Source organism: Polaromonas jejuensis NBRC 106434, assembly GCF_001598235.1.
Classification (GTDB): domain Bacteria; phylum Pseudomonadota; class Gammaproteobacteria; order Burkholderiales; family Burkholderiaceae_C; genus Polaromonas; species Polaromonas jejuensis.
The window spans coordinates 1-220,933 of the sequence record NZ_BCYO01000003.1; the positions used below are offsets into that span (position 1 = coordinate 1).

At 62.4% G+C, this 220,933-nt stretch carries 226 protein-coding genes, 2 tRNA genes, 5 pseudogenes and 3 riboswitches (1 of these 236 cut by a window edge); of the genes and pseudogenes, 122 read left to right on the forward strand and 111 right to left on the reverse strand.

What is annotated here, in order from left to right; all coding sequences use genetic code 11:
- From PJE01S_RS04445 to PJE01S_RS04460, 4 genes are all read left to right on the forward strand, one after another.
- The coding region (locus PJE01S_RS04445) for an MFS transporter (protein ID WP_068831962.1) at positions 1-944 on the forward strand (944 nt) is incomplete at its 5' end.
- On the forward strand, positions 941-1,552 hold the full coding sequence (locus tag PJE01S_RS04450) for a 2-hydroxychromene-2-carboxylate isomerase (protein ID WP_068831963.1): 612 nt from the start codon (positions 941-943) through the stop codon (positions 1,550-1,552). The genes PJE01S_RS04445 and PJE01S_RS04450, both read left to right, overlap by 4 nt.
- Before the next feature lie 141 nt (positions 1,553-1,693).
- The gene (locus tag PJE01S_RS04455) at positions 1,694-2,311 is read left to right on the forward strand and encodes a DJ-1/PfpI family protein (RefSeq protein ID WP_068831964.1); all 618 of its coding nucleotides are present in this window, start codon (positions 1,694-1,696) and stop codon (positions 2,309-2,311) included.
- Between the two features lie 27 nt (positions 2,312-2,338).
- Positions 2,339-2,974 carry an FMN-binding negative transcriptional regulator gene (locus tag PJE01S_RS04460; protein WP_068831965.1) on the forward strand — a complete coding sequence of 212 codons (636 nt, stop codon included), beginning with the start codon at positions 2,339-2,341 and terminating at the stop codon, positions 2,972-2,974.
- A 230-nt stretch (positions 2,975-3,204) separates the two neighbouring features.
- Here the strand turns inward: PJE01S_RS04460 and PJE01S_RS04465 are convergent, their stop codons facing one another.
- The 6 genes from PJE01S_RS04465 to PJE01S_RS04490 form a co-directional block, all read right to left on the reverse strand.
- Positions 3,205-4,095 carry a VOC family protein gene (locus PJE01S_RS04465; protein WP_068831966.1) on the reverse strand — a complete coding sequence of 297 codons (891 nt, stop codon included), beginning with the start codon at positions 4,093-4,095 and terminating at the stop codon, positions 3,205-3,207.
- Positions 4,096-4,097: 2 nt separating this feature from the next.
- Positions 4,098-4,925, reverse strand: a complete 828-nt coding sequence (epsC, locus tag PJE01S_RS04470) for a serine O-acetyltransferase EpsC (RefSeq protein ID WP_218017496.1) — start codon at positions 4,923-4,925, stop codon at positions 4,098-4,100.
- Between the two features lie 64 nt (positions 4,926-4,989).
- The gene (locus tag PJE01S_RS04475) at positions 4,990-5,751 is read right to left on the reverse strand and encodes an amino acid ABC transporter ATP-binding protein (protein WP_281178561.1); all 762 of its coding nucleotides are present in this window, start codon (positions 5,749-5,751) and stop codon (positions 4,990-4,992) included.
- 27 nt (positions 5,752-5,778) lie between these two features.
- Positions 5,779-6,915, reverse strand: a complete 1,137-nt coding sequence (locus tag PJE01S_RS04480; RefSeq protein ID WP_068831969.1) for an amino acid ABC transporter permease — start codon at positions 6,913-6,915, stop codon at positions 5,779-5,781.
- The gene (locus tag PJE01S_RS04485) at positions 6,912-8,099 is read right to left on the reverse strand and encodes an ABC transporter permease subunit (RefSeq protein ID WP_068831970.1); all 1,188 of its coding nucleotides are present in this window, start codon (positions 8,097-8,099) and stop codon (positions 6,912-6,914) included. The genes PJE01S_RS04480 and PJE01S_RS04485 overlap by 4 nt, the downstream gene beginning before the upstream one ends.
- A gap of 57 nt (positions 8,100-8,156) precedes the next feature.
- A complete protein-coding gene (locus PJE01S_RS04490) occupies positions 8,157-9,194 on the reverse strand; it encodes a transporter substrate-binding domain-containing protein (RefSeq protein ID WP_068831971.1) in 1,038 nt (345 codons plus the stop codon).
- 136 nt (positions 9,195-9,330) lie between these two features.
- Here PJE01S_RS04490 and PJE01S_RS04495 point away from each other — a divergent pair, with 136 nt between their 5' ends.
- The gene (locus PJE01S_RS04495; RefSeq protein WP_068831972.1) at positions 9,331-10,236 is read left to right on the forward strand and encodes a LysR family transcriptional regulator; all 906 of its coding nucleotides are present in this window, start codon (positions 9,331-9,333) and stop codon (positions 10,234-10,236) included.
- Between the two features lie 2 nt (positions 10,237-10,238).
- Here PJE01S_RS04495 and tsaC read toward each other — a convergent pair whose 3' ends face one another.
- Together tsaC and PJE01S_RS04505 are read right to left on the reverse strand one after the other, a co-directional pair.
- Entirely contained in the window at positions 10,239-10,811 is a 573-nt protein-coding gene (gene tsaC / locus PJE01S_RS04500; RefSeq protein WP_068831973.1) for an L-threonylcarbamoyladenylate synthase type 1 TsaC, read from the reverse strand.
- The gene (locus PJE01S_RS04505) at positions 10,808-11,749 is read right to left on the reverse strand and encodes a LysR family transcriptional regulator (RefSeq protein WP_068831974.1); all 942 of its coding nucleotides are present in this window, start codon (positions 11,747-11,749) and stop codon (positions 10,808-10,810) included. Before PJE01S_RS04505 ends, tsaC begins: the two co-directional genes overlap by 4 nt.
- Positions 11,750-11,923: 174 nt before the next feature.
- Here PJE01S_RS04505 and PJE01S_RS04510 point away from each other — a divergent pair, with 174 nt between their 5' ends.
- From PJE01S_RS04510 to PJE01S_RS26275, 6 genes and pseudogenes are all read left to right on the forward strand, one after another.
- Positions 11,924-12,799, forward strand: coding sequence for an NAD(P)-dependent oxidoreductase (locus PJE01S_RS04510; RefSeq protein ID WP_068831975.1), 876 nt, complete (start codon positions 11,924-11,926; stop codon positions 12,797-12,799).
- A gap of 27 nt (positions 12,800-12,826) precedes the next feature.
- Positions 12,827-14,350: an aldehyde dehydrogenase family protein gene (locus PJE01S_RS04515; protein WP_068831976.1), complete on the forward strand. Its 1,524-nt coding sequence runs from the start codon at positions 12,827-12,829 to the stop codon at positions 14,348-14,350.
- Between the two features lie 31 nt (positions 14,351-14,381).
- The gene (locus PJE01S_RS04520; RefSeq protein WP_068831977.1) at positions 14,382-15,731 is read left to right on the forward strand and encodes a DUF3100 domain-containing protein; all 1,350 of its coding nucleotides are present in this window, start codon (positions 14,382-14,384) and stop codon (positions 15,729-15,731) included.
- A 13-nt stretch (positions 15,732-15,744) separates the two neighbouring features.
- On the forward strand, positions 15,745-16,905 hold the full coding sequence (locus PJE01S_RS04525) for a M20 aminoacylase family protein (RefSeq protein ID WP_068831978.1): 1,161 nt from the start codon (positions 15,745-15,747) through the stop codon (positions 16,903-16,905).
- A gap of 42 nt (positions 16,906-16,947) precedes the next feature.
- Positions 16,948-18,342 carry an L-serine ammonia-lyase gene (locus PJE01S_RS04530; protein ID WP_068831979.1) on the forward strand — a complete coding sequence of 465 codons (1,395 nt, stop codon included), beginning with the start codon at positions 16,948-16,950 and terminating at the stop codon, positions 18,340-18,342.
- A gap of 47 nt (positions 18,343-18,389) precedes the next feature.
- Positions 18,390-18,731, forward strand: a pseudogene (locus PJE01S_RS26275) (RBBP9/YdeN family alpha/beta hydrolase); the annotation flags it as partial.
- Between the two features lie 29 nt (positions 18,732-18,760).
- Here PJE01S_RS26275 and PJE01S_RS04535 read toward each other — a convergent pair.
- On the reverse strand, positions 18,761-19,666 hold the full coding sequence (locus PJE01S_RS04535) for a LysR family transcriptional regulator (RefSeq protein WP_068831980.1): 906 nt from the start codon (positions 19,664-19,666) through the stop codon (positions 18,761-18,763).
- A gap of 122 nt (positions 19,667-19,788) precedes the next feature.
- Between PJE01S_RS04535 and PJE01S_RS04540 the strand changes: the two genes are divergently transcribed.
- Positions 19,789-20,616, forward strand: a complete 828-nt coding sequence (locus PJE01S_RS04540) for a DODA-type extradiol aromatic ring-opening family dioxygenase (RefSeq protein ID WP_157090229.1) — start codon at positions 19,789-19,791, stop codon at positions 20,614-20,616.
- Positions 20,617-20,646: 30 nt separating this feature from the next.
- Positions 20,647-21,333 (forward strand): alpha/beta hydrolase, encoded by a 687-nt coding sequence (locus PJE01S_RS04545; RefSeq protein ID WP_068831982.1) that lies wholly within the window; start codon positions 20,647-20,649, stop codon positions 21,331-21,333.
- Positions 21,334-21,475: 142 nt separating this feature from the next.
- Here PJE01S_RS04545 and PJE01S_RS04550 read toward each other — a convergent pair whose 3' ends face one another.
- A complete protein-coding gene (locus PJE01S_RS04550; RefSeq protein ID WP_068831983.1) occupies positions 21,476-22,465 on the reverse strand; it encodes an LLM class flavin-dependent oxidoreductase in 990 nt (329 codons plus the stop codon).
- A gap of 100 nt (positions 22,466-22,565) precedes the next feature.
- On the opposite strand from PJE01S_RS04550, the gene PJE01S_RS04555 reads away from it, so the two are divergent.
- Positions 22,566-23,453 carry an alpha/beta fold hydrolase gene (locus PJE01S_RS04555; protein ID WP_068831984.1) on the forward strand — a complete coding sequence of 296 codons (888 nt, stop codon included), beginning with the start codon at positions 22,566-22,568 and terminating at the stop codon, positions 23,451-23,453.
- Between the two features lie 73 nt (positions 23,454-23,526).
- Here PJE01S_RS04555 and PJE01S_RS04560 read toward each other — a convergent pair whose 3' ends face one another.
- From PJE01S_RS04560 to PJE01S_RS04585, 6 genes are all read right to left on the reverse strand, one after another.
- Positions 23,527-23,937, reverse strand: a complete 411-nt coding sequence (locus PJE01S_RS04560; RefSeq protein WP_068831985.1) for an FKBP-type peptidyl-prolyl cis-trans isomerase — start codon at positions 23,935-23,937, stop codon at positions 23,527-23,529.
- 115 nt (positions 23,938-24,052) lie between these two features.
- Complete coding sequence (locus PJE01S_RS04565; protein WP_068831986.1) at positions 24,053-24,808, reverse strand: sulfite exporter TauE/SafE family protein; 756 nt, start codon at positions 24,806-24,808, stop codon at positions 24,053-24,055.
- A gap of 45 nt (positions 24,809-24,853) precedes the next feature.
- Positions 24,854-27,748, reverse strand: coding sequence for an aminomethyl-transferring glycine dehydrogenase (gene gcvP, locus PJE01S_RS04570; protein ID WP_068831987.1), 2,895 nt, complete (start codon positions 27,746-27,748; stop codon positions 24,854-24,856).
- A gap of 32 nt (positions 27,749-27,780) precedes the next feature.
- The gene (gene gcvH, locus PJE01S_RS04575) at positions 27,781-28,149 is read right to left on the reverse strand and encodes a glycine cleavage system protein GcvH (RefSeq protein ID WP_068831988.1); all 369 of its coding nucleotides are present in this window, start codon (positions 28,147-28,149) and stop codon (positions 27,781-27,783) included.
- Between the two features lie 63 nt (positions 28,150-28,212).
- Positions 28,213-29,355 carry a glycine cleavage system aminomethyltransferase GcvT gene (gene gcvT, locus PJE01S_RS04580; protein ID WP_068831989.1) on the reverse strand — a complete coding sequence of 381 codons (1,143 nt, stop codon included), beginning with the start codon at positions 29,353-29,355 and terminating at the stop codon, positions 28,213-28,215.
- 46 nt (positions 29,356-29,401) lie between these two features.
- A riboswitch (glycine riboswitch) is annotated at positions 29,402-29,503 on the reverse strand.
- Between the two features lie 21 nt (positions 29,504-29,524).
- Positions 29,525-29,626: riboswitch (glycine riboswitch) on the reverse strand.
- 17 nt (positions 29,627-29,643) lie between these two features.
- Positions 29,644-30,237, reverse strand: a complete 594-nt coding sequence (locus PJE01S_RS04585; RefSeq protein ID WP_068831990.1) for a hypothetical protein — start codon at positions 30,235-30,237, stop codon at positions 29,644-29,646.
- A gap of 317 nt (positions 30,238-30,554) precedes the next feature.
- Between PJE01S_RS04585 and PJE01S_RS04590 the strand changes: the two genes are divergently transcribed.
- Entirely contained in the window at positions 30,555-31,871 is a 1,317-nt protein-coding gene (locus PJE01S_RS04590) for an MFS transporter (protein WP_068831991.1), read from the forward strand.
- A 413-nt stretch (positions 31,872-32,284) separates the two neighbouring features.
- Here PJE01S_RS04590 and PJE01S_RS04595 read toward each other — a convergent pair whose 3' ends face one another.
- Positions 32,285-33,970 carry an electron transfer flavoprotein-ubiquinone oxidoreductase gene (locus tag PJE01S_RS04595; protein WP_068831992.1) on the reverse strand — a complete coding sequence of 562 codons (1,686 nt, stop codon included), beginning with the start codon at positions 33,968-33,970 and terminating at the stop codon, positions 32,285-32,287.
- Positions 33,971-34,084: 114 nt separating this feature from the next.
- Between PJE01S_RS04595 and PJE01S_RS04600 the strand changes: the two genes are divergently transcribed.
- Genes PJE01S_RS04600 through PJE01S_RS04610 form a run of 3 tightly spaced genes read left to right on the forward strand, consistent with a single transcriptional unit; the run spans position 34,085 to position 36,266 of the window.
- On the forward strand, positions 34,085-34,867 hold the full coding sequence (locus PJE01S_RS04600; protein WP_068831993.1) for an SDR family oxidoreductase: 783 nt from the start codon (positions 34,085-34,087) through the stop codon (positions 34,865-34,867).
- A gap of 50 nt (positions 34,868-34,917) precedes the next feature.
- Positions 34,918-35,820 carry a DMT family transporter gene (locus tag PJE01S_RS04605; protein ID WP_068831994.1) on the forward strand — a complete coding sequence of 301 codons (903 nt, stop codon included), beginning with the start codon at positions 34,918-34,920 and terminating at the stop codon, positions 35,818-35,820.
- 23 nt (positions 35,821-35,843) lie between these two features.
- Positions 35,844-36,266 (forward strand): acyl-CoA thioesterase, encoded by a 423-nt coding sequence (locus PJE01S_RS04610; RefSeq protein WP_068831995.1) that lies wholly within the window; start codon positions 35,844-35,846, stop codon positions 36,264-36,266.
- A gap of 118 nt (positions 36,267-36,384) precedes the next feature.
- Here PJE01S_RS04610 and PJE01S_RS04615 read toward each other — a convergent pair whose 3' ends face one another.
- The 3 genes from PJE01S_RS04615 to PJE01S_RS04625 all read right to left on the reverse strand — a co-directional run bounded on the left by PJE01S_RS04615 (position 36,385) and on the right by PJE01S_RS04625 (position 39,264).
- Positions 36,385-37,377 carry a Bug family tripartite tricarboxylate transporter substrate binding protein gene (locus tag PJE01S_RS04615; protein WP_068832277.1) on the reverse strand — a complete coding sequence of 331 codons (993 nt, stop codon included), beginning with the start codon at positions 37,375-37,377 and terminating at the stop codon, positions 36,385-36,387.
- 79 nt (positions 37,378-37,456) lie between these two features.
- Positions 37,457-38,215, reverse strand: a complete 759-nt coding sequence (locus PJE01S_RS04620) for a DUF4286 family protein (protein WP_068831996.1) — start codon at positions 38,213-38,215, stop codon at positions 37,457-37,459.
- Complete coding sequence (locus PJE01S_RS04625; RefSeq protein WP_068831997.1) at positions 38,212-39,264, reverse strand: zinc-dependent alcohol dehydrogenase; 1,053 nt, start codon at positions 39,262-39,264, stop codon at positions 38,212-38,214. The genes PJE01S_RS04620 and PJE01S_RS04625 overlap by 4 nt, the downstream gene beginning before the upstream one ends.
- 125 nt (positions 39,265-39,389) lie before the next feature.
- Here PJE01S_RS04625 and PJE01S_RS04630 point away from each other — a divergent pair, with 125 nt between their 5' ends.
- Positions 39,390-40,340 (forward strand): LysR substrate-binding domain-containing protein, encoded by a 951-nt coding sequence (locus tag PJE01S_RS04630; protein WP_068831998.1) that lies wholly within the window; start codon positions 39,390-39,392, stop codon positions 40,338-40,340.
- Between the two features lie 35 nt (positions 40,341-40,375).
- Here PJE01S_RS04630 and PJE01S_RS04635 read toward each other — a convergent pair whose 3' ends face one another.
- The 3 genes from PJE01S_RS04635 to PJE01S_RS04645 all read right to left on the reverse strand — a co-directional run bounded on the left by PJE01S_RS04635 (position 40,376) and on the right by PJE01S_RS04645 (position 43,551).
- Positions 40,376-41,263, reverse strand: a complete 888-nt coding sequence (locus tag PJE01S_RS04635; protein ID WP_068831999.1) for a metal-dependent hydrolase — start codon at positions 41,261-41,263, stop codon at positions 40,376-40,378.
- Between the two features lie 105 nt (positions 41,264-41,368).
- Complete coding sequence (locus PJE01S_RS04640; protein ID WP_068832000.1) at positions 41,369-41,968, reverse strand: peroxidase-related enzyme; 600 nt, start codon at positions 41,966-41,968, stop codon at positions 41,369-41,371.
- Between the two features lie 149 nt (positions 41,969-42,117).
- Positions 42,118-43,551, reverse strand: coding sequence for a catalase (locus PJE01S_RS04645; RefSeq protein ID WP_068832001.1), 1,434 nt, complete (start codon positions 43,549-43,551; stop codon positions 42,118-42,120).
- A 268-nt stretch (positions 43,552-43,819) separates the two neighbouring features.
- Here PJE01S_RS04645 and PJE01S_RS04650 point away from each other — a divergent pair, with 268 nt between their 5' ends.
- Positions 43,820-44,197, forward strand: coding sequence for a carboxymuconolactone decarboxylase family protein (locus tag PJE01S_RS04650; protein WP_068832002.1), 378 nt, complete (start codon positions 43,820-43,822; stop codon positions 44,195-44,197).
- 125 nt (positions 44,198-44,322) lie between these two features.
- Here the strand turns inward: PJE01S_RS04650 and PJE01S_RS04655 are convergent, their stop codons facing one another.
- Complete coding sequence (locus PJE01S_RS04655; protein ID WP_068832003.1) at positions 44,323-45,336, reverse strand: SLAC1 anion channel family protein; 1,014 nt, start codon at positions 45,334-45,336, stop codon at positions 44,323-44,325.
- A 90-nt stretch (positions 45,337-45,426) separates the two neighbouring features.
- The gene (locus PJE01S_RS04660) at positions 45,427-45,981 is read right to left on the reverse strand and encodes a LuxR C-terminal-related transcriptional regulator (RefSeq protein ID WP_068832004.1); all 555 of its coding nucleotides are present in this window, start codon (positions 45,979-45,981) and stop codon (positions 45,427-45,429) included.
- A gap of 108 nt (positions 45,982-46,089) precedes the next feature.
- Here PJE01S_RS04660 and PJE01S_RS04665 point away from each other — a divergent pair, with 108 nt between their 5' ends.
- Positions 46,090-46,797: a CoA transferase subunit A gene (locus tag PJE01S_RS04665; RefSeq protein ID WP_068832005.1), complete on the forward strand. Its 708-nt coding sequence runs from the start codon at positions 46,090-46,092 to the stop codon at positions 46,795-46,797.
- A gap of 3 nt (positions 46,798-46,800) precedes the next feature.
- Positions 46,801-47,439: a CoA transferase subunit B gene (locus PJE01S_RS04670; protein WP_068832006.1), complete on the forward strand. Its 639-nt coding sequence runs from the start codon at positions 46,801-46,803 to the stop codon at positions 47,437-47,439.
- 26 nt (positions 47,440-47,465) lie between these two features.
- Here the strand turns inward: PJE01S_RS04670 and PJE01S_RS04675 are convergent, their stop codons facing one another.
- Genes PJE01S_RS04675 through PJE01S_RS04685 form a run of 3 tightly spaced genes read right to left on the reverse strand, consistent with a single transcriptional unit; the run spans position 47,466 to position 50,214 of the window.
- Positions 47,466-48,032, reverse strand: coding sequence for a MarR family winged helix-turn-helix transcriptional regulator (locus PJE01S_RS04675; protein ID WP_068832007.1), 567 nt, complete (start codon positions 48,030-48,032; stop codon positions 47,466-47,468).
- The gene (locus tag PJE01S_RS04680; protein WP_068832008.1) at positions 48,029-49,228 is read right to left on the reverse strand and encodes a Gfo/Idh/MocA family protein; all 1,200 of its coding nucleotides are present in this window, start codon (positions 49,226-49,228) and stop codon (positions 48,029-48,031) included. Before PJE01S_RS04680 ends, PJE01S_RS04675 begins: the two co-directional genes overlap by 4 nt.
- Positions 49,225-50,214, reverse strand: a complete 990-nt coding sequence (locus tag PJE01S_RS04685; RefSeq protein WP_068832009.1) for a PDR/VanB family oxidoreductase — start codon at positions 50,212-50,214, stop codon at positions 49,225-49,227. Before PJE01S_RS04685 ends, PJE01S_RS04680 begins: the two co-directional genes overlap by 4 nt.
- A gap of 122 nt (positions 50,215-50,336) precedes the next feature.
- On the opposite strand from PJE01S_RS04685, the gene PJE01S_RS04690 reads away from it, so the two are divergent.
- The 6 genes from PJE01S_RS04690 to PJE01S_RS04710 all read left to right on the forward strand — a co-directional run bounded on the left by PJE01S_RS04690 (position 50,337) and on the right by PJE01S_RS04710 (position 57,025).
- A complete protein-coding gene (locus tag PJE01S_RS04690; protein WP_068832010.1) occupies positions 50,337-51,653 on the forward strand; it encodes a Rieske 2Fe-2S domain-containing protein in 1,317 nt (438 codons plus the stop codon).
- A 58-nt stretch (positions 51,654-51,711) separates the two neighbouring features.
- Complete coding sequence (locus PJE01S_RS04695; RefSeq protein ID WP_068832011.1) at positions 51,712-52,695, forward strand: Bug family tripartite tricarboxylate transporter substrate binding protein; 984 nt, start codon at positions 51,712-51,714, stop codon at positions 52,693-52,695.
- Between the two features lie 76 nt (positions 52,696-52,771).
- The gene (locus PJE01S_RS04700) at positions 52,772-53,764 is read left to right on the forward strand and encodes a substrate-binding domain-containing protein (protein WP_068832012.1); all 993 of its coding nucleotides are present in this window, start codon (positions 52,772-52,774) and stop codon (positions 53,762-53,764) included.
- A 31-nt stretch (positions 53,765-53,795) separates the two neighbouring features.
- Positions 53,796-54,071, forward strand: coding sequence for a hypothetical protein (locus PJE01S_RS04705; RefSeq protein WP_068832013.1), 276 nt, complete (start codon positions 53,796-53,798; stop codon positions 54,069-54,071).
- 3 nt (positions 54,072-54,074) lie between these two features.
- Positions 54,075-54,203 (forward strand): hypothetical protein, encoded by a 129-nt coding sequence (locus PJE01S_RS26125; RefSeq protein WP_281178556.1) that lies wholly within the window; start codon positions 54,075-54,077, stop codon positions 54,201-54,203.
- Positions 54,204-54,328: 125 nt separating this feature from the next.
- A complete protein-coding gene (locus PJE01S_RS04710) occupies positions 54,329-57,025 on the forward strand; it encodes an ABC transporter substrate-binding protein (RefSeq protein WP_169804361.1) in 2,697 nt (898 codons plus the stop codon).
- 48 nt (positions 57,026-57,073) lie between these two features.
- Here the strand turns inward: PJE01S_RS04710 and PJE01S_RS04715 are convergent.
- Positions 57,074-57,147 (reverse strand) — tRNA-Gly (locus tag PJE01S_RS04715).
- Positions 57,148-57,373: 226 nt separating this feature from the next.
- On the opposite strand from PJE01S_RS04715, the gene PJE01S_RS04720 reads away from it, so the two are divergent.
- Positions 57,374-58,684: a tyrosine-type recombinase/integrase gene (locus PJE01S_RS04720; RefSeq protein WP_068832015.1), complete on the forward strand. Its 1,311-nt coding sequence runs from the start codon at positions 57,374-57,376 to the stop codon at positions 58,682-58,684.
- Here the strand turns inward: PJE01S_RS04720 and PJE01S_RS04725 are convergent.
- The 23 genes from PJE01S_RS04725 to PJE01S_RS25005 all read right to left on the reverse strand — a co-directional run bounded on the left by PJE01S_RS04725 (position 58,657) and on the right by PJE01S_RS25005 (position 72,408).
- The gene (locus tag PJE01S_RS04725; protein WP_068832016.1) at positions 58,657-58,914 is read right to left on the reverse strand and encodes a helix-turn-helix transcriptional regulator; all 258 of its coding nucleotides are present in this window, start codon (positions 58,912-58,914) and stop codon (positions 58,657-58,659) included. The two genes, PJE01S_RS04720 and PJE01S_RS04725, sit on opposite strands and share 28 nt — an antisense overlap.
- A complete protein-coding gene (locus PJE01S_RS04730; RefSeq protein ID WP_245660615.1) occupies positions 58,911-60,044 on the reverse strand; it encodes an RNA-directed DNA polymerase in 1,134 nt (377 codons plus the stop codon). Before PJE01S_RS04730 ends, PJE01S_RS04725 begins: the two co-directional genes overlap by 4 nt.
- On the reverse strand, positions 60,041-61,123 hold the full coding sequence (locus tag PJE01S_RS04735) for a phosphoadenosine phosphosulfate reductase domain-containing protein (RefSeq protein ID WP_068832017.1): 1,083 nt from the start codon (positions 61,121-61,123) through the stop codon (positions 60,041-60,043). Before PJE01S_RS04735 ends, PJE01S_RS04730 begins: the two co-directional genes overlap by 4 nt.
- 310 nt (positions 61,124-61,433) lie before the next feature.
- The gene (locus PJE01S_RS04740; protein WP_068832018.1) at positions 61,434-61,808 is read right to left on the reverse strand and encodes a four helix bundle protein; all 375 of its coding nucleotides are present in this window, start codon (positions 61,806-61,808) and stop codon (positions 61,434-61,436) included.
- 54 nt (positions 61,809-61,862) lie between these two features.
- Positions 61,863-62,378, reverse strand: coding sequence for an Lcl domain-containing protein (locus tag PJE01S_RS04745; RefSeq protein WP_084389387.1), 516 nt, complete (start codon positions 62,376-62,378; stop codon positions 61,863-61,865).
- A 67-nt stretch (positions 62,379-62,445) separates the two neighbouring features.
- Complete coding sequence (locus tag PJE01S_RS04750; RefSeq protein WP_068832020.1) at positions 62,446-63,042, reverse strand: Lcl C-terminal domain-containing protein; 597 nt, start codon at positions 63,040-63,042, stop codon at positions 62,446-62,448.
- A gap of 26 nt (positions 63,043-63,068) precedes the next feature.
- Positions 63,069-63,548 carry a hypothetical protein gene (locus tag PJE01S_RS04755; protein WP_068832021.1) on the reverse strand — a complete coding sequence of 160 codons (480 nt, stop codon included), beginning with the start codon at positions 63,546-63,548 and terminating at the stop codon, positions 63,069-63,071.
- Positions 63,545-63,736: a hypothetical protein gene (locus PJE01S_RS04760; protein WP_068832022.1), complete on the reverse strand. Its 192-nt coding sequence runs from the start codon at positions 63,734-63,736 to the stop codon at positions 63,545-63,547. Before PJE01S_RS04760 ends, PJE01S_RS04755 begins: the two co-directional genes overlap by 4 nt.
- Positions 63,733-65,580, reverse strand: coding sequence for a DNA cytosine methyltransferase (locus tag PJE01S_RS04765; RefSeq protein ID WP_068832023.1), 1,848 nt, complete (start codon positions 65,578-65,580; stop codon positions 63,733-63,735). The genes PJE01S_RS04760 and PJE01S_RS04765 overlap by 4 nt, the downstream gene beginning before the upstream one ends.
- Positions 65,577-66,215, reverse strand: a complete 639-nt coding sequence (locus PJE01S_RS04770; protein ID WP_084389388.1) for an ASCH domain-containing protein — start codon at positions 66,213-66,215, stop codon at positions 65,577-65,579. Before PJE01S_RS04770 ends, PJE01S_RS04765 begins: the two co-directional genes overlap by 4 nt.
- Positions 66,212-66,688 carry a hypothetical protein gene (locus PJE01S_RS04775; protein WP_068832025.1) on the reverse strand — a complete coding sequence of 159 codons (477 nt, stop codon included), beginning with the start codon at positions 66,686-66,688 and terminating at the stop codon, positions 66,212-66,214. Before PJE01S_RS04775 ends, PJE01S_RS04770 begins: the two co-directional genes overlap by 4 nt.
- The gene (locus tag PJE01S_RS04780; protein ID WP_068832026.1) at positions 66,685-67,392 is read right to left on the reverse strand and encodes a deoxynucleotide monophosphate kinase family protein; all 708 of its coding nucleotides are present in this window, start codon (positions 67,390-67,392) and stop codon (positions 66,685-66,687) included. Before PJE01S_RS04780 ends, PJE01S_RS04775 begins: the two co-directional genes overlap by 4 nt.
- An 84-nt stretch (positions 67,393-67,476) precedes the next feature.
- Positions 67,477-68,307, reverse strand: a complete 831-nt coding sequence (locus tag PJE01S_RS04785) for a DUF2303 family protein (protein ID WP_068832027.1) — start codon at positions 68,305-68,307, stop codon at positions 67,477-67,479.
- Between the two features lie 3 nt (positions 68,308-68,310).
- Entirely contained in the window at positions 68,311-68,682 is a 372-nt protein-coding gene (locus PJE01S_RS04790; RefSeq protein ID WP_068832028.1) for a YfdP family phage-associated protein, read from the reverse strand.
- 30 nt (positions 68,683-68,712) lie between these two features.
- Positions 68,713-68,937: a hypothetical protein gene (locus tag PJE01S_RS04795; protein ID WP_068832029.1), complete on the reverse strand. Its 225-nt coding sequence runs from the start codon at positions 68,935-68,937 to the stop codon at positions 68,713-68,715.
- A gap of 2 nt (positions 68,938-68,939) precedes the next feature.
- Positions 68,940-69,293 (reverse strand): hypothetical protein, encoded by a 354-nt coding sequence (locus tag PJE01S_RS04800; protein ID WP_068832030.1) that lies wholly within the window; start codon positions 69,291-69,293, stop codon positions 68,940-68,942.
- A 1-nt stretch (position 69,294) separates the two neighbouring features.
- On the reverse strand, positions 69,295-69,732 hold the full coding sequence (locus PJE01S_RS04805) for a hypothetical protein (RefSeq protein ID WP_068832031.1): 438 nt from the start codon (positions 69,730-69,732) through the stop codon (positions 69,295-69,297).
- Positions 69,729-70,010: a hypothetical protein gene (locus tag PJE01S_RS04810; protein ID WP_068832032.1), complete on the reverse strand. Its 282-nt coding sequence runs from the start codon at positions 70,008-70,010 to the stop codon at positions 69,729-69,731. The genes PJE01S_RS04805 and PJE01S_RS04810 overlap by 4 nt, the downstream gene beginning before the upstream one ends.
- Entirely contained in the window at positions 70,007-70,408 is a 402-nt protein-coding gene (locus tag PJE01S_RS04815) for a hypothetical protein (RefSeq protein WP_068832033.1), read from the reverse strand. Before PJE01S_RS04815 ends, PJE01S_RS04810 begins: the two co-directional genes overlap by 4 nt.
- Entirely contained in the window at positions 70,405-70,971 is a 567-nt protein-coding gene (locus tag PJE01S_RS04820) for an Lcl C-terminal domain-containing protein (protein ID WP_068832034.1), read from the reverse strand. Before PJE01S_RS04820 ends, PJE01S_RS04815 begins: the two co-directional genes overlap by 4 nt.
- 164 nt (positions 70,972-71,135) lie before the next feature.
- Positions 71,136-71,624, reverse strand: a complete 489-nt coding sequence (locus PJE01S_RS04825) for a hypothetical protein (protein ID WP_068832035.1) — start codon at positions 71,622-71,624, stop codon at positions 71,136-71,138.
- On the reverse strand, positions 71,621-71,800 hold the full coding sequence (locus PJE01S_RS04830) for a hypothetical protein (protein ID WP_068832036.1): 180 nt from the start codon (positions 71,798-71,800) through the stop codon (positions 71,621-71,623). The genes PJE01S_RS04825 and PJE01S_RS04830 overlap by 4 nt, the downstream gene beginning before the upstream one ends.
- A gap of 38 nt (positions 71,801-71,838) precedes the next feature.
- Positions 71,839-72,408, reverse strand: a complete 570-nt coding sequence (locus tag PJE01S_RS25005) for a helix-turn-helix domain-containing protein (RefSeq protein ID WP_157090230.1) — start codon at positions 72,406-72,408, stop codon at positions 71,839-71,841.
- A gap of 378 nt (positions 72,409-72,786) precedes the next feature.
- Here PJE01S_RS25005 and PJE01S_RS25010 point away from each other — a divergent pair, with 378 nt between their 5' ends.
- Complete coding sequence (locus tag PJE01S_RS25010; protein WP_157090231.1) at positions 72,787-72,945, forward strand: hypothetical protein; 159 nt, start codon at positions 72,787-72,789, stop codon at positions 72,943-72,945.
- Between the two features lie 361 nt (positions 72,946-73,306).
- On the opposite strand, the gene PJE01S_RS04840 is transcribed toward PJE01S_RS25010, so the two are convergent.
- Positions 73,307-73,537 carry a hypothetical protein gene (locus PJE01S_RS04840; RefSeq protein ID WP_068832037.1) on the reverse strand — a complete coding sequence of 77 codons (231 nt, stop codon included), beginning with the start codon at positions 73,535-73,537 and terminating at the stop codon, positions 73,307-73,309.
- Here PJE01S_RS04840 and PJE01S_RS25015 point away from each other — a divergent pair.
- From PJE01S_RS25015 to PJE01S_RS25715, 34 genes and pseudogenes are all read left to right on the forward strand, one after another.
- Complete coding sequence (locus PJE01S_RS25015) at positions 73,536-73,820, forward strand: hypothetical protein (protein WP_157090232.1); 285 nt, start codon at positions 73,536-73,538, stop codon at positions 73,818-73,820. The two genes, PJE01S_RS04840 and PJE01S_RS25015, sit on opposite strands and share 2 nt — an antisense overlap.
- A gap of 1 nt (position 73,821) precedes the next feature.
- A complete protein-coding gene (locus PJE01S_RS04845) occupies positions 73,822-74,202 on the forward strand; it encodes a hypothetical protein (RefSeq protein WP_068832038.1) in 381 nt (126 codons plus the stop codon).
- Positions 74,199-74,516, forward strand: a complete 318-nt coding sequence (locus PJE01S_RS04850) for a hypothetical protein (RefSeq protein WP_068832039.1) — start codon at positions 74,199-74,201, stop codon at positions 74,514-74,516. The genes PJE01S_RS04845 and PJE01S_RS04850 overlap by 4 nt, the downstream gene beginning before the upstream one ends.
- 72 nt (positions 74,517-74,588) lie before the next feature.
- Entirely contained in the window at positions 74,589-75,452 is an 864-nt protein-coding gene (locus tag PJE01S_RS04855) for a hypothetical protein (protein WP_157090233.1), read from the forward strand.
- Entirely contained in the window at positions 75,452-75,841 is a 390-nt protein-coding gene (locus PJE01S_RS04860) for an antiterminator Q family protein (RefSeq protein ID WP_068832041.1), read from the forward strand. The genes PJE01S_RS04855 and PJE01S_RS04860 overlap by 1 nt, the downstream gene beginning before the upstream one ends.
- A 109-nt stretch (positions 75,842-75,950) precedes the next feature.
- Entirely contained in the window at positions 75,951-76,268 is a 318-nt protein-coding gene (locus PJE01S_RS24330) for an HNH endonuclease (protein ID WP_084389361.1), read from the forward strand.
- Positions 76,269-76,386: 118 nt separating this feature from the next.
- Entirely contained in the window at positions 76,387-76,902 is a 516-nt protein-coding gene (locus PJE01S_RS04870) for a P27 family phage terminase small subunit (protein WP_068832043.1), read from the forward strand.
- Positions 76,862-78,580, forward strand: coding sequence for a terminase large subunit (locus PJE01S_RS04875; protein WP_068832044.1), 1,719 nt, complete (start codon positions 76,862-76,864; stop codon positions 78,578-78,580). The genes PJE01S_RS04870 and PJE01S_RS04875 overlap by 41 nt, the downstream gene beginning before the upstream one ends.
- On the forward strand, positions 78,577-79,908 hold the full coding sequence (locus PJE01S_RS04880; RefSeq protein WP_084389362.1) for a phage portal protein: 1,332 nt from the start codon (positions 78,577-78,579) through the stop codon (positions 79,906-79,908). The genes PJE01S_RS04875 and PJE01S_RS04880 overlap by 4 nt, the downstream gene beginning before the upstream one ends.
- Positions 79,909-79,915: 7 nt before the next feature.
- On the forward strand, positions 79,916-80,674 hold the full coding sequence (locus PJE01S_RS04885) for a head maturation protease, ClpP-related (protein WP_068832045.1): 759 nt from the start codon (positions 79,916-79,918) through the stop codon (positions 80,672-80,674).
- A 94-nt stretch (positions 80,675-80,768) separates the two neighbouring features.
- The gene (locus tag PJE01S_RS04890; RefSeq protein WP_068832046.1) at positions 80,769-82,028 is read left to right on the forward strand and encodes a phage major capsid protein; all 1,260 of its coding nucleotides are present in this window, start codon (positions 80,769-80,771) and stop codon (positions 82,026-82,028) included.
- A 69-nt stretch (positions 82,029-82,097) separates the two neighbouring features.
- Positions 82,098-82,424 carry a hypothetical protein gene (locus PJE01S_RS04895; RefSeq protein ID WP_068832047.1) on the forward strand — a complete coding sequence of 109 codons (327 nt, stop codon included), beginning with the start codon at positions 82,098-82,100 and terminating at the stop codon, positions 82,422-82,424.
- Between the two features lie 20 nt (positions 82,425-82,444).
- Complete coding sequence (locus PJE01S_RS04900; protein WP_068832048.1) at positions 82,445-83,119, forward strand: head-tail connector protein; 675 nt, start codon at positions 82,445-82,447, stop codon at positions 83,117-83,119.
- Positions 83,119-83,460, forward strand: a complete 342-nt coding sequence (locus tag PJE01S_RS04905) for a phage head closure protein (protein WP_068832049.1) — start codon at positions 83,119-83,121, stop codon at positions 83,458-83,460. Before PJE01S_RS04900 ends, PJE01S_RS04905 begins: the two co-directional genes overlap by 1 nt.
- The gene (locus PJE01S_RS25020) at positions 83,453-83,620 is read left to right on the forward strand and encodes a hypothetical protein (RefSeq protein ID WP_157090234.1); all 168 of its coding nucleotides are present in this window, start codon (positions 83,453-83,455) and stop codon (positions 83,618-83,620) included. The genes PJE01S_RS04905 and PJE01S_RS25020 overlap by 8 nt, the downstream gene beginning before the upstream one ends.
- Positions 83,613-84,098 (forward strand): HK97-gp10 family putative phage morphogenesis protein, encoded by a 486-nt coding sequence (locus PJE01S_RS04910; RefSeq protein ID WP_068832050.1) that lies wholly within the window; start codon positions 83,613-83,615, stop codon positions 84,096-84,098. Before PJE01S_RS25020 ends, PJE01S_RS04910 begins: the two co-directional genes overlap by 8 nt.
- Entirely contained in the window at positions 84,095-84,442 is a 348-nt protein-coding gene (locus PJE01S_RS04915; RefSeq protein ID WP_068832051.1) for a DUF3168 domain-containing protein, read from the forward strand. Before PJE01S_RS04910 ends, PJE01S_RS04915 begins: the two co-directional genes overlap by 4 nt.
- Positions 84,443-84,509: 67 nt before the next feature.
- Positions 84,510-85,088 (forward strand): annotated as a pseudogene (locus PJE01S_RS04920) (phage tail tube protein); the annotation flags it as partial.
- A 68-nt stretch (positions 85,089-85,156) separates the two neighbouring features.
- Positions 85,157-85,555 (forward strand): phage tail assembly chaperone, encoded by a 399-nt coding sequence (locus tag PJE01S_RS04925; protein WP_068832053.1) that lies wholly within the window; start codon positions 85,157-85,159, stop codon positions 85,553-85,555.
- A gap of 104 nt (positions 85,556-85,659) precedes the next feature.
- Positions 85,660-85,866, forward strand: a complete 207-nt coding sequence (locus PJE01S_RS26375) for a hypothetical protein (RefSeq protein WP_422630672.1) — start codon at positions 85,660-85,662, stop codon at positions 85,864-85,866.
- 33 nt (positions 85,867-85,899) lie between these two features.
- Positions 85,900-88,398 (forward strand): phage tail tape measure C-terminal domain-containing protein, encoded by a 2,499-nt coding sequence (locus PJE01S_RS04935; RefSeq protein ID WP_084389363.1) that lies wholly within the window; start codon positions 85,900-85,902, stop codon positions 88,396-88,398.
- On the forward strand, positions 88,398-89,027 hold the full coding sequence (locus PJE01S_RS04940; RefSeq protein WP_068832056.1) for a hypothetical protein: 630 nt from the start codon (positions 88,398-88,400) through the stop codon (positions 89,025-89,027). The genes PJE01S_RS04935 and PJE01S_RS04940 overlap by 1 nt, the downstream gene beginning before the upstream one ends.
- Positions 89,024-89,617 carry a hypothetical protein gene (locus PJE01S_RS04945; RefSeq protein WP_068832057.1) on the forward strand — a complete coding sequence of 198 codons (594 nt, stop codon included), beginning with the start codon at positions 89,024-89,026 and terminating at the stop codon, positions 89,615-89,617. The genes PJE01S_RS04940 and PJE01S_RS04945 overlap by 4 nt, the downstream gene beginning before the upstream one ends.
- Complete coding sequence (locus PJE01S_RS04950; protein ID WP_068832058.1) at positions 89,614-90,030, forward strand: DUF6950 family protein; 417 nt, start codon at positions 89,614-89,616, stop codon at positions 90,028-90,030. Before PJE01S_RS04945 ends, PJE01S_RS04950 begins: the two co-directional genes overlap by 4 nt.
- Before the next feature lie 140 nt (positions 90,031-90,170).
- Complete coding sequence (locus PJE01S_RS04955; protein ID WP_068832059.1) at positions 90,171-93,167, forward strand: phage tail protein; 2,997 nt, start codon at positions 90,171-90,173, stop codon at positions 93,165-93,167.
- 35 nt (positions 93,168-93,202) lie between these two features.
- Positions 93,203-94,078 (forward strand): hypothetical protein, encoded by an 876-nt coding sequence (locus PJE01S_RS04960; RefSeq protein ID WP_068832060.1) that lies wholly within the window; start codon positions 93,203-93,205, stop codon positions 94,076-94,078.
- A gap of 8 nt (positions 94,079-94,086) precedes the next feature.
- A complete protein-coding gene (locus tag PJE01S_RS04965; protein WP_068832061.1) occupies positions 94,087-94,269 on the forward strand; it encodes a hypothetical protein in 183 nt (60 codons plus the stop codon).
- 35 nt (positions 94,270-94,304) lie between these two features.
- On the forward strand, positions 94,305-94,487 hold the full coding sequence (locus PJE01S_RS04970; protein ID WP_068832062.1) for a hypothetical protein: 183 nt from the start codon (positions 94,305-94,307) through the stop codon (positions 94,485-94,487).
- Positions 94,480-95,478 carry a hypothetical protein gene (locus PJE01S_RS04975; RefSeq protein WP_068832063.1) on the forward strand — a complete coding sequence of 333 codons (999 nt, stop codon included), beginning with the start codon at positions 94,480-94,482 and terminating at the stop codon, positions 95,476-95,478. Before PJE01S_RS04970 ends, PJE01S_RS04975 begins: the two co-directional genes overlap by 8 nt.
- Positions 95,479-95,515: 37 nt before the next feature.
- Entirely contained in the window at positions 95,516-95,917 is a 402-nt protein-coding gene (locus PJE01S_RS04980) for a hypothetical protein (RefSeq protein ID WP_068832064.1), read from the forward strand.
- Positions 95,914-96,195 carry a hypothetical protein gene (locus PJE01S_RS04985; RefSeq protein ID WP_068832065.1) on the forward strand — a complete coding sequence of 94 codons (282 nt, stop codon included), beginning with the start codon at positions 95,914-95,916 and terminating at the stop codon, positions 96,193-96,195. Before PJE01S_RS04980 ends, PJE01S_RS04985 begins: the two co-directional genes overlap by 4 nt.
- A gap of 63 nt (positions 96,196-96,258) precedes the next feature.
- On the forward strand, positions 96,259-96,726 hold the full coding sequence (locus PJE01S_RS04990) for a hypothetical protein (protein ID WP_068832066.1): 468 nt from the start codon (positions 96,259-96,261) through the stop codon (positions 96,724-96,726).
- Positions 96,726-97,181, forward strand: coding sequence for a lysozyme (locus tag PJE01S_RS04995; RefSeq protein ID WP_245660617.1), 456 nt, complete (start codon positions 96,726-96,728; stop codon positions 97,179-97,181). The genes PJE01S_RS04990 and PJE01S_RS04995 overlap by 1 nt, the downstream gene beginning before the upstream one ends.
- Positions 97,182-97,289: 108 nt before the next feature.
- Entirely contained in the window at positions 97,290-97,448 is a 159-nt protein-coding gene (locus tag PJE01S_RS25715; protein ID WP_218017498.1) for a hypothetical protein, read from the forward strand.
- An 82-nt stretch (positions 97,449-97,530) separates the two neighbouring features.
- On the opposite strand, the gene PJE01S_RS05000 is transcribed toward PJE01S_RS25715, so the two are convergent.
- The gene (locus PJE01S_RS05000) at positions 97,531-97,812 is read right to left on the reverse strand and encodes a hypothetical protein (protein WP_068832067.1); all 282 of its coding nucleotides are present in this window, start codon (positions 97,810-97,812) and stop codon (positions 97,531-97,533) included.
- A gap of 171 nt (positions 97,813-97,983) precedes the next feature.
- Positions 97,984-98,424, reverse strand: a complete 441-nt coding sequence (locus PJE01S_RS05005) for a DsrE family protein (protein WP_068832068.1) — start codon at positions 98,422-98,424, stop codon at positions 97,984-97,986.
- 6 nt (positions 98,425-98,430) lie between these two features.
- Between PJE01S_RS05005 and PJE01S_RS24335 the strand changes: the two genes are divergently transcribed.
- Entirely contained in the window at positions 98,431-98,982 is a 552-nt protein-coding gene (locus PJE01S_RS24335; RefSeq protein WP_084389364.1) for a DDE-type integrase/transposase/recombinase, read from the forward strand.
- Here PJE01S_RS24335 and PJE01S_RS05015 read toward each other — a convergent pair.
- The 5 genes from PJE01S_RS05015 to PJE01S_RS05035 form a co-directional block, all read right to left on the reverse strand.
- On the reverse strand, positions 98,919-100,475 hold the full coding sequence (locus PJE01S_RS05015) for a tripartite tricarboxylate transporter permease (protein WP_068832070.1): 1,557 nt from the start codon (positions 100,473-100,475) through the stop codon (positions 98,919-98,921). The two genes, PJE01S_RS24335 and PJE01S_RS05015, sit on opposite strands and share 64 nt — an antisense overlap.
- 1 nt (position 100,476) lies before the next feature.
- Complete coding sequence (locus tag PJE01S_RS05020; RefSeq protein ID WP_068832071.1) at positions 100,477-100,905, reverse strand: tripartite tricarboxylate transporter TctB family protein; 429 nt, start codon at positions 100,903-100,905, stop codon at positions 100,477-100,479.
- A gap of 350 nt (positions 100,906-101,255) precedes the next feature.
- The gene (locus tag PJE01S_RS05025; RefSeq protein WP_157090236.1) at positions 101,256-102,845 is read right to left on the reverse strand and encodes an ATP-binding protein; all 1,590 of its coding nucleotides are present in this window, start codon (positions 102,843-102,845) and stop codon (positions 101,256-101,258) included.
- A complete protein-coding gene (locus tag PJE01S_RS05030) occupies positions 102,829-103,530 on the reverse strand; it encodes a response regulator (protein WP_068832073.1) in 702 nt (233 codons plus the stop codon). Before PJE01S_RS05030 ends, PJE01S_RS05025 begins: the two co-directional genes overlap by 17 nt.
- A gap of 20 nt (positions 103,531-103,550) precedes the next feature.
- Entirely contained in the window at positions 103,551-105,029 is a 1,479-nt protein-coding gene (locus PJE01S_RS05035) for an NAD-dependent succinate-semialdehyde dehydrogenase (protein WP_068832074.1), read from the reverse strand.
- A gap of 251 nt (positions 105,030-105,280) precedes the next feature.
- Here PJE01S_RS05035 and alaS point away from each other — a divergent pair, with 251 nt between their 5' ends.
- Complete coding sequence (gene alaS, locus PJE01S_RS05040; protein ID WP_068832075.1) at positions 105,281-107,917, forward strand: alanine--tRNA ligase; 2,637 nt, start codon at positions 105,281-105,283, stop codon at positions 107,915-107,917.
- Between the two features lie 96 nt (positions 107,918-108,013).
- Here alaS and egtD read toward each other — a convergent pair whose 3' ends face one another.
- A complete protein-coding gene (egtD, locus tag PJE01S_RS05045; RefSeq protein WP_068832076.1) occupies positions 108,014-109,039 on the reverse strand; it encodes an L-histidine N(alpha)-methyltransferase in 1,026 nt (341 codons plus the stop codon).
- Between the two features lie 213 nt (positions 109,040-109,252).
- Between egtD and PJE01S_RS05050 the strand changes: the two genes are divergently transcribed.
- Positions 109,253-109,807: a TlpA family protein disulfide reductase gene (locus tag PJE01S_RS05050; RefSeq protein ID WP_068832077.1), complete on the forward strand. Its 555-nt coding sequence runs from the start codon at positions 109,253-109,255 to the stop codon at positions 109,805-109,807.
- Between the two features lie 178 nt (positions 109,808-109,985).
- Complete coding sequence (locus tag PJE01S_RS05055; RefSeq protein ID WP_068832078.1) at positions 109,986-111,098, forward strand: transglutaminase-like domain-containing protein; 1,113 nt, start codon at positions 109,986-109,988, stop codon at positions 111,096-111,098.
- 97 nt (positions 111,099-111,195) lie between these two features.
- Here PJE01S_RS05055 and PJE01S_RS05060 read toward each other — a convergent pair whose 3' ends face one another.
- The 5 genes from PJE01S_RS05060 to PJE01S_RS05080 all read right to left on the reverse strand — a co-directional run bounded on the left by PJE01S_RS05060 (position 111,196) and on the right by PJE01S_RS05080 (position 116,224).
- Entirely contained in the window at positions 111,196-112,074 is an 879-nt protein-coding gene (locus PJE01S_RS05060; protein WP_245660619.1) for an RluA family pseudouridine synthase, read from the reverse strand.
- A 207-nt stretch (positions 112,075-112,281) separates the two neighbouring features.
- Positions 112,282-113,022: a tRNA (guanosine(46)-N7)-methyltransferase TrmB gene (trmB, locus tag PJE01S_RS05065; protein ID WP_068832080.1), complete on the reverse strand. Its 741-nt coding sequence runs from the start codon at positions 113,020-113,022 to the stop codon at positions 112,282-112,284.
- A gap of 9 nt (positions 113,023-113,031) precedes the next feature.
- Entirely contained in the window at positions 113,032-114,000 is a 969-nt protein-coding gene (gluQRS, locus tag PJE01S_RS05070; protein WP_068832081.1) for a tRNA glutamyl-Q(34) synthetase GluQRS, read from the reverse strand.
- Between the two features lie 97 nt (positions 114,001-114,097).
- Positions 114,098-115,174 carry an NAD(P)/FAD-dependent oxidoreductase gene (locus tag PJE01S_RS05075; RefSeq protein ID WP_068832082.1) on the reverse strand — a complete coding sequence of 359 codons (1,077 nt, stop codon included), beginning with the start codon at positions 115,172-115,174 and terminating at the stop codon, positions 114,098-114,100.
- 96 nt (positions 115,175-115,270) lie between these two features.
- Complete coding sequence (locus tag PJE01S_RS05080) at positions 115,271-116,224, reverse strand: LysR family transcriptional regulator (RefSeq protein ID WP_068832083.1); 954 nt, start codon at positions 116,222-116,224, stop codon at positions 115,271-115,273.
- Between the two features lie 114 nt (positions 116,225-116,338).
- On the opposite strand from PJE01S_RS05080, the gene PJE01S_RS05085 reads away from it, so the two are divergent.
- The 6 genes from PJE01S_RS05085 (at position 116,339) to PJE01S_RS05110 (ending at position 120,344) form a co-directional block, all read left to right on the forward strand.
- Entirely contained in the window at positions 116,339-117,040 is a 702-nt protein-coding gene (locus tag PJE01S_RS05085) for a pirin family protein (protein WP_068832084.1), read from the forward strand.
- 109 nt (positions 117,041-117,149) lie between these two features.
- Positions 117,150-117,560, forward strand: coding sequence for a DoxX family protein (locus PJE01S_RS05090; protein WP_068832085.1), 411 nt, complete (start codon positions 117,150-117,152; stop codon positions 117,558-117,560).
- Positions 117,561-117,659: 99 nt separating this feature from the next.
- Positions 117,660-118,214 carry a flavodoxin family protein gene (locus tag PJE01S_RS05095; protein ID WP_068832280.1) on the forward strand — a complete coding sequence of 185 codons (555 nt, stop codon included), beginning with the start codon at positions 117,660-117,662 and terminating at the stop codon, positions 118,212-118,214.
- Positions 118,215-118,285: 71 nt separating this feature from the next.
- Positions 118,286-118,693, forward strand: a complete 408-nt coding sequence (locus PJE01S_RS05100; RefSeq protein ID WP_068832086.1) for an OsmC family protein — start codon at positions 118,286-118,288, stop codon at positions 118,691-118,693.
- Positions 118,690-119,574 (forward strand): pirin family protein, encoded by an 885-nt coding sequence (locus tag PJE01S_RS05105; protein WP_068832087.1) that lies wholly within the window; start codon positions 118,690-118,692, stop codon positions 119,572-119,574. Before PJE01S_RS05100 ends, PJE01S_RS05105 begins: the two co-directional genes overlap by 4 nt.
- 74 nt (positions 119,575-119,648) lie before the next feature.
- The gene (locus tag PJE01S_RS05110; RefSeq protein ID WP_068832088.1) at positions 119,649-120,344 is read left to right on the forward strand and encodes a DUF599 domain-containing protein; all 696 of its coding nucleotides are present in this window, start codon (positions 119,649-119,651) and stop codon (positions 120,342-120,344) included.
- Between the two features lie 63 nt (positions 120,345-120,407).
- On the opposite strand, the gene egtB is transcribed toward PJE01S_RS05110, so the two are convergent.
- Both egtB and PJE01S_RS05120 read right to left on the reverse strand, forming a co-directional pair.
- A complete protein-coding gene (egtB, locus tag PJE01S_RS05115; RefSeq protein WP_068832089.1) occupies positions 120,408-121,721 on the reverse strand; it encodes an ergothioneine biosynthesis protein EgtB in 1,314 nt (437 codons plus the stop codon).
- Positions 121,722-121,813: 92 nt separating this feature from the next.
- On the reverse strand, positions 121,814-122,572 hold the full coding sequence (locus tag PJE01S_RS05120) for a sulfurtransferase (RefSeq protein ID WP_169804365.1): 759 nt from the start codon (positions 122,570-122,572) through the stop codon (positions 121,814-121,816).
- A gap of 80 nt (positions 122,573-122,652) precedes the next feature.
- On the opposite strand from PJE01S_RS05120, the gene dnaE reads away from it, so the two are divergent.
- Positions 122,653-126,123 carry a DNA polymerase III subunit alpha gene (dnaE, locus tag PJE01S_RS05125; RefSeq protein WP_068832091.1) on the forward strand — a complete coding sequence of 1,157 codons (3,471 nt, stop codon included), beginning with the start codon at positions 122,653-122,655 and terminating at the stop codon, positions 126,121-126,123.
- Between the two features lie 63 nt (positions 126,124-126,186).
- Here the strand turns inward: dnaE and tolA are convergent, their stop codons facing one another.
- The 19 genes from tolA to PJE01S_RS05220 form a co-directional block, all read right to left on the reverse strand.
- Positions 126,187-127,080 carry a cell envelope integrity protein TolA gene (gene tolA, locus PJE01S_RS05130; RefSeq protein WP_068832092.1) on the reverse strand — a complete coding sequence of 298 codons (894 nt, stop codon included), beginning with the start codon at positions 127,078-127,080 and terminating at the stop codon, positions 126,187-126,189.
- A 24-nt stretch (positions 127,081-127,104) separates the two neighbouring features.
- Complete coding sequence (locus tag PJE01S_RS05135) at positions 127,105-127,563, reverse strand: biopolymer transporter ExbD (protein WP_068832093.1); 459 nt, start codon at positions 127,561-127,563, stop codon at positions 127,105-127,107.
- A 131-nt stretch (positions 127,564-127,694) separates the two neighbouring features.
- Positions 127,695-128,387: a protein TolQ gene (gene tolQ / locus PJE01S_RS05140; RefSeq protein WP_068832094.1), complete on the reverse strand. Its 693-nt coding sequence runs from the start codon at positions 128,385-128,387 to the stop codon at positions 127,695-127,697.
- Between the two features lie 13 nt (positions 128,388-128,400).
- On the reverse strand, positions 128,401-128,877 hold the full coding sequence (gene ybgC, locus PJE01S_RS05145) for a tol-pal system-associated acyl-CoA thioesterase (protein ID WP_084389367.1): 477 nt from the start codon (positions 128,875-128,877) through the stop codon (positions 128,401-128,403).
- Positions 128,874-130,070, reverse strand: coding sequence for a pyridoxal phosphate-dependent aminotransferase (locus PJE01S_RS05150; RefSeq protein WP_068832095.1), 1,197 nt, complete (start codon positions 130,068-130,070; stop codon positions 128,874-128,876). The genes ybgC and PJE01S_RS05150 overlap by 4 nt, the downstream gene beginning before the upstream one ends.
- Positions 130,071-130,107: 37 nt before the next feature.
- Positions 130,108-130,623 carry a transcription antitermination factor NusB gene (gene nusB / locus PJE01S_RS05155; RefSeq protein ID WP_068832096.1) on the reverse strand — a complete coding sequence of 172 codons (516 nt, stop codon included), beginning with the start codon at positions 130,621-130,623 and terminating at the stop codon, positions 130,108-130,110.
- Positions 130,624-130,671: 48 nt separating this feature from the next.
- Positions 130,672-131,136: a 6,7-dimethyl-8-ribityllumazine synthase gene (ribH, locus tag PJE01S_RS05160; RefSeq protein WP_068832097.1), complete on the reverse strand. Its 465-nt coding sequence runs from the start codon at positions 131,134-131,136 to the stop codon at positions 130,672-130,674.
- A 27-nt stretch (positions 131,137-131,163) separates the two neighbouring features.
- Positions 131,164-132,270 (reverse strand): bifunctional 3,4-dihydroxy-2-butanone-4-phosphate synthase/GTP cyclohydrolase II, encoded by a 1,107-nt coding sequence (gene ribBA, locus PJE01S_RS05165; protein ID WP_068832098.1) that lies wholly within the window; start codon positions 132,268-132,270, stop codon positions 131,164-131,166.
- Positions 132,271-132,272: 2 nt separating this feature from the next.
- A complete protein-coding gene (locus PJE01S_RS05170) occupies positions 132,273-132,920 on the reverse strand; it encodes a riboflavin synthase (RefSeq protein ID WP_068832099.1) in 648 nt (215 codons plus the stop codon).
- A 68-nt stretch (positions 132,921-132,988) separates the two neighbouring features.
- Complete coding sequence (gene ribD, locus PJE01S_RS05175) at positions 132,989-134,098, reverse strand: bifunctional diaminohydroxyphosphoribosylaminopyrimidine deaminase/5-amino-6-(5-phosphoribosylamino)uracil reductase RibD (RefSeq protein WP_068832100.1); 1,110 nt, start codon at positions 134,096-134,098, stop codon at positions 132,989-132,991.
- Positions 134,099-134,126: 28 nt separating this feature from the next.
- Positions 134,127-134,672, reverse strand: a complete 546-nt coding sequence (locus PJE01S_RS05180) for a GspH/FimT family pseudopilin (protein WP_084389368.1) — start codon at positions 134,670-134,672, stop codon at positions 134,127-134,129.
- 10 nt (positions 134,673-134,682) lie between these two features.
- Positions 134,683-135,168: a type IV pilin protein gene (locus tag PJE01S_RS05185; RefSeq protein WP_084389390.1), complete on the reverse strand. Its 486-nt coding sequence runs from the start codon at positions 135,166-135,168 to the stop codon at positions 134,683-134,685.
- Between the two features lie 18 nt (positions 135,169-135,186).
- Positions 135,187-139,323: a pilus assembly protein gene (locus PJE01S_RS05190; protein ID WP_084389369.1), complete on the reverse strand. Its 4,137-nt coding sequence runs from the start codon at positions 139,321-139,323 to the stop codon at positions 135,187-135,189.
- 5 nt (positions 139,324-139,328) lie between these two features.
- Positions 139,329-139,955, reverse strand: a complete 627-nt coding sequence (locus PJE01S_RS05195; RefSeq protein ID WP_084389370.1) for a pilus assembly PilX family protein — start codon at positions 139,953-139,955, stop codon at positions 139,329-139,331.
- Positions 139,952-140,980: a PilW family protein gene (locus tag PJE01S_RS05200; protein WP_068832105.1), complete on the reverse strand. Its 1,029-nt coding sequence runs from the start codon at positions 140,978-140,980 to the stop codon at positions 139,952-139,954. Before PJE01S_RS05200 ends, PJE01S_RS05195 begins: the two co-directional genes overlap by 4 nt.
- Complete coding sequence (pilV, locus tag PJE01S_RS05205; protein WP_169804362.1) at positions 140,977-141,657, reverse strand: type IV pilus modification protein PilV; 681 nt, start codon at positions 141,655-141,657, stop codon at positions 140,977-140,979. Before pilV ends, PJE01S_RS05200 begins: the two co-directional genes overlap by 4 nt.
- A 191-nt stretch (positions 141,658-141,848) precedes the next feature.
- On the reverse strand, positions 141,849-142,298 hold the full coding sequence (nrdR, locus tag PJE01S_RS05210) for a transcriptional regulator NrdR (protein ID WP_068832107.1): 450 nt from the start codon (positions 142,296-142,298) through the stop codon (positions 141,849-141,851).
- 98 nt (positions 142,299-142,396) lie between these two features.
- A complete protein-coding gene (gene glyA / locus PJE01S_RS05215) occupies positions 142,397-143,641 on the reverse strand; it encodes a serine hydroxymethyltransferase (protein WP_068832108.1) in 1,245 nt (414 codons plus the stop codon).
- A 59-nt stretch (positions 143,642-143,700) separates the two neighbouring features.
- Positions 143,701-143,832, reverse strand: a riboswitch (ZMP/ZTP riboswitch).
- A gap of 107 nt (positions 143,833-143,939) precedes the next feature.
- Complete coding sequence (locus tag PJE01S_RS05220; RefSeq protein ID WP_068832109.1) at positions 143,940-144,827, reverse strand: lytic transglycosylase domain-containing protein; 888 nt, start codon at positions 144,825-144,827, stop codon at positions 143,940-143,942.
- A gap of 801 nt (positions 144,828-145,628) precedes the next feature.
- Here PJE01S_RS05220 and PJE01S_RS05225 point away from each other — a divergent pair.
- Entirely contained in the window at positions 145,629-149,768 is a 4,140-nt protein-coding gene (locus PJE01S_RS05225) for a DUF748 domain-containing protein (RefSeq protein WP_068832110.1), read from the forward strand.
- Between the two features lie 196 nt (positions 149,769-149,964).
- A complete protein-coding gene (locus tag PJE01S_RS05230; RefSeq protein ID WP_245660621.1) occupies positions 149,965-152,757 on the forward strand; it encodes a DUF349 domain-containing protein in 2,793 nt (930 codons plus the stop codon).
- 173 nt (positions 152,758-152,930) lie between these two features.
- Here PJE01S_RS05230 and PJE01S_RS05235 read toward each other — a convergent pair whose 3' ends face one another.
- The gene (locus PJE01S_RS05235) at positions 152,931-153,908 is read right to left on the reverse strand and encodes a LysR family transcriptional regulator (RefSeq protein WP_068832112.1); all 978 of its coding nucleotides are present in this window, start codon (positions 153,906-153,908) and stop codon (positions 152,931-152,933) included.
- Positions 153,909-154,021: 113 nt separating this feature from the next.
- Between PJE01S_RS05235 and PJE01S_RS05240 the strand changes: the two genes are divergently transcribed.
- The gene (locus PJE01S_RS05240) at positions 154,022-155,011 is read left to right on the forward strand and encodes a Bug family tripartite tricarboxylate transporter substrate binding protein (RefSeq protein WP_068832113.1); all 990 of its coding nucleotides are present in this window, start codon (positions 154,022-154,024) and stop codon (positions 155,009-155,011) included.
- An 8-nt stretch (positions 155,012-155,019) separates the two neighbouring features.
- Entirely contained in the window at positions 155,020-156,633 is a 1,614-nt protein-coding gene (ggt, locus tag PJE01S_RS05245) for a gamma-glutamyltransferase (protein WP_068832114.1), read from the forward strand.
- Positions 156,634-156,862: 229 nt separating this feature from the next.
- On the opposite strand, the pseudogene PJE01S_RS25845 reads toward ggt, so the two are convergent.
- The 8 genes and pseudogenes from PJE01S_RS25845 to PJE01S_RS05275 all read right to left on the reverse strand — a co-directional run.
- A pseudogene (locus PJE01S_RS25845) lies at positions 156,863-156,979 on the reverse strand (DUF4337 family protein); the annotation flags it as partial.
- A gap of 116 nt (positions 156,980-157,095) precedes the next feature.
- Entirely contained in the window at positions 157,096-159,837 is a 2,742-nt protein-coding gene (gene mgtA, locus PJE01S_RS05250) for a magnesium-translocating P-type ATPase (RefSeq protein WP_068832115.1), read from the reverse strand.
- A 32-nt stretch (positions 159,838-159,869) separates the two neighbouring features.
- The gene (locus PJE01S_RS25025) at positions 159,870-160,010 is read right to left on the reverse strand and encodes a hypothetical protein (protein ID WP_157090237.1); all 141 of its coding nucleotides are present in this window, start codon (positions 160,008-160,010) and stop codon (positions 159,870-159,872) included.
- Positions 160,011-160,382: 372 nt separating this feature from the next.
- A complete protein-coding gene (locus PJE01S_RS05255) occupies positions 160,383-161,168 on the reverse strand; it encodes a M90 family metallopeptidase (RefSeq protein ID WP_068832116.1) in 786 nt (261 codons plus the stop codon).
- A 30-nt stretch (positions 161,169-161,198) separates the two neighbouring features.
- Positions 161,199-162,023: a UDP-2,3-diacylglucosamine diphosphatase gene (locus PJE01S_RS05260; protein ID WP_245660623.1), complete on the reverse strand. Its 825-nt coding sequence runs from the start codon at positions 162,021-162,023 to the stop codon at positions 161,199-161,201.
- Between the two features lie 48 nt (positions 162,024-162,071).
- Complete coding sequence (locus PJE01S_RS05265) at positions 162,072-162,581, reverse strand: peptidylprolyl isomerase (protein WP_068832117.1); 510 nt, start codon at positions 162,579-162,581, stop codon at positions 162,072-162,074.
- 45 nt (positions 162,582-162,626) lie between these two features.
- The gene (locus PJE01S_RS05270) at positions 162,627-163,328 is read right to left on the reverse strand and encodes a peptidylprolyl isomerase (RefSeq protein ID WP_068832118.1); all 702 of its coding nucleotides are present in this window, start codon (positions 163,326-163,328) and stop codon (positions 162,627-162,629) included.
- Between the two features lie 216 nt (positions 163,329-163,544).
- Positions 163,545-164,252 (reverse strand): annotated as a pseudogene (locus tag PJE01S_RS05275) (tetratricopeptide repeat protein); the annotation flags it as partial.
- A gap of 309 nt (positions 164,253-164,561) precedes the next feature.
- Between PJE01S_RS05275 and cysS the strand changes: the two are divergent.
- The 8 genes from cysS (at position 164,562) to PJE01S_RS24350 (ending at position 171,469) form a co-directional block, all read left to right on the forward strand.
- Positions 164,562-165,962 carry a cysteine--tRNA ligase gene (gene cysS / locus PJE01S_RS05280; RefSeq protein ID WP_068832119.1) on the forward strand — a complete coding sequence of 467 codons (1,401 nt, stop codon included), beginning with the start codon at positions 164,562-164,564 and terminating at the stop codon, positions 165,960-165,962.
- Between the two features lie 52 nt (positions 165,963-166,014).
- Positions 166,015-166,728, forward strand: a complete 714-nt coding sequence (locus PJE01S_RS05285; protein WP_084389373.1) for a DNA-3-methyladenine glycosylase family protein — start codon at positions 166,015-166,017, stop codon at positions 166,726-166,728.
- A gap of 25 nt (positions 166,729-166,753) precedes the next feature.
- A complete protein-coding gene (locus tag PJE01S_RS05290; protein WP_068832120.1) occupies positions 166,754-167,734 on the forward strand; it encodes an acetyl-CoA carboxylase carboxyltransferase subunit alpha in 981 nt (326 codons plus the stop codon).
- Positions 167,735-167,767: 33 nt separating this feature from the next.
- The gene (locus PJE01S_RS05295) at positions 167,768-168,574 is read left to right on the forward strand and encodes a phytanoyl-CoA dioxygenase family protein (RefSeq protein WP_068832121.1); all 807 of its coding nucleotides are present in this window, start codon (positions 167,768-167,770) and stop codon (positions 168,572-168,574) included.
- The gene (gene tilS / locus PJE01S_RS05300) at positions 168,543-169,541 is read left to right on the forward strand and encodes a tRNA lysidine(34) synthetase TilS (RefSeq protein WP_068832122.1); all 999 of its coding nucleotides are present in this window, start codon (positions 168,543-168,545) and stop codon (positions 169,539-169,541) included. The genes PJE01S_RS05295 and tilS overlap by 32 nt, the downstream gene beginning before the upstream one ends.
- A gap of 137 nt (positions 169,542-169,678) precedes the next feature.
- Positions 169,679-170,947 (forward strand): aspartate kinase, encoded by a 1,269-nt coding sequence (locus PJE01S_RS05305; protein ID WP_068832123.1) that lies wholly within the window; start codon positions 169,679-169,681, stop codon positions 170,945-170,947.
- Between the two features lie 33 nt (positions 170,948-170,980).
- Positions 170,981-171,073, forward strand: a tRNA-Ser gene (locus PJE01S_RS05310).
- Between the two features lie 162 nt (positions 171,074-171,235).
- Positions 171,236-171,469: an Arm DNA-binding domain-containing protein gene (locus PJE01S_RS24350; protein WP_084389374.1), complete on the forward strand. Its 234-nt coding sequence runs from the start codon at positions 171,236-171,238 to the stop codon at positions 171,467-171,469.
- A gap of 141 nt (positions 171,470-171,610) precedes the next feature.
- Here the strand turns inward: PJE01S_RS24350 and PJE01S_RS05315 are convergent, their stop codons facing one another.
- Together PJE01S_RS05315 and PJE01S_RS05320 are read right to left on the reverse strand one after the other, a co-directional pair.
- A complete protein-coding gene (locus PJE01S_RS05315) occupies positions 171,611-174,439 on the reverse strand; it encodes an AMP-binding protein (RefSeq protein ID WP_068832124.1) in 2,829 nt (942 codons plus the stop codon).
- 406 nt (positions 174,440-174,845) lie between these two features.
- Complete coding sequence (locus PJE01S_RS05320) at positions 174,846-175,046, reverse strand: hypothetical protein (protein ID WP_068832125.1); 201 nt, start codon at positions 175,044-175,046, stop codon at positions 174,846-174,848.
- 113 nt (positions 175,047-175,159) lie between these two features.
- Between PJE01S_RS05320 and PJE01S_RS05325 the strand changes: the two genes are divergently transcribed.
- The gene (locus tag PJE01S_RS05325) at positions 175,160-175,390 is read left to right on the forward strand and encodes a hypothetical protein (RefSeq protein WP_068832126.1); all 231 of its coding nucleotides are present in this window, start codon (positions 175,160-175,162) and stop codon (positions 175,388-175,390) included.
- A gap of 36 nt (positions 175,391-175,426) precedes the next feature.
- Here PJE01S_RS05325 and PJE01S_RS25030 read toward each other — a convergent pair whose 3' ends face one another.
- The 3 genes and pseudogenes from PJE01S_RS25030 to PJE01S_RS25720 all read right to left on the reverse strand — a co-directional run bounded on the left by PJE01S_RS25030 (position 175,427) and on the right by PJE01S_RS25720 (position 176,210).
- Entirely contained in the window at positions 175,427-175,672 is a 246-nt protein-coding gene (locus PJE01S_RS25030; RefSeq protein ID WP_157090247.1) for a hypothetical protein, read from the reverse strand.
- Positions 175,673-175,708: 36 nt separating this feature from the next.
- Positions 175,709-175,849 (reverse strand): annotated as a pseudogene (locus tag PJE01S_RS26130) (DUF4113 domain-containing protein); the annotation flags it as partial.
- Positions 175,850-175,934: 85 nt separating this feature from the next.
- Complete coding sequence (locus PJE01S_RS25720) at positions 175,935-176,210, reverse strand: hypothetical protein (RefSeq protein ID WP_245660624.1); 276 nt, start codon at positions 176,208-176,210, stop codon at positions 175,935-175,937.
- A gap of 157 nt (positions 176,211-176,367) precedes the next feature.
- Between PJE01S_RS25720 and PJE01S_RS05340 the strand changes: the two genes are divergently transcribed.
- Positions 176,368-176,592 carry a hypothetical protein gene (locus PJE01S_RS05340; protein WP_068832129.1) on the forward strand — a complete coding sequence of 75 codons (225 nt, stop codon included), beginning with the start codon at positions 176,368-176,370 and terminating at the stop codon, positions 176,590-176,592.
- A 422-nt stretch (positions 176,593-177,014) separates the two neighbouring features.
- Here PJE01S_RS05340 and PJE01S_RS05345 read toward each other — a convergent pair whose 3' ends face one another.
- On the reverse strand, positions 177,015-177,920 hold the full coding sequence (locus tag PJE01S_RS05345; RefSeq protein ID WP_068832130.1) for a LysR family transcriptional regulator: 906 nt from the start codon (positions 177,918-177,920) through the stop codon (positions 177,015-177,017).
- 118 nt (positions 177,921-178,038) lie between these two features.
- Here PJE01S_RS05345 and PJE01S_RS05350 point away from each other — a divergent pair, with 118 nt between their 5' ends.
- The 12 genes from PJE01S_RS05350 to maiA are packed head-to-tail and all read left to right on the forward strand — an operon-like array spanning position 178,039 to position 188,256.
- The gene (locus PJE01S_RS05350; protein WP_068832131.1) at positions 178,039-179,022 is read left to right on the forward strand and encodes a 2Fe-2S iron-sulfur cluster-binding protein; all 984 of its coding nucleotides are present in this window, start codon (positions 178,039-178,041) and stop codon (positions 179,020-179,022) included.
- 22 nt (positions 179,023-179,044) lie between these two features.
- The gene (gene gtdA / locus PJE01S_RS05355) at positions 179,045-180,091 is read left to right on the forward strand and encodes a gentisate 1,2-dioxygenase (protein ID WP_068832132.1); all 1,047 of its coding nucleotides are present in this window, start codon (positions 179,045-179,047) and stop codon (positions 180,089-180,091) included.
- Positions 180,092-180,123: 32 nt separating this feature from the next.
- The gene (locus tag PJE01S_RS05360; protein ID WP_068832133.1) at positions 180,124-180,819 is read left to right on the forward strand and encodes a fumarylacetoacetate hydrolase family protein; all 696 of its coding nucleotides are present in this window, start codon (positions 180,124-180,126) and stop codon (positions 180,817-180,819) included.
- 42 nt (positions 180,820-180,861) lie between these two features.
- The gene (locus PJE01S_RS05365) at positions 180,862-182,121 is read left to right on the forward strand and encodes an aromatic ring-hydroxylating dioxygenase subunit alpha (protein WP_068832134.1); all 1,260 of its coding nucleotides are present in this window, start codon (positions 180,862-180,864) and stop codon (positions 182,119-182,121) included.
- A gap of 1 nt (position 182,122) precedes the next feature.
- A complete protein-coding gene (locus tag PJE01S_RS05370) occupies positions 182,123-182,611 on the forward strand; it encodes an aromatic-ring-hydroxylating dioxygenase subunit beta (RefSeq protein WP_174548518.1) in 489 nt (162 codons plus the stop codon).
- Between the two features lie 3 nt (positions 182,612-182,614).
- Positions 182,615-182,935 carry a non-heme iron oxygenase ferredoxin subunit gene (locus PJE01S_RS05375; RefSeq protein ID WP_068832135.1) on the forward strand — a complete coding sequence of 107 codons (321 nt, stop codon included), beginning with the start codon at positions 182,615-182,617 and terminating at the stop codon, positions 182,933-182,935.
- Between the two features lie 52 nt (positions 182,936-182,987).
- The gene (locus PJE01S_RS05380; protein ID WP_157090238.1) at positions 182,988-184,178 is read left to right on the forward strand and encodes an ABC transporter substrate-binding protein; all 1,191 of its coding nucleotides are present in this window, start codon (positions 182,988-182,990) and stop codon (positions 184,176-184,178) included.
- 4 nt (positions 184,179-184,182) lie between these two features.
- Positions 184,183-185,100 carry a branched-chain amino acid ABC transporter permease gene (locus tag PJE01S_RS05385; protein ID WP_068832137.1) on the forward strand — a complete coding sequence of 306 codons (918 nt, stop codon included), beginning with the start codon at positions 184,183-184,185 and terminating at the stop codon, positions 185,098-185,100.
- 5 nt (positions 185,101-185,105) lie between these two features.
- Entirely contained in the window at positions 185,106-186,134 is a 1,029-nt protein-coding gene (locus tag PJE01S_RS05390; protein WP_068832285.1) for a branched-chain amino acid ABC transporter permease, read from the forward strand.
- A complete protein-coding gene (locus PJE01S_RS05395) occupies positions 186,134-186,895 on the forward strand; it encodes an ABC transporter ATP-binding protein (protein ID WP_068832138.1) in 762 nt (253 codons plus the stop codon). Before PJE01S_RS05390 ends, PJE01S_RS05395 begins: the two co-directional genes overlap by 1 nt.
- Positions 186,892-187,605, forward strand: coding sequence for an ABC transporter ATP-binding protein (locus PJE01S_RS05400; protein WP_068832139.1), 714 nt, complete (start codon positions 186,892-186,894; stop codon positions 187,603-187,605). Before PJE01S_RS05395 ends, PJE01S_RS05400 begins: the two co-directional genes overlap by 4 nt.
- On the forward strand, positions 187,606-188,256 hold the full coding sequence (gene maiA / locus PJE01S_RS05405; RefSeq protein ID WP_068832140.1) for a maleylacetoacetate isomerase: 651 nt from the start codon (positions 187,606-187,608) through the stop codon (positions 188,254-188,256).
- Positions 188,257-188,271: 15 nt separating this feature from the next.
- Here the strand turns inward: maiA and PJE01S_RS05410 are convergent, their stop codons facing one another.
- Positions 188,272-188,952, reverse strand: coding sequence for a TetR/AcrR family transcriptional regulator (locus PJE01S_RS05410; protein ID WP_068832141.1), 681 nt, complete (start codon positions 188,950-188,952; stop codon positions 188,272-188,274).
- A 153-nt stretch (positions 188,953-189,105) separates the two neighbouring features.
- Here PJE01S_RS05410 and PJE01S_RS05415 point away from each other — a divergent pair, with 153 nt between their 5' ends.
- The 4 genes from PJE01S_RS05415 (at position 189,106) to PJE01S_RS05430 (ending at position 193,406) form a co-directional block, all read left to right on the forward strand.
- Complete coding sequence (locus PJE01S_RS05415) at positions 189,106-190,185, forward strand: Rieske 2Fe-2S domain-containing protein (protein WP_068832142.1); 1,080 nt, start codon at positions 189,106-189,108, stop codon at positions 190,183-190,185.
- A 38-nt stretch (positions 190,186-190,223) separates the two neighbouring features.
- A complete protein-coding gene (locus PJE01S_RS05420) occupies positions 190,224-191,399 on the forward strand; it encodes an ABC transporter substrate-binding protein (protein WP_068832143.1) in 1,176 nt (391 codons plus the stop codon).
- 8 nt (positions 191,400-191,407) lie between these two features.
- Positions 191,408-192,367 carry a PDR/VanB family oxidoreductase gene (locus PJE01S_RS05425; RefSeq protein WP_068832286.1) on the forward strand — a complete coding sequence of 320 codons (960 nt, stop codon included), beginning with the start codon at positions 191,408-191,410 and terminating at the stop codon, positions 192,365-192,367.
- A 139-nt stretch (positions 192,368-192,506) separates the two neighbouring features.
- A complete protein-coding gene (locus tag PJE01S_RS05430; RefSeq protein WP_068832144.1) occupies positions 192,507-193,406 on the forward strand; it encodes a LysR family transcriptional regulator in 900 nt (299 codons plus the stop codon).
- A 50-nt stretch (positions 193,407-193,456) separates the two neighbouring features.
- Here PJE01S_RS05430 and PJE01S_RS05435 read toward each other — a convergent pair whose 3' ends face one another.
- A complete protein-coding gene (locus PJE01S_RS05435) occupies positions 193,457-194,668 on the reverse strand; it encodes a D-amino acid dehydrogenase (RefSeq protein WP_068832145.1) in 1,212 nt (403 codons plus the stop codon).
- A gap of 247 nt (positions 194,669-194,915) precedes the next feature.
- On the opposite strand from PJE01S_RS05435, the gene PJE01S_RS05440 reads away from it, so the two are divergent.
- Together PJE01S_RS05440 and PJE01S_RS05445 are read left to right on the forward strand one after the other, a co-directional pair.
- Complete coding sequence (locus tag PJE01S_RS05440) at positions 194,916-195,800, forward strand: transporter substrate-binding domain-containing protein (RefSeq protein ID WP_068832146.1); 885 nt, start codon at positions 194,916-194,918, stop codon at positions 195,798-195,800.
- Positions 195,801-195,973: 173 nt separating this feature from the next.
- Positions 195,974-196,726, forward strand: a complete 753-nt coding sequence (locus tag PJE01S_RS05445) for an aspartate/glutamate racemase family protein (RefSeq protein WP_068832147.1) — start codon at positions 195,974-195,976, stop codon at positions 196,724-196,726.
- Positions 196,727-196,830: 104 nt separating this feature from the next.
- Here the strand turns inward: PJE01S_RS05445 and PJE01S_RS05450 are convergent, their stop codons facing one another.
- Positions 196,831-197,583: a GntR family transcriptional regulator gene (locus PJE01S_RS05450; protein ID WP_068832148.1), complete on the reverse strand. Its 753-nt coding sequence runs from the start codon at positions 197,581-197,583 to the stop codon at positions 196,831-196,833.
- Between the two features lie 148 nt (positions 197,584-197,731).
- Between PJE01S_RS05450 and PJE01S_RS05455 the strand changes: the two genes are divergently transcribed.
- From PJE01S_RS05455 to PJE01S_RS05470, 4 genes are all read left to right on the forward strand, one after another.
- Complete coding sequence (locus PJE01S_RS05455; RefSeq protein ID WP_174548519.1) at positions 197,732-199,111, forward strand: class-II fumarase/aspartase family protein; 1,380 nt, start codon at positions 197,732-197,734, stop codon at positions 199,109-199,111.
- 22 nt (positions 199,112-199,133) lie between these two features.
- Positions 199,134-200,540, forward strand: coding sequence for a cation:dicarboxylate symporter family transporter (locus tag PJE01S_RS05460; protein WP_068832150.1), 1,407 nt, complete (start codon positions 199,134-199,136; stop codon positions 200,538-200,540).
- A 41-nt stretch (positions 200,541-200,581) separates the two neighbouring features.
- Positions 200,582-201,571: a tripartite tricarboxylate transporter substrate-binding protein gene (locus PJE01S_RS05465; protein WP_245660625.1), complete on the forward strand. Its 990-nt coding sequence runs from the start codon at positions 200,582-200,584 to the stop codon at positions 201,569-201,571.
- A gap of 78 nt (positions 201,572-201,649) precedes the next feature.
- The gene (locus PJE01S_RS05470) at positions 201,650-203,155 is read left to right on the forward strand and encodes a fumarate hydratase (protein ID WP_068832152.1); all 1,506 of its coding nucleotides are present in this window, start codon (positions 201,650-201,652) and stop codon (positions 203,153-203,155) included.
- 56 nt (positions 203,156-203,211) lie between these two features.
- On the opposite strand, the gene PJE01S_RS05475 is transcribed toward PJE01S_RS05470, so the two are convergent.
- From PJE01S_RS05475 to PJE01S_RS05485, 3 genes are all read right to left on the reverse strand, one after another.
- Complete coding sequence (locus tag PJE01S_RS05475) at positions 203,212-203,634, reverse strand: RNA-binding S4 domain-containing protein (protein WP_068832153.1); 423 nt, start codon at positions 203,632-203,634, stop codon at positions 203,212-203,214.
- 6 nt (positions 203,635-203,640) lie between these two features.
- The gene (locus tag PJE01S_RS05480) at positions 203,641-205,095 is read right to left on the reverse strand and encodes a sensor histidine kinase (protein WP_068832154.1); all 1,455 of its coding nucleotides are present in this window, start codon (positions 205,093-205,095) and stop codon (positions 203,641-203,643) included.
- 95 nt (positions 205,096-205,190) lie between these two features.
- Positions 205,191-205,883 carry a response regulator transcription factor gene (locus tag PJE01S_RS05485; protein WP_068832287.1) on the reverse strand — a complete coding sequence of 231 codons (693 nt, stop codon included), beginning with the start codon at positions 205,881-205,883 and terminating at the stop codon, positions 205,191-205,193.
- Between the two features lie 98 nt (positions 205,884-205,981).
- Here PJE01S_RS05485 and PJE01S_RS05490 point away from each other — a divergent pair, with 98 nt between their 5' ends.
- The 9 genes from PJE01S_RS05490 (at position 205,982) to PJE01S_RS05530 (ending at position 216,269) form a co-directional block, all read left to right on the forward strand.
- A complete protein-coding gene (locus tag PJE01S_RS05490) occupies positions 205,982-206,941 on the forward strand; it encodes a tripartite tricarboxylate transporter substrate binding protein (RefSeq protein WP_068832155.1) in 960 nt (319 codons plus the stop codon).
- A 90-nt stretch (positions 206,942-207,031) separates the two neighbouring features.
- Complete coding sequence (locus PJE01S_RS05495) at positions 207,032-207,586, forward strand: tripartite tricarboxylate transporter TctB family protein (protein WP_068832156.1); 555 nt, start codon at positions 207,032-207,034, stop codon at positions 207,584-207,586.
- Between the two features lies 1 nt (position 207,587).
- A complete protein-coding gene (locus PJE01S_RS05500; RefSeq protein WP_068832157.1) occupies positions 207,588-209,093 on the forward strand; it encodes a tripartite tricarboxylate transporter permease in 1,506 nt (501 codons plus the stop codon).
- A gap of 28 nt (positions 209,094-209,121) precedes the next feature.
- Complete coding sequence (locus PJE01S_RS05505; RefSeq protein WP_068832158.1) at positions 209,122-210,147, forward strand: Bug family tripartite tricarboxylate transporter substrate binding protein; 1,026 nt, start codon at positions 209,122-209,124, stop codon at positions 210,145-210,147.
- Between the two features lie 109 nt (positions 210,148-210,256).
- Positions 210,257-211,306: a LacI family DNA-binding transcriptional regulator gene (locus PJE01S_RS05510; protein WP_068832159.1), complete on the forward strand. Its 1,050-nt coding sequence runs from the start codon at positions 210,257-210,259 to the stop codon at positions 211,304-211,306.
- A 150-nt stretch (positions 211,307-211,456) separates the two neighbouring features.
- A complete protein-coding gene (locus tag PJE01S_RS05515; RefSeq protein ID WP_068832160.1) occupies positions 211,457-212,413 on the forward strand; it encodes a Bug family tripartite tricarboxylate transporter substrate binding protein in 957 nt (318 codons plus the stop codon).
- 26 nt (positions 212,414-212,439) lie between these two features.
- Positions 212,440-213,765 carry a glucarate dehydratase gene (gudD, locus tag PJE01S_RS05520; RefSeq protein ID WP_068832161.1) on the forward strand — a complete coding sequence of 442 codons (1,326 nt, stop codon included), beginning with the start codon at positions 212,440-212,442 and terminating at the stop codon, positions 213,763-213,765.
- A gap of 132 nt (positions 213,766-213,897) precedes the next feature.
- Positions 213,898-214,809: a 5-dehydro-4-deoxyglucarate dehydratase gene (gene kdgD / locus PJE01S_RS05525; RefSeq protein WP_068832162.1), complete on the forward strand. Its 912-nt coding sequence runs from the start codon at positions 213,898-213,900 to the stop codon at positions 214,807-214,809.
- A gap of 17 nt (positions 214,810-214,826) precedes the next feature.
- Positions 214,827-216,269 carry an aldehyde dehydrogenase family protein gene (locus PJE01S_RS05530; protein ID WP_068832163.1) on the forward strand — a complete coding sequence of 481 codons (1,443 nt, stop codon included), beginning with the start codon at positions 214,827-214,829 and terminating at the stop codon, positions 216,267-216,269.
- A 40-nt stretch (positions 216,270-216,309) separates the two neighbouring features.
- Here the strand turns inward: PJE01S_RS05530 and hemH are convergent, their stop codons facing one another.
- The gene (gene hemH / locus PJE01S_RS05535; RefSeq protein ID WP_068832164.1) at positions 216,310-217,413 is read right to left on the reverse strand and encodes a ferrochelatase; all 1,104 of its coding nucleotides are present in this window, start codon (positions 217,411-217,413) and stop codon (positions 216,310-216,312) included.
- A 19-nt stretch (positions 217,414-217,432) separates the two neighbouring features.
- Here hemH and PJE01S_RS05540 point away from each other — a divergent pair, with 19 nt between their 5' ends.
- Together PJE01S_RS05540 and PJE01S_RS05545 are read left to right on the forward strand one after the other, a co-directional pair.
- A complete protein-coding gene (locus tag PJE01S_RS05540) occupies positions 217,433-218,128 on the forward strand; it encodes an HAD family hydrolase (RefSeq protein WP_068832165.1) in 696 nt (231 codons plus the stop codon).
- 29 nt (positions 218,129-218,157) lie between these two features.
- Positions 218,158-218,790: a glutathione S-transferase family protein gene (locus PJE01S_RS05545; RefSeq protein WP_068832288.1), complete on the forward strand. Its 633-nt coding sequence runs from the start codon at positions 218,158-218,160 to the stop codon at positions 218,788-218,790.
- Between the two features lie 46 nt (positions 218,791-218,836).
- Here PJE01S_RS05545 and hpnE read toward each other — a convergent pair whose 3' ends face one another.
- Together hpnE and hpnD are read right to left on the reverse strand one after the other, a co-directional pair.
- Positions 218,837-220,141, reverse strand: a complete 1,305-nt coding sequence (gene hpnE / locus PJE01S_RS05550) for a hydroxysqualene dehydroxylase HpnE (RefSeq protein WP_068832166.1) — start codon at positions 220,139-220,141, stop codon at positions 218,837-218,839.
- Position 220,142: 1 nt separating this feature from the next.
- On the reverse strand, positions 220,143-220,933 hold the 3' portion of the coding sequence (hpnD, locus tag PJE01S_RS05555) for a presqualene diphosphate synthase HpnD (RefSeq protein ID WP_068832167.1). It continues 52 nt past the right edge of the window; only the last 791 of its 843 coding nucleotides appear in the window; the start codon falls outside the window, past its right edge; it ends in the stop codon at positions 220,143-220,145.

Sequence of the window (220,933 nt, forward strand, 5' to 3'; positions counted from 1 at the left end):
ACCAGGGCATTGCGGTCGGAGGGGAGTGGGGCGGCGCTGTCCTCATGGCCGTCGAGCATGCTCCCGAGGGCAAAAAGGGCTTCTTCGGTAGCCTGCCGCAGACGGGCGTCGCTCCCGGCCTCATCCTTTCCTCGCTGGCCATGGGAGCGGTGGCCAAGTTGCCCGAGCAGGACATGCTCACCTGGGGTTGGCGGCTTCCCTTCTTAGCCAGTGTTGTCCTTCTTGTAGTGGGATGGTTCATCCGGGTGAGGGTCTCCGAATCTCCTGACTTCGAGCACATGAAAAAGAAGGGCGACAAGGTCGAGGTCCCCGCGATGGTCGTGCTGCGCGAGTATCCGAAGGAAGTCCTGGTCGTGGTGGGCGCTCGTCTGGCAGAAGTGACTTGGTTCTACACAGTCGTGACCTTCGCACTCGCCTATGCGACGGGCACGCTGGGCATGCCGCGCACGACAATGCTGGACGCGATCGTCTGGGGGGCGGCCGTTGCGCTATTCACCATGCCGTTGTTCGGTCTGCTCGGAGATCGAATCGGATTCAAGTGGGTGTTCATGGCAGGCTCGGCAGGGATTCTGCTGTTCGCTTCGTCGTTCTTTTCTATGCTTCAGACATTGAATCCCACGACCATCGCGATCGCGGTCGCAATTGCGATCGGATTAGTGTACTCGTCTCTGTACGGTCCTGAGGGGGGCCTGTTCTCGGCGCAGTTCCCTCCGGAAGTGCGGTACAGCGGGATCTCCATCGCGGTGCAGGTCTCCGGCGCCATTGGCGGTGGTCTGGCACCCATCGTCGCGACGTCCCTGCTCGCGTATGGCGGAGGCGATCCGCGCTACATCGTTTGGTACCTGAGCGCGCTGGGCGCAATCGCAATGGTGAGCACCCTGTTCATGCATGGTCCCGCGCGCTTCGCGGTGCCAGCAGGAGCGCCGCAAGGAGCTGGGCGATGAAGTCTCACATCGATTACTACTTCTGGCTCAACTCCGACTGGGCGTACCTCGGCGCGGATCGTCTGGAGGAACTCGCTGCAAGGCAGAACGTTCAGATCAACTACAAGCCTGTTGATCTGCCGAACGTGTATTCGAGGACTGGCGGCATTCTGCTAGGACAGCGCGCGCCGGAGCGGCAGGCCTATCGTGTGACGGAGCTGAAACGGTGGTGCCGCAAGCTGGGCATCGCGATCAATGCGCAGCCTGCGTTCATGTGTCCGAATGCCGATCTGGCGTCCCGCATTGTCATCGCCGCCGAGCGGCAGGGTGAGAACGTCCACGCACTGTACAAAGCGATCTTGCGTGCCGAATGGTGCGAGGAGCGAGACATATCCTCGGAGATCACGCTTTCCGACATCCTGAGTGAGCAGAGGCTCGACAGTAAAGAGCTTCTTCAGCAAGCGCGCGATTCGGCAATAGGTGCGCTGTACGCCAGCTACACCGATGAGGCAGTGCGCGCTGGCGTATTTGGATCCCCGTCCTATGTCTACGACGGTGAGCTGTTCTGGGGACAGGACCGCCTCGACATGCTGGAAGAGACCATTGCGGCAAAAAACAAGCGGGCGTGAGCTGCTCTCTACGGTGTCAACCAACTGCCTGTAGCGGGCGTGGGCCATGCATCAATGTATTCATGACAATAATTTGATTGTATTGCGCGTTGGTCCTACGATGCCATATCGCCACCCACCTTGCCAGGAGCAGACGACACCATGCACATCGCCATCCTCACCTTTGAAGGCTTCAACGAACTCGATTCACTTATCGCACTCGGTATCCTCAACCGCGTCAAGAAGCCGGACTGGCGCGTCTCGATCGCCAGCCCAACTGCGAGGGTCCGTTCGATGAACGGCGTGGTGCTCGAAGCGCAGGCATCCCTTCGGGACGCCGCTGAGGCCGATGCGGTGATCGTCGGAAGTGGCATGCAGACAAGGGAGGTCGTCGCCGACGCGGCTTTGATGGCGCAATTGAAGCTCGACCCATCACGGCAACTGCTGGGCGCGCAGTGCTCCGGCACACTCGTGTTGGCCAAACTGGGGCTACTCAATGGTGTCCCGGCGTGTACGGATCTGATCACGAAACCCTGGGTCGAGGAAGCAGGCATCGCCGTACTGAACCAGCCTTTCGTTGCCAGAGGCAACGTCGCCACTGCGGGCGGTTGCCTGGCGTCGCAATATCTTGCTGCCTGGGTGATTGCCCGGCTGGAGGGCATCGATGCGGCCCGGAGCGCGATGCACTACGTCGCACCTGTGGGTGAAAAAGAAGACTATGTTTCGCGTGCGATGCAGAACATTACGCCCTTCCTGGAAGAGGCGTTCGACGCCGCGTGAGATTGGTTACAAGTATTCGGAGCCCCAATGTACATCCCAAGCCACTTTGAGGAATCGCAACCAGAGGCCTTGCACGGCTTTATCGTCGAACATCCGTTGGGAGTACTCGTCACCCACGACAGGGATGGGTTGGACGCCAACCACCTGCCATTCGAACTGGACGCCAATGTTGGGAAACATGGGATTTTGCGAGCGCATGTGGCACGCAGCAACCCGGTCTGGCAGTCGATTGGCAACGGGGCTGAAGTGCTCGTGGTGTTTCGCGCGGAAGAGGCTTACATCTCACCAAACTGGTACCCCAGCAAGCATGAGACACACAGGCAAGTGCCGACATGGAACTACAGGGTCGTACACGCTCATGGGCGTATCACCCTACGCGACGAAGAAAAGTACGTTCGTGGTGTCGTCGCCCGACTGACACGTAGGCACGAGGGGGGTCAACCGGCACCTTGGAAGATGGGCGATGCGCCGCAGGACTACATCGATACGATGTTGAAAGCCATCGTGGGCATTGAAATCGAGATCGCCCGTCTGGTCGGTAAATTCAAATTGAGCCAGAACCGCGAAGTGCGTGACCGAGTCGGTGCCGGTGTGGCCTTGATTGGGCAGGGAGACATCGCGTTGGGACGAGCGATGCTGGACGCCAAGCCATCACCAACATGACCGCCCGGAGTGCGGCCTTGCCTCTGTGACATTAGGCGTCCGCTTTGGGCGGCAATAGCGGACATTCGACTTACGCAAAAAAGCGGTAACAAGCTCGGTTAGCAACCCGGTTCGCCGTCATTCTTGAGTACCGAGCACCTTTTCCGCCAGCGAACGAGAAACACAACTTTAAACGTAGCCGAACACGGCAGTAATCAGGCACGGTCGAGAAAGTAGTTGCACCTAGCCGATCATTGTTTGCGTTCAAACTCCATGATCACATTCCCGCAATGCTCAGGAGCTATGAGCAATGTACCTCGCGAACTGGTCGTCGAAGGGATGCCTGCCTTTGTCCACATTTCACCCAGTTCATCGAAGCGAGGTGTGGATACGGTGATCGCGATGCCATGAGGTGCTTTGTCCCCTTTCCAGTCTGGCATTGGGATGGAGCCGAACATTTCCTCTACCCGTTTGGGCGAAGCGATACGGATAGCTCCGCAGCCGCTATCGGCCTCAACATAGTCAGCGCTTTTTTTAACCCGGTCATCGCCATAGAACGCAACGTAACGCGGAGCCAATTCCATTGGCCGATCAGCAACATAGTTCACAGCGGTGATGGCCTCCACTCCATTGGGATGGTTCTGCCAGGCAGGAACCCAGATCAGCTCGGGTCGATGCTGATGGCAGATAAAATTCGAAACGTCCCTCTCTTCCTCGTTGAGGAAGAGCCCCAGGGACACGATCGCTACATCTGGCGTTCCATCAGGCTTCTTCATGTCCCGGCGAAAGTCGATCTGGCCCTGGCTGACCAAGCCCCTATTTACCAAAGCCTGATGGTCGGCTTTGCAATCCTTGCTGTGCAAGGCCACCAGGCCTAGGCCTTCCACGCGATCCAGAAACTTTCCAACGTTTCGCCCGTAGCAGAAGCCACCGACCGAATTCGTGCCGAACTTGGACGCGTCGTTGACCGAGATCAACTCAATGAAGTTCTCTTTGAACATCAGCAGTGACATCGTGGTGCCCCACGGATGAAACCCCACTGGATTCGGCTCGAAGCCGAGTTTCTTGAATTGCTCTCGCGCCTTGTCAAGGTCGCGGATAGTTACTACGGGGTGATCGATTCCGTATTGCACATTTGGCATGTTTAGCTCTCCTGGGCTTGAGTGGAAGTTGATTTGAATTCTTTGTCGATGGCGCTCAACCGATCGGGAGCCCGGCCAACAACCCTGGCGGGAACTCCCGCAACAACAGCACCCGCTGGTACGGTTTTCAGAACGACGCTAGCTGCAGCCACGATGGCTCCCTCGCCAATTTCGATATTCCCCAAGATAGTCGCGCCTGCGCAAATCGTGGCGTCACGTCTGACCTTTGGATGGCGGTCGCCAGCCTCTGTGAGCGTGCTGCCGAGGGTCACTCCATGCCACATGTTCACGCCGTCCTCAATGACGGAGGTCGATCCAATGACTATGCCCATGCCATGATCAAAGAACACAGCTTTTCCAATCTTGGCGGCAGGATGTATATCCATGGCAAATTTGAGTGCGCCCCAGTTTTGCAGCATTGAGGCCAGCTGCCGCTCCCCTGAGTTCCAGAGCGCGTGGGTAATCCGATAAAACTGTAAGCCCTGAAATCCCCGGAAACTCATGAAACCTGTCAGCAGGTCAGGGCACGCCGGGTTGACGGAGTCGAGTTTTTGGAGATCGGCTGCCGCACTCTGGGCGATTTCAGGGTGAGCCTCCACGAGCTCGCAAAAAATGGACTTTACGTCTGAGTCTTGCGGGATCGAGTTGCGCATTGCATCTGCCAGCACGTTTGCAAGTGCGTCTGCGAACGATGCACGGCGCAAGACTGCGTTATTCAAGGAAGCGCTAAGCGCCGGCGCAGTATTTTGCAATTTCTCAGCCTGCAGCCGCAGTGTCCCCCAAAGCTGAAAATCAAGCTTCAACTCTTTTGGAGCTTCCAACATATTCATTCCTTATTTCTCGGCGGAAAATCCGCGCCGTCGAAGTGAGCCAATTGAGATTTCGTTTTCAGCATCAGTGTTTGAGAACGCGAGAGAGAAACAATCGGGTACGCTCCTCGCGGGGATTGTCGAATATCTCTTGGGGCGTTCCCTGCTCGTGAACTGTGCCTTGGTCGATGAAAACGACCCGGTTCGCGACCTCCTTGGCGAACCCCATTTCGTGCGTCACGATCATCATCGTCATTCCCTCCGCTGCCAGCTCTCGCATAACGTCTAGGACTTCTCCTACCATCTCAGGATCAAGCGCTGACGTCGGTTCGTCGAAAAGCATCACATGCGGCTCCATTGCCAATGCCCTAGCGATCGCGACGCGTTGTTGTTGACCGCCTGAAAGCTGTGCGGGGTACTTGTGGGCATGGTCCTGAAGACCCACCCGCTTTAAGAGTCGAAGACCCACGGCTTCCGCATCAGCCTTGTTCTTGCCGCGCACTCTCATGGGCGCAAGGGCAACGTTTTCCAGGACGGACTTATGCGGAAAAAGGTTGAATTGCTGGAAAACCATACCCACACCACGTCGAACGCCCATGAGCTTATGGTCTTCACCGACTTCTCGATCGGCTTCACAAGGCAGCTCACACCCGTCAACGATGATTCGGCCTTCCTGAAATGCTTCGAGTCCATTCACGCAGCGAATCAGGGTGGACTTGCCGGAACCACTGGCTCCGATGATGACTAGCACCTCTCCTTTGGTCACGCTCAAGTCGACGCTTCGGAGGACCTGAACGGGGCCGAATGATTTGTTGACGCCTTTGATTTCGACAATGGTGTTCACGATGATTATTCCGGGGTTAGTTGCAGAAGTTCAGCCGCGACCAGAGGCCATACGCGCTTCAAGCCGACGGGCGCCATAGGTGATCAGGGACGCCATGGCCAGATACACCGCAAACATGAATACATAAACCTCGTAAGTTCTGTTGCCCGATTGCGGATTGACCAGAACCATCTGACCGGCACGAAGGAAATCAGTCATGCCGATAATGAAGAGGAGCGGAACGGTGTTGAAAATATCCAAAACATTGCCAACAAGTGCGGGCATCACAACCCGAATAGCCTGCGGCAGCACGATGTCCCGGTTGACTTGGCCTGGAGCCATCCCCAGTGACTGCGCGGCCTCGACCTGCCCGCGAGGAACACTTTGCAAACCGCTTCGGACATATTCGGCCACATATGCTGCGAAGAAAAGCGTGAAGCCGAGCAGGCCACGGCCCAGATCCGGCCCCGCATTGGAGGGCATGAGAAGTGGCATGACGATCCAGATGCAATAGACAACCAGGATCAGAGGCAGTGATCGCATGACCTCGATGTATGCAGAACAGATGATCCGGGCGCTCGGATAGCGACTGCGCCTTCCAAAGGCAAGAGCAACGCCAAGGGGGACGCTCAACACGGATGCCAGCAGCGTAAAAAGCACACTCATCAGCAGCCCGCCCCATCGCTCCATCCCCGCTGGAGCTAGCAAGAGAGTGATGGCCACAATTCCCACGACCCACGCGACAACGGAAAACCTTCTGACCGGTCTCCAGAGTCCGGCCGCGAGCCAACCGACACCCGCCAACGCTACGCATAGTGAGGAAAGGTCGAGTGCGGTGAATTCAAGAACATAGCCGCTTGCGCCGGCAGCACAAGCCAAGGCGATCATCGGCAGAGTAATTTTTCTCAAAGGTCCTGCAACTCCTCCCATGGCCATCCCGCTGAGTAACGAGAGAATGGCCGCACAGGCCCAAGGCCTCCACATCATGTCGCGAGGATAGGTTCCGACCATAAAGACGCGGATGTTCTCGGCGACAACCTCCCAATGGGCAGTGAAAATCGCCCACGAGATGAGCGAACTCATCATCCAAAGACACCAGGAGATGCAGACAACGGAGAGGGTGGAATCGGCTGCTGTGGCAAATAGATTTCGCCGCACCCAGCGCAAAGCGGGCGAGTTTGATTTCATCGTGAACCTCCTGCTTTGAGGACTCGACTGTTTGCCAAATTCACCACCGCACTAATAATCCAGCTGAGAAAAAGATAAGCAAGCATGACAACGATGACACCTTCAAGGCTTCGACCTGACTGATTGGCGACAGTGCCGTAGACGTTGAACAGGTCAGAAAACCCGATGGCGATCCCCAGTGAGGTCGATTTCGCCAAGCTGATGTATTGGTTGCCGAACGCAGGCAGGACCACTCGAAAGACTTGAGGCACCACGATGTCCACAAACGTGGCTCTGCGCGTCAAACCCAATGCGGCCGATGCCTCCCACTGGCCCTTCGGAAGCGACAGGATGGCTCCGCGAACGATCTCGGCGATGAAGGCCGCGGTGTAGACACTCAAGCCCGCAACCAGCGCACCAAATTCAGGGGTCAGGGAAAGTCCTCCGACGACGTTTACGCCATCAGCTTGGGGCACTTGCAGGGTGAGTGGAAATCCGAGTACAACGGAAATCACCAGACCCAGCGCGGCTCCCGCCAGCTTCAAGGTCCGGCTCCCCTTTCTGGCAACTGCGCCAACGAGGAATACGACGCTCATCAGGAGCGCCCATATCGCAAAGATGGGTGCGCCGTTCGCGCCGACTACGGTGGGTAAATACAGTCCCTGCTGACTCAGAATAATCCCACCGAGCCAAACCGATGCGTCGGCAAGTCCCGGTAGCTTCAGAGCCACGGCGAAATACCAGAATACAAGCTGGATCAGCAGCGGCGTATTGCGCACGAACTCCACCAGACCAAAGCTCAACTGGCGCACGAGCCAGTTGCGCGACACGCGTGCAACGCCGATCAGAACACCAAGCACGGTCGATAAAGCGATGGCGATGATCGAGACTTTCACCGTGTTCAGAAAGCCGACCAGAAGCGCTTGCCCGTTAGTGTCGCTGGACACGAATCGGCGCAACCCCTCTAAGGTTGGAAGCGACCCTTCACTAATGTCGAAGTTAGCCATGCCCCCAAGAAAACCCATGTCGAAGCCAATTCCGTTGCGTGCCAAGCCGGCGCGTATTGCAATTGCCAGGCACGCCAAAATTCCGAGAACTGCGGCGACGATCAGGCCCTGCTTGATCAGGTACATGTGGCGAGCCCATTGGGAATCGGTCATGGTAGGCACGTCGTCGGTTGAGTAAGGTCGGGTAAATATGTCCATGGTCAGCTCATATAGGATGGGCTGCCCAGGCAAGTTGAATGCCCGGGCGGCTATGCCTTAGATCCAGGGTGGCGAGTAGATGGCGCCGCCTTGGCTGTAGGGCGCGTTGAGCGTGCCTTTGCGGTCCATGAAATTGGGCGTTTTAGGACCCAAGTTGCGGTCGTAGATCTCACCAAAATTGCCGACTTGCAAAATCATCTTTGGCACGAAGTCCGCGGCAAGGCCGAAATCAGGGCCGAAGCTGGATCCGACGCCCAGGAACTTCTGCACGAACGGATCGGCACTCTTGAGCGATGCGTCCAAACCTTTGGAAGTGATCTTGTCCTCTTCCGCCTGGAACAGCGCGAACGTGATCCAGCGCAAGGCATTGCGCCAGCGCGAATCATTGGCCACCGTGAAACCCGCGAAAGGTGACTTGTCGAGGGTCTCTGGCAGGATGGTGTAGTCGGCGGGCTTTGGCGCGTTGGCCTTCCATGATGACAGTGCGGACCGGTCCGTGCTCATTCCTGCGCAACGTCCGGACTCCATCGCGGCAAACAGTTTTTCGAGGTTTTCATACGTCAAAACTTTGGTCGATGCGTTCCAGCCTTGCGATTTGGCGTAGCCGGCCAGCGTCTGTTCGGTAGCAGATCCCTGCGTTGTGCAGAGCGTCGCGCCATTCAGTTGCTTGACGCTTTTTATCTTGTCGCCTTTGACCATCACGCCGGTGCCATCGTAGAAATAGATCGGCAGGAAATCGACCGTGATTGCCGACTCACGTGCGGGTTTGACCGTGGTGTGAGCGAACACCACGTCGACCTGGTTCGTCTGAACAGCGCTGAATCGACTTTTGTCGGTCACGACGACAAATTTCACCTTCTTGGCGTCGCCCAAAACGGCGGCCGCCACTGCGCGACACATATCGACGTCCAGGCCCTCCATCTCTCCGGTTTTGGTATTGAGGTATCCGAATCCAGGGGCCGAATTATCGGTTCCGCAGTTCAAAACGCCACGTTGCTTGACTGTGTCAAGAACCGACGCAGCGTGACTTTGAGACGCGGCCACACAGACTGCTGCAGCGGCAATGATTCGACTGAATTTCGCGAATGATTTCATGACGGTTCCTTTATGTGAGATCGCTGAATGGGTCAGCGATGCAGATAGTAGGAACGAACATCTATGTAGGTCTACTGATTGTTTTTTAGGTAATACATTAAAATTTCTAAATGATTGATGTTTTCAAGGATGCCCATTGGACATTGCACGTCTAAGAGCTCTTCGCGAGTTGTCGAGTAGACAGACCATGGCGGCGGTGGCGGAAGCGCTGTTCCTGACCCCCTCGGCGGTCTCGCAGCAAATCGCTCAGCTTGAGGAGGAGGCCGGAGTCAAACTCATCGAACGCCAAGGTCGCGGCGTGCGCCTGACCAAGGCGGGAGAAGTGCTTGTTGAGCACACGGAGCGCATGCTTTTGGTGTTGGACGAAGCGAAGTCAGACCTTGCCCAAATCAAACGTGAGGTTGCTGGTGTAATACGAGTTGCCGCCTTTCCCACGGTTGCCGCTGCCTTGCTGCCACGGGCCATCAATGCGCTGAAACTCAGTTATCCCTATCTGGACGTGGTACTTGAGGAGCTCGAGCCGGCGGAGGGATTGGCCTCTCTAAGCTCTTGGCAAACGGATGTTGCATTCGTGGATGATCTCTCGCTCAAGCTTGGCGGAAAGCAAAAGAACATCGAGCAGGTTTCCGTACTCAACGATGTGCTCTACGTAATGTTGCCGTCTGGCCATCGCCTCGCATCACAGGTGTCCCTATCGGTGAGCGACCTCCGCAACGAGCGCTGGGCACTCGATTCCGCGTCGAGTTTTTATGCGCAATTTGTGGTGAATCTATGTCGCCGGGCCGGTTACGAGCCGCAAGTGAACGCTGCAGGTCGCGGCTTCGAGATAGTTTCAGCGATGGTTGCTGCAGGGTGCTCAGTCACGGTCATTCCCGGCCTGCGCATGGCGCACCGGATTGAAGGGGTCGTGGCTGTCAAACTTCGTCCCGAGATTGGTCGAAAGATATCTGTCGCCTACCGAAAAGGCGAGCGCGGCCATCCCGCGATCAAAGTGTTTGTGGATCAGGTGGTTCGTTCAGCGGCTGAGATCGCAGTCGCTTAGCGCTACTCGCGGACTACTTTGCCTGTCAGCGCGTCCATGATAGGTGTCGGGCGCAGGGCGGCCCCGACCTCAGCGTCCATCGCTGCCGCCAGCTCGACCGGGAAGTAGCGCAAAGCTTCCTGCAAGGTTCGCGCAGGCGGCTCGCCGTGAGGATTCGCGCTTGTCGAGACAAGTGCGCCGTCAAACGCACGGCACAGCGCTGCGGCCGGTGCATGTGCTGTCACTCTCAGCGCAATTCCGCTGTGGCGCCCCATCACCCATTTCGGAACGATGGATGACGCCGGAAAAATCCAGGTCGTCGGTCCGGGCCACGACGATTTTGCTCTTGCCAAAACTGCGGAAGGAACCCTCTTTATGTCAATGAAGGCTTCAACGTGCCGGAACTCGGCACCGACGAGCAGAAAACCCTGGTCGGCGCTTCTTTGTTTTATTTGATGGATGCAAGCAACCGCCTTGGCGTTTTGCGGATCACAGCCCAGTCCAAACACCGCTTCAGTAGGATAGGCGACGACCCCTCCCTCGCGCAAAGCCTGTGCGATGTCATCAGGGTCCGAGCTGGATATTGTGGAAGTCATTGACGTACACCCTTGCTGCGTTGCCTGGAGTCTTTAAAAGCCCGCATAGTCGAAATAAGTTGCAAAAGAAGTTGGTTGGCCGCCGTTGGCAGTTGCCGTCCCAAGCGGGTGACGATATGGGCCTCGACGCCTGCGAGCAGTGGATGATCGATCTGCAGCGCGACCAGGTCGCCAGCATCGACTTCCTGAGTTACTGCGAACTCGGGCAGTAGCCCAATCCCCATACCTGCCATCACGAAGCGTTTGACCACAGTGATCGAGTCCGTCGTCAGCTTCGGCGTCAAGCGTATCCGGTCCATTTGTTCCGCTAGCGCAATGACCTGCCGGGTCCCATAGGAGCCGTGCATTAAGGCCAACGGATATGCCGCAACGTGCTTCAGCAAAGGCTGTCTTTCGAGTTTGGTGAGTGGATGGTCGGGCGGGACGATGGCGCACATGGGCTGGCGCACCGCGGCACGCGAACGTATGGATGGGGTAATTGGGGGGTTGTAGACCAGTCCAATATGTGCCAGATCATCAGTCACTTGGCGTAGCACGTCGTTGGTGCCCGCCAAATTCATTTTGATCGTCAATCCAGGATATTTAACCCAAAAACTCTGTAGCGGCTCCGCCATGAGGTCGCTCACAAACCCTTCACCCAACACCAAATCAATGTGGCCGCGAGCCAAGCCACGAAGCTCTCCGAGTTTGATCACAAGGTCGCTTTGATGAGACTGATGTTGCCGGTAGTAGTCGATGAGCATCTCGCCGGCATCTGTGGGCTTCACGCCACGACCATGACGCTCTATCAAGGTAATCGCGAGCTCTGACTCAAGCTGCGCGATTTGCCTGCTGACCACCGACGGATTCATATCCATCTTATCGGCAGCAGCTCGCACTGAGCCGGAAGTCACTGCTTCAAAAAGGTATCTGACGCGCCGGTCATCAATGGTTTCCATGGTGTTACCTACAAAGTCAAGTCATCTGTCTGTTGACTAAAAAGCAACGAAATTCTACTCCCGTTGCCATTGATGGCGAAAAAGCTTCATGGGATTCTCGCTACTGTCATCGGCTTGCTTTAGGAAAAGGCCGACTTGCAACCACCTTCAATTAACTTACACGGAGCTCAGGAAATGAAAAATATCGGCGTTATCGGTTTGGGAAACATGGGTCGGGGCATGGCCATATCCCTGAAGCGCGGCGGCTTTCATGTGATCGGCACGGATGCCTCATCCAAAACCCGCGACGCGATGGTTGGCGAAGGCATTGAAGTGCGTACGAGCATTGCCGAAGTGGTCGCCGCTTCGGACATGGTGATCCTGTCCTTGCCCACCGCAGCGATCGTTGCGGAGGTTGTCGAAGGACCTGGTGGTCTCATCGCCAATGCCAAGAAAGGGGTTTTGGTAGTTGACACGTCGACCTCGCACCCCGATACAACCCGCCGCCTCGCCAGACTGCTCGAAGCCGCTGGCATGCAAATGATGGACGCGCCCGTCAGCGGTGGCCCCAAGGGCGCCATCAACGGCACCATGGCCATGGTCATCGGCGCTTCCAACGAGGATCTCGCTCGCGCCATGCCAGTCCTGGAGGCGATGAGCGCAAAGCGCGTACACGTGGGTGGCGTCGGCGCCGGTCATGTGGCCAAGATTGCAAACAACCTCTTTACGGCCTCTCATCTGATAGTTGCTGCAGAAGTCACGCGAATGGCCGCCAAAGCTGGCGTGCCGACCGAGGCTCTTCTGCAAGGTATCAACGCTGGATCCGGCCGCAGCTTCGTCACAGAGCACAGCTTCCCAACCTGGGTCATGAACGGCAAGTTCGACTCGGGCTTCACCATGAAGCTCATGCGCAAAGATGTCCGCCTGAGCCAGGAACTCATAGGCGCACTTGCGCTTGATCTGCCACTCTCTGCCAAAGTTGCCGAGCTCTGGGCCTTGAGCTCCGAGTCCATTGCAGACGATGAAGACTTCAACCGCATTGTCGAACTCGGCACCCGAACTCCGGCTTAAGACCAACCTTTTCAAGGACTCGTCACTATGAACTCGAACTCCACCCAACAACTTCTTGCTGCATTCGCGCCGTTTTTCCCTGAAGGAGTCATTGGCTCCTACGTGAATGGGGAAATACTGGAGGGCGAAGGCGCTCCGGTATCTCTCGTCAATCCTTCGACCGGCGTCGAATTTCTGGCTTACAAGGACGCGGGCGCCAACGTTGCGTCCAAGGCTGCAGTTGCGGCCATCGCAGGACAAAAAGTCTGGGCCGCGCTGAGCCATGCTGAGCGTGGTCGCGTGATGCAGGAAGTCGGACGCCTGCTGCGCGCCAATCTCGAACCCCTGGCTCAGCTCGAATCCCTCTCCGCCGGCAAACCCATTCGTGATTGCCGCGGCGAGGCGCTGCGTGTCGCGGAGATGTTTGAATACTACGGCGGCTGGACCGACAAGCTCTATGGCAACGTCATCCCCGTCCCAAGCGGCCACCTGAACTACACCCGCCGGGAGCCATGCGGTGTTGTTCTGCAGATCACGCCCTGGAACGCTCCTTTGAACACCTGCGGCTGGCAGGTCGCGCCGGCAATTTGCATGGGTAACGCCGTGCTGCTCAAGCCGTCGGAACTCACCCCACTGAGCTCGCTGGTAGTCGCAAAGCTCGCCGAGCAAGCAGGTGTCCCGAAAGGTGTGATCAACGTCCTCGCAGGTTTCGGCCACACAACAGGTCAGGCCGCACTGAATCATCCTGCCATCAAAAAGGTTGTTTTCGTCGGATCTGTGCCGACTGGCGGGAAGATCGCCGCAGCAGCTGCAATCCGCGGTATTCCCTGCCTGTTGGAATTGGGTGGTAAATCCGCGAACATCGTCTTCGAAGACGCTGACCTTGACCGAGCTTGCATTGGTGCCCAGGCAGCCATTTTCGGCAACGCGGGTCAAAGTTGTGTTGCCGGATCGCGACTGCTGATTCAACGCAGCATTTACGATAAATTTGTCCAAATGGTCGCCGACGGCGCAAGCCGACTGCGCGTGGGCGAGCCGACCTCGGCAGACACGGAAGTTGGCCCGATTCAGAATGCGACTCAGTATCGCCATGTGCTGAACATGATCGAGACTGGCGTGAAAGAAGGTGCCGAAATCGTCGGCGGCGCTGCCGGCAACAGCAGTGACGGCTTCTACATTCGTCCGACCGTGCTGAAAAACGTGACCAATCAGATGGCCGTTGCGCGGACCGAGATCTTTGGCCCGGTGGTCGTCGCCATCCCCTTTGATACCGAAGAGGAGGCCATCGCCATCGCCAACGACAGCGACTTCGGCCTGGCCGGTGCGGTCTGGACCAAGGACCTGGGTCGTGCGTTCCGCGTAGCCGCGCAGGTCAAGGCTGGAACTTTCTGGGTCAATATGTACAAGGTAATCAACGTCGCATCGCCATTCGGTGGCTACGACTCAAGTGGCTACGGTCGCTCCAGCGGCGTGGAAGCGCTGCAAGAGTACACGCAGGTCAAGAGCGTCTGGGTGGAAACGTCAGCCAAGCCGGTTCAGCCCTTTGGCTACGCGCCTTCGCTGGACAAGTAATCAGTCGATCCACAAAAGAGGAATCATCAAAATGTCCACAGCAACTGTTTATACGTCCGCCAAGCCTGTTGGCTTTAGCGATCAGGCGCGGCTTTACATTGCCGCCTTCATCATCGTCCTGATCGCGGAATATATCGGTAACGTCGCCATTCCGCTGGGGCCGGCAAAGATCGTGCTTCTGCCGCTGTTGTGGGCGTTGCTGATGGGCGCAGCTCTTGGGCTCGCGAGCAAGCGCATGCCACCTGGCGTAAGCATTACAAGCGAGCTACAGCGTTCAGCTGCGGCGCTCTTGCAGCCTGCGCTACTTCTCTTCATTGCGAAGCTGGGTCTTCTGGTTGGCGGTTCCATACCAAAGCTTGCCGCCTCTGGAGGGGGCCTGTTTCTCCAGGAGTTTGGGCATTTTTTCGGGACCATGGTTTTTGGCCTGCCCATCGCGTTGCTGCTCGGCATCAAGCGGCAAGCCATCGGTGCAACCTTCTCTGTCGGCCGTGAGCCGAGTTTGGCCATCATTGCCGAACGCTTCGGCATGAAATCACCCGAAGGACAAGGGGTGCTTGCCGAATACCTCACCGGCACCGTATTCGGCGCGGTATTTATCGCACTGCTGGCTGGTCTGCTTGCAAGCCTGAATCTCTTTAATCCTCTGGCGCTGGCGATGGGCGCAGGCGTTGGTTCTGGCAGCATGATGGCTGCGGCCTCTGGCGCCATTGCCGCCCAGCAAACGCCTGAAGTGGCGAAAGACGTGGCGGCATTCGCGGCGGCGAGCAACCTTATTACCACCACGATCGGAACCTACTTCACGTTGTTCCTGTCTCTGCCGTTCACGATCTGGGCGTACAAGGTTCTTGAGCCCATTCTGGGCCGCACGACCAAGGCCAGCGTGACGGCGGATGCTGATGTCGGTGCGGATGTCGATCACGAAACACCACCCCTGGACATTCCCGCACAAGTCCTCGTGTGGGTTCTCGTCGGCGTGTTCGCTCTTTTCGGCAACTGGATCAACTACAAGGTGCCGGCGACTGATCCGATGGCGCTTGGTGGCATGGCCATCATCATCGGTGTGGTGCTTGTCGGCTACCTCCTTTATCGCCTCACGATGCGCAAGCTTCCCGCAGTCATCTGGGTGTCTTTGGTCGGGATGGCTCTTACGTATCCGGCATTCCCCTTTTCCGCCTCGATTTCGGCCATGACTGGCAAGATCAACTTCCTCGCGCTGTCGACGCCGATCCTCGCTTTCGCGGGTCTTTCGATCGCCAAGGACGTGCCGGCCTTCCGCCGCCTCGGTTGGCGCATTGTGGTCGTCTCTTTCGCTGCCAACGCGGGCACGTTCATCGGCGCGGCCATCATTGCCCAATTCTTCATGCACAACCCCGGCGTCTGACATGACTCAAGCAATGGAACAATCCATCCTGGGCGCTGACTTGGTGGAATCCATGGTCAGCTGGAGGCGTGATCTCCATGCTCACCCAGAACTTGCTTTCGCCGAGTTCAGGACGTCGGACAAGGTCGCCGCCGAATTGTCCGCAATGGGGATCGATATCCATCGAGGCCTTGGGAAAACCGGCGTTGTCGGTACCTTGACCAATGGCGAGGGTCCCTCCATCGGACTTCGCGCGGACATGGACGCGTTGCCGGTGGTTGAGCTGGGCGACATCCCGCATTGCTCGACTCACGCCGGCCGTATGCATGCCTGCGGCCACGACGGCCATACCGCAATGCTTTTGGGGGCAGCCAAGCACCTTGCCCGTGAGCGGAACTTCAAGGGAACGGTTCACTTTATTTTCCAGCCGGCTGAAGAGAATGAAGGGGGGGGTAGGGCTATGGTGGAAGACGGTCTTTTCACGCGCTTTCCCTGTGACGCGGTCTATGGAATGCACAACTGGCCCGGACTGAAAGCGGGCCAGTTCGCGATCAACCACGGCCCCATGATGGCCGCCCTCGACACTTTTGAGGTCGAGATCCAGGGGCGCGGTAGCCACGCGGCCATGCCCGAGCAAGGCATTGACCCCTTCATCAGTGTGGCGCAAATTGTCATGTCGCTGCAGACCATTCCCAGCCGCTTGTTAAGCGCGCTGGACTCGGCGGTGGTTAGCGTGACCCAGATTCACGGCGGCGACGCCATGAACGTGATTCCTGACAGTGTCGTGATACGCGGGACCGCAAGGTGCTTTTCAGAAATCGTACGAGCACGGGTTGAAGAGTCTTTGCGTTCGATCTGCCAGCTAGTGGCCGCTGCGCACGGTGCTACGGCCAGCGTAGCTTACAAAAAAGGTTACCCACCAACAATCAATACGCCGGCGCAAACTGACAACGCGATCATCGCTGCAAAAGCCCTTGTGGGCAGCAACAACGTCCAACTTGGTGTCAAGCCATCGATGGCGTCGGAAGATTTCGCCTTCATGCTCCAGGCGTGTCCAGGCGCCTATATCTGGCTTGGAGCGGATGGCTCTCAGCCCAGCAAGCCTCTTCACAACCCTCGATACGACTTCAACGATTCAACGCTCGCGCTCGGCGCGGCCTATTGGGTAAGCCTTGTGCAAACCCAGCTAGTCTGACCCGGTCAATTTCACTTATAACCAAGCCTGCGAGGCAACACATTGGCAGTCAGCATTTTTGACCTTTTCAAAATAGGTATCGGCCCGTCGAGTTCCCACACCGTGGGGCCGATGAGGGCCGCTCGCCTTTTTACTCTGCGCTTAGTCAGCGAAGGCGTATTGGATTCCGTGGCACGCGTGAAGTCTGAGCTCTATGGCTCCTTGGGCGCCACAGGGAAAGGCCATGGAAGTGACACCGCCATTTTGTTAGGCCTTGCCGGGTATGAGCCTGACACTGTTCAGCCAGACGATATCCCGACCTTGCTGGCAGACATTCGTAGCAGGGGCCGCGTAGAGCTGCTTGGACGGCGTGGCATTGCGCTCAATGAGAAGGCCGACGTTCTTTTCTACCTTCTTAAAACCTTGCCCTTCCACGCGAACGGTATGAAGTTCACGGCATTTGACTCACGCGGGGAAGAACTTACGTCTCACACCTACTACTCTGTGGGAGGTGGCTTTGTGGTGAGCGACCAAGTCGCCGAGGACGGCAGCAAGCAGAAGGTGATCGCACCAGACGTCACTGTCTTGCCACTCCCGTTCCGAACCGGAGACGACCTTCTCGCTATCACTCGTGATCTTGGATGCAGTATTGCCGAGGTGATGAGAAGGAACGAACGGCATTGGAGAAGTGATGCGGAGATCGACAGTGGCCTTTTGAAAATTTGGTCGGTGATGCAGGATTGTGTGAGCAGAGGTTGCCGCGCTGAGGGGAGGCTTCCTGGCGGCTTCAAGGTCAGGCGCAGAGCGGCCGCGTTGCACCGCGCCTTAACCGCGCCATCGTCAGATCAAAAGGCGCCGGACCCGTTGATTGTGTTGGATTGGGTAAACCTTTACGCGCTAGCTGTGAATGAAGAAAACGCTTCTGGCGGCCGTGTAGTGACTGCTCCTACCAATGGGGCGGCCGGAATCATTCCGGCGGTCCTGCATTACTATGCACGTCATTTGTCGAGCGCAACAGATGCTGGCGTCATCGACTTCCTGCTGACGGCGGGAGCCATAGGGATACTTTATAAAGAGAATGCATCCATCTCGGGCGCAGAGGTTGGTTGCCAAGGCGAGGTTGGCGTGGCTTGCTCCATGGCCTCGGCAGCACTCTGTGCAGTGATGGGCGGTTCACCTGAACAAGTAGAGAACGCTGCGGAAATCGGCATGGAGCACCATTTGGGACTGACGTGCGATCCTGTGGGAGGGCTGGTGCAGATACCATGCATCGAGCGCAACGCCATTGCGTCGGTAAAAGCCATTAATGCAGCTCGAATGGCCCTTCATGGCGATGGAACGCATCATGTCAGCTTGGATAAAGTCATCAAAACCATGCGCGAGACGGGCGCAGACATGATGACTAAATACAAAGAGACCTCGCGTGGAGGGCTCGCGGTCAACATCGTCGAGTGCTAGAAATGTTCTCTGTCTTAACCCTCCCAGGATAGGGAAATTCGGAGCCCGGTCACTGGCACGAACACTGGGAATCGAACGGACTCGGCGCTCGCCAGGTGAGTTTCGGTGAATGGCATAAACCCGAACTTGGGCAATGGATGCGCCGGCTTGACAACGCGGTCAAGGATGAGGGGCGACCGATACTTTTAGCGGCACACAGCCTTGGCGCACTGACGATCGCTCATTGGGCTGCGGGGGGAGGGCGCGGATGCGTCGGAGCTCTGCTCGTCGCAGTGCCCGATCCCAAAGCGCCAATTTTCCCGAACGCACGCGGTTTTGAGCCCGTGCCGGAGAGTCGGCTCCCTTTCCCATGCATCGTCGTCGCGAGCGCCAACGATCCGCATTCATGAAAGTTAGTGGGACTTCCGTGCAAGGGCGGCTAGAGCCAGCCCGGCTGCCTGAAGGCCTGCGCCAGGAAGTCCACCATGACACGGATTTTGCCCGAAAGGTGTTTTCGGCTCGGGTACACGGCGTGGATGCCCAGCGCCGGCCCGCGGTAGTGCGGCAGGATTTCCACGAGGCGGCCGGCTTTGAGGTCCGGCCCCACCAGAAAGCCGGGTTGCAGCACGATGCCCTGGTCGGCCAGGGCCGCCGCACGGCAGGTATCGCCGCTGTTGGCGCGCAGGCGGGGATGGGTGGTCACGGATTCCGGTCCCTGGGGCCCCGCAAACGTCCACACATCGCCGGCCGACCAGTAGGAGTAGGCCATCACGCTGTGCTGGGCCAGGTCTTTCAGCTGCGCAATGGCGGGGGCGCGCTGCAGGTAGGTGGGCGAGGCGCACAGAATGGCCCGGTCGCTGCTGAGCGGGCGCGCCACCAGGCTGGAGCTTTGCAGGCTGGTGGCGGCGCTGATGCGGACGGCCAGGTCAAAGCCTTCTTCGACCAGATCGACCACGCGGTCGGCCAGCGTCACGTCCAGCTCGACTTGCGGATAGGCCTTGAGGAACTCGCCCCACAGCGGCGCCAGGTGCAGATTGCCAAAGGTCAGCGGCGCGTTGATCTTGAGGCGGCCCGCGGGCTGGGCCGTGGTGGCGCTGGCCGCGGCGTTGGCGTCGGCCAGCTCGTCCAGGATCTGGCGGCCGCGCTCGAAGTAGTCCGAGCCCGAGTCCGTGAGTGACAGCCGCCGCGTGGTGCGGTTCAACAGCCGGGTGCCGAGCTGAGCTTCGAGCTCCAGCACCAGGCGCGAAACCACGGCCTTGGAGCAGTCCAGTTTGTCGGCGGCCCTGACAAAACTGCCGCTTTGCACCACGGCAACAAAGGCTTGGAGCTGGCGAAATTGGTCCATGGGTTTGGCGCTTCAGAAGTTTATTGTCTAAAAAACAAAGACAATTATTCAATAAATTTGATATTTATCTTTGATTTCCGGATAGATACAGTGGCGGCATGAGCTTTGGAAAGAATGACCCCATGAGTCGCCCCGCACTGCCTTTACTTCCTGTCCTGTATGTTTCCCATGGCGCACCGCTGTTCGCCATTGAGGCTGGCACCACCGGCCCGGCGCTCACGCGCTGGGGCCGGCAACTGGCCGCTTCCGCTACGCTGCGCGGCATCGTCATCATGTCGCCGCACTGGATGGCGCGCGCGCCCGCCGTCATGAGTAATCCGGCGCCGGCCACCTGGCATGACTTTGGCGGTTTTCCGCCCGCGCTGTACGAGCTGCAATATCCCGCAGCCGGCCACCCGGCCCTGGCGTCTGAGGTGCTGGGCTTGCTGAAGGCGGCCGGCCTGCCGGCCGACAGCGACGCCGAACGGCCGCTGGACCATGGCGCCTGGGTGCCGCTGATGCATTTGTTCCCCGAGGCGCAGGTGCCGGTGGTTCAAGTCGCCCTGCCCGTGGGCGCCGGCCCGGCACAGGTCCTGGCCATGGGCCGGGCCCTGAGCGGCCTGCGGGAGCAAGGCGTTTTGCTCATCGGCTCGGGCAGCATGACGCACAACCTGCGCGAGTTTTTTGGTGGCGCACGCGAGCCGGCGCCCTATGTGATCGAGTTCAGTCGCTGGGTCGAGTCGGCGATTGAGCGCGGCGACCAGGCCACCCTGCTGGACTACCGCCGCCAGGCCCCGCACGCGCAGCGCGCGCACCCGAGTGAAGACCATTTCCTGCCGCTGTTTTTTGCGCTGGGGGCAGCCGGCTGGGGCGAGGATGAGTCGGTGAAGGCCGACTACCTGAGCCGCGAAGTGATGTACGGCATTCTGGCCATGGATTCGTTTGCGCTCGCTACGGCGCAGCCGGCCTGAAACCCTGCAAGGTGTTAAAAAAGGATTGATATGAGTGAAACAAGCCTGCAGCCCAATGCCAACGGGCGCCAACAGCTATCTTTTTTGAAGCGTGACGCCGCGCCGGGGAGCACCCAGCCGTGGCTGCTGGTCCTGATGCACGGCGTGGGCAGCAACGAGGCCGACCTGTTTGGCCTGGCCGCCCATGTGCCGGCCCAGTTCCATGTGGTCAGCCTGCGCGCGCCCAACGTGGTGGGCCATGGCGCCTACGCCTGGTTCCAGTTTGGCGTCACGCCGCAGGGCCAGCGCGTCATCAACCAGGCGCAGGAAGCAGCGAGCCGCCAGCTGGTGGCCGATACCATTGCGGCGCTGTCGCAGCAGCTCGGCGTGCCGCCCGAGCGTGTGGTGCTGGGCGGCTTCAGCCAGGGCGGCATCATGGCCCTGTCGCTGCTGCTGACGCAGCCGCAACTGCTGCAAGGGGCCATGGTGCTGCACAGCCGTCTGCTGGCGGAGGTGCTGCCGCAGATCGCCCCGGCCGGGCAACTGCAAGGCAAGCAGCTCTGGGTCAGCGCGGGCACGCGCGACCAGGTGCTGCCGCTGGCCCATGCCCAGGCGATTCGCGATCAGCTGCAAACGCTACCGCTCACGCTGCGCTATGCCGAGTTTCCCAATGCCCATGAAATCACCCCCGATGAGCTGGCGCAGGCCATGCAGTGGCTGAAGGAACTGGCGGCGTAGCTGGTGCGCTGCCTTCTACGGACGCGTCGCCGCCTCCATGCCTTCGGCCTGCGGGTTGTTTTTAAGTGAAATCCGCCTCCAGCCCTTGGCTTTCATGCGCAGCCAGCTATAGAAATGATAGTGAATGCGGCGCGGGGCCGGCCTACAGGCTGTCCCGCACCCGGGCTGTGATGTCCAGGGAGTGCTGCGCGATCAGGGGATCGTGGACAGGGATGGTCAGCATCAACTCGTCGGCTTCGGTGTCCGCCATGAAATGGCGAAGGCTGGCTGCCAGCGTGGCGGCCGAGCCTGCCATGGCGTACTTGAGCATGTGCTGGACGCCGGTTTTTTCAGCCGGCGACCAGTAGGCGTCGATGTTGTCGATTGGCGGCGGCATCAGGCCAGGGTGGCCGCGCAGCAGGTTGGTCATGGCCTGCTGGATGGAGCTGAACTGGTAACGTGCTGCAGCATCGGTGTCGGCGGCCACCACATGGGCCACGACCATGGCATAGGGCTTTGGCAGTTGCGCCGAAGGCTTGAAGCGCTCACGGTAAATGTCCAGCGCGTGCATCAGCATGTCGGGCGCAAAGTGCGAGACAAACGCAAACGGCAGGCCCTGCTGGGCGGCGAGCTGGGCGCCGAAGAGGCTGGAGCCCAGCAGCCAGAGCGGGACCTTGAGCCCGGCACCGGGCACGGCACGGACTTGCTGACCGGGCTGCAGCGGTTCGAAATACCCCCTGAGCTCCTCCACGTCCTGCGCGAAGGTGTCGGCATGCTGGGTCTGCTCATGCCGCAGGGCGTGGGCGGTCAGCGGGTCGGTGCCGGTCGCCCGGCCCAGTCCGAGGTCGATCCGGCCTGGATAGAGCGAGGCCAGCGTGCCGAACTGCTCGGCGATCACCAGCGGGGCGTGGTAGGGCAGCATCACGCCGCCCGAGCCCACGCGAATCGTCTTCGTGCCGCCCGCCACATGGCCGATCAGCACGGCGGTGGCCGCGCTCGCAATACCCGGGTTGTTGTGGTGCTCGGCCAGCCAGAAGCGCCGGTACGCCAGTCTTTCCGCGTGCCGGGCCAGTGCCAGCGTGTGGCCAAAGGCATCGGCGGCCGTGGCACCCCTGACGATGGATGACAGATCAAGGACTGAAAATGGGATCATCGCAAGGCGATTATGGTTGGCATGCCGGGCGGGATGCAAGGCGGCGGCAGGCCTTCAGCGCTGCCCCGGTGACGGGCTGTCAGGAAGGTATAAACAGGGCATGACCTTCTCCATCACCGCTCCGCTGCCCGACGCAGCACAGACACTTCTGGCAACCGCGACCCGCATGGACACCCCTTGCGGGACCGGCCAGCTGGTCTGGCATGTCTGGGGCCAGACCAACGCCCATCCCGGCCTGGCGCCCGTGGTGCTGTTTCACGGCGGCAGCGGCAGCTGGACACACTGGTTGTGCAATGTTCCCGCGCTGGTGGCTTCGGGACGTCAGGTTCTGGTGCCCGACTTGCCCGGCTTTGGCGATTCCGCCGTGCCGCTGCAGGGCAACGATGCCGATGCCTTGCCCGAACCCCTTGAGCAGGGGCTGCAGCTTTTGCTTGGCGAGCGTGCCTGTGAACTGGTCGGGTTTTCCTTCGGGGGCATGGTGGCGGGCTTTCTGGCGGAGCGATTTCCGGCGCGGGTCGTCCGCCTGGTGATCGTGGGGGCGCCGGGGCTGGGCATTGACCCGCTGCGATCCATTCGTTTACGGGCCTGGCGGCATTTGCCCGAAGTGGCCCAGCGCGAGGCGGTGCACCGTGGCAATCTGGCGGCCTTGATGCTGTACCGGCCCGAAGCTGTCACCGAGACCGCTTTGCAACTGCATGTGGCCAATGTCATGCGTGACCGGATGAAAGGGCGGCGCTTGTCGCGCACCGATGCGCTGCGGCGCTCGCTGGCGCAGGTGCAGTGCCGGGTTGACGCGATTTATGGCCGGGAAGATGCGCTCTACCGGGGGGAAGCCGAGGCCTTGGCGACGGCCTTGCAGCAGGCCCCCCATTTCAGGTCGCTGACCTGGATTGAGGATGCCGGACACTGGGTTCAGTTTGAGCGCCACCACGCGTTTGACGAGGCGCTGCGCAAGGTATTGCGCCAGTCAGCTGGCGTGATGGATTGATAAAGGCCAGTCCGGCCAGCGGCGGCAAAACAGGCCGCCGGGTTCTTCCTTGCGGGGGCTGTCTCGCTACGCCTTACTTTTCGATGGCCAGCAGTTCGACCTCGAAGGTCAGCGTGGCGTTGGGCGGCACGACGCCGCCGGCGCCGCGTTCGCCATAGGCCGTGGCGGGCGGGCAGGTCAGCGTGGCCTTGCCGCCGACCTTGATTTTTTGCAGGCCTTCCGTCCAGCACGGCACCACCCGGCTGAGCGGGAAGGTGGCGGGGCTGCCGCGTTTGTAGGAGCTGTCAAATTCCTTGCCATCGGCGAGGGTGCCGCGGTAGTGGACCCTGACCGTGTCCGAGGCCTTCGGTTGCGGGCCGCTGCCATCAACGCTGTGCACAATCTTGACGCCCGTGGGCAGCGTCTCGGCGGGTGCTGCGGCGAAGGCCTGGCCGGCCAGGGCCAAAGTGGCGAGCAGGGCCAGAAGGGGTTTTGTGGTTTTCATGGTGGTGGGCGTTAGGAGGGATAGTTTTCTGAACAAAAAAGCAGCGCGCGTTGAGGTGTCCGGGGAATTATCTCCGGCTGGCGCGACGCGCTGTAACGGAACGCTACAGTCCGCATCAGCTGGCGCGGCCCAGCAGCAGAGGCAATGAAGACGCCAGCAAGGCCAGGCCCGAAGCCGTCAGCAGGCCGAGCACGATTTTTCGGAACGCCGCCTCGCTGAGGCCGATGTAAACGCGGCCGCCGAGAAGAGAGGGAATCAGCATCGCCGGGATCACGACGGCCAGCATGGGCAGGGTGTCGCGCGTCACGATACCGGTGGCGACATAGGTGCTCATGGTGACCGCCAGCACGGCCAGATTGAAGTTCTGGATGATGGCGCGCTGGGCGTCCTTGTCATAGCCCCGCAAGGTGCACCAGAGCGTGGGAATGACGCCGGAAAAACCACCCATGGCGCTCATGACGCCGCCCAGGCTGCCCGCCAGGCCATCGCCGAGCCGTCCGCCGACGCGGATGCGCGGCAGGCGCCCGGCCATCAGCATGGCCGGGCACCAGAGCATGAGCAGCAGGCCCAGAAAGGTTTTGAACATCTGCACGTCCAGCCAGGGCAGCACCAGCAAGCCGACGGGAATGCCCAGCAGGCCGCCGGCCAGGAACGGGGCCAGCCGTCGCAGTTCAAAGCCGCGTCTCACCGTGACCGCCGCAATCAGTTGCCCGGTCAGTGCCCCGCAGACCACCAGGGCGGCGGCCAGGCGGGGGTCCAGCGTCCAGGCCCAGAAGGACATGGCGACCAGGCCAAAGCCGAAGCCCGAGAGGCCTTGCACAAAACCGGCCACGACGGCGCCCGTCACGATCAGCGCGGTCTGCGAATCCATGCCGGGCCAGGTCGTGCGGCGCGTCTTGACAGCCTGCGGCCTGCCTCAGGCGTAGTTGCCCACGGGCACGCAGCTGCAAAATAGGTTGCGGTCGCCGTGGACGTTGTCCACGCGGCCCACCGGCGGCCAGTACTTGAGCTGCTTGAGCGTTTCCAGCGGGAAGGCACCGGTCTCGCGCGAGTAGGGGCGGTCCCAGTCGGCACCCATCAGGCTGGCCGCGGTGTGCGGCGCATGCTTGAGCGGGTTGTTGTCCTGCGGCCATTGCCCGCCTTCGACCTTGCGGATCTCTTCGCGGATCGCGATCATGGCGTTGATGAAGCGGTCCAGTTCGGCCAGGGTTTCGCTTTCGGTGGGCTCCACCATCAGCGTGCCGGGCACGGGAAAGCTCAGCGTCGGGGCGTGGAAGCCGTAGTCCATCAGGCGCTTGGCGACATCTTCGGCCGTCACGCCGCTGGTTTCCTTGAGCGGACGCAGGTCCAGAATGCACTCGTGGGCGACGTGACCGTTTTCGCTGGCGTACAGCGTGGGGTAGTGGTCCTTCAGGCGCGCGCTGATGTAGTTGGCGCTCAAAATGGCGACCTCGGTGGCCTGCTTCAGGCCTTCGGGGCCCATCATGCGGCAGTACATCCAGCTGATGGGCAGCACGGCCGCATTGCCCAGCGGTGCCGCAGAAATCGCGCCCACGCCATTGACGGGCAGGCCGGCCGTGGCATGGCCGGGCAGGTAGGGCACCAGGTCGGCCACCACGCACACCGGGCCGACACCGGGGCCGCCGCCGCCGTGCGGGATGCAGAAGGTCTTGTGCAGATTCAGGTGGCTCACGTCGCCGCCGAATTCGCCGGGCGCGGCCACGCCGACCAGCGCATTCATGTTGGCGCCATCGACATAAACCCGGCCGCCATGCGAGTGCACCAGCTGGCAGAGGTCCTTCACATGGGTCTCGAAGACGCCGTGGGTGCTGGGGTAGGTGATCATCACGCAGGCCAGGTGCTCGCTGTGCTTTTCGCACTTGGCCTGGAGGTCGGCCATGTCCACATTGCCATTCGCGTCACAGGCGGTCACCACGACCTGCAAACCGGCCATGTGGGCGCTGGCCGGGTTGGTACCGTGGGCGCTGGCCGGAATCAGGCAGATGTTGCGGTGGCGGCCGCCGTTGGCATTGTGAAAGGCCTTGATGGCCAGCAGGCCGGCATATTCACCCTGGGAGCCGGCATTGGGCTGCAGGCTGATGCCGGCATAGCCCGTGGCCTGGCACAGCCAGTCGCGCAGCTGCTTGTCGAGCTCGGCATAGCCCTGCAACTGGTCTTGCGGCGCGAAGGGATGGATGTTGGCGAACTCGGGCCAGGTGATGGGGATCATCTCGCTGGTCGCGTTGAGCTTCATGGTGCAGCTGCCCAGCGGGATCATGCTGCGGTCCAGCGCCAGGTCCTTGTCGCTGAGCGTACGGATGTAGCGCAGCATGCCGGTTTCGGAATGGTGGGTGTTGAACACCGGATGCGTCAGGAAGGCGCTGGTGCGGCGCAAGTCTTCGGGGATCAGGGAGGCGATGCCTTTTTCAAACGCGCTGACGACCGGCACGGTCTGGCCCGGCTTGGCGAAGAAGGACCAGAGCTGTTCGATGTCCGAGCGGCTGGTGGTTTCGTCCAGCGACACGCCCAGGTGATTGTTCAAGCGACAACGCAGGTTTACCCTTGACTGGCGGGCGCGTTCAGCTATTGAATTGGTAGCGTCCGCGGTGCGGATGGTGACCGAGTCAAAGGCTCCCGCGTTGGTGATTTCGTAGCCCAGTTCCTGCAGGCCGCGCACAAAAATGGCGGTGTAGGCGGCCACGCGTTCGGCGATGCGGCGCAGGCCTTGCGGGCCGTGGTAGACCGCATACATGCTGGCCATCACGGCGGGCAGCACCTGCGCGGTGCAGATGTTGGAGGTGGCTTTTTCGCGGCGTATGTGCTGCTCGCGGGTTTGCAGGGCCAGGCGGTAGGTCGGGTTGCCGTGGCTGTCCACGCTGACGCCGACCAGGCGGCCGGGCAGGGAGCGCTTGAATTCGTCGCGGCAGGCGAGGTAGGCCGCATGCGGGCCGCCATTGCCCATGGGCATGCCAAAGCGCTGCGTGCTGCCCAGCACGATGTCGGCGTCCCATTCGCCCGGGGGGGCGAGCAGGGTCAGCGCCAGCAGGTCGGCGGCCACGCACAGGGCGGCGCCATCGGCATGCGCCTGGCCGGCCAGCGGCCGCAGGTCATGAATGCTGCCGGTGGTGGCCGGGTACTGCGCCAGCACGCCGAAGTAGTTGCCCTCGGCCATCAGCAGCGGCAGGGTAGCTGACGCGGTGCTGACCTTGACTTCAATGCCCAGCGGTTTGGCGCGGGTCTGGATCACTTCAATGGTTTGCGGATGGCAGTCGCCGGCCACGATGAAGACACGGCTCTTGCTTTTCACGCTGCGCTTGGCCAGCGTCATGGCTTCGGCGGCGGCCGTGGCCTCGTCCAGCATGGAAGCATTGGCAACGGCCATGCCGGTCAGGTCGCAGACCATGGTCTGGAAGTTGATCAGCGCTTCCATGCGGCCCTGTGAAATCTCGGCCTGGTAGGGCGTGTAGGCGGTGTACCAGGCGGGGTTTTCAAGCACGTTGCGCAGGATCACGCCGGGCGTGTAGGTGCCGTAATAGCCCTGGCCGATAAAGCTTTTGAAGACCTGGTTTTTGGCGGCAATCGCCTTGAGCTGCTTGAGCGCCGCCGCCTCCGTGACCGGGGCGGGAATCGCCATGGCGCTGTGGCGCGCGATGGCGCGCGGCACAATGCCGTCGATCAGGTCCCGGCGCGAGGCCGAGCCCACGACGCTGAGCATGTGGACTTCGTCGGCCTCATCAATGCCGATGTGGCGGGCAATGAATTCGGATGGGTTTTCAAGATCGCCCAGCGGCTTGGCGGATTGCATCAACATGTCAGGGTCTCGGGTCAGGCTGTTTAGGAATATCAGGCGGCGGAGAAAGCGGTGTAGCTGGTTTCGTCCATCAGCGCATCCAGCTGCGAAGGCGCTGAAAGCTTGATCTTGAAGAACCAGCCGGCACCCAGCGGGTCGCTGTTGGCCAGTGACGGATCGTCACGCAGGGCTTCGTTGATTTCGATGACTTCGCCGCTGACCGGCATGTAGACATCGGCGGCGGCCTTCACGGACTCCACCACGCCGGCGGTGTCTTTCTGGGCAAGGACGCTGCCGACGGCGGGCAGGTCGACAAACACCACATCGCCCAGGGCATCCTGCGCATGCACGGTGATGCCGACGGTGGCCGTGTCACCTTCAATCTTGAGCCATTCGTGGTCTTCGGTGTATTTGACGGTCATGGGGGTCTCCAGAGGTTGGGTAAGGAAGGGGTTAAAAAAGCAGGAAAGAAATCAGCCGCGACATCAGCCGCGGTAGTAGCGGGTCGGAACGAAAGGCATGGCCGACACCTCCATGGGCACCGCCTTGCCACGCACGATGGCGTTCACGCGGGTGCCCAGGGCGGCGAATTCGGGGCGCACATAGCCGATGGCCACGGGCTGGTTGATCGTGGGGCCCAGCAGGCCGCTGGTGACTTCGCCAATCGGTGCGCCGTCGGCGCTTTGCAGTTCGGTGTGGTCGCGCACCGGAATGCGTTCCAGCGCGACCAGGCCCACGCGCTTTCTGGCCACGGTGCTGGCGGGGTCGGCGAGTTGGGCCAGAATTTTGCTGGCACCCGGAAAGCCGCCGGCGCGCGCGCCGCCCGTGCGGCGGACTTTTTGAATCGCCCAGTTCAGGCTGGCTTCCACCGGCGTGGTGCTGGTGTCGATGTCGTTGCCGTAAAGGCACAGGCCGGCTTCCAGCCGCAGCGAATTGCGCGCCCCCAGGCCTATGGGCTCGACTTCCGGCTGGGCGAGCAGGGCGCGCGCCAGCGTCTCGGCCTGCGATTCGTGCACCGAGATTTCGAAGCCGTCTTCGCCCGTGTAGCCGCTGCGGGTCAGAAAACAGTCGCAGCCGGCGATGCTGAAGCGCCCGCCCGACATGAACACCAGCTGCTCCACACCGGGCGCCAGGCGCTGCAAGGCCGTCACGGCCTGCGGGCCCTGCAAGGCCAGCAGCGCCATCTCGGGCATGGGAATGACTTCACAGCGGGCGCCGATTTTTGCCTGGATATGGGCGATGTCGCCCGCCTTGCAGGCGCCGTTGACGATAAGGAAGAGGTCGCCGCCATTCGCATGGTCGCGGTTGAAAAACATCAGGTCGTCGATGATGCCGCCTTCGTCGTTGAGCAGCAGGCCGTAGCGCTGCTTGCCGGCGGGCAGGTCGATGACATCGACGGGTAGCAGGCTTTCGAGCGCGGCGGCGGCATCCGGCCCGACCAGGCGCAACTGGCCCATGTGCGAGACGTCAAACAGGCCGGCGGCGTTGCGGGTGTGGTGGTGCTCGGCCATCAGGCCGGCCGGGTATTGCACCGGCATGGAATAGCCGGCAAACGGTACCATGCGTGCGCCAAGCTCTACATGCAGGTCATGCAGCGGTGTTTTGAGAAGAGTTTCGGGGTTGGACACAGAGTTTTCTCCGGGGGCAAACTATAGTCATGGCCAAAAACCATGGGCTGCCCCTGCTGTCCACTTTACCTGAGAGATTCACCTGGCGATGCAGGTTTGCTCCTTCGGTGGGCCGCTTTGAAAACGGCCTCTCTCCAGTAGGGAACGCCTTCCGGCAGCGTGTACCGGAAAGCGCTTGCCAGTCCTTTTGCCTGAGCGTTCAGTGCCCCATTGTGGGTGGCACATGCGCCTTCGGCGGTTTTCTGTGAAAACTCTCTCCTGACCCGGCAAGTGTAACGGAAGCGGGGCTTAGGCCGCCATACTGGCGCTTGAATCGGCCGCTGGTAAAAGCATGGCAATGCGCTCGCTGAGGGAGTCCGCGCGCTCGTGGCCTGCGATGGTTTCAATTTCCTCCAGCATCTCGCGAGAGGCGGCGAGCATGCTCTCGCGGTCCTTGGCATTGCGCAGGGCTTCGCGAAAGCGCTCGGCCATGTCGGGGTTGCGCCGGACAAACATGCGTTCGCAGATGTCAAAGAGGAACATGCGCGTGGTGGCGAGGGAGCGTTTCCCCTCGAATGCGTCGGCCGCCACCGCAATGGCTTGCGCGGATTCCGGCCTGGGCTCGTTTGGACGCTGCCCGGTGCTCGTTGCGCCAGCTGCCGATTGGGGGGAAGGTACAGCCACGGGCGCCGCGGCCGACTTGATGCCCGGATGCGCCTCCAGAAAGCCCTCACGCAGCAGGCGCAGGGCAATTTCCTCGCCGTCGCCATCAAACAGCGGACGGAAATCCTGCACGGACTTGCTGCCGTCGGCCAGCAACAGCAGGGTGCGCTCGCGCTGGCCGAGCGTGCGCACGCCGGGTTTCAGTTCAGCACGGGCCCGGTCGGTTTTGTGAAGCTGCATGGGATCTCATTCATAGAGCAATGAACCTCCTAGCATCGCGCCCAAAGATGACAGGCGCGTGAATGCTTGTCCCGTTTATTTCGTGGACACCCGCTCACAAACAGCGCTGCAATGACACCCGGCAGAAAGAGGGCAGGCGATTGCAGCGCCGCCTCCAGCCGCAGTCAATCGCGCGAAAGTCGGGCACTGGCAGCGATGAACACATGATTACGGCGCCGTAGAGAACTTGAAAAGTCCAAGTAAACTGCGGCCTGGGTCGTTGGTGCGGGCTCCACCGTGGATATCTGCCTGATTGGCCTATAAAAAGAGGAGACAACATGGAAACAAAAACGCTTGATGGTGTTGAGAGCGCCCGCAGGCCTGCCGACAGCTTTGAAGCAGCCACCTATAACAAGGTCGGCTGGCGTCTGATCCCCTTCCTGCTGCTTTGCTATGTCGTTGCATATCTTGATCGCGTCAATGTTGGATTCGCCAAGCTGCAGATGCTGCAAGACCTGAATCTTAGCGAGACGGTTTATGGGCTGGGGGCGGGTATTTTTTTCATCGGCTATTTTCTGTTCGAGGTCCCGAGCAATGTGATCCTGCATCGGGTCGGCGCGCGCATCTGGATTGCGCGCATCATGGTGACCTGGGGGGTGATTTCGGCGGCGATGATGTTCGTCACATCGGCGACGAGTTTCTACGTGCTGCGCTTCCTGCTCGGTGTGGCCGAGGCGGGCTTCTTTCCCGGCATCATTCTTTATCTGACCTACTGGTACCCCGCCGAACGCCGGGGTCGCATGACCGCGCTGTTCATGACGGCGATCGCGCTGTCTGGCGTTATCGGCGGGCCGCTGTCGGGCTGGATCATGCACAGCTTTGCCGGTGTGAACGGTTTGAAAGACTGGCAGTGGCTCTTTATTCTTGAAGGCCTGCCCTCGATCATCATGGGCATCGTCACATTCTTTTATCTTGATGACCGGATCGCCCATGCGAAATGGCTGACGCCGCAAGAAAAGGCACTGCTCGAACGCAACATTGTCGCGGAGAACGCCGGCAAGCAGGACCTCGAAATTGGCGCGGTATTCACTGATCCAAGGGTCTGGCTGATGAGCCTGATCTACTTCAGCTTTGTGATGGGGCTTTACGGCGTCAGCTTTTGGTTGCCAACAATAATCAAGGCCACCGGCGTGAAAGATGCGCTGCAGATTGGTCTGCTGACCGCCATTCCCTTCGGTTTCGGAGTGGTTGCGATGGTCCTGGTGTCTCGCAGCGCCGATCGTAGCCGCGAACGACGCTGGCATATTGCCATTCCTGCGCTCTTGGGCGCTGCCGGCCTGGTGCTCAGCGCCGTTTGGGGGCAAAACACGGGACTTGCCATGGCAGCATTGACGCTGGCGACCATGGGTATCCTGACAACGCTGCCCTTGTTCTGGAGCCTGCCGACGGCGTTTCTTGCCGGAGCTGGCGCAGCAGCCGGGATTGCACTGATTAACTCCCTCGGGAATCTCGCTGGCTTTGTCAGTCCGTTTCTGGTTGGCTGGCTGAAGGACCTGACGCAAAGTACGAACACGGGCATGTATTTGCTGGCAGCGTCGATGGTGCTTGGCGCGCTGCTCACGCTGAGCGTGCCGGCTCGACTCGTCAACAAGTAACCTGGTCTAGGAGCGCATCTCTGTTGTGACGGCATCCGCGTTGTCACGCAGGTATTCGCTGATGAAAGACTCAAAGTTGCTGGCTGGCATAAGACCAAGCCCTCTAGCCCGCGCGGCATCGATCGTCGCGGGCCAGCGGGTCACGATACTGGCGATGGCCGGATCCGGCGTCCAGTCAATCATCTCGGCCGCAGATTTGCCAGCGCCGCGGCCATGTGGCTGTGAGGGTCGGCAGGTTGATGGCCGTGCGGGCGCCCCCATTCGGCGTCGCTGGCTTGCGCCGTGCGGCAGTCCGTCAATCGTGCGGTCGGGTGAAGACAGGGCCCCAGCGCCGGCCACCACAATAGTTGCAAGCCCTGCACCACAAAAAAAAGCCCGGCTTGCCGGGCTTTTTTAACAAGAGTGCGCAGCGCTTACATGCCGCTGTAGTTGGGCCCGCCGCCGCCCTCCGGCGTGACCCAGACGATGTTTTGCGTCGGGTCCTTGATGTCGCAGGTCTTGCAGTGCACGCAGTTTTGCGCGTTGATCTGCAGGCGATCGCTGTTGTCCTCGTTCTTCACAAACTCATACACGCCGGCCGGGCAGTAGCGGCTTTCGGGGCCGGCGTATTTGGCCAGGTTGATGTTGACCGGCACGCCGGCGTCCTTGAGCGTGAGATGCGCAGGCTGCTGCTCTTCGTGGTTGGTGTTGGACACAAACACAGAACTCAAACGGTCAAAGCTGATTTTGTTGTCGGGCTTGGGATAGACGATGGGTGTGCACTCGGCCGCCGGCTTGAGCATGGCGTAGTCCGGCTGGCTGCGGTGAATCGTCCACGGCGGGCTCTTGATGCCCAGTTTGGGCAGCAGCCACTGCTCGATGCCCGTCATGAGCGAGCCCATGTACACGCCCTTCTTGAACCAGGCCTTGAAGTTGCGCGACTGGTTCAGCTCCTGCGCCAGCCAGCTCTTGGCATAGGCCTCGGGGTAGGCGCTCAGTTCGTCGTGCTGGCGGCCGGCGGTCACGGCCGCATAGGCGGCTTCGGCGGCCAGCATGCCGGTCTTGATGGCGGCGTGGCTGCCCTTGATGCGGCTGGCGTTGAGGTAACCGGCTTCGCAGCCTACCAGGGCGCCGCCGGGGAACACGGTCTTGGGCAGGCTCAGGGCGCCGCCCGCCGTGATGGCGCGCGCGCCATAGCTGATGCGCTTGCCGCCTTCCAGGTATTGGCGGATAGCGGGGTGGGTTTTCCAGCGCTGCATTTCTTCAAATGGGCTGAGGTAGGGGTTGCTGTAGTCCAGACCGGTGACAAAGCCGAGCGTGACCTTGTTGTCTTCCAGGTGGTACATGAAACCGCCGCCGTAGGTCTGACTGTCCATGGGCCAGCCGGCGGTGTGCACGACCAGGCCGGGCTTGTGTTTGGACGAATCGATTTCCCAGAGTTCCTTCACGCCCAGTGCGTAGGCCTGCGGGTCCTTGCCTTCGTCGAGCTTGAAGCGGCTGATCAGCTGGCGGCCCAGGTGGCCGCGCGCGCCTTCGGCAAACACGGTGTATTTGCCGTGCAGTTCCATGCCGAGCTGGAAGTTGTCGGTCGGCTCGCCGTCTTTGCCGATACCCAGGTTGCCGGTGGCCACGCCCTTGACTGAGCCGTCCTCGTTGTAGAGCACTTCGGCAGCGGCAAAGCCGGGGAAAATTTCAACGCCGAGGTTTTCCGCCTGCTGCGCCAGCCAGCGCACCACATTGCCGAGGCTGATGACGTAATTGCCTTCGTTGTGAAAGCAGTCGGGCACCAGAAAATTGGGCGTCTTGGTCGCGCCGGTTTCGCTGAGGAACAGCACTTCGTCGCTGGTGACAGGCTGGTTCAGCGGCGCGCCCTGGGCCTTCCAGTCGGGAATCAGTTCGGTGAGGGCCTTGGGGTCCATCACCGCGCCCGAGAGAATGTGCGCGCCGGGCTCGGAGCCTTTTTCCAGTACCACGACGGAAATGTCCGTGCCCTTTTCGGCCGCGAGTTGTTTGAGGCGAATCGCCGTGGACAGGCCGCCGGGGCCGCCGCCCACAACGACGACGTCATATTCCATGGCCTCACGGGGGCCGAACTGGGCCAGAATTTCTTGGTTATTCATCGGGGACTCGCTGATAATGAATTTCAGGATAGGTTCTTTGTCTCGCCGCTGATTTTATGTTGCGAATGCAGATAGCCCGAATAGTCGTTCATCTTTCATCGGGAGGAGTCTCCAATGGCCTACAGTTTGGATCTTTCGGGACGTGTCGCCCTGGTGACCGGCGCTTCTGGCGGATTGGGTGCGCAGTTCGCAAAAACACTGAGCCGGGCCGGCGCTGCCGTGGTGCTGGCCAGCCGCAGACTCGACAAGCTCAAGGAACTGCGCGCGCAAATTGAGGCCGAGGGCGGCGATGCGCACGCGGTATCGCTCGATGTGACGGACTACGCCAGCATCAAGGCCGGCGTGGCCCATGCCGAAACCGAGGTCGGCCCTATCGACATTCTCGTCAACAATTCCGGCGTGAGCACGACGCAGCGCCTGCAGGAAGTGGCCGAAGAAGACTACGACTTCATTTTCAACACCAACGTGAAGGGCGCGTTTTTTGTCGCCCAGGAAGTCGGCAAGCGCATGCTGGCCCGCGCCAAGGGGGCGGCACCCGGCACCTACGCGGGGGGGCGCATCATCAACATCGCCTCCATGGCGGGGCTGCGCGTGCTGCCGCAAATCGGCGTGTACTGCATGAGCAAGGCCGCCGTGGTGCAAATGACCAAGGCCATGGCGCTGGAGTGGGGCAAGTTCGGCATCAACGTCAACGCCATTTGCCCGGGCTACATCGACACCGAGATCAACCACCACCACTGGGAAACCGAGCCGGGCCAAAAGCTGGTGCAGATGCTGCCGCGCAAGCGCATTGGCAAGCCGCAAGACCTGGACGCGCTGCTGGTCATGCTGGCCAGCGCTGAGAGCCACTTCGTCAACGGCGCCATCATTGCGGCCGACGACGGTTTCGGCGTCTGAATGATGGCTGGAGGGCGTCCGGTTTCCGAAAATAAAAAACCAGCCAGCGCATGCTGACGGGGGTGCTGGCGGGGCTCGCGGCGGGCGCGCTGTGGGGCCTGGTGTTTGTGGTGCCGCGCATGCTCACCATGGGCGAGGGCGGTTATTCCTCGGTGGACCTCACGGCCGGTCGCTTTGCCGTTTACGGCGTGGTGGCTGCCGCCGTGATGCTGCTGGGCCTGGGGCGCCGGCGCTGGCCCACGCCGCGGCAGGCCGGGGCCGCGCTGGTCATGAGCGTGCTGGGCTTTAGCGGCTACTACCTGCTGCTGGTGCTGGCCATCCGCGATGCGGGCACGGAAGTGCCCACCCTCATCATAGGCACCATCCCCCTGTGGATCATGCTGCTGGGCAAGCCGCTGGGCCTGCGCTGGTCAGCGCTGCTGCCGGGGCTGCTGCTTACCTTCGCGGGCCTGCTGCTCATGATGGGTTCCACGCAGGGCGCGGGCGCCGGCGATGCCACGCATTTCTGGCGCGGCATTGTCTTTGCCTTGATCTCGCTGCTGTGCTGGACGGTGTTCGCCATTGTCAATTCGGCCTGGCTCAAGAGGCACCCCGAGGTCAATGCCACCGACTGGGCCAACTGGCTGGGCGTGGCCACCGGCCTGGGCGCGCTGCTGATGTGGCTGGCGGCGGGCTCCGGGGCCGGCGTGCTGGCGGCACGTGAAGAGCGGGCCAGCTTTGCCCTGTTGTGCGTGATGGCCGGTTTCGGCTCGACCTGGCTGGCCACCATTTTGTGGAACATGGCCAGCCAGCGGCTCAGCGCCAGCCTGTGCGGGCAGCTCATCGTCAGCGAAACCATTTTTGCGCTGCTGTATTCTTTTGCCTGGGACGGCCATTGGCCCACGCCCGCGCAGTTCGGTGCCTGCGTACTGTTCACGCTGGGCATTCTTTCCTCCATACGGGCTCACCGCTGAGTCAGCTTGAGCGACCCTGGCGCATGAAAATTGAAATTCCCGAAAAGAAGAAACTGGTCCACGAGATGCGCATCGCCATTCGCTGGGGCGACATGGACGCGATGGGCCACCTCAACAACGGCACTTACTTTCGTTACCTGGAAACCATACGCATCGACTGGATGTACACCATTGGATGCAAGCCCGACCCGCAGGGCGAGGGGCCGGTGATCGTCAATGCCTTTTGCAATTTCTATAAGCAGCTCGAATACCCGCGCGACGTGCTGGTCAAGATGTATGTGAGCGACCCCGGCCGCACCACCTTTGAAAGCTGGGCGACGATGGCGCGCGCGGACCAACCCGATGTGATCTGTGCCGCAGGCGGCGCCACCACGATCTGGGTGGACTTTCCGGCGCAAAAAGCCAAGACCCTGCCGCACTGGATGCGCCAGCTGGTTGAGGGCTGAATTTGAGTTTAATGTGGCGCCTGCCCTTTGTCGATGGGCGTAGATGGCTATCAAATTAATAGCGACTACGCCAGTGCCAGAAGCCGGGTAGGACATTGACCGTGCCGGCGCTGTCAACTCAGTCGAGCTTGAGCCCCTTCTTGGCAATCAAATCGCCATACGTGGCCGTGTCGCTCTTGATGCGCTGCGCGAGTGCGGTGGCGGAGGTGTCGTCGGCTTTCCAGCCCAGCAGAAAGAGTTTTTGCCGCATCTCGCGCGAGCCGAGGATTTTGCCGAACTCGCTGCTCAGGCGCGCCTGGTGCGCTGCCGGCATTTTGGCGGGCGCCATGACCGCGTTCCACACTTCGATGTTGGTGGTTTTGGCGCCGATTTCCTGCATCGAAGGCAGCTCGGGTTCCAGTGGACTGCGTTTGGCCGAGGTCACGGCCACGGCCGTCAGTTTGCCCGCCTGCACCATCGGCATGACGGTCGATGCGGGCAGCAAGGTCATATGCACTTGTCCGCCCATCATGGCGTTGAGAATGGGCGGGCCGCCGTTGAATGGCACATGCAGTGGGTTGATGCCCAGCTGTTCCTTGACCAGCTCCATGCCCAGATGGCTGCCTGAGCCGGCACCTATGGAGCCGTAAGCGAGTTTGTCGCCGCTGGCGCGGACCTGTTTGATGTAATCGTCCACCGAACTTGTGATCGCTGATTTCGGCGCCACCCAGATCAGCGGCGCCGCGCCGATCAGGGCGATAGGCGCCAAGTCCTTCAGGGGGTCATAGGGCAGCTTGGCATAGAGGAATTTGGAGCTGGTCAGTGGGCCGTTGCCGATGACGCCGATGGTGTGGCCATCGTCGGCCTTGGCCGTGATATCGGCGCCGATGTTGCCGCTGGCACCGGGCCTGTTCTCCACGATCACGGGCTGGCCCAGGGCCCTGGACAGTGGCTCGGCCAGCATGCGGGCCTGGATGTCGGGTGAGGAGCCGCTGGGATAACCCACGATGATGCGCACGGCTTTGCTTGGCCAGGCGGCTTGGGTCTGGGCACCGGCGGCCAGCGGCAGCAACGCCAGGCCGAGCAGGGTCAGCCCGGCGCGGGTCAAGAAGGATGGTTTAGTGCGAGTCATGGTCATGGCTCCTGCCGAGCCGCCTCAAAGGAGGCAAGCGCCCCCTTGGGGGGCAGCGAACAAATGTGAGCGTGGGGGTTCATAGGGTCTCCTGGTTTTTGAAGGCTTGAAACAGATGCGGGCGCGGCGGTTGGCGCGCGCTTGAAGGGCTGGCCAGTTCGTCCTGGCGGACCTGGCTCTGCAGTTCGAAAAAAGCGGGCGCTGAAACCGCTGTGGCCACGGGCGACAGGGCCTGCACCAGCGCGTGCGTGTGGGCGCGCAGGGCGGCACGGTCCATACCCTGCAGCATCACGACGAAGTCCGCGCCGGCTCCGGCAGCCTCGACGGCGCTCGTGCGGTTGGCAATCGGGAAATCTTCTGACGCCACCGCCGTCCCCCAGTGGGTGCAGACGATCCTTGCCTGGTCCACCAGTTGCCCCAGCCGGGCTGCGGCTTGCGCGGCAAAAAGGTCCGCGTCGCCGCGCAAGTGCACGGTGGCCAGCTGCGTCGCCGTGGACTGGCCGTAAGCGCCCGACAGCGAGCAGGGCAGGCGCAAGAAGTCGCGCAGCTCGCTGCGCATGCGGGCCGACCAGGGGGTGGGATGGGTGAACACTTCGCGGTACTGCGCCGTGGCCAGGGCCTCGACGGAGGCCAGCCAGTAGCAGGTGAAGTAGCGCGGTGGCTGCGCCGACGGCTCATCCTCATGCGAGCGGTAGCGCCGCGCTTCGATAAAGCCCGGCAGGCCGACGCGCTCGGGCACATGCTCGAACGTGTGCCAGGTGTCGTACTCCGGCTGCAGCTGCGGGCTGCTGATGCTGTTCCACAGGGCCAGGAAGGCGCGGGCGGTGGGACGTCTCATACCGCGGCTTCAAGCTCGGGCTGCACCATGACCTTGGTCGCGACCTTGCTGCGGGCCAGCGCGAAACCTTCGTAGGCCAGCGACAGCGGCACGCGGTGCGTGATCATGTGGCGCAGCGTCTCCTGCTGATTGCGCATGAATTCCACCACCTCGGGCCAGGCTTGCTCCGGCGCGCGGTAGGAGCCGCGGATCTGCTGGTGCTGGCGGACCAGCGCCGTCAGGTCAATCGGCACCGGCGCCGCATGGATGCCGGTGATGACCAGCACCCCATGCGTTTTGAGGGCGCGCAGCGCCGGCTCGATCACGGCGGCAGCGCCGGTGGCTTCGATCACCACATCAAACTTGCCTTCCTGCAGGTAAGGCGTCAGGCCTTGTTCCATGCCCCCGTCGGCGAAATCGATGAGGTCGGTAAAACCCATTTTGCGCAGCACCTCGAAGCGCGCGGCGTCGCCATGGCCGGCCACCACGACCTGGCGCGCTCCGGCGGCCCACGCAAAGATGGCGATGCCCTGACCGATGTTGCCGGGGCCCAGCACCAGCACGCGATCGCCGCGTTGCACGTTGCCGGTGCGCACCGCCTCATGGCTCACGGTCAGGGGTTCGGTGAGGGCAGCCACCTCGGCGTCAACACCGGCGGGAATCGGCACGCAGTTGCGCGCCGGCACCAGCACCCAGGGGGCAAAGCCGCCGTCACGCGTCACGCCAATGCCGCGCCGCGTGACGCAGGCGTCGGGCTGGCCGGCCAGGCAGGCTTCGCAGCGGCCGCACACCACCGACGGCCGCACGGCCACCAGCTGCTGCAAGGGCAGGCCGGCCACCCCCTCGCCGCGGGCGGCGACTTCGCCGCTGAACTCGTGGCCCACGGTGACCGGCAGCGCAGCCGTCACAAAGTGATAGCTAGGGGTCCATTCGTCAATGTGCAGGTCGGTGCCGCAGACACCGGAGGATTTGACCTTGAGCAGCACCTCGCCCGGGCCGGGGGCGGGCGGGGGCGCGATGTCCTGGAGATCCAGGCCGCAGCCTGGTTTGAGTTTGCGCAGTGCGTGCATCGTGGGTTCACATCAGTGGGGAAGGAGCCCGAAGTGTCGACCGCCCTGATTCATACGTCAAAGACCGAGTTTGTATTTGAAGCATACTTATTGGATATGGCAACCGGGATGAAGGAGAGCTGTCCATGGAACTGCGGCATCTGCGTTATTTCGTCGGCGTGGCCGAACTCGGCAGTGTCAGCCGGGCCGCTGAAAAGCTGTTCATTGCCCAGCCGGCGCTGTCGGCCCAAATCCGCCAGCTGGAAGAAGAGCTGGGGGTCAGCCTGTTTGTGCGCCTGCCGCGCGGCGTCCGGCTGACGCAGGCTGGCGAGTCCTTCCTGGTAGACGCGCGGGCGATTCTGGCGCGCGCGCAGCAGGCGACGATACGGGCGCGGGAGCGGCAGTCGGGCCAGCGCGCGACCTTGCGGCTGGGGCTTGTGCCCTCGACCACGCATTCGGTGTTACCGGGCCTGTTGCAGCGGGTGCGGGACTCGGGCCTGGCTGCCAACATCGAGGCGCGCGAGATGATCACCTCGCGCCAGCTGCAGGCCTTGCGCAATGACGAGATTGATCTGGGCTTCGCCCGCCCCGGCGAGGGCAGCACGCCGGCGGAAACGGTCGCTGCCATTGACGACCCCTACTGCCTGGTCCTGCCCGAGGGCAACCCGCTGGCCGCCGGCCAGGGGCCGCTGTCCCTGAAGCGGGCCGCGCATGAGCATTTTGTGAGCTTTTCGCGCTACCAGGAGGCCGACTACTTCGACCGCACCGCCGCCCTGTGCCTGGAGGCCGGCTTCACGCCCGACATCCGCCATGAGGCCGGCCAGTTCGTGAATGTGCTGGCGCTGGTGGCCTGCGGTCTCGGCGTGGCCATTGTGCCGGCCTCGTTTGCCACCCTGCCGTTTGGCCGGGTGGTGTTCCGGCGGCTGCAGGCGTCGCGCTCCAAAAGCCAGCTGGTCATCCTGCGCGCACAGCGGCAGCTGCAGGACGACTGGTCTTCACAGATGACCCAGCTGGCCGTAGCCGAGCTTGACAGCCTGGCGGACAGGCTTGCCGCCGGACTCGATGGCACGGACCGCGGTGTTTTGCCACCGGGCTGACAAATACGCAGGGGATCGGCATCCAGGCGATGCCGTCAGCGCACGGCACGCCAGCTTTTGGCGTTGTCGGCCAGCCAGCGCGCGGCCAGTGCCTGGCCCTGGGCTTCGGGCGCGCTGTGCGCTTCCTGGTCGGGGTGGAAGTCGCGCCGCAGGTAGGCGAGCAGCGGCCCGGTGCAGCGCCAGACCATGCCGTCCTTGCCCCAGAAGAATTTCAGTGCGCTCCACCAGGTGCCGGGCTTGAAGGCGCTGCCGTCATGCCACAGGTTGAGCACGGTCTGGCGGCCGGCGTCCAGGATGAACAGCAGCAGCGCATAAAAATACCAGCGAATGCGCCAGGCGTAATTGCCGCCCAGCGCGGTGTACAAATCAAACGCCACGGCGCGGTGTTCGGTTTCTTCGGCTGCGTGCCAGCGCCATAGCGTTGCCATTTTGGGATCGGCGTTGGCAAACCAGCGTTCGTAGCGCAGCGTGCCGTCGGCAAACACGGCGGTGCAGTGCTCATAGGCGGCGGTGACGGCCAGCCAGTGCCGCGGGTGTATGCCCCGCTTTCTGCCGAAATCGATGCGCCGGCTGGCCCAGTGCTGCCAGCGGTTGACCAGGCCCTGCTTTTCCAGGTGCGCGTTGTACAGGATGTGCACATGGCGGTGCGTGGCTTCCTGGCCAATGAACTGGGTCGCGGCTTCGCGCAGCTTCGCATTCTCGGGGCTTTCGGGCAGCAGCTTCAGGCCGTCGCGCACCGAATCAATGAAGGACTGCTCGCCGACCGGAAAACTCATGGACAGCGCGTTGTAGTACTGGCTTAAAAAAGCGTCGCCGCCGTGCCAGTGGCGCGCAAAACCCTGGCTCAGGTCCACCTGCAGCTTGCGCACGGTGAGGCCGCTGGCATGCGCCAGGGTGGCAGAAGGGCTGGGACTGTGTTGCATGGTTGTCGCTGCTGGGTACACCGGAGTTTGAGGACCCACTGGTGCGCGTTGAATTGGCCTGTAGCCCAATCAACATGGGCGAAAGTTGCTATTAAATAGATAGCATCAAGAGGGCTTGGCGGGTTTGGGAACGCGTCCCATCAGGTAGAACTCGGGATTGGGCTGCATGTTGCTGAAGCTGGCCATGCGGTTCGAGAGGCCAAAAAACGCGGTAATGGCCGCAATGTCCCAGGCGTCTTCATCGTCAAAGCCGTGCGCGTACAGGGCCTCAAAGTCGGCGTCTTCAATCTGGTCGGACTGCTGGCAGACCTTCATCGCGAAGTCGAGCATGGCGCGCTGGCGCGGCGTGATGTCGGCCTTGCGGTAATTCACAGCCACCTGGTCGGCCACCAGCGGCTTCTTTTCGTAAATGCGCAGGATCGCGCCATGCGCCACCACGCAGTACAGGCACTTGTTGGCCGCGCTGGTGGTGGTGACTATCATTTCGCGCTCGCCCTTGGTGAGGGACCCGTTGGGGTTGGAGCCCGCTTCCTTGAGCATCAGCGCATCGTGGTAGGCGAAGAAGGCGCGCCACTCGGCCGGCCGGCGCGCCAGCGCCAGAAACACATTCGGCACAAAGCCGGCCTTTTCCTGCACCTCCAGCACCTTGGCCTTGATGTCATCGGGCAAATCCTTGAGTTCGGGGGCGGGGTAGCGTGCGCGCATGGTCTTGTCTCCTTCTCTTTGGGTGAGTGATGCTTGCAGGCAATGATACGTTCAGGTGCGGGCCATAAAAAAGCGCATGGCCGTGAAACCATGCGCTTGTGTCAGTGGCTGGCCGTCTTGCGTCAGGCCAGCCATGGAGTTGCCGCGGCTCAGGCCAGTTTGGCCAGTGCCCTGGCCACGCCGGCGCCATAGGCCGGATCGGCCTTGGTGCAGTTGGCGATGTGGCGCTCCTGTATCACCTTGGAGGCGCCGCCGACGGAGCGGGCGGTGTTGTCAAACAGCACCTGTTGCTGCGCCGGCGTCATCAGGCGGAACAGCTTGCCCGGCTGCGAGTAGTAGTCGTCATCCACGCGGTGGTTCCAGTGGTCGGCCGCGCCTTCAATCGACAGCGGCGGCTCTGCAAAGTCGGGCTGCTCTTGCAATGCGCCCTTGCTGTTGGGCTCGTAGCCGATCTCCGCGCCATTGTTGTTGTCCACGCGCATGCTGCCGTCGCGGTGGTAGCTGTGGAAGGGGCACTTGGGTGCATTGACCGGAATCTGGTGGTGGTTCACACCCAGCCGGTAGCGCTGCGCATCGCCATAGCTGAACAGGCGCGACTGCAGCATCTTGTCGGGCGAGAAGCTGATGCCCGGCACCACATTGGCCGGTGAGAAGGCCAGCTGCTCGATTTCGGCGAAGTAGTTTTCGGGGTTGCGGTTGAGCTCCAGCACGCCGACGTCGATCAGCGGGTAGTCCTTGTGCGGCCAGACCTTGGTCAGGTCGAAGGGGTTCAGGTGGTAGGTGGCAGCGTCTTTTTCGGGCATGACCTGGATCTTCAGATTCCAGCGCGGGAAGTCCTTGTTGTCGATCGCGTTCAGCAAATCGGCCTGCGCGCTTTCACGGTCGCGGCCCACCAGTTCGGCGGCTTCGGCGTCGGTCAGGTTCTGGATGCCTTGCTGCGTGACGAGGTGGAACTTGACCCAGAAGCGTTCATTCTTTGCATTGATGAAGCTGAAGGTATGGCTGCCAAAACCGTGCATGTGGCGGTAGGACCTGGGAATGCCGCGATCGCTCATCACGATGGTGACCTGGTGCAGCGCTTCGGGCAGCAGGGTCCAGAAATCCCAGTTGTTTTCGGCGCTGCGCAGGTTGGTGCGCGGGTCGCGCTTCACGGCGCGGTTGAGGTCGGGAAACTTCAGCGGGTCGCGCAGGAAGAACACCGGCGTGTTGTTGCCGACCAGATCCCAGTTGCCCTCTTCGGTGTAGAACTTGACGGCAAAGCCGCGGATGTCGCGCTCGGCATCGGCCGCTCCCCGCTCACCGGCGACGGTGGAGAAGCGAATTGCCAGTTCCGTCTTTTGGCCGATGGCGGAAAAGATTTTGGCCTTGGTGTAGCGGGTGATGTCGTGCGTCACGGTAAAGCTGCCGAAGGCGCCCGAGCCCTTGGCATGCATGCGCCGCTCGGGAATCACCTCGCGGGCAAAGTGGGCCAGCTTTTCCAGGTGCCAGACATCCTGCAACAGCACGGGTCCGCGCGGGCCTGCGGTTTGCGTGTTCTGGTTGTCAACGACAGGGGCGCCGGCGGCGGTGGTTAATTTGCTCATGGCTGCTTTCCTTTTCTGCTTCAAAGTGGCGGGGCTGAATTTCCGTCTTCCGGTTCCGCTGGGATCACCGGATCTTCATCAATAGATATAAGCTATTAATTTATGTTTTATTGTGGCTGTTGACTATTGGAAGCGCAATAGCGTGTCCATAGTAATTATTCAAAGCGCCGATAGGCAAGCCCTGTTGCCGCCTGAAGTCTTTCCCGAACGGGTGGCACCGGCATGAGCGTGCCCGCTATGCTGGCGGCTTTGATTCAGGAGCGCGCACATGGATTCCCAGTTCGAAAAAGGTTTGGCCACCCGCAAGCAGGTGATGGGCGAAGACTTTGTGGCCAAGGCCTTTGCCGGCGCCACCGATTTCACCCGGCCGATGCAGGAGCACATCACGGCCAAGGCCTGGGGCGATGTCTGGCAGCGTCCCGGCCTGGACCTCAAGACCCGCAGCCTCGTCACGGTCGCCATGCTGACGGCGCTGGGCAGGCAACATGAGCTCAAAGGCCATGTGCGTGGCGCGCTGAACAACGGCGCCACGCCAGAGGAAATTCAGGAGCTTCTGTTGCACGCCGCCGTGTATTGCGGCGTGCCGAGCGCGGTCGAGGCGTTTCGCAGCGCGGCCGACGTGATTGACGCGCCTGGAAAACCCTGAACGTCAAGTATTGTTCAAGGGTTTTGAGGCTGCGGCGGCTCCAGGCTATGCGCAAGCAGCTATTAAAAACGTAGCAAGCTTGCCATCTGCAGGGGGCGCTCGGATTCGCCGATCACAGGGGCTGCTCAGGCCAGCGTGAGGGTTTTCAGTTCGCCTTGCGCGATGCCGTGCAGCGTGCGCCAGGCCAGGCCCAGCACCAACAGGGTGGTGAAGGCCAGCAGCATCAGCGCCAGGATGTGGGCAAAGGCCGCGCCCAGGTGCGTTGCGTAGGTCAGCGCGGCAATCGAGGCGGCGGCCATCGGAAAGCCCGCCGCCCACCACGACACGCGAAACGGGCAGCAGCCCGGCAAATCGAGCAGCTTGGGAAACAGCACGGCCAGCATGAACAGCGCCAGGTAAAACAGGCCGCTGGCCAGCAGGTCCATCTGCCCCACCGTGCCCACATAGGCCGAAAAGCCCACGGCAAACGGCGCCAGCAAAATCAGCAGCGAAGGCCGCTGCGCTGCGGGCATGGGTTCTTCAAGCAGCAGGCGCGCAAAGATCAGGGCGAACAGCGGCAGCGTGAAGAACAGGCCCACCGCCAGCGAAAACAAAGCCACCTCGTACAGACCGGGCCAACCCAGCAAGTTGCCGGTAATCGGGATGTCCAGCGTGCCGACCACCGGCACGATCCAGGCCGGCGTGGCATGTGCGAGTTGCTGGCGCACGCTCATCCAGCGCTTGACCATCCACCAGGCAAACAGCACCATCAGCAGCGCGCCCAGCACCCACAGGGCGCCTGCCAGCGGCCGCGCATAAGGCAGCAGCACGGCCGGCAACAGCAGCAGCGAGATGATGAAAGTGGCGAAGAAGTTGGCCGCCACGGGGTGCACGAACTCGGCATGCACGGCGGCCGGCGCGCGCACCAGCTTCATGCCGTAGGCCGCGCACAGCACGAGAAAGACCAGCACGGCGGCCCCGCCTATGGTTTCTGATATCAGCGTCGGGAGGCTGTAGGCAGCGGCGGCGATGCGCCAGGCCAGGCACAGGGCGCTCAAGCTCATGACAGCGCCGAACAGGCTGACCGGCAGATGGTGCAGGGCGCTGTCGGGTGCAGCGTTGCGGGTGTCGGCGGAGGGATGGGCCGCGGTCGTGTTCATGGCGCTCCTTTATGAATTTTTCAGGCATTTTAGGGCTATGGCGCCCATGGAACAAGCGCAATAAGCTATCAAATAGATAGCGAAATGGGTTCAGCCGGCCATCAGTTTCTGCACCAGGTCGGCCGTGGTCGAGGCCTTGTATTTGCGCATCAGGCGCGCCCGGTAAATCTCCACGGTGCGGTGGCTGATGACGAGGGCGCGGCCGATTTCCTTGGACGTCAGACCACGCATCAGATGGGCGGCCACTTCGCGCTCGCGGGCGGTCAGCTCGGCCGTCACCGGCCGGCTGGCGCTCAGGTCTTCAAAGGTCCAGATGCCGGCCTCATGCGGCACGGCTCGGTTCAGGGCGCGCCCGGTGACATGGCACCAGAAGGTTTCGTCCTTGTTGCGTCCATCCACGCGCTTCATGATGCGGTTGTCCGAATACATGCCGGTGGCGTTGAGGATGGGCAGCATGCGGGCGCCTATGCGCTCGTATTCATCGACGCTGGGATAGAGAATCAGGAAGGATTGCCCCATGAGTCGCTCACGGCTGGTGCCAAACATGTCGCAGACATGCTGGTTGCAGTCCACAATGGAGCGGTTGCGGGATAGCACCAGTCCTACCGGCGCGAGGTCGAAAGCGAGCTGGTAATTCACGTCCATGGGGCTAACCTTTACGAAAAACTACGTACTGAGATACGTAGTATCGTAACCAACTCTCGGCCTTATTGGTCGTTTGCAAGCGCAGTTGATGTTTACCAGGAGACATTTGTGAACAAACTTTATCTTTCCGCGGAAGAGGCGCTCAAGGGCGTCGTCAAGGACGGTCAATTATTGGCCGTGGGTGGCTTTGGATTGTGCGGCATTCCCGAGGCCTTGATCGACGCCTTGAAGGGCAGCCAGGTCAAGGGCCTGACGGTGATCTCCAACAATGCCGGCGTTGACGGTTTTGGCCTGGGCAAGCTGCTGCAAACGCGGCAGATCAAGAAGATGATCTCCAGCTACGTGGGCGAGAACAAGGAGTTCGAGCGCCAGTACCTCGCAGGCGAGCTGGAACTTGAATTCACGCCGCAGGGCACGCTGGCTGAAAAGCTGCGCGCGGGCGGCGCCGGCATCCCGGCCTTCTTCACCAAGACCGGTGTGGGCACGCAGGTGGCCGAAGGCAAGGAGCTGCGCGAGTTTGACGGCGAGACCTATGTGATGGAGCGGGCGCTGGTGCCTGACGTGGCGCTGGTCAAGGCGCATGTGGCCGACAAGTCGGGCAACCTGCAGTTCCGCCTGACGGCGCGCAACTTCAATCCGGCGGCCGCCATGGCCGGCAGGGTCTGCATTGTGGAAGTCGAGCATGTGGTGGAGACGGGTGAACTTGAGCCCGACTCGATTCACTTGCCAGGCATTTATGTGCACCGCATCGTGCACAACCCGAATCCCGAAAAGCGCATCGAGAAACGAACCGTCACCGAGAAAGCAGGAGCGTAAATCATGGCATGGACACAAGACCAAATGGCGGCGCGTGCCGCGCAAGAGCTCGAAGACGGCTTTTACGTCAACCTCGGCATAGGCATTCCGACCCTGGTGGCCAACTATGTGCCAGCCGACAAGGAAGTCTGGCTGCAGTCGGAAAACGGCATGCTGGGCATTGGCCCGTTTCCCACCGAAGACGAAGTCGATGCCGACCTGATCAACGCCGGCAAGCAGACCGTCACCACCATCAAGGGCTCGTCGATCTTCGGCAGCCATGACAGCTTTGCCATGATTCGCGGCGGCAAGATCAACCTGTCCATCCTGGGCGCCATGCAGGTGAGCGAACACGGCGACCTGGCCAACTGGATGATTCCGGGCAAGATGGTCAAGGGCATGGGCGGCGCCATGGACCTGGTGGCCGGTGTCAAGCGCGTGATCGTCCTCATGGAGCATGTCGCCAAAAAGAAGGACGGCACCGAAGACCTGAAGATCCTGCCGCGCTGCACGCTGCCGCTGACCGGCGTGGGCGTGGTGGACCGCATCATCACCGATCTGGCCGTGATGGACGTGACGCCTCAGGGCCTCAAGGTGGTGGAACTGGCCCCCGGCGTGACGAAAGAAGCCCTGCAGGCCAAGACGGGCGTCAAGCTCCTCTGACCCTGAAATAGCGGCCGCCGGCCCGTTCAGGCCGCGGCTTTGCGGGCGCCGCGCGGTTTCGCGGTCTTTTCGCTTTTCTTGCGCTCAGCGGCGGCTTTGCGTTTGACCGGTGGGGCCTGCAGCAGCTCGTCCTTGGCCAGGTTCTCTATCATGGCCAGCAGCACCTTGCGCGTGAGCTTGATCTCTTCGGCTGCAATGCCTTCAATGCTCACGCTGTTGGTTTCTTCCGCCATGGGCACCAGCAGCTTCTTCAGCGCACGCCCTTCCTCGCTCAGGTAGACGTACACATTTTTCTTGTTGGTGGGCAACTGCTTGCGAACGATGTAGCCAAGGGCCTCCATGGCCTTCATGGCGGAGAAGGTGGTGGGCTCCATCACGCCGGCGCGCTCGCTGAGTTCCTTTTGCGTGAGGCCGTCCGATTCCCAGAGAATGCGCAGAAATGTCCAGTGGCCGAAGGGCACGCCCTGCGATGCCAGGCGTATTTGCAGCGCCTTCTGAAAGGCGCGCGACGCGTCACGGATCAGGTGTGCCAGGCGGTCATTGGGGACGGCCTCGCGCCAGTGGCGGATGATGTTTTGGGTGTCGTGGGTCATGAACCGGCATTGTGACTGACTTGGTGCCGGGGCCGGCACGCGCTGCCTGTTCGTGCCGACTGCAGCAGGGCCAGGCAGACTGCCGTGGTGGCGCGGGCCCATTCACCGCTGTGAACGGCCGGGCGGTCCTTCACCACGGTAGCGAAAAGCTCGTCAATCACCTCCCGGCGGGGAATGACGGGCGCGGGCAGGGTCTCAATCACTTTTTGGCTGTCGGTGTAGATAGCGATCCCGGTTGCGCCGGGCCGCAAGTCGGCCTTTTCGCAGTTCACAATGATTTGCCCGAAATGCTGATGCGCCAGGTTTTGGGGCAGGGCGGTGCCGGGCACATACAGGCTGCCGCCATAGTTGCGTGCCGCTTTCAGCGCGCTTTCCTCAGTGGACGTGGCGGCGTTTTGCAGGCGCTTGCGTGCTGCGCCGTAGTCGTCCGGGTCTTTCGCCTGGCCCATCTCGCCGATGTTGTCCATCAGCTCGTCCGAATCGTAGTGGCCGTAGCCGCTGTAGGTGGCAGAGGCGAACGCGCCGCCTTCAAAGCCCAGGAGGGCGCTGTAGGCGCCTTCCGTCGGGCGGGCCGCATCCCATGAGCCGGTGTGGGCGCGTACGCTGTTCACCAGCCCGCCGCCCAGCAGCCGGACGATGTCCATCTGGTGCGTCGCCTGGCTGTGGATGACGCCGCCGCCGGCCTGGGTGTCCAGCTCTTCCGGCCTGCGTGGCCGGTACAGGAAATCGGTGAAGTTCAGTGCGTTAATCATCCGCACAGCGCCGTAGCGGCCGCTGTCAATGATTTCCCGTGTGCGCCGGATGGGCGTATTGAAGCTGTGGCTGTGCCCCACGATGAGGTGAACGCCCGCACGGCGGGTGGCCTCGATCATGCGGGTGCATTCGTGCACCGTCAGGGCCATGGGTTTTTCAACCATCACGTGTTTGCCGTGTGAAGCGGCGAGGCACACATGCGCGGCATGAAACTGGTGCGGGGAGGCGATGTAAAGCACTTCAACCGCCGGGTTGGCGCACAGCGCCTCCATCGATTCGTAGCCGGGCGCACCAAAGTCTTTTTCAAACTGTGCCCGGGCAGCGGCAATGGGGTCGGTCGCGCCCACCAGCTTGACGCGGCTGTCATGCACAAAGGTGGGCAGCATGAGCGTGAAAGCCCGCCCCAGGCCGACGACGCCAATCTTCAGTGTCCTGTTTGTCATAAGTCCAGTACCAGTTCAGGCGATTTGGCACGCGACACGCAGACCATGATGTGGTCGGCTTTTTCTTCGTCGCTCAGCACCATGTCGCGGTGTTCGGCCTCGCCGGCCAGCAGGCCGGTTTTGCACGAGCCGCAGGTACCGCTTTCGCAGGAGCTGGGCACGCGCAATCCCTTGCCGCGCAGGGCTTCCAGGAGGGTCTGTCCGGCACCCACGTCAAGGGTGGCGCCTGTCTTTTCAAGGCGGACGGTGAAGGGGGCGTTTTCGGCATAGGCCTTGGCATCGACACCGAAGCTTTCAAAATGCACGGTGCCGGAAGGCCAGTGGCCCGACATGTCCGCCACGCTGTCCATGAGGCCTTTGGGGCCGCAGCAGTAAACATGCGCGGCGGCGGGCCTTTCAAACACCGGCCACAAGTCCAGCGCCTGCCCCATGTCGCCGTTGTCGTGGTGAATCTGGACCTGGCCGGCAAATTCTGAATGGATGTCGTCCATGAAGGCGGTGCCGGCCGCATCTCGTGTGCAGTAGTAGAGCTTGAAGCCGCCGCGGCCCGTGCTTTTGAGGTGGCGCATCATCGACAGGATGGGGGTGATGCCAATGCCGCCGGCCACAAAAATAAAGTCCATGGCGCGTTCTGCCAGCGCGAAATTGTTCCGGGGGGCGCTCACCGAAAGCAGCTGGCCGAGATGCACGTCGTCGGCCATGCTGACGGAGCCGCCGCGCCCGGCATGGTCGCGCTTGACGGCGATCTGCCAGGCGCTGGTGTCCGCCGGATTGCTGCACAGCGAGTAGTTGCGCCGCACGCCGCTGGGCACCTGCACCGTCAAGTGGGATCCGGCGCTGAAAGCGGGGAGCGGCGCGCCATCGGGATGACGCAGCTCGAACAGGTAAATGCCTTGTGCGACGGCTTCCTTTTTTACAACCCGGAGGTTGAAGAAATCCGGCTCCACGGTTGCCGCATCCGTTGCGACGTCAGGGTTAACGCTCATGGGTGTCTCCACAAAATTTTCTTGACAAGTCATAAAATCGCGATAATCTTAGTCATCTAAGAATAATCCGGTTGCTCCGGATTTGCAAGCTGTTTTGAGTTGAAATTTGAAGGACATTCGCGATGTTGACCGCTGAAGAAAATGACTTGTTGTGCCGCGTGGAAGGCAAGGCCCCCATGGGCCAGCTGATGCGCCGCCACTGGACGCCGGTTTGCCTGATCGAAGAGGTCAGCGAGCCGGACGGCACGCCCGTCAAGGCGAGGGTGTTTGGCGAAGACCTGGTGGTGTTTCGTGACACCAAGGGCCGTGTGGGCGTGATGGACGAGTATTGCCCGCATCGGCGCGTGTCACTGGTGTTCGGCCGCAATGAAGACTGCGGCCTGCGCTGCCTGTACCACGGCTGGAAGATGGATGTGGAGGGCAACGTGCTGGAAATGGTCTCTGAGCCGGCGGCCAGCGGCATGGCGCAAAAGGTCAAGCACCTGGCCTACCCGGTGAAAGAGTGGGGCGGTTTTGTCTGGGCTTACATGGGCCCGCCGGAAACCCAGCCCGAGTTTCAGCCGCCTGCGTGGGCACCCACGGCAGACGCGCAGGTGACGATTGCCAAGGCCATCATCCCCTGCAACTGGGCCCAGATTCTGGAGGGCGCCATCGATTCGGCGCACAGCTCCAGCCTGCACTCGTCGGACATGGTGCCGGCCCGGGTAGAAGGCGCCGAGGCGACCGACACCAACTGGTTGCGACCCTCTACCGACAAGGCGCCGCGCATGCAGGTGGAGCGCGGGCCCTATGGCTTTCGCTATGCGGCCATACGGCGGCCCATCACCAACGCGGCCGCGAACGACTACGTGCGCTCCACCGTCTTCGTGGCGCCTGCAACCGCATTGATCCCGCCCAACAACCTCTACAACGTGGCCAACATCAACGTGCCGATGGACGACACCAACACGGCGTTTTACTTCATCGCCTGGGGCCATCCGGCACAAACACCCGACACGGCCACCTGGAGGACGTTTCTGGGCCAGCAGATCGGGCCAGACCTGGATGAAAAATACGTGCCGCTGCGTCATCGGGGCAACCACTTCTGGCAGGACCGCGCCGCGATGAAAGCCGGCAACTTCACCGGCATCACCGGCTTTCCCAACCAGGACATCGCGATGTGGGTGACCATGGGGCCGATTGCCGATCGCACCCATGACCGGCTCGGCGCCAGCGATCTGGCCGTCGTGGAGTTCCGCAAGCAGATGCTGGAGGCGGTACGCGCTTTTCAGGACGGAGCCCCCGCGATCGGCACCGGCGAGTCCCGTATCCCTTCCAGCGTCTGCGCGTTCCAGGCTATTGTTCCCAAAACGACCGACTGGCGTGCTTTTTCGACGTCCCATGTGTGGGATTCGAACGAACCCGCGCTGGAGCCTTCTTATTCCACGTCCGCTTCCTAGGCGCTGACGCCTTCCCCGACCGCCAAGAATTTCCATACAACAAGCTGGAGACATTTCCATGAAACAACGCCGTATTCTTTTGCTGGCCGCTGCCCTGCTGTCGGCCGGCGCCCTGGTGCTGCCCATGCTGGCGCGCGCCGAGGGCGCCTACCCCAACAGGCCCATCAAATTTGTCGTGCCTTACTCTGCCGGCGGCCTGCCGGACACGGTGGCGCGCATCTTTGCGCAGCGGCTCGGCGACAAGCTGGGGCAGCCGGTGGTAGTGGACAACCGTCCAGGCGCCAACGGCGTGGTGGCGGCCCAGGCCCTGGCCACGGCGCCCAAGGACGGCTACACCTTCCTGGTGACCGATGGTTCGATGTTCTCCATCAACCCGGCCATCTACAAAAAACAGGGCTACGACTACAAACGGGACTTCATGCCCGTGTCGCTGGCGGCACGCGCGCCGCTGTACCTGGCGGTGCATACCAAGGTGTCGGCCAATACCCTGCAGGAATTCATTGCGCTGGCCAAGGCCAAGCCCGGCACGCTGAACTACGGTTCCTCGGGTATCGGCAGCACGCACCACCTGACCATGGAGGCACTGAAAGCTTCGCTGGGCCTGGACCTGGCGCACGTGCCATTCAAGGGCTCCGGGCAGTCGGTGCCGGCGCTGATTGGCGGCCAGGTGGATGTGCTGTTCTCGGCGCTGCCTTCGCTGTCGGGGTTTGTGAAAGCCGGGCAGATCAAGCTGCTGGCCACCAATGCGGCGCAGCGCTCCAGCCTGGAGCCCAATGTGCCCGCCATTGCAGAAATCATTCCGGGTTTTGATTTTGCACCCATCGTCGGTGTCCTCGCGGCAACGGGCACGCCGGCCAGTGCGATAGACCGCATCAGCGCCGAAATGGCGCAGATCGCCAAAATGCCTGAAGTCATCCAGTCACTCAACAAGGCCGGCATTGACCCGATCGGCAGCGGCCCGGCCGACTACAACAAGGCCGTCCTCGGCGAAAACGAACGCCTGGCAAAAGCCATTGCCGCTGCAGGCATCAAGGCGGAGTAATCAGCCCCCGCCCTTGTCGGATACCCCCATCGCGGCCTCACCCGGCCGCTCTCAACTTCAGCCTCCAGATTCTCAAATGTCAAAACTTAAACTTACCTTCGGCTGCTGGAACTATGACCGCACCCGTGCCCTGATGGACGGAAGCGTTCAGCCCGACGGCATTGATTTGAACTACCTCAACATGCCGGTGGAGGAAACCTTCTTTCGCATGTTGCGGCACAAAGAGTTCGATGTGGCCGAAATGTCGCTGTCGTCCTACACCGTGTCCATGTTCAATGAGGCGCGGCCTTTTGTGGCAATCCCGGTGTTTCCGTCGCGCTTTTTCCGTCATTCCTGTATTTATGTGAATGCCAAATCGGGCATCCGCGAAGCCAGGGACTTGATCGGCAAGCGTGTCGGCAACCCCGAGTACCAGATGACCGCGCCGGTCTGGATCCGCGGCATCCTGTCGGATCACTATGGGGTGCCCGTGGACAGCGTCACCTATTTCACCGGCGGCGAGGAGGAGCCGGGCCGGCCTGAAAAGATCAAGCTTGATTTGCCGGCCAACATCAAGGTCGAGCGCATCGGCCCCGAGCAGACGCTGGCGCAAATGCTGCTGGACGGCGAGATTGATGCACTCTATACCGCGCGCATGCCTTCAAGCTTTTTGAAGGGCGGCGGAAAGGTAAAGCGCCTTTTCGAAGACTACGAGCAGGTCGAGCGCAATTACTTCAAGGAAACGAAAATGTTTCCCATCATGCATACCGTGGCAATCCGCCGCGACGTGTACGAGGCCAACCGCTGGGTGGCGCGTTCGATGATGAAGGCACTGGAAGAGTCGCAGCGGCGTACCTACGAAGACCTGTATGAAACCGCGGCGCTCAAGGCCATGCTGCCGTGGCTGACATCGCACGTCGAGCAGGTCAGGCGTGAGATGGGCGAAGACTTCTGGCCTTACGGCTTTGAGAAGAACGAAGCCACCCTGCAAACCTTCCTGCGCTACTCGTTTGAGCAAGGCCTTTCAAAGCGGCTGCTGAAGCCCAGTGAGCTGTTTGCCCCCGAGTCGCTTGAGGCGTTCAAGATCTGACACGGTATGAAACCCCGGCGTTTGGCCGCTGATGTCTGAAGCCTTTCTGGGCTATCTGCCGGCCATGGGCGCCTTGCTGCTTTTCACGACGAGCATCCTGGTCACCAAAGTTGCCTCAAGCCGTATCGACCTCGGCTTGGGATTTCTGATTGCGACAAGCACCAACGTCGTCTTTTCTTCGCTGGCGCTTGCTGTGCAGCCAGGGTTTTGGCCTGATGGTTTGCTGTGGAATGCGCAGGCATTCCGGCGGTTTGCAGCAGCGGGCGCATTCACCACTTATTTGGGCCGCTGGGTTTTTTACGAATAGGTCGTGCGCTTCGGCCCTGCCAAGGCCAGCATTTTCCAGGTGAACAGTCCCCTCTTTACGGCCGTGATGGCCTGGCTGCTGCTCGGCAGCGCCATGACTTGGCCGGGAATTTTCATCAGCGCGATGCGCTGAACCGGCTGGCCTGGCCGGCCCCCCTTGGGAAAGGCCCCTGCCGGCTGGTATCCTCCGGCTGGGCTGATATCTTTCACGCGGCGGATGAGGGCGCGTGCTAGACTGAAATCACAATGCTTTGCTACATGCGCTCGCCAAAGTCCTCGTTGACCTCGGCGGGATCATCTGGCGTGCGCATCGCCGCTTTGGGCGTGCTGGCGGTGTTGGCCTTGTGGGCTGGCTGCGCCGGCCCGGCCCTAGGCGCCGCGCAGCCGGAGCGTCTGACGCTGCAGCTCAAGTGGCTCCACCAGTTCCAGTTCGCCGGCTATTACGCCGCCCAGGCCAAAGGTTTTTACCATGATGAAGGGCTGGAGGTCACGATCAGAGAGGGCGGCCCGGACAGACCGCCCGTGGCCACAGTCCTCAGCGGTGAAGCCCAGTTCAGTATTGGCGACTCCGACCTTGTAGCAACCCGGATCAATGGGCAGCCGATTGTGGCACTGGCGGCGATTTTCCAGCATTCGCCCTATGTCATCATGAGCCGGCGGGACCGCAATATCCGCACGCTCAGTGATCTCATCGGCGCAAAGGTCATGATGTCGGAAGACCAGGGTGCCATCCAGTTGCGCGCCATGTTGCAGCGCGAGGGCATCGATCCGAAGCTCGTCAATATTCTTCCGCAGTCCTGGAAGCTCGAGGACCTGATCGCAGGCGAGGTGGACGCCATGTCGGCCTACGCCACCGTAGAGCCTGCGCTGCTGCGCGCCCGTGGTGTATCTCCGGCGACGATGCGCAGCCTTGACTATGGCGTTGATTTCTACGGCGACATTCTTTTCACGACAGAGGCTGAAGTCGCGAAACACCCCGAGCGCACTGCCGCGTTCCTGCGCGCTACCCGAAAAGGTTGGGACTATGCGCTCAGCCATGGCGATGAGATCGCCGGTTTGATCCTTGAAATGGACGGTGTCGTGCAACGGGGGCTGACGCGTGAGATCCTGATCAGGGAAGCCGTCGAGATGCGGCCCTTCATCCTGCCGGATGTGGTGGAGATCGGGCATATGAATCCAGGCCGGTTCGAGCACATCGCACGGACGCTGGCGGAGCAGGGGCTGGTGCGGACCGATTATTCACTGGCGGGTTTGATGTACGAGCCCGACGCCGGCGTCGATCCCGGGCTGTTGCGATGGCTGACGGGCGCTGGCCTGGCAGTCTTCGCGCTGGTGGCGCTGGTGCTGCTCTGGAACCTGCAGATTCGCCGCAAGGTGCGCGAGCGAACGCGGGAACTGCAGGCAGAAGTCAACCACCGCACCGAGGTGCAGCAGCAGCTCAAAGTCAGCCAGGAGATGGTTCAGCTGATATTTGGCACCGCTGCCGCAGGCATTGTGATGAACACGCCTGATGGACATTTTCTGATGGCCAATCCCGCCTACCATGCGATTGTCGGTTACACGGAGGCCGACCTGCAGGGCATGGACACGCGTGAGCTGACACACCCCGAGGACCGTCTTCGTTATGCAGGGCTGAGGGACCGGATGATCGCCGGTGAATTCGACACCTTTTCCGACGAAAAGCGCTATCTCAAAAAAGGCGGTGGCTCCGTGTGGGTCCATTCAACAGTGTCGCTGGTGCGCTCGGCGGACCGCCTGCCTATGTATGTCATCGCGGTGACCGAGGACATCACGGCGCGCCGGGCGACAGAGGACAAACTGCGCCAGAGCGAGGTGCTGTTGCAGATCGCAGGGCGCACCGCGCGGTTGGGCGGCTGGATGCTGGATGTGGCGGCCGATCATGTGGTCTGGTCTGATGAAGTCTGCAAGATTCATGACATGCCGGCCGGCAGCAGCCCGCTGCTGCATGACGCCCTGCAGTTCTATGCGCGGGAATGGCGGGAGAAAATCACTTCTGCGATGGAAATTTGCATCCGGGACGGCACGCCCTTTGATGAAGAGCTGGAAATCATCACGGCCAAGGGGCGCCGCGTCTGGGTCCGTTCCGTCGCCGAAGCCTTGCGCGACGACAGCGGCAAGATCACCCGGATACACGGCTCCTGCCAGGACATCACCGAGCGCAAGCGGGCGCAGGAAAGCATTCTTCAGCTCAACGCCGAGCTGGAGGACCGTGTGCGCCGGCGCACCGCCCAGCTGGAGGCGGTGAACCGGGAGCTGGAGGCTTTTTCCTATTCCGTGTCGCACGACCTGCGCTCGCCCCTGAGTACGATCGACGGGTTCAGCCAGCTGATGGAGCGCATGGGCGTGGACAAGGTCGGCGAACAGGGGCGGCACTACCTGAGCCGGATTCGCGCCGGGACGAGGCAGATGGGCGAGCTGATTGAAGGCCTTCTGTCCCTGGCGAAGCTGGCGCGCGATCCGCTGAAGTCCGCAACGGTTGACCTTGCCGCCATTGCCAGGCGGGCGGAGCAGGCGTGCAGGGAGCGCGAGCCCGGGCGCCAGGTGCACATGCATATTCAGGAGGACTTGTTGGCGCGCGGCGACCCCGTGCTGCTGTCGGTCGTCATGGATAACCTCGTGGGCAACGCCTGGAAGTTCACGTCAAAGAAGGCCCTGGCACGGATTGATGTAGGCCGCGAGGCCGGCGCAGGCGGCGAAACCGTTTATTTCGTCAAGGACAACGGTGCCGGGTTTGACATGGCATACGCCAGCAAGCTGTTTGGCACCTTCCAGCGGCTTCATTCGCCGTCTGATTTTTCAGGAACCGGCATCGGACTGGCCACGGTGCAGCGCATCATCTCCAGGCACGGTGGGCGGGTCTGGGCGCATGCTGTTGAAGGGCAGGGCGCAGAATTTTATTTCACCCTGGGTGCTGCGGAGGCCAAAGCGTTTTGATGACAGTGTGAAATTCAACGCGGCAAGCTGGCGTCGTGGGCGAAAAACTGGAGCGGGTGAAGGGAATCGAACCCTCGTATGAAGCTTGGGAAGCTGCCGTTCTGCCATTGAACTACACCCGCTTATCCGTAACTCGTTGATTTACAACGAATTTCCGTCTAAGTTGTTGAATTGTATCGGGATTTTATGGGTTTTGGCCTTTCGATCAATCCCATATTCACCCACATTCAACCATATCAACTTACACTCTCGGCGTAGGTTTTGGCGTAGTTTTTATTGAAAGCTACGCCGGCCTGCGCTGCCGCTGCATGTTGATTTGCAGCGGCTACAGACGGGAGTATACGGGGCATGTTCTTTGATGCGCGATCGGCCAAGCTGTTAAAGCCGGGCCAGCACATGGTGATTGATGGCTGCCCAGGCCTGCGATTGACGGTATCCGCCACGCGCAAGACGTGGATCTATCGATATAAATCACCGACTGATGGGCGGATGAAGCAGGTGGCCATCGGCCAGTGGCCGGCCGTGACGGTGCAGGCGGCAGCTGCGCAGTGGCAGGCGCTGCGTGAGCAGCGAGGTGAGGGCGCGGACCCCGCCGCTCAGCGCCGGACCGAGCGGCAAAGTGCACTCTCCGAAGTCATGGCGCCCAAAATCTTGACCGTGCGCCTCCTGGTTGAAGCCTTCATCACTGGGCACTTGAAGGCCCAGCGCAAGGCCGCAGGAGCGCGTGCCGGAGAGGTGGCGCTGCTGAGGCTGCTGGACGAGCAGCCGACCTTTGCGCAGATGCCGGCCGCGTCGGTCACGCGTTCGGTGGCGTTCGAGGTGCTTGACTCCAAAAAGGCTACGCCGACGGCGGCGGCAAAGCTACGCTCGCTGCTGGGCGCCGGCTGGGATTACGCGCTTGATGCTGGCCGGCTCGATGGCGAGGTGCCCAACTGGTGGCGCATGGTCATGAAGGGGCGTCTGAAGAGCAAGGGCAAGCTGGTCGGTGGGAAGCACCAGGGCCAGCAGCGCCGGGTGTTGCGTGCGGGCGAGATCGGCGAGCTGTTGGGGTGGCTGCCAAACATGCACGAGCTGGGAAGTGATGCCACGCAGATGTACCTGTGGACCTGCGCGCGCGGCGTCGAGATCTTTGGCATGCGCCCCGAGCATGTCGCCGAGGAGGCTGACGGCTGGTGGTGGACCGTGCCCAAGGGCCAGACCAAGAATGCCCGCTTCAGTGCCGGTGTTGATTTACGTGTGCCGCTGATTGGGCGGGCGCTGGAGATCGTGAGGCGCAGGTTGGATGCGGTCGGAGAGTCGGGCTGGCTGTTTGAGGATGCCAGGGGTGAGCAGTACGAGCAGAAGGACTTCTCGACCTACATTTATAGTTTGCAGCCCTATTCGGAGAAGGTGAGCCGGCGCGAGAGTGAGGGGCTGGTGATTCCGGTGGCCGGCTGGTCGCCGCATGATTTGCGCCGAACCGGCCGAACGCTGCTGGCTTCCCTGGGTTGCCGTGATGAGATCGCCGAGGCCATCATCGGGCACCTGCCCAAAGACATCGTCGGGATCTATAACGCCTACACCTACGACGCGGAGCGCCGGCACTGGCTGGGTGAGTTGTCGAGGCACCTGGAGGGCCTTGCGATGCCCGCTCAGGATGGCTTGCCGGCGCGGCCGTGACCGCTGTTTGCCGGCGGCAGCAGGTCGGATACCGGGCGGCCCTTGCCCCAGGCCTCCAGTTCCTCCACCAGCCAGCCAGAGCGGCCATTGCTGATCTTCCGCGGGCGCGGTGCGTCGCCCTGTGCCACGAGCTTGTCCAGCATGCTCTCGGAGATCGACAAAAATGAGGCGGCCTGCTGGCGCGCCAGGTAGAGCGGCTTGAGCTGGATGATGGCGTTTTGCTCTTTCATGGGGACTTCCTGAAAATCTTCGTCAAATCTGGTTTAAAGCTGTGGCCGCGCTTGCGCAGCACGTTCATCAGCAGCGCCTGGTCGTGGTGGCTGTGGCTGGCCTGGCGCAGCAGGCCCAGATAGCTGTTGCCTGCGCTGAAAACGTCCCTGGCGGGCATTTCCTGCAGGCGGCGCACGGCGGCGGCCACGGTGCGCATGCGCGTGGTGCGGCGCCATGGCCTGATGACATGGCCTACAAAGTCAATGCCGCGGTCGACGGGCTGCAGGATGGTCTTGCGCGGGTTGAGCTGGGCGCCCAGGCGCTGCGGCACAAAGGTGTTGATGCTGGCCAGCGCGTCGTTGAGCCACTGCGTGGACTCGTGCAACAGGTAGAAGTCGTCCACGTAGCGGCCGTAATGCCGGGCGCGCAACTGGTGCCTGGCGAACTGGTCCAAGGCATTCAAATGCACATTCGCAAAAAACTGGCTGCTCAGGTTGCCGATGGGCAGGCCGGTGTCGGCGGGGGCATTGATCAGCCGTTTGTGCGCCGGCACGCGCGCCAGCAGGCGCGGATCGCCGCGCAGCTCGAAGTCGGTGCGCGGGTCGTGCATCAGCACGGTGTCAGTCAGCCAGCGCCAGTAGGGCTCTGTTACCTTGGTGTGCAGCTGGGCCTGCAGCACGCGCTTGTCGATAGCCACGAAGAAGTTGGCCAGATCCATTTTGAGGTAATAGGCGGCCCGGCTCCAGTTGTGCGTGATGCTGCGCACGTCATGCTCCAGGCGCTTGGCGGCGTAAAGGGTGCCGCGGCCCGGGATGCAGGCGGCGCTGCCGGCATCAAAGCTGGCGATGAAGCGGGGGGCGATGGCGTTGTACAGCAGGTGGTGCACGACGCGGTCGCGAAAGTCGGCCGCCCACACCTCGCGCGGCTTGGGGTGGGTGACCACAAAGCAGATGCTGCGGCCGGGCCGGTAGGTCTGGCTCAGCAGCTCGGCGCGCAGCGCGCAAAGGTTGCGCTCAGCGTTGGCTTCAAAGGCCTGGGCGCTGGCGCTTTGGCGCTTGTTGCGCCGGCAGTCCAGCCAGGCTTGCACCAGATCTGCCATGGTGAAGGCTGGCGCAGCTGGTTCGTCCGTGGTAAAGAGGTCAAAAGTCATTCGCATAGCGCGTAAGACGAACTGCAGGCGTTCGTCTCTTCCGCGTCGTTGAGGAGGCTGTATTGCTTCCCGCCTCGGGTCGTTTTCGCCCACTGGATACGGGTCCAGACGTTCAGCTCATTAAAAATGATTCGCCTGTCGCTCACCTTGGCGATGTCGGCCGGCGCGTCTGCAAAGAAGGTGCTGAAACCGCGCTTGCTGGCCATGCCCACACGCACCTCCCAATCACCGATACGCCCGATATGTGCAGGAAAGCGGGCGGCCCACTGCCGCAGCTCTTCCTTGCTCTGGTTGATGCAGAAACATCCGACCCGCCCGAAGCCCATGGAATAAAGCGGGTTGGCCAGAATCTCATGCAGAGTGGCAAACTCAATGGCTTGCATCGCCGTCCAGTCCACGATAGGTCGGTAAATGTAGAGGCGCGGCGCCACGCGCTCAAAGCTCTTTGCATCGCGGCGATTGAATGACTCGTCGCGGCGCACGCCCTGCCAGCTGACTACGGTGTGGCCTTGGTCCATCAGCTCCATTTGGAACTCGACAGCCATGTTTCGCTTCAGCTCTTCGGTGCAGAACTGGGCTTTGCGGCTCGGAAACCGGCCTTTCCACAGACACAGGTCGAGGAAAACGTTGCCGGTGGGGTGCAGCACTGACAGCGCCCGGCGCTTGGCCTTGTTGGTCCAGCGCACCTTGCGACCTCCGCCGACCTTGACGGTCTTCTGAACTGTCCTACCTTTTTTGTCGAGCACGACTGCACCGCGTCCGTCACGCTTTGGCACTGGCGTCACTCCGTCAGCCTCAAACACAGGCTTGGTGTCGTACTGGCGGCGGGTGCGTTGGTCGTTGGCCACAAACTTGCGCTTGCCTGCAATCTCGTCGATGAAGCTGGCGCGCAGGCGGGTGATCTTGAGGCCCAGCCGGCGTTCAAGGTATCCGAGATACTCATAGGTCAGCTCGTGCTCGTTGCCGGTGTCGCAGAAGATGGCGATGATGTTGGCCACGCCAAAGCGCATGATGGCGATCAGCAGCGTTGCGAGGCTGTCCTTGCCGCCGCTGACCGAAACGACGTGTTTTACTGTCATATAGGTGCCCCCGCTCGGAGGGCGATTGAATCCGCGGAAAGCACGAACCCTGTGCTCGTTGTCCTTGTTGTTCCAGTTGCTGTTGCCGTTCTCGAAGTCCTGGACGAAGGCGTTGTTGCGCGAGTTCTGCGTGTTGCCGAGCTATCTACGTCGCCGGGCCGAAGGTTTGCACCGATCAGCCCGGTAACTGCGCCGGACCATAGCGCGAGCTGTTCGGGCTCGCCGGTATCCGTGGTGCGCATGGCGGTGGGCTGTGGGCCCAGCGGCTCGACCGGATTCAATAAACGCACGGGCATGATGGCCTTGACCGTCATGCAGCAGGCGCTGCGGAAAGGGTGGCGATGGTCTGTTTGCGCCAGCCGCCGGCCATGGAACCGACGGTGTCGAGCAGCTCGACCGACTGGCCCCACAACTTTGGGGAGATCAGCCGCTTGTCGTGGCTGACGCGCAGCATCGCCGTGGTGGCGCGCAGGTGCTGCAACAGCAGGTCGAGCTGCTGCACCCTGCCGTCGCCGCGCGAAGCATTTGCCATGGCCATGGCTTCCAGCATTTCCACGCACAGGCCGTGGATCTTCTCGCCCAGGCTGCGCTTGAAAATGCGCGGCATCTGGGTTTGCACGTCAAGCGCCAGCGACAGCAGGTCGCAGCCGTGTTTGTAAATGGGAAGTTCGGAGTAAAGGGCCATGGTCGAAAAAAAAATTCGCGAACCGGCTTGCGCCGGTGGGTGGACAAAAAGGGGTTAAGTGTTCAAGGCGTCAAGTGGAATCGCGCGGAAAGCACGAACCCTGTGCTCGCCGCCCTTGCCGTCCCAGCCGCTGCTGCCGTCCTCGAAGTCCTGGACGAAGGCGTCGTCGCGCGAGTCCTGCGTGCTGGTCCAATACCAGTCGTCTTTGCTGAAAAGCTCGGGCACGTTGGCAGCGGCCGAGTTGAGCTCGCCCAGGCTGGGCAGGTACCAGTCGTTGTGACCGTCGATGGTGAGCTCGCGCACCTTCAGGGCTGCAGGGCAGCTGGCCAGTGCCATGGCTTCGGTGTTGGCCTTGCCATCGGTGCGGCTGCTGGTGCCTGGCACGTCTTTGCCGTACTCGCCCCAGGCGATGTCTTCGAATTCGCCGACGGCCGCGTCAGACACCAGCAGCGCAAAGGGCGGCTGCTCGATGCCGTCGACGGTGGGGCCGCGCAGGATCGCGGCCAGCATGCCGCCTTGGCCAGCGATGACGGCGCCGAATGCCGGCAGGGTGATGGGGTGTACTTTCATGGGTAGCTCCTCGGGGTGGTTAAAAAAATCGTGGACCGGCGCCAGCGCCGGTGAAGTGTTCAAGGGGTCAAGCGCTCAAGTGAACCCAGCGGAAAGCACGAACCCTGTGCTCGTTGTCCTTGAGGTCCCAGTAGCTGTAGCCGCCCTCGAAGTCCTGGACGAAGGCGCCGTCGCGCGAGGTCTGCGTGCTGCTCCAATACCAGCCGCTTTTCTGGAAAAGCTGCGGTGCGCAGATGTGCGCCATCACCAGGTCCAGGCGGCTTGGCAGGTAAAAGTCGGTGTGGCCGTCGGCCGTGTAGGCGTCTGCCCATTTGGCGGCTGGGTGGTCCTGGCCGGTGGCGAGCAGGGCGGCGGTGTTGGCTGGGCCATCGAGCTGACTGCGGGCGCCTGGCACGTCCAGTGATGGGCCGAACTCCAGGCTCTCGACTTCATGCTCGCTCGCGATCAGGTGACGGGCGGGCACGCCCAACAACTCCGGCAGGGTGCAGATGTAGCGGCCGCCCTGGCCGGGCCAGTAGTCGCCGTGGGCGGGTGGGGGCAGGGTGCTGCTCGGTGCGGCTGGCTCTGCTGCTTGGCGAAAGACCGCGGGGAAATCAAGGCCCTGTGGGGCCGCGTCTGATGGCAGGCTCAGGTGGATGGTGGCGTTGGTGATATGCAATTGCATGGTGGCTCCGGGTGGTGTGTTGAAAATTACAAGCGGGCAGAGGTGGCCGAGTAGGCCGGCGCCAGCACGTCGCCGCTCTCGATGCGGTCTTGCGCCTCCGCGTGCGCGCGGACCAGCTGCTGCGGGTTGCTCAGGCTGAGCAGCTGGTCGTGCAGGTCCAGCGCCGGCGGCACCTCGGCCAGGGCGGCGGCATCGGCGCCGAAGCGGCCCTGCCGGTGGTAGCGCTGCTGCATGGCCACCAGCGTCAGCTGGGCGCGGATCACGACATCTACCGCGGGCTGGCCCACGGGCTCACTGAGCACCAGGGCGGCATTCATGGCGCGCGCCAGCGTGTCGAAGTGCTCGGTGCTGCCCGTGCCATGGGTCAGGTGGTGCCAGGCCAGGCGCGCCTGATTGCTTAAGGAGGCGGCCTCCTCTTCGTCGAAGGGGCGCAGCTGGTGGATGACCGACAGCGCCGCCTTGGGATTGGGCGCCCAGCGGATGCGGCGGGGTTTGCGGCCGCTCATGCGAACAGCTCCTGTTGTGGGGTGGCTGGCTTTGGCGTGCCGGTTGAAATGAAGTGCTTCAGCTGGCCGCTGTCGCTGCAGGCGTTGAACTGGGAGCGGGGATCCACCGTCCAGTGCGCGTAGTGGGTGCACTCGTCGCGCTTGGGGCATGGCTCGATGCCCAGGCCGGAGCAGATGATGGGCTTCATGCGGCGGCCCGCCCGTAGATTTCCGCTTCGTGCGCAAAGTTGGCGCGCACCAGGGCCTCGGCCACGGGCGGGCAGACGCTGTTGCCGCACATGCGGACCTGCGCCGATTTGGTCAGGCTCAGGCCCTGGCAGGCGTCATCGCCGATGATGTAGTCGGCCGGAAAGCCCTGGGCCCGGAACAATTCACGGGGCGTGAGCATGCGCAACCCGATGTCCACGATCTGGTAGTCCTGGCCCTTGATGGTGACCAGGCCGAAGCGGTCGCGGCTGGTGACGGTAGCCAGTGGTCCGTCAATCTTGGGGTCTTGGTCGGTGCCGTAATAGCTGAGCAGGAAGGCGCGCACCTCCGCGTGGTGAGTGCCTTGCGCGCTGACCGTGTGCAGCGGCTCGTCGACAGCCTGACCAACGTTATCGCCGCGCAGCTTGATCAGGTTGCTGGTAACGATGCCGCATGGCATGCCGGACGCGGCGATCGTGTTGATGGGCTCTGCCACATCGCGAATGCCATGGCTCCAGCGCTTGGCGCCGTTTGCCGACTGCTCGCCGTGGCCCATGTGCACCAGGTGGGCGGCCACCAGCGCGGTGTCGTATTTCGCGCAGACGGTGGCGGTAGGCTCCTCGATGCCGCGGGGGCGGCTTTGGCCGGCCCGGGCCCCAACGCCGACAAGTGCTGCGCTCACCAGGCTGTGATGGTCCGCCGCAGTGACGGTGCCCATGCTGTCCTTCAGGTCGCTGCCGACCACGCCGGTGTAGTGCTTGGCGAGGAATGCGGCCGCCAGCGCGTGCTTGGCCGCGCCGCCCACCACTGTGCCCAGCGGCTTGCTGATGTCGAGGGCTCGTGGCGCCTGGCCTTCGCGCTCGCCGTAGCCGGTCTGCACCAGGGTGGGCGAAACAAGGGCGAAATGCCCGCCTTTGACCTGGGCGCATTGAGTTCGCAGTGGATCGGCCACGCTAAAGACTCGCTCGTGGCTGGCGTTGGCGTGCTCCGTGAGGAATGGCGCTGCGGCTGGGCCTGACTCGCCCACGATAAATGGGTCTGCTGACTCCACCACGTAGCGCATGACGCCCTTGGCGATGCGGCGCAGCGTGGCGTCGGCCAGCGGCTTCTTGCGCTCAAAGATGCTGGGGCAGGGTATCGACCAGTCGATGCACTCGGCGGCGGTGCGCCACGACTGCAGCTTGCCTGTCCTGGCCTCCTTGCTACCGGGGGCGGCGTGCGTCGCCTTGGGCTTGATGATGATTGGCAGGCCATCGCGCCGCGCCACCATGAACAGGCGTTTGCGGATGGTGGGAGCGCCATAGTCGCACGCGCGCAGTTCGCTGAACTCGACCGAATAGCCGTGTGCCTTAAGCTGGCGGACGAAGCTTTTGAAGGTCTGGCCCTTCTTGGTCGGGTCGGGGCGCGTATTGCCATCGGCGTCGATCAGCAGTGGCCCCCATGTTTTGAACTCCTCGACGTTCTCCAGCATGATGACGCGCGGTTTGCACTTGGCTGCCCAGCGCAGCGCCACCCAGGCTAGGCCGCGAATCTTTTTCTCGACCGGCTTGCCGCCCTTGGCCTTGCTGAAATGCTTGCAGTCGGGCGAGAGCCATACCAGGCCCACGGGCTGGTTCTTGGTGACTTCGATAGGGTCCACGTCCCAGACGCTCTCGCACAGGTGGACGGTGTTCGGGTGGTTGGCGGCGTGCATGGCCAGCGCTTCGGCGTTGTGGTTGATGGCAATGTCCACCGGACGGCCGAAAGCAGCCTCAAGCCCGGTGGAGGTGCCGCCACCGCCGGCGAAGTTGTCGATGATCAACTCGCCTGGCAGGGCGAGGGGCAGGGTGAAGAGGTCGCGCTTCATGCGGCGACCCTCTTGAATTCAATCGCCCATACCCATGGGTTGGCGGCCCAGCTGCCGGGGCCGTTGATTTGCTCCCACAGCGACCGGTAGGCCCTACGCCAGCCGTGAGTGCGGTCGGCGGCTGGCCCTGCATATCCGTCATTCGGCTCCGCGCCTTCAGCTTGTGCGTCGGCCTCGCTGATGTCCCGCAGGCCCTCGACACGCACGCCGGTGATCTCCAGCGTGATGCGGCTGGCGACGCGCGGCATGTGGATACTGGGCTTCCATTTCGGCTTGACGCCCAACAAGTCGCCCAGGCGGTCACCGTGTTGGTAGGTGGCTGCGTAGTCGTATTCGATGGGCTGACCGGCGTTATAAGTCGGGTCTTGCGGGTAGATTGGCCTGAAGTTCTCGCGCACCCACAGCCGGTCGCCGGGCGCGCCATACGGGCTGTAGAACTGCACCTCGCCATCCTCATCCCCGAACCAACCGGGCGTGTAGCAGGGCGGGCACTGGCCACGCTCATTCGGGTCTTGCACGGCCACAACCGCCGAGAGTGCGGCGGCCGGTTTGCACACCCGCCGCGTCTGCGTCTTGCTGCCATCGAGCAGGGCGCGCACCATCGGTGCGCTGAAAAGGATGGGGCGCTCTTTCATGCCGCCCTCCCGCCGCCGCACGCGCCCAGGCTGGGCAGTTGCATGGCCACGTAGGCGCCGGGCCGGGTGCAGTTGTGGCGCAATTCCTGGCCCTCGTAATAGCCGGTGCGCGTGAAGGTGCGCGGCGCCGCGGGCTGGGGTGCTTCGGCGGCGGCCTGGAGCAGGGCGGCGCCGGCCTCGGTGATCCTGTAGGCGCGCCGCAGCTTGTTGGTGTGGCCCACCAGTCCGGCCGCGAGCAGTGCCTCCATGGCCGGCTGGATGGTGGCGCAGTGGTCGGCGCGCGCGGCCAGGGTGGCGTGCCCGATGCTGCGCTGCTCGCCCACCAGGCGCAGCAGTCGCTGGGCGCGCAGGGGCAGGTCGGTCAGCAGCAGGCAGTCGTCGAACACGCCAGCGGTGGCAGCAAATTCGCGCTCGGCCTGGCTGGGCGGGGTTTCGCCGATGCTGGGGGCGCGCAGCTCGATGGGGGCGCTCATGCTGCGGCCCGCTCGGCTGGTGTGCCAATCTCGACCCGCAGGCTGCCCGCGTCCAGCCCGGCCTCGTGCGCCCAGAACTCGCCCAGCACCAGCTGCTGCAGGTGGCGGATGTCGTGGTCGTTGTTGAGCGTGGCGTCGGGCTTGAAGGCCTCGCCGGTGGTCTCTGATACATGGCTGCCCTGGGCTACGGCCACGCCGGCGCGTTTGACCTGCCAGAGCAGGCCGCCGAAAGTGTGGCGCACCAGATCGGCCTCGTTGTCGAAGCGGCAGTCGGTGACGACGATGCGACTGGCCAGGCGCTGGCGCAGCAGGTAGCTGATGCGGGCGCTGGTCTGGTGGATCCAGTAGTCCGGCGCCTGGTTGCGGCGGTATTCGGTGCCCCACCATTGCATGATCTGGCGCGGGCTGCGCGGCGCGTCCAGGTCCAGCGTCTGGCCCTGCAGGGCGTGCGCCATCAGCATGCGGGCCGTGAAGCCATCGTGCAGGCAGCGGCGCAACGCCAGGCAGCTCATGGCGTGTTCCTTGGTCTCGCGCCGGCTCAGGTACAGCAGGTCGATGGCAAAGGCGTCGGCGATCTCGTTCTTGAGTGGATCGGCAAAGGCCAGCTTGACGAAGCCGCCATGCGTGACGAGCAGGTCGGCCACGGTGTCTTTGCCGCTGCCGGCTGGGCCGCTGAGGCCGATGATGGTTTGGAGCTTGCTCATGGTGGTGGGTTTTGCTATTGAATTAGTAGCTGATTGCGCCCGTAGTGGTTAGACTTCGGGCGCTTTTTACTTTGATGCGGCGCCTTAGGGCTTGCCGATCAGCACCGTGTAGCCGCTCTTCTCGGTGAGCTCATCGATGTAGCCCTGGAAGGCGTCTTCCACGGCGCGCTCGGGGCGCTCCAGCTCGTACCAGAACTTGACGCCGCCGCCGGCCAGCCGGTACTTGAGGCGGGCGGTGAGCTTGTAGCCGCCGCCGTTCTTGAAAATGCGCAGGCCCAGGGCGAAGGTCTGCGGGATCTTCAGCGCGCCATCGGCGCCGGCCTTGGCGTCGATCACCTCGTTGTAGGTGAGCTGGGTCTGGCCGTCCTGCAGGCGGCGGGCGCTGGCAAAGTTGATGCCCGTGGTGGCCTGGATGGTGGTGGCCACGTTCAGCAGGTTGGTGGCGTCTTCGCCCTGCAGGTCGGCGAAGTTGTCTTCGATGAACTCGGCGAATTCGGTCTGGCTCTTGGGCTGCTTGTTGTGGCGCAACCAGTTGTCGAACTCTGGCGTGTACTCGGCCTTGAAGCTGGCGCGGTGGTCGCGCCAGCCGGGGGTGGGGCCGCGGTGGTCGTTGAAGACGGCGGTGATGCTGCGCGTTTCGGGGTCGGCAAACAGGTAGCCGAAATCGGCGGCGCGCTCGGTGTCGGCGCCATTCTGGTCGGCGCAGTAAGCCAGCAGGCTGGCGATGTTGCCCAGCTGCACTGTGCCGCGCTTGCGAAAGGGTGCCGGTGCGGCTTTTTCAACCAGCTCGCTGATGTCCTTGTGGCTGTAGTTGGGCGGTACCAGCAGCTGATGGCTGCTGCCCACTTTTTCCGATGCCATTGCGGCGGCGGCGAGGGTTTGCACGAGGTCGAAATTTTCTTTGAGGCTGTCCATGGCTTACGCTTCCTTGAAGGTGATGACGCCATCGGCGTCGGTTTTGAAACTGGCATTGGGTGCGGCCACTTCGCGCAATTCCAGCGAGTGCTGGCGCGGGTGGTTGCGGGTGGTCTCGCCCTCGTCGGTGAGGTAGAAGAAGTCGCTCGGCTGCTCGGGCTTGGGCAGCTCCAGCTTGCGGTCGGCGGTGATGTTCACCTTGTCCACCGAGCCGTGGTTGTTGCGCGTGGCCGGGGCCACCTTGATCTTGAGCGTGAGCGAGCCGCCGCGGCCGGTGTTTTGCACGGTGCGCAGCAGCTCGGCCAGGTCGCTGGTGAGGGCAGCATGGGCGCTGCCCTCATTGAGCTCGGCCAGCAGGATGTTGAAAGACTTCATAGGGTCCCTTGGGGGTGGTTGAAGAAATGGTTAATTCGCGAGCGCACGGGCCTGCGCCAGCTCGCCCGCCAGCGTTGCCGAGGCGCTGCCGTACTGCACGCTGCTGGCCTGGGCCTTGCAGGTGCGCAGCAGGTCCATGGCCAGCGAGTCGGCCGGGCTGCGTGGCTGGCCCACGCAGGGCGCGCCGGCGTCGGTCAGCACCGTCACGCCGCGGCCCTTGGGCAGGTCTTGCAAAACAATGGTGATGGTGGGCATGCTCAGTGGTGCTCCGTGGTGGTGATGGGGTGGCCGGCCTTTTCGGCGTGCTTGATCCAGCTGGGGGGCAGGGGGGCCAGCTGGCAGCTCTTGACGCGGGCGCGCAGCTCGGCATTGACCGGGCGCAGGTGGTAAACCTCCAGCTCCAGGCAGCGTCCCGGCACCAGCTCGGCCTGGTGGTGGTCCAGGAAGTCCACCGCCTCCGGGCCCAGCCACTGGGCCGTGATGCCGTTGGGGAATAGCCCACCCGTGTCGCGCAGCGCCAGCACCATGCCGCGCCGGCCGTCCGGTGCCGCGCAGCCGGACGCCCGCATGCGCAGGAAGGCGGTGACCTTGAGGCTGGTTGGCGTGGTCATCTCAGGCCTGTGCGTCTGTGCTGGCCGCGTGCCGGCTTTGCGAGGCCAGCCGGTTGGCTACCAGGTGGTCGACGCGCACGCGGTGGTAGTTGGCGCCCCACACGCTGGCCGCCCAGGTGCCGGGTTCGTGCGGGTTGGGCGTGCGCAGGGGCGTGCCTGCGTCGCGCAAGGCCGCTGCCACGGCTGCGGCGCGTATGGCGGCGGTGGCTGTGGGTGGCAATGGCTGCGGCGCGGGTGGCTGGCCGGCGCGCACACGGCGGCGTTCGGCGCTTGGAACTTGCGCCTGCAGCTGCCGGACCTGGCGGTCCATGGCGCGGGGATCGGCGGTGAGGTGGGACGGGTTGCGCCTTGCCTCGCGCCAGTGGTGGACCACGTAAATGACGCCCAGCAGGGCAAACATGGCCAATGCACTGGCGATGGCGAATGTCGTGTCGCTCATGGCTGTGCCTGCGCCGTGACCAGGCCGCGCCGCATGGTGCAGACCAGGTGGCCTTCGGGTAGAAACCGGGCTTCGCTGTTGGGGCCGCGCTCTTCGCGGCACAGGCGCTGCGCGGCGGCCTGCTGGCGGGCGCTGCCTGGCGCGGCGGCTTGCAGCTCGGTCAGGGCGTCGGACTGGTCTTGCGCGGCCTCGATGTCATTGGGGCCGTCAAGCTGCCACGACAGGCCCAGGGCCAGGGCGATGATGAGGGCGAGGGCCCAGCGGGAGGCGGTGCTCATGCGGGCACCTCGACCAGCGTGCCGAAATCATCCATCACGTAGTTGCTGTCAAGGGTGCGCGTCCAGCAGCGGCCCTGCGCGTCCGTGCGCGTCTCGTCGCCGTACCAGAGGCCCGGCCTGATCCATGGCAGCTCCGGCTTGGCAAGGTGGTGGGTCTGCAGGGCGATGGAGTTGCCTGCCGCATCGCTGCTTTCAATTCGGCGATGGGTGTGGCGGTCGCTGTAGGTGTGGCGCGTGTACACCGGCGCGGCGGGCAGCGTGAATTCCGCGGGCGCGAGTGCGGCCGTCGCTTCCTTGATGATCTGCCCCTGCAGCTTGTGCAGCAGCTTGGCGACCTCGGGCGACACCAGGGCGGTGGCCAGCTGGGCGCTGGCTGGGGTTGTTGAGGGCGCGCTCATACCGCGCCTTCCGAAAAAATTGCGTCGGGGCCTTCGGCCAAAGTGTTCAAGGATTCAAGGGGTAATCCGCGGAAAGCACGAACCCTGTGCTCGCCGTCCTTGCCGTCCCAGAAGCTGCTGCCGAACTCGAAGCCCTGGACGAAGGCGCCGTTGCGCGAGACCTGCGTGCTGGACCAGTGATAGCCCGGCTCAAACAATTCGGGGGCGTTGGCGCTGGCCAGGGCCATTTCGGCCTGGCTACCGATGTGGAAGTCCTGGTGCCCGTCGATCTGCAGCGCCAGCACGCGCTGGGCGATCTCGCTGCCGGCGGCGGCCATCGCAACGGTGTTGGTGCGGCCTTCAAAGCGGTGTTTGGCGCCGGGCACGTCTTTGCCGTACTCGCCCCAGGCGCCCGTGAAGCTGGCTTCGGGTGCCGTCGCGACGACGATGTGACGGGGCGGCTGGCCGTCTTCGCCGCGGCAGATGCCGACGTAGACGCCGCCCTGGCCGGGCCAGTATTGGCCGGGGGCGGGTGGGGTGGTGCCGGCGGTGGCGCTGGCTGGGGTCTGGGAAAGTGCTTGCATTTCAACCTCCGTTTTTGTGAACGTGGTTGAACTTTACCCTTGGGTATATTTAATTGTCAATACCTATAGGTAAATATTTTTGCAAGACAGGCATTAAAAAGCCCACTCGAGGCGGGCTGGTGAAGTGTGTGAACTTTATTTCTGGATTGCTGGGCGTGCGTTGCTCATTTGCGAGGCATCCACTCCAGCGGCTTGGCGCTGTGGAACTCCAGCACTGGAGAGCCGGCTTGATACATGGTGAGTTGGACCAGGATTGACTTGGCCTTCTTTGCTGACTCAATGAACCGGGCTGCGTTTTTCAAGAAAATCACTTTTGAGTCGTGGTCGGCCGATGGGGTGGCGCTGAACTTGACGGCGGGCTTGTCATCGAACCTCACGGCTACGCTGCAGCCAGAGTAGGAGGGACAAAGAATTTGGCCTTTGTCCACAAAAACAATGACGTCGAGCCCGTAAGAAGGGTGCTGACGCACCTGTATGTTTCCGAAGTTTTTGCCTTGATAGGGAAACGACAGGTCGAGTGAGTTGTTGCTCTCCAACATGGCGGAGCTGGCTTTTTTCCCGCTCATCTTGTCAGGTCTATCATCGTATTGCCAGTCGGCCGATGCGCTCGCACAAGCTAGAAGAGTGGCAAGAAAGAGGACGAGTTTTTTCATGGTTTCCGCCCTTCCTGTGCCGCCTTAAGTCGCGCATTCGTTTCCTTGGCCTGTGCCAGCAGCTCACGCAATAACGGCTTAGTGCCGATCAGGGCGAACGGAAGAATGATCCAGGCTACAACGAGCACCAAGCCCAGTAGCCATACGATCAACATCAGCCCTGTCGTTGCTTCCATTTGCTGTCCTTTATTGCGGTTGTTTTGAACATGATGACTCACGCTGCTTTCTGGTGGGGAATGGAATCACGTTCCCCGCCCGTAGAGGGGGGATTTGCGGGATGCTGGATAAGCATGTAGCGCAGATAGTCTATTGAATTTTTTCGCCCCTCGGGTGTCATCTTGGTTAGCAATGCGGCGGCTTCTTGCAGGGTCGCCCACTTTTCGTCTGGGGGTTGTTGGTGTTCGTTAGCTTCGTGACTGGTCGCTGTTGGGCCCGGGTCCCATGTGCGCTCACGGTCTGGTGTTTCGGTGGGTAAATTCCGATTTGGAAGCTCTGCGCCAATTGGTAGCTCAAACCAGCCTGGCGACAGTTCGTATGTTTGGCGGACGGCCAACATGGTGTCAAAACCCAGATTTTTCCGACCTTTTTTGCCGGGCTCGTAGAGCAGCCGAGAAAGGTAGCTTGGGTCGATTCCCGTCTTTTCTGAGAATGCCTTTTGTTTAAGGCCCAAATGCCGAATCAGTTCAGCCAGCCGTAAGCGCCAGTGTTCGGGGTCCGTCGTTTCCATTGAGACAGATTTTCCATATGAAGTACCAATAGGTAAATGACCCACGGGTATTGACATGCACGTATACCTGTGGGTAAAGTCTTGGTATGGATGTCCTTTTGAAATACCTGAGCGGCCTGTCGCCAGATGAGCGTGAGTCATTTGCGTTGCGCTGCGGCACCAGCGTCGGTTATCTGCGCAAGGCGTGCTCGATCGGGCAGCGCCTGGGGGAAAGCCTTTGCATCAACATCGAGCGGGAGTCGCATGGCGCTGTGCCATGCGAGGCGTTGCGCCCCGATGTTGACTGGGCCTACTTGCGAAACTCCAGGCCCGAACTGGCCGGCGCCCAAGCGCCTGAGCAAAAACAGCCAGAAGCCCTTGATGTGCGTGCCCCGATAGCTATCAATCCAATAGCAGCTGCGCCCCAGGCAGAGGACGCAAGGGGGTTGTCCTGTCATGCGTAAACACACCAGCCACAAAGAACCGGGCCTGGAAATCACGGAGGTCTTTGACGTCGATCCATCGTGGTATGGCTTTGCGCCGCCAGCAGGTACGGCAGACGCCTCGCCCGCTAACCCCGATGATCCGGACAGCCTGGCGGGGTCGGGCGAATGAGCGCGAGGAACTGAAATGCGGAAATCCGACTTTCCCAAAAAAGCCAACAGCGGGCGGCGCGTGTCGCTCAATCCGGATTCCGGGCTGGCGCGCAACAAGACCAGGGCGCGTAGCAAGCGGTTCAAAAAAACGCTGACCGCAATGTGGGACGCCTTGAATGACGCTGGATTCGGTGGCCCGCCGGCGGCCATACCCGCCATACCTCGGCCTGGTGGACCGACGCCACTATGCGGTTGTGCGGCTGAGTTGGCGTTGTTGTTGGAGCGCGCTCGCCATGAAACAAAAAAGCATGACGCCGAAAGCGTGCGAAAAATAATAAAGAGCGCGCTAGACAAGAACGCAGCTGAATGGAGCAGGCTTCTTATTCGGGCGAAGGTGCTAGTGCCTGAGCAATCTGTTTCGCTAACGGCAGCGCGTCCTCCGGAACGCCGAGATTGAACATGTTGTCTTCCGATTCTTGGACAAAGTACAGCATGGCTTGCTGCATCTCTGGTTGCATGGCAAGCCTGACCATCATGGCAAGACTGGCCTCCAGTATTAATACCCTGGCCTGCAGGACATCTGGCGACAGGTCTTTGAATATCGTTTCCATGAGTGGCCCCGTTGTGAAAGTTGAAGGTGTAGGAACCAACAGCATAGCAACGCGGGCCGCCCGCCTTTTCCCGCGCCGCCATCACGTCTGGCGTGCCCGCTTTATCTCCTCCGTTGGTCTCCCGTCCCGGGCGCAGGCAAGTGCCCGGGTTTGGGTGCGCTGGGGCGGCGTGGGGTTTTCTTTTTCTGTTGTGGTGACTCATGCCATGAGTCTCTTTTTTTTGACCAATAAAAGCATTACGAAGCGTTCCGAATTTTTCGTAACGGCTCAAAACGGGGTATGACATGCAGCTTTTCCATGAGTCTTTGAATGACGCCTTGCGCGAGGTTGTTGCGGCCTGTAGCGGCCCCAAGCAGGTGGCGGCCAAGTTGTGGCCCGAGAAAACGCCTGATGCAGCGCATCGCCTGCTGCTGGACTGCCTGAACGAGACGCGTGCCGAGCGGCTGGACCCTGACCGTCTGCGGATGCTGCTGAAGCTGGGGCGCAACGCAGGCTGCCACGCGGCCATGAACTACCTGTTGCGTGACCTGGGCTATGAAGACTGTCGTCCGCTGGAGCCGCAGGACGAGCAGGCGGCGCTGATGCGTGACTACATCGCGGCCACTAAGGCGCTGCAGGGAATTGCGAGCCGACTTGAGACGCGCTTCGCTGGTGGTGTGGCATGAGGCCGCCTGGCTCGGTGGGCGAGGTGCGCCAGGCGCTGCTGCAGGCGGCGCGTGATCTGGCGCTGCCCGCCCGCGCGCCCACGCTACAGGAGCTGACGACGCGGGCCTGCATTGGCCGCGTGGCGGCGATGAATACGGTCAAGAACATGGTGCGCAGTGGCGACCTGGTGATCGTGAGGCGGCGCTGGGTGATGCACAGCTGCAAGCCGGTTGCTGAATATGCGCCTACGGATGCGCCCGAGGCGATGCCGCGTGGCCTGACCCAGTGTTGTGCGCTGGCGACTGTCTGGAGTGCCGCGCTGACAAAGAGTTGAGGGATGGTCGGGTGATTAACATGAATAAGAAGGCAGTAGATGGCACGCGCTCGTAACATCAAACCGTCAATCATGGACAACGAAGAGCTGGCGGAGCTTGAGCCGATGACTCGCCTGCTGTTCGTTTATCTGTGGATGCTGGCGGACCGGGAAGGGCGTCTTGAAGATAGACCGAAGCGAATAGCAGCGCAAGCGCTTGCTTACGACCGCGCGGCTGATGTTGGGGCCATGCTGGGTGACCTGCAAAGTGCCGGATTCATCGCGCGGTATGTAGTGGGCGGAACGGCTGTCATTCAAATCGTCAACTTCACCAAGCACCAGGCCCCGCATGTCCGTGAGGCTGCCTCGACATTGCCTGAGATGGGGCGAGAACAGGGGGAGGAGCTGCCAAAGCACAACCTAGGCAGTGCCGAGGCACCACCGGGGCACAACCTAGGCAGTGCCGAGGCATCGCCAAGATCGCCTGATTCCGGATTCCTGATTCCTGATTCCGGATTGGGGACAGCGCAGGACAAGCCTGCCGTGCCCTCCCGAAAAGCCAAAGGCGTGAAAACCGGGATGCCGGCCGAGTTCGGGGTCAGCGACCGGGTGAAGGCGTGGGCGAAGGAAAAAGGCTTTGACCGGCTCGACGAACACCTGGACGCGTTCAAGCGCAAGGTGGCCGCGAAGGGTTACACCAACGTGAGTTGGGACGACGCGTTCATGGAGGCCGTCCGAGAGGATTGGGCGAAGCTGCGGGTTCAGTCGACTGGCGGCGCGTGGGGTGGACGGCCGCAACCCGCCCAGGTCTCCGATGTCTGGCACGAATCCGCTGCCGGGGTGGACCGCAAGGCTGCCGAGCTCGGGCTCACGCCGATTGGGTCTCTGGAGTCGAGGCCGGTGTTCAGGGCGCGGGTGCTGGCGGCGGCGAAAAAATCAGAAATGGCGGTGGCGTGATGGCGCGAATCGAATGGGTCAAGCAGCGGCTGGACAACTGGGCCTTGTGGAAGGATCGCGAGCAGTGCGGCGGACTGGGGTTTTATTCGCAGTCGGCATTCGTCAATGAGGCGGCGACGACGGATCGTTACCGCGAGTCCATCATCCCGGTCGATGATGTGGATGCGTCTGTCACCAATGAAGCGGTGGAGGCGCTCAAGCCGGCGCGATCGCATTTGTACCAGACGCTGCAGCACATCTACGTCAAAGGCGTGGGCATCAAAGAGGCGGCGCGCCGACTGGGTCGGGCTGAGTCCACCGTGAAGGCGCAGCTGGAGCAGGCCGATCAAGCGCTGTCGCTGTGGTTTGTTGAGCGGGCAGACAAACGCAAAAGAGTTTTTACACCTTAGACTTTTCAGGTACATTTCAGGCAAGCTGTAGCCAACGTGCCTCAAAAGCACAGGCAGCAGCCTTCAACCCGGCCGGTTCACTCCTGTCGGGTTTTTTCATTTCCGCGCCATGGACGACCGAAAGACATCAGCACAACGCGGATACGGTGGTCGATGGCAAAAGGCGCGAGCGACCTACCTGCGCAGTCATCCGCTGTGTGTTGATCACCAGAAGCGCGGCCATGTTGTGCCGGCAACGGTGGTCGATCACATCGTTCCTCATCGTGGCGACCAGGCTCTGTTCTGGGACAAGAGTAACTGGCAGTCTCTTTGCAAGATCTGTCACGACAGTCATAAGCAGCGGCTTGAAAAGGGCGGCGGCATTGTTGGCTGTGACCTGACTGGATTGCCGCTCGATCCCGCTCACCACTGGGCGCGGAAGGGATAGGGGGGGGCGTCAAAACTCAAACGCAAAACCTCTCCAGACCGATCGGGTCCCTCGATTCGCAACACCGCGTAATGGATAGGGGGAGGGGGGTAAGGGAAAGGCATCTTGAGGGTAAAAAATGGCAAGACCACCGAAACCGACAGCGCTGAAACTGATTGCCGGCAACCCTGGCAAGCGTTCGCTGAACAAGCAGGAGCCTGACCCGACTTACCTGCAGGACCTGACGCCACCCGCCTGGTTGAGCGATGCCGCCAAACAAGTGTGGTCTGAGTTGGCCCCCGCTGCCGTCGCGGCAAAGCTGCTGACCGAGGTCGACGTGGAGCCGTTCGCCATGGGCTGCGTGGCGATCGCGCAGTACCGGTTGGCCACTGGCCGCACGGGCGAAGACGCGGTGAAGCGAAAGCTCGCGGTGGACGACAAGGGCAATGCGGTCACTGACGAAAACGGCCAGCCAGTCTATGCCGGCGAACACATCAACCCGTGGGCGCTGGTGCAGAGCATGAGTTTCAAGCAGGCGATGCTGGTGTTCGACAAGTTCGGCATGACGCCGCAGGCCCGCACGCGCATCGCCGTGCAGCCACAAGGAGATTTGTTTGGCGAGCAGAAAACCGGGGCCGCGAGCTACTTCAGCTGACCCGGTTTCACGCTATGCGAAGGCGGTCGTAAGCGGCAAAAAAATTGCGGGCCCACACGTCCGCGCCGCGTGCCAGCGTCACCTGAACGACCTGGCGACCGGCCACCAGCGTGGCCTTGTTTTTGACAAGCAGGCCGCCCAGCGAGCCATCGGCTACTACCGCGATGTGCTCCGACTCAATGGCGGCGAGTTTGAGGGTATGCCGTTCGAGCTCCTCGATTGGCAGCAGTTCATCATCGGAAGCGTGTTCGGCTGGAAGGGGGCTGACGGTTACCGGCGCTTCCGCGTGGTTTACGTGGAGACGGCGAAGGGGTCGGGCAAGAGCCCGCTTGCGGCAGGCGTCGGCATGATCGGCCTGACTGCTGATGGCGAATCCCGCGCAGAGGTCTACGCTGCCGCCACGAAAAAAGACCAGGCCATGGTGCTGTACCGCGATGCCGTGGCTATGTACCAGCAGTCGCCCGAACTCCGTCGGCGACTCAAGCCCTCGGGTGTCGGTGAGAACGTCTGGAACCTGGCCTATGCGGAGAAGGGGAGTTTCTTCCGGCCCATCAGCGCCGACGATGGTCAGTCCGGCCCGCGCCCGCATGTAGCCCTGATTGACGAGATCCACGAGCACCGCAACAACACCGTCGTGGAGATGATGCGGGCTGGCACCAAGAGCCGCCGGCAGGCCCTGATCTTCATGATCACCAACAGCGGCGCGAGCAAGACCTCGGCCTGCTGGAACTACCACGACTATGCCGCCAAGGTGTCTGCCGGAACGCTGGTCGATGATGCTTTCTTTGGCTACGTCTGCGCCCTCGATGAAGGCGACGATCCGTTCAACGACGAGAAGTGCTGGCCCAAGGTAAACCCCAGCCTGCAAGGCGCAAAACTGCCGGGCCTGAAGTACCTGCGCGAGCAAGTGACGGAGGCGCGTGGCATGCCCAGCAAGGAAGCGCTGGTGCGGCGCCTCAACTTCTGCCAGTGGACCGACGCCACCAACCCGTGGATCAGCGCCGACGTCTGGCTGGGCGCAGCACGTGAATACGACTGGCGCGACTTCCGCGGCCGGCGCGCCTGGGCTGGGTTGGACTTGTCCAGCACCACCGACCTGACCGGGCTGGTGTTGTACGTGGAGCCGGTGGGAGAGGGCGAGCCGTGGCGAATGGTGCCCTTTGCCTGGCTGCCCGAAGAGGGCCTGCAGCGAAAAGAAGAGCTGGACCGCGTGCCCTACCTGGCATGGCGCACAGCAGGGTATTTGGAGACGACGCCCGGAAGGGCCATCAGCAAGTTGACCGTGATCAAGAGGCTGGCCGAGCTGAGCAGCTTCTTCGATCTGCAACTGGTGGGTTATGACCGCTGGCGCATCGAGGATTTGAAGGCCCTGGCCACTGACAACGCGATAGATCTGCCTGAAATGCAGCCGTTCGGCCAGGGCTACAAGGACATGAGCCCGGCCATTGAAACCTTTGAAACGGCGTTGCTCAACGGCACGGTGGTGCACCCCGGCAACCCGGTGTTCACCTGGTGCGCGGCCAACGCTGTGATTACTTCAGACGACGCGGAGAACCGCAAATTGAGCAAAGAAAAAGCCACCGGCCGAATCGATTTGATGGTCGCGGCCGTCATGGCCGTGGGCTGTGGCGCCATACGAGCCGAAGAACCACCGACACCAGGAATCTACATCCTATGAGCCAAACATTTGCAGCAGCGCAAGAGCGGGCCAGGACGCCCGGCTCCGCCGTGCTCAATGCCTGGCGCGCCCAGCATGGGCCCGAGACCACCGGCCGCATCAGCAATCTCAACGAAACCCGCGCCAGCCTGACGGTGCAGGAGCTCGCCAACATCATCGGCGGCGGTGCCATCAGCAATGCCGGCCCGGTGGTCAACGAGACCACCGCCATGAAGGTGTCGGCGGTGTATGCCTGCGTGGCCCTGATCGCCGGCGCCATCTCGACCTTGCCGATGCCGATATACGAGCGCACGCCCGATGGCCGCGCTCGGATCGAGCACCCTTACTGGTGGCTGCTCAACGAACAGCCCGAGCAGGACATATCCGCGGCCGTGTTCTGGGAATACCTGATCAGCGCCAGGGCGTTTTATGGCGATGGCTTCGCCGAGATCATTCGCCCATCGTTCCGCAGCAGCCGCGTGACTGGCTTCAAGGCCCACCACCCGCTGCGCGTCGACCCTTTCCGCGACGCCCAGGGCGAGCTGTGGTACCGGGTGCAGCCGCTGGTGGGCGCGCAGTATGTGCTGCACCCCTCCGACATCATCCACATCCCCAGCCTGGGTTACGACGGCATCCGCAGTCCCAGCCCGATCACCTACGCCGCGCGCCAGTCTGTCGGCACCTCGCTGGCCGCCGGCGAGTACAGCGCCCGCTTCTTCAGTAATGGTGCGCGGCCCGACTTCGCGCTCAAGATGGCCGGCAACCTCACCGAAGACCAGGCCAAGCTGCTACGCGCCACCTGGGGCGAGCGCCACAGCGGCGTGGCCAATTCCCACCTGCCCGCCATCCTCACGGGTGGCCTGGAGGTACAGCAGCTCACCATGTCCGCCGTCGATTCGCAGATTCTGCAAACCGCGAACTGGAGCCTGGAGGAAATCTGCCGCATCCTCGGCGTGCCACCCTTCATGGTGGGCAGCACCGAGAAGAGCACCAGTTGGGGTACCGGCCAGGAGAACATGGGCCGCGGCTTCGTCAAGTACACGCTGCTGCGCGACCTGCGCAAGATCGAGCAGGAGTTCAATCGCAAGCTCTGGCCGTTGCGTGAGAAATACTTTGTCGAGTTTGATGTGTCTGGCATCGAGCGCGGCGACCTCAAGAGCGAGAACGAAGCCCTGCGCATCGCCATTGGCCGTGCTGGCGAGCCCGGCTGGCTCACCATCAACGAAGCCCGCCACCTCAAGCTGCTACCGCCCATCGAAGGCGGTGACGTGCTCAACACCGGTATTACCTCCGCCACGACCGGGGCCGCGCCCACGGTGGACAAGCAACCCGACCCCGCAACCGCGTAAGGACATCATGAACAAATTACTCAAGCTGCTGGCGAGCAATCGTCGGCAGGCGCAGCCGCGCGCGCTCGCCGTCGAAGGCGATGAAACCACTATTTACCTGTACGACATCATCGTTTCGGATGACTTGACGGCCGATTGGGGTGGCGGCGTTTCCGCTCAAACGTTGGTTTCGCAAATTCGAGGCATCAAGGGTGGCACGATTCATCTTCGTATCAACAGCCCAGGCGGTGAGGTTCCCGCAGCGCAAGCGATCGTCGCAGCCATCCGCGACACCGGCGCCAAGGTCATTGCGCATGTCGAGGGGCTGGCAGCCAGCGCTGCGACTCTGGTGGCAATCGCTGCCGATGAAGTCGAAATCTCGGAAGGGTCGCTGTTCATGATTCATTGTGCGCAGACGATTGCGTACGGCAACGCTAGCGACTTTCTGGAAACGGTCGCGCTGCTGGAAAAGGCCGATGGAATTATTTCCGATCAGTACGCAGCAAAGACCGGCCAACCGGCAGAGGCAATGAGGGCCCTGATGGATGCCGAGACCTGGTTCACTGCCCAGGAGGCTGTCGATGCGGGCTTTGTGGACCGCATCACCCCCAATGTGAAGGCTGCTACCAGGTGGGATCTGAGCGCCTACGCCAAGGCGCCCCAGCAAGCGCCAGAACCTGAGCCAAGGGCCGCCCAAAAGCCCGAGCAAACCAAGACCATCACCAACGATCACCGCGAACGCCAGCAACAGCGCCTGCGCATGCTGAATCGCCTCACCCATCAGTGACGCGCCTCGCGCAACTGAGACAGCCGCCATCCCTGGCGGTTTTTTTTCGTCCCCACGACCTGCGCGAGCGGTCACAACCACCCGAAAGGCTCCCATGAGCAAACTTGCCCAACTCCGTGAAATCCGCAACGTGAAGGCCAAAGAGGCCAACGACATCAACAACAAGTACGCCGCCGATGTGCGCATGCCTGAAGCCGATGCGACCAGGATGGACGCCGTCCTGGCCGAAGTTGAAGCCATCGACGTCGACATCGCCCGCGAGCAGCGCCGCGCCCAACTGGCCGCCGAAGACCCCAAGGCCCAGCATGAAGCGCTGCTGAACGCAGCCACCAAAGACCCCGCCAAGCAGACAGACGAATCCAAGGCGCTGCGCGCCTTCATGGCGGGAGGAATCTCCAACATGGCTGAGGCCGACCGGCAACGCATGTTGGCTCGCCAGACGCCGGACATTCGCAATGCAATGTCCACGACCACCACGACCGAGGGCGGCTTCACTGTGGCCACCGAATACCAGAAATCGCTTGAAATCGCGATGAAAGCCTACGGTGGCATGCGCCAGGTTGCCTCCGGCATTCGTACTGCCTCTGGTGCGTCGATGAATTTCCCCGCCACCGACCCCACGGCAGAGGAAGGTGAAATCGTCGGCCAGAACGGTCCCGTCAGTGGCCTTGATACCACCTTCACCAATTTCTCGATGGATGTGTGGAAATATTCTTCCAAGAAAATCGCCCTCCCATTCGAGCTGGTGCAAGACAGTTTCATCGACATCGAAGCCTACATCCAGGGTTTGTTGGCAATGCGTCTGGGCCGTATTCAAAACCGGCATTTCACCGTCGGTACCGGCTCTGGCCAGCCAAACGGCATTGTTACTGCCGCGGCTTCGGGCAAGGTCGGCACCACCGGCCAAACACTGACCGTCATATATGACGACCTGGTGGACCTGGAGCACTCGGTGGACCCGGCTTACCGCAGCATGCCCGGCGTTGGCTACATGATGGCCGACAGCTCTGTCAAGGTGCTGCGCAAGATCAAAGACAGCCAGGGCCGTCCTATCTTTGTCCCTGGCTATGAGGCTAACGCCATGATCAACGGCGGTGCGCCTGACCGTCTGATGGGTCGTCCGATTTACATCAATCAGCACATGGCGGCCATGGCGGCCAATGCCAAGTCCATCCTGTTCGGCCAGCTCAGCAAATACATCATCCGCGATGTCATGGACCTGACGCTGTTCCGCATGACCGATTCCGCTTTCACCTTGAACGGTCAAATTGGTTTTGTCGCCTTCATGCGTGCGGGCGGCAACCTGATCGACGCCGGCGGCGCCGTCAAGTACTACGCCAACAGCGCAACCTGATTGCGCGACGGCGGTGGTGTGCGGGCCGCACACCACCTTTTCATTTCACCTTTTTGAAAAGTCAACACCATGATCAAACTACTCGTTCTGGCCGCCATCGCGGCCCTCACGTATGCAGAACTCCCCGATGGCGCCGCCGAGGGTGCCGAGATTGAGGTATCTGCTGAATTGGCGGACCAACTGGTGGCCGAAGGCGTTGCCAGGCCGGCCGAGGCAGCGCCCGCGCCCGTAACCTCTGGCCGCAAGTCGGTCAAGGCCCGGGTGCTGGTTGATGGCCAATACGGCAAGGTCAATGACGTTGTCACCGTGACTGCGGCAGCGGCCAGGGCCAGCAGCGAGCTGGACGCGGACCCCGCCGCCGTCGCATACGCCGAATCGCTGGCCATCGGCCACTAAAACACCGCGCAGCGATACCGATGGCTCTCAAGCTCACCACGGCACCCACCGCGGAGCCCGTCACGCTCGCAGAGGCCAAGGCCCACCTGCGGGTGGATGTGGCCGATGACGACCTGCTGATCACCAACCTGATCACCGCGGCCCGCGTGCATGCTGAAAACGTCTGCCGCCGCGCCTTCGTCACGCAGAAGTGGGACTTGTACCTCGACAGCTTCCCGAAGTACACCTATTACGGTGTGGTGCCGGGTTACGTGCCGGTTGACCAGTTGCCCAGCGGCTGGCTGTCCATGCGCAACTATGCGGTGCGCTTTCGCGGCGGCAAGATCGACCTGCCGTTTCCGCCGCTGCAATCCGTGGATGCCGTCAAGTACACCGATTTGAGCGGCGTGGTGCAGACCCTGGCGACCAATCTCTATGTGGTCGACAACATCAGCGAGCCCGGCGCCATCACTCCCGCGCCAGACACCTACTGGCCCGACACGCAGAACCGCGTGAATGCCGTGCAAATCAGCTTCACGGCCGGCTATGGCGCTGCTGCGGCGGTGCCGGCAGGCATCAAGGCGTGGATTCTGATGCGCATTGGCGCTCTGTACGAGAACCGCGAGGAAGTGCTGGTAGGTCAGCGCCTGGTCGTTGCGGACCTGCCATTCGTGGATGGCCTGCTCGATCCCTATCGCATCGCGGGGTACGTCTGATGCAGGCCGGGCCCCTTCGCAAACGCGTGGTCTTCCAGTGCCGCGACACCGCCGTGGACAGCTACGGCCAGCAGGTCACCACCTGGACCGATGCCTTCACCGCCTGGGCCGCCATCGAGGCCTTGTCGGCGCGCGAAGTGCTGGCTGCCCAGGCCGTGCAGAGCGAGGCCTCGCACCGCATCACCGTGCGCTACCGCGGCGAGTTCACCAACCCGGTGGCCGTGGCCGCCATGCGCATCAACTACAACGGCCGGCTGTTCAATATCAGCGGCGCCACGAATACAGACGAGCGCAACCGCACCGTTGAAATCATGGCATCCGAGGGCATGAACAATGGCTGAGATCACCATCAAAGTTCGCGTCCGGATCGCTTGGTGGGTGCGCTGGTACATCCGGGCATGCGTGCTGTTTGCCGTGATGCATGGACTGCGGCCGGACGTCGACAAGATCGCGCGCTTCGTCGTAGTGCACGGCGTGAAGCTGGAGTTTGTAAATGGCTGAGCTGCAAAACATCGCCGGCCTCAAGGAGCTGCAGGCCGCCCTCAAGGAGCTGCCCGACCGCATCGCCAAGAACGTGCTGCGCGGCTCGGTCAATGCCGGCGCAAGCGTCATCACAAATGAAGTGCAGACGCGTGCACCGGTTTATACCGGCGAGGTGAGCCAGGGCCACCCGCCGCCCGGCACGCTCAAGCGCGCGGTGTACCAAAAGCAGATCAGGGAACTGTCCGGCCAACTCAAGCAGACCTTCTACGTGGGCGTGCGCAAAGGGAAGCAGTACCAAAAGCAGGGCAAGAAGGGCAATCTCTCGCAAGATGCCTGGTATGCCAAGTTTGTCGAGTTTGGCACCTCCAAGATGGCCGCCAGGCCCTTCATGCGCCCCGCCTTCGAAGCAAAGAAGAGCGAGGCCGTCGAAGCCATCAAGGCCTACCTTGAGAAGCGCATCCCTGAAGAAGTCGCCAAGCTGAAGGTCTACAAATGACGATCCAGCAGCAGCTCGTGACGCTGTTGTCGGGCTTCACCGATGTCGGCACGCGTGTCTATCCGCCTGCGCCCGAGCAGCCGGCGCGACCATACATCACCTTCCAGCGCATCAGCGCGAACAGTGAAAACGTGCTGTCCGGCAGTTCCGGCCTCACTAACACGCGCATGCAGATCGACGTGTACGCCGACACCTACGTGCAGGCCCAGACCATCGCCGGACAGGTTGATGCGCTGATGGCTGGCTGGGTGGTGCCAAACGTTTCGCAACCCGCGCAGGACCTCTACGAAGACCCCGTCAAGCTGCACCGCGTCAGCCTTGACTACTCCATCTGGCACAGCTAGACAACTTGCAACGCTTCTCCAACCCGCCCGCTTTTGAGCGGGTTTTTTACTTTCTGAAAGGCTAATCATGTCATCCTCCGCAATTTCCGCACAGGGATCAACCTTTAGTATCGGCACTGGTACCGGCGGCGCAAAAGCCATCACTGGCATCGCTGTTGGCTACCCTACTATTTTGACCATTGCCGCGCACGGCTTCGCCAATGGAGACGTCGAGGTCATCGCGGGACTGACGGGTGCCGATGCTGCGCTGCTCAATGGTCTTGCCTTGACGGTGAAAAACAAGACCACCAATACCTTTGCGGTGGACGTGGATACAACTGGAAAGACAATCACGGCGGGCGCTGGTACGGCGACTCCAAATACCTATACCGCAGTCAAAAATATAAAGACTTTTAGCGGCTTCGATGGGACGGCATCGGAAATTGATACGACTAATCTTGATAGCACGGCAAAAGAATTCATGCTGGGCCTGGTTGACAACGGGCAATTCAGCATGGAGCTGGATAACGACAACGCGGACGCTGGGCAACTGGCATTGCGCGCAAAACGTGACTCTGGCGTGAAGAGTATTTTCAAATTGGTTCTTCCCGATGCTTCGACTGCATCGTTTTCTGGCTACGTGAAAAAGAAATCCATGAATGGTGGAGTCGATCAGGCATTGAAGAGCTCCGTTGATATTCGCATTTCCGGTGCGGTTACTTGGGCTTGACGCAAATGAAAATTCTCACCAAAGACCAAATTCTCGAAGCCAGCGACCTCAAAAACGAGGCCGTCGAGGTCCCTGAATGGGGCGGCTCCGTCCTCGTGCGCACCATGACCGGCGCCGACCGCGATGCCTTCGAAGCCAGCCTAACCACCACGCTGCCCGACGGCGCCCGCAAGCCCAACATGGCCAACATGCGCGCCAAGCTGGTCGCGCTCGCCGTGGTGGGCGAAGACGGCAACCGGCTGTTTGAGGTGAACGATGTGGACCGCCTGGCCCTCAAGTCCGCTGCCGCCCTGGAGCGCGTGTTTGCCGCGGCCCAGCGCATCAACGGCCTGGGCGCACAGGCCGAGGAAGACGCCGCAAAAAACTCCAAGGCCGGCCTGAGCGAAGGTTCTACTTCCGCCTAGCGCTGGCCCTGGGCAAGACCGTTGGCCAACTGCTGTGTGAGATCAGCAGCGCAGAGCTGGCCGAGTGGCGCGCCTATTACGCCCTTGAACCCTTCGGCGAGCTGATCGCCGACCAGCGGCATGGCATTGCCACCGCCGTCCTGGCCAACGTCAACCGCGACCCGAAAAAGAAACCCGACGCCTATAAGGCTAATGACTTTATTTATTGGCATGAGTCAAACCGGCAGGTGGTGGGGCAGCGCGGCATTTTGAGCGCGGATCCGAAAGAGCAGTCGCGCCTGATTAAGCAGGCGCTTTTTAAATCGAAATAAACCCGCTCAGGCGGGGATTTTTTGGGGTAATGAATGTCAAACCTCGGCTCCTTGGTCGTATCGCTCGAAGCGAATATCGCCAAATATACATCTGACATGGGCAAAGCCGCGGCCATTGCAGAGCAGCGCATGGCGCAGATTGATAAGGCCGTTGGCATCGTCAACACATCGCTCAAGGCGATGGGGGCCGCCTTGGTGGTGGGCCTGACATTTGACAAGATCAAGTCCAAGATCGAAGGGGTGATTGAGTCCGCCGCAGGGTTGCAACAGCTCGCGGAGCGCACTGGGGCCACGGTTGAGGCGCTTTCGGGTCTGGCCGGCATCGCCAAGCTGTCCGGTACCGATACGGAAAGCCTGGCGACCGGCCTGCAAAAACTCAGCAAGTCCATGATTGATGCGAGCAACGGTGGCGATAAAACCTCCGCCTCATTCAAGGCCATCGGTATCTCGACGGATGACCTCAAGGGCAAGGGGCCGGATCAGGTGTTTCAGATGATCGCCAAATCCCTGGCGAACTACGAGGATGGTGCTGGCAAGGTGGTCATCATGCAGAACCTGCTTGGCAAGGCCGGCGCCAACCTTTTGCCTGTCATGAAAGACCTTGCGGATGCCGGCGATCTGGTGGCGAAGGTCACGGCTGATCAGGCCATGATGGCAGACGAGTATGAAAAAACACTGATCCGCCTCAACGCGGCGCAAGGTGCGGTTTTCAAAATAATTGCCATGGAATTGCTCCCGGTTGCGAAGGCATTTGCCGAGCAAATGCTGGAGTCATCGATAAAAACCAACGGTCTAAAGTCGGCGGTGGGTGATCTGGCGAAAGACAACAGTCTTCGAGACTGGGCGCAGGGCACGGCCATCGCATTTGGCTACATCATCGAATCCGTGACGGCCGTGGTCAAGGCGATACGCGCTATTGGAGGAAGCTTCGAGGCAGTATTTTCCGATCTGAGTGTGCTCGGGACGTTCCAGAAAAACGGCGGCGTGATTGGGCTTGCCTTTGAGGGAAATCGCAAAGAACTTTCGGCCTCCCTAGAGCGTCGCAATAAGACGGTTGAGGATGCGAACAAACGATATTCGGAATTATGGAATTACGATAGCACGGCGTTTTCCCGTGGGCTCAAAGAGAAATTTGATCTGATGAATCAGGGCGCAGGGGCGGGCCGTGGGTCGGCCAATGACCCGCGTCGTCTGGATAAAAAGAACAAGATCGATGAGTCCATCTTGGGTAATGCCAACGCCGGCCCGCAGGACGACCCGGCCAAAAAGCTCATGGAGGGCCAGCTCAAGGCGCAAGAGGCCTTCATTGCGGCCGAGCAAAAGCAGCTCCAGACGCGCGAGCAATACCTGCAGTACTACTACAACCTCGAATACGCCAACGCCAGCGACTACTACGGCACCAAGAAAACGCTGATCCAGGACGCGCTCAAGGCTGAGCTTGAGGCCTACGACAAGGAGGCCGCCGCCATCACCATCTACCTGGCGCAGGCCGCGAAAGAGGTGGACCGGCAGGATGCCCGCAACAAGCTTGGCGAGGTCAGTAAAAAGCGTGTGGCCGCCGAGATTGAGGCCAGCAAGCGCCTGACCGATACCGTGCTGGAGCAGGCCAAGGCCTACCGCGAATTCGACTTGGCTACCACGGCCATCGCGCGGCAGAACCAGCTGGCCAACGACCAGGCCCGCTTCCAGATCGACCTGCTGGGCAAAAACACCCTTGAAGTCGCCAAGCTGACCGCGCAAAAGCAGATCCAGCTCGCCCTGGAAGACCGGCTTTATCAGATCCGGAAAAAGGGCATCGATGAGGCCGATATGCAGGTCGAGGTCGGTCGCGCGATGGCAGACGCGGCCGAGCAGCAAATTCGCGTCGGCGCTCTGATCGAAGAGTCCTACAACAAGCAGCGCGAGGGCGCATTCGGTGCCAGCGAGGCCCTGCGAAAATACGCCGAAGACGCCGGCAACAGCGCCGCGCAAATTGAAGGCGCGCTGACCAACGCCTTCAAGAGCGCAGAGGACGCGCTGGTCAACTTTGTGAAGACCGGCAAGCTCGATTTCAAGAGCCTGGTCGACAGCATCATCAGCGACCTTATCAGGATTCAGATAAGGCAAAGCATCACCGGCCCACTGGCTGATGCGCTCAGGCCTGGCGGTGGTGGTTTGGGTGGCTTTCTGGGTAGTATTTTGGGCGGATCATCTGGGGTTGCATCTGGTGCCAGTGCCTCGACCGGGGATGCTGCCACCGATGTGCTGATTGGTCTGTCTGGCGCGCGTGCGTCGGGCGGACCGGTAGGGGCTGGAAATACCTACCTTGTTGGCGAGCAAGGGCCAGAACTTTTTACGCCATCAGGGTCCGGCACCATCATCCCGAATAACCGACTGGGCGGCGGCGGCGGTGGCGGCTTCGCTCCGGTAACGAACATTACCGTCGCAGGCGGTATCGGCGCCGGCGAGGCCTATACGGCGATTCAACGAGCGCTGGCCGACAACAACCGCGCCTGGGCCGAGCAGCTCAAGCGCCAGGGAGTGCTCGCGTAATGACGATCTACACGCTGCCTGTTGGCCTGTCGGGCTTGAAAATCAAGCGCCTTAAATTTGGCCAAAAGCGGTTTGATCTGCGCTTCCAGAACGGTGACAGCGGGGCCGGCCAATCGCGCATCCTCGCGCCTCCACGCTGGACGGCTGCGCTTGTCTGCCCGGACGGCCTGAGCCAGGCTGAAGCTGCTATCTGGCGCAATCTGATATTGCAGCTTCAAGGCATGACCCACCAGCTGGCCCTTCCTGATTTGGCAAACCTGACGCCACGCGGCACCATGCGCGGCACGCTGACCTTGAGCGCCCAGGCCAACGCCGGCGACACCTCGCTCACGATCACGGGTGGTGCAGGGCAGGCCAATGCCACGCTGTTGACCGGCGACTGGATAGGCATCGGCTCAGGTGGCCAGCGTCAACTGCTCAACATCGCGGGTGACTACACCGCCAATGGCGCAGGCGTGATCGTTGTCAATATCAGCCAGCCCGTGCGCTGGCAGCAGGCCGCGTCATCGGCCGTCATTTGGGATGGCCCCACCGCGCTTTTCCGCCAAACCTCTACCGACTCGAGCTGGGACTATGAGCCCGGCATTCGCAACGGCTACAGCCTGGACCTCATGGAGAGCTGGGAATGACCATTGCCACCGATGCCAACTGGAACACCGCCGCGGCCTCGCCGGCCCTGGGCGTGCTCTGTCTCATCGAGCTGGCGTTCGCCGGCGGCACATTGCGCCTGAACAGCTGGCCTGTGGACATGACTGTGCTCGGCTATACCTGGACGGGCATTGGAACAGTGTGCGAGGTGGGCGAGCTGAAGGAGTCGGAAGACGGCAACTATCAAAAGCTCACATTGGGCCTCACTCAGGTGCAAAGCGCCTATCTGGCGCTGGCCCTGGGTGCGGCTGAAACCTACCAGGGCCGCAGCGCCCGCATCTGGGTCGCGCTGGTCGACGGCAGCAGCCTGCAGATCACCGGCGCGCCGCTGCTCCGCTTTGCCGGCTACATGGACCAGGTGCGGATCCAGCGCGACCAAGGAAGCAACATCGGCAAGGTCTTGCTCGACTGCCAGACCGGGGCCTACGACGTGCGCGGCAACCCCGCTGCGCTGCGCATGAACCAGCCGCAGCACAGCTTCCGCAAGCCTGGTGAGACCGGATTCAAGTATGTCAACGACCTGATTGCCAGGCCGCAAATTTGGCTCTCCAGGGCGTTTCAGACCATATGACCACCTGCCCACGTCACCCCAACTGGCAAGCGCTGCTGGACGACTATGTGCGCGCCAACGAGCGCAAGCCGTTCGCCTGGTCGGGCCAGAACTGCTCCACCTTCGCCACCGAATGGGTGCGGATCGCCACTGGCCGCGTGCTGGCGGTGCCCGACACCCTTACCGCACGCGAGGCGCTGCGGACGGTGCGCGGTCTGCGCGGTCTGTATGCGGACGCCTGCACGCAGCTCGGCGAGCCGGTGCCCGGCCTCATGGCCCGCAGCGGTGATTTCGTGTTGCTGCGTCTGCCGCGCAGCCGGGGCCGGGTGGTGCGCGTGTTCGGTGTGTGCCTGGGGAGCGTGGTGGCAGGGCAGGGCACGAACGGGCTGGTGATGGTGCCAATCACCGAAGCGGAGGCCGCATGGCGCATCTGAAACTTCGAGTGCGGCCCTCACGCATCGCGCTGGCTGTCGGCTTGCTGGCTGGCTGTTCTGTGGCCTTGGCTGAACCGGTGAGCCTCATATCTGCGGCTGTGACATTTTTAGGGCCGGCTGGCGGGTTTGGCCTTGGTCTATTGACCGCTGGTCAGGCGCTGCTCGGCAGCATCGCAGTGGGCCTGATCGGGTCATCCCTTGCCAGCAACGCCGCAAAGCGCGCCCAGCAGGCCGCCGCCGCAGCGCAAAGGGCCCAGTACAACGCCAGCCTGCAAGACCGCAACGTCACCGGCCTGAGCGCCGAGGCGCCGTGGCAGGTGGTGTACGGCAACCCTTCCCCCATAGGCGGTAGCTTGTGCGCCATTCTTTCCAGCGGTGCAAAAAGTGAGTTCAAGCACCTGCTGGTGGTGTTTGCCGCCCATGAATGCCAGGCCATCGATGAGGTGTACCTCGACGGCAACGCGGTCGGCGCACTGGATGGCTTGGGCTGGGTCACAGGCGGCACTTTTTCTGAAACAGCAGAGGTAACCACCACCGAGTACATTGTTTTAGATGTGAACGGCGTGGGCACAGCGAGTCATGCGATTAGTCGCATCATTTCAACGTCGCCGCCCAGCTTTACCACCGCCGTCGGCAACGCCATCACGGTCAACCCGGCCTCGCAATCGCCGGACTTCATCATCGTGTCTTACGCGTATACGGTGACCACGCCGCGCGTGAATGTTCAAAAGCATCTGAGCCCCGGCGGCGTGGATGCCAATGACCAGTTCATTGCGGCGCGAACGGGGGGTGCCTGGGGTGCTGCTGACCGACTCAGCGGCTACACCTACATCTGGCTCACGCTAGACCAGAACTTTGCCCGCTTCCAGGGTGGGCCGCCCAACGTCACCGCCAGGCTGCGTGGAAAAAAAATCTATGACTGGCGCACCGGCACCACCGTCTACAGCAACAACCCGGCGCTGTGCCTGGCCGACTTCATCACCAGCGAGGCAGGCTTTGGCGCGACCACCGCACAAATCGACAGCGCTTCAGTCATTGCCGCGGCCAATGCGGCCGATGCTGCTGGCTTCCTCAGCGACGGCTCCTTCAAGACCGACCAGGCCCGCGAGAACACCAAGCAGCAACTGGAAGACAGCTTCGGCGCCACCTGCCATCAAAGCGGCGGCGTGTGGCGCATTGTGGCCGGCGCGTGGACCACGCCAGTGCTCAGCCTCACCGATGCCGACCTGGCTGCACCCATTCAGATCGAACAGGCCAGCTACAACAGCAAGGAACGCTTCAACACCGTGCGCGGCAAGTATGTCGATGGCGGCGGCCTGGGCGTAGCCACCGACTTCACGCCGTGGCAGAACACGGCCGAGGTGGCCAGCGATGGGCTGGTCAAGGTCAAAGACATCAGCTTCGCCTTCACCAAAGACCACCAGCGCACGCAGGACCTGGCCCGCATGATCGTGGAGCGCTCGCGCGGCGGCCTCACCATCACCTACCCCGGCCACATGCGCCTGTGGCCGCTGCAACCCGGTGATCGCGTGAGCATAACCAACGCTGAGTTCGGCTGGGCCGCAAAAACCTTCCGCGTCACCGACTGGAGTTTCCACCCCAAGACGCCCGTGGCGCTGCAGATGGTGGAAGACGTGGCGGTGTATTACAACGCCGCAGCCGTCATCACGGCCGATGCCGCGCCGAACACCAACCTGCCCAGCCCGTTCGACACGCCAGCGCTCGCCGGGCTCACGGCGGCCAGCGGGACGGCTCAACTAATTAAACAGGCAGACGGCTCCATCATCACCCGCGTGCTGTTGCAGTGGGTAGCCACGGCCAGCCAGTATGTGGTGACAGGTGGCCGCGTGCAAATTCAGTACCGGCTTGCCTCTGCGCTGGATGACGTGTGGCAAACCGTGACGCTGCCAGGTGACGCTGCCAGCGCCTACATCAGCAATCTGACCGATGGAGTCACCTATCTGTTCCGGGCGCGGTTTGTCAGTCAGCTCAAAATTCCGGGGACGTGGGCCACGATAGCCCACCAAGTCATAGGCAAGATCGAACCGCCCACGGCACCAAGCAATGTGAGTCTGACGCAGAGCCTGGTGTTCTGGGCAAAGGTCACCGACATTGACCTGGCGGGCTACCTGATCCGCTCGCAGCCTGGCATGACTGGCATCTGGAGTCGCGGCACGCCACTGCATGACGGCATTGTCACGGCCATGCCGTTTGCATTGAACCAGCGGCTTTATGGTATGCAAACCATCATGGTGGCGTCAATCGACACCACCGGCAATACCAGCGCGGCCGTCAGTGCGACGCTGGACTTTGGCCAGCCGGATAGCAGCAATTTCGTGCAGGTGTCGGATTACCAGGCGCGGGGTTGGCCCGGCACCGTCATAAGTTTGCTGCGCCTGCGGGACGGAACGCTACTGGTGGATCGTTTTTCCGAGTCAGTCACGCAGTATCGAGAACAGCCAGTCAACACGGCGGGCGGCGCTCTCGTAGCGGACGCGCTCGCGTCGTCAGATGAGTACGCTATTGCCGATCTGTACGGCGAGCCTGACGTGTACGCAACGCAATACGACGCGCTGACGTGGACCAGTGCGCCATTCTTGCCGCAGTATGGCGGCGGCACCTTGTCGCTGAACTGCATCACAGCAGGCCCGACGCCGACGATTGAATACCGCACCGACGGCGACAACATCATCAACCTGTACGGCAGCGCGGATGTGTACGCCAGCACTGACTTGTACGGCCCTCCAGGCGCTTACCAGTCGTGGCCTGGGGCCTTGACGATCAACCGCATGGTAGGCATTCAGTGGCGCGTGAGCATTGCCGGTGGTTCGGAGCAGGGGAAGGTCACCACCTTCACCGCCAGCCTGGCAGCCCAAGAGGGGGGCCAGACCTTTGCCAACCAGGCCATCAGCAGCGCAGGCACCCGCCTTTCACCGTCTGCGGGCATACCTGCACGCACATGGATTGCACTGCGCAGCGTGCAGATCACGCCGTTCGTGGACGGCAGTGGCGCCATTGCGGGCCGCCTGCTTGACTTCAACACCAACATTGGGCCGCTCACCCAGCTGGTCGACAACACCGGCACCGCCGTCAACGGCACCGCAACGATTGATTTGAAAGGCTTGGTCGATGTCTAAATTATTTGCATGCACAACCGGGAGGGCCACCTAGCATGTCCTACCTTTACAACATGGTGGATACGTGGAACAGCGGGTCCACGGTTTTTACCGCCATCAAGATGAACGTCACGGACACGGCGAGTGATCCTGCTTCGCTGCTGATCGACCTGCAGATTGGCGGGGTGAGCCAGTTCAAGGTGAACAAGGCTGGAAACATCACGGGCGGGACGATTCAACTGAATGACGGCACGGCGGCTGCGCTGAGTTATGCCTATGCTTCTGAGCCAACCTTGGGATTCTGGCGGGCCAGCGCCGCGCAGATGCGGTTCAAAGACACCATTGCTTTTGACGACTCGGCAAAAGCTGTGCGGCTGGCGTCTAATTACTTTCTCGGCTGGGCTAACACCACCACTCTTACAGGCGCTGGCGCCAATGACCTGACCTTGTACCGCGACGCCGCCAACACCCTGGCCCAGCGCAATGGCACGTTTGCGCAGCTGTTCAATCTGTACAACACCTACACAGATGCTAGCAACGGTGAATGGGCTCGGGTAGGCTGGAACGCAAACGTATTTAGCGTTAGCACCAAGCAGCTCGGGACTGGGGTGACTCGCGCACTCCGCCTAGGTACGCAGGGGGCCAGCAATGTGCTCTTGAACGCCAATAACGTGGACCGCTGGTCTGTGGATGGGGTGGGCGCAACCTACGCCTTTGCTCCCATAGCAGACAACTCCTATGACCTAGGCGCCAGCGCCACCAACGTCCGCGCCCTTTACGTCAAGGGCATTGTTGCGCTGACCAAGGCTGGTGCATTTGTTGCTGGTGATATTCCGTCTGGTCAATTTGCAGTAGGCCGTGACACTTCCGGCGCCACCACCAAACTCCTCTACAACAACGCCGGCACGCTGATGAGCGTGGCTCTCGCTTAAGGACCATCATGACCTTCACTTTCACCACCGCCGACGCCCACAAGCTGGCCGGAATCACCGCCGCCCGCAACGCTTACAACGTGAGCAATGCCGACGTGCAGGACTTCGTGCCGCTGCCCGACGACCAGAGCTATGTGCAGTTCGTCATGGACAACGCAGCCCAGAGCTACGCCAACCAGTACAAGACCTGACGCATAACCAACCGCAACTAACTCAAGGAATGAATATGGACTTCAATTTCAAACTCACAGAACAAGAAAGCAATCTGGTTCTCACCGCCCTTGCAAATCGACCATATGCCGAAGTGGTCAATTTGATCGGCAAATTGCAGGGCCAGGCAAATGTGCAGCTCGAAGCGGCAAAGCCAGTAAATAACAACGGTGACTTGAAAGGGCCTACTGATGTCTAAATTATTTACCCGCGCAACCGTCGCTGGCACCAGCCTGACGGGTGCCAGTCTCAAGGCAACGCTCACGGCGCTGTGGGACGCCCTCAATACGGTTGGATTGAGCGATGTCGCCCGCACCACGCTCACGGCCAATGCCACGCTGACCACGACGCAGTGCGGCCTGCTGCTGGTCGATGCCACTTCCGGAAACATCACGCTGACCTTGCCGGCCAGCGGAGCAGCCTCGGACGATGCGTTTTACAACATGCGCCGCATCGACAGCACGGCCAACACGGTCACCGTGCAGCGCGCCGGGTCGGACACAATTGAGGGCGGCACCAGCTTCACACTGCCGCCGAATAGCGACACCGAGATACAGTTGCCAGGGGGCTCGTCGAACTGGCGTCTACTAAATAGCTCTGGAAACGGCCTCGTTTTTGCGACGGGCGGCACGTCGACCGCCTATACCATCTCGCCGCCACGGGCCATCACGGCTTATTCAGCAAACCAGTCCTTCGACGTGCTGTTCAGCGTTGCCAGCGGCACGGCCCCCACGCTGCAAATCAACGGCGTTGCAACCCCGCCGAACCTGGTCAAGGAACTGGGCGACGGCAGCTATGTGAACATCGCGGCCAACGACATCACCGCCAACCACAGGTCACGCGTCACGCTGCTCAGTCCTACCCAGGCGCTGGTCGAGCGCCTGCCCGCAGCACCCCCCACTAGATTCTTCTGCGTGTTTAACGGGGGATTGGCAGGCACGAACGCACCGCTCAGCGGCTACGGGGTCACCAGTGTGACCCGCAACTCTGCGGGCAACTACACCGTCAACCTCAGCACGACGTACTCCGACAACTTGTTTGTACCGGCGCCCTGCGCCGACAACGGGGCGATCAATGTCTTCCTGTGGTCTGCCTCCTCCAACAACAGCCTCACGTTCGTCAACTACGTGGGTGGTGTCCCCACCGATCTGATCCGGGGCTTTGTCACCGGGAATAAGGTGGTGGTGTGATGAACGTCCTCCTCTAAAAACTTTGCAAGGACCATCAATGCCAGAACCCACGTCCACCGCCGCCGCGACACTGGTGGCGGCTGCCGCCGCCGTGCCTGCGCTCACCGCTTTTGGTGTGCCGCTGGGCCTGCGCCCCGACTTGCTGGTGGCGGGCTTTAGCGGTGGCATCGTCGCCATCATCCTGCTCAACAGTGTGCCCAGCACCGGCGATACCTGGCGCGAGCTGGTGCGCACCACGCTGCGCCGCATGGCGGTGGCGGTGGCCAGCAGCTTGACGGCCGGCTACCTTGCGCCGCTGGCGCTGCTGCTGGCCAGCCTGCCCGAGTCGCTGCTGCTGGGTTCGGCCTTCGCGGTGGGCGGCGGTGCGCAGCATGTGCTGATGTTTTTTATCCAGCGCTTCGCCGGCAAGTCTGCCGCGGCCGGGGGGCCTGTCGCATGACGGCCGCAATGCAGCTGGCGCACTGGCTCGCAGGTGTGGTGGTGCTCGCCGAAGCCCTCAACAAACTGGAGCGCACCGCGCCCTGCCGGCATGGCCTGGGCTGGCGCGAGCGCGTCACCGAGTGGCTCAAGGCCATTGCCTGGGCGCTGCTGGCTGTGGGCGGGGCAGGGGCCGCCATCACGCCGCTGATTTCGCTGGAAAAGCCCACGCTGCAGGACGTCTGCGTGATTGTGGGCTTTGCCGTGCTCATTGTTCGTACTCGAGTAAAGGAAGGCTAGTCCGATGAACCCGATTGCTTTTTACATGTGGCTTTACTGGCTCAAACACTGGAGGCTCTGAAGATGTTCTCGGCAATTTTTTCTTTTCTCGGCGGCTCAGTTTTTCGCATGATCTGGGGCGAGGTCAGCGCCTGGTACACGGCCAAGCAGGACCACTCCTTCGAGATTGAGCGCATGCGCCTGCAGGGCGACCTCGATGCCGCGCAGCATGCCCGCAACCTGGAGGCCATCAAGGTGCAGGCCGAACTTGGCGTCAAGACCATCCAGGTCCAGGCCGAGGCTGATGTGGGCAAGATCGAGGCCGAGGGCTGGTTCGCTGCCGTCAAGCAGTCCATGGTGCCTACGGGCATCAAGTGGGTGGATGCCTGGAACGGCATCATCCGGCCGCTGGCGGCATCCATCGCCATCCTGCTGTGGGTGTTGGCGCTCAACACGCAGGGCTGGAAGATGTCCGACTGGGACATGGAGCTGTGCGGCGTGATCCTGGGTTTCTTCTTTGCATCGCGCGAGCTGACCAAGCGGGGCAAGTAGTGGACTGGTTCACCGATCTGGCCATGCAGACAGCCGCCGCGCTGTGCCGCCGCTTCGAGGGCCTGTACCTGACGCCCTATCTGTGCCCGGCCGGCGTGCCGACGATTGGCTATGGCGCGACCTATTACCTCGATGGCCGCCGCGTGCAGCTCACCGACCCGCCCATCACGCGCGAGACGGCCCTGGTCATGCTCAAGGAAGTGGTGCGCACCGTGTACCTGCCGGCAGTCCTCAAGCTCTGCCCCGGCGTGCCTGACCCCAACAAGCTGGCGGCGCTGATTGATTTCGCCTTCAACCTGGGCTCCGGCCAGCTGCGGGCGTCAACCCTGCGCAAGCGGGTCAATGCGCAGCAGTGGCACCTGGTGCCCACTGAGCTGCGTAAATGGATCCGTGGGGGAGGGCGCGTGCTGCGTGGCCTGGTGCTGCGGCGCGAGGCCGAAGCTGCGCTGATATGAGCTGGCGCATGCGTCTTCTTTGCCAGCCTTTGTCCTGGATTGGCTGCCTAATTCTGGTAGTATTTTTTCTAGCAGCCTGCATTTTTGCCATCCATGAAAGGCACTTCAATGAGTGAGAAGCGTAAGCAACGATCATTCAAGACCGAACGACAGGATGAGCAGCGGCGCATCAGCCAGCGCCGGCGTGAATTTCAGCGACTCACCGAGCGCTATGAGGCGCAACCACTGCTGCCAGAGCCAGAGCCGGAAGGGGTCTACCGGCCTTGACGTTTCCCTGATCTCGCAAGATTTCTCCTCTGGGCCGAAAGCCCGGACTTCACCCCGCTGGCTTCGGCTGGCGGGGATTTTTTTATTTGCGGATCGGATATTGTTGCTGGATGTGCACCTTTAGACTGCGGATGCGCTGGGCCACGTCCCGGCGCCAGTTCTTGGATTGCAAGATCTGTTCAGGGAGCACCGTGAAGCTGGAACGCACCGGCTGCTGGTTGAGTCGCGAGATCAGGGGCGGTGCCAGGGTGAATGTGTAGTACCTGCCCGAATGCCGGTGGCCGGTGAAGTACCGGTGCTTGGGCGTTGTCGCCCACTGCAGGAAATCATCCGGGAACTCAGGCTTTGGTGGGTTAAAAATCATGGCGCGCTCGGTGTTGTGACAAGCGTAGGTTTTGGCGTAGGTTTTGCAAAAATTCGCAGTGTTACAGAGGAGGGCTCAGTTCTGCCATTGAACTACACCCGCAGTGGCCCTCATTATAGAAGCAGGCGGCCTGGCGAATTCATTAAGGCACGCAAGCTTTACTCACCCCTGTCAGGGCCGCAAATACGCCCAGCCTTCGCCTTGCTTCTTCATGATCTCGGTCACACCGGCCGGCACGTAGCTGATGCCGGGCAGCATGTCGTCCTTCGTCAACTTCTGGCCGCGCATGGTGTTTTCGCAGGCCAGCACTTTCACGTTGGCTTTCATGGCGTCGGCAATGCGCGCGCCGGCGGGTGATTCCAGCTTGAGCATGCCTATGCCCGGGCCATAGGCGACGATTTCAATATCGACATTGGCCGCGCCCACGTCGTCCTGCAGGTTTTTGGCGTTGTTCAGCGCCAGGTTCCATTTGGCCGGGTCGTTGTCGCTGACCTGGATCACGATCCCCTGGCGTTTTGTGCCTGTAGCCCCCGTGGATTGTGCGTTTGAAGCTATCAAAAATGTAGCAAAAGCCGTCGTGGCGCCGGCTTGCACGAAGAGTCTGCGGTTCATTTTTGAATGTCTCCTGAAGGGAAGACTTATTTCAACACATTACCGTCCTTGTTGCTGCTGGCGCGCATCAAACAGCCCCTTGTGGCCGCTGGTCAGCCCCATCAGAGCTGGAGCTGCGACTTCATGGCAGACGCTCCGTGCTCAGGGCGCAAGTTCCGGACATTCAATGTGACTGATGAATACAAGCGCGAAGCGCTGCGAATCGGAATCGATACCCGCTTGCCGGCCGTCCGGGTGATCCGGGTCTTGACTGAACTGGTGAATATCCATGGTGCTCCCCTGTCCATACGCCTGGACAATGAGCCCGGATTCATCGCCAAAGCCTTGGCTGACCGGGCGGCCAGCCAAGGCTATGGGCTTAACCCTATTCAACCCGGCAAGCCTGCCAAGAACGCCTATTTGGAGCGATTCAGCAAGACCTGCCGAGTGAAACAATTCCCCAAACTCTGCTTATGCGTGGTTCAGGAAATCGAGCTGGCTTCACCAAAGTGGGACTATTCAATTTCAACTACGGCTACGGCTGTGGCTGCGGCCGCGGCTGTATGTGTACTTCCATGAATCATATGATCCGGTGACTTTATCAACTTCCGGGCAAATGCCACCACTTGCCACACGACCAGGGTTCCGATGACGGCGAGCAAGGTGGCACTGATGGGGCGGGTGACGAATACGTTAAAGCTACCCCGGCTCAGAAGCATGGCGCGGCGGAAATTTTCCTCCAGCATGGGGCCCAAAATGAAGCCCAACAAGAGCGGCGCGGCCTCCATGTCCAGGCGCAAGAACAGATAGCCAATCAAGCCAAAAACGGCTGTGATGAAGATGTCATCCAGGCTGTTGTTGATGCTGAACGTACCGATGCAGCAGAAAAAGAGAATCGCTGGAAACAGTACGGTGTAGGGAATCTTGAAGACCGAAAGCCAGTAGCGCACCAGGGGCACGTTGAGGATGACCAGGAAGCAATTTCCCACCCACATGCTGGCCACCAGACCCCAGAACAAATCGGGGTGGCTGGCGATCATGTTGGGGCCGGGCTGGATTCCCTTGACGACGAAGGCGGCCATCATCAGGGCCATGACTGCGTTTTCGGGAATGCCAATGGCCATGAGCGGGATGAAGCTGGTGCGCGCCGCCGCCTCGTCGGCAGCCGCTTGTCCGGCCACCCCCTCGATGCATCCGGTGCCGATCTCGTGTTTGTATTTGCTGAATTTCTTGTCAGCTGCATAGGCTGCGAACTGGGCAATCGTGGGGCCGCCGCCGGGCAGGATGCCGAGGACCGAGCCAATCACACTGCCGCGCAAGGCGCTGGGAATGATGCGCTTGAACTCGGGCCAGGTCGGCATGAGTTTGATCGTGCCGTTGAAGGGGGTGAGCACGTTTTTGTTGTCGAGGTTTTTCACGACCTCGGCAATGCCGAAGCATCCCAGGGCGATGCTGATCAGGCCAATCCCGTCCATCAGAAAGGGCAGGTTCATGGTGTAGCGCGCAGTGCCGCTGTTCACGTCGGTACCGACCATCCCGAGCAGAATGCCGACCATGGCCATGGCCAGGCCATTGAGCAAGCTGCCGCTGCTGACAAAGCTCACGCAGAAAAAACCCAGCAGCATAAGGGCACAGTAGTCGGCCGGCCCAAACAAGAACCCCACCTCGCCCAGTGGTTGCGCCAACGTCGAAAGCACCACAATGGCCACGGTGCCGCCAATGAAGCTGGAAATGCCCGCGGTAAAGAGTGCCAAGCCTGTTTTACCTTTGAGGGTCATCTGATAGCCATCAATGCAGGCGACGATGCTGCTCGCGTGCGGAATCTTCATGGTGATGGCGCTCACGCTATCGCCGTATTGCGCCCCATAGTAAATCCCGGCCAGCATGATGAGCGCACCACCGGTGGGAATGGAATAGGTCAAGGGCAGCAACAAGCTGATGGTGGACAAGGGGCCGAGTCCAGGCAGCAGCCCGATGAGCGTGCCCACCGTGCAGCCAAGGGCGCAATAAAGGAGGTTCTGCCAGGTCAGTGCGTGTTCGAAACCAAACGCGAGGTTGTGAAGGATGTCCATATCAGTACAAGGGCAGGCTAAGGCCGAGCAGGTGTTTAAAGGCAAAGGCCACGGCGATCAGGCCAAGCGAGATCTTGATGTTGCGCACCACGGAATACGAGGTACCGGCAAGCGTGGAGCAAAACACCAGAAATATGATGGCCAGGATCATGTTGATGTACAGGGAGATCGCCGCAAACCCGACAAGGCTCAGCAGAATTAGGGTGATGTTTTTGACGCTGTAGTCCAGGGGTACGGGGTCGACGAAGTGCGAACGCACCACCGAGAGCAGGCCGATCACAAAGAGACAGGAGCTAATCATCAGGGGAAACAGCCCGGGCCCTGACCTGCTTAATTCACCTATCGAGTAATTCAGCGACACCAGGCCAAAAAGCAGGGCGATCGCAATGAGACACAGGCCCCTGACGAAATTCCGGTTATTAAAGTTCATGTGAGGCGTCTCCAGGGCTGCGCCGGTACGGCGTTATTTATTAACAGGGGGTGGGTCATCCGGGTCTCCTTGTGGTTTTGTCTCGCGCCTTCCGGTCATACAATTACGCAGCCGGCGAGGCGTTCGGGCTGGAGGGGATGTTAGGGAGTGATGCTTCCAATTGGCTTTCGTTTTTCGCGCTCGGCCTCAAAATACGTGTTATCACTAACGGGGGAAGTGACAGTGCCGCAGGCGGTCATCCTGCAGCTTGCCCTGGCTTTGCAAGCAGGTCTGTGGCTGCTGCGCGCAGGTGCTGTGTGTTACCGGGCGGCACCCAGTGAGGCTGTCTTCAGCGGTTCAGCCGTGTGCGCTCAGCCCTGGCGGTCGGATGCCAGAGGCAGGCGCAGGATGGCACGCAAGCCGGTGGTTCTTGAGGCCGCGCCCGTGCTGTTGGCAGCGAAGTCTGCAAGCTCGATATCGCCGCCATTGCGCCGGGCATAGGCGCGTGCGATCGCCAGGCCCAGCCCGGCACCGCCGGCCATTCCCGCCGTCTCTGCCGTCTCTGCCGCATCCGCTGCGTTGCCGCGCCCGAAGCGTTCGAACACCGCCTCGCGTCGCTCCGGCGCAATGCCCGGGCCGCCGTCGGCCACTTCGGCAAGCGCGACGTCGCCTTCGATGCGCACCGCTACGGTGATGCTGCCGCCGGCAGGCGTATGGCGAATCGCGTTATGCAGCAGGTTGGCCAGCGCCTCGTGCAGCTCCGCCGCCTGCGCGCGCACCGGGGCGGCCGGCATCCCGGGGTCCGCAGAGTCCGGGATGTCCTCGCCGCGGATGTCCATCCAGCCCAGGTCCTGGTTTTTCGCGTGGGCAAGCGGCAGGTACTGCAGGACCACCTCGCGTGCCACCGCATTCAGGTCGACCCGCGGCGGGGGTTCCGCATCGTCGGCCGCACGGCTGGCGTGCGCCATGGCCAGCAACTGGTCGGTCAGGCGCCGGCTGCGATCGAGTTGGGAGATGATGGCGCGCAGGGTCTCGCGCAAGAGTTGCGGGTCCCGCTCGCGCAAGGCGTAACCGGCCTGGGTCATCATGATGGCCAGTGGCGTGCGCAATTGATGCGACGCGTCGGCCAGGAAGCGGCCCTGTTCGGCCAGCATCTGCCGGTGGTCGGCGATATGGATGTTCACCGCGTCCACCAGCGGCGCCACCTCGTAAGGCACACCGCTCGCATCCAGGGGTTGCAGGTCATGCGCGGGCCGCTCGCGCAGCGACGCGCGCAGGCGCTTGAGCGGCCGCAGCGCCCACGCGATGCCCAGCCAGACCAGCAGCGCCGTCACCGCCAGCATGCGCAGGTCCTGCTGGAGCTCACGGCGCAGCGAGGCCTGCCGTGCGTCGGCACGCCGGTCCGTGCTTTCGGCCGCCTGCACCTGCAGGCGGTAGCGCCGGCCCGCGGCGCCCCTCAATTCGCGCTGCAGCGTGGCCACCCGTATCGGATAGCCGTGATAGGTGGCCGTGTAGAAGGCGATATGGCCTCCGTCTGCGCCACCGAAACTGGGCGGTGGTGGGGTCGCCTCGGCGCCCGGAGGCGGAGCCGGCAGGTCGCTCACCCCCATCAGCGTGCGCTCCGCGGGTGGGGCGGCGGCGCCGGTATCCAGCGGGGCCAGGCCCACGTGCAGGTGTTTGTGGTGCGCCCGGAGCGAGTCGAACATGGCCTGCACCGCAAAGGGCATCGCCAGGGTGACTTCGCCGTTCGCGTCAATGTGCACGCTGTCGTTCAGAACTGAGAGCGGCTCCAGCAGGGCTTCGTCGTAGGCGCTTTCGAGGGTGCTGGTGCGCGCGTGGTGGTCGCTCCAGCTGTCGATGGCCAGCATCAGGGCGACGCCGGGCAGAATCAAGGCCAGCAGCTGCGCCCGGATGCCCAGCCAGCGGCGCCGTCCCGACACCCGGTCAGGCGTCGGGTGCATCGGCCGCATCGGCATGCGCGATAGCTTCGAGCATGTAACCCAGGCCGCGCACTGTGACGACGCGAACGTCGCTGTCCGCCAGCTTGCGCCGCAGGCGGTGCAGCACCAGCTCAATGGCGTCGGGTCCGGCATTGCTGTCGCGCGGGAAAACCTTGCCATAGAGCTGTGACTTGCCTACCGGGGCGCCAGCGCGCATCAGCAGCGCCGTGAGCGCCGCATGCTCGCGCGGCGTGAGCTGCAGCAGCGTGCCGCCCAATGTGAAGGAGTGGCTGTCGTTGTCGTAGGCGAGCGATGCGCATTGCAGCCGCGGATGCCGGCGTCCATGGCTGCGGCGAACCAGTGCCGCGAGCCGGGCCTCGAGTTCCTCGATGGCGAAGGGCTTGGCCAGGAAGTCGTCGGCGCCCAGGTTGAGCCCGCGCACCCGGTCGGGCAGCGCGCCCTGCGCCGTCAGCACCAGCACCGGCGTGGGGTCACCCCGGTCGCGCATGGCCGAGAGCACGGTCAGCCCGTGCCTGTCGGGCAAGCCCAGGTCCAGCACCACCGCATCGTATTCGGTGTCGCCGGCCAGGAAGCCTTCGGCCGTGCCGGCATCGGGGGCGTGATCCGGCACGAAGCCGTTTTGTTTCAACGCGCGCAACAGCCATGAGGCCATGTCGCGCTCATCTTCCACCAACAAGATACGCATGTAGAAAATCTCCGGAGCGTTTATTTCTGGATATCACCCAGGCAGAGGTATTTCATTTCAACGTACTCTTCCATGCCGTGGCTGGAGCCTTCGCGGCCCAGGCCGGATTGCTTGACGCCGCCAAAAGGCACATGCTCGGTGGCAATCACGCCGGCGTTGATGCCGACCATGCCGTATTCCAGCGCTTCGGCCACGCGGTAAATGCGGCCTATGTCGCGGCTGTAGAAGTAGCTGGCCAGGCCAAACTCGGTGTTGTTGGCGGCATCAATGGCTTCCTGCTCGGCCTTGAAGCGGAACACCGGGGCAAACGGGCCGAAGGTTTCTTCTTTGGCGCACAGCATGTCGCCCGTGGCTTCCGAAATCACCGTGGGCTCAAAGAACTGGCCTTGCAGCTTGTGGCCACCGACCTGCAGCCTGCCGCCCTTGGCAATGGCATCGGCCACATGGCGCTGCACTTTTTCCACGGCGGCGTCTTCGATCAGCGGGCCTTGCGCCACGCCGTCTTCAAAGCCGTTGCCGACCTTCAGCAGCTTGACCTTGGCCGCGAATTTGGCCACAAACTGGTCGTAGACACCGTCCTGCACATAAATGCGGTTGGCGCAGACGCAGGTCTGGCCGGCGTTGCGGTACTTGCTGGCCATGGCGCCTTCCACGGCCGAGTCGATGTCGGCATCGTCAAACACGATGAAGGGGGCGTTGCCGCCCAGCTCCAGCGACAGCTTCTTGACCGACGGCGCGCTTTGCGCCATCAGGATGCGGCCGACTTCGGTGGAGCCGGTGAAGCTGATGTGGCGCACCACGTCGCTGGCGCAGAAGACCTTGCCTACGGCGATCGAGTTGCTGCTGTCGGCGGTCAGCACGTTAAGCACACCTGCGGGAATGCCGGCGCGCACCGCCAGCTCGGCAACCGCCAGGGCGGTCAGCGGGGTGAGCTCGGCCGGCTTGATGACCACCGGGCAGCCAGCGGCCAGGGCCGGCGCCACCTTGCGGGTAATCATGGCCAGCGGGAAATTCCAGGGCGTGATGGCGGCGCACACGCCTATCGGCTGCTTGATGACCATCAGGCGGCGGTTGTTGTCGAACTGGGCCAGGGTCTCGCCATTGACGCGCTTGGCTTCCTCGGCAAACCACTCGACAAAACTGGCGCCATAGGCCACTTCGCCCTTGGCCTCGGCAAAAGGTTTGCCCTGTTCGGCCGTCATGATGCGGCCCAGGTCCTCCTGGTTGGCCATCAGCAGCTGGTACCACTTCATCAGGATGGCGTGGCGCTCCTTGCCGGTCTTGCTGCGCCAGGCGGGCCAGGCGGCGTTGGCCGCGGCAATGGCCGTTTCGGCGTCTTTGGCGCCGAGATTGGCCACATCGGCCAGTTTGCGGCCGGTGGCGGGGTCGTTCACGTCAAAGCGGGCGGTGCCGGCGACCCATTGGCCGTTGATCAGGGCGTCGGTTTTGAAAAGGCTGGGGTCTTTCAGCAGCGAAATCGGGGAGGTCTTCATGTCCATGCGGGTCTCTCTTTCTGGGTCTGTCCGGTTTGGCGGATACGGCTGGGCGCCGATGGTAAATGACAGCCTTCAAGCATAGCGCCTTGGCTTCAAACGTGCTGCCACCTGGTACTGTGCAAACTTATAATCGACGATTCGGGCAAATCGGGTCTCTATTCGGGTTCCATAGGCCTTTTACCCTCTTTTAAAGCACCTCGTGCGGTTTGCGGCACTGACTTGTCAGGGCAACAGTCCGCCTCAACTGGCAAAACATGAGCAATCCCACCTCCACGGTCACCTTCACCGTCGCCGACATCCGCAAGACCTTTCTTGACTTTTTCGCGTCCAAGGGGCACACCGTGGTGCCGTCCAGCTCGCTGGTGCCGGGCAATGACCCGACGCTGATGTTCACCAACTCGGGCATGGTCCAGTTCAAGGACGTGTTCCTCGGCACCGACAAGCGCCCCTATGTGCGTGCGGCCTCGGTGCAGGCCTGCCTGCGCGCCGGCGGCAAGCACAACGACCTGGAAAACGTGGGCTACACCGCGCGCCACCACACCTTTTTCGAGATGCTGGGCAACTGGAGCTTTGGCGACTACTTCAAGCGCGAGTCGCTGCAGTGGGCCTGGGAACTGCTGACCGAGGTCTACAAGCTGCCGGCCGACAAGCTCTGGGCCACGGTCTACATCGACGATGACGAGGCCTACGACATCTGGACAAAGGAAATCGGCCTGCCGCCCGAGCGCGTGGTGCGCATTGGCGACAACAAGGGCGCCAAGTACGCCAGCGACAACTTCTGGATGATGGCCGATACCGGCCCCTGCGGCCCGTGCTCTGAAATCTTCTATGACCACGGCCCCGAGATCGCCGGCGGCCCCCCGGGCTCGCCCGAGCAGGACGGCGACCGCTACATCGAGATCTGGAACAACGTGTTCATGCAGTTCGACATGCAGCCCGACGGCTCGGTCAAGCCGCTGCCCGCCCCCTGCGTGGACACCGGCATGGGCCTGGAGCGCCTGGCCGCCATCCTGCAGCATGTGCACAGCAACTACGAAATCGATATCTTCGACGCACTGATCAAGGCCGCCGCCCGCGAAACCGGCGAGCAGGATCTGGGCAACAAGTCGCTGCGCGTGATTGCCGACCACATCCGCGCCACCGCCTTCCTGGTGAGCGACGGCGTGAACCCGTCCAACGAAGGCCGCGGCTATGTGCAGCGCCGCATCATCCGCCGCGCCATCCGCCACGGCTACAAGCTGGGCAAGAAGACACCTTTCTTCCACAAGCTGGTGGCCGACCTGGTCAAGCTGATGGGCGACGCCTATCCCAAGCTCAAGACTGACGAGCAGCGCATTACCTCCGTGCTCAAGGCCGAGGAAGAGCGCTTCTTTGAAACCCTGGAAATCGGCATGCAGATTCTGGACACGGCGCTGGCCGACGGCACCCAGGTGCTGCCGGGCGAGGTCGCCTTCAAGCTGCATGACACCTACGGCTTCCCGCTGGACCTCTCCGCCGACGTGTGCCGCGAGCGTGGCGTGGGCATTGACGAGGTCGGCTTTGGCGCCGCCATGGACAAGCAGAGGGCCCAGGCCCGCGCGGCCGGCAAGTTCAAGATGGACCGCGCGCTGGAATACACCGGCAGCGGCAACACCTTTACCGGTTATGAGCATCTTGAAGAGACTGCAAAAATCGTAGCGCTTTACGCAGACGGTGCGCCGGTTGCAGCGCTGACAGCCGGTCAAAACGGGGTGGTGGTGCTGGACACGACGCCGTTCTACGCTGAAAGCGGCGGTCAGGTCGGCGACGAGGGCGAACTGGTCAGCGGCTCGGCGCACTTTGCCGTGGGCGACACGCTCAAGATCAAGGCCGATGTCTACGGTCACCATGGCACGGTGGCGCAGGGCACGCTGAACGTGGGCGACCATGTCAGCGCGCGCGTCAACATGGCCGTGCGCGCCGCCACCATGCGCAACCATTCGGCGACCCACCTCATGCACAAGGCGCTGCGCGAAGTGCTGGGCGAGCATGTGCAGCAAAAGGGCAGCCTGGTCAACGCCGAGCGCACCCGTTTCGACTTTGCGCACAACGCACCGGTCACCGACGCGCAGATCCGCGAGATCGAAGCCCGCGTCAATGCCGAAATCCTGTCCAACCTGGCCACCGACGCCAGCGTGATGGACATGGAGGCCGCCCAAAAGACCGGCGCCATGATGCTGTTCGGCGAAAAGTACGGCGAAACCGTGCGCGTGCTCAGCATAGGCTCGAGCAAGGAACTCTGCGGCGGCACCCATGTGGGCCGCACCGGTGACATCGGCCTGTTCAAGATCGTGGCCGAGAGCGGCGTCGCCGCCGGCGTGCGCCGCGTGGAAGCCGTCACGGGCGAAAATGCCCTGGCTTACCTGCAGTCGCTGGAGTCGGCGGTGCAAGCCGCGGCCGGCTCGCTCAAGGCCAGCCCGTCCGAATTGCAGCAGCGTATCGGCCAGGTGCTGGAGCAGGTCAAGTTGCTGGAAAAGGAAGTCACGGCCCTCAAAGGCAAGCTGGCCTCCTCGCAAGGTGACGATCTGATGACGCAGGCGGTGGACGTCAAGGGTCTGAAGGTGCTGGCCGCGCGCCTGGAAGGCGCGGACGCCAAGACGCTGCGCGAGACCATGGACAAGCTCAAGGACAAGCTGAAAACCGCCGTGATCGTGCTGGCGGCCGTGGACGGCGGCAAGGTGCAGCTCGCCGCGGGCGTGACGCTGGATGCCGTGGGCAAGGTCAAGGCCGGCGAGCTCGTCAACTTTGTGGCCCAGCAGGTGGGCGGCAAGGGCGGCGGCAAGGCCGACATGGCCATGGCCGGCGGCACCGATGCATCCAACCTGAATAGCGCCCTGAAATCGGTGCAGGCCTGGGTGGTCGAGCGCGTCTGAGCCGGTGGGGCGGGCGGATTGCTATTTAATTGATAGCTTCTTGCGCCCGCCCACATTGGGCTGGCGGCTGTTTTCATTGGGAAAATTAGCCTGCCGCTAAACCATGGCCAGGAATACCGCAAACTGCCGGGCGGGGTCGGTCCAGTAGCCGGTCCGGGCGAATCCGGCGGCCTTGAGCAATCGGGTCATGCCCTCAAGCGTGTACTTGTAGGAGTTTTCGGTGTGAATGCGCTCACCGGCGCTGAAGCGGCGCTCGTGGCCGGGCCAGCTCACCGTCAGCGCGCACCTGGCCTCCAGATGCATTTCGATGCGTGAGTGTGAGGTGTTGAACAAGGCCACATGGCGCCACTGGCGCACATCAAAATCTGACTGCAGCAGTGCATTGACGTTCAGCAGCAGGTTTTTGTTGAAGGCGGCGGTCACGCCCAGCGCATCGTCGTAAGCGGCTTCCAGCGTGGCCGTGTCCTTGAGCAGGTCAATGCCCAGCAGCAGGCCGCGTGCCTTGCCCTGGGTAGGGTCGGCGATGTGCTGCAAAAACTGCAAGGCCTGCTCGGGCTGAAAGTTGCCCAGGCTGGAGCCGGGGTAGAAAAAAATCCTGTCATGGGCTTGCACCTGGTCGGGCAGCTGCAGGCCCGCAGAAAAGTCCATGCCCAGGGCCACAATCTCGAGCGCAGGAAAACGGTGTTGCACCTGCTCGGCGGCACCCTTCAGGAAGTCCACCGAAATATCGACCGGCACGTACTGGCGTGGCTGCAAATGGGGAATCAAGGCCATGGCCTTGGCGCAGTTGCCGGCGCCCAGGTCAATCAAGCACGGGTTTTGGATGCCGATCTCCGCGAGGGTGGCGGCAATCTGCGCATGGGATGCCTCAAAAATGCCGGCCTCTATGCGGGTGGGGTAGTACTCGTCCAGTACCGTGATGGCGTCAAACAGCCTGGACCCCAGGGCGTTGTAAAAAAATTTGGGCGATACGCTGGCGGCGGCGGCGCCAAGCCCCGCGGCCAACTCCTGCACGGTGCTGTGCGATGGCCGCGGCAAGGCTTCGCCATGGAGATGGATGAACTGCGGCGAAGCCGGCGGCAGGGCGCGCGCGAGGCCTGAAATGCGGGGTGGGTGGTCCAAAATCGGCTTTGGCTGCGGTGGTGACAAGCATGGATTTAAAAGCCATTTGGGCGCTGCGCGTGTAGGACTGAAGCGCTTTGAGCCCCGCAGGCGCGCCACAAGACCCTGGCGGCCGGTGGGCGTCCGGGCTTTGTTACGCTTGGCGCCGACGTTGCGCTGCCGGGCGCCTGCCGTTTTTGTATTACTTGCCAAATCCTCTACCCATTTTTTGCCATGTTTCTCCATCCCGCCAAGTCCTTGTCCCGCCGCCACGTCCTTCAGGCTGCGCTGGCCGCCGCCAGTTCTGGCGTGTTGCCGCAGGCCGGCGCGCAAGGCTTGACCGGACCGGCCTATGAGGTTTCCAAATGGACGGGGCCGATGTCGGCTTTTGCGCTGCTGGACACCACGGGCAAGACCTGGCGCCTGGCCGATCTGCGCGGCCGGGCCGTGCTGCTCAATTTCTGGGCCAGCTGGTGCGAGCCCTGCCGCGCCGAAATGCCCACGCTGCAGCAGGTGGCCGACCTGTACGGCCCCGACAAGCTGCTGGTGCTGGCCATCAACTTCAAGGAGCAGCCCGCCCGCGCGATCCGGTTTGCCCAAAGTACCGGCGTCACCCTGCCTGTGTTGCTCGACATCAACGGCCAGCAGGCCCGGCAATGGGGCGTGAAGGTGTTCCCCACCACCTTGACGCTGGACAGCCACGGCCAGCCGCGCCAGCGCGTGCAGGGCGAGGTCGACTGGACCAGCCCTGCGGCCGAAAAGCTGATTGCCGGCCTGCTCAAGCCCTGAACCAGGATTAGTACTGCCGCCCGGTCCGCCAAATCTGCTCGGCGATAATTGCGGGGTCGCTCACCGTGCCGAAGGCTGTTTCAGCCTCCGGCCCAGACCGGCCACCACATCTCGGGGCACCTTTACCTGCCCCGATGCCTGTGACCCTCTCACCCATCCTCTCTTCGGAGCCGTCTTCATGACCACCGTACGCCGTTCCTTCCTCAAAACCACCGCGGCTGCTGCTGTGGCTGCAGCATTGCCATCCTTGAACTTCGCCCAGGTGGCGCCTGACCGCCGCAACTTCGCACCGCAAAGCGGCGCCTGGCGCACGTTTGAGGTGACCACCCGCGTGGACATCGTCAAGCCCGAGGGCGTGACCCGGGTCTGGTTGCCGATTCCTTCGGTGGACAGCGACTACCAGCGCTCGCTGGAAAGCGGCTTTTCCAGCAATGGCACGGCCAGGTTCGCGCAGGACGGCCTGGAAGGCGCGAAGATGCTTTGCGTGGAGTTCGCCGCGAACGAAGCCAGGCCTTACGTCGAGTTGACCAGCCGCGTGCAGACACAAGGCCGCGCGCTGGACTGGTCGCAAAAGAACGCCGCCGCAGAGTCGACCGACACGTTGCGTTTTTACACCCGCGCCACCACCCTGATCCCGACCGATGGCATTGTGCGCAAGACCGCGCTGGCAGCCACCCAGGGCGCCAGGACTGATGTGGAAAAAGCCCAGAAGCTTTACGACTGGATCGTGGCCAACACCTACCGCGAACCCAAGGTGCGCGGCTGCGGCGAAGGCGACATCAAGACCATGCTGGAAACCGGCAACCTGGGCGGCAAGTGCGCCGACCTGAATGCGCTGTTCGTCGGCCTGTGCCGCTCCGTGGGCGTGCCGGCACGCGATGTGTACGGCATCCGCCTGGTGCCTTCGGCCTTTGGCTACAAGGAGCTGTCGGGCAACCCCGCCAGCCTCAAGGGCGCGCAGCACTGCCGCTCCGAGGTCTACCTCAAGGGCTATGGCTGGGTGGCCATGGACCCGGCCGACGTGGCCAAGGTCATGCGCCTGGAAACCGCCGACTGGATCAAGAACACCACCAACCCGGTGGTGGCACCCGTGAACAAGGCGCTGTTTGGCGGCTGGGAAGGCAACTGGATGGCCTACAACACGGCGCACGACGTGGCCTTGCCCAACGCCAAGGGCGAAAAGCTCGGTTTCTTCATGTACCCCATTGCCGAGAATGCAGCCGGGCGTTTTGACTCCTACGCCCCTGACGACTTCAAGTACCAGATCACGGCCAGGGAAATCAAGGCCTAGAACTGGCCCCCACGCTTGCCACCGCGTTTGCTGCGCTGCCCCCCCGGTGGGCTAGTTTCCCTTGGGGCGGCCCGGCGGGAAATTGCTTTGCCCATGGTCAAAATTTCAAACTGAACCGGCTTTCAAACTGCCGGGGCTGTCCCGTGAGCGGGTCGGTAAACGCCATTGATTTGGCCAGCAACTGCAGCGGATAACGGTAATCGTCATCCGGCGTCACGGCCACGGGGGGGTAGATCCGGTCATTGAGCAAAGGCAGGCCCAGCGCATTCATGTGCACGCGCAGCTGGTGCTTTTTGCCGGTGACGGGGCTCAAGGCGTAGCGCGCCCTGTCGCCCTTGACCTCCAGCACCTCGATATGGGTTTCGCTGTTGGGCTCGCCAGGCACTTCGCGTTGCCGGAAGAAGGGTTCGTCTTCCTCAATCCGGCTTTTGCGCACCAGCGGAAAGTGCAAATCGTCGCGCCAGGGGGCAATCGCCTGGTAATGCTTTTGCACCTCGCGCTGCCTGAACAGCGACTGATAGGCATCACGTTCCGAGCGGCGCACCGACAACAGCACCAGCCCCGCGGTTTCACGGTCAATCCGGTGAACGGGGATCAGGTCGTCCATGTCCAGTTGATTTTTGAGCCGCACCAGCAGCGTCTCCTGCAGGTAATGGCCCGAGGGCGTGACGGGCAGGAAGTGCGGCTTGTCGGCCACGATCAAATGCTCGTCCTGAAACAGCACCGTGGCCTCAAATGGAATGCGCGGCTCGTCGTCCAGGGCGCGGTAGTAGTAAAGACGCATGTGGCCGCGGTAGGCGCGCGCTGGCGTGACGGCAGCGCCAAATTCATCAACCACCAGGCCGTCCTGCATGCGCTGCAGCCAGACCTCGCGCGAGATGGCGGGGAAGCGTTCGATCAAAAAATCCGTGATGGTCGGCCAGTGGCCTGCAGGCAAACCGACGCAGCTGGGGCTGACGCCGGCGCGGGTCGGCAAGCCGTGAGTCACTTGGCCCCCACGCTTGCCACTGCGTGTGCTGCGCGAGGCCTTGCAGGCCGCAGCTCGCGAGACGCTTCGCCTCTGTCGCCTGTCCCAACCTGCTCAAGCAGGTTGGGAGCCGCAGGCTCCAGCCCCTCGGGGGCTAATTTGTCCTGGGGCGGCCCGGCGGTCGGGCGATCCTGCGTTGCTTGTTGCTTAAACGATTCACACACGCGTGAACACCACATCCCACACGCCGTGGCCCAGCTTGATGCCGCGGTTTTCAAACTTGGTCAAGGGGCGGTAGTCGGGTTTGGGGGCATAGCCGCCATTTGACGCATCCGCCGTGTTGCGCAACAAGGCTTCGGCGCTCAGGACTTCGAGAATCTGCTCGGCATAGGGCTGCCAGTCGGTGGCGCAATGCAGGTAGCCGCCAGGCTTGAGGCGGGCGGCGAGCTTGGCAATCAGCGGAGCCTGAATCAGCCGGCGCTTGTTGTGTTTCTTCTTGTGCCAGGGGTCGGGAAAGAAGATGTGCGCGCCGTCCACGCTGCCCAGCGGCAGCATGTTGTCGATCACTTCCACCGCGTCGTGCTGCAGGATGCGGATGTTGGTCAGCGACTGCTCGTCAATGCGCTTGAGCAGCGCGCCCACGCCGGGCGTGTGCACTTCGCAGCAGAGGAAGTTTTTCTCGGGCATCAGCGCGGCGATATGCGCCGTGGCCTCGCCCATGCCAAAACCGATTTCCAGAATGGTGGGCGCGCTGCGCTCGTAAGTCGCAGCGAAGTCCATGGGGGCCCCGGTATAGGGCCGCAAAAACTTGGGGCCGACATCGGCAAAGGCCTTGGCCTGGCCGACGGTGGTGCGGCCGGTGCGCCGCACAAAACTGCGGATGTTGCGGGGCTGACTTGCGTCAGCGGGCGCGGCCCCGGGGGCGGCGGGCGGGTGGGAGGAGGGGGTGTCAATCACCCCCCGATTTTAATGTGCTGGTTCCAGATGCCTTCCAGCCCAGAGCCCAACAGCTTGCTGCAGCCAGTCTGCCGACGTGCTGGCGCTGATACGGTCCGCCAGGCCCAGGGCCAGGCCCGCCTGCCGGAGCACGGCAAGCGGGTCGCGGGTGTCCAGCGGCTGGGCGCCGTTTTGCTTGGACAGCTTTTCGCCGTTGGCACCCAGCACCAGCGGCGTGTGCAGATAGCGCGGCAGGGGCAGGCCCAGCGCGCGTTGCAGCAGGATTTGCCGCGCCGTGTTGTCGGCCAGGTCCTGGCCGCGCACGATGTCGGTCACGCCCTGGGCGGCGTCATCCGCCACCACGGCCAGCTGGTAGGCCCAGAAGCCGTCGGCCCGCTTGAGCACGAAGTCGCCCACGTCGCGGCTGACGTTCTGCATTTGGGGGCCCAGCAGCCGGTCGTACCAGATGACCTCGGTGTCTGCCGCAGGGTTGAGGTTTGCTATTGATTCAATAGCTGACTGCGTACTATCTGCCTGGGCCAGAGGCCTATTTGATTCATATTCTGCGGTCAGGAAGCGCCACGCCCGGGCCGCCCGGCCGTTCAGCCCATGGCGGCAGGTGCCGGGATACACCAGCTCGCCATGACGTTGGTGCGGGTGGCCGGAGGCCGCCAGCGCCCGCGCAATGTCCAGCCGCGTGCAAGCGCAGGGGTAGGCCAGGCCGCGGGCGATGAGTTGGTCGAGCGCCTGCTGGTACAGGGCGCCGCGCTGCGACTGGTAGACCGGCGCCTCGTCCGGCACCAGGCCGCAGTCTGTCAGTTGCTGGAGTATGGTCCGGGCCGCACCCGGGACGCAGCGTGGTGTGTCCACATCTTCAATGCGCACCAGCCAGCGGCCGTGGTGGGCGCGGGCATCCAGCCAGCTGGCCAAGGCGGCGACGAGGGAGCCCGCGTGCAGCGCCCCGGTCGGAGAGGGCGCAAAGCGACCGGTGTAGGGCATGGCCCCCACGCTTTCCGTTTTGTGCAATGGGCTATCTCCCGGGGAGGCTGTCCGGCCCTGGAGAGGTCCGGCGACCGGACGGCCCCCCCCCATCCGCTCACAGAATCGCCAGGGCCATTTCCAGACCCGACACAAACCCGTCCTCCACCCGGTGGCCAATGCACCAGTCGCCGCAGGCGCCGATGCGGGATTTGGCGTCCCACGCGTGGGTTTTTCCCAGGGGCTCGACGGTTTGGGCATGGCGCCAGCGATGCACTTCGGCGTAGGGGGGCTGGGCGCGTATGCCGGTCACTTCCGTGAAGGCTTTGTGCAGCTTGGCCTTGACGCGCTCCGCGTCGTCCTCCAGGTGGCGCTGCGACCATTCGGGGCTGGCCTGCACGGTCCAGCGCTCCAGGGGACCGCGGCCGGGCTTGGATGATTCCCGTGCCAGCCAGGCAATGCGGTGGTGGGTGCTGCGCGACGCATTCCAGTGCGGACCCAGGAGCGAGAGGTTGGGTTGCAGCGCCTGCGGAAAGGCCAGCATCAAGGTCCAGCACGGCGCCACGCTCACCTTGGCGAGTTCGGCCATCACCGGTTTGCCCTGCTGTGAGTTTTGCAGCAAGGCCTGGGCCTGCGCGGGGGGGATGGCCAGGACCACGTCGTCAAAGCCCGAGTGAATGTGGCTGCCCGCGCCGGCGCCATCGGTTTGCAGCTGCCAGCGCTTCGGGTGCAGCTTGTCGGCCTCTATGCCGGTGACGTCGGTTTCCAGCAGCAGCGAGCCGGCGGTATTCAGTGGCGCGGCCCAGTGCTTTACCAAGGCGTTCATGCCGGGTGTGGCGACCCAGTGGGCCTCCGTGGGCGGCAGCGACGCGGCGACCACGCGGCCCCGTTCATCCAGAATCCGAACCGTGTTGGCGCTCCAGGGGCGCACCAGCGCGGGGGTGGTGGCCAGGGCTTTTTCGAAGCGCGCATCACGCACCGTGAAGTACTGGGCACCGTGGTCAAACCCGCCGAATTCGCTGTCCCTGGTGGCCATGCGACCGCCGACCCCCCGGCTTTTCTCGAACACGGTCACGCGGTGCCCGGCCTGCGCCAGCGTGCGCGCGCAGGCAATGCCGGCGATGCCCGCGCCCACCACCGCGATGCGGCGTGGTGCGGATTTTTCAGAAGAAGCGGTGCGGGATTTTGGGGTCATGTCTGTACTTTTTCTGGGTTGATAAAAGGGCCGTGAACGAAAACCACAAGCACACTCTACACGCAGCCACCGCCAGTGCGTTTTCCGCGGCGGTTTTTAAAGCGTCTGTTGACGTTCCAGCAGCGCTTTTCGGGTGGCCGGCTTGTCCAGTTGTTGCAGCCACCACTGCAGGGCGCGGCCCTCGCTGCCCTCTGCCGCACGACGCCATGCATAGCTCATGGGAATCACCCGGACGGCGCGCTGCATTTTCTTTTCGACCAGCCGGCCCGTGGCAATGTGGGGCCGTGCCAGGTATTCCGGCAGGAAGCCGCCACCCAGGCCGCGCAACTGCGCATCGAGCTTTTCCTGCATCCCCGGTACGGTGAGGATGTCCTGGCCCCCCAGCAGTCCCACGGTGACACCGCGGCCCCGTTGCACCGAGTCGGCGACCGCCACCGCCCGGTAAGGCATGATCATCGCGTCGGTGACGGGCTCGGCGGCCTGGGCCAGCGGGTGGTGCGGCGCGACGGCATAAACGAATTGGAGGGTGCCCAGGGGCTTGCTTTGCACCGATCTGCTGACCGAGGGCTCAATGGCCACACCAATGGCCAGATCCGCCTGGCCCGAGGTGAGCGCCTCCAGCGTGCCCGACAGCGCTTCCTCCCGAATCCGCAGGCGTGTGGGTGGGTCCAGCGCAAAAAAGGCCTCGCACAACTCCATCACGGTGGTGCGCGAAATCACACTGTCAACGGCCAGGGTAAGCTGGGGCTCCCAGCCGGTCGCCACGCGTTTGACGCGGTTGGCGATGGCATCGAGCTCGGTCAGCAGGCGGCTGCCTTCGCGCAGCAGCTCCTTGCCCGCCTCGGTCAGTTTGGCCTGTCGTGAGGAGCGGTCGAACAGCAGCACATCCAGGGCATCTTCTATTTGGCGGATGCGGTAGGTCAGGGCGCTGGGCACCACGCCCAGCTCGCGCGCAGCGGCCGCCATGCTGCCGTTGCGGTGCACCGCGCCCACCAGATCAATGGTTTCGGGGGTGAGGGCGTCCCTCACCCGGTTGTGGATCGTCGCCATGATGAATATTCAAATAATTTGAATGATGCCATCAAATAAACGCAATCGCCAGAGCCGTCGCGGCACCTACAGTGGAGCCATTACAGAGCAGACGCACCTTGAAAGGAGCATTTCATGATCAGCCTCAGAACTTCCAGCGAACGCGGTTATGCCGACCACGGCTGGCTCAAATCTTTTCATTCCTTTTCGTTTGCGGGCTATTACGACCCGGCGCACATGGGCTTTGGCAACCTGCGCGTCATCAATGAAGACCGCATCGCGTCGGGCCGGGGTTTTGGCGAGCACGGACACCGCGACATGGAAATCATCAGCTACGTGCTGAGCGGCGAGCTGGCGCACAAGGACAGCATGGGCAACATCAAGGGCATACCTCCCGGCGATGTGCAGCGCATGAGCGCCGGCACCGGCGTGCAGCACAGCGAGTTCAACCACGCCGAGGGCCAGACCACGCATTTTCTGCAAATCTGGATAGAACCCAATGTGACCGGCATCGCTCCCAGCTACGAGCAAAAGACCTTTCCCGAGGCCGAAAAGCGCGGTGCGCTGCGGCTGGTGGCCTCGCCCGATGGCGCCCAGGGTTCGGTGACGATTCATGCGGATGCAAAGATGTATGCGGGCTTGCTGGATGGCGACGAAACCGTTGCGCTGGCGCTTGACCCCCGCCGCAAAACCTATGTGCACCTGATTCGCGGTCAGCTGGAGGTCAACGGGCAGGTGCTGCACGCTGGCGATGCGGCCGCCCTGCAATCAGAAAGCCAGCTGCGGCTGGCCCATGGCCAGTCAGCCGAGGTACTCGTATTTGATCTGGCACCCTGAGATGCCGTCAGGCCCCGTGCATTGGATGTGCGCTAGTTGTTAATGCTTGCTCATCCTTATTTTTTAACCCATCATTTCCCCGTTTACTTCTCTTGACAAAGGACTTTCCATGTTGAACGCTCTCCAAAACCCCCTGTCGCTCATCGGCCGTTTGCTGCTTGCCATGCTGTTTTTGCCCGCGGGCTGGGGCAAGCTGACAGGCTTTGCGGGAAGTGTCGGCTACACCGCCTCTGGCGGCGTACCGATGCCCGAGGTCGCAACGGCGGTGGCCCTGGTCGTTGAAATTGGCGGCTCGCTGGCGCTGATTTTTGGTTTTGGCACCCGTTGGGCCGCACTGGCACTGGCCTTTTTCACGCTCGTGGCCAGCTTCTTCTTCCACAAGTACTGGGCCCTGCCCGCCGAGCAGGTCATGATCCAGCAACTGATGTTCTTCAAGAACATCGCCATCGTCGGCGGGCTGCTGACTTTGGCCGCCTGGGGCGCCGGTGCCTGGAGCGTTGACGCCAGGCGCGGCAACTGAATCGCTCCCTGATAATGTCGCTCAACAGTGCGGATGCCCTGTCGAGCGACATTTTTTTTGGCGAATACTTTCAACACCCTTGATTCAAGGAAGATGAAAATGGCAGAAGTGGTCGTGGTTTACCACTCCGGTTATGGGCACACCCAGCGCATGGCGCAATCTGTCGCAGAAGGCGCAGGCGCGGATGTTCTCGCCATCGATGCCGATGGCAACCTGCCCGAAGGCGGCTGGGAAATGCTGAATGCCGCCGATGCCATCATCATGGGCTCACCCACTTACATGGGCTGCGTCAGCTGGCAGTTCAAGAAGTTTGCCGATGCATCTTCCAGGCCCTGGTATACCCAGGCCTGGAAAGACAAGCTGTTTGCCGGCTTCACAAACAGCGCCGCCATGAACGGCGACAAGATGTCCACGCTGAACTATCTCTTTACCCTGGCCATGCAGCACGGTGGCATCTGGGTGGGTCAGGGCGTTTTGCCCAGCAACAGCAAGGCCGCCCAGCGCAACGATGCCAACTACCTGGGCTCCTACAGCGGGGCCATGGCCCAGTCGCCGTCGGATGCCGGCGCCAGCGAGATGTTTCCAGGCGACCTGGAGGCAGCCCGCAATTTTGGCAAACGGGTGGCCGACGTGGCGGTCAGGTTTCAGCGTTGATTCGGCGTTAAAGTCAAATACGCGCGGCCTCCTTTCAAGGTTTGTCTTTCATCGCAACACAGGAGTTCTTCATGCCCATTGAATTGAAACGCGACCGCTCGGCGGCAATGGCCCAGCTGATCAGCATCCGCCGCCATGCGCTGGTCGCCGATGGGAGTGAAGCCGAGGGGGGCGCAGATACCGGTCCCAGCCCGCATGATTTGTACGATGCGGCGCTCGGGGCCTGCAAGGCCCTCACGGTCTTGTGGTACGCCCGTAAAAAGGGCATTCCGGTCGATGACATTCATACGGTGATTGAGCGCGACGACTCGGGCGAGCGCGCTGGCGTATACCGTTTGGCCGCCAGACTCAAAATCCAAGGCGATCTGACCGATGCCCAGTTGCATGAGTTGCAGGCCATTGCCCATAAATGTCCGGTGCACAAACTCATGACGGTGGTCAGCACCGAAATTACAACGGAAGTGGAGCGTTTGTCATGAGTGTCCAACTTAAACTGACAGGTCACGACAAGGACCTGGGTGACGGCTTTCTGGTGCGGCGCCTGCTGCCTGCCGGGCAACGGCAGTCGGTGGGCCCCTTCATTTTTTTTGACCATTTCGGGCCCATCACGCTACAGCCGGGCGTCAGCCACGATGTGCGGCCGCACCCCCACATAGGACTGGCGACGGTGAGCTACCTGTTTGAAGGCGCCATGATGCACCGCGACAGCCTGGGGTCTGTTCAGCGCATTGAGCCTGGCGCGATCAACTGGATGACGGCCGGGCGCGGCATTGTGCATTCCGAACGCGGCCCGGAAGACCTGCGCGACAAGGCCTACGTCAACCATGGCCTGCAATTGTGGGCCGCCTTGCCCAAGGCCTTTGAAGAGGTGGCGCCCGAGTTTTCGCACACGGCTGCCGAGGCCATTCCCGTGGTGTCTGTTGACGGGGCGGAGGTGCGCGTGCTGATTGGCGAGGCGTTTGGGCAAACATCGCCCGTCAAGACTTTCTCCAGGACTCTTTACCTGGATATCAGTCTTGCTGCAGGCTCGCGCCTGGAGTTGCCCGCACTGGCCGAAGAGCTGGCGGTGTATGCGGTAGACGGCGACTTGACGGTGGACGGCGAGCCCGTGGCGGCCCATACCCTGGCCACCTTGGCGCCGGGCATTGTCACGCAGATCGCCGCCGGCGCGCCGGCACGTCTGGTGGTCATTGGAGGGGAGGCGCTGGATGGGCACCGCTTCATCTGGTGGAACTTCGTGTCCAGCCGCAAGGAGCGGATTGTTCAGGCCGGCGATGACTGGGCGGCCCAGAAGATGGGGCAGGTCGGCGGCGAGACCGAATTTATTCCATTGCCGGAGCGAAGGTTTTCTGCGAGTTGATTGATGGCGGGCTGAAGCGAAGCGGCTTGCTGAATCCCGCTTTCGCAGGATTTTCTTGCGCTTAAGATGGCGCCATGCAGATTTTCACCTTGCTTCCCTGGGCCGACTGGCTGGCCGTGCTCTGGTTCTTTTCAGGGTGGATAGGCTATGCCTGGTTTGCGCGGCATTACGGCGTGACGCGGTCCTCTTTGCTGAGCACCACCAACCGCTACCGGCATTACTGGCTGCTGCAGGCGACGTCCCGCGACCCAAGAGTCATTGACGGCGTCATCACGCAGAACCTTTCGAGCACGCCGGCTTTCTTTTCCTCCACCACCATCATCATCATCGGTGGCCTGATCGCGCTGCTGGGCACCACGGACAAGGCCGCCGAACTGGTGCGGGAGATTCCGTTTGCGGTGCGGACGTCGGTGCTGATTTTTGACCTCAAGGTGCTGCTGATGGTGGGTGTGTTCGTCTACGCCTTTTTCCGGTTCAGCTGGTCCATGCGCCAATACACCTTTGTCGCCCTGCTCATTGGCTCCTTGCCCTCGCCCCAGGAGTTCGAGGCGGGCAAGTTTGACCGCGAAGTGTTTGCCACGCGGGCCAGCCGCATGGTGGGCCTGGCCGCTGAAACCTTCAACGACGGGCTGCGGGCCTATTACCTGAGCTTTGCCCTCATGGCCTGGTTTTTTTCAACCATTGCCTTTGTGCTGGCCACTGCCGTGGTTGTGCTGATTCTCTACAACCGCGAGTTCAACTCCGACGTGCTGGGTGTTTTGCGCGAATAAATGCGCTTTTCCTTGGGACGACCATGTAAGGCCCTAGGCCAGGACGTCCATCGTGAGAGGCTCTCAAGCGTCGCGCGCCAGGCGCAGGCCGCTGAACTGCCACTGGGCGTCGGGCGGAAAGAAGTTGCGGTAGCTCGCGCGGATATGGCTTCGCGGCGTGGCGCAGGAGCCGCCGCGCAGCACGAACTGGTTGCACATGAACTTGCCGTTGTATTCCCCCACCAGCCCCTCCCACGGTTTGTAGCCGGGATACGGGTTGTAGTTGGACTGCGTCCACTCCCAGACATCGCCCAGCATCTGTGTCGGCGCGCCGTGGCCGGGCTCTTGCTGCGGCAAGGGGTGGTAGGCCGCATTCTCGACAAAGTTGCCAGCCGGCCCCTCCGAAGCGGGCAGGGTGCGGGCCGCCAGCTCCCATTCAAATTCGGTCGGCAGCCGAGCGCCCGCCCAGCGTGCAAACGCATCGGCCTCAAAGTAGCTCAGATGGCAGACGGGGGTGTTCGGGTCCACCGCCGCCAGCCCTTGCAGCGTGAAATGGCGGTAGTCCTTGTGATGGGCATGATCTAGCCAATAAAGCGGCAGGCGGTGCTGGCCTGCCTGCACCCAGTCCCAGCCCAGGGACAGCCACAGTTCGGGCCGCTGGTAGCCGTGGTCGGCAATGAAGGCCATCATCTCGCCATTGGTGACGAGCCGGCTGGCCAGCTCGAAAGGGGCGATGTAGGCAGGGTGACGCGGCGTTTCATTGTCAAACGCAAACATACCGTCCTGCTCCGCTTCGAAACCATGGCGCACCAGGCCACCGGCGTAGCCGTGCCAGCGCACTGGCTGGGGATGGATGCCGGCGAGCGGCCAGCGCCTGGCGTAGGCGGGGCCTTGCGGATTGAATGACAAGGCATGTTTGATGTCGGTCAGCAGCAATTCCTGGTGCTGTTGTTCGTGGTGCAGCCCCAGCGTGATGAGCGGCGCCAGTTCGCGGTAAAGCGTTTTGTTTGTCGTCGCCAGCAGATTCAGCACGCGTGCATTGACCTGCGCGCGGTAATCCAGCACTTCCTGAAGTGAGGGGCGGCTGATGAGGCCACGCTGCGGGCGCGGATACTTGTCGCCCACGCCGTTGTAATAGCTGTTGAACAGCACGCGGAAGCCGGCATCGAAAGGCTTGAAGTCCGTTTCAAATCGTTCCAGCACAAAGGTTTCAAAAAACCAGCTGACGTGGGCCAGATGCCATTTGGCGGGGCTGGCATCCGGCATGGACTGGAGCTGGCAATCCTCCGCGCTCAGCGGCTGTATGAGGCGCTCTGTTTGGCCGCGGACCCGCTGAAAGTGCTCAGCCAGCGCCGGTATCGGGGCGTCATCATGGGGGGCGATGTGAGGTGAAGGCATGGCCGGTCAATGCAAGGGCTTCCGTGGCTTGAAGCGTGGGTCGCTGAACCGCAAATAAAGCGTATTTCCCAGCTTCCACGATTTGCCGGCGCTCAGCTGTCAGACAAGGCGCCGACATTGACCTTGGGTTGGAGGGCGGAGTCAAGCGCCCGGCGCTCGTCGAACACAAAGCATTCACCCGCAAAGTGGGCGTGGCCGCTTTCCTCAAAGTATTTCAAAATGCCGCCATCCAGCTGGTAAACATGGGTGACGCCGGCCTCCTGCATGAAAATGGCGGCCTTTTCGCAGCGTATGCCCCCGGTGCAAAAGCTCACCACCGTCTTGCCCTCCAGCTCATGGCGGTGGTCCAGCACGGCCTGCGGGAATTCGGTGAATTTGTCGATGCGCCAGTCAATGGCATTGCGGAAGGTGCCCACATCCACTTCAAAGGTATTGCGCGTGTCCAGGGTCACCACGGGGCGGCCCTGGTCGTCGTGTCCGCTGTCCAGCCAGCGCTTGAGCGTGGCCGCGTCCACGGCCGGGGCACGGCCCGCCGTGGGGCGTATGGCCGGATGATTCATGCGGATGATTTCCGGCTTGATTTTGACCAGCAGCTTGCGAAAAGGCTGGGCGTGGGAGCGGCTTTCCCTGATTTCCAGGTCGTGAAAACGTGCGTCGGAGCGCAGCCATGCCAGAAAATCATGAATGTCGCTGCTGCCGGCGGCCAGAAACAGGTTGATCCCCTCTTCGGCGAGCAGCACGGTGCCCTTGATGCCACGCGGCTTCAGGGCGTCCAGCAGGGCGGTCTGCAAGGCCGGCAGGTCGTCCAGCGGTACGAATTTGTACGCTGCAATGTTCAAAATTTGCATGATGTGGCCAATTGTAGGCAAGGGGGTTGGCGGGACGCTCCGACATTGGCGGGTACGGCAGTTGCCCCGCCCTAAAATGACGCATGTTTGTTCACTTACGTATTCACACCGAGTTCTCGGTCATCGACGGTACCAACCGCATTGATGAAATCGTCCGGGCCGCTGCAGCCGACCAGCAGCCTGCGCTGGCCATCACCGACCTGAGCAACCTGTTTGGCACAGTCAAGTTTTACAAGGAAGGCCGCGGGGCGGGTGTGAAGCCCTTGATAGGCGCCGATGTCTGGGTGCAGGTGCCGGGGAAAGAAGCCGCTGCCCCGGCGGCCCGCCTGCTGCTGCTGGTCCAAAACCGCCAGGGCTATCTGAATCTGTCGGAGCTGCTGACGCGCGCCTGGACGCAAAACGTGGTGCGGGACCAGGCCGTCATCAAGCTGGAATGGCTGGAAGAGCTGAATGAAGGCCTGATAGCCCTGTCAGGGGCGCAGGGCGGCGCGGTGGGCCAGGCGCTGGTGCAGGGCGACGGCACGCGCGCGCTGGAATGCGCCCTGCATTTCGCGGGTATCTTCCCGCATCGCTTCTACCTGGAACTGCAGCGTGCCCAGCGTCCGGATGATGAACGCCATGTGGCGGCAGCCGTTCAACTGGCCGCCCGGCTCGGGCTGCCGGTGGTGGCAACCCATCCGGTGCAGTTTCTGACCTACGAGGATTACGAGGCGCATGAGGCGCGCGTGTGTATTTCCGAGGGTGAAATCCTGGGCAATGCACGCCGCGTGCGCAGGTTCACGCGCGAGCAATATTTCAAGTCCGCGGCCCAGATGGCGCAGCTGTTTGCCGATGTGCCCTCGGCCCTGGCCAACACGCTGGAAATCGCCAAGCGCTGCAACCTCACGCTGGTACTGGGCAAGCCCATGCTGCCCGACTACCCCACGCCCGAAGTGGATGGCGTGCGCATGCCCATCGACGCCTACTTCCGCCATGCGTCGTTCGAGGGGCTGGAGGAGCGTCTGGCGCATCTGTATCCCGATGTGGCGCTGCGCGACCAGAAGCGGCCCGCCTATGTGGAGCGGCTGGAGTTCGAGATCAACACCATCCTGAACATGGGCTTCCCGGGCTACTTCCTGATCGTCGGCGACTTCATCAACTGGGCCAAAAACAATGGCTGCCCGGTGGGGCCGGGACGCGGCTCGGGGGCCGGCTCGCTGGTGGCCTACGCCCTGAAGATCACCGACCTGGACCCCTTGCAGTACAACCTGCTGTTCGAGCGTTTCCTGAACCCCGAGCGGGTTTCCATGCCCGACTTTGATATCGACTTTTGCCAGCAGAACCGCGACCGCGTGATCGACTACGTGAAGGACAAGTACGGCAAGGATGCCGTGAGCCAGATCGTGACCTTCGGTACCATGGCCGCCCGCGCCGCCATTCGCGATGTGGGCCGGGTGCTTGATTTTCCTTACGGCTTTTGCGACGGCATTTCCAAGCTGATTCCCAACAAGCCGGGCCAGCAGATCACGATCGAGCAGGCCAAGGAGGCCGAGCCCATACTGGCCGAGCGGGAAGCCAGGGAAGAGGACGTGCGCACGCTGCTGGAGCTGGCGCAAAAGCTCGAAGGCCTGACGCGCAACGTCGGCATGCACGCCGGTGGCGTGCTGATCGCGCCCAGCCGACTCACCGACTTTTGCCCCTTGTATGCGCAGCCCGGCAGCAATTCGGCGGTGAGCCAGTACGACAAGGATGACGTGGAGGCCATAGGCCTGGTGAAGTTCGACTTCCTGGGCCTGGCCACGCTGACCATTCTGGAAATCGCCCGCGAGTTCATCATCCAGCGGCACCCGGCGCAAAAAGACTTCAAGTTTGAAGACCTGCCGCTCAACGACCGCAAGGTCTATGAGCTGTTCGGCAGCGGCCAGACGGAAGCCGTGTTCCAGTTTGAAAGTATCGGCATGCAGCGCATGCTGAAAGACGCCAAGCCGAATCGTCTCGAAGACCTGATTGCCATGAATGCGCTCTACCGGCCGGGGCCGATGGAGCTGATTCCGACCTACATCGCGCGCAAGCAGGGCAAGGAAGAGCCCGAGTACCCGGATCCGCGCGTCAAGCCCATTCTGGAAGAGACCTACGGCATCATGGTCTACCAGGAGCAGGTGATGCAGACCGCGCAGATTCTGGGCGGCTACTCACTGGGCGGCGCCGACATGCTGCGCCGCGCCATGGGCAAGAAAAAGAAGGAAGAGATGGACGCCCAGCGCGCGGTGTTCCGAAAAGGCGCGGGCATCAATGGGCTATCCGAAGAAAAGGCCGACGAGGTTTTCGACCTGATGGAAAAGTTCGCGGGCTACGGCTTCAACAAGTCGCACTCTGCCGCTTACGCGCTGCTGGCCTACCACACGGCCTGGCTCAAGGTGCATTACACCGCCGAGTTCTTTGCGGCCAATATGACCGTTGAAATGGACGACACGGACAAGCTGAAGATTCTCTTTGGCGATGCGCTGAAGATGGGGCTGCAGTTCGAGTCGCCCGATGTCAACCGCGGCCATTACCGTTTCGAGCCGATCAGCGCCAAGTCAGTGCGCTACGGCCTGGGCGCCATCAAGGGCACGGGGCAGCAGGCGATTGAGGCCATCGTGGCGGCACGCCAAGAGGGCGGCCCCTTCACGTCGCTTTACGACTTCTGCGTGCGCGTGGACCGCAGCCGGATGAACAAGCGCACGGTCGAGGCGCTCATCAAGGGTGGCGCCTTTGACAACCTGCATCTGAACCGTGCTGAGCTGCTGGCGTCGGTGGACCGGGCGTTTGAGTTTGCCGCCACCACGCAAGCCAACGCCAACCAGGGCGGCCTGTTTGACATGGGGGACTCCCACGCGTCCAGCACGCAGGAGCCGCCGCTGGTTCCGGCCGTGCCGTTTGGTGTGAAGGCGCGCCTGGTGCTCGAGAAAACGGCGATCGGCTTTTACCTGTCGGGCCATTTGTTTGACGAGGTCGAGGCCGAGGTCAGGCAGTTTGCCAAGCGGAAAATTGAAGACCTGATTGATTCGCGCGACCCGCAACTGCTGGCCGCCATTGTGGGTGATCTGCGCGTGATCAATGGCAACCGCGGCAAGGTCGTGATCTTCAAGCTGGACGATAAAACCGATGTGCTGGAGGCGTCCGTGGATGAGGCAACCTACAACGCCAACCGCAACCTCCTGAAAGACGACGAACTGGTGATTGTGCAGGGCACGCTGCAAGGCGCGTCCGAGCGTTTTGGCCGGCGCTTCAAGGTGACCCAGGTATGGGACCTGGAGACCGCGCGCTGCAAGTTCGGCAAGTACCTGCGCGTGGCCGTCAATGGTACGGCGCCGGACATTTCGCGCCTGGTCAGGGACTTTCCGCCGCGCCGCGAAATGACGGAGCAGGGTGAGCTCAACCGTGGTTTGCCGGTGCGCCTGAGCCTGCGCAGGGCGGGCGCCACGGCCGAAATTCACCTGGGCGAGGCCGCCAAATTTTTCCCGACCGATGCCGCCCTCGCCAGCTGGATGGCGCAGGCCGACAGCGGGTTGGCGAAGATCATTTATGAGTGAAACAGGGCACTAGCCCATGTAATGAAAGCGCTGCTAGCTATCGAATCGATAGCAAACCGGGCTTTAATCCTTGGGCCGGAATTCCAGGATCATGGGTGTGGGCACCCGGCCATCGACATCGCGCGGCAGGGTGCCGGTGCGAATGATGGCCTTGATCACCGCGTCATCCCAGGCCTTGTTGCCGCTTGACTTGATCAGGCGCTGGCTGACGACGCTGCCGTCCAGTGTCGTGCGCACTTCCACTTCGGCGGTGGGGTTGCCGGCAATGTCTTCGGTGAACACCACATTGGGTTTGACGGCGGCCCGGACCTTGCCGCCGTAGCTCGCCGAGGGGCCGCCGGCCTTCTGGGCGCTACCCTTGGCATCGGCACCGCCGGTGGCGCCCGCCAGTCCCGCGATGCGCCGCATGTTTTCCTGGCGCTGTTTTTCCATTGCAGCCTGCGCCAGCTTTTGTTGTGCCTGTTCTTTGGCTTCCTGCTTTTTCTCCTCGGCCTTTTTGAGATCTTCGGCGGCCTTGCGCTTGGCCAGGTCTTCCCTGGCCTTCAGTTCCCGTTCCTTCTCTTTTTTTGCCTGGAGTTCGGCCTTGAGTTTTTCCTGCTGCGCCAGTTTTTGCGCTTCAGCCTCTTTTTGCTGCTGCAGCAATTTGCGTTTCTTTTCCTGTTCCAGCGCAATGTCCACATTGGGCGCGGGCGGCGCTGCCTTGACTTCAGGCGCCGGAGGGGGCGCGGGCGGCGGCGGTGGCGGCGGGGCCTCGACCAGTTGGGGCGCGGCGGCCTGCGGCGTGCTAGTCCACAGCTCGGCTTCAAAGGAGGCTGTCCGGTCGCTGTGTTTCCAGTGGACCCCCCAGGTCAAGGCGGCAATGAGCAGCGCATGGGCCAGCAGGGCCAGTGCATAGGCGCGCAGCGAACCCGTATCGCGGGGCGGAGCGAATTCAAGACGTTCTGCGGTGCTGGGCATGTGGCAATCTGGACGGGGTTTCGGTCACTTGCTGGTTTGCACCGACAGGCCAACGCGTACCACCCCCGCTTTTTGCAAGGCGTCCATCACCTTCACCACGATTTCGTATTTGATGGACTTGTCGGCGCTGATGACCACAGGCACGGCCTGTTCACCGGGGTTGGCGGTCTTCACCGCAGGCTCCATTTTCAAAATATCTGCTGCGACGGCGGTCAAGGTGGTCGACACGGGCCTGGAGCTCGCGCCTTTTCCGCTGGTGAGCGCGACCTGTATGAGCTCGTCTTTGCTGATCTGTATCTCAACCCGTTGCTGGGGTTGCAGGGCCGCTTTGCCTATTTTGGGCACCGCAATCATGCTGGGCGTGATCAGCGGTGCCGTGACCATGAAGATGATGAGCAGCACCAGCATGACGTCGATAAACGGCACCATGTTGATTTCGTTGATGGTGCGGCGGCCCCGGCCGCGGGAGTTGACTGCTGGCATGGCGGTTTCCTTTTAAGCCGACGGACGCAGCGAAGGGCCGCCCCGAGCAAGTCCAGCCCCCTCGGGGGGCAGTGGATTACACGAAGTGTTCTCGAAGAGCGGCGTAGCCAAAAGCGTGGGGGTAGACATTTTTAGTGACCCGAGGGCGACTGCGCACCCAGGTTGCGCTGCAGGATGTTGGAAAACTCCTCAATGAAGGTTTCCAGGCGGTTGGCGATGCGGTCGATGTCGTGCGCGAAGCGGTTGTAGGCCACCACGGCAGGAATGGCGGCAAACAGGGCAATCGCCGTGGCGACCAGCGCTTCAGCAATGCCGGGGGCCACCGTGGCCAGGGTGACCTGCTCCAGCGCCGCCAGGCCGGTGAAAGCGTGCATGATGCCCCAGACGGTACCGAACAGACCGATATAGGGTGATACCGAGCCGACGGTGGCCAGGAACGACAGATTGACCTCGATCGCATCGAGTTCGCGCTGGTAGCTGGCGCGCATGGCCCGGCGCGCACCGTCCAGCAGGGTTCCGGTATCGCTGATCTGGCGTTCGCGCAGTTTTTGGAATTCACGCATGCCGCTGGCAAAAATGCGTTCCATGGCACCCGAGTGCTTGGCGTTTTGAGCTGCGCCGGCAAAGAGGTCGTTCAGGCTGGTGCCCGACCAGAACTCGCGGTCGAATTCGTCGTTGAGTTTCTGAACCCTCTTGAGCGACACAATTTTCCGGAAAATGGCGGCCCAGCTGGCAATGGAAATGCCCACCAGGAGCGCGACCACCAGCTGGACAACCCAGCTCGCATGGAGAAGGAGACTGACAATGGAGAGGTCTTGGTTCATGTTGAAGCTTTGATCAAGTTTTTAAGCTGTCAAGAATGGAAGCCGGTATGCGCATGGGCTGCAGGCTGGAGGCGCTCACCCAGCCGATCCGTATCGTGCCTTCGCAGAGCAGGGCGGTTCGCTGCGCGTCCGGTTGCTCTGTTTTTAATAGCGCCTGCTGCTTGATTATCAACGACGCGCGGCCGGTTTCGACCATGCTCGCCGTAACAATCAGTTCATCGTCCAGCCGGGCGGAGCGGTGGTAGCGAATGCTGGTCTCGCTCACCACAAACATGCCACCGGTACTGTCACGCAGGCGCTGCTGCTCAATGCCCAGTGATCTGAGCCATTCGGTGCGCGAACGTTCAAAAAATTTCAGGTAGTTGGCATAAAAAACAATGCCGCCGGCGTCGGTGTCTTCCCAGTAGACGCGTACCGGCCACCGGAAAATCCGTTCGGGCTGAGCTTGCCTGAGCCCTTCGACAGGCTCAGGGCGAACGGCCGGGCTCATGCCAGTACCACCTTGAGCCGCGCCACAGCCTCCTGCAGTTGCGCCATCGAGTTGGCTGTGGAAAAACGCACAAACTTTTCCGGCGCGGCCTGTCCGAAATCACGGCCCGGCGTCACGGCCAGATGAGCCCGCTTCATCAGCTCGAAGGCAAAGTCCCAGCTGCCGGTCACGCCGAGGCGGGCCGCGGCTTCGGTGCAGTCGGCATAGGCATAGAAGGCGCCGTCGGGCATCACCGGCACGCGCAGACCCAGGCGGTTGAGCTCGGGAATGAAGTAGTCGCGCCTGGCCTTGAACTCGGCGCGGCGGCGCTCGTATTCCAGCAGGCTGTCGGGCTCAAAGCAGGCCAGGGCCGCGTGCTGCGCCACGGTGCTGGCGCAGATGAAAAGGTTTTGCGCAATCCGTTCGATCACGGGGGCCAACGCTTCGGGTACGACCAGCCAGCCCAGCCGCCAGCCGGTCATGTTGAAGTATTTGCTGAAGCTGTTGATGCTGATGACGCTTTGACCCAGTTCGCCGGGCATGGCCAGCGCCGAGTGCCCGAAGTGCTCCTCATAACTGAGGCCCAGGTAGATTTCATCAATGAGCGTCATGCCGCCCTGGCCATGCACGAATTCATGAATCCGCTGCAGCTCCTCGGGGGCGATCGAGGTGCCGGTGGGGTTGGATGGCGAGGCCAGCAGCACGCCGCGCGTTTTGTCGTTCCAGGCCGAGCGGACTTTTTCTTCGGTCAGCTGGAAACGCTCCTCGGCCGTGGTCGGGATCAGGACCGAGCTGCCTTCGGCGGCACTCACAAAATGGCGGTTGCAGGGGTAGCTCGGGTCGGGCATCAGGATTTCGTCACCGGCCTCGATCAGGGCCAGGCAGGCGAGCTGCAGCGCGGCAGACGCTCCTGCCGTGATGATGATGCGGCTGGGCGCCACCTGCGCAGCAAAGCGAGAGGCATACCAGTCACTGATACGCTCGCGCAAGGCGGGCAGGCCGGTGGCCTGGGTGTACTGCGTGTTGCCTTGTGCGATGGCGCGGGCCCCGGCCTCTTGCACCAGCGGCGGGGCCGTGAAGTCGGGCTCGCCGATGTTCAGGAAGATCATCGGCTGGGAGGTATGGGCCACTTCCCGTGCCAGCGCAGAGGCGGCCTTGGCCACCTCCATGACGTAAAAGGGCTCAATCCGCTGAGCCCGCTGGGCGATTTTCACGGCAAGACTTTCATGGTTCCGTATGATTTGTCGGGTGTTATCTGGACTGGTCGGCGGCAACTTCCGCGGCGCGCAGCGAAGGCGCCATTTTGTGCAAAACGCCATTGACGTATTTGTGGCCGTCGGTGCCGCCGAAGGCCTTGGACAATTCAATGCATTCGTTGATCACGACGCGGTAGGGAACGTCCAGGCAATTCTTGAATTCGTAGGCGCCTATCCAGAGCACGGCATGCTCAATTGGTGAGATTTCCGCCAATGGGCGGTCCAGCAAGGGAGTGATAGCGGCATCCAGGGCCGTGGCGCCTTCGATGCATCCATGCAGCAAGGCATCGTAGTGGGCCGAATCTGCCTTGTGAAAACCCACCAGGTCGCGCGTGAAGGCATCAATCGAATCGGCCTCGTTGCGACCGACCAGGTGCTGGTAAAGCGCTTGCAGGGCGAATTCACGCGCACGGGTGCGAGCCGACTTGTCGGCCGCTTTCTTGACGCCGGTGTCGGTCAGGCCGGTTCGGGTTTGCGGAGGTCGTTTGGGTTTATTGAGGGGTTCAGCCATGAGGTACCGATGTATGCCGGTTAAGTAAGGGTTTCGGGAGCAGGGCGCTCAGGCCAGTTCGTTGACCAGGTTGGCCATCTCCACGGCCACGCGTGCCGCATCGCGCCCTTTGTCAATCTGGCGCACCTGTGCCTGTTCAAGGTTTTCAGTCGTCAAAATCGCATTGGCGATTGGCAACTGGTAGTCAAGCGCCAGGCGAGTCACGGCCGCGCCGCTTTCATTGGCCACCAGTTCGAAGTGATAGGTTTCACCGCGAATGATGCAGCCCAGGGCCACCAGGGCATCATATTTATCGCTTTCTGCCAGGGCCTGCAGCGCGCAGGGCACCTCCAGAGCACCGGGCACTTTGACGTGCGTGATGTTTTTTTCCTCCACGCCCAGCGCTGCAAGCTCCTGCTTGCAGGCCTCGGCCAGGGCGTTGGTCACGCTTTCGTTAAAGCGCGCCTGCACAATGCCAATGGAGAGTTTTTTACCGTCAAGCTTGTCAGCCGAACCTTTTTCCGCACCAAACATGATGAGCTCCCTTTGCGTTGTTTATTTTTAGTCTTTGTTGATGTAGCCAACAATTTCGAGGCAGTAGCCGGTCATGCTGGGCATGCGGCGCGGGTTGCCCATGAGGTTCATTTTGTGCACACCACACTCACGCAGAATTTGCGCGCCCACGCCGTAGGTACGCAAGTCCATGCGGCCGCGTTCGGGGGCTTGGGCTGCGCGTGCCGTGCCTTCGAACTGGGCCAGCAGCTGTTCGGCGCTTTCGCCGCAGTTCAGCAGCACCGCCACACCTTTGCCTTCTTCTGCGATGTGCCTGAGGCTCTGGTCCAGGCTCCAGGAGTGCATGGAACGGCCCGTCTCCAGCAGGTCCAGTACTGACAGCGGCTCGTGCACGCGTACGGCCACGGTGTCGTCAGCGGCCCATTGCCCCTTGACCAGCGCCAGGTGCAGTTCGTGGCTGGTTTTGTCCTTGAAGGCATGGGCCTTGAATTCGCCGAATGCGGTCTGAAGCGTGCGGCTGCCAACTTTCTCGATCAGCGACTCGTGGCGGCTGCGGTGCTCGATCAGGTCGGCAATGGTGCCGATCTTCAGACCGTGTTCAGCCGCAAATACCTGCAAATCAGGCAGACGGGCCATGGTGCCGTCGTCTTTCATGATTTCGCAAATCACGGCCGCCGGCGAGCAGCCGGCCATGCCCGCCAGGTCGCAGCCGGCCTCGGTGTGGCCGGCCCGCATCAGCACGCCGCCATCGACCGCTTGCAGCGGAAAGATGTGGCCCGGCTGCACCAGGTCATTGACCGTGGCATTTTTGGCCACGGCGGCCTGCACCGTGCGGGCGCGGTCGGCGGCAGAAATGCCGGTGGTCACGCCCTCTGCGGCTTCAATGGAGACCGTGAACGCCGTTGCATATTTGGTGCCATTGCGCGTGGCCATGGGCGGCAGTTGCAGCAATTCGCAGCGCTCACGCGTCAGGGTCAGGCAAATCAGGCCACGGCCGAAGCGGGCCATGAAGTTGATGGCTTCCGGGGTGACATGGTCGGCCGCCAGCACCAGATCGCCCTCGTTTTCGCGGTCTTCTTCATCGATCAGGATGACGATGCGGCCGGCGCGCATGTCGGCCACGATGTCTTCGACAGGGGAAATTACGGTTGTCATGGTCAGGCCTGTGTAGTGGTGTTTTGGAGCATGCGTTCGACATAACGCGCGATCAGGTCGATTTCCAGGTTGACCTGGGAACCCGTCTTCAGTTGGCCCAGCGCCGTGTTCTGAACGGTGTGGGGAATCAGGTTGATGCTGATCTCGCTGCCGCCGGCATCGCCGGCGTCATCGGCCAGGTCGGTGACCCGGTTCACCGTCAGGCTCGCGCCATTGACGGTGATGGATCCTTTGTAGGCCAGGTATTTGCTCAGTTCACGGGGCGCGCGTATGCGCAGTTCCCAGCTTTCGCCCACCTCGGCGAAATGCGTGACCGTGCCAATGCCATCCACATGGCCTGAAACGATATGGCCACCCAGGCGGTCATGCGCGCGCAGGGCTTTTTCGAGGTTGATGACGCCGGTTTCAGCCAGGCCGCTGGTTTTGGCCAGGGATTCGGCCGAAATGTCGATGGAAAACCGGTTGTTGGCCGTGTCGAGCGCCGTGGCCGTCATGCAGGCGCCGTTGAGGGCAATGCTGTCACCCAAACCCACGTCATCGAGGTAACCCGCAGGCGTTTCAATGGTGAGGCGCTTGCCATGGTCTGAAGAGCTGCCCAGGCTATGGACGGCGACGATGCGCCCCAAGCCGGTGATGATTCCGGTAAACATCGCTGTATTTTCGCAGAGATTGCATCAGCGCCTGAGGCTGGCTTGCAAACCCTGGCTTAAACCCCGGCCTAAAACTGGTCGCGCCCCTTGACTCTTGCCACGATACGCAGGTCAGGCCCGACCATCTCAGTCGAGCGAAACTCCAGCGCCACCGTTTGCGAGAGTTCAGTCATCGGCCCAAAGCTGGCCATGCCAAACCCCTGGCCTATCATTTTTGGGGCCAAATAAACCAGAAACTCATCAACCAGGCCCTCGCGGATCAGGGAGCCATTGAGTTTGTGCCCCGCTTCGACATGCAATTCATTGACTTCGCGGCGGGCCAAATCGTGCAACATGGCTGCCAGATCGACTTTTCCATGGGCGCCCGGCAGGTAAATAACGGTGGCACCACGTGCTTCAAGAGCCGCTTTTTTTGCATCATTTTGCTCTGCGGCGTAGATGTAGAGCGCGCGACCAGCTATAAAAAGATGAGCATTCAGCGGCGTCTCAAGACGGCTGTCCACCACCACCAGATGCGGTTGGCGTGGCGTGGCAACCTGGCGCACATCCAGCCGCGGGTTGTCCTCAAGCACGGTACCAATGCCGGTCAGCACGGCGCACGAACGAGCCCGCCAGGCATGACCATCGGTGCGGGCCGAGTCAGAGGTAATCCATTGGCTGACGCCGTTGTCGAGCGCCGTCTTGCCATCCAGCGAGGCGGCCATCTTCATGCGTACCCACGGCGTCTTGCGGACCATGCGGCTGAAAAAACCGATGTTGAGTTCGCGGGACTCTGCGGCACCTGGGCCTACCTCCACTTCAACCCCGGCAGCACGGAGACGCTCAAAGCCTTGACCAGAAACCAGCGGGTTCGGGTCGGCAATCGAGGCGACCACTTTTTTAATGCCGGCTGCAATCAGCGCGTCGCAGCAGGGGCCGGTGCGGCCGTGGTGGGAGCAGGGTTCGAGGGTGACATACGCGGTGGCCCCTGCAACGGAATGCCCCTTGGCCGTCGCGTCGTGCAAGGCCATGACTTCGGCGTGGGGGCCGCCCGTGCGCTGGGTATGGCCCAGCCCCAGGGTTTTACCGCTGAGGTCTGTAATGACACAGCCCACCCGCGGATTGGGCGGGCAAATGGACAATGCCGCGTAGGCCGCGTTTAACGCGTCTCGCACTGGCTCTGACAGGTTTTCTGTCATGTCAATAAGTTTGAAAAGAAGCGCTTGATTAGCAACCGGTGGATCCTGTTTTGCAGGACCGAACCCGACCTGCAGGGTCAATGATGATCGAACTTGAGCGCAATGTGTTGCTCATGACAATGGTTCCGCCGCCAAATCCGCCATTTTTCAATCGTGGGTAGCCGCTACCGTTAAAAAGCAGGTAACCGTCTGTCAGGCTGCTGGCGGTAGGAGTATTGACAGAAATATCCGTACTCAATGTCTCGTGGCGCAATACTACTTCATCCGTGTCGGCGTTATAGGCTTGATTCCAGTTGGCGTCGGTATAAACCATCCAGCCTGAACGCCAGCCCGTGCCGGCGTTGTTGGGGACGAGGTAGGTGTTGAGTCCCTGCTTCATGGCATTGGCTCTTGCCGTGTTGGCTGCAGAAATGAAATTGCTGACGGCATCCGATAGTTGCGCATTTCGTTGAAACTGTACAAAACTTGGTACGGCCACCACCATCATCACCACGCCCAGTGCGATGGTTATCAGCAGTTCGATCAGGGTAAAGCCGGCTTGCCGGCGCGGCATGACTCGAGCGGTAGAAGGCATGACGAGGGCCTTACTTCCAGCAGCGATCAACCTGTGTCCCGGTGCAAGTTCTCCTGCCCTGGGTATCAATCGCCATCGACGTCACATGCGGGTCTGAAAAAATGCCGTCTTGTGGCACGGCAAACACTTCGATGCAATCACGCTTGGTGGGCGTGACGGCGCCCACCGCCTGGCACAGCCTTGCACCCAGCAGATGACTGCTTTTTTCCTGTGCGCCCTCGGAGGACGAATAGGCCTTGAAGGGCAGCGTTCCCGGCGTTCCTGCGGCGAAGGTTTCGTAGGTATTCATTTGCGTCAGGTAACGCTCCTGCTGCTGAAGCAGGTTCATCAGCGCAGCCCGTGCTTCGGCGCGCTTGCCTTTGCGTACCGAGTCGGTATAGGCGGGGTAGGCTACCGCTGCGAGTATCCCGACAACGGCAACGGCGATCATGAGCTCAATCAGCGTAAACCCGGACTGCTTGCGTTGCTCTTCGGATGGAGATAGGGATGGGGACATCATGATTTCCCGCACGGGTTAGTTGTTCTTGTTTTCTCGGTAGTTGTTGATCTGGCGCCAGCTTAGCCGTCCTACCTGTTCGCTGTACGTCAGCCCACCGCCACTGGTCGCGGCAACTTTCAACCCTTTGGATCCCTGCGTGATGATGCCTGCACGCCGGGTTGCTGTTCGTTGACCGCTGGTGTCGCTGTTGGTGAGCGCTGTACTGCCGATTTCCAGAACCAGGGGCGCGGCCAGTATGCCGACCTGGGACAGTTCTGAAACACCGTTGCCCGTGAGTGCGTTAGCCGCATAAAACCGTCCACCCCCTTCACCGCAAGAGCCTTTGGTGGGGAACAGGGAGCCAAAAAACAGCTGGCCAAATTCGGCGGTGATGTCGCTGACCTGACGTTCGCCAATACTCTTGTCAAAATCTATATACCAGCCCATTTTCAGGGTGGAGCTTGCGTCGGGCGGCGTGCCATAGACAAAACTGGGGACTGTCACGGCGCCACTCGTCGATACGCTGCCTTGCTGCAAAACAGATCGTCCGCTAATTGCCTTTGTGTTGTCCAAAAGCGTGTAGAACGAATTCGTCACGGTCGTTGGGACGCTCGTGTCCGCGATTTCCAGATACTTTCCGGTCCCGAAAGACACCAGCTTGCTGTCAAAGAAAGCGTTGTTGATCACCGGCTCACCGGTGATGGGCTGTAGTGCATTGCTGCTGTCCTTGGCGACGAAAAATGTATTGCTGGTTCCCGTTTTGGCATTGAATATGGTCAAGTTGGTGGTGGCGTTGGTGGTCAAGCTGCCGGTTCCCTTCAGGGTGAAATTCAACTTCCAGACATTGCCCTGCAAGTCGCCGGCATACAGGCTGTCCACGGCGCCTGTCTGGCGGTTTTCAACCGTGGTAAACCCCACCAGGCCTTTGGCGATGGCCGTGCTGGTTTGGGGCAGTTCGATGCGCCAGAAGTTCGTGCCTTCCGTCCAGGCGACACCCCCATTCTTGGCTAGCTGGTTCGACAGGTCGATGATGAAAATGGAGGGATTGCCCGTGGTGCTTTTGAAACCATCGGCCGTGTAATTGTTGACACCGCTGGCGACCACTGCATACCATTTATAGTCCGGGGTAACGCCTGCGTTGGTGGTGCGAAGTTTCACTATCTTGGGCGTGCCGATCACATTGCCCATCGCCGGATGATCGCGATCCGTGAATTCCCAGAGCACGTTTTCCTTCTTAAAATTTTCCGGATCGGTCACATCCAGGGCAAAAAGACCTTGGCCGCCGGCGCCAACACCAGACACCAGAACACTGCGCCACTGCTTGCCTACCATGCCTTCCACGCGCTCTAAATAAGCCTCGGCAACTGCAGGCGTGGCGTCATTGATACTGAAGTGGCTGTAGTCCTGGTCGGGTATCTGGTTCAGTTTGCCGGCTACAAATCCTGGTATGTAGGCGAAGGCTTCCTTGCCATTGCTGTCGTAAAAAGCGTGCAGCATGCCGTCGTTGGCGTTGGCAAAAATAACAGGCTTGCGATTTTTGTTGTCGTTGAAGAAGGTGTTGTAGGTGGTGCCAGTGATGCTTCCCGACGGCTTGCCCATGTAGACCAGGCCGCTGTTGACAATATCACCCAGCACGATATCGCGTGGCCGGAACGGCTCCAGCGGGGTCGCCGGTTTGATTTCCTTGCGACGGTCTCCCCGCAGGTAGGCAAGCCTGTCTTCACCCAGGGTATCCGCCGCTACAGGGTTGCTGTATGGCACCGTGTTGAGTGAGTCTTTGTGCGCCTGCGCGAGATCGGTCCAGTTGAAAAGCGTAGGCGACACGGTCGCCTGAGCCCCGATGGGCGCGCCAATAATGATGTTTCTGGCTGCGCCGTTGTCTGCCAGCGTGTCAGCAGTCAACACCTGGCCCGCCTCCCAGGTAGGTGTGCTGCCGATGATCAGAGATGTGCCCGCTGTGTCCAGCGACAGCGGAAACTTGAGCAAACGTCCGCTCCAGAAGTTGGCGACCGGATTAAAGCGGGCCTGGAACACGGCCGCTGCCTGGCCTACCGTCAATCGCTGTGTGGAGATGGCCCCGCCTGCAATGCTGCCGGTCTCCTCCACAACCCGCGCAAATACTTCCGAGAGTGAGTCCAGAAATTTCGCTGCGTCGCTGACCAGGAAATAGTTTTTGGCTTCGCCATCGCTGCCTTGCCACAGCACGTTGGTGCCGCCCGCATACGGGTTGCCGGTATTGCCGGCTGCGCTGTCGTCAAAGCCACCGTATTTGGCGCCGAGGTACAACTGCCGCGTCCGGCGGAAATCAACGTTATCGCTATCACGTCTCTCGTTGACATCAATCGAGTAAGTCTTGATCCGTCCTTTTGGCAAATCGGCGCGAAAACTCTGGGTATTGGCCCAATAAGCCAGGCCTGCCATGTGGTATGACCCCCCGCTGTTACCCTCCAGGGTAAGGTCGCTCGGCTTGGCTCCGGCGCCAGTCACTCTGGTGCTGGCATCGCTCAACCAACTGTATGTGGTGTTTGAGGCGAGGTTACCTGCAGTTTGGGTGCGACCTTGGCTGTCGGTGTAGGTGACGGTGGCTGTGGAGGTCGTTTTGCTCTCGAAGCTGCCGACCACACTGGTCCAAAACGGGACATCAAGGGCCGGTGAGGTTTCTGCGCCACGGACAAAATCGTCATAGTTATTAAAGCCGTTGCCTGGAACAGATCGGTCTCCATGCGTGAATACATCAGCAATCGTCAAGATGCTGTTTCTCAAACAGCCCTTGCCAGTATCAGTGGTATCGGTAAAGCCTGCGAAGGGGTCTGTCCATGTTCGATAGGCTGGAAAGTTTTCCTGAAGGGCCTTGACAGATGCTGCTGTGCCGGTCAAGCCTGAAATGGCCTCGGCTGTAGGTTGCTTGCCCTGTAGATAGCGAATCGCCTCGTAATACAGTTCGCTAAGTGGGTCGTAGCTCTTGTAGCTGCCGATGGCGTCAGGGTTGAGCGTGCCAAACTTGTTGATGTACATGATGGCGCCGCTCTTGGGGTAGCCTTGGGCGCCATAAGTTGCATCCCCGTTTTGGGGGTTGTCGATAAACACGCCCGTGTTGGCGTCCCATTCGCTGCGGGCGTTGGCCGCCGTCAGCAAATTAAAGTTGCTGTCGTAGTTTTTGGGTCCCAGGTATTTGAGCGGCGCACGCAGCACCCCACCGTATCGTGAACGGCTGTTGTCCTGCAGGTAGCTCAGAACCGAGACCCGCAGGTTGTCCGCATTCATCTGGAATTGGCCGACAGGCTTGTGTTTGCCGTTCGGGTAGCGATAGCACAGGCCGCTCCATTTCTTGGTAGCCGGGTCGTAGGTCATCAGCCGGTTGGTGGCACTGTTGGGGTCGCAAACCAGATTGCGAACCTCATAATAATTGCCTTTATTGTTGGCATTTGCCTTGATCAATTTGGGGCTTAATGCATTCGCAACGGCAAAGGGGGCGGCGCAGCTGCTATTTCCCGTGGCATTGGTGTCTTGGGCATTAGCGAAATACACCCGGTTTTTACAGTTATAAATCCACATGCCGTTGGGAAACGACTCGGGCGGATTCTCGGTCCTGCCGGACAACTGTGAGTTCGGTACAAATTTTTCAGAGAAGTAGCTGGAGTTGTTGTAAAAGTTGTCGGGCAACCAGGCACGCTCAACCACCGTTGTGTTGTTCTCGTCAAGGACGCGGTTACCGCCGGTCAGGCCGTAACGCATGATATCGATGGCCGAAGAGGTGGCCCAATTCATGAAATTTCCATCGAACTCGCTGTTTTTGCAGGTGGCCGAAGAAGTGCCCTTGTTGGCCTGCCAATCGAAATAATTGCCGACAGAACCGCTGCTCAAAACAGCGCGGTAACAGGCTTTTGGATCAAAATATCCGACATACTCCTTGGTCGAATCGAAGTTGTCGCGGTAAGTTTGCCCCACCGTCGGAAATTCAACCGACAGGGCCAATGTGAGGTTGCCTTTGGTCTTGGCGCCATTCATGTAGAGCGGCTCGGCGGGCAGGACTATTTCGGGCGGCAGGGTGATGGTCTGACTGATCACAACGCCTACCGTAATGGCCGACAAGGCTGACAGTACAGCAAGCCGGATACCCCAGACTTTGAATGTCTTGCGGGACGAGCCTGACAATGAAATCCGGAAATTCATGGCATTTACTCTTTTCGAAAGATCATTTGCAGGACAGCCTGGGTTTCCCTGCGGGGGCCAAATCCCATGGCCGTGACGCGGAACAATTTTTTGGGCGCGCTGGCGCTGCTTCCCGGCGTGGTGTCGGGAAGCACTTCAATGATGTAACGGGGAAGCATCTCGGGGCGAATGCCGCTGGTGCCTGTGGACAGGGTCCGGCCGGTGAAGTCGCCGAACTTCGCGGTCTTCGCGCTGGCGGATTCGTCTGTGAAATCCACCGAATACCAGACCGGTTTCTGGCCGTCCGCGACGGGCAGGCACAGGCCCCGCAAAGTGCCGGTGCCGCAGCCGTCCATAAAGCCTAAGCCGCTGGTAGCGGTGAACGAGGCCATGCGCTGGTTTACCGACGTGTTGGGGCCGCGGATGTCGAACTCGGCGTCGATCAGCGCGGCCTCCGCAGCCTGGAAGGCGATCTGCTGGTCACGGTCAAAGCGGGTTGAGCGCTCAGACAACAACACCATCTGGCTCGCACCTATGCCTAGCACCGTGACCACAATGAGCAGTATCAGCGTGGTGATGAGGGAAAATCCGCGATGCGCGCTGCGCACGCGCGTATTCGGACTGCCGGATGACGCTGAAGGATGGTGTTTCATCGGAGCGTGAGGTCGTTGCGCAAATGCACGGTAAAGGTGCTTTGCAGGCGCAAGCGCCCGTCAGCAGCCGCAGACAGCGTGGAGCCCGTGTCATTGGTGCTGGCATACAGGCCGCCTAGTGGGGTCAAAGTAGCCGTGGTCGCTTGCTGGGCTGAGCCCACGGGGCCCCGCATCACCAGGCCAACGCGTACGGCCCGCACCCTGCGCCAGTTTTCGCGTGTGGCCGCGGCGTTGCCCGCAACCGTCAATTGGTCGGCGCGTAGCCAGCGGTCCGCCACGGTGTCCTGCACGGCGGTAGCGCTGGGTGCAAGCGAGGGGGAGACGCCGTCGGTGCCAAATAGCACCTGAAAGGACTCAACGCCCTCGATGATGGGGGCGGGCGCGATCCAGAGGCCGGTCGCAAAATTGTAGTAAGAGCATGACAGCGCAGGTTCACCATGGGTGCCTCGTGTTACGTGGAACATGCTGACGGCACGGTCGTTGAGATCGCCGTTCGTCAAGCCGGCCTCGCCTTGACCCATGCAGTTGATCATGGTGTTGTCCGGCTTGGCGGCATTGGTCGGGGAATTCACGCCCTGGTAGCGGACTACCAGAACGTCACTGCCGTTTTTGCAGGAAGTGTCGTTGACGGTGCAGGAGCCGGGCCTGTTGCCTGTAACGATCTTGGTACTTTCACTCAGGATCAGGTTGTCAGGCTGCTTGTAGACCGCATTGTTCCAGCCGTAGATGTCGGGCTCCGGGTCATTGCCAAGAAGTGTGGCCGTCGAGCGCAGGGATACATTTGCAGCGCCCAAGTCCTGGTAGCCCGATTGAATGATGACCCGCGCCAACAGGTCGGTGGCAAACCGTTCCCGGTCACGCAATTGGGTGGTGGCGTCTACACTGCGATAGCCTTGCTGACCCAGCAAAAGCGCCGTCGCGGCAATTACTACGACCAGCAGACCCAGGCCCAGGGCGACCAGCAACTCAATCAGCGTCAAGCCGTGCTGATTCCGGCCTGCATGGGGAAAGCGGCGAGGCATCATTCCGAGCTGCCTGCCGTCAGTGGCACGACCACCACCGGCACACCTGAGGTTGCGGCGAACTCCAGCGTTCCGGCTGTGTTGTTTCTTGTCCAGCCCATTTTCAGCACTGCAATGTCTCCGGTGCCTGTACAGGCCCACCGGGGTTTGCCGGTGCCGTCAAAAGGGTCCTGATCAAAACATACCTTGACTCTGGGGGTGGGCAGTGCCGTTTGAACGCGTCCCTGCCAGTCCGCGACGTCCCAGATGGCGGCATCTTTGACGGTCGGGCAGCCGTCCGTGAAGCAGTTGGTTGCAGGGAGGGCAAGGGGCGTGCCCGTCAGCGTGAGATCAAATAAATACGGATTGTCCGCAGGCGCAGTCTTGATGGCCACCGTATGGTTGCCCCGCATTTTTTCGGCAAGTTCCCGGGCGAAAGTGGCCGCTGCCGCTTGATTGCGGGCTTCCTTGTTGGATTGCATCGCAGCTGTTTGCATGCCTACCGCACCGAGCATGCCGATGCTCAGAATAATGATGGCAATCAGGACTTCAAGAATGGAAAAGCCGGATTGCACCCGGTGCGATAAGGGCGAGCGAATCGGTGTTGCGCGAGGTGGGGCCGCCAGAATGGCCGCGGTGGCAATGGGCACAAGAAGCTCTATCAGCGTAAACCCGAGGCTTCTGGATGCGGAAGTCGTCATGTCAGGCAGGTGCTGGTAAGGACTGGGCCGGGTCTTCATCAAGATTGGGCGCAGTTTTGCACAGCTTTACGTACCTTTCGAAAAGCTTTCATTTGATCCGATGAAAGGCGCGAATTGACGGACGAGCGGCAGTTCGCAGGCGCAGGCCAGCAGCTAAGGGGGAAATTGGCCTCGACGGCTGGGCGGAAAAACTAGCGCCGCACCTCATCGACGAGCGTCTTGAACTCGTCAATGTCCTCAAAGCTGCGGTAAACGCTGGCGAAGCGCACGTAGGCCACTTTGTCGAGCTTTTTCAGCTCGCGCATGACCAGTTCGCCCAGCCGGTTGGAGGCGACTTCGCGCACGCCCAGGTTCAGCAGTTTTTCCTCAATGCGCTCAATCGCAGAGTCGACCTGCTCGGTGCTGACCGGCCGCTTGCGCAGCGCCATGTTCATGGAGCCCAGGATCTTGCTGCGCTTGTATTCGGTACGCCGGCCGTCTTTTTTGACGATGGACGGAAAGTTGACATCGGGCCGCTCGTAGGTGGTGAAGCGTTTTTCACACGCGCCGCACTGGCGGCGGCGGCGTATGAAATCGGCATCTTCGGAGACCCGGGTTTCGACGACCTGGGTTTCGAGGTGACCGCAAAAAGGGCATTTCATAGTTTTTTACCTGAATGTAACGGCGTTTCTGCCATCAGCCCTTGTGGGGTATGCGCAGGTCGCTATCGAAACAATAGCGCCTGCGCAGTGCCGCCTGCTTAACGGTAAACCGGGAAGCGGTGGGTCAATGCATTGACCTTGGCGCGAACCGCTTCAATGTTGGCCGCGTCGCGCGGGTTGTCCAGCACGTCGGCAATCAGGTTGGCCGTGATGCGTGCCTCTTCGTCCTTGAAGCCGCGCGTGGTCATGGCTGGCGTGCCAATGCGCACGCCGCTGGTGACCATCGGCTTTTCCGGGTCGTTGGGAATCGCGTTCTTGTTGATGGTCATGTGGGCGTTGCCCAGCACGGCCTCGGCCTCCTTGCCGGTGATGCCCTTGGCGCGCAGGTCGACCAGCATGACATGGCTTTCGGTGCGGCCGCTGACGATGCGTAGGCCGCGCTGCGTCAGGGTTTCGGCCACGATCTGGGCATTTTTCACGACCTGCTGCTGGTAGGCCTTGAACTCGGGCGACAGCGCTTCCTTGAAGGCCACGGCCTTGGCCGCAATCACGTGCATCAGCGGGCCGCCCTGCAGGCCGGGGAAGATGGCGCTGTTGATGGCTTTTTCGTGCTCGGCCTTCATCAGGATGATGCCGCCGCGCGGGCCGCGCAGGCTCTTGTGGGTGGTGGAGGTCACGACGTCGGCATGCGGCACCGGGTTGGGGTACACACCCGCAGCCACCAGGCCGGCGTAGTGGGCGATGTCCACCATGAAGATGGCGCCCACGGCCTTGGCGACCTTGGCGAAGCGCTCGAAATCGATGCGCAGGCTGTAGGCGGAAGCGCCTGCAATGATCAGCTTGGGTTTGGTCTCATGGGCCTTGCGCTCCATGGCGTCGTAGTCGATCTCTTCTTTTTCATTGAGACCGTATGACACCACGTTGAACCATTTGCCGCTCATGTTGAGGGCCATGCCGTGGGTCAGGTGGCCGCCTTCGGCCAGGCTCATGCCCATGATGGTGTCGCCGGGCTTCAGGAAGGCCAGAAACACGGCCTCGTTGGCGGAAGCGCCGCAGTGGGCCTGCACGTTGGCGGCTTCGGCGCCAAAAATCTGCTTGATGCGGTCAATGGCCAGTTGCTCGGCGACGTCCACATGCTCGCAGCCACCGTAGTAGCGGCGGCCCGGATAGCCTTCGGCATATTTGTTGGTGAGCTGGGAGCCCTGAGCGGCCATGACGGCGGGCGAGGCGTAGTTCTCGCTGGCAATCAGCTCGATGTGGTGCTCTTGCCGGGCGTTTTCAGCCTGGATGGCGGCGAAAATTTCGGGGTCGGTCTGTTCAACCAGAATATTGCGGTGGTACATGGCAGTCCTTCAAGACTCGGATCCTTGTCCTTTGGCTCTACGGGGTGAGTAAAGGAAGCAAGGGCTGCCCAGGCGAACGGCTGAACGCTTTGGCCAAATGGCTTCAACGGTGCGCTTCCCAGTGGTGTCCCACGTCAGCATCAATGGTTGGCAAAACCGTGTGATGCCTATCGCCAGTCGCGCACCCTGCTAGTGTAACTGAGGGCGTCTGACCCCGCGAGACACTGTCCCTGGAACGTAAAAAGCCGGGTTTTCGCCCGGCTCGAACAGGATGGACTCAGGCCGCCGATGCGTCGTATTAGTTCAGCAGCGCCACTTTTTCGGCCACTTTGCTGCCCGATTCCATGGGGGCAGCCTTCGCCGGCAATGACGCCGGCATGGAGCCTGCGGGCGCCGGTGAGCGGAAGAAGCGGGGCGACAGGCGCTTGGCGCCGACGACGGCGAGCAGGCGGGCGTGCTCGGCCATGACCTTGCCGGCGTAGCCACCGTCATCTTCGAGGTTGGCCGCGCCCACATAGTATTTCAGGCCGCCTTCAATGGAGCCCGCACGCGTGATGCACTCCTGCAAAACCTTGACGCCCACGCGCAGATTGGTGACGGGGTCAAAAGCCGCCAGCATGCCGCCGAAGTTGTCGTACTTGTCGTGATGCACCTTGGTCATGACCTGCATCAGCCCCTGCGCGCCGACCGGGCTTTGGGCGAATGGATTGAATCTGGATTCAATCGCCATGACGGCCAGAATCAGGGTGGGGTCGAGCTTTACTTTTTGGCCGATGTCAAAGGCTTCTGACACCAGCGCACTCAAGGGCTCGGGCGCAACACCGTATTTTTTGCTCAGCCAGTAAGCCACCGCTGCCTGTTGAGAGGGCAGGTCTTTCGGATTCGACGCCGTGGCGCGCTGAATGGCGTCAGGCTCGACGACGACGTCGTCGTCGGGCTCGGTAAAGCCAATCGCCTCTTCCTGGCGCTCCTGCAGCCAGGTCATGAGTTTGAGTTCACCGGCTTGACGGAGGTCGGGTCGGGCGGTCAGGGTGATCACCGCAAACACGACGACCAGCCCCAGAAGGGCAAAGCTGTTGTGGGTGATCTCGAAAAAGCCTTGGGCAATGTCATCAGCAATACTTGAAAGACTGCTGCGTACATTTTTTAAATGCGCCTCAAGGGTGAGGTTTCCTAGCGCTGTCATAGCACTCCTTTCTATGCGCGCCAGACGCTAAGGCTTGGCTGCTTTGATTGGGTCGCCATCAAACCAAGGCTGTGCCTTGTGGTGTTGACCCTCGTTTGACGTTGCCGGGTTCGGCAGCGGATGGGGTTGTCCCCAGGTTTTTCCTGGGATGGCGGGATTCTAGTGGGGTGGTAAATAACCTGTCAATAATAACAAAGTTGTTTGATATTCCAAATCATGTGGTTAGATGGTCCTTTTCTAGGTAAAACCGATTAAAACCGACACAAAACTGTAACAAGACCGCTGCAACTCTCTTCGAGTTGCGGCTTCCAGTAAAGTTCGACCGGCCGGATGAAACCATCAGCCAACTTCCCGTTTTGCTGTCAGGATTTTTCGATTGGAGGCCATTCAGGGCGGCATGCAAGACGTTACAAGCGGCAAGTTTTCGCCATGGTGGGCTTGGGGTTGAAACCAAGAGAACAGCAATCACCGCCTGTTTTGCGATTGAAAAAATGGCCTTGCGAAGAGAAGGGGGCGGAGTTAACCTGCAGGTGTCTGATTCATTCAGGCACCAACCGGGTAACCAATCCCGGATTAACTGGAAGCAATCACTTGCTTCCACCGCACTGTGAGACGATTACTCTCTCCTTTGCGAACCCCGATGGTGAGCATGAACGCCCGCCGTCAGCCCCGGTTAGCATCGCTAACCGGGGTTTTTCATTGGGTACGCCCTTTTTCTTTGCCCCCTAAAATCACGACTTCGGGGTCGGGTGTCAAAACCCGGCGCACAGTCGCAATTGAATAACAAAGAGGTGGGCATTTATGGCCAAGACAAGCAATTTGGTCCGCTCATCGCGGTGGCTGCGCCGCGTTGCGTGGTTGCTTGGCGGCCTGTTGCTGTTGTGGGCGCTGGCGTATGCCGTAGTTCCCCTCGTTGTGAAGTCGCAGATCGAGAAAATCGCCTCTGAAAAGCTGGGTCGGCAGGTCACGGTGGGGGCGGTGGATTTCAAGCCCTGGTCACTGGAGCTGACGATCAATGACCTGGCGATCGCCAAAAGCCAGCCAGCAGCGCCTTCCAACCGCACAGATAACCGCACGGGTTCGGCCAGCAGCGAAACCTCCGGCGCACCCGGCAGCGCCCGGTCTTCAGCCCAGTCTCCCCAGTCTTCGCCCCAGCTTCACATCAAGCGCCTCTATATAGATGCAGAGCTGGCTTCTCTGGTGCGGCTGGCACCGGTGGCGGATGCCATCGTGGTGGAGGACCCCGCCGTGTCCCTGACCCATTTGGGGGAAGGGCACTACGACATCGACGACATCCTGGAACGGCTCAAGACCCCTGCGAACGAGCCGGCCGGCGAGACGCCGCGATTTTCCCTGTACAACCTCCAGCTCAGTGGCGGGCAAGTGGACTTCACCGACCAGCCGGCCGGCAAGACCCACGCATTGCGCGAACTGACGATCTCGGTGCCCTTTTTAAGCAATCTCAAGTCCCAGCGCGAGATCAAAACTGCGCCGCACCTGGCGTTCAAGCTCAATGGCAGCAATTTCGATACAGCCGCCGTGGGGACGCCTTTTGCCCAGACCCACAAAACCGATGCCCGGATCACGCTGCGTGACTTTGACCTGAAACCCTATTTGGCCTACTGGCCCGCCAGCCTGCCGGTCAGGCTGCAAAGCGGCGTGCTGCAGGCCGATGTCAAGCTCGCCTTTGAGCAGACGCCGGATACCGTGCTGAGGATTTCCGGCACCGTCACGGCAGACCACGTGCGTTTGCTGGACGCCCAGGCCACGGCCCAGACGCCGCCTCAGCCGAAAAGCCATGAGCTGCTGGCCTTTGACCGCCTGCAGGTCGGCATGGATGATGTGCGGCCGCTCGATCGCTTCGTCAAACTCTCTGCGGTGGAGCTCACCGCGCCCACGCTTTCCATCACCCGCGACCGGGCAGGGCGCCTGAATGTGTTGCCATCGCCTGACCAGAATGCCCGGCTTGCTACAAATAATGTAGCTGGTGGCGCCCGTCAAGCAAGGGCTGCAGGCCAAAATGATTCAAAAAATCAGGCCCAGGCAGCGCTGAACCCTTCCAGCGGCGCCGCAGCCGCTGCGCCGCCGGCCAAGGCCGCGACCGCTACGCCCTGGACGGTGCAACTGGGCAAGGTGGCCGTGCGCGCGGGTGCCGTGAACTGGCTCGATGAAACCCTGTCATCACCGGCCCAGATCCGGCTGGCGGGCATTGCGCTGGATGGCTCGGCCATTGCCATGCCCTTTGCCGCCAATGCGCCCTTGCAGTTCAAGGGCTCCCTGGGGCTGGACCCGTCGGCGGCGACTGCGCTGGCGCCCGCGACGTCCGTTGCCGTGCCTGCTGCGAAGTCCGCAGCCAGGACCGGCGCAAAAAGCGCGGCGAATGCGGCGAGCAAGGTGCCGGAGCGCCCGGCAGCTGCGGCGCTGGTGACCTTTAGCGGCTCCGCCACCGACCGGGAGGCCCAGGTCACGGCCATGGTCGCGGACTGGCCGCTCAATATGGCGGCCAAATACATAGGCCAGTTTTTGCTGCCCGCCCTGAATGGCCAGCTCGATGCTCAACTGGGCGTGAACTGGCAGGCGGCCACGGCCGACAAGCCCCAGGCCCTGCAAGTCACGGCGCCGCAACTGGCCGTGAGCGATGTGCTGCTGGCCCAAGGCCGTACCTCGCTGGTGTCCATCAAGCGGGTCGATCTGGCCGGGGTGGCGATTGACGTGGCAGGGCAGAGCTTCAAGGCCGCCAAAATGCAGCTGAACCAGCCCAAGGTCCGGGTGGAGCGCGACGCTGAAAGCCGCTGGATGTACGAACGCTGGATGGTGAGCCACGGCATGGCGACCCCGCCGCCCGCTGCCGCAAAAACCGGCGCCGGGACCAGCGCCAAAACCAGCACCAAGGCGGCCGGAGCCGATGCGCCTTCATGGGCCGTGGCCATCGATGACGTGGTGCTGGAGGGGGGCGCCATGTCGTTCTCCGACCGGGCAGGCGCCAAACCGGTGGCGTTTGAGGTCACGGCGGCCAGGGCCCAATTGGGCGGTCTGGTGCTGGACGACAGGCCTTCGGCCAAATCCAGGGCGCAGACCATGCCGCTGACGGCCTCGCTGCGCCTGGCCAGTGGCCACCTTGAGCCCGGCAAGCTGGACTTCAAGGGCAGTCTGGGCCTGGCGCCGCTGCAGGCCCAGGGCCGTCTGGTGGTGGACAGGCTGCCGGTGCAGGCCTTCGAACCCTACTTTGGCAGCGCGCTCAACATCGACTTGCTGCGCGCCGACACGAGCTTCAAGGGCCGCGTGGCCTACCGCCAGACCGCCGCCGGGCCCAAGGCGGAGCTCGCCGGTGACGTGGCGCTGGAAAACTTCCGCGCCAATACCCTGGCCCCGAGTGAAGACCTGCTGGCCTGGAAGGCGCTGAATGTGCGCGGCCTGAATGTGGCGCTGGAGCCGGCCAAGGCCACGCGCGTGGATGTGAGGGAGACGGTGCTGACCGACTTCTTTGCCCGCGTGATCGTCACGCCCGAGGGCCGCATCAATCTGCAGGATCTGCTGAAGCCGGCCGGCACGCCGACGGCAGCGACCCCGCCATCCGCAGGCGCTACAAATACGATAGCTGCTGGCGCCCGCCCATCAAGCGCTGATGGCTTGAATGGTTCAAAAACTGCGGCCTTGTCTGCTGCGCCTGCCGCGGACAATGCAGCGCCCGCCGGCCCGCCGCCCATCGTGAATTTCGGGCCCATGAGCCTGATCAACGGCAAGGTGCTGTTCTCGGACCGCTTCATCAAGCCCAACTATTCGGCCGACCTGAGCGAGTTGACCGGCAAGCTCAGCGCGTTTTCGTCGGTGGCTCCCCGCAACCCCGATGGCACGGTGGGCGCACCCAATATGGCCGACCTGGAGCTGCGCGGCAAGGCCGAGGGCACGGCCTCGCTGGAAATTCTGGGCAAGCTCAACCCGCTGGCCAAGCCGCTGGCGCTGGACATCCAGGGCAAGGTGCGCGACCTGGAACTGCCGCCGCTCTCGCCCTACGCCATCAAATACGCCGGCTATGGCATCAACCGCGGCAAGCTCAGCGTCGATGTGAATTACGTGGTGCTGCCCGACGGGCGGCTGACCGCCAGCAACAAGCTGGTGCTGAACCAGCTCAGCTTTGGCGACAAGGTCGAAGGTTCGACCGCCAGCCTGCCGGTCAAGCTGGCGGTGGCCCTGCTGGCCGACCGCAATGGCGTGATTGACCTCGACCTGCCCATCAGCGGCTCGCTCAACGACCCGCAGTTCAGCCTCGGGCCCATCATTGTCAAGGTCATCGTCAATGTGATCGTCAAGGCCATCACGGCGCCGTTCAGCCTGCTGGCCCATGCGCTGGGCGGCGGCGGTGAGGAACTGAGCATGGTCGGCTTCCCGGCCGGCAGCGCGCAGCTGTCTCCCGAGGCCAGGTCGGGGCTGGACAAGGTCGCCAAGGCACTGGCCGAGCGGCCCGCGCTCCATCTCACCGTGGTCGGCACCAGCAGCCTGGAGGCCGAACGCGAAGGCTTCAAGCGCGAACGCCTGAACCAGCTGGTGCGCGCCGAAAAGCGCCGCCAGATGGCCAAGGAAGGCGCTGCCCAGGCGAAGGAGGACGGCGCCTCCGCCGCGGATACGCTCACGGTGAGTCCGGCCGAATACCCGGCGCTGCTCAAGGAAGTCTACAAACGGGCGGACATGCCCAAGCCGCGCAACCTGATCGGCCTGGCCAAGGACCAGCCGGTGGCCGAGATGGAAAAGCTGCTGCTGGCCGATATCAAGGTGAGCGATGATGCCATGCGTGAGCTGGCCGTGCAGCGCGGCATGGCGGTCAAGGACTACCTCGCTTCCCGTGATTTGCCGCCCCAGCGGCTCTTTCTCGGCGCGGCCAAAGCCGGTCCACCAGACGCCAAATGGACACCGCGGGCCGAACTTAATTTGGCGATGCCTTAAAAACAGCGAAAATACCTGCATTGCTTTATTTCTGAAGCTTGGGTCAGGGGTTGCGGGCTTGGCCTTGCGCTCCTCTTGTTTACATCGGCACTGCCTTCCCGGTTAATACCAACGGCCCAGCGGCAGGCCTGCAATTTCCTGAACTCCGAAGGACCCCGCGCCTTCGGCCAAAATCATTTATATGCTGCGTTTCCCCATGTCCAAATCTGCCAAGCCTGAAACCCCCGTCGTGAAAACGACCTCCCACAAACAGGCGGAGGCCCATCCGCTGGACGGTCTGACGGGCGGTGCCTTTTCAGCGCCCACCTCGGGCGAGCGCGCCGCGCGCATCCGCAGCTGGCTGGCCACCGAGCCGGCCTTCGAGCAGATGGCCGAGGTCTACAAGGACCTGGCCAACCGCGACAAGGGCGCCGCCAAGCCGCTGAAGGAAAAGCTCGACGAACTCAAGCGCAGCAAGGGCCAGGAAGCCGTGGCCGCCGAATGGGCCGAAAAAGCCCGGGGTCTGCTGGCCCTGCCCAAGCTGAATCTGGCCGACGCCCTGGCCTGGCAGCGCGACGCCGCCAAGGCCGGCGCGCCGCTGTCCAAGGAGCCGCTGGCCGGCCTCAAGGTTCAGCTGGCCGAGCGCGTGAAAACCATTGAAGACCTGCAGCACCGCACCCAGGTGCAGCGCGAAGCCGCCGTGCTGATTGCGCAGCGCATCGAAGTGCTGTCCATCAAGCCCTGGCGCGAGGCGCAGGCCGTGCTCGAGACGCTGAGCGCCGACGTCACGCACTGGCAGGCCCAGGCTGACGAACTCACGCAGGATGCCAACTGGGCCAGTGTGGACGCCAAATTCCCGCCGCTGCTCGAGGCTTCGCGCGGCCAGCTGCTGGCCGTGTGGGAAGCCTTCCAGGGCGCGCTGGCCCTGGCGCTGAAGGCCGCCGAAGATGCCGCCGCCCCCTTGCCCGCCGTCCCCATGTGGGCCGACGAGCTGCGTGCCGCGCGCGGCCTGCCCGCCGCAAAGGCAGAGAGCCAGGCGGCTCAAGATGGCGGCCAGCCGGCGCGTGCGCCCAAAACCAGGATCGATCCGGCGGTCATGAAGGACCTGCGCGAGAAATCCGCCGCCATCGTGCAGGAAGCGCTCGCCAGACTGGAGCATGAAGTCACCGAAGGCCACGGCAAGTCCACGCCCAAGGTCGCCGCCGATTTGCGCCAGGCCCTGAAAGAGCACATTCGCAACATCGACAGCAAGCTCGAGGCCGCCGCCCACGCCGCCCTGACCGCCGCCGGCGAGCTCGAAGGCTGGCAGCGCTGGCGTGCCGACCAGATTCGCGAGGAACTGGTGGTCAAGGCCGAGGCCCTGGTGGCCAAGCCCCTGGGCGGGCGCAAGCAGCAGGAAGCCCTGCGCGTGATGCGCGAGCAGTGGAAGACCAGCGACCAGGGCGGCACGCCCAACCATGCGCTGTGGAAGCGCTTTGACGAGGCCTGCAACGAAGCCCACAAGGTCGTAGAGGCCTGGCTGGAAAAGGTCAAGGAGCAGGCCGAGGCCAACAAGGCCCAGCGACAGGCCCTGATTGACGAGGTGCTGGCCTGGGCGGAAGCGAACAAGGGCAATACCGACTGGAAGCACCACATCCGCAGCCTCAACGGCTTTGTGGACAAATGGCGCGAAGCCGGCCATCTGGGCGAAAAAGCCTTTGCCGAGATCCAGCCGGTCTGGAAAGCCGCCATGGATGCGGCCGACGCCGCGCTGACCGCCGCCCGCAATGACAGCCTGGCGCGCCGCAAGGCCATGATCGAAGAAGCGCAGGTGCTGGGCGCCGAGCCGCAGCTGCGCATTGACGCCGTCAAGGCCCTGCAGCAGCGCTGGCAGCATGAGGCGCAAAGCGTGCCTATCGAACGCAAACAGGAGCAAAAGCTCTGGGATGCCTTCCGCAAGCCGATTGACGATGCCTTCCAGCGCAAGACCGCCGAGCGCGAAAAGGCCGCCGCGGCATTGGGCGAACATGACCGTTACGTGCTGGAGGCCGCCAAGGCGGTTGAGGCCGCCACCGCCAGCGGCGACGCGCAAAAAATCCATGCCGCCGCGAAGGCGCTGGAAGCGGCGGTTCGCGGCCAGGTGCGCGTGGCCGCCGCCGCGGCCGAAGCCCAGTCGGCGGCTGATGCGGCGGGGGCCGCCGCCGCCGTCGAAGCCACCCCGGTTTCCGAGGAAAATATGGCTGCAGCGCCCGATGTAGCTGCGCAGCCAGCTACTGAAACCATAGCGGATGACGCGGCTGAAGCCGCGCAAGCGCCGGCTCAGGCGGCTCCAGCACCGGCCCCCAAAGCCGCGCCCAAGCCCATCGTCGCCATGCGTGGCGATGACCGCCCCGGCATGAAAAAAGCCGAGCCGGCAGCCGCAGGCCGTGGCGGCAAGTTTGGCGACCGCAAGGATGCGCGCGGTCCACGCCCTGGCAGCGACAACAAGTTCGAACCCCGGCGCGACGACCGTGGCGAGCGCAACGACCGGGGCGGCCGCTTCAATGAGCGTCCGGCCTTCGAAGAGCGCGGACCGCGTCTGGGCGATGCCGCCTTCCGCGCCCAGCGCGAAGCTTTTGACGCCGCCAACCAGGCGCTGAAAAAGCTCGCCATGCAGGCGCACGGCGAAGTGCTGACGCATCTGCTCACGGCCTGGGAAAAGCGCGATCCGGCGCAGCTGCCCGCCGCCCAGGAATTGGGCAAGCAGGTGGCGCCGGCGGTGCGCAACAGCTGGGTCAAGGCGCTGGCCACACCCTCAGGCCAGGACGCCTCCGAAGCCCTGCTGCGCATGGAAATTGCCGCCGAACTGCCGACCCCGGCCGAGCACATCAGCGCCCGCCGCATGCTGCAGTTGCAATTGCTGACCAAACGCAATGCACCCGCTCCGGCCGAAACCTGGGGCGAGGATGCCGCCAGGGTGCTGGCCAGCGACTTCGACGCCGGCAATGCGCGGCGCGTGCAGAACGTGCTGAAGGTCTTGCTCAAACGCTGAAGACCGCGCCCGCGACCTTGGCGACTGCTGCGGCCCGCCGCAGGAGCGGCCACAGTCGCTGGGCGAGGAAATTACGGGCATTTTGTCTGGCAGCTGTTTGTGGCGGCCGGCACCACCTGCCATTTTGTTGCGGTGCTGGGCTACGCCAGCCGACGCTTCCTGAGCCGGCCGGATCAGACCGTAGCGCGTCGGGGCATTTCACCTCCCTTTGCCGTTGCCAGGCGTAAGGCTTCCCCTCGCAGCACTTCCCGAAATTGTTCAACCAGCGGGTAGGTGTCCGCCTCCTGCCAGATGACGCCTATTTGCCCGAACACTTCCGGCCGGGTCATGGGCAGGATGCGCAGCAAGCCCAGTTCGTGCAGGGGACGCGCCACCAGGCCGGCCAGGACTGACACATAGTCGGTCCGGCGCAGCACCGATTGAACGGTCTGGATCGATCCGGACTCGATGCGCGGCGCAAAGGCCTGGCCGCTGCCGGCCGCCAGCCGTGCGGTGTCAAGGCGCTGCCGCATCAGCGTGCCGGCCGGTGGAACGATCCACGGAAAGGCAATGATGTCGTCCCAGCTCAGGGGGGCATCGCCTGCCAGCGGGTGCCCGGGCCCCACGACCACTTCCATGCTGTCTTCCAGCAGCGTTTCGTGCGCCAGGCCGGCGCCATAGGCCCGGCTGTCGATGGGCACGATGATGAGATCGAGGTCACGCTCGTGCAGGGCGTCCAGCAGTTGGCGAAACGGCGCCTCGGACACCCGGATGGCGACGCCTGGCCGGTCGCGCTGGAAGGCGACGATGGCCGCCGGGAGCAGGGCGGCGAGACCGGAGTGGACCGTTCCGACACGCAGGTGGCCGACCGACCCCGCCATGATGGCGCCCAGGTCAATGTGGGTGCGGCGCACATCGCCCAGGATGCGCGACGCATGCCGGCGCATCACTTCGCCGGCCAGGGTCAGCTCCAGCGTGCGTCCGCGCACGAACAGCGGCGCGCCAATCAGGTCCTCAATGTCCTTGAGCCAGTGCGACATGGCGGACTGGCTCATGTTCATCAGCGCCGCGGCTGCGGTCAGCGTCGGCGCTTCTGTCAGCACCAGAAAGGTCTCAAGATGGCGAATCTTGAGGCGCCGCGCCCATAGAATGTCCTGGGTCAATTCAATCATGAGTAAATGGTAATGTATTAATCAAGAGAATTCACGCGGTGAATCTACCATCTGATCCTAGAATTATTAGGCTTCGTCATTGAATTGACTTCAATATTCACCCGGAAAGTATCATGAGAAATTATTCATTACTCAAGCACGCGCTTCGCACAACCGTTGGTGCCGCCCTGGCATGCGGGCTTTTTTCTGGCGCTGCGGCGCAGAACTGGCCGGAGCGGCCCATCACGCTGGTGCTGCCGCAGCCAGCCGGTGGTGGCGTCGACACGGTATCGCGCATGTGGGCTGATTTTGCGTCCAGGAAGCTCGGGCAGCCCGTGGTGGTCGACAACAAACCGGGTGCCGGCGGCGCGATTGCCGTGCAACACGTGGTGCACCAGCCCAATGACGGCTACACCGTGCTGGCCGCCGGCGTGTCGCAAATGGTGCTGAACAAGTTCACCTATAAATCCCTGGCCTACAACCCGGACAAGGACTTGCGCGGCGTGGCCATGTTGACCACCAATCCTTTTCTGCTGGTCGCCAGCCCGGCCTCGGGCATTCGCAGTCTTGCCGATCTGCTGCGCGAAGCCAAGGCCCACCCGCAGGGCCTGAGCTTTGGCTCGGCGGGCCAGGGCAACTCCACCCACCTGGTGGTGGAAATGCTGCAGCAGCGCACCGGGATCAAGATGACTCACGTTCCCTACAAGGGCGAGGCTGCCGCCCTGGGCGACGTGATGGGCGGGCACCTGCAGGTCATGGCCCCCGTGCTGAGCACGGGCGTCAAGGCGGCGCAAGCGGGCAAGGTGGTTCCCCTCATGGTGCTGGGCGCCCAGCGCTCTGCCGATTTGCCCAATGTGCCCAGCAGCAATGAGCTCGGCATCAAGGGCTTTGAAAACATCGGATGGATGGGCCTGGCCGTGCGCGCCGGGACCCCGGACGCCGTCGTCAACCGCTTGCACGCCATCTCGCAGGAGTTCCTGGCCGATCCGGCATCGCAGCAACGGCTGCAGAAAATGCAGGTCGAACTGATGCCCGGACCCGCCAACGCGCTGGAGGGCTTCATTGCGGCCGACACCAAACGCTGGGCCGAAGCCACCAAATCCCTGAAGCTCGCTGCGGACTGAGGCGCGGCATGACTCTGAAAAAAGCAATGGTGAGTGCGCCGCAACCGGAAACAGCCGAGGCGGGCATTGAGATTCTCCGGGCCGGCGGCAACGCTGTCGATGCGGCCGTGGCTTGCGCGCTGGTGCAATCCGTCGTTGACCCGCTCATGTGCGGCATCGCTGGCTTTGGCAGCATGGCGGTTTACCTGCCGGCGCAGGGCGTTCACAGCTACTTCGACTTTCACGCGAGGGCGCCGGCGGCGGCGCGGGCCGACATGTGGGTGGAGCACCTGCAGGCCGAGGCGCGGGATGGCTTCGGTTTCATCCTGAAGGACTACGTGAACGAACTGGGTTACCAGTCGATCGCGGTGCCGGGAACCCTGAAAGCCTGTTTTGAAGCGCATGCCGAATTTGGCCAGTTGCCCTGGGCAGAAGTCGTGGCGCCCGCCATGGACTGGGCGCGCAGGGGCTGGACGGTGCGGCCGCATGTGGAAGAGTTCTGGTCCATGGACTCGGAGCTCGGGCATGCCGCCCACCACGAACGCCTGGCCTGGTCGGCCACGGCCCGCCGCATTTACATGCGCGAGGACGGCACGCCCAAGCGGGTGAATGACCGGGTGGTGAACACCGATTACGCCAACACACTGGCGTTGATCGCCCGCGACGGGGCCGATACCTTTTACAAGGGCGAACTGGCCGAGCAGATGATCGCCGACATCCGCCGCCATGGCGGCTTGCTGACGCGCGAAGACCTGGCCAACTACCGCGTGCGGCGCAGCGAGCCCTTGCGGGGCAGCTACCGTGGCTACGAGGTCACCACCAACCGCCCGCCCGGCGGCGGCGTCATGCTGCTGCAGATGCTCAATGTGCTGGAGCAGTTTGACCTGGGCGCGCTCGGCCACAACACGGTGGAATACATCCGCGTCGTGGCGGAGGCCATGAAGCGCTCGTCGGCCGACAAGGACCGCTTTTTAGGCGACCCGGACTTTGTTGATGTGCCGTTTGAAAAACTGTTGTCCAAAGCCGCTGCCGCCGCCATGGCCGATGAGATTCGTCGCGGCGTGAAGGCCGATGTGCCGCGCCTCAATGCCGGAACACCCAGCAAGGACACGACGCAGATCACCATTGTCGATGCCGCAGGGGCCTGCGTCTCGATGACGCATTCTCTCGGCCTGCCCTCGGGTGCCATCACCGATGGCCTGGGCTTTATGTACAACGGCTGCATGGCCCAGTTCGATCCGCGACCCGGCTGGGCCGCCTCGATCGCGCCCGGCAAGGCACGCTTCAGCTCCATGTGCCCATCCATTATTTTCCGGGATGGCAGGCCCTGCCTGGTCATTGGCGCGCCGGGGGCGACGCAGATCGTCATGGGCGTGATGCAGGCGATGTTGAACGTGATCGATTTCGGCATGACCATGACCGAGGCGGTCAGCGCGCCGCGGTTCTCCGCCACGGGCAATCCCATCGACATGTCCAACCGGATTGCGCACCGCACCTCGCGGGCGCTGGAAGGCCTGGGCTACCAGGTGATCCGCGACGCGCGCACCTACGGATTTGCCTCGGTACACGGTATCCGTATCCAGGCGGACGGGCTCGATGGCGGGGCCGATCCCAACCACGACGGTGTGTGGATGGCGCTGTAAAAGCCCTGGTCTTGTTGGGGTTCCGGGGCCGGGGGGAGCCCGGCCCGCAACCCTTGGTAAAACCAGATTGCTATCAATTAAATAGCTACATGTGCCCATATTTATTGGGCTGGTAGCCTTTTCTTGAAAATCAATGCCGCTGCGCATGGCAAGGTGTCAGGCTGTCAGGACAGCAGCCGAATCAGCGCATCCGGATGAACACCCCAGCCCGCCAGGCCTGCCGTGCCCATCACCACGCCAAACCGGTGGGCACCAGGGCCACGAAATACAGCCACCAGACATGCGTCAGCGCGGTGACCGCCAGCAGGGAAATGGCAATCGCCAGCAGCGCATCGGCCAGGTCAAACTGGTCGTCACGACAGTTGGCCGCATCGTCGTCCTTCTGGTCCTGCTCGGCCTGGGCCTGTCAGCAAAGAGCAGGTTCCGGAAAAAACATGGCTGCCATGGGACTTCGCGGCGCCTTCACTGCCAGCCAAAGCGGCGAATGTAATGGCGCTTCATCAGCGTCGTCAGCATCGCGTAGCTCAGCAAAATCGCCGCCAGCCAGGCAAAGTAATGCAGCGGCAGCGCCTGCAGTTTGAAATAGCTTGCCAGCGGCCCCATGGGCAGAAACACGCCCAGCGCCATGATCAGCAGCGTCATGGCCATCAGGGGCCCGGCGGCGCGGCTCTCGATGAAGGGGATCCTGGGCGTGCGTATCATGTGCACGATCAGCGTTTGCGTCAGCAGGCCCACGACAAACCAGCCCGACTGGAACAGCATCTGGTGCTCCGCCGCGTTGGCCTTGAACACGTACCACATCACCAGAAAGGTGGTGATGTCAAAAATCGAGCTGATGGGCCCGAAGAAGATCATGAAGCGGCGTATGTCGTCGGGGTTCCATTTCAGTGGCCGGGCCACCATCGTTGCGTCCACATTGTCAAACGGGATGGCGATCTGCGAAATGTCGTAAAGCAGGTTTTGCACCAGCAGTTGCAGCGGCAGCATAGGCAGAAAAGGCAGGAACACGCTGGCGATCAGCACCGAAAAGACGTTGCCAAAGTTGGAGCTGGCGGTCATGCGGATGTACTTCAGCATGTTGCTAAAGGTCTTGCGGCCTTCGATGACGCCTTCCTCCAGCACCATCAGGCTGCGCTCCAGCAGGATGATGTCGGCGGCTTCCTTGGCGATGTCCACGGCGCTGTCCACCGAGATGCCGATATCGGCGGCCCGCAGCGCCGGCGCGTCGTTGATGCCGTCGCCCATGAAGCCCACCACATGGCCGTTGCCGCGCAGGCTGCGCACGATGCGCTCCTTGTTGAGCGGCGAGAGCTTGGCAAAAATGGTGTGACGCTCGACCGCCTCGGCCAGCGTGCTGTCGTCCATGAGGTCAATCTGCGGACCCAGCACGATGCCTTGGACCGCCAGGCCGACCTGGCGGCAGACTTCGGCCGTGACCAGCTCGTTGTCGCCGGTCAGCACCTTGACGGTGACGCCGTTCTCGGCCAGCGCCTTGAGCGCCGGGGCGGTGGACTCCTTCGGGGGGTCCAGAAAGGCGATGTAGCCAATCAGGGTCAGATCCGACTCGTCGGCGACCGAGTAAGCGACCTGGCTGGGCGGGATTTCCTTCATGGCCACGGCCACCACGCGCAAGCCTTCTTCGTTCAGGTCGCGCGTGACGCGGTACACCCGCTCCAGCATGGCGGCGTCCAGCGCCACGGTTTGCTCGCCATCGCGCACGCGCGTGCAGGCGGCGACGATTTCCTCCAGAGCGCCCTTGCAGATCAGCTCATGGTGGTCGTCGCGCTCGGAGACCACGACCGACATGCGGCGGCGCTGGAAGTCGAAGGGAATCTCGTCGATCTTTTTGTAGTTTTTGGACAGCTGCAGCTCTTTTGCGACCTCGAAGTGCTCCAGCACGGCGCGGTCCAGCAGGTTTTTCAGGCCGGTCTGGTAGAAGCTGTTGAGGTAGGCAAATTCCAGCACCTCCTCGGACTCGTGGCCGAACACATCGGTGTGGCGCGCCAGCGCGATCTTGTCCTGCGTCAGCGTGCCGGTCTTGTCGGTGCACAGCACATTCATGGCGCCAAAGTTCTGGATCGCATCCAGGCGCTTGACGATGACTTTCTTGCGCGACAGCAGCACCGCGCCCTTGGCCAGGGTGGAGGTGACGATCATGGGCAGCATTTCCGGCGTCAGCCCGACCGCGACGGAGAGCGCGAACAAAAAGGCCTCGGGCCAGTCGCCCTTGGTAAAGCCGTTGATCATGAAGACAATCGGCACCATGACCAGGGCAAAGCGGATCAGCAGCCAGCTGACCTTGTTGACGCCCGCCTGAAAGGCGGTGGTCTCGCGGGTGCTGGCGGTCACGCGTGTGGCCAGCGCGCCGAAGTAGGTGTTGTTGCCGGTGGCCAGCACCACCACGGTGGCGGCGCCCGACACCACGTTGGTGCCCATGAACACCAGATTGGCCATCTCCAGCGCGCTGCCGGCGGAGCCGTTGGCGTCCGGAAATTTTTCGACCGGCAGGGATTCGCCGGTCATGGCGGACTGGCTGACGAACAGGTCCTTGGCGCTCATGACGCGGCAATCGGCCGGAATCATGTCACCGGCAGACAGCAGCACGATATCGCCCGGCACCAGCTGCTTGATGGGAATTTCCTTAGGGCCGGCCGGGCTGCTCTCCAGCGGGCGCGCCGCGTCGTCGTCGTCGGAGAGCGCGCACCGGATCACGCTGGCCTTGTTGCTGACCAGCTCCTTCAAGGCCTGGGCGGCCTGGTTGGAGCGCCGCTCCTGGACGAAGCGGATCAGGGTGGAGAGCACCACCATGCTGCCGATCACGATCGCCGCCTTGATGTCCTCGGTGAAATACGACACGACGGCCAGAACCGTCAGCAGCAGGTTGAACGGATTTTTATAGCTCAGCCACAGGTGCAGCCAGCCGGGGATGGGCTTTTCGTGTTCGACCTCGTTGGGCCCGATGTTGGCGCGGATGGCATCTGCCTCGTCATCGGTCAAGCCTTCTTTGGAGGTGTTCAGTTGCGCCAGCACGCTGGACAGGTCGTCCCTGGCTTGCTGCAGCAGTTGCCGGGACAGCGGGTCGGGCACGGCGCCGGCGCGGCCTTCCTCTTTGGGCAGGGATTCGAGAATTACCCGGCGACGAAACAGATTGCTGGTGTGCCGTGACTTGAGGAAGAGGCCAAAAAGCTGGTTGAAGATATTCATGGGATTCTCTTTTTGTGGTTCCTGCCGGCGTGTCAGACCCAGGCAGCATCGTTCAGCGCCAGCAAGGCGGTGCCGGCCGGCCGCGGCCGGAATTGGCGCTCATTTTCATTGAAGGCCCGGCGTGCGGGTGTCGCCCGCAGCCGCAGGGCAAAGTCATGCCATAGCCATACCATCTCGCGCTCCTGCCGTGAATGAGAAGAAACCGATGGGAAGTGATTCGGGCCCGAGCAGGCGGCCGCGCAGCAGGCGCTACCGCTTGGTGCGGAAATGAGCAGAGGTCTGGGAAGAAAGCGCCGGCAGGTGCTGGCGGCTTGGACACCGTGCCCCATGAGGCACGGCGGAGATGAGTTTCCGGAGGGCCTGTCAGGCAGTGGTGCCGATTCTGGATCGACGACTGTCACTGGAACCATTACCCACAAGAAACTCCAAAAGTTGAAAACCCGCGAACTTTAATGCTGCGGTGCAGCAGTGTCAAGCGTCAATTGCTGCCGGTGCCGGATTTTTTTTTGGATTGCTATCAAATAAATAGCTTTCTTCGCCCGTGTCTACTGGGCCGAGGGCGTATTTATCTTGAAAAATTGGTCAAACAAGGCGGTCAGGGGCGCGAAGTCCTGCGTGAAACGCTCGCGGTTGACGAAATAGGCTTCGCAGGCCACGGCAAAAAATTCCGCGGGTGCCGTGGCGCCGTAGGCGTCCAGCCAGGGTGGCTCGGCGCCGAAGCGATGGGCCATGGCCACCTGCTCGCAAAAGCTGTCGTAAGCGGGTTGCATCACGGCATGCCACGCGGCGCGGGCCGCGCGCGAGGGCAGGGGCGGGCAGCCATCGGCCGCGCCGTCGCGCATGTCGATTTTGTGGATGAACTCGTGAATCACGACGTTATGCCCGTGTTCGGCAGATTCGCCGGCCGCCGCCACGTCCTGCCAGCTCAGGGTCACCGGGCCGCGTTCCATGGCCTCACCCAGCAGCGCTTCGCTGTAGTGGTGCACCACGCCGGCGTGGTCGGTGACCTTGCGGCGGGCCAGCATGGCGCCGGGATGCACCACGATGCCCTTGAAATCGTCGTACCAGCGCAGGCCCAGCTGCAGCACCGGCAGGCAGGCTTGCGCCGCAATCGCCACCGCCATGGCATCGGTCACGACGAGGCCGTGGGCGCCGCTGAATTCCTTGTGCGCCAGAAATTCGCCGACCAGGCTGCGCAGGCGCATGAGGTCGGCGGCGGAGCGCCGGGCCAGAAACGGGTAGTGCGCCAGCGTACGGCGCCACAGGGCCTCGGGGATGACATCCGGGCGGGCGCCCCGGTTCGGCAGCAGGCTTCGCAACCAGTTCAGCATGGGGCGGGCTGCCTGATGGGGGGTTGAGGCTTAGAGCTGTGCAATGCGCTGCAAGCCGCTGGCCGTCAGCCGCAGCACATCGGCGCGCGGCACGGCGGCCTGGGCGTCCCAGTCGCTGAGCACCACACGCGACAGGCCGCCGCCCAGCGCATGCTCGGCGGGTTGATGGGTGTGGCCGTGAATCAGGGTAGCGGCCCGGGCGGCCCGCAGCCATTGGCGGGCGGCGTTGGCATCGACGTCGGCGTAACCCGCGCCCGATTGCTTGCGCTGCTGCTGTTGCTGCTGGCTTTGTTGCCGCAGTCCGCGCGCAATCGCCTGGCGCTCGCCCAGGGGCCTGGCCAGAAAAGCCTGTTGCCAAGCCGGGCTGCGCACCTGCTGGCGAAAGCGCAGGTAGTCCCTATCCGCCAGGCACAGCGCGTCGCCATGCGACAGCAGCCAGCGCCGGCCTTCAAAAATGAACACCGTCGGGTCGGCCAGCAAGCTGGTGTGGCACAGATTCATCAACCGCTGGCCCACCAGAAAGTCGCGGTTGCCGTGCATGAAAAACAGGGCCAGCCGGTCCGCCGCCTGGCGGAGCAGGCAGGCGCAGTGGTCTTCGAAGCTGGCTGCGTGCTGAGAGCCGTTCGCGCCGTCGATCATCAAGCCGTCGCTGACGCAGTCATCGCCCACCCAGACTTCAAACAGGTCGCCCAGCATGAAGACGGCATCGGCCGGGGTGGTTTCGAGGTAACGCCGGAAGGCCGCGAACGTTGCGGGTTCATCGGCCCCCAGGTGCAGGTCGGAAATGAAATCGACCGTGCGCCAGGACGCGGAGGCAGTGAGCTCCGCCAGCGGGGGCACGATCGGGGTGTTCACGCGCGGGACTTCAGCAAGGCGCAAACAGGCTCGGTCTGCAAAGGACGCTCAGCCCAGCAGGACGGCTTTTTCGATCACCACGTCTTCGAGCGGCACGTCGTCATGAAAGCCCTTGCGGCCGGTTTTCACGGCCTTGATCTTGTCCACCACTTCGGTGCCGGCCACGACCTTGCCAAACACGGCATAGCCCCAGCCCGACGCGTTTTGACCGGTGTGGTTCAGAAAGCCGTTGTCGGCCACGTTGATGAAAAACTGCGAGCTGGCCGAGTGGGGCGCGTTGGTGCGGGCCATGGCCACGGTGTAGCTGTCGTTCTTCAGGCCGTTGGTGGCTTCGTTCTCGATTTCGCCGTCGGTGGGCTTTTGCTTCATGCCGACTTCAAAGCCGCCGCCCTGCACCATGAAGCCGGGGATCACGCGGTGAAACACGGTGTTGGCGTAATGGCCCTTGTTGACGTAGTTCAGGAAGTTGGCCACGGTCTTGGGCGCCTTGGCGGCGTCCAGTTCCAGCGTGACGACGCCGTAGTTGGTGATGTGGAGTTCTACTTTGGGGTTGCTCATGATGGTCCTTGTATCAGTGGGTGGGTGAGTTAATAAATGAAGGGGTCAGTTGACCAGGGTGGCCGATTTGATGAGTACCGGCGTCTTGGGAACGTCGGTCGGGAAGGGGCCGCCGGCGCCGGTGGGCACTGACTTGATCTTGTTGACCACGTCCATGCCGCTAACCACCTTGCCGAAAACGGTGTAGCCATACAGCTGCGGTGCGTTCAGCAGCTGCGCGCGCGGCACATCCTTGTAAACCTGGCCCTGGTATTCAAACTTCGGCACCGGGTCGCCGGCGGGAATCAGCGTCGGGTTCAGGAAGTCGTTGTCCTTGACGTTGATGAAGAACTGCGACGAGGCGGAGTTGGGGTCATTGGTGCGGGCCATGGCCAGGGTGCCAACGACGTTTTTGGGCCCGCCCCTGGCCAGCGCTTCGCGGCCTTCGTGAACCACCGGCGGGCGTGTGGGCTTCTGGGCGTAGCTGGCGTCGAAGCCGCCGCCCTGCACCATGAAGTTGCTGATCACGCGGTGAAAGATGGTGCCGTCGTAATGCTTGTCTTTCACGTACTGCAGAAAATTCTCGACCGTCTTGGGCGCCTTGTCGGGGTAGACCTCGACCACGAAATCACCTTCGCTGGTGACGAACTTCACCTTGGGCGCGGTCTGCGCGAGGGCCGGGCCGGCCAGGCAGGCCAGCGTGAGGGCGGCAGCCGCCAGCCATGCGCGGCGTGGCGTGGGGGGTGTCCGGAATGCGGCAAATGCCATTCAATGAGTCCTTCAAAAAATATGTTTCATTGGCTGCCTTGGCAGGGCCAGCAGGGGCGTCTGGTGTGCCCTGTTGCGGCGCCCTTGAGCAGCTCGCCAAAGATTACCACCATCGTATCGGTGCGGTTGGTCCAGCGCAGCTAAGGGCACATCCTTGTTCTGGATATCGCGCCTGCCCGGTTGTTTGGGCCCGGTTTGCGGGGCTGGTTTTCACGACAGGCAGGCGGCCATGTCTTTCTCGGAGCAGGCATTCGGCCGGTCACGCACGGCGGCCTGGACTTCTTTCGCATCACCTGCAGGGGCCGACCCCGTCGGGCTGGCGGGTGCTGCTGCGGGGGGCGTTGCGGGTTTCGCGGCCGGGCTGGGCGCAGGTTTTTGCGGGGCCTTGGTGTCGGCCGGGAACAGGGCGCGGATCAATGCCAGTTTGGGCGGGATGGCCGCATTGCCGCCATCGAGCTGCAGGGCCTTGCTATAGGCCTGGCTGGCGAGCCGGGCGTAGACGTCGCCGAGATTTTCATGGGCGGTGGCGTAGCTGGGATTGGTGCGTATCGCCATTTCGAGTGCGGCCCTGGCCTTGTCGAACTGGCTTTGGCCCGCATAGAGCACCGCCAGGTTGTTATAGGGCTCGGGCAACTCGGGGTAGTCTTCGGTGATTTTGGTGAAGGTGTCCATCGCGTCGCTGGTCTTGCCGGTTTCGGTCTGGATCACGCCCTTGAAGAAGCGCACCTGCGGATCGCGCGGCTTGCCGGCAAGGTACTGGTCGACCTTGGCAAGCGCTTGCGGATACTGCTTGGCGCGTATCAGGCGGCTGATGTCCGCGTAATCGTCGGCATGGGCGGCGCAAACCGTCAGCGTGGCAGCCAGCAGCAGCAGGCGCAGGGCCCCGAAGAAAAGTTGGCGTGACCAAGATGCTGGCGTGGGCATGGAAAGCACTTTCGCGATTTTTTATCGTTAGATAGCCATTGGGCTGAAAGTCAATATAAGCGGCCCGATTTGCAGGGGCTAGGGGCGCCGCTTTCACGTGCTCACGCCGCGCTGGATATACTGCTGATTGTAACTGAGGGGTATAGTTCGTACCCGCCCGGATTTCGTGATGTCCGGTGTTGTGGCGCGTTTTTGCGCATTCGCGTGATTGCCCTTGCCCTCGCGGCAAAGCCATGAGATAAAGCCTCCTGTCCCCACTTTCTGACCAATTGACTGCAATTGACGTCAGACTACGTATTCAAACCATTCATGAGCCTTCGCATTTACAACACGCTGTCGCGTGACGTGGAAGATTTTTCCCCTCTGGTCCCTGGTCATGTCCGCATGTATGTGTGCGGCATGACGGTGTATGACCTGTGCCACTTGGGCCATGCGCGCGCCATGGTGGCGTTCGACGTGGTGCAGCGCTGGTTCAAGGTCAGCGGCCTGCAGGTCACTTATGTGCGCAACATCACCGACATTGACGACAAGATCATCAAGCGGGCGGTTGAAAACGGCGAAACCATACGCTCGCTGACCGACCGCATGGTGGTGGCGCTGCACCAGGACGCCGATGCGCTGGGCATTGAGCGGCCCACCCATGAGCCGCGCGCCACCGAATTCGTACCGCAAATGCTCAGCCTGATTGGCACCCTGGAAAAGAAGGGGCTGGCCTATCAGTCCAGAAGCGACGATGAGGGCGGCTCTGGCGGAGGCGATGTGAACTATGCCGTGCGCAAGTTCGCCGGTTACGGCAAGCTGTCGGGCAAGTCGTTGGACGAGTTGCGGGCCGGCGAGCGGGTCGATGTGCTGGACGGCAAGGACGATCCGCTGGATTTCGTGCTCTGGAAAAGCGCCAAGCCCAGCGAACCCGACGACGCCAAATGGGACAGCGTCTACGGTCCCGGTCGTCCCGGCTGGCATATTGAATGCTCGGCCATGGCCTGCCAGCTGCTGGGGGAGTCGTTTGACATTCATGGCGGCGGTGCCGACCTGCAGTTCCCGCACCATGAAAACGAGATCGCCCAGTCGGAAGGCGCCCACGGCAAGCCCCTGGCCGGCACTTGGATGCACAACGGCTTTGTGCGCGTGGACAACGAAAAGATGTCCAAGTCGCTGGGCAATTTCTTCACCATCCGTGAAATTCTGGCGAAGTACGACGCCGAGACGATTCGCTTCTTCATCGTCCGTGCGCACTACCGCAGCCCGCTCAACTACAGCGACGCGCACCTGGACGACGCCCGCAATTCCCTGAAACGCCTGTACACCGCCCTCGACGCTGTCGCGCCTGCCGAGGTCCGGATTGATTGGGCGAATCCGTTTGCGGCCCGCTTCAAGGCGGCCATGGACGAAGACTTTGGCACGCCCGAGGCCATTGCCGTGCTGTTCGATTTGGCCGGTGAGGTCAACAAGACCCGCTCCACCGAACTGGCGGGCTTGCTCAAGGCTCTGGGCGGCTGCCTGGGCCTGCTGCAAAGCGCGCCGGGCAGCTACCTGCAGGCGGGCGCGGGGTTGGACGAGGCCAGCATCCAGAACCTGATAGCGCAGCGCGCCGAGGCCAAACAGGCCAGGGACTTTGCGGCGGCCGACCGTATCCGCGACGATTTGCTGGCGCAGGGCATTGTGCTGAAGGACTCGCCCACGGGCACCACCTGGGAGGTGCAGTCGTGAAGGTTTTATGTGTTATTGGCTTCCAGCCCTTGCTGAATGGCCGTGATAAGCTATGAAAAAGATAGTGAAAAGCGGCCCCGCCAGCACCGAACTGATTGAGCTGGCCGAGGTGGCCGAGGCCTCAGGGGCGTCCGCCACGGTGCCCGAATACTGGGCCGAGGCCTGCAAGCACCTGGTCAAAAAAGACCGGGTGATGAAGCGGCTGATTCCGCAGTTTGGCGACGCCCATCTGCAGGCGAACGGCGACGCCTTCAGCACGCTGGCGCGCAGCATTGTCGGTCAGCAGATTTCCGTCAAGGCGGCGCAAACCGTCTGGAACCGTTTCGTGCTGCTGCCGAAAAAAGTGACGCCGGGCAATGTGCTCAAGCTCAAGGTGGACGACATGCGCGCCGCCGGCCTGAGCGCCCGCAAGGTGGAGTACCTGGTCGATTTGTCGATTCATTTTGATACCGGCGCGGTCCATGTGAAGAACTGGCAGGCGATGGATGACGAGGCCATCATTGCCGAGCTGGTGGCCATCCGCGGCATTGGCCGCTGGACGGCCGAGATGTTCCTGATTTTTTACCTGAGGCGCCCCAACGTTCTGCCGCTGGACGATGTGGGCCTGATCAGCGGCATCAGCCAGAATTATTTTTCCGGCGAATCCGTCAGCCGCAGCGATGCGCGCGAGGTGGCCGCCGCCTGGGCGCCGTACTGCAGTGTGGCGACTTGGTATATTTGGCGCTCTTTGGACCCATTACCGGTTCTGGGTACCGAGCAGATTTAAGTTGAAGAAGCCTGAGGAGCAGCACATGGCCAAAAAAACCTTTCTCGATTTCGAGCAGCCGATTGCCGAGCTCGAAGGGAAAATTGAAGAGCTGCGTTACGTGCAGACGGAGTCAGCGGTCGATATTTCAGAGGAAATCGACCAGCTGGCCAAAAAGAGCCAGCAGCTCACCAAAGACATTTACAGCGACCTGAGCCCCTGGCAGATCACCAAGATCGCCCGCCATGCGGAGCGGCCCTACACGCTGGACTATGTCAATGAAATCTTCACCGATTTCGTGGAGCTGCACGGCGACCGGCATTTTGCCGACGACCTGAGCATTGTGGGCGGCCTGGCCCGCTTCAACGGCATGGCCTGCATGGTGCTGGGCCATCAGAAGGGGCGCGACACCAGGGAGCGCGGCCTGCGCAATTTCGGCATGAGCAAGCCCGAGGGCTACCGCAAGGCCTTGCGCCTCATGAAGACCGCCGAGAAGTTCAAGTTGCCGGTGTTCACCTTCGTGGACACCCCGGGGGCTTACCCCGGCATTGACGCCGAGGAGCGCAGCCAGTCGGAAGCCATAGGCCGCAATATTTTCGAAATGGCGCAGCTCGAAGTGCCCATCATCACCACCATCATTGGTGAGGGGGGCTCTGGCGGTGCGTTGGCGATTTCGGTCGCCGACCAGGTGGTGATGCTGCAGTATTCGATTTACTCGGTCATCAGTCCCGAAGGCTGCGCCTCCATTCTCTGGAAAACCTCGGCCAAGGCAGAGGAAGCTGCCGATGCGCTGGGCATTACCGCCCACCGCCTCAAGGCCCTGGGCGTGATCGACAAGATCGTCAACGAACCGGTGGGTGGGGCGCACCGCGACCACAAGCAGATGGCGGCCTTTTTGAAGCGGGCATTGAACGACGCATTCCGCCAGGTCAGCGATCTGAAGGTCAAGGAATTGCTGGACCGTCGCTACGAACGCCTGCAAAGCTATGGCCGCTTCACCGACACCAAGGCCGACGCCGGCAAATAAGGGCGCCCCGGCAAGCTGAAGGAAACAAGGGCCATGGCCAGCTTGTCCGATCAGGAAGTCCGGCATTACCGGGAACAGGGCTATGTCATTCCGCAGTTCCGGCTCGGTGATGCCTGGGTCCAGCGCATGCAGGACGCATTGAACACGCTGATCCGCAACAACCCGGGCGTTCGGCCCGAAAAACTGGTGAGCGCCCATATCGAAGGGCAGAACGACGAGGGCGTGCGCGGCAGCCGGGATTTTTTCGACCTGGCCATGAACCCCGACATCGTCGACCTGGTGGCGCAGGTCATAGGCCCCGACGTCATCCTGTGGGGCTGCCACGTGTTCTGCAAGCCCGCCAGTGAGGGCTTTGAAACGCCCTGGCACCAGGACGGCCACTATTGGCCCATCCGCCCGCTGGCCAACTGCACGGTCTGGGTGGCGCTGGAGCCGAGCACGCGCGAAAACGGCTGCCTGCGCGTGATCCCCGGCTCGCACGCCGCCCAAACGCTACATCCGCACCTGCACGAAGACCGCACCGACCTGACGCTGAACCAGCGCATGGCCGAAGGCAGCTTCGACGTGAACGACGCGGTGGACCTGGAGCTTGAGCCCGGCCAGATGTCCCTGCACGACATCTACATGATCCATGGCGCCGAGGCCAACACCTCCGGCATTGGGCGCACCGGCGTGGCACTGCGCTACATGCCGGGCAGCTCGCTGTTCGACCGCAGCCTGCGCCCGTCCGACGGCAAGACCGGCGTGTCGGTCAGCTTTGCCACGCGGCCGCTGTGGCTGCTGCGGGGAGAAGACCGCACGGGGCGCAATGATTTCTCGGTGGGCCACCGTGGCTCGTAGCGGATCCGCACAAGGCTTGTCCGAAGCGCTGGCTTCCTTCTCCCCGGGTTTGCCCTTGGCCGTGGCCCTCAGCGGCGGCGCCGATTCAACGGCCTTGCTGGTGGCCTGTGCCGAGAAGTGGCCGGGCCAGGTCATGGCCATTCACATCCATCACGGCCTGCAGGCAGCGGCCGACGACTTCGAGCGGCACTGCATCGCTCTGTGTGCGCAGCTGAACGTGCCCTTGGCCGTGAAGCGCGTGGACGCCTGCCATGCCTCCGGTGAAAGCCCCGAGGACGCGGCCCGCAAGGCGCGCTATGCGGCTTTTGGGGCTGTTGTCCGGGAAGAATGGGCGCAGCATGCTATCAAAGACATAGCAATTGCCCAGCATGCCGATGACCAGGTGGAAACCATGCTGCTGGCGTTGTCGCGCGGCGCGGGGCTGCCGGGCCTGGCCGCCATGCCGGCGCGCTGGGAGCGGGGCGGCATCACCTACCACCGCCCGCTGCTGGCCGTGCCCGGGGCGCCGCTGCGGGCCTGGCTGGCCGAACGCCACGTGCCCTGGGTGGAAGACCCGACCAATACCGACGAGCAGTTCACCCGCAACCGCATCCGGGCGCGCCTGCTGCCCGCGCTGGCGGAATCCTTTCCGCAGTTTCGCGAGACCTTTGCGCGCAGTGCCAGGCACGCTGCCCAGGCCCAGGCGCTGCTGGTGGAAGTGGCCCAGCAGGATTTGGTGTTGGTCGGCATGCCGCCGGCCATCAAGGCCTTGCAGGCGCTGTCGCCGCCGCGCCAGGCCAATGTGCTGCGTCACTGGCTGCTGCAGTACGGGGCCAGGCCCAGTGCGGCCCAGCTCGAGCAGTTGCTGGCGCAGGTGGCGGCATGCACCACCCGCGGGCACAGGATTCACCTCAAGGTGGCCACCGGCCATGTGACGCGCACAGGAGCTGTGTTGCACTACACCGCAGCCGGCATCATGGCAAGCTGATTCGCCGGGCTGGGTATAATTAAAAACTTTGCTGGCGGGCGAAGGCCTGCTGCAAAAAACGCGACAGGGAACGCTTTTGACAGCGGGTTCCCCCGCAGCAACAAAGTTCGCAACAAACACTTGATTGACATCCTGCAATGGCTTTGATCGTTCATAAATACGGCGGTACATCGATGGGCTCGACCGAGCGCATCCGCAATGTGGCCAAACGCGTTGCCAAGTGGGCGCGGGCCGGTCACCAGATGGTCGTCGTTCCCAGCGCCATGAGTGGCGAAACCAACCGCCTGCTGGGCCTGGCCAAAGAGCTGGCACCCGCCAGGCACGGCGAGGCCTATGGCCGTGAACTCGACGCGCTGGCCGCCACCGGCGAGCAGGCCTCCAGTGCACTGCTGGCCATTGCGCTGCAGGCCGAAGGCATGGAGGCCGTGAGTTATGCCGGCTGGCAGGTCACCATCAAGACCAACAATGCGTACACCAAGGCGCGCATCGAGTCGATTGACGACGAGCGGGTGCGCGCCGATCTCGACGCCGGCAAGGTCGTGATCATCACCGGCTTCCAGGGCGTGGACGAGGACGGCAACGTCACCACCCTGGGCCGTGGCGGCTCGGACACCTCGGCGGTGGCGATTGCCGCCGCGATGAAGGCCCACGAGTGCCTGATCTACACCGATGTGGACGGCGTCTACACGACCGATCCGCGCGTCGTGCCCGAAGCGCGCCGCCTGCACACCGTGAGCTTTGAAGAGATGCTCGAAATGGCCTCGCTGGGCTCCAAGGTGCTGCAGATCCGCTCGGTTGAGTTTGCCGGCAAGTACAAGGTGCCGCTGCGCGTGCTGTCCAGCTTTACCGACTGGGATATCGACATCAACGAAGAAGCCAAGTCAGGCACTTTGATCAGTTTTGAGGAAGACGAAAACATGGAAAAAGCCATCGTATCGGGCATCGCTTTCAGCCGCGATGAAGCCAAGATTTCCGTACTCGGCGTGCCCGACACCCCGGGCATTGCCTACCAGATCCTGGGCGCCGTGGCCGATGCCAACATCGAAGTCGATGTGATCATCCAGAACATCAGCAAGGACGGCAAGACCGACTTCAGCTTTACCCTGAGCCGCAACGACTACGCCAAGACCCTGGACCTGCTCAAGGCCAAGGTATTGCCTGCGCTGGGCGCCACGGAGGTCACGGGCGACGCGAAGATCTGCAAGGTCAGCATCGTCGGCATCGGCATGCGCAGCCATGTGGGCGTGGCCAGCAAGATGTTCCGTGTCCTGAGCGAAGAGGGCATTAATATCCAGATGATTTCCACCAGCGAAATCAAGACTTCCGTCGTGATTGACGAGAAATACATGGAACTGGCCGTGCGCGCTTTGCACAAGGCTTTTGATCTTGATCAGCCGCTTGCCTAAACAGCCCTAAAGTCGTGAGATAATCCCTGCATTGGAAACGTGACCGAGTGGCCGAAGGTGCTCCCCTGCTAAGGGAGTATGGGGTGTAGAGCCTCATCGAGGGTTCGAATCCCTCCGTTTCCGCCAAAGATTAATCTCGATTGATCTAATGCAGTCTCCAAACTGCCCTGAAAGCCCCGCTAGTCGGGGCTTTTTTGTGCCTATTCGTCTAACCCCGTCTTTTGACATCCAGGCAACTTTGGGGAACATATCAGCGAAATTCGCTGACCACCTTGGATATTCCCCCAAATGCCTCTAACCGATACTGCTTGCAAGAACGCAAAATGCCCCGCTGACAAGGCTCGCGCGCGTCTGACCGATGCTGGTGGGCTGTACCTGGAGGTGGTGCCGACTGGTGGCAAGCACTGGCGCTGGAAGTACCGGTTTGATGGAAAGGAAAAGCGGCTGGCCCTGGGTTCTTATCCGCAGGTCGCCGCTAACTTCGATGACAAGTTCCATGATTCACTCTCCGCACCTGATTGAAGGAGTACGGCCAGGCCGGCGCCCACATGACCACGCCCCATGTCGGAGCGGCGATCGCCGCTGTCGGGCCCCTGTTGGTTGCACCCCCGGAAATCCTGTCGTACACCAAGCTCATGTGAGCGAGGCCTGTGGCCACTTGGGTCACGCAGGCAGGCGGCTTGGCTCGTCGGCATCCGGCTCGGCGCAGTGCTTCAGGATCTCCGCGCGCACGGCGTCGCGCAGCCGGATCGACGCGGACCAGTCGCGGCCATCCGGTCGGACCGGGGTACTGACCAGCACGCTGATCGGCGCGCGGCGGGGGAACCACTGGCCGTCGCGCAGCACGCAGCGCGTGCCGCGGATCGTCACCGGCACCACAGGGACGCCGGCCTGCGCCGCCGTGAAGAACGCGCCCGCGTGGAACGGCAGCAAGCCTGGCACGCGCCTGAACGTTCCTTCCGGGAAAAACAGCATGGCTGCGCCGGCGCAAACGCTGTGCGTCGCGCGCGCCACGTCCTGCGCCCCTCGCTGCGCGTCGCCGCGGTCGACGAACAGGGCGCCGAGACCCCGCAAGTAGACCCTTGGGATGAATTGTTCCTGCAATTCGAGCTTGGCAACAAAGCGGACATGGCGCGGCAGTGCGGCGACCAGCGTGATGCCATCCAGATAGCTCGTGTGGTTCGCCACCACCACACAGGTGGCCTCGCGCGGAAGATTCTCGAGTCCCTCGACCGAGAGCGGAAGCCCAGACAGGCGCAGGAACAGCCGGGCCGCATGGTGGCTCAGCGCCCAGCTCCAGGACGGCTTGGGCAGCACGGCGGTCAGCGCCCAGGTGAGGGGCGCGAGTAGCCAGAACAGCAGCCAGACATAGACCGCGTAGGCCAACCCCACAGCGACGCGCCCGGCACGCCGCAGCTGTGGCAGGATCGCTGCCCAAGCAAGCCGCGCGATCTGCCGCCACGGCGCCGGCTGCGTGGCCGAAGCGCCGCCGTTCTCGTACAACTCGCGGCTGGCCGCGCGGCGAATCTTGCCGCTGGAGGTCTTCAAGACCGTGTGCGGCGGCACCAGGACCACGTCGTCCGGCGGCGCGCCGAGCACGCCGACCGCAGCGCTGTTGATCTGGCGGCGCAACTGCGCCTGCGCCTCGGGGGCCAGGCCGCGGGTTTCCGCCATGACGACGACCCGTTCGGTGCGGGTCCTGGGGTCCGGGCTGCCGAACACGGCGACGCAGCCCTTGCGGATGGAGGGAATCGCGCCGACGGCCTCTTCGAGGTCATACGGGTAGACCTGACGGCCGCCCCGAATGATCACGTCCTTCGCCCGCCCGGTGATGTAGACCTCGCCTTGCGCCATGTAGGCGTAGTCGCCCGAGTCCAGCCACTCGCCATCGAACAGGCGGCGCGTCTCCTTCGGGTTGCGGAAGTAGCCGCTGGTGGCGGACGGACCCTTGAACAGCAGGCGTCCTTCCTGGCGCTCCGCCACCTCACGCCCCGTTGCGTCGACCAGGCGGACCTCATGGCCCGGCAGCGGCCGGCCGCACGCCACCACCAGCCGCACGTCAGACGCGCCGCTCGCCGCGGGCAGCGCGCGGCCCGAGTGCGAGAACGCCTGCCGATCGATGCGGTCGACCAGCAGCCCCCGCCCTGGCGGCGGGAAGGTCAGGCCAAGCGCTGTCTCCGCGAGTCCGTACACCGGCGCCAGCGCTTGCGGCCGCAGCCCGTAGCGGGCGAAGCGCTGCTGAAACTCCAGCATGGTCGTCGCGCTGACCGGTTCGGCGCCGTTGAACGCAAAGCGCCAGCTGGACAGGTCGAGCCCGTCCAGCGCGGCCTCGTCCAGCTTGCGCAGGCACAGCTCGTAGCCGAAGTTCGGCCCGCCCGACAGTGTGCCGCGGTGCCGGTGCACGGCCCACAGCCAGCGCTCCGGTCGCGCGAGAAAGGTCAGCGGCGACATCACGACCAGCGGATACGCGTAGTACAGGCTGCCCAGCCACGCCCCGATCAGCCCCATGTCGTGGTACAGCGGCAGCCACGAGACGAAGACGTCGTCGGAACTAACTTGCAGGGCCTGCCCCATGGCGCGCAGGTTGGCCAGCAGGTTGGCGTGCGTCAGGACCACCCCCTTGGGACTGCTGGTGCTGCCCGAGGTGTACTGCAGCAAGGCGATATCGTCTGCATGGGCTGTGACGCGTTCCCGGGCGACCGTGGACGAGGACAGTTCTTCCACCGTGCAGACCATGCGCAGCGATGGCACCTGGGACTTGAGCAGCGCCGCCAGCACCTTGGCTTGCGGCACGGTGATCAGCACCGTGGCCAGCGCATTGGTGAGGATGCCGATGTGACGCCGCAGGTGCTCCTCGATCTGCGCTGCCCGCGCTGGCGGGTAGATCGGGACCGGGATGCCGCCGGCCAGCAGAATGCCGGCGAAGCTGAGGAAGTACTCGCGGCCGGTCGGCAGCATCAGCGCCACCGGCTGACCCGGCTGAAAGCCGCGATCCAGCAGCCCGGCGGCGATGCCGGCGGCGCCCTGCTGCAAGTCGGCGTAGCTCAGGCGCGTCAGTGCGTCGCTATCGCCGTTGTCGATCACAATGTGCTCGCGCTGCGGATGAGCCCGCACGTGCCAATCGAGCGCCTCCTGCAGGGTCGCCGCCGCATGCGGCGCTGGCGAGACGCGTTCGGGCACCGCAAGCCGCCGTGCCTGCAGCACTTGCGCCTGAGGGGGGCCCCGTGCGGCGACCAGCGCGCGCAGCAGGTCCCGAGGCGCTTCGGCCGTGCTCAGGAGCTGCTCCGGCGGGCGCACGCCGAAAGCGTGCTCCAGGCGCATCAACAACTCCACGCGCGCCAGGCTGTCCAGGCCAAGGTCTTCCTCGAGCGCGCTGTCCAGCGTTACCGGGTCCATGTCCTTGCGGCCGGGGTGGAGTTCGGTCAAGACCTCCCGCACGATCCGCAGCACAGCCTCGTCCGAGACTGCGCGGGAAGGCGAGTCTACGTTCATGGGGTGATTACCCTTGCTGCATGCGGGCCCTCGCGTTGAGGCGCCATCAAGGCTCTTTCCATCCGCGAGACCATCCTTTACCGATCTCGACGGCCCCGGCAAGAAAGAACAGGATGACGGCTTCGAAGCAAGGTATGTCGCCGATCTGGCACGCGCATGAGTCAGCGCAGGCCCAGAACCGCGATCTTGGCCGGGTCAGTCCCATTCTAGGCCGGCAGCCCCCCGATACTGAAGAAAATAGGCATTCGGCCCTCGTGGTGATTGTGTAACATGCTATTAAAAATATAGCAACTCTCTTGGCGCGGGTACTCGTCGTCGCCGCCCAGCACGCTCCCCAGCAAGCCGCCGCCGGCAAAACCGGGGAGCACCGGGGCCTCTTTACGCGAGCCGCCCCGCGCGGGCTTTCTTACGCCTGATCGGGGCCGCACCTCTGCAACTTCCAGATGCACGCTCCGACGTATAGCAGCGCTTCGGAATCAGCCTGATCCATTGCCAGGCGCGTCCGCTCCAAATACTCAGCCAGGTACGCCATCGCGTCGTCAGGCGCGAACGCTTGCTCTTCCTGGGCCAATTCAGCCATGAGCGCCAATAACTGGGTTTGATTCATCTTCGCAGTGTGCGCCGCGTCAGCTTGCAGTGCAATCTCCCTGCAACCCGGCCGCCCCGAGCGGGCTTTTTCGCGCCTGACCTGCCACGCATTCAACTTACGCTGGCGTAATAATGCACCAATGCACCATAGCCAAGGAGCACTACCTGCGCTTCCTGATCAAAGATCAACCTGAAAAGGAAGATTTGATCTTCAAGGTCAGGAAGGATGATTCGGATCGTCTTGCAACCGTCCTAGATGATTTGGATGGTGAGAACGCAGCGGCACCATTCTTTTGGTTCGATGCCCTGGATGGCCGATCCGTTGTTATCAACCTATATGAAGTGCAGGGCGTGCGGCCTTGACCTCGGCGGGCGTGGGCGATGGGGCAAGTAGGCCCGTCAAAGCTCCACGAACTCCCACGCAGAGCACATGCCGGCGATGACCTCACCCAGGGCACTCAGCTCGCGTACCGTTGGGCCGATGCGGTCATCATTCAGCGCTTCGGCAGCATCGCCATCAAAGCCGGGAATGGCATCTTCCAGGTACACCAGCCCAACCAGCTTGTCGCCCGCAATGGCGGCCAGCGCCTGGCCCGCACCCTTGTACTGTGGCGCCAGGGCCGCAGGGATTTTGTAAACGTTCATAGGACCTCCAATACGATCAGTCCGCGCCACAGGCATCTCATCCCAGCTTGTCGTGTAATGCGGCGTTCGCCGCTCCTGGCGCATGCCCCAGACCCGGTTGTGGTCATCTATCTCTGTGCTGGCCACATGCACGGTGCCCTTGCCGAATCTGCCGTTGAGCGCATCCATGACCGACATCAGCCGTGAGCGGTCCTCGCCCGCATTGTCGACTCCACATCCAGCTCGCTCTCGTGCAGCGTGCGCCACGCCAGCTACGCAATGTTCAAGTCTTGCTGTGATGGTAGTAGAGGTAGGCTAGACCGACTGGTGCAACGAATATCGCAAAACCCCAGCACAACATCATGGTGAACAATTTGACGCCCAACATTAGGATGGCGTTAACGAAAAATACATTTTTCCCCATGAGGAAGTCCATGATGCTTTCGTAGATAAAGCGAGAGTATGGATAAAGAAATGTGCTGACGAAAATAAAGAAAGACATACCAAACTGAATTGATTTGCCTCCTTGAGTTGACGTAAAGAAAACGACAGCAGCCATAAGAAGGCTAAAGAATAATTGACGAAAATAATATTGAGGAGACAGGCCGCCGAGCGTCTTCTGAAGAATTGGGTGCGTACAGACACTTTATTGTTGAGTTCGCCAAATTCTCGACTGTAGAAAGTATCTAGGTAGTCGTTTCGGTCATACTTTAGCCATGGAATCCAGCGCAGACACCCATCATGGCCACACGCCCGAAATCATCTGGGCCGAGGTTTTCGCCAGCATGTACCTTTCGCTCTCAAAGGGCGAGGGTGACATTCATCACTTGATTGACTGGGGGCGCGAACTTTGGCCGACGCACGGCGCGCGGGATGCCGTTGAAGTGGCCAACGAAGAGTTTACAAAGCTGGGTGCTGCGCCGAACCGGCCGGCAGCGTGACACATTGGAGCGAAATAGCAACACTTCCGAATCGCTGGAAAAGAGACCGGGGCCCGTATCATCTCAAGTACTGGATGGTTTTCAGAATGAGGGAATCGTAGGGGGAGTTAAGCACTTGAATGCACAAGACAATCCAGCATTCATGAGCCCTACAGCCTGATATTGTGACGACTCCGTTCTAAAAAGCATGAATACACGGGGCCCTGCGCCCCGTTTTTCATTTCTGGCTTCTACCTGCCTCCCGCGTCATGGTTGCCGGCTTGTCGTCTGGTGTGCCCCTCCTTCGCTGATGGAAGGCCGGGACTGCACGGGGTTTATTGTCGATTGGGTAGCTGACGCCGCGGCACTTCACTTGTGGCACGGCAGAAAATAAATCGCCGGTTTCGGCACGGCCTCCTGGCCATCCGCAGAACCCCCTCTGGCTAGCCGTCGGCGTGCATGTCAAAAATGAGCCCCCTCAACCATTGATTGGCCGGGTCCTTGTGATACTTGGCATGCCAGAACAGATTGATGGCAATCTGCGGAAGCTTCACAGGATGTGCAACGTACTTCAGGTTAAAGGGTTGAGCCATCCTTTCCGCCAGCCGTTCGGGCACGGTTGCCACCAGATCCGTTGACTGGAGAATGTGTCCCACGGCCACAAAATGGGGCACGGTCAACTTCACCTTGCGTCGCAGCGGGCTGTCATCAAGTATTTCATCGACCTTGCCGTGGCCGGTCCCTGCAGAAACAATGGCCAGGTGATCAGCCGCGTAGAAATCTGCCGGAAGGACTTTTCGCTTGCTCAAGCGATGGCCCGATCTGAACATGCAGACGTATTGCTGGATGAACAGCCGGCGCTGAAAGAAACCCGCTTTGAGCTGCGGCAATAGTCCGATAGCCAGGTCAATGTGGCCGGCCTCCATGGCGTCTTTGAGGTTGATGGCCGTATTGCGCACAGTGCTGATGGAAACAAACGGCGCAACCTTCTGGATTTTTTCCATCAGCAGGGGCAGGAAGTAAATCTCACCGATGTCAGTCATGCCAATGGAAAAGCTGCGCTTGCTGTTTGCCGGGTCAAAGGATGTCTTGGCGTTGACCGCACCGTGGATCATTCCCAGCGCATAGCCGATGGACTCGGCAAGTTGATCAGCGAAAGGAGTGGGCTGCATGCCGCTGGACGTGCGCAGGAACAGCTCGTCGCCAAACAGCTTGCGCAAACGGGCCAACGCGTTGCTGACCGCGGGTTGTCCGAGTCCCAGATTTTCGGCCACTTTGGATACTTTTCGCTCTGCCAGCAGTTGATTGAAGATCACCAGCAGGTTGAGGTCCATGTCCTTGAGTTCCATCAATGCTCCAGACGATTATTGATTTTGGTGATATTTAACATTAATGTCATTGTATTGACTGATTTTCATCGGGCGCCGATCATCGTGTCTCCCTACGAGACAAGACTGACATAGCAACATGGAAATACTGGTACGGCCTGTGCAGCGCACTCTCAACGTGGCGGCTGGCGTCAACCTGCTGGAGGCCCTGCGTGAGAACGATGTGCCGGTCTCCTACAGCTGCCTGGCCGGGCGTTGCGGCACCTGCCGCTGCAAGGTTGTCGAGGGCCATGTGCTGGAGTCCGGCCGCGAAGCGCAGCGGCCACTGGTGGCCGAAGACCAGTACGTGCTGGCTTGCCAGACCTTTCTGACCGAACCCTGTACCGTCGAAATCCCCGAGCCCGACGAAGTGGTCGTGCACACGGCCAAAATCATCAAGACCACCGTTGTCGCTGTCGAAGACCAGACCCACGACATCAAGCGCATTCGCCTGAAGCCCGCCAAGCCGATCGAGTTCTCCCCCGGCCAGTATGCGCAATTGCAGTTCACGCCCGACCACGTCCGCCCCTATTCGATGGCGGGCCTTTGCGCCGATGGTGAACTGGAATTTCATGTGCGCCTGGTCGCCGATGGCCGCGTCACCGGCTACATCGCCAATACGCTGAAGGTCGGTGACGCGGTGCGTGTGAGCGGGCCGCTCGGCTCGGCCTACCTGCGGCGCAAGCACGAGGGGCCGATGCTGTGCGTGGCGGGTGGCACCGGCCTCGCGCCCATCCTGTCAATCATCCGCGGCGTGATTGCCGAGGGCATGCGAAACCCCATTCATCTCTATTTTGGCGTGCGCTCCGAGCGCGACATCTATGGCCGCGAATGGCTGATTGACCTGCAACGCCGGCACCCACAGCTGCATGTGCACGTGGTGGTCGCGTCGGGTAAGGCACCCGAGTGCCGCACCGGCCTCGTCACCGAAGCCATTGCGCAGGACTGGACCAGCCTGCAAGGCTTTCGCGCCTATCTTTGCGGCGCGCCGCCCATGGTCGAAGCCACCACCTTGCTGGTCAGGCAAATGGGCGTGCTGCCCGAACAAATCTACGCCGATGCTTTTTATGCCAGCGGAACCTAACCGGACCTCACAGGAGCCCACCATGAACGCCAGGAACCTCGACCTCGAATCCCAGCTGAGCCGCAAGGCGTATTACGACCGCATCGGCGTGGACAGCATGACGCCGCTGTGGGAGGTGCTGGGCGCGCTGGTGCCGCACAAGCCCAAGTCGCCCGCGATTTCCCATGTGTGGAAATACGCCGACGTGCGCGACCGCGTGATGGAAGCCGGCACGCTGATCAGCGCGGCCGAGGCCGAACGCCGCGTGCTGATTCTTGAAAACCCCGCGCTGCGCGGCCAGTCCTGCATCACCCAGTCGCTGTACGCGGGCCTGCAGCTCATCATGCCGGGCGAAGTCGCACCCGCCCATCGCCATACGCAATCCGCATTGCGCCTGGTGCTGGACGGCGAGGGCGCCTACACCGCGGTCGATGGCGAACGCACCACCATGCGCCGCGGCGACTTCATCATCACGCCGGCCTGGACTTGGCACGACCACGGCAACCTGGGCGACCGGCCGGTGGTGTGGCTTGACGGCCTGGACATCCCCATCGTGCGTTTCCTCGATGCCGGCTTTGCCGAGAAAAGCGACAGCGAATACCAGGCGGTCGCGCGGCCCGAGGGCGACGCGCTGGCCCGCTACGGCTCCAACATGGTGCCGGTTGATTTCCACCAGCAGCCGGCCGAGCCGACCAAGGTGTTTGTTTACCCGTGGGATCGCACGCTGGCATCGCTGAAAGCCATCGCCAACAGCGCGCCAGACCCGCACTTCGGCCACAAACAGCGCTACATCAACCCGGCCACCGGCCGCTCTCCCATGCCGACGATGGCGGCGTTCTCGCAGCTGATCCCAGCGGGCTTCGAGACGCGGCCCTACCGCTGCACCGACGGCACGGTGTATGTCTGCCTCAGCGGTGGGGCCGAGGCAACCGTCGAAGGCAAGACCCTGCGCCTCGATGAAAACGATGTGATGGTCGTGCCTTCATGGCACAGCCACCAGTTCCGCGCCGGCCCGGAGACCGTGCTCTTCAGCTATTCAGACCGCCCCGTGCAGCAGGCCCTCGGCCTGTGGCGCGAGCACCGCATTTGAACAATTTCACCTTCGCTACAGGAAACAACGACATGCAATACGCCATAGCCCCCGCAACCATTCCCACGCTGGCCGTGGCTGGCATCAGCGAACGCTTTCCCGTCAACCGCATTTTTTGCGTGGGCCGCAACTACGCCGCGCATGCACGCGAGATGGGCAAGGACCCTGACCGTGACCCGCCGTTCTTCTTCATGAAGCCCGCCAATGCCGCGGTCGATGCCTCGTCGCCGGTCAGCATTCCCTACCCGCCCAAGACCAGCAACTTCCACCATGAGATTGAACTCGTCGTCGCCATCGCCAAGGGCGGCCGCGACATTCCTGAAAGCGATGCGCTGTCGCATGTGTACGGCTATGCCACCGGGCTGGACATGACGCGCCGCGATCTGCAACTCGACGCCCGCGACAAGGGCCGGCCCTGGGAATTCGGCAAGTCGTTTTCGCTGTCGGCGCCCATCGGTGCAGTCTCGCGCGTGGCCGACTGCGGCCATGTGGGCGAGGGCGCCATCAGCGTCACCGTCAACGGCAGCGCGCGCCAGTCGTCCGACGTGGCCAAGCTGATCTGGTCGGTGTCTGAGTGCATCGCCTACCTGTCCGAATACGAAACGCTGGAGCCCGGCGACATCATCATGACCGGCACGCCCGAAGGCGTGAACGCCGTGGTCGCCGGCGATGTGATGCAGGGCGCCATCGCGGGCCTGGCCGGCATCACGGTCACCGTGCAGGCCTGAGCCCATCAGACGAGCGAACACAGGCAACCCAAGGAAGCAGCGATGAGCACATCCACCGGAACCTTTCCCGTCAAGGTCCACTGGGAATCCGAAGGCACCAGCCGGATTCCGTTCATGGCCTACACCGACCCGGACCAGCACAAGAAAGAGCTCGAACGCTTTTTCTACACCAAGCACTGGAACTACGTCGGCCTTGAAGCCGAGATACCCAACACCGGCGATTTCAAGCGCACGGTGGTTGGCGAGCGTTCGGTGATCATGGTGCGTGATGCCGACGGCGGCGTCAGCGTGGTCGAGAACGTCTGCGCCCACCGCGGCATGCAGTTCTGCCGCGAGCGCCATGGCAACAAGAAGGAATTTGTCTGCCCTTACCACCAGTGGAGCTACACGCTCAAGGGTGACCTGCAGGGCGTGCCTTTCCGCCGCGGCGTCAAGCAGGACGGCAAGATCAACGGCGGCATGCCCTCCGACTTCCAGACCGCCGACAACGGCCTCAACAAGCTCAAGGTCGCGACGCGCGGCGGTGTCGTGTTCGCCAGCTTTGACCATGAGATCGAGTCGTTCGAGGACTTCCTCGGCCCGGTCATCCTCGGTTATTTCGACCGCCTGTTCGACGGCCGCAAGCTCAAGATCCTTGGCTATAACCGCCAGCGCATTCCGGGCAACTGGAAGCTGATGCAGGAGAACATCAAGGACCCCTACCACCCAGGCCTCCTGCACACCTGGTTCGTCACTTTCGGCCTCTGGCGCGCCGACAACAAGAGCGAACTGAAGATGGACGCGCGCCATCGCCACGCCGCCATGATCTCCACACGCGGCCAGTCGGGCAAGGCCGACCAGGTCACGCAGGTGTCCAGCTTCAAGGAAAGCATGGAACTCAACGACCCGCGCTTTCTTGACATCGTGCCAGAGCCCTGGTGGGGCGGCCCGACCGCGGTGATGATGACGCTGTTCCCCAGCGTCATCCTGCAGCAGCAGGTTAACAGCGTCTCGACGCGCCATATTCAGCCCGACGGCCACGGCTCGTTTGATTTTGTGTGGACGCACTTCGGCTTTGAGGACGACGCCGAGGAGATGACGCAGCGCCGCCTGCGCCAGGCCAACCTGTTCGGGCCGGCCGGTTTTGTGTCGGCTGACGACGGCGAGGTGATCGAGTTCTCGCAACAGGGCTTTGAGCAAAAGCCCTATCACCGCACGCTGGCCGAACTCGGCGGGCGCACCGCCGAGGATACCGACCACATGGTCACTGAAACACTGATACGCGGCATGTACCAGTACTGGCGCGAAGTGATGGAGGCCTGACATGAGTTCATCCGTCAATATCAATTTCGAAGACTACCTGCAGGTCTCGCAGTTGTATGCCGATTACGCCCGGGCGGTCGACTCCGGTGATTGGGATTTGTGGCCCGAGTTCTTCACCGAAGACTGCATCTACAAACTGATTCCGCGTGAGAACCATGAACGTGGTTTTCCGCTGGCAACCTTGTTTTTTGAAAGCAAGGGCATGCTGAAAGACCGCGTGTATGGCATCCGCGAGACGCTGTTCCATGATCCCTACTACCAGCGTCACGTCGTCGGCGCGCCGCTGATTCACAAGGCCGATAACAACCGCTTCGAGTCAGAAGCCAACTACGCCGTTTTCCGCACCAAGTTGTCGCAGGAGTCGACGGTCTTCAATGTTGGCCGCTACATCGACGTGATCGAGCGCACGCCCGAAGGCCTGAAGTTTTCGTCGCGCCACTGCGTGTACGACAGCGAAATGATCCCGAATTCCATCATCTACCCGATTTAAACCATGAGCAATTCCAACTGGATTGATGCCACCGAAGAAGACAGCGTGCCCGAAGACGACGTGATCGGGCTACAGGTCGGTGGCCGCGACATCGCCCTCTACAAGGTGGAAGGCAGTATTTTCGCCACCGACAACACCTGTACCCACGGTCATGCACGTCTGTGCGACGGCTTCCTTGACGGCTATGAAATTGAATGCCCACTGCACCAGGGCAAGTTTGACGTGCGCAATGGCCGCGGCACCTGCGCACCGGTCACGGAGGACGTTCGCAGCTACCCCGTGCGCATCGAAGACGGGCGCGTATTTGTGCAGATGTCTGACTGAACTCGCTGCCGTCCCATCCTTCCCTCACGCTATCAACAGGAGACAACACAATATGAAGACAACACCAACGACAACGACGGCCTTCCGTCGCAGCACACTGATCGCAATGGCCGGGCTTGCACTTGCCGGCGCCGGCCAGTTCGCCGCTGCCGCCACCATCGGCCTCATGGCGCCGTTGTCGGGTCCGCAGGCCATCGTGGGCCAGGACCAGGTCGACGGCTTCATGCTGGCGGTCGAGCAGCTGGGCGGCAAGCTCGGCGGCCAGCCCGCCACGGTGCTGAAGGAAGACGACCAGCTCAAGCCTGAGATCGGCGGCCAGATCACGCGCAAGTTCATCGACAAGGACAAGGTCGATGCCATCGTCGGCCTGAGCTTTTCCAATGTGCTGATGGCCAGCCTGCCGCGCATCGTCGAGTCGGGCACCGTGGCCATCGCCACCAACGCCGGACCGTCGCCACTGGCCGGCGCGGGCTGCAAGGCCAATGTGTTTTCAACCGCCTGGCAGAACGACGGCGCTGCTGAAGCCATGGGCAAATTCGCGCAGGACAAAGGCCTGAAGAAGGTCTATTTGATGGCGCCCAACTACCAGGCCGGCAAGGACATGCTGACCGGCTTCAAGCGCTATTTCAAGGGGCAGATCATTGACGAGGTCTACACGCAGGTTAACCAGCCCGATTATTCCGCCGAGCTGGCGCAGCTGCAGTCGGCCAAGCCCGACGCGGTGTTCGTGTTCTACCCCGGCGGCATGGGTGTCAACTTCATCAAGCAGATGGCGCAGGCCGGCCTGATGGCCAAGGTGCCGCTGTATTCGGTTTTCACTGTTGATGGCACGACCTTGCCTGGCCTGCGCGATGCCGCCGTGGGCAGCGTGAGCGGGGCGATGTGGGATGCGGCCCTCGACACGCCCGAGAACAAGAAGTTCGTCGCCGACTTCGAACGAAAATTCAAGCGCACGCCCAGCGAGTACGCGGCCACCGCCTACGACGCGGCCAACATCCTGAACATCGCGCTGGGCAAGGCCAAGCCCGGTGATTCGAGGGCGCTCGCCGCGGCTGTCAAGGCCGCCGGCAGCGAGGTCAAGTCGGTGCGCGGCCCGTTCGCGTTCAACAACAACAACCTGCCGGTGCAGAACTACTACGCGTTCGAAACCGTCAAAAGCGGCGGCAGCGTCGTCGGAAAACTGGTTGGCACGCCGCTCGCCAAGCACAGCGACGTCTACCGCGCGCAATGCGCACTGAAGTGACGCCATGAACGGCACGATTGTTTTCGCGCAGCTGCTTAACGGCCTGCAGTACGGCGTACTGCTGTTTTTGCTGGCCGCCGGCCTGACGCTGGTTTTTGGCATCATGAGCTTCGTCAACCTGGCGCACGGCTCGCTCTACATGATGGGCGCGTACTTCGCGGCCAGTGCCTTCCAGTTCACCGGCTCTTTCGGGCTGGCCGTGCTGGCGGCCATGGGCGGCTCGCTGTTGCTGGGCCTGGCGCTCGAGTTCATCGCGGTGGCGCGCCTCTACCGGCGCGACCACCTTGACCATGTGCTGGCCACCTTCGGCCTGGTGCTGTTCTTCAACGAGTTGGTACGCATCGTCTGGGGCTCGCAACCGGTGTTTCTGCAGGTGCCTGAATTCCTCGGCGGCGCCATTGACATCGCAGGGTTCACTTACCCGGCTTACCGCTTTGCGATCATCGTGGTCGGCCTGCTGGTCGCCATCGGCTCCTGGCTGCTGATCAACAAGACGCGTGTCGGCATGCTGATCCGTGCCGGCGCGGTGAATCCCGCGATGGTCGCCGCGCTCGGCGTCAACATTCGCCTGCTCAATGCGATGCTGTTCGCGGTCGGCGCGATGCTTGCCGGGCTCGCGGGTGCGATGGCCGGCCCCATTCTCTCCGTGCAGTCGGGCATGGGCGAGTCGGTACTCATCACCACGCTGGTCGTGATCGTGATCGGTGGGATCGGCTCGGTCACCGGCGCGTTTTATGCTGCCCTCATCGTCGGCATTGTCGACACCATGGGCCGCGTGTTCCTGCCTTTCATGCTGCGCCAGGTCACCGAGCGCTCGTTCGCTGATGCGGCCGGCCCGGCGCTGGCGTCCATGCTGGTCTACCTGCTGATGGCGGTGGTGCTGGCCTGGCGTCCCCAAGGTCTTTTTCCCGCGAACAGGTGATGGGGATGACTTCAATTTTTTCCCGCCCCAGCACCTGGGTTCCGTTGCTGATCCTGTTGCTGCTCGCAGCCGTCCCCTTCGTGGCACAGGCCACCGGCCAGCAGTTTTATGTCGCATTCTTTGCGCGCATCATCATCTACGCGATTGCCGCCTGCGCGCTCAACATCGCGCTCGGCTACGGCGGGATGGTGAGTTTCGGCCATTCGCTGTTCCTTGGCCTTGGTGCCTATGTGGTCGGCCTCGCGTCTTTCCACGAAGTCGGAAGCGGTTGGGCACACCTGGCTTTGTGCCTGGGCGTCTGCGGTTTTGTTGCGCTGGTGACGGGCGCGATCAGCCTTCGCACCACCGGCATCGCCTTCATCATGATCACGCTGGCCTTTGCACAGATGGGCTACTTCCTGTTCGTCAGCCTGAAGAACTACGGCGGCGACGACGGGATGTCCATCGCAAAAAACAGCCGCTTCGGCCCGGTGGACCTGTCGTCCGCGACCAGCGTGTACGTCGCCGCCTTCATCGTGCTGGTGCTGTCGATCTGGTGGCTTGCGAAGCTGCGCGTGGCCCCTTTCGGCATGGTGATCCGCGGCGCGAAGCAGAACGCGCGCCGCGTCAATGCCGCCGGCATCCCGGTGTTGCGCTATCAATTGCTGGCCTATGTGATGTCGGGCATGTTGTGCGGCGTGGCCGGCCTGCTGCTGGCCAACCTCAATGCCTTTGCGTCCCCCAGCACGCTGTCGTGGGCGGTGTCCGGCGAGTTGATCGTCATCGTCGTGATCGGCGGCCTCGGCAGCGTGTTCGGTCCCTTGCTCGGTGCCATTGTTTTCCTCGGCCTGGAAGAAGTCCTGAAAACCTGGACAGACCACTGGATGGTCATTTTCGGCCCGCTTATCGTCATCGTCGCGCTGCTGGGCAAGAGCGGCATCGTCGGCCTGCTGCAGCGCTTTGATCCGCGCCGCAAGCCCGCCACGCAACCCGCGGCCACCACCGCGCCTGCCGCAGCGGCAGGCACTGCCAACACCGTGAAGGGAGCCGTGTGATGGTCAGCGTACTTCGCACCGACTCGCTCACCAAACGCTACGGCGCGCTGCTTGTCACCGACGCGGTCTCGCTCGACATCGGCGAGGGTGAACTGCACGCCATCATCGGCCCCAACGGCGCCGGCAAGACCACGCTGATCAACCAGCTCTCGGGCGAGCTCGCGCCCAACAGCGGCAGTGTCTGGTTCGATGGCGCGGACGTGTCCGCACTGACTATCCACGAACGCGCCAAGCGCGGCCTGCTGCGTTCCTACCAGATCACGTCGATCTTCGAAGACTTCAGCGTGCTGGAAAACGCGACCTTCGCGGCGCTCGGCTCGCGCCAGCATGCGTTCAGGTTCTGGGCGCCCATGCTGGCCGGCCAGGAAGCGCGCAGGTTTGCGGAAGAAGCGCTCGAAGCGACCGGCCTGACGCACCGCCTCAGCGTCGCGGCGGGTGACCTGGGCTACGGGGAGCGCCGTCAGCTTGAACTCGCGATGAGCCTGGCCGCAGGCCCGAAATTCCTGCTGCTCGATGAGCCCATGGCCGGCATGAGCGTGCAGGAGTCCGCCGCCGTCATCGCGCTGCTCCAGCGTCTGAAGCGCCAGTACACCATCCTGCTGGTCGAGCATGACATGGACGCGGTGTTTGCGCTGGCCGACCGCATCAGCGTGCTGGTCTACGGAAAGATCCTGTTCACCGGCACGCCAGATGAAATCCGCAACCACCCGGAAGTGCGGGCGGTTTACCTTGGCGAAGAAGAAACCGGAGCCGAAGCATGAGTGCGTTTTTATCGGTCAAAAGTCTGCAGGCGTCTTATGGCCATGCACAGGCGCTGTTCGACATTTCATTCGAGGTCGGCGCGGGCGAAGTCGTCACGCTGCTTGGCCGCAACGGCATGGGCCGCTCAACCACGGTCAAATGCCTGTTCGGCATGCTGCCTGTCTCGTCGGGCAGCGTGTCCGTGGGCGGCGAGCGCGTCGACCATTTGCCGTCGCACCGCATCGCGCGAAAGGGCTTGGCGCTGGTGCCGGAGGGCCGGCAGGTGTTCCCCAACCTGACCGTCGAGGAAAACCTGGTCGCCACCGCGCGCGACGACAAAAGGAGCCGCGGCAAGGCCTGGGACCTGGATCGCGTTTATGTCTTCTTTCCGCGCCTGAAAGAACGCCGCGGCAACCTCGGCTCGCAGCTGTCGGGTGGTGAGCAGCAGATGCTCGCCATCGGCCGCGCGCTGATGACCAACCCTCGGTTGCTGGTGCTGGACGAGGCGACCGAGGGCCTGGCGCCGGTCATCCGCAATGAGATCTGGCGCGCGCTGGCCGAGCTGAAGCAGGACGGCCTGTCGCAAATCGTGATCGACAAGAATGTGAAGGCGCTGATGGGCCTGGCCGACCGGCACTTCGTCATTGAAAAAGGCTGCGTGGTCTGGCAAGGCACCTCCAACGACCTGCGCGGCCAGCCGGAAATCGTGCATCAGTATCTCGGAGTCTGAATGGACCGCATCCTTCACACCTACTTTCGCAGCTCGGCGGCCTACCGCGTGCGCATTGCGATGAATCTCAAGGGGCTCGAGGCCGATCACGTCTTCATCCACCTGAACCGCAACGGCGGAGAACAGTTCGGCGAGGCTTTCAGGGCGATCAACCCGCAGGCGCTGGTGCCGGTGCTGAGCGAGGAGGGCGTGCAGATCAGCCAGTCGCTGGCCATCATCGAGTACCTCGACGAGGTCTATCCGCAGGTTCGGTTGCTGCCCTCGTCACCGGTCGACCGCGCCTTTGTTCGCCAGCTTTCACTGGGCATTGCCTGCGACATCCATCCCATCAACAACCTGCGCGTGCTGAAATACCTGACCGGGCCGATGGGTGTGTCGGAAGAGAAAAAAAGCGAGTGGATCGCGCACTGGATCACCCTCGGTCTCGAGGCGGTCGAGGCGCAATTGAAGCAGCGCGGCAGCGTCGGCGACTTCTGCCTCGGCGATACGCCGACGATGGCCGACTGCTGCCTGGTGCCCCAGGTCTTCAGCGCGCAGCGCTTCAATGTCGACTTATCGGGCTGCCCGACGGTGATGGCCATCTTCAGTGCCTGCCAGGGGCTGCCGGCCTTTGCGGCCGCACAGCCATCGCGGCAGCCGGATGCGGAATGAGCGCTTGCCGGCCGCTTACTTCAGCGCCTGCAGCTGCTGGTTGGCCATCGCAATCCATTCCTTGATGTAGGTCTGGTAATGCAGGTCATCATGGCGCCACATGCGGTTCAGCCCCATGCCGCGGACCAGGTTCAGGCTCAGGTTGAGCAGTATGCGTGCGCGTTTGGCGGGTACGCCAGCTTTCTTGAAAACATCCATCCATATGTCGTCGCACGTGACGCGGTAGCGCTCCATCACCGGCAGGATTTTCGCCATCAGCTCGGGGTCGGTGCGCGCGACCACAAGGGTCTCGAGCGCCGCCAGAAAGGGCCAGTCGAAGTAAATGCTCATGCAGTCGGTGATGAAGCCTTCAATCGGTTTTTCCGCGGCGCCCGCCGTCTGCGCCATGCGCTGGCCGCGCACGATGGCTTCCTCATAGACCATGGCTGTTGCCTCGACCACCAGCTCAGCCTTGGTGGTGTAGTGGTGCATCAGGGCGCCGTTCGACACCCCCGAGGCCTTGGCCACTTCCTTCATCGTGAGACCGCTGTAGCCGTCGCGCAGAAGGACCTCGATGGCGGCGGCAAGCAGCTTGTCCTTGGTGATGCGGCTGCGGTCTTCCTGGGTGCGGCGAGGCGCCTTCACGGCTTTCGCGGCCAACGCCTTCTGGGCAGGTGCTGATTGGGTTGTCGTGCGTTTGATTGGTGTGCTGGCCATCCGGTAAACCTTTTCAGTGCTGCTGTGCCTGACTGCCGTGATTATGGCCCCAGGCATTCGGGTCAACCCCTATGAAATTGACTGTTTTAACTTACAAACCGTACGCTCTGTATGTGATAATTTTTGCATTCTCTGTTTAAGAAGGAGCTGGGAATGGCCTTTATCAAGAATGCCTGGTACGTGGCTTGCTGGAGCGGCGAAGTCAAGCCGGGTGAAATGTTTCACCGCAAACTGCTCAATGAGCTGGTGGTGTTTTATCGCAAGGAAGACGGCACGGCCGTCGCGCTGCAGGATCGCTGTCCGCACCGTTTCATCCCGCTTCACCTCGGCAAGCTTGTCGGCGACGCCATTGAATGCGCTTACCACGGCTTGACTTTCGATTGCTCGGGGACATGCGTGAAAAACCCGCACGGCGATGGCAAGGTGCCCGCCGCGGCCAAGGTGCGCTCTTACCCCGTGGCCGACAAGCACGGCATGCTCTGGATCTGGATGGGCAGCCAGGCGGCCGATCGGGCCACCATTCCCAACTACGACGTGCTCGAATCCAAAGCCGGTTTTGCCACCAGCCGCGGTTACCTGCACATCCAGGCCAACTATGAGCTGATGGGCGAAAACCTGCTGGACCTGAGCCACATCACCTACCTGCATGACGGCTATCTCGGCAGCCCCGAGCAGGTCGGCGCCGTGCAGGTTTTGAAGGAGGAGGGCGGCAAGATTCACTGCAACCGCTGGATGCCCAGAATATCGGTGCCGCCCATCTTTGACATGGTCTACCGCCGCGATGGAAAGCCGGTTGACATGTGGACCAACATGACCTGGATTCCGCCCAGCTGCTTCCTGCTGGACTCCGGCGTGCACGAGGTCGATGGCGAGCGCGAGGACCACGGCTGGTATTACGGCGTGCACATCCTGACGCCCGAATCGGACAAGACCACGCATTACCACTTTGCCGCCGCGATGCCGCCCGGCACCAACATGACGCCGGAAGAGGCAGCAAAGTTTTCCGCCCTGCGCCGCCATGCCTTTGAAGCCCAGGATAAACCCATCATCGATGCGCAGCAGGCCGCCATCGGCGACAACGATTTCTGGGACATGAAGCCGGTGCTGCTCAGCATCGATGCCGGCCCGGTTCGCATGCGCCGCGCCATCGAACGCATGGTCAGGGAAGACGCCGAAGCCGAGGCGCCAGTCGTGCCGGTCAAGCTGATCCGGCCCGCGCCAGCGCCTGTGTAGGTCCGGAGCCATTTGAAGATTTATAGAAGGAGACAGCGATGAAGAAGCCATTGATTCAATGCTTGGCCATGGCAGGCCTCATGATGTCGCTCGCCAGCGGCTGGGCGCAAACCGCACCCATCAAAATCGGTTTTATCGGCGAACTGTCCGGACCCACGGCAGGCGTGGGCCAGGACCAGCTCGACGGTTTTAACCTGCTGCTGGAACGCAACGGCGGCAAGCTGGGGGGCGTGCCGGTGCAGCTGATCAGGGAAGACAGCCAGCTCAAGCCGGACGTGGCCAACCAGGCGGTGCGCCGCCTCATCGAAAAGGAAAACGTGGCCATCATCACGGGCGTGTCGTTCTCGAACATCATGATGGCCGTGCACAAGTACGTGACCGACAAGGAAGTGTTTCTCGTCGGTTCCAACGCCGGTCCGTCGCAGATCGCCGGCAGCCAGTGCTCGCCTTATCAGTTCATCACCTCATGGCAGGGCGACCAGGCCGCCGAGGCGGTGGGCCAGTACGCCAGGGACAAGGGCTACAAGAAAGTCTTTGTACTGGCGCCCAATTACCAGGCCGGCAAGGATATCGTCGCGGGCTTCAAGCGTTACTACAAGGGGCAGCTCGCCGACGAGGTCTACACTTCCCTGACGCAGATGGATTTCTCGGCTGAGCTGTCGCAGGTCTCTGCCGCCAGGCCGGACGCGGTCTTTGCCTTTTTCCCGGGCGGGCTGGGCGTGGCTTTCGCCAAGCAATACGCGCAAGCCGGGATGTCGAAAAACCTGCCGCTGTTGTCCACCTTTATTGCCGATGCCTTGTCGATGCCGGCCATCGGTGATTCGGCGCTCGGCATCGTCAGCGGCGGCTTTTGGGCGCCTGACTTCCCAAATGCGCAGAGTCGCCAGTTCGTCGAAGAGTTTGAGCGCAAGTACAAGCGCATTCCGTCCAACTATGCGGCGCAAAGTTATGACGCAGCGCAATTGCTCGATTCCGCCATCGGCAAGGTCAAGGGAAACGTCACCGACAAGAAGGCCCTCATGGTCGCGTTGAAGGCAGCCGACTTCAAGTCCATCCGCGGTGATTTCAAATTCGGCAACAACAACTTCCCGGTTCAGGGCATGCACATCATGCAAGTGGCCAAGGACGGCAGTGGCCGCCTGAACCTGAAGACGGTTTCCACCCCTTTTAAGAGCTACCAGGATGCTTATGCGTCCCAATGCGCACTCAAGTGATTTTGTTCATGGGTGCCAACGAATTTTCGGTAAGGGTTGCAAGGAAGACCCGCGAGGCGGTGGACATCAACTCGTATGAGCTGGTGGCCATGGACGAGCGGGACCTTCCCGCGTTTGAGGCCGGCGCGCATGTCGACGTGCATCTTCCAAACGGACTGGTGCGGCAGTACTCCCTTTGCGGGATGCCGCACCGGAGGGATCGCTATCGAATCGCGGTGCTTCGGGACCCCAAAACCCGTGGCGGTTCAGAAGCCATTCATGACTTGGTGCATGAAGGCGATACGCTGCGCATCAGTTGGCCTCGCAATCTGTTCCGGCTGTCTGATGGGCCCCAAACCAGCATCCTGTTGGCCGGGGGCATCGGCGTGACGCCATTGCTTGCCATGGCGTACCACCTTCACGCACAAGGCCGCCCCTTTGCGCTCCACTACTTTGCACGGTCAAAGGAACGTGTGGCATTTCTCGCCGAACTTCAGAGTGCCGCTTTCGCGAGCAACATAGCTTTTCATCTGGACGATGCGGCCGCTGCCGGTAAAAAGCCGTTGTGTGCACTCCTAGAAAACATGCCGCGCGACGCGCATATCTACACCTGCGGACCGACAGGCTTCCTCAATCATGTACTGGAAACAGCTTCAGCACTGGACTGGCCTGCGGCCCAGGTGCACCACGAGACCTTTTCACCTCCGCAAGCGGTGACCGGCGATTCTTTCGAGGTGCGCATTCTGAGCACGGGCCAGTCTGTGGTGGTCGCTCAGGACGAGACCGTGGTCAGCGCCGTGGCGCGGATTGGCGTAGAAATCCCGGTTTCCTGCGAGCAAGGCATCTGCGGGACATGCCTGACACGCGTGGTGGAGGGCGTTCCGGACCACCACGATCAATACCTGACCGACGACGAGCATGAGAAAAATGATCAATTTACGCCCTGCTGCTCAAGATCCAGAACGAAGGTCATGGTGCTTGATATTTAGCGGCTACTACGGCTGATGCGGCTGATGCGGCTGATGTGAGGGAGCCGTTTCCGGTCTGTTCTTTTTTCAGCCCGCTGGGGCCAACTCTTGCTGCGCGCGATAATTGCCGCTGGCTTTTCCACCCCCAGCACCTTCCTGCATGCGCCTGCGCCACATTGAAGTTTTCAACGCCGTCATGCTGACCGGCAGCGTCAGCGGCGCGGCACGCCTGATCAATGTCACGCAGCCTGCGGTCAGCCGCATCCTGCAGCACGCTGAACTGCAACTGGGTTTTGCGCTTTTCCAGCGCACCAAGGGCAGGTTGACACCGACCGCGGAGGCGTTGACGCTGTACCCGCACATCGAGCGGCTGTTTGCCCAGCTCGATGAAGTGCAACGCCTGGCCGCCAACCTCAGGACCGGGGAAAGCGCCAAATCGCTGCGCATTCTGACCGTGCTGGCGCTCAGCTATGAAATCCTGCCGCACGCCATCAAACTGTTTCGCGTCAAGCATGCCGATGTGGCCATCACGGTCCAGGCCTTGCACTCGCCGCAGATTGTTTCGGCACTGGCTTTGCAGGAGGCGGATGTAGGCTTTCTTTTCAGCCCGGTGGCCCATTCGGCGCTGGCGCAGGAGCACCTGGCCGATGGCCGCATGGTGTGTATCGCACCCAAAGGCATGCTGCCGGCGCGCCTGCTCAAGCGTGGCAGCGTCGCGCTGGCGGATTTGACCCGGCAGCCGGTGATCGGGCTGGATGTGCTGGACCCGGTGGGCCGCAGCCTCAACCAGGCCTGCCGCGAGGCGGGGGTGGGCCTGGAATTTGACATCACGGTGCAGACCTACCACTCGGCGCTGGCGCTGGCGCACCACGGGCTGGGCGTTGCCGTGATCGACAACTGCACGGCCGCTTCAGCCGATTTGGCACGGGTGGACGTGCTGGCGCTGGAGCCCCTGATCCCGGTGCCGATCAAGGCCCTGCTGCCGGCCGGCAAGCCGAGCTCGGTCGCGGTGAGAGCCTTTGTGCGCTGCTTTCAGCAGGCGCTGGCCCGAACTGCCTGAATAACTTGAATCGCCTGAATCGGCAATTCAGCGCAGTTGCAGTTTCCGGCTCAGTGGCTCAGCAAGCCGCTGATGCGCTGGGCCGAACCAAAGGCCAGCGTAAACCCCAGCGCGCCGTGGCCGGTGTTGAACAGCAGGTTGGTTGGCGCCCCGGGACGTCTGCCAATCACCGGCAGGCCGGTGGGCGTGGCCGGGCGCATGCCGGCCCAGGGGCTCAGGTCGGCAAAGGCACTGCACTTGGGAAAGAGCGTCTGGGCCGAGGCTTTGAGCGACGCGATCTGTGCCGGGGCAATGGTGGTGTCGTAGCCCGACAGTTCCGCCATGCCCGCCACGCGCAGGCGCGAGCCAATGCGCGCGAACACCACTTTGCGGGCGCTGTCGGTCACGCTCACCGCCGGTGCCGTGCGGGCCTGTTCGTCGACCTCAACCGTGATGCTGTAGCCCTTGAGCGGATAAACCGGAAGGTGCACGCCCAGCGCGCGGGCCATGCGGGGTGAATCAACGCCCAGCGCCATCACATACTGGTCGGCCTCGACAAGGCCTTGCGGCGTGGCCACAGCCACCACCGACTTGCCGCGCAGCACCAGCTGCCGCACCGGGGTGTCGAGCAAAAACCGCACGCCCTGCCGGCGCAGCACGGCCAGCAGGGCGTCGCAGGTTTTCTGGCAGTCGGCGGCGCACTCACCCGGCGTATGGATGGCGCCGGCAATCTGCGCGTGACGGCTTTTCAGCGCGGGCTCAATCTCCACGCAGCGGTCGGCGTTGACCGCTTCCTGGGTGCTGCCCAATTCGCGCTGCAGCAGCATTTGCCGGCATGCGGCGGCGAACGACGCCCCGTCCGAATACAGCACCAGCTTGCCGCTGGCCGAAAAATCGCAATCCAGCTTTTCCTGGTTCATCATGGCCTCGAAGGATTGTCGGCTTGACGCCGCCAGCGCCAGCAGCTGGGCCGTGGTGTTTCGCGACGTCGTGCCATTGCAGGCGGCCAGAAACTGCGTGCCCCACAGCCATTGCCGCATGTCCAGGCGGGGGCGCAGCTTGAAGGGGGAAGAGGGCGAAAGCAGCAGCTTGGGGAGCTGGCGCCAGATGCCCGGATCGGCCAGCGGCTGCACGTAGGAGTAGCTCAGCTGTGCGCCGTTGCCGCCACTGGCGCCGCTGCCGGGGCTGGCGCGGTCCACCACCGTCACTTCGTGGCCGGCGCGGCGCAAGCTGTAGGCGGTGGCCAGCCCCACGATTCCCGCACCGAGCACGCACACATGCATAAAAATTCCTTGGCTTTGAAAAGGCGCCACTTTACGCAGTCGAAGTGCACTTGAACAATGCTGAATTCGCCACCGGCCATGACCTGCGGTTATGCCCGCATGGCCGGCATGTCCGGACTGGGTAAACCATGAGTTTTCGTCATGGGTTTGCCGCGAAAATGAATGACTCGCATCGCGCGGCTGTTCCTACACTAGCGCTGTCGACTTCCTGAAATTTTCCAACTCTCTGCCTCCCGAAAGGACACGCATGAAATTCTCGACCCTCATGACCGCCGTGCTGCTGATCGCAGGCCTGGCGACCACCGCAAGCGCGCAGACGCTGAAAAAGGTCGCCGACAGCAACAAGATCACCGTGTCTTACCGCGAGGCGTCGGTTCCTTTCAGCTACCTGATCGGCTCGACCAAGGCCGTGGGCTTCTCGGTTGAACTGACCGAAGCCATCATTGACGACGTGCGCAAGAAGCTCAAGAAGCCGAATCTTGAAGTGGCGTACATGCCTGTGACCTCTCAGAACCGCATTCCGCTGCTGGTCAACGGCACCTACGACCTCGAGTGCGGCTCGACCACCAACAACACCGCTCGCGGCAAGGACGTGGCGTTTGCCATCAACCACTTCTACACCGGCACGCGTTTGCTGACCAAGAAGACCTCCGGTGTCAAAAATTACGCCGACCTGGCGAAAAAGACGGTGGCCAGCACCACCGGCACCACCAACGCGCAGGTGATCCGCAAGTACAGCACCGACAAAAACCTCGACATGCAACTCATTTTGGGCAAAGACCATGATGACTCGCTGCTGCTGGTGGAAAGCGACCGTGCGCTGGCTTTTGCCATGGACGACATCTTGCTGTTCGGCCTGATGGCCAATTCCAAAAATCCGGCGTCGCTGCAGGTGGTGGGCGATTCGCTGCAGGTCGAGCCCTATGCCTGCATGGTGCGCAAGGACGATCCGGAGTTCAAGAAGCTGGTGGACGGCACGCTCACCCGCCTGATGAAGTCGGGCGAATTCACCACGCTCTACAACAAGTGGTTCATGTCGCCGATTCCTCCCAAGGGCGTGAACCTGAACCTGCCCATGAGCGAGCAGCTCAAGGCCAACATCAAAGCGCTGAGCGACAAGCCGGCGATATAAGCGCGGGCAGGGGCCCCCAGGACTGCCGCGTCCCTGCATTCCGGGCCGGCAGTCCTTTCTCCCAAAAATGTGACCCGGTCGGGTGCTTTTCGGCGCCAGGCGGCCGGCGCACGCCCGGCTTTTGAGCATGAGCAGCGAAGAACCATGAAGACCGTGAACAGCAGAGGCAAGGCATGAACAGAACCCGCGTCGTCGGCATTCTGGGCGGCATGGGGCCGGCCGCGGGCGCCGACTTTGCCCGGCTGTTTGTCCAGGCCTGCGCCGACCGGATGCGGGTGCTGCAGATTCCGGTGTCGGACCAGGCCTTTCCCGAGCATTGGCTGGCCCAGGTGCCGGTGCCGGACCGCAGCACGGCCCTGGAGTCACCGGGCCTGGGCGGCCACCAGCCGCTGGAGCCCATGCTGCAGGCCATGGGCAAGCTGGCCGCGCTGGGTGCCACTGCGGTGGCCGTGGCCTGCAACACGGCTCACGCCTGGCACGGCGCATTGCAGGAGCGCTTTCCGCAGCTCGAAGTGCTGCATGTGGCGCGCGAAGTGGCCCACACGCTTGCAGGGCGCGGGGTAAAAGAAGTGGGTCTGCTGGCCACGGCAGGCACTTACCGTGCCGGCCTGTATGACCAGGCCCTGCGCCAGGCCGGACTGCAATGCCATATCCCGGAACCCGAAGAGCGCGAGCGCCTGATGCACGGGATTTACCACGGCGTCAAGGTGGGCAACATGGCGCTGGCACATGACTGTTTTGCGGGCGTGGCTGAGGCGCTGGCGCGGCGGCACGGACTGTCAACGCTGGTGCTGGGCTGCACTGAGATCCCGTTGGCGCTTGGCGCTCAGCGTGTGGTGGCCGGCCTGGATGGGCTGGACCTGATCGACCCGGCGCTGTTGCTGGCGCGGGCACTGGCCCGTCGGGCTTATGCCACCGCCGCCTAGCGTCAAGTAGTGAGTCAAAACAGCCTCTGGCCCAATAAGAACATGCGGAGTTAGCTATTAAAAAAATAGCAGTCTGACGAAGTCAGGCCATCACCATCGCAAGGTCAAAAACCGGTGCGCGTCAGCCGCGTGCGCAATGTAAAGCGCTCTGCCGGGTGGTGCGTCACGCTGATTTCAACGGTTTCACCCTGCTGGTTGAGGTAGTGGCGCACGATGCGCAGTCCCGGCGCTTGCGGCTCCACGCCAAGGCGGCGGGCCACGGACTCGGGCAGGGGAACGGCACACAGGTCTTGCGTCATTTCCTTGATGTGCTGGCCGTAATGCGTCTCCAGTAGCGTACTCACCAATGTGCCAGGGGACTCGCGCACCCGCACTTCCAGTCCGTCGTAGTCGGGCGCGACATAGACCTCGGTCCAGCCAATCGGCTCACCCTGCGGTTTTTTGGACCCAGGCCCCTGGCCGTCCAGGCGAAGGCTGGCGATGCGCAGCCAGGGGGTGCCCTCGGCACAGTTCAGCAGGCGCGCCAGCGCCGCCGGGGTGGCAATGCGGTCGATCTGCTGCACCACGCGGGAGTGGGTGGCCCCAAATTGCACCAGGTCGTCAATGGACGCCAGCGACTGATGAAAGCCCACGCTGGGGGTGGCTGATTCGACCCGCGTACCGGCATTCTTGCGGCGTGACACCAGGCCCTGTTGCTGCAACTCCTGCAGGGCGGCACGCACCGTGTGGCGGCTGGTCTGGTAGTGGACGCATAACTCCAGCTCGGTGGGCAACACGCTGCCCACGGCGAAATGGCCAGTGCGGATGGCCTCGCGCAGGTGACGCGCAATGTCGGAAAAACGGGGCTTGGCAGTCATGGCATCAAGTGTAGGGGGCACAGGTTGCAATAGCCCTGCAGGGGCAAACAGAGAGGTATACGGGTAATTACTGATTCTATATATGTCCGGACTTATTAATATTCAATATGTCCGAACATATAAAACCATTTTTGCTTCAACCCAAACCATGAAAACGCCACCTCCCCTTTTCAGCGCCAGTACCGTGATGGACTCCATCCTGTTCCGTGATGCCTTCGGCACCCAGGCCATGCGCAGCATCTTTTCAGACCAGGCGCTGGTTCAGCGCTACATCGATGCCGAGGTGGCGCTGGCGCGCGCCGAGGCGCGCTGTGGCGTGATCCCGGCCGAAGCCGCCGAGGTGATTGCGCGCGAATCCCGCCTGGACCGCATCGACTTCGACCACATGCGCGAAGAAACCGACATCGTGGGCTATCCCATACTGCCGCTGGTGCACCAGTTGGTGGTCATGTGCGGCGAAGCCGGGCGCTATGTGCACTGGGGCGCCACGACGCAGGACATCATGGATACCGCCGTGGCGCTGCAGGTGCGCGATGCGCTGGACAGCATAGACGCGGACATCCGGGCCCTGCGTGGCGTCCTGGCTGACCTGGCGATGAAGCACCGCGACACGCCCATGGCCGGCCGCACCCACCTGCAGCAGGCCCTGCCCATCACCTTTGGCTACAAGGCCGCCATCTGGCTGGCGATGTTTGACCGCCATCAGCAGCGCCTGGCGCAACTGCGCCCGCGCGTGGCGGTGGTGGAGTTTGCCGGTGCGGCGGGTACGCTCGCGTCGCTGGGCGACAAGGGGTTTGAGGTGCAAAAAGCCATGGCCGAAGAACTGGGCCTGGGTGTGCCGGCCACCACCTGGCATGTGGCGCGCGACGGCTTTGCCGAAGCCGTCAACCTGCTGGCCCTGGTCACCGGCTCGCTGGGCAAGATCGCGCTGGACATCATGATCATGGCCTCGACCGAGTTTGCCGAGGTGTACGAGCCCTTCGTCAAGGGGCGCGGCGCCAGCAGCACCATGCCGCAAAAGCGCAACCCCATCTCCAGCGAGCTGATGCTGGCCGCCTCCAAGGCCGTGCGCCAGCATGCGGGTTTGATGGTGGACGCCATGGTGCAGGACTTCGAGCGCGCCACCGGCCCCTGGCATGCCGAGTGGATTGCGATTCCCGAGAGTTTCATCCTCACCGCCGGGGCTTTGCACCAGGCCAAGTTTGCCCTGGGCGGCCTGGTGGTGGATACCGGCCGCATGCGCCACAACCTCGGCATCAGCCGCGGCCTGATCGTGGCCGAGGCCGTGATGATGGGGCTGGCCCCGCACATGGGGCGCCAGCAGGCGCACGACGTGGTTTATGACGCCTGCCGCACGGTGAACGAACAAGGCGGCAGCCTGGCCGAAGCGCTGGCCGCCTTGCCGGCGGTCACCCGGCACCTGGACCGCAGCGCCATCGACCAACTGTGCGATCCCGCGAACTACCTGGGCCTGGCTCCGCAAATGGTGGACAGGGCGCTGGCGCTGTCGGCGCGCGCCGCGTCCTGAGGCCAGCGTGGAGAGAGACAACATGACAAACGACACGACCACCGCCGCCATCGCGCCGCCCAAGAAACTCCCCTGGTACCGCAAGCTCGGCATGCAGGTACTGCTGTCGCTGGTGTTGGGCATCGCGGTCGGCTTCATCTTCCCGAAGTTTGCGTCGCAGCTCAAGCTGCTGGGCGACATGTTCCTGTCGCTCATCAAGGCAGGCGTCGCACCGCTGGTGTTCCTCACGATCGTGCACGGCATCGCGTCGGCGGGTGACGTCAAGAGCGCAGGCCGTGTTGGCTGGCGCTCTATCGTCTACTTCGAGGTGATTTCGACCATCGCGCTGGTGATCGGCCTGCTCGCGGGCAACCTGCTGAAGATCGGCAAGGGGATGACCGCCGTGGCCAGCGGCGCAGCCCCCCCGGCAGCGGTGAAGGCCGCGGCGCCGCAGGGCTTCCTCGAATTCATGGCGCACATCGTGCCGGACAATTTCATCGGAGCCTTCGCCAAAGGCGAGCTGCTGCAGGTGGTGGTGCTGGCCGTGATGGTCGGCATCGGCATCCTCGCGATCCCGCAGGGCCGGCGCGAGAAAGTCAATGTCGGACTGGGCTACATCGCCGAAGTGCTGTTCTCGTTCATCAATCTGGTGATGAAGCTTGCGCCCATCGGCACCTTCGGTGCGGTGGCCTATTCGGTGGGCAGCAACGGCAGCGCGGTGCTGGTCGCGCTGGCGCAACTGGTATTGAGCTTCTACGCCGTCGTGGTGCTGTTCATCGCCGTGGTGCTAGGCCTCATCGCGAAGCTCGCAGGCTTTAGCCTGTGGCGCTTTCTGCGCTATATCAAGGACGAGATCCTGATCGTGCTCGGTACGGCCTCGTCGGAGAGCGCCTTGCCGCGTCTGCTGATCAAGCTGGAGCGCCTGGGCTGCGCCAAGCAAACCGTGGGCCTCGTGTTGCCGACCGGCTACGCCTTCAACCTCGATGGCACCTCGCTATTCATGTCCATGGGGGTGATGTTCATCGCCCACGCCTACGGCGTGCCGATCGCGCTCGACCAGCAGATAGGCATCCTGCTGCTGATGCTGCTGACCTCGAAGGGCGCGGCCACCGTGTCGGGGGGATCATTCGTGGTGTTCGCGGCAACGGTCACGTCCACGGGCCTGCTGCCGGTCGAAGGCTTGGCCGTAATTTTCGGCGTCTACCGCTTCATGTCGATGGCGATCGCAACCTGCAACACCATCGGCAACAGTGTGGCGACGGTCGTCATCGCCAAGTGGTCGGGCACCTTCGACCCGAAGGTCGCGCATCGCCATCTCTACCCTGAGCGTTACCCCGAGGCGGCGGCTGCCGATGCGGCACTGGACGACGGCAACCTTCTCCCCGAGGACTCGAACGAAGCCAACCCGCACACGCCCGGAATCCCGCTCTCGAAACCCGCAGCGGTCTGAGCTTCCCCTTCGTCTTCATCCCTTTTAACGGCGAAACAGACATGACCAAATTCATGAAGTACGCAAAGCGCATCGCCGCCGCAGCAACACTGCTGGCGGGCACGCACCTGGCCTTTGCGCAGGCCTACCCGACGAAACCCATCAACTGGGTCGTGCCGTTTGCGGCAGGGGGCCCCACCGACGCGCTCGCCCGTCACATTGCCGAGCGCGTCGCGCGTGAACTGGGGCAGCCCATCATCATTGACAACGCCCCCGGCGCAGGCGGCACGGTAGGCGCGGCCAAGGTGGCCAAGGCCACTGCCGACGGCTACACCTTCCTGGTCGGCCACATGGGCTATATGGGCGCGGCACCGGCGCTTTACAGAAAGCTCGGCTACGACCCGGTCAAGGACTTTGACGCGGTGTTCCGCTTTCCGGACACGCCGCTGGTGCTGATGGTGCGCAACGCCCACCCCGCCAAAGACATGGCGGGCCTGATCGACTTTGCCAGGAAGAATCCGGACAGGCTGTTCATCGGCAACGCGGGCATGGGCTCCAGTTCGCACCTGATCGCGGCACTGGTCGCCAATGCCGCCGGCATCAGGGTCACCATGGTGCCTTACAAGGGGGCCGGCCCCGCGCTGGTAGATGTGATTGGCGGCCAGGTCGACGGCATGTTCGACCAGACCAACACCGCCATGCCGCACATCACCTCGGGCAAGGTGCGCGCGCTGGCTGTGACGTCCAAGGTGCGCCTGCCCCAGTTCAAGAATGTGCCGACGCTCAACGAAACCGTGCTGCCCGGCTTCGAGGCCAGCACCTGGTACGGCATTTACGCCCCCAGGGGCACGCCCAAAGCGGCGCTGGATAAAGTGCAGAACGCCTACCTGAGGGCGATGAAGGACACGGGCTTTACCGGCAAGATGGCCGAGCAAGCGATCCAGATGCTGCCGCCCGAGCAGTACACCGGCGCGGCGCTGGCCAGGCACACAGAAAACGAAGTGGCCCGCTGGCGCGCTGTCGCCGCCAAATCGAACCTGGCCCTGGACTGACAGTTGCTACCATTTTGATAGCTGTTTGCGCCCATCAGACAGGGGCGAGAAGCCATTTCAATTCCAGAAACCATCGCCATGCGCCACATCGCCCAAGAAGACCTGGTTCAGAGCATTGCCGACGCGCTGCAAACCATCAGCCACTGCCACCCGGCTGATTTCGTGCAGGCCTTGCGCCGCGCCCATGATGCCGAAACGCATGCACCGGCACGGGACGCCATGGCGCAGTTGCTGATCAACAGCCGTCTGAGCTACTTCGGCAAACGCCCGCTGTGCCAGGACACGGGTGTGGTGCAGGTGTTCGTGCGTCTGGGGGCCGAGGTGCAGTTCACCCGCCGTGACGGCCGGCGCCTGCGCAGCCTGCAAGCCCTGGTCAACGAGGCCGTGCACCAGGCCTACACCGACCCGGCCAACCCGCTGCGGGCCTCTCTGGTGCGCGACCCGCTGGGCGCGCGCAGCAACACCCGCGACAACACGCCCGGCATCGTGCAGGTCGAGCTGACGGAAGGCGATGCGCTGAAGGTGCTGGTGGTCGCCAAGGGCGGCGGTGGCGATGTGAAGGCGCGCTTTGCCACGCTGAACCCCAGCGACAGCGTGGTGGACTGGGTGCTCGCGCAGCTGCCCGGCATGGGCGCAGGCTGGTGCCCGCCAGGCGTGCTGGGCATAGGCATAGGCGGCAGCCCCGAGCAGGCCATGCTGCTGGCCAAGCAAAGCCTGTTCACGCCGATTGACATCGACTTGCTGCGCGAACGCGGTGCGGCGACTGCCGAAGAGGCGCTGCGGCTGGAACTGCACCAGCGCATCAACGCCCTGGGCATAGGCGCGCAGGGCCTGGGGGGCTTGACCACCGTGCTGGACGTGAAGGTGGCCAGCGCCGCCTGCCACGCCGCCACGATACCGATCGCCCTGGTGCCCAACTGCGCCGCCACCCGCTACACCCGCTTCACGCTGGACGGCAGCGGCCCGGCCACGCTGACGCTACCTCCACCGGAACTGTGGGATGGCATTCCCGAACGCTTTGATTCACCGCAGGCCGCACGCGTCAACCTGGACACCCTGGACGCAGCCCAGGTGGCCCGCTGGCGCACCGGCCAGACCCTGTTGCTCAGCGGCCGCGTGCTGACCGGGCGCGATGCCGCGCACAAACGCCTGGCCGACCTGCTGCACGCGGGCCAGCCCCTGCCGGTTGATTTGAAAGACCGCGTCATCTACTACGTGGGCCCCGTCGACCCCGTGCCCGGTGAGGCCGTGGGCCCGGCAGGCCCGACCACCGCCACGCGCATGGACAAGTTTGTGGACACGCTGCTGGCCCAAACCGGCCTCCTGGCCATGATCGGTAAAGCCGAACGCGGCCCGGCCGCTATTCGCCTCATCCAGAAGCACAAAGCGGCTTACCTGGTGGCCGTGGGCGGTGCCGCCTACCTGCTGTCCAAGGCCATCACCCACGCCAAAGTGCTGGCTTTTGACGACCTGGGCATGGAAGCGATTCACGAGTTTGAACTCAAGGAGTTTCCGGTCACGGTGGCCGTGGATGCGGCGGGGCGTTCGATCCATCGGCATATTGGCTTGCGGCTTGTGCCGTAGCCTAAATAGCGAGTAAAACTGGCTTCCGGCTCAATAAGCGAATTGCGCGGGTTTTTTCAGGACTTCCGGTCTGCCGACGCGCTCCAGCGATTGTTCCAGGCCTTGTCTTGAGCTTTCTCCAAGTCACGGCGGTCGCGCTTGGTGGGGCGGCCGTGCTCCAGGCTGCTGGCCGGCTCGCTCGCCAGCCGGCGCTGCTCGGCGGCCTGGGCTTTCAGGCGCAGGCTTTCTTCGGTTTCTTCATAGAGCTGCTGCGCCACCGCCGCTGCGCCGCGCTGCTTGCTGATGCCGCGCACGATCAGCGTACGAACCAGCGGCCCCTGCCGCAGCGTGACGGTGTCGCCCGCCTTGACCTCGCGCGCGGGCTTGGCTTCCTGGTCGTTGATGCGCACGCGCCCCTTGTCGATTTCCAGGGCAGCGAGCGAGCGGGTCTTGTAGAAGCGGGCGGCCCACAGCCACTTGTCGATACGTAATTTATCCATCTGCCGCTATTTTGAACCGTCTTGAAGCAGCGGCAGGCGAACCGTGGCATCGAGCCCCGTGACCCGGCCCCGCTGGAGCCGGTTGTTCAGCGCAATGCTGCCGTCCAGCGCCTGGGTGATTTCCCGGCAAATGGCCAGACCCAGCCCGGAGCCGTGGCGCACATTGCCCGCCGAAAAGGGCTGGTACAGGCGTGATGCCAGTTCGGCCGGGATGCCGGGGCCGCTGTCGCTGATGGTCAGCACGGCCTGGTGTCGGGCGTCGGTGACGATGCGCACCGCCAGGGTGCCACCGGCCGGCGTGTGCTTGATGGCGTTGTGCAGCAGGTTGCGCGTCAGCTCGCCCAGCATCCATTCGTGCGCATGAACGGCGGCCGGCACGGTTTCAATTTCGAAGTCTATGTCTTTCTCGGCAATCAGCGGCGAGAGGTCCAGCGCCACCGAGCGCACCACCTGCGCCAGGTCGACGGCCTGCAGATCGGCCTGCTGGCGCAGCTGCTCCACCTTGGCCAGCGCCAGCATCTGGTTGGCCAGCAGGGTGGCGCGGTCCACGGTCTGGTTGATTTCACCGAGGGCCGCCGGGGCGTCCAGGTCGCCGTGCAGCGCCGATTGCACCTGCACCTTCAGCACCGCCAGCGGCGTGCGCAACTGGTGGGCCGCGTCGCGCACAAAGCGCTTTTGGTGGTCGAGCAGGTGTTGCAATCGGCCCATCACCTCGTTGGTGGCATCGACCAGGGGCCGCAGTTCGCGCGGCGCATCGGGGGCGCTGAGGGCCGTCAGGTCGCCTTCGGGCCTGGCCTGCAGCTCGGCGCTGAGGCGGCGCACGGGGCGGGTGGCGCGCTGCACCACGACCACGACCACAAAGGCAATCACCGCCAGCAGCAGGGCCTGGCGCCACAGCGTGTCGACCAGAATCTTGCGCGCCAGCGTTTTGCGCAGCTCCAGCGTTTCCGCCACCTGGATCACCGCCATGGCGCGTCCGTCCGGGCTGGCCACCGGCTGCAGCAGCACCGCCACGCGCACATCCTCGCCCTGAAAGACGTCGTCGTAAAAATCCACCAGGGCGGCGTAGGGCGGCTTGGCCGGGATGCGGCCGCGCCAGAAGGGCAGTTGCGCAAAGCCGGACACCATTTCGCCGTTGAGGCTGGAGATCCGGTAAAAGAGGCGGCTCTGGTTGTCGGCCTCGAAGGCTTCGAGTGCGGCATAGGGCAGGTCCACGCGCAACCTGGACTGCTCGTCGTAGCCGCTTACCTCGAGCTGCTCGCCGATCGATTTGGCCGAGGCCAGCAGGGTGCGGTCGTAGGCCGTGTTGACGGCCGCAAGCGCCTGCTGGTACAGGCTCACGGTGTTGATGACAACCAGCAGGCCGACGGGCAGCAGGATGCCCAGCAGCAGGTAGCGTCGAAGTGAGATGGCCCCCGCGCTCGCCGCTGCGTGTGCTTCGCTGCCCTCCGCGGGGACCATTTCGGCTGGGGACGGTCCGGCGCCGAAATGCGGTACTTCCCGTGCTGCCGCGTCTTGCCTTGTACTGCTGTCTGAAGGGCTTGGCTCGCCGGTGCTCATGCGTTCACCTTCAGCAGATAGCCCAGGCCGCGCAGCGTCACCAGGGTCACGCCGGTGTGGGCGAGTTTTTTGCGCAGCCGGTAGACCACGACTTCTACGGCCTCGTACTGCACGTCGACCTCGCCCGGAAACACCAGTTCAAAAAGCCTTTCCTTGGAAACCGCGTGGCCGGGTTTGACGATGAGCGTTTGCAGCAGCGCAAGTTCGCGCGGCGTGAGCTCCAGCACCTGATCGCGATGGTAGATCGCGCCGCTCTCTTTTTCATAGCGTAGTGTGCCTACCAGTTGAGAGCTGGAGCCTGATTCTGCGCTGGATGCGGCGCGGCGGCGGCCGAGCGCGCGCAGGCGGGCTTCCAGCTCATCGAGGTCAAAGGGTTTGGGCAGGTAGTCATCGGCACCGCTGTTCAGTCCGACGATGCGGTCGCCCACCGTGCCGCGCGCCGTGAGTATGAGTACCGGTGTCGCCAGGCCCTGGCGGCGTGCCTGCTCCAGTACCAGCAGGCCGTCGAGGCCGGGCAGGCTGAGGTCGAGCACCACCACGTCGGGCTGCGCGGCGGTCCATTGGTCCAGCGCCTGCCGGCCGTCGGTGCAGCTCACCACCTCCATGCCGCGCCGGTTCAGGGCGCGCTGCAGGGCGGCCTGCATGGAGGCATCGTCTTCGATCAGCAGCAGTTTCAGGGTCGGCGTCATGGGCAGGACGTTAGCACTTTCCCTTATGTTTTCGGACAGCTGATTGACAGAAAGGCTGGGCATGATCGCTGGGTTACTAGCAACACAAGGAGACACTCATGCGTCGCGATACTTTTTTGAAATCCCTGGCCGCCCTGGCGGCCACCGGGGCCTTGCCCCTGCCGGCCTTTGCGGCGGCCAACTTGAAAATCATGATTCCATCCAATCCCGGCGGCGGCTGGGACACCACCGCCCGGACCTTGGGCAAGGTCATGATGGAATCCGGCTCGGCCTCCACCGTGACCTATGACAACAAGGGCGGCGCGGCCGGCGCGCTGGGCCTGGCCCAGTTTGTCAATGGCAGCAAGGGCGACGGCAACGCGCTGATGGTCATGGGCGCCGTGATGCTGGGCGGCCTGATCACCGGCAAGCCGCCGGTCAGCCTGTCGCAGGCCACGCCGATTGCGCGCCTGACCAGCGAATACAACGTGTTTGTGCTGCCCGCCAACTCGCCTTTCAAGTCCATGAAGGAAGTGATTGAGCAGCTCAAGAAAGACCCGGGCAGCGTGAAATGGGGCGGCGGTTCGCGCGGCTCCACCGAGCACATTGCCGCCGCCATGATTGCGCGCGAGGTCGGCGTCGACCCCGCCAAGATCAATTACGTCGCTTTCCGGGGCGGCGGAGAAGCCACCGCAGCCATCCTGGGCGGCAACGTCACCGTGGGCGGCAGTGGCTACAGCGAGTTCGCCGAGTACATCAGCACCGGCAAAATGAAGGCGCTGGCCGTGACTTCCGAGGCCCGCCTGAAGGCCGTGAACGTTCCCACGCTGAAGGAGCAGGGCATCGATGTCGTGCTTGGAAACTGGCGCGGCATTTACGGCGCGCCGGGTATTTCGCCCGCGCAGCGCGAAGCCTTGACCGCGATGGTTCTCAAGGCCGTCAAGTCCAAGAGCTGGATGGAGGCGTGCGAGAAAAACGGCTGGACCCCCGCCGTGCTGACCGGCCCGGCCTTTGACAAGTTCGTGGACGACGACTTTGCCAGCCTGCGCGCCACCATGGTCAAGACCGGCATGATCTGAGGCCCAGCCTCTCCGCTCTCACGGCGCGTTGCCTGAACCAGGCAGCGTGCCGTTTCAACGTTCAGTTCCAAGTTATTGGGAACCATAACAATGACAACTTCACATTCCTTGGCCCACGGGCCTTCCGACCTGGCCGTGCAGGCTACGGCGGCCGTCTGGCCGCAAAGCCTGGTCGGCGCCGGCGTGCTGCTGACCGGCCTGGCGCTGGCCTTTGGCGCCATCAGCATTTCCTCCGAGGCCGGCTATGGCGGCGTCGGGCCCAACTTCCTGCCCTGGCTGATCTCTATCGTGCTCACGGTCTGCGGCGGATGGATCATCTGGGAAGCGCGCAGCGGTGGCTTTCGCGAGCTTGACCCGCCTTCCGGCGCGACGCGGGCCTACTGGCCGGGCTTTGTCTGGGTCTCGGCCGGCCTGCTGCTCAACGCGGCACTGATCACCACGATAGGCTTTATTTTCAGCTGCACGCTGTGCTACCTGCTGGCGGTGCAGGGTCTGCGGCGCGCCAGTGGCCAGCCGGCGGGCGCGGTTCGCACCTGGGGCCTTGACATCATCGCCGGGTTGCTGATTTCAGCGCCGGTGTTCTGGATGTTCACGCAATTCCTGGCAATCAACCTGCCGGGCCTGACAGCAACCGGGTGGCTCTGACATGGATATCTTCAACGCATTGATGCATGGCTTCGCGCTCGCGATCACGCCTGCCAATCTTTTGTGGTGCCTGGTGGGCTGCGCCTTGGGCACGGCCGTGGGCGTGCTGCCCGGTATCGGCCCGGCGGTGGCCGTGGCCATGCTGCTGCCGATCACGGCCAAGGTCGACGTCACGGCCTCGATGATCTTTTTCTCGGGCATTTACTACGGCGCCATGTATGGCGGCTCGACCACCTCCATCCTGCTCAACACGCCGGGTGAAACCGCCAGCATGGTCACGGCCATGGAGGGCAACAAGATGGCCAAGAGCGGTCGCGCGGGCGCCGCGCTGGCGACCGCCGCCATCGGCTCCTTTGTGGCGGGCACCATTGCCACGGTCATCGTGACGCTGTTCGCGCCTTTTGTGGCCGAGTTTGCGGTCAAGCTGGGCCCGCCCGAGTATTTCCTGCTGATGCTGCTGGCCTTCACCACGGTCAGCGCGGTGCTGGGCAAAAGCACGCTGCGCGGCATGACGGCGCTGTTTGTCGGCCTGGCGGCGGGTTGCGTCGGACTCGACCAGATTTCGGGCCAGGGCCGCTACACCGGCGGCATTCCGGAATTGCTGGACGGCATTGAAATCGTGCTGGTGGCGGTCGGTTTGTTCGCGGTGGCGGAAGTGCTGTACGCCGTGCTGTATGAAGGCCGGGTGGTGGAAGAGCAGAACAAGCTCAGCCGCGTGCACATGACGGCGCGCGACTGGAAGCGCTCGATTCCCGCCTGGCTGCGCGGCACAGCCATAGGCACGCCTTTTGGCTGTATTCCGGCGGGCGGCACCGAGATACCGACCTTCCTGAGCTATGCGATGGAAAAAAAGCTGGCCAGGAATCCCGAAGACAGGGCGGAATTCGGCACCCGGGGCGCCATCGAAGGCGTGGCCGGCCCGGAAGCGGCCAACAATGCCACGGTGACGGCCGCGCTGATTCCCCTGCTCACGCTGGGCATTCCGACCTCCAACACCACGGCCATCCTGCTGGGCGCCTTCCAGAACTACGGCATCCAGCCTGGGCCGCAGCTGTTCACCACGTCGGCCGCCCTGGTGTGGGCGCTGATTGCATCGCTCTACATCGGCAATGTGATGCTGCTGGTGCTGAACCTGCCCATGGTGGGCTTCTGGGTCAAGCTGCTGAAGATCCCCAAGCCGCAGCTGTATGCGGGCATCCTGATCTTCGCGACGGTGGGCGCCTACGGCATGCGCCAGAGTGCGTTTGATTTGTTCCTGCTCTACGCCATTGGCCTGCTGGGTGTGCTGATGCGCCGCTTCGACTTTCCGACCGCCCCCGTGGTGGTGGGCATGATTCTCGGGCCCCTGGCGGAAGCGCAACTGCGCAATGCCATGTCGATAGGCGAGGGCAGCCCCATGGTGTTCTTCCAGCGCCCCATGTCGATCACGCTTGTCGTGACCGTGGTGGCGGTGCTGGTGTTGCCGCGCCTGGCCAAGTACTGGTCCGGGCGCAAGGCCGTAGTCTGAAAATTGCTATCAACAACCGAGGGAAAACATGCTGAATCTCGAACGACGCGCCGTTCTGGGCGGACTCGCAGGACTTGGAATGACTGCCTTGGGAGGCACGGCGCCGGCGTGGGCTCAAACGGCCAAAACCGCCGCAGCTGGTGCTTCCGGCAAAGCCAGGGCGGCCAGGCTGGCGCCGAAGCTGCGCATCGTCATCCCCGCGAACGCCGGCGGGGGCTGGGACCAGACCGGCCGGGCCCTGGGCACAGCGCTGCTGGGCGCCGGCATGACCGACGAGATCGAGTATGAGAACAAGGGCGGCAAGGGCGGCACCCTGGGGCTGGCTTACTACGCCGAAAAATACAGCAACGACCCCAATACCCTGCTGATGGGCGGCATGGTCATGGTCGGTGCGGTCGCGCTGCAAAAGCCGGCTGTGGACATGACCCGCATCCAGCCGATTGCGCGCCTGACCAGCGACTACCTGGTGGTGGTGGTCGCCGCCAACTCACCGATCCGCTCCATTGGCGATCTCGCCGAACGCATGCGCGCCAACCCCAAAGAGGTGCCTATCGCCGGTGGCTCGGCCGGCGGCGTGGATCATGTGTTTGCCGGCGTGTTCACACGGGCTTCCAAAGGCAACCCGGAAGAGTTGATGTACCTGCCTTTTGCCGGTGGCGCCGAAGTGGTGCAGGCGGTGCTGGGCGGCAAGGCGGTGGCCGGCATATCGGGCTATAGCGAGTTCAGCGAGCAACTGGCCAGCGGCAAGCTGCGTGCCATTGGCGTGTCGTCCAAGCGCTCGGTGTTTGGCATTCCTGCGATTCGCGAGCAGGGCGTGGACGTGGACATGGCCAACTGGCGCGGCGTGTTCACCGGCCAGGGCGTGAGCGCCGCGCGCCAGGCCGAGATGGTCGAAGCCGTGAAGGCGGCGACCGGCCATGAATCGTGGCAAAAAACCCTGAAGCAAAACCACTGGGCATCGTCCCTGCTGTCCGGCCCCAGTTTCAGCAGCTTTATCGACTTTGACATGACGACTTCGCGGGTGATGGTGCACCTGCTCAAGCTGAAAGTCTGAGCATTCGGGGCCGGCGCGTTGCCGGCTCCTCCGGTCTGGCGTGGCGGGGGAATTCTGAATTCGACCTGGTGGATTCGCACTATCTGCTGTTAGCGTTACCATATGCGCGATGACAGATTCACGCCCGAAGAATAATCAGCCGACCTTGCCCGCCCCGCAACGCCAGCGTCCTCACAGCGTGACGGTGAGCGATGTGGCGCGCCTGGCTGGCGTATCGGCGATGACGGTGTCGCGCGCTGTCAACACACCGGATCAGGTGCCGGCGGCGACCTTGAAGAAGGTGCAGGATGCGGTCGCCAAGACCGGCTATGTGCCGAATCTCCTGGCCGGCGGGCTTCGTTCAAGCAAGAGCCGTTTGGTCGCCGCGCTGGTGCCCACGCTGGCAGGGCCCGTGTTCATGGAAACCATTCAGGCCTTGACGGCCGCCCTGGCCGAACACGGCTATCAACTGATGCTCGGCCAGAGCGGTTACGCGAACTCGCGTGAAGACGATCTGCTGAGTGCGATCATCGGCCGCAGGCCCGACGGCATCGTGCTGACGGGCATCATGCATTCCATTGAAGGCCGGCGGCGCCTGCTGGCAGCAGGCATCCCGGTGGTGGAAACCTGGGACCTCACGCCCACGCCCATCGATATGCTGGTCGGCTTTTCGCACACGGAAGTGGGGCGCAGCGTCTGCGACTATCTGCACGCGCGTGGGCGCCGCCACCTGGCGGTCATAGGCGGTGACGACGAGCGCTCGCACCGCCGCAACCAGGCTTTCGTGGAGGCGGCCGCCAAACTGGGGCTCGCACCGCCGCCGATTCATCTGGTGCCTGCGCCCACCTCACTGGGCAGCGGGCGCAGCGGCTTGCGCACACTGCTGGCGGAACACCCGGACATCGATGCGATTTTCTGCAGCTCCGACCTGCTGGCTCTGGGGGTGCTGATTGAGGCGCAGGCGCAAGGCATTGATGTGCCGGGCAGGCTCGCCGTCATGGGCTTTGGCGACCTGTCCCTGGCCCGTGACCTGCACCCGGCATTGACGACGGTTCGGATTGACGGCACGCGCATTGGGCGTCAGGCCGCGCAGTGCATCGTGGACCGCGCCCAAGGCCGCCAGATCGAGGCGCGCGTGATGGACATCGGCTTCACGATCATTGAGCGCGCCAGCGTCTGATGGAAACTGCGGTATAGGTATTTTCCCTAGATTGTTTGTCATTGACAAGATCGTTGTTAACGTTACCATTCAACGTTGTTAACGTTACCATTGCAATCCGCGTAGAGGTCGTTCATTGCGTCCATGCATCAACCCCCAAGAGACTTTCAGATGAAAAAAATGTTGTGTGCGATCACCACTGCCTTGGCTCTGGCCACTCCGGCCTTCGCCTGGCCCGACAAGACCGTCACCATGGTGGTGCCGTTCCCGGCCGGTGGTTCCACCGACATGATCGCCCGCCAGCTGGCGCAAAAGCTGGGGGAGAAATTCGGGCAAACCTTCATCGTCGATAACCGGGCCGGTGCCACCGGCACCATTGGGGCGATGTATACCAAGCGCGCCGCGCCCGATGGCTACACCCTCCTGGTGTCCTCGCTCGGTCCCTTTGTGATGGCGCCGCACCTGCTCAAGAGCGTGCAGTACGACGCCACCAAGGACTTCGATCTGATCACCGTGGCCGTGCAGGCGCCCAACGTGCTCGTGGTGCCAACGTCGTCGCCTTTGAAAAGCGTTGCCGACGTATTGGTGAAAATGAAGAAGGAGCCCGGCAAGATGAGTTTTGCATCGTCGGGCAATGGCTCTTCAGACCATTTGACGGCCGAGCTTTTCTGGCAGCAGACGCATACCACGGCACTGCATGTGCCTTACAAGGGCGGCGCGCCGGCGATCGCCGATCTGCTGGGTGGCCAGGTCGACGCCTCGTTTCAAAACATCAACGCGGTTCTCACGCAAGTCAATTCCGGCAAGCTGCGCGCGCTGGCCGTCACGGGTGACAAGCGTTCCACGCTGCTGCCCCAGGTGCCCACCCTGGCCGAAGCTGGCGTCAAGAATGTCGATGTGTACTCATGGCAGGCCGTCGCCGGCCCCAAGGGCTTGCCGGCCGATGTGCGTGGCAAACTGCAATCCGCCATCGTGGCCGCGCTCAATGACCCGCAGGTCAAGCCCAAGCTGGTAGACCTCGGGTTCGAGATTGTCGCCAACACGCCTGAGCAGTTCGCCAAGTTCCAGGCGGATGAGTTTGCGCGCTGGAAGCGGGTGATCGAAGCCGGTAATATCAAAGCAGACTGAACCAACCGATAGAACAGAGAGCACCCATGTCAACACCTTTGGTCACTGGCCTTCAAGTTATTCCCGTCGCGGGTCGCGACAGCATGCTGTTGAACCTCAGCGGCGCGCACGGCCCGTTTTTCACGCGCAACATTGTCATCATCACGGACAGCTCGGGCCACACCGGTGTGGGTGAAGTGCCGGGTGGCGAGAAGATTCGTCAAACCATAGAAGAGGCGCGCTCATTGGTCATGGGGCAACCCATTGGCAACTACCTGCGCATTCTGCAGCAGGCACGTGAACGCTTTGCCGACCGCGATGCAGGCGGTCGTGGTCTGCAGACTTTCGACCTGCGCATCGCCATCCATGCGGTGACAGCGCTGGAATCGGCCTTGCTCGACCTGCTGGGCCAGCATCTGGAGGTGCCCGTGGCTGCGCTGCTGGGTGAAGGCCAGCAACGTGACAAGGTGGAGATGCTGGGCTACCTGTTTTTCATCGGTGACCGCAGCAAGACCGATCTGGCTTACGCAACGGACCCCGAGGGTGCCGACGCCTGGTCAAGGCTGCGTCATGAGGTCGCGCTGACCCCGGAGGCTATCGTGCGTCTTGCCGAAGCGGCCTACGAGCGCTATGGCTTCAATGACTTCAAACTCAAGGGCGGTGTGTTGCGCGGTGAAGACGAGGTGGCGGCGGTCACCGCCATCCACGAGCGATTTCCCAAGGCGCGGGTCACGCTGGATCCGAATGGCGGCTGGCTGCTGAAGGACGCCATACGCCTGATGCGCGATGCGCGCAATGTGGTGGCTTATGCCGAAGATCCCTGCGGTGCCGAGGAGGGCTTCTCGGGCCGCGAGGTCATGGCTGAATTCCGCCGCGCCACCGGCCTGCCAACCGCCACCAACATGATTGCCACCGATTGGCGGCAAATGTCGCACGCCTTGTCGCTGCAGTCCGTCGACATCCCCCTGGCGGATCCGCATTTCTGGACCATGGCGGGCTCGGTGCGCGTCGCGCAGGTTTGCCGTGACTGGGGCCTGACCTGGGGTTCACATTCAAACAACCACTTTGATATTTCTCTGGCCATGTTCACGCATGTGGGGGCTGCCGCCCCCGGACGCGTGACGGCGATCGACACGCACTGGATCTGGCAGGACGGGCAGCGGCTCACCAAGGCGCCGCTGCAAATCAAGGGCGGCTTTATCGAGGTGCCCAAGAAGCCTGGCCTGGGCATAGAGCTGGACATGGCCGAGGTCGCCAAGGCCCATGCGCTCTACCAGCAGCACGGTCTGGGTGCGCGTGACGATGCCATGGCGATGCAATACCTTATACCCGGCTGGAAGTTCGATCCGAAAGGCCCTTGTCTGGTGCGTTAAATGCGCTCCATCCGTGTTTTTGACCCGCTCAAAAAATAGCGAAAGCCCCGGCAGCAGGCCAGCAGTGACTGGAGAGTGCCGGGATTTCAAAACATTGCTTTCTTTATTCCTCTAACGTTTTCAGAGCTTCAGATGACCCCACAAGATCTCAAATCCATCATGTCCCACGGCCTGCTGTCTTTCCCGCTGACAGACTTTGACGCCCAGGGCAACTTCAATGCCAAGGCCTACGCCGAACGCCTGGAGTGGCTGGCCCCCTATGGCGCGAGCGCTCTTTTCGCCGCAGGCGGAACCGGCGAATTTTTCTCGCTGGACGGTGACGAGTACCCGGCCATCATCAAGACTGCGGTGGACACCTGCCGCGGCAAGGTGCCCATCATTGCCGGTGCCGGTGGCTCTACGCGCTTTGCCATCCAGTGCGCGCAGGAGGCTGAGCGCGCGGGTGCCCACGGCATCCTGCTGCTGCCCCATTACCTGACCGAAGCCTCGCAGGAGGGGCTGATCGCCCATGTGGAGGCCGTCTGCAAGAGCGTGAAATTCGGCGTGATTGTGTACAACCGCAACGTCTGCAAACTCACGCCCGCTTCATTGGCCATTCTGGCCGACCGTTGCCCCAACCTGATCGGTTTCAAGGATGGCGTGGGTGACATCGAAACCATGATGTCCATCTACCTGAAGATGGGCGACCGCTTCGCCTACCTGGGTGGCTTACCCACCGCCGAGGTCTATGCCGCCGCCTACAAGGCGCTGGGTACCCCGGTGTACTCATCGGCGGTGTTCAACTTCATCCCCAAAACCGCGATGGAGTTCTATCACGCGGTAGCGTCCGACGACCATGCGACCCAGCACCGGCTGCTCAAGAATTTCTTCATGCCCTATCTGGACATCCGCAACAAATGCCCAGGCTATGCCGTCAGCATCGTCAAGGCCGGTGCCACGCTGGTCGGCCACAGCGCCGGACCGGTGCGCCCACCGCTCACCGACCTCAAGTCCGACGAGATGGATCAATTGGCCGCCCTGATCAAAACCCTCGGCCCACAGTAAGCAACACGGAGAATTCCATGAGTGTTCAAAAACACGACAACCTGATCGGCGGCCAATGGTTGCCGGGTGCCAGTTACAGCGCCAACCTCAATCCCAGCAATCTGGCCGATGTGATTGGCGAATACGCACAGGCCGATGCCGCCCAGCTGGAGCAGGCGGTGCAGGCGGCGCGCGCCGCCTTTCCTGCCTGGTCCGTGAGCGGCATTCAGGCGCGCTCGGATGCGCTGGACAAGATCGGCAACGAGATCCTGGCCCGCAAGGAGGAGCTGGGGACGCTGCTGTCCCGCGAGGAAGGCAAGACCCGGGCCGAGGGCATTGGTGAAGCCGCGCGCGCCGGAAATATTTTCAAGTTCTTTGCCGGTGAATGCCTGCGCCTGAGCGGTGAGACGCTGCCCTCGGTGCGGCCCGGCATTGGCGTGGAAATCACCCGTGAGCCGCTGGGCGTGATTGGCCTCATCACGCCATGGAACTTTCCCATCGCGATTCCAGCGTGGAAGATTGCGCCTGCCTTGGCCTTTGGCAACTGTGTGGTGATGAAGCCCGCCGACCTGGTGCCCGGCTGCGCCTGGGCGATCGCCGAGATCATCAGCCGCAGTGGCATCCCCGCCGGTGTCTTCAACCTGGTGATGGGCCGCGGCAGCGTGGTGGGTGACAGGCTGGTCAATCATCCCGGCATTGACGCCATCAGCTTTACCGGTTCGCAGGGCGTGGGCGCCCGCATCGCGCAGGCTTGTGCCGTGAACCTGAAGAAGGTTCAGCTCGAGATGGGCGGCAAGAACCCGCAGGTCATTCTTGATGATGCCGACCTTGCGCAGGCCGTGGAACTCAGCATCCAGAGTGCGTTTTTCTCCACCGGCCAACGCTGCACGGCGTCAAGCCGCCTGATTGTCACGCAAGGCATTTACCCGAAGTTTGTCGAAGCCCTCAAGGCGCGCATGGCCAGCCTCAGGATTGACGATGCCCTCAAGGCCGGCACGGACATCGGTCCCGTGTCCAGCCTGTCGCAGCTGGAGCAGAACCTGAGCTACGTGGAAATCGGCCAGGCCGAAGGCGCCAAGCTGGTGGCCGGCGGTGAACGCCTCCAGCGCGACACCGACGGTTTCTACATGGCGCCGGCGCTGCTGACCGATACCACCGCCGGCATGCGCATCAACCGTGAAGAAGTGTTCGGGCCGGTGGCCAGCATCATCACGGTGAAGAACTATGAAGAAGCGCTGGCCGAAGCCAACAACACGCCGTTTGGCCTGTCTGCCGGCATCGCCACGACTTCCCTGAAGTACGCCACCCACTTCAAGCGCCACAGCCAGGTCGGCATGGTGATGGTAAACCTGCCGACGGCCGGCGTGGACTATCACGTCCCCTTCGGTGGCCGCAAGGGTTCAAGTTACGGCCCACGCGAGCAGGGCCGCTACGCGCAGGAGTTTTTCACTGTCGTGAAAACCGCCTATACGCAGGCCTGATCAGGAGCCGCCCTGGCATGCATGCCAGGGGCGTTTCTGTTTATTGCGCAGCGCCCAGCGTCAGCGCCGCGGTGCGGGAGGCCGCCAGTGCGGCTGGGTCGACCGCTGCCTGCGTCGGCCAGCCGGCCAACTGCTGCGCACTGAAGTCGGCCAGCGCGGCCAGCCACTGCGGGCTGTCGTTCAGGCATTCGATGTAGCGAAACTCCCGGCCGCCCGCCTGCAAAAAGGCGTGGCGCGCTTCCATGGCAATTTCTTGCAGCGTCTCCAGGCAGTCGCCCGTGAAGCCGGGGCACACCACATCGACGCTTTTGACACCGGCCTGCGCCATCTGGATCAGCATCGGTTCGGTGTAGGGCTGCAGCCACTTGGCCTTGCCAAAGCGCGACTGGAAGGTGACTTTGTAGCGGTCTTTTTGCAGCCCGAGTTTTTCGGCCAGCAGGCGCGCTGTCTTCTGGCATTCGCAGTGGTAAGGGTCACCCAGCTTGAGCGTGCGCTCGGGCACACCGTGAAAGCTCATGAGCAGTTGTTCGGCCTGGCCGCTGTGGCGCCAGTGCGTGCGAACCTTCTCGGCCAGTGCTTCGATGTAGCCCGGCGCATCATGGTAGTGATTGACGAAGCGCAATTCGGGAATGCGGCGGATGCGGGCGGCCCAGCTGTAGACCGCATCAAACACGCTGGCCGTGGTGGTGCCGCTGTACTGCGGATAAGCCGGCAGGATGAGGATGCGCGTGGCGCCATCGGCCTTGAGCTGGTCCAGCTGCGAAGCGATGGAGGGCTGGCCATAGCGCATGGCGTAACGCACCTCCACGGCATGGCCGCGCACGCCCAGGTAGCCGCGCAGCATGACGGCCTGTTTTTGCGTCCAGACCTTGAGCGGCGAGCCTTCTCTGGTCCAGATGCTGGCGTACTTGGCGGCCGATTTTTTGGGCCGTATGCGCAGGATGATGCCGTGCAGAATCAGCCACCAGATCGGTTTGGGAATCTCGACCACGCGCGGGTCGCTCAGAAACTCCGCGAGGTAGCGGCGCAGCGCCGGCGCGGTGGGTTCATCGGGGGTGCCGAGGTTGCAAAGCAGGATGGCGGTGGTGGAGGACGCTGCGGGCGGTGCGCCGTGGCTGAAGGGCGGCTCGGGGGCAAAAGACATGGGTTATTCTCGCCTACCTATGCTTGACCTGACAACCATCAAAGCCATCACCCTGGACCTTGACGACACGCTGTGGCCCATCTGGCCCGCCATCGAACGGGCCGAGAGGGCGCTTGAAAACTGGCTCAGCCGGCACGCCCCCATGGCCGCGGCGCTGTTTGCCAATCCCGCCGCGCGGCACGAAATCCGCGAGCATGTCGTGCTCACGCGCCCGGAGCTGAAATACAACCTGAGCGCCATTCGCCGCGAAGCGATCCGGCTGGCCCTGTACCGCTCCCAGGAAGACCCGCTGCTGGCCGAGCCGGCCTTCGATGTTTTTTTTGATGAACGCAACCGGGTGACGCTGTTCGAGGATGCGTTTCTGGCGCTCGAGTTTTTATCCAGCCGCTTTCCGCTGGTGGCCGTCTCCAATGGCAATGCCGACATCCATCGCATTGGCATTGGCCGGTATTTCAGGGCCAGCATCAGCGCCCAGCAGTTTGGTGTGGGCAAGCCCGACCCGCGCATTTTTCACGCGGCCGCCGGTGCCGCCGAAGTGCAGCCCAGCCAGGTGCTGCATGTGGGAGACGATGCCACACTCGATGTGCTGGGCGCGCTCAATTGCGGCATGCAGACGGTGTGGATCAATCGATCCGATCACTTGTGGGCGCACCCGGCCGTGCCGCATGAAACCGTGACCACCTTGACCGAGCTGTGCGATCTGTTCCCGCGCTGAAGTTTTCCGGCTCTGACCAGCGGTTTTCCATGACACTCAAAATTTACGGCACCGCGGCCTCACGCGCGGCGCGCCCCTTGTGGGTCGCCGAAGAACTGGGCCTGGCCTACGAACACATTCCCCTGCCTTACCTGGGCGGCGCCACGCGCACGCCAGCGTTTCTGGCGATCAACCCGAACGGCCGCATTCCGGCGCTCGACGATGAGGGCGTGATCGTCTGGGAGTCCATGGCCTGCGCCTTGTATCTGGCGGATCGATTTAAGCCCGCTGGCGTGCCATCGCTGGCGGCCGAAAATCATGCCGAGCAGGCGGAGATTTTGCGCTGGAGCTTCTGGGTGGTGAGCGAGTGCGAAAAAGACGCGCTCGCCATTTTGATGCACCGCGAGCTCATGCCGGCCGAACGCCGCAAACCCCAGCTGGCCGAAGAGGCCGAGCGGCGCCTGCTGGCACCGCTGCGTGTGCTGGAGCAGCATTTGCAAACCCGCGACTGGCTGGCGGGCACGCGGTTCACCGTGGCCGATATCTGCGTGGCGTCGGTGCTTGCCTGGGCGCAGGCTGCGACCGGACTGATGGCGCAGTGCCCAGGGGTGGACGCGTGGCTGCGCCGCTGCCTGGACCGGCCGGCGTTTCAAACGGTGCGGTTAATGGTGAAAAGTGCCTGAAGCCCAACAGCAGCGGGCGCAAGCAGCTATCTTTTTGATAGACAAATCATTTCGACGCAGCGCCAGCAAAGGCTTGGCAGAGGCGCCCGGCCGCGTCCAGCCCTGAACGCACGGCGCCTTCCAGCGTGGCCGGGTACGGCCCGGCAATGTAGTCACCGCAGGCGAACAGGCCTGGGGCCACCTGGGCGCTGGGTCGTTGCAAACCCGGGGTGCAGGCAAAGGTGGCGCGCTTTTCCACAATGGTCTGCACCGGCTGCAGCGAATCCAGCCCGAGCTGACGGGTCGCTTGCGCCAGCACCTGCTGCGTCAGGGTGGCGCTGTCGCCCGTGCTGGCACTGATCACAAAGGCCAGAAAGCCCGCCGGGCCATCCAGCTGGCCCCGGTCAAACACAAATTGCGCGGGTTCGGCGGCATTGGAATGCAAGGCCAGCATGGGCTGGCGCAGGCGCGCGTGAGGCGCGTGGACATACACCGTGGTCAGGGCCTCGTGCTGCAGGCCGCGCGCCTGCGCCAGCCAGGTGTCGGCCGTCGCGCCGCTGCCTGCCACCAGGCGCGCCGCTTCAGCCGGTGGACAGGCCAGGACCACGCCATCAAAGGCGCAGGCGGCATCGGTGTCGGCGCCTACCATCCAGCCCGAGCCGGCGCGTGCGATGGTTTGCACGCGGGCGCCCAGGCGCGGCAGGCCGCCCTGGCCTGCGAGCCAGGTCAGGGCTGCATCGGGCAGCAGGGCGCTCAGGTCGGCACGCGGCAGCAGCAGGTTGGAGCCGCCACTCTGCAGAAACAGCGCATCGCGCATCACGCGCAAAAACACCTGTCCGCTGGCGCGCTCGACGGGCGTGTTCAGCGCCGACACGCACAAGGGTTCGATCAGCGAAGCGATGGCGCTGGGGGTAAGGCCCCGGCACAAGTCCGCCACCGACTGCTCGGGCGCACATTTAAAGCCTTTGAGTTGCCAGGCCATGGCCGTTTTGATCAGCGACAGCTTGTCAGCCCAGGACCAGCCGCGTGCGCCCAGGATGCCCGCGAATGCGTCCAGTGGCACAGGCCATTGAGGAAGCTTGAGGCCGCTGCCATCGGGGAACTGCATCGTCAGCGGCAGGCGCAGCAGGGTCGCTTCCACGTCAATGCCCAGGTCTTTCATCAGGCCCAGGGTTTGCGCATAAGCACCAATCAGGATGTGCTGGCCGTTGTCAAGCGCCAGGGGCTGGCCCGCCAGCGCAGCATCGACACGGCGGGCCCGGCCACCGGCGGTGCGGGCGCTTTCAAACAAGGTCACCTGGCAGCCCTGGCGCGTGGCCTCGACAGCGGCGGCGCAACCGGCCCAGCCGGCACCAATGACGGCGACTTTCAATTCAAACTACGCGACCGAAGGCCTGCGTTTTCCAGGCCAGCCAGAATTTGCGCAGCGGCGTGAGGCTGACACGCTGGTGCAGCACCTGGTAGCCGTCGGCGGCGATTTCGCGCAGCAGCGTGCGGTAAATGCTGGCCATCATGAGGCCGGGCTTCTGGGCGCGGCGGTCGGCATCGGGCAGCAGGGCCAGGGCTTCGTCATAAATGCTGAGCGCGCGCTGGGTCTGGAACTGCATGAGGGCGGTAAAGCGCTCGGAATACTGGCGCTTCAAAATTTCGTGGGCCTTGACATCAAACTGCTGCAGCTCATTGACGGGCAGGTAGATGCGGCCGCGCATGGCGTCTTCACCCACGTCGCGGATGATGTTGGTGAGCTGGAAGGCCAGGCCCAGCTTGTGGGCGTAAGCGGTGGTGGCTTCGTCGGTCTGGCCAAAAATGCGTGCCGCCACTTCGCCCACAATGCCGGCCACCAGGTGGCAGTAGCGCGTGAGGCCGGGAAAGTCGAGGTAGCGGTTTTGTGCCAGGTCCATCTGGCAGCCTTCAATGACGGCCAGCAAATGGCGGGCTTCAATGCGGTAGGGGGCGGCCAGCGGCATCAGGGCCTTCATCACCGGGTGTGAGGGCGTGCCGGCAAAGGATTTGTCGACCTCGGCCTGCCACCAGGCCAGCTTGCTGTGCGCCACGCCGGGGTCGGTCACTTCGTCGACAACATCGTCTATTTCACGGCAAAACGCGTAAAAAGCGGTGATCGCGGCGCGCCGCTCTTTGGGTAAAAACAGGAAGGCGTAATAAA

Excerpts from the sequence above, each read along its gene's own strand:
- PJE01S_RS04845 (WP_068832038.1), top strand. The coding sequence starts at position 73,822 with ATGCAGCTTTTCCATGAGTCTTTGAATGACGCCTTGCGCGAGGTTGTT.
- PJE01S_RS04460 (WP_068831965.1), top strand. The coding sequence starts at position 2,339 with ATGTACATCCCAAGCCACTTTGAGGAATCGCAACCAGAGGCCTTGCAC.
- PJE01S_RS04650 (WP_068832002.1), top strand. The coding sequence starts at position 43,820 with ATGGATTCCCAGTTCGAAAAAGGTTTGGCCACCCGCAAGCAGGTGATG.
- PJE01S_RS05485 (WP_068832287.1), bottom strand. The coding sequence starts at position 205,883 with ATGACGCCGACCCTGAAACTGCTGCTGATCGAAGACGATGCCTCCATG.
- PJE01S_RS04740 (WP_068832018.1), bottom strand. The coding sequence starts at position 61,808 with ATGGCCCTTTACTCCGAACTTCCCATTTACAAACACGGCTGCGACCTG.
- PJE01S_RS04810 (WP_068832032.1), bottom strand. The coding sequence starts at position 70,010 with ATGAGCACCGCCTCCCGCTGGGCCCTCGCCCTCATCATCGCCCTGGCC.
- egtB (WP_068832089.1), bottom strand. The coding sequence starts at position 121,721 with ATGCCTTCACCTCACATCGCCCCCCATGATGACGCCCCGATACCGGCG.
- PJE01S_RS04735 (WP_068832017.1), bottom strand. The coding sequence starts at position 61,123 with ATGACAGTAAAACACGTCGTTTCGGTCAGCGGCGGCAAGGACAGCCTC.
- PJE01S_RS05420 (WP_068832143.1), top strand. The coding sequence starts at position 190,224 with ATGAAGAAGCCATTGATTCAATGCTTGGCCATGGCAGGCCTCATGATG.
- PJE01S_RS04935 (WP_084389363.1), top strand. The coding sequence starts at position 85,900 with ATGTCAAACCTCGGCTCCTTGGTCGTATCGCTCGAAGCGAATATCGCC.
- PJE01S_RS05415 (WP_068832142.1), top strand. The coding sequence starts at position 189,106 with ATGGCCTTTATCAAGAATGCCTGGTACGTGGCTTGCTGGAGCGGCGAA.
- PJE01S_RS25020 (WP_157090234.1), top strand. The coding sequence starts at position 83,453 with ATGGCTGAGATCACCATCAAAGTTCGCGTCCGGATCGCTTGGTGGGTG.
- PJE01S_RS05285 (WP_084389373.1), top strand. The coding sequence starts at position 166,015 with ATGAAAAAGATAGTGAAAAGCGGCCCCGCCAGCACCGAACTGATTGAG.
- PJE01S_RS04535 (WP_068831980.1), bottom strand. The coding sequence starts at position 19,666 with ATGGACCAATTTCGCCAGCTCCAAGCCTTTGTTGCCGTGGTGCAAAGC.
- PJE01S_RS04680 (WP_068832008.1), bottom strand. The coding sequence starts at position 49,228 with ATGACAAACAGGACACTGAAGATTGGCGTCGTCGGCCTGGGGCGGGCT.
- PJE01S_RS05515 (WP_068832160.1), top strand. The coding sequence starts at position 211,457 with ATGAAAAAAATGTTGTGTGCGATCACCACTGCCTTGGCTCTGGCCACT.
- PJE01S_RS05540 (WP_068832165.1), top strand. The coding sequence starts at position 217,433 with ATGCTTGACCTGACAACCATCAAAGCCATCACCCTGGACCTTGACGAC.
- ribH (WP_068832097.1), bottom strand. The coding sequence starts at position 131,136 with ATGTTTGGTGCGGAAAAAGGTTCGGCTGACAAGCTTGACGGTAAAAAA.
- PJE01S_RS05430 (WP_068832144.1), top strand. The coding sequence starts at position 192,507 with ATGCGCCTGCGCCACATTGAAGTTTTCAACGCCGTCATGCTGACCGGC.
- PJE01S_RS05075 (WP_068832082.1), bottom strand. The coding sequence starts at position 115,174 with ATGACCCCAAAATCCCGCACCGCTTCTTCTGAAAAATCCGCACCACGC.
- PJE01S_RS05490 (WP_068832155.1), top strand. The coding sequence starts at position 205,982 with ATGCGTCGCGATACTTTTTTGAAATCCCTGGCCGCCCTGGCGGCCACC.
- PJE01S_RS04465 (WP_068831966.1), bottom strand. The coding sequence starts at position 4,095 with ATGCCAAATGTGCAATACGGAATCGATCACCCCGTAGTAACTATCCGC.
- PJE01S_RS05105 (WP_068832087.1), top strand. The coding sequence starts at position 118,690 with ATGAGTGTCCAACTTAAACTGACAGGTCACGACAAGGACCTGGGTGAC.
- PJE01S_RS05270 (WP_068832118.1), bottom strand. The coding sequence starts at position 163,328 with ATGGCATTTGCCGCATTCCGGACACCCCCCACGCCACGCCGCGCATGG.
- kdgD (WP_068832162.1), top strand. The coding sequence starts at position 213,898 with ATGACCCCACAAGATCTCAAATCCATCATGTCCCACGGCCTGCTGTCT.
- PJE01S_RS05305 (WP_068832123.1), top strand. The coding sequence starts at position 169,679 with ATGGCTTTGATCGTTCATAAATACGGCGGTACATCGATGGGCTCGACC.
- PJE01S_RS04980 (WP_068832064.1), top strand. The coding sequence starts at position 95,516 with ATGCCAGAACCCACGTCCACCGCCGCCGCGACACTGGTGGCGGCTGCC.
- cysS (WP_068832119.1), top strand. The coding sequence starts at position 164,562 with ATGAGCCTTCGCATTTACAACACGCTGTCGCGTGACGTGGAAGATTTT.
- PJE01S_RS04855 (WP_157090233.1), top strand. The coding sequence starts at position 74,589 with ATGGACAACGAAGAGCTGGCGGAGCTTGAGCCGATGACTCGCCTGCTG.
- PJE01S_RS05255 (WP_068832116.1), bottom strand. The coding sequence starts at position 161,168 with ATGCTGAACTGGTTGCGAAGCCTGCTGCCGAACCGGGGCGCCCGCCCG.
- PJE01S_RS04905 (WP_068832049.1), top strand. The coding sequence starts at position 83,119 with ATGCAGGCCGGGCCCCTTCGCAAACGCGTGGTCTTCCAGTGCCGCGAC.
- PJE01S_RS04805 (WP_068832031.1), bottom strand. The coding sequence starts at position 69,732 with ATGAGCGACACGACATTCGCCATCGCCAGTGCATTGGCCATGTTTGCC.
- PJE01S_RS05500 (WP_068832157.1), top strand. The coding sequence starts at position 207,588 with ATGGATATCTTCAACGCATTGATGCATGGCTTCGCGCTCGCGATCACG.
- PJE01S_RS05055 (WP_068832078.1), top strand. The coding sequence starts at position 109,986 with ATGACCACCGTACGCCGTTCCTTCCTCAAAACCACCGCGGCTGCTGCT.
- PJE01S_RS05320 (WP_068832125.1), bottom strand. The coding sequence starts at position 175,046 with ATGAATCAAACCCAGTTATTGGCGCTCATGGCTGAATTGGCCCAGGAA.
- PJE01S_RS04450 (WP_068831963.1), top strand. The coding sequence starts at position 941 with ATGAAGTCTCACATCGATTACTACTTCTGGCTCAACTCCGACTGGGCG.
- PJE01S_RS05015 (WP_068832070.1), bottom strand. The coding sequence starts at position 100,475 with ATGGACATCCTTCACAACCTCGCGTTTGGTTTCGAACACGCACTGACC.
- PJE01S_RS05180 (WP_084389368.1), bottom strand. The coding sequence starts at position 134,672 with ATGCCTTCTACCGCTCGAGTCATGCCGCGCCGGCAAGCCGGCTTTACC.
- dnaE (WP_068832091.1), top strand. The coding sequence starts at position 122,653 with ATGTTTGTTCACTTACGTATTCACACCGAGTTCTCGGTCATCGACGGT.
- PJE01S_RS04870 (WP_068832043.1), top strand. The coding sequence starts at position 76,387 with ATGGCAAGACCACCGAAACCGACAGCGCTGAAACTGATTGCCGGCAAC.
- PJE01S_RS05220 (WP_068832109.1), bottom strand. The coding sequence starts at position 144,827 with ATGACAGCGCTAGGAAACCTCACCCTTGAGGCGCATTTAAAAAATGTA.
- PJE01S_RS05530 (WP_068832163.1), top strand. The coding sequence starts at position 214,827 with ATGAGTGTTCAAAAACACGACAACCTGATCGGCGGCCAATGGTTGCCG.
- PJE01S_RS25010 (WP_157090231.1), top strand. The coding sequence starts at position 72,787 with ATGCGTAAACACACCAGCCACAAAGAACCGGGCCTGGAAATCACGGAG.
- tsaC (WP_068831973.1), bottom strand. The coding sequence starts at position 10,811 with ATGACTTCCACAATATCCAGCTCGGACCCTGATGACATCGCACAGGCT.
- PJE01S_RS04700 (WP_068832012.1), top strand. The coding sequence starts at position 52,772 with ATGTCAAAACTTAAACTTACCTTCGGCTGCTGGAACTATGACCGCACC.
- PJE01S_RS04595 (WP_068831992.1), bottom strand. The coding sequence starts at position 33,970 with ATGAATAACCAAGAAATTCTGGCCCAGTTCGGCCCCCGTGAGGCCATG.
- PJE01S_RS04455 (WP_068831964.1), top strand. The coding sequence starts at position 1,694 with ATGCACATCGCCATCCTCACCTTTGAAGGCTTCAACGAACTCGATTCA.
- PJE01S_RS05400 (WP_068832139.1), top strand. The coding sequence starts at position 186,892 with ATGAGTGCGTTTTTATCGGTCAAAAGTCTGCAGGCGTCTTATGGCCAT.
- PJE01S_RS04830 (WP_068832036.1), bottom strand. The coding sequence starts at position 71,800 with ATGGAAGCAACGACAGGGCTGATGTTGATCGTATGGCTACTGGGCTTG.
- PJE01S_RS05380 (WP_157090238.1), top strand. The coding sequence starts at position 182,988 with ATGAAGACAACACCAACGACAACGACGGCCTTCCGTCGCAGCACACTG.
- PJE01S_RS04765 (WP_068832023.1), bottom strand. The coding sequence starts at position 65,580 with ATGAAGCGCGACCTCTTCACCCTGCCCCTCGCCCTGCCAGGCGAGTTG.
- epsC (WP_218017496.1), bottom strand. The coding sequence starts at position 4,925 with ATGAATATGTTGGAAGCTCCAAAAGAGTTGAAGCTTGATTTTCAGCTT.
- PJE01S_RS04620 (WP_068831996.1), bottom strand. The coding sequence starts at position 38,215 with ATGAGACGTCCCACCGCCCGCGCCTTCCTGGCCCTGTGGAACAGCATC.
- PJE01S_RS04945 (WP_068832057.1), top strand. The coding sequence starts at position 89,024 with ATGACCATTGCCACCGATGCCAACTGGAACACCGCCGCGGCCTCGCCG.
- tolQ (WP_068832094.1), bottom strand. The coding sequence starts at position 128,387 with ATGAACCAAGACCTCTCCATTGTCAGTCTCCTTCTCCATGCGAGCTGG.
- PJE01S_RS04795 (WP_068832029.1), bottom strand. The coding sequence starts at position 68,937 with ATGCCCACCATCACCATTGTTTTGCAAGACCTGCCCAAGGGCCGCGGC.
- PJE01S_RS05385 (WP_068832137.1), top strand. The coding sequence starts at position 184,183 with ATGAACGGCACGATTGTTTTCGCGCAGCTGCTTAACGGCCTGCAGTAC.
- PJE01S_RS04705 (WP_068832013.1), top strand. The coding sequence starts at position 53,796 with ATGTCTGAAGCCTTTCTGGGCTATCTGCCGGCCATGGGCGCCTTGCTG.
- PJE01S_RS05100 (WP_068832086.1), top strand. The coding sequence starts at position 118,286 with ATGCCCATTGAATTGAAACGCGACCGCTCGGCGGCAATGGCCCAGCTG.
- PJE01S_RS04695 (WP_068832011.1), top strand. The coding sequence starts at position 51,712 with ATGAAACAACGCCGTATTCTTTTGCTGGCCGCTGCCCTGCTGTCGGCC.
- PJE01S_RS25005 (WP_157090230.1), bottom strand. The coding sequence starts at position 72,408 with ATGTCAATACCCGTGGGTCATTTACCTATTGGTACTTCATATGGAAAA.
- PJE01S_RS05020 (WP_068832071.1), bottom strand. The coding sequence starts at position 100,905 with ATGAACTTTAATAACCGGAATTTCGTCAGGGGCCTGTGTCTCATTGCG.
- PJE01S_RS04645 (WP_068832001.1), bottom strand. The coding sequence starts at position 43,551 with ATGAGCAAATTAACCACCGCCGCCGGCGCCCCTGTCGTTGACAACCAG.
- gluQRS (WP_068832081.1), bottom strand. The coding sequence starts at position 114,000 with ATGCCCTACACCGGTCGCTTTGCGCCCTCTCCGACCGGGGCGCTGCAC.
- PJE01S_RS05170 (WP_068832099.1), bottom strand. The coding sequence starts at position 132,920 with ATGTTTACCGGAATCATCACCGGCTTGGGGCGCATCGTCGCCGTCCAT.
- PJE01S_RS05135 (WP_068832093.1), bottom strand. The coding sequence starts at position 127,563 with ATGCCAGCAGTCAACTCCCGCGGCCGGGGCCGCCGCACCATCAACGAA.
- PJE01S_RS05110 (WP_068832088.1), top strand. The coding sequence starts at position 119,649 with ATGCAGATTTTCACCTTGCTTCCCTGGGCCGACTGGCTGGCCGTGCTC.
- PJE01S_RS04755 (WP_068832021.1), bottom strand. The coding sequence starts at position 63,548 with ATGAGCGGCCGCAAACCCCGCCGCATCCGCTGGGCGCCCAATCCCAAG.
- PJE01S_RS05340 (WP_068832129.1), top strand. The coding sequence starts at position 176,368 with ATGGAATCCAGCGCAGACACCCATCATGGCCACACGCCCGAAATCATC.
- PJE01S_RS05360 (WP_068832133.1), top strand. The coding sequence starts at position 180,124 with ATGCAATACGCCATAGCCCCCGCAACCATTCCCACGCTGGCCGTGGCT.
- PJE01S_RS04890 (WP_068832046.1), top strand. The coding sequence starts at position 80,769 with ATGAGCAAACTTGCCCAACTCCGTGAAATCCGCAACGTGAAGGCCAAA.
- PJE01S_RS04975 (WP_068832063.1), top strand. The coding sequence starts at position 94,480 with ATGTCTAAATTATTTACCCGCGCAACCGTCGCTGGCACCAGCCTGACG.
- nusB (WP_068832096.1), bottom strand. The coding sequence starts at position 130,623 with ATGGCTGAACCCCTCAATAAACCCAAACGACCTCCGCAAACCCGAACC.
- PJE01S_RS04825 (WP_068832035.1), bottom strand. The coding sequence starts at position 71,624 with ATGAAAAAACTCGTCCTCTTTCTTGCCACTCTTCTAGCTTGTGCGAGC.
- PJE01S_RS05085 (WP_068832084.1), top strand. The coding sequence starts at position 116,339 with ATGATCAGCCTCAGAACTTCCAGCGAACGCGGTTATGCCGACCACGGC.
- PJE01S_RS04585 (WP_068831990.1), bottom strand. The coding sequence starts at position 30,237 with ATGCAGCTTCACAAAACCGACCGGGCCCGTGCTGAACTGAAACCCGGC.
- maiA (WP_068832140.1), top strand. The coding sequence starts at position 187,606 with ATGGACCGCATCCTTCACACCTACTTTCGCAGCTCGGCGGCCTACCGC.
- PJE01S_RS04880 (WP_084389362.1), top strand. The coding sequence starts at position 78,577 with ATGAGCCAAACATTTGCAGCAGCGCAAGAGCGGGCCAGGACGCCCGGC.
- ribD (WP_068832100.1), bottom strand. The coding sequence starts at position 134,098 with ATGACAGAAAACCTGTCAGAGCCAGTGCGAGACGCGTTAAACGCGGCC.
- PJE01S_RS05005 (WP_068832068.1), bottom strand. The coding sequence starts at position 98,424 with ATGAACCGCAGACTCTTCGTGCAAGCCGGCGCCACGACGGCTTTTGCT.
- PJE01S_RS05495 (WP_068832156.1), top strand. The coding sequence starts at position 207,032 with ATGACAACTTCACATTCCTTGGCCCACGGGCCTTCCGACCTGGCCGTG.
- PJE01S_RS04605 (WP_068831994.1), top strand. The coding sequence starts at position 34,918 with ATGCTGACGGGGGTGCTGGCGGGGCTCGCGGCGGGCGCGCTGTGGGGC.
- PJE01S_RS04760 (WP_068832022.1), bottom strand. The coding sequence starts at position 63,736 with ATGAAGCCCATCATCTGCTCCGGCCTGGGCATCGAGCCATGCCCCAAG.
- PJE01S_RS05030 (WP_068832073.1), bottom strand. The coding sequence starts at position 103,530 with ATGCGTATCTTGTTGGTGGAAGATGAGCGCGACATGGCCTCATGGCTG.
- PJE01S_RS25030 (WP_157090247.1), bottom strand. The coding sequence starts at position 175,672 with ATGAACGTTTACAAAATCCCTGCGGCCCTGGCGCCACAGTACAAGGGT.
- PJE01S_RS04940 (WP_068832056.1), top strand. The coding sequence starts at position 88,398 with ATGACGATCTACACGCTGCCTGTTGGCCTGTCGGGCTTGAAAATCAAG.
- PJE01S_RS05450 (WP_068832148.1), bottom strand. The coding sequence starts at position 197,583 with ATGACTGCCAAGCCCCGTTTTTCCGACATTGCGCGTCACCTGCGCGAG.
- PJE01S_RS05440 (WP_068832146.1), top strand. The coding sequence starts at position 194,916 with ATGAAATTCTCGACCCTCATGACCGCCGTGCTGCTGATCGCAGGCCTG.
- gcvP (WP_068831987.1), bottom strand. The coding sequence starts at position 27,748 with ATGTTGATGCAATCCGCCAAGCCGCTGGGCGATCTTGAAAACCCATCC.
- PJE01S_RS04655 (WP_068832003.1), bottom strand. The coding sequence starts at position 45,336 with ATGAACACGACCGCGGCCCATCCCTCCGCCGACACCCGCAACGCTGCA.
- PJE01S_RS04640 (WP_068832000.1), bottom strand. The coding sequence starts at position 41,968 with ATGCGCGCACGCTACCCCGCCCCCGAACTCAAGGATTTGCCCGATGAC.
- PJE01S_RS04800 (WP_068832030.1), bottom strand. The coding sequence starts at position 69,293 with ATGACCACGCCAACCAGCCTCAAGGTCACCGCCTTCCTGCGCATGCGG.
- PJE01S_RS05480 (WP_068832154.1), bottom strand. The coding sequence starts at position 205,095 with ATGGTCCCCGCGGAGGGCAGCGAAGCACACGCAGCGGCGAGCGCGGGG.
- PJE01S_RS05185 (WP_084389390.1), bottom strand. The coding sequence starts at position 135,168 with ATGTCCCCATCCCTATCTCCATCCGAAGAGCAACGCAAGCAGTCCGGG.
- PJE01S_RS04840 (WP_068832037.1), bottom strand. The coding sequence starts at position 73,537 with ATGGAAACGATATTCAAAGACCTGTCGCCAGATGTCCTGCAGGCCAGG.
- PJE01S_RS04545 (WP_068831982.1), top strand. The coding sequence starts at position 20,647 with ATGAGTGAAACAAGCCTGCAGCCCAATGCCAACGGGCGCCAACAGCTA.
- PJE01S_RS04815 (WP_068832033.1), bottom strand. The coding sequence starts at position 70,408 with ATGAGCGCGCCCTCAACAACCCCAGCCAGCGCCCAGCTGGCCACCGCC.
- PJE01S_RS05370 (WP_174548518.1), top strand. The coding sequence starts at position 182,123 with ATGAGTTCATCCGTCAATATCAATTTCGAAGACTACCTGCAGGTCTCG.
- PJE01S_RS25025 (WP_157090237.1), bottom strand. The coding sequence starts at position 160,010 with ATGGTATGGCTATGGCATGACTTTGCCCTGCGGCTGCGGGCGACACCC.
- PJE01S_RS04660 (WP_068832004.1), bottom strand. The coding sequence starts at position 45,981 with ATGGACGTGAATTACCAGCTCGCTTTCGACCTCGCGCCGGTAGGACTG.
- PJE01S_RS25715 (WP_218017498.1), top strand. The coding sequence starts at position 97,290 with ATGAGTGAGAAGCGTAAGCAACGATCATTCAAGACCGAACGACAGGAT.
- PJE01S_RS04785 (WP_068832027.1), bottom strand. The coding sequence starts at position 68,307 with ATGGACAGCCTCAAAGAAAATTTCGACCTCGTGCAAACCCTCGCCGCC.
- PJE01S_RS04990 (WP_068832066.1), top strand. The coding sequence starts at position 96,259 with ATGTTCTCGGCAATTTTTTCTTTTCTCGGCGGCTCAGTTTTTCGCATG.
- PJE01S_RS25015 (WP_157090232.1), top strand. The coding sequence starts at position 73,536 with ATGAGTGGCCCCGTTGTGAAAGTTGAAGGTGTAGGAACCAACAGCATA.
- PJE01S_RS04710 (WP_169804361.1), top strand. The coding sequence starts at position 54,329 with ATGCGCTCGCCAAAGTCCTCGTTGACCTCGGCGGGATCATCTGGCGTG.
- PJE01S_RS04515 (WP_068831976.1), top strand. The coding sequence starts at position 12,827 with ATGAACTCGAACTCCACCCAACAACTTCTTGCTGCATTCGCGCCGTTT.
- ybgC (WP_084389367.1), bottom strand. The coding sequence starts at position 128,877 with ATGAGCCCGGCCGTTCGCCCTGAGCCTGTCGAAGGGCTCAGGCAAGCT.
- PJE01S_RS04635 (WP_068831999.1), bottom strand. The coding sequence starts at position 41,263 with ATGCAACACAGTCCCAGCCCTTCTGCCACCCTGGCGCATGCCAGCGGC.
- PJE01S_RS04860 (WP_068832041.1), top strand. The coding sequence starts at position 75,452 with ATGGCGCGAATCGAATGGGTCAAGCAGCGGCTGGACAACTGGGCCTTG.
- PJE01S_RS04525 (WP_068831978.1), top strand. The coding sequence starts at position 15,745 with ATGGAACAATCCATCCTGGGCGCTGACTTGGTGGAATCCATGGTCAGC.
- alaS (WP_068832075.1), top strand. The coding sequence starts at position 105,281 with ATGAGCAATCCCACCTCCACGGTCACCTTCACCGTCGCCGACATCCGC.
- PJE01S_RS05445 (WP_068832147.1), top strand. The coding sequence starts at position 195,974 with ATGAACAGAACCCGCGTCGTCGGCATTCTGGGCGGCATGGGGCCGGCC.
- PJE01S_RS04560 (WP_068831985.1), bottom strand. The coding sequence starts at position 23,937 with ATGAAAACCACAAAACCCCTTCTGGCCCTGCTCGCCACTTTGGCCCTG.
- PJE01S_RS04960 (WP_068832060.1), top strand. The coding sequence starts at position 93,203 with ATGTCCTACCTTTACAACATGGTGGATACGTGGAACAGCGGGTCCACG.
- PJE01S_RS04505 (WP_068831974.1), bottom strand. The coding sequence starts at position 11,749 with ATGGAAACCATTGATGACCGGCGCGTCAGATACCTTTTTGAAGCAGTG.
- PJE01S_RS04985 (WP_068832065.1), top strand. The coding sequence starts at position 95,914 with ATGACGGCCGCAATGCAGCTGGCGCACTGGCTCGCAGGTGTGGTGGTG.
- PJE01S_RS05410 (WP_068832141.1), bottom strand. The coding sequence starts at position 188,952 with ATGGCCAGCACACCAATCAAACGCACGACAACCCAATCAGCACCTGCC.
- PJE01S_RS05080 (WP_068832083.1), bottom strand. The coding sequence starts at position 116,224 with ATGGCGACGATCCACAACCGGGTGAGGGACGCCCTCACCCCCGAAACC.
- PJE01S_RS05460 (WP_068832150.1), top strand. The coding sequence starts at position 199,134 with ATGACAAACGACACGACCACCGCCGCCATCGCGCCGCCCAAGAAACTC.
- PJE01S_RS05290 (WP_068832120.1), top strand. The coding sequence starts at position 166,754 with ATGGCCAAAAAAACCTTTCTCGATTTCGAGCAGCCGATTGCCGAGCTC.
- PJE01S_RS05200 (WP_068832105.1), bottom strand. The coding sequence starts at position 140,980 with ATGATGCCTCGCCGCTTTCCCCATGCAGGCCGGAATCAGCACGGCTTG.
- PJE01S_RS04910 (WP_068832050.1), top strand. The coding sequence starts at position 83,613 with ATGGCTGAGCTGCAAAACATCGCCGGCCTCAAGGAGCTGCAGGCCGCC.
- PJE01S_RS05425 (WP_068832286.1), top strand. The coding sequence starts at position 191,408 with ATGGGTGCCAACGAATTTTCGGTAAGGGTTGCAAGGAAGACCCGCGAG.
- PJE01S_RS04790 (WP_068832028.1), bottom strand. The coding sequence starts at position 68,682 with ATGAAGTCTTTCAACATCCTGCTGGCCGAGCTCAATGAGGGCAGCGCC.
- PJE01S_RS24335 (WP_084389364.1), top strand. The coding sequence starts at position 98,431 with ATGTCTCCTGAAGGGAAGACTTATTTCAACACATTACCGTCCTTGTTG.
- PJE01S_RS04550 (WP_068831983.1), bottom strand. The coding sequence starts at position 22,465 with ATGATCCCATTTTCAGTCCTTGATCTGTCATCCATCGTCAGGGGTGCC.
- PJE01S_RS04730 (WP_245660615.1), bottom strand. The coding sequence starts at position 60,044 with ATGACTTTTGACCTCTTTACCACGGACGAACCAGCTGCGCCAGCCTTC.
- PJE01S_RS05325 (WP_068832126.1), top strand. The coding sequence starts at position 175,160 with ATGCACCAATGCACCATAGCCAAGGAGCACTACCTGCGCTTCCTGATC.
- gudD (WP_068832161.1), top strand. The coding sequence starts at position 212,440 with ATGTCAACACCTTTGGTCACTGGCCTTCAAGTTATTCCCGTCGCGGGT.
- PJE01S_RS04965 (WP_068832061.1), top strand. The coding sequence starts at position 94,087 with ATGACCTTCACTTTCACCACCGCCGACGCCCACAAGCTGGCCGGAATC.
- gcvH (WP_068831988.1), bottom strand. The coding sequence starts at position 28,149 with ATGACCGTCAAATACACCGAAGACCACGAATGGCTCAAGATTGAAGGT.
- mgtA (WP_068832115.1), bottom strand. The coding sequence starts at position 159,837 with ATGAATATCTTCAACCAGCTTTTTGGCCTCTTCCTCAAGTCACGGCAC.
- PJE01S_RS04590 (WP_068831991.1), top strand. The coding sequence starts at position 30,555 with ATGGAAACAAAAACGCTTGATGGTGTTGAGAGCGCCCGCAGGCCTGCC.
- PJE01S_RS04950 (WP_068832058.1), top strand. The coding sequence starts at position 89,614 with ATGACCACCTGCCCACGTCACCCCAACTGGCAAGCGCTGCTGGACGAC.
- PJE01S_RS05195 (WP_084389370.1), bottom strand. The coding sequence starts at position 139,955 with ATGAAACACCATCCTTCAGCGTCATCCGGCAGTCCGAATACGCGCGTG.
- PJE01S_RS04540 (WP_157090229.1), top strand. The coding sequence starts at position 19,789 with ATGAGTCGCCCCGCACTGCCTTTACTTCCTGTCCTGTATGTTTCCCAT.
- nrdR (WP_068832107.1), bottom strand. The coding sequence starts at position 142,298 with ATGAAATGCCCTTTTTGCGGTCACCTCGAAACCCAGGTCGTCGAAACC.
- PJE01S_RS04970 (WP_068832062.1), top strand. The coding sequence starts at position 94,305 with ATGGACTTCAATTTCAAACTCACAGAACAAGAAAGCAATCTGGTTCTC.
- PJE01S_RS05345 (WP_068832130.1), bottom strand. The coding sequence starts at position 177,920 with ATGGAACTCAAGGACATGGACCTCAACCTGCTGGTGATCTTCAATCAA.
- PJE01S_RS04770 (WP_084389388.1), bottom strand. The coding sequence starts at position 66,215 with ATGAAAGAGCGCCCCATCCTTTTCAGCGCACCGATGGTGCGCGCCCTG.
- PJE01S_RS04745 (WP_084389387.1), bottom strand. The coding sequence starts at position 62,378 with ATGAAAGTACACCCCATCACCCTGCCGGCATTCGGCGCCGTCATCGCT.
- PJE01S_RS04725 (WP_068832016.1), bottom strand. The coding sequence starts at position 58,914 with ATGAAAGAGCAAAACGCCATCATCCAGCTCAAGCCGCTCTACCTGGCG.
- PJE01S_RS04885 (WP_068832045.1), top strand. The coding sequence starts at position 79,916 with ATGAACAAATTACTCAAGCTGCTGGCGAGCAATCGTCGGCAGGCGCAG.
- PJE01S_RS05510 (WP_068832159.1), top strand. The coding sequence starts at position 210,257 with ATGACAGATTCACGCCCGAAGAATAATCAGCCGACCTTGCCCGCCCCG.
- PJE01S_RS04895 (WP_068832047.1), top strand. The coding sequence starts at position 82,098 with ATGATCAAACTACTCGTTCTGGCCGCCATCGCGGCCCTCACGTATGCA.
- PJE01S_RS04685 (WP_068832009.1), bottom strand. The coding sequence starts at position 50,214 with ATGAGCGTTAACCCTGACGTCGCAACGGATGCGGCAACCGTGGAGCCG.
- PJE01S_RS05190 (WP_084389369.1), bottom strand. The coding sequence starts at position 139,323 with ATGAATTTCCGGATTTCATTGTCAGGCTCGTCCCGCAAGACATTCAAA.
- PJE01S_RS05295 (WP_068832121.1), top strand. The coding sequence starts at position 167,768 with ATGGCCAGCTTGTCCGATCAGGAAGTCCGGCATTACCGGGAACAGGGC.
- PJE01S_RS05025 (WP_157090236.1), bottom strand. The coding sequence starts at position 102,845 with ATGCACCCGACGCCTGACCGGGTGTCGGGACGGCGCCGCTGGCTGGGC.
- PJE01S_RS04615 (WP_068832277.1), bottom strand. The coding sequence starts at position 37,377 with ATGACTCGCACTAAACCATCCTTCTTGACCCGCGCCGGGCTGACCCTG.
- PJE01S_RS04915 (WP_068832051.1), top strand. The coding sequence starts at position 84,095 with ATGACGATCCAGCAGCAGCTCGTGACGCTGTTGTCGGGCTTCACCGAT.
- PJE01S_RS04490 (WP_068831971.1), bottom strand. The coding sequence starts at position 9,194 with ATGAAATCATTCGCGAAATTCAGTCGAATCATTGCCGCTGCAGCAGTC.
- PJE01S_RS05505 (WP_068832158.1), top strand. The coding sequence starts at position 209,122 with ATGCTGAATCTCGAACGACGCGCCGTTCTGGGCGGACTCGCAGGACTT.
- PJE01S_RS04675 (WP_068832007.1), bottom strand. The coding sequence starts at position 48,032 with ATGACCCACGACACCCAAAACATCATCCGCCACTGGCGCGAGGCCGTC.
- ribBA (WP_068832098.1), bottom strand. The coding sequence starts at position 132,270 with ATGACAACCGTAATTTCCCCTGTCGAAGACATCGTGGCCGACATGCGC.
- PJE01S_RS05475 (WP_068832153.1), bottom strand. The coding sequence starts at position 203,634 with ATGGATAAATTACGTATCGACAAGTGGCTGTGGGCCGCCCGCTTCTAC.
- pilV (WP_169804362.1), bottom strand. The coding sequence starts at position 141,657 with ATGACGACTTCCGCATCCAGAAGCCTCGGGTTTACGCTGATAGAGCTT.
- PJE01S_RS24330 (WP_084389361.1), top strand. The coding sequence starts at position 75,951 with ATGGACGACCGAAAGACATCAGCACAACGCGGATACGGTGGTCGATGG.
- PJE01S_RS04690 (WP_068832010.1), top strand. The coding sequence starts at position 50,337 with ATGTTGACCGCTGAAGAAAATGACTTGTTGTGCCGCGTGGAAGGCAAG.
- PJE01S_RS04625 (WP_068831997.1), bottom strand. The coding sequence starts at position 39,264 with ATGCACGCACTGCGCAAACTCAAACCAGGCTGCGGCCTGGATCTCCAG.
- tilS (WP_068832122.1), top strand. The coding sequence starts at position 168,543 with ATGATTTCTCGGTGGGCCACCGTGGCTCGTAGCGGATCCGCACAAGGC.
- PJE01S_RS05265 (WP_068832117.1), bottom strand. The coding sequence starts at position 162,581 with ATGAGCAACCCCAAAGTAGAACTCCACATCACCAACTACGGCGTCGTC.
- PJE01S_RS04555 (WP_068831984.1), top strand. The coding sequence starts at position 22,566 with ATGACCTTCTCCATCACCGCTCCGCTGCCCGACGCAGCACAGACACTT.
- PJE01S_RS05350 (WP_068832131.1), top strand. The coding sequence starts at position 178,039 with ATGGAAATACTGGTACGGCCTGTGCAGCGCACTCTCAACGTGGCGGCT.
- PJE01S_RS05390 (WP_068832285.1), top strand. The coding sequence starts at position 185,106 with ATGACTTCAATTTTTTCCCGCCCCAGCACCTGGGTTCCGTTGCTGATC.
- PJE01S_RS05000 (WP_068832067.1), bottom strand. The coding sequence starts at position 97,812 with ATGATTTTTAACCCACCAAAGCCTGAGTTCCCGGATGATTTCCTGCAG.
- PJE01S_RS05455 (WP_174548519.1), top strand. The coding sequence starts at position 197,732 with ATGAAAACGCCACCTCCCCTTTTCAGCGCCAGTACCGTGATGGACTCC.
- PJE01S_RS04925 (WP_068832053.1), top strand. The coding sequence starts at position 85,157 with ATGAAAATTCTCACCAAAGACCAAATTCTCGAAGCCAGCGACCTCAAA.
- PJE01S_RS05240 (WP_068832113.1), top strand. The coding sequence starts at position 154,022 with ATGAGAAATTATTCATTACTCAAGCACGCGCTTCGCACAACCGTTGGT.
- PJE01S_RS04480 (WP_068831969.1), bottom strand. The coding sequence starts at position 6,915 with ATGAAATCAAACTCGCCCGCTTTGCGCTGGGTGCGGCGAAATCTATTT.
- glyA (WP_068832108.1), bottom strand. The coding sequence starts at position 143,641 with ATGTACCACCGCAATATTCTGGTTGAACAGACCGACCCCGAAATTTTC.
- PJE01S_RS05545 (WP_068832288.1), top strand. The coding sequence starts at position 218,158 with ATGACACTCAAAATTTACGGCACCGCGGCCTCACGCGCGGCGCGCCCC.
- PJE01S_RS24350 (WP_084389374.1), top strand. The coding sequence starts at position 171,236 with ATGCCTCTAACCGATACTGCTTGCAAGAACGCAAAATGCCCCGCTGAC.
- PJE01S_RS05230 (WP_245660621.1), top strand. The coding sequence starts at position 149,965 with ATGTCCAAATCTGCCAAGCCTGAAACCCCCGTCGTGAAAACGACCTCC.
- PJE01S_RS04630 (WP_068831998.1), top strand. The coding sequence starts at position 39,390 with ATGGAACTGCGGCATCTGCGTTATTTCGTCGGCGTGGCCGAACTCGGC.
- ggt (WP_068832114.1), top strand. The coding sequence starts at position 155,020 with ATGACTCTGAAAAAAGCAATGGTGAGTGCGCCGCAACCGGAAACAGCC.
- PJE01S_RS05050 (WP_068832077.1), top strand. The coding sequence starts at position 109,253 with ATGTTTCTCCATCCCGCCAAGTCCTTGTCCCGCCGCCACGTCCTTCAG.
- PJE01S_RS05035 (WP_068832074.1), bottom strand. The coding sequence starts at position 105,029 with ATGGACATGAAGACCTCCCCGATTTCGCTGCTGAAAGACCCCAGCCTT.
- PJE01S_RS04775 (WP_068832025.1), bottom strand. The coding sequence starts at position 66,688 with ATGAGCGCCCCCATCGAGCTGCGCGCCCCCAGCATCGGCGAAACCCCG.
- PJE01S_RS05470 (WP_068832152.1), top strand. The coding sequence starts at position 201,650 with ATGCGCCACATCGCCCAAGAAGACCTGGTTCAGAGCATTGCCGACGCG.
- PJE01S_RS04750 (WP_068832020.1), bottom strand. The coding sequence starts at position 63,042 with ATGCAATTGCATATCACCAACGCCACCATCCACCTGAGCCTGCCATCA.
- gtdA (WP_068832132.1), top strand. The coding sequence starts at position 179,045 with ATGAACGCCAGGAACCTCGACCTCGAATCCCAGCTGAGCCGCAAGGCG.
- PJE01S_RS05225 (WP_068832110.1), top strand. The coding sequence starts at position 145,629 with ATGGCCAAGACAAGCAATTTGGTCCGCTCATCGCGGTGGCTGCGCCGC.
- PJE01S_RS05090 (WP_068832085.1), top strand. The coding sequence starts at position 117,150 with ATGTTGAACGCTCTCCAAAACCCCCTGTCGCTCATCGGCCGTTTGCTG.
- PJE01S_RS05435 (WP_068832145.1), bottom strand. The coding sequence starts at position 194,668 with ATGCATGTGTGCGTGCTCGGTGCGGGAATCGTGGGGCTGGCCACCGCC.
- PJE01S_RS05315 (WP_068832124.1), bottom strand. The coding sequence starts at position 174,439 with ATGAACGTAGACTCGCCTTCCCGCGCAGTCTCGGACGAGGCTGTGCTG.
- hemH (WP_068832164.1), bottom strand. The coding sequence starts at position 217,413 with ATGTCTTTTGCCCCCGAGCCGCCCTTCAGCCACGGCGCACCGCCCGCA.
- PJE01S_RS05395 (WP_068832138.1), top strand. The coding sequence starts at position 186,134 with ATGGTCAGCGTACTTCGCACCGACTCGCTCACCAAACGCTACGGCGCG.
- PJE01S_RS05375 (WP_068832135.1), top strand. The coding sequence starts at position 182,615 with ATGAGCAATTCCAACTGGATTGATGCCACCGAAGAAGACAGCGTGCCC.
- tolA (WP_068832092.1), bottom strand. The coding sequence starts at position 127,080 with ATGCCCAGCACCGCAGAACGTCTTGAATTCGCTCCGCCCCGCGATACG.
- PJE01S_RS05365 (WP_068832134.1), top strand. The coding sequence starts at position 180,862 with ATGAGCACATCCACCGGAACCTTTCCCGTCAAGGTCCACTGGGAATCC.
- PJE01S_RS04820 (WP_068832034.1), bottom strand. The coding sequence starts at position 70,971 with ATGCAAGCACTTTCCCAGACCCCAGCCAGCGCCACCGCCGGCACCACC.
- PJE01S_RS04670 (WP_068832006.1), top strand. The coding sequence starts at position 46,801 with ATGGCATGGACACAAGACCAAATGGCGGCGCGTGCCGCGCAAGAGCTC.
- PJE01S_RS04780 (WP_068832026.1), bottom strand. The coding sequence starts at position 67,392 with ATGAGCAAGCTCCAAACCATCATCGGCCTCAGCGGCCCAGCCGGCAGC.
- PJE01S_RS04565 (WP_068831986.1), bottom strand. The coding sequence starts at position 24,808 with ATGGATTCGCAGACCGCGCTGATCGTGACGGGCGCCGTCGTGGCCGGT.
- PJE01S_RS25720 (WP_245660624.1), bottom strand. The coding sequence starts at position 176,210 with ATGGCTGCTGTCGTTTTCTTTACGTCAACTCAAGGAGGCAAATCAATT.
- PJE01S_RS04720 (WP_068832015.1), top strand. The coding sequence starts at position 57,374 with ATGTTCTTTGATGCGCGATCGGCCAAGCTGTTAAAGCCGGGCCAGCAC.
- PJE01S_RS04850 (WP_068832039.1), top strand. The coding sequence starts at position 74,199 with ATGAGGCCGCCTGGCTCGGTGGGCGAGGTGCGCCAGGCGCTGCTGCAG.
- PJE01S_RS05235 (WP_068832112.1), bottom strand. The coding sequence starts at position 153,908 with ATGATTGAATTGACCCAGGACATTCTATGGGCGCGGCGCCTCAAGATT.
- PJE01S_RS04600 (WP_068831993.1), top strand. The coding sequence starts at position 34,085 with ATGGCCTACAGTTTGGATCTTTCGGGACGTGTCGCCCTGGTGACCGGC.
- PJE01S_RS04520 (WP_068831977.1), top strand. The coding sequence starts at position 14,382 with ATGTCCACAGCAACTGTTTATACGTCCGCCAAGCCTGTTGGCTTTAGC.
- PJE01S_RS04900 (WP_068832048.1), top strand. The coding sequence starts at position 82,445 with ATGGCTCTCAAGCTCACCACGGCACCCACCGCGGAGCCCGTCACGCTC.
- PJE01S_RS04485 (WP_068831970.1), bottom strand. The coding sequence starts at position 8,099 with ATGGACATATTTACCCGACCTTACTCAACCGACGACGTGCCTACCATG.
- PJE01S_RS04610 (WP_068831995.1), top strand. The coding sequence starts at position 35,844 with ATGAAAATTGAAATTCCCGAAAAGAAGAAACTGGTCCACGAGATGCGC.
- PJE01S_RS04510 (WP_068831975.1), top strand. The coding sequence starts at position 11,924 with ATGAAAAATATCGGCGTTATCGGTTTGGGAAACATGGGTCGGGGCATG.
- PJE01S_RS05095 (WP_068832280.1), top strand. The coding sequence starts at position 117,660 with ATGGCAGAAGTGGTCGTGGTTTACCACTCCGGTTATGGGCACACCCAG.
- PJE01S_RS05465 (WP_245660625.1), top strand. The coding sequence starts at position 200,582 with ATGACCAAATTCATGAAGTACGCAAAGCGCATCGCCGCCGCAGCAACA.